This is a genomic window from Saccharopolyspora sp. NPDC049357 (assembly GCF_040677225.1).
Lineage (GTDB): Bacteria > Actinomycetota > Actinomycetes > Mycobacteriales > Pseudonocardiaceae > Saccharopolyspora.
This window is the reverse complement of record NZ_JBFAQJ010000007.1, coordinates 1-219,336: the sequence shown is the minus strand read 5'-3', so window position 1 is coordinate 219,336 and position 219,336 is coordinate 1. Positions and strand designations below refer to the sequence as shown.

Annotated in this window: 198 protein-coding genes, 1 tRNA gene and 2 pseudogenes; 105 read left to right on the top strand and 96 right to left on the bottom strand. The window is 67.1% G+C overall.

Annotated elements, in window-relative coordinates; genetic code table 11:
• Nucleotides 1-210 precede the first annotated feature (210 nt).
• Entirely contained in the window at nt 211-1,242 is a 1,032-nt protein-coding gene (locus tag AB0J91_RS08985; RefSeq protein WP_363865653.1) for an aldo/keto reductase, read from the top strand.
• Nucleotides 1,243-1,461: 219 nt separating this feature from the next.
• Here the strand turns inward: AB0J91_RS08985 and AB0J91_RS08980 are convergent, their stop codons facing one another.
• Nucleotides 1,462-2,487: a lipase gene (locus AB0J91_RS08980; RefSeq protein WP_363865651.1), complete on the bottom strand. Its 1,026-nt coding sequence runs from the start codon at nt 2,485-2,487 to the stop codon at nt 1,462-1,464.
• 80 nt (nt 2,488-2,567) lie between these two features.
• Entirely contained in the window at nt 2,568-3,413 is an 846-nt protein-coding gene (locus AB0J91_RS08975) for an SAM-dependent methyltransferase (protein WP_363865649.1), read from the bottom strand.
• 261 nt (nt 3,414-3,674) lie between these two features.
• Between AB0J91_RS08975 and AB0J91_RS08970 the strand changes: the two genes are divergently transcribed.
• Nucleotides 3,675-4,634, top strand: a complete 960-nt coding sequence (locus AB0J91_RS08970; RefSeq protein ID WP_363865647.1) for a hypothetical protein — start codon at nt 3,675-3,677, stop codon at nt 4,632-4,634.
• 103 nt (nt 4,635-4,737) lie between these two features.
• Nucleotides 4,738-4,811 (top strand) — tRNA-Pro (locus tag AB0J91_RS08965).
• A gap of 576 nt (nt 4,812-5,387) precedes the next feature.
• Here the strand turns inward: AB0J91_RS08965 and AB0J91_RS08960 are convergent.
• The 5 genes from AB0J91_RS08960 to AB0J91_RS08940 are packed head-to-tail and all read right to left on the bottom strand — an operon-like array spanning nt 5,388 to nt 11,777.
• Nucleotides 5,388-6,920, bottom strand: a complete 1,533-nt coding sequence (locus tag AB0J91_RS08960) for an AMP-binding protein (protein WP_363865645.1) — start codon at nt 6,918-6,920, stop codon at nt 5,388-5,390.
• 19 nt (nt 6,921-6,939) lie between these two features.
• Nucleotides 6,940-8,403: an aldehyde dehydrogenase gene (locus tag AB0J91_RS08955; RefSeq protein ID WP_363865643.1), complete on the bottom strand. Its 1,464-nt coding sequence runs from the start codon at nt 8,401-8,403 to the stop codon at nt 6,940-6,942.
• Nucleotides 8,404-8,412: 9 nt separating this feature from the next.
• Nucleotides 8,413-9,267 carry a p-hydroxycinnamoyl CoA hydratase/lyase gene (locus tag AB0J91_RS08950; protein ID WP_363865641.1) on the bottom strand — a complete coding sequence of 285 codons (855 nt, stop codon included), beginning with the start codon at nt 9,265-9,267 and terminating at the stop codon, nt 8,413-8,415.
• A gap of 25 nt (nt 9,268-9,292) precedes the next feature.
• Nucleotides 9,293-9,919: an isochorismatase family cysteine hydrolase gene (locus AB0J91_RS08945; protein WP_363865639.1), complete on the bottom strand. Its 627-nt coding sequence runs from the start codon at nt 9,917-9,919 to the stop codon at nt 9,293-9,295.
• A gap of 28 nt (nt 9,920-9,947) precedes the next feature.
• Entirely contained in the window at nt 9,948-11,777 is a 1,830-nt protein-coding gene (locus tag AB0J91_RS08940; RefSeq protein WP_363865638.1) for an acyl-CoA dehydrogenase, read from the bottom strand.
• A 73-nt stretch (nt 11,778-11,850) separates the two neighbouring features.
• On the opposite strand from AB0J91_RS08940, the gene AB0J91_RS08935 reads away from it, so the two are divergent.
• On the top strand, nt 11,851-12,312 hold the full coding sequence (locus tag AB0J91_RS08935) for a MarR family transcriptional regulator (protein ID WP_363865636.1): 462 nt from the start codon (nt 11,851-11,853) through the stop codon (nt 12,310-12,312).
• A 10-nt stretch (nt 12,313-12,322) separates the two neighbouring features.
• On the opposite strand, the gene AB0J91_RS08930 is transcribed toward AB0J91_RS08935, so the two are convergent.
• Complete coding sequence (locus tag AB0J91_RS08930; protein ID WP_363865634.1) at nt 12,323-13,411, bottom strand: alcohol dehydrogenase catalytic domain-containing protein; 1,089 nt, start codon at nt 13,409-13,411, stop codon at nt 12,323-12,325.
• A 202-nt stretch (nt 13,412-13,613) separates the two neighbouring features.
• Here AB0J91_RS08930 and AB0J91_RS08925 point away from each other — a divergent pair, with 202 nt between their 5' ends.
• From AB0J91_RS08925 to AB0J91_RS08885, 9 genes are all read left to right on the top strand, one after another.
• Nucleotides 13,614-14,411: an IclR family transcriptional regulator gene (locus AB0J91_RS08925; protein ID WP_363865632.1), complete on the top strand. Its 798-nt coding sequence runs from the start codon at nt 13,614-13,616 to the stop codon at nt 14,409-14,411.
• 97 nt (nt 14,412-14,508) lie between these two features.
• Nucleotides 14,509-15,450 (top strand): intradiol ring-cleavage dioxygenase, encoded by a 942-nt coding sequence (locus tag AB0J91_RS08920; protein WP_363865630.1) that lies wholly within the window; start codon nt 14,509-14,511, stop codon nt 15,448-15,450.
• Nucleotides 15,447-16,514 (top strand): maleylacetate reductase, encoded by a 1,068-nt coding sequence (locus AB0J91_RS08915; protein WP_363865628.1) that lies wholly within the window; start codon nt 15,447-15,449, stop codon nt 16,512-16,514. Before AB0J91_RS08920 ends, AB0J91_RS08915 begins: the two co-directional genes overlap by 4 nt.
• 29 nt (nt 16,515-16,543) lie before the next feature.
• Nucleotides 16,544-17,794, top strand: coding sequence for an FAD-dependent monooxygenase (locus tag AB0J91_RS08910; protein WP_363865626.1), 1,251 nt, complete (start codon nt 16,544-16,546; stop codon nt 17,792-17,794).
• A 197-nt stretch (nt 17,795-17,991) separates the two neighbouring features.
• Nucleotides 17,992-18,273, top strand: a complete 282-nt coding sequence (locus AB0J91_RS08905) for a hypothetical protein (RefSeq protein ID WP_363865624.1) — start codon at nt 17,992-17,994, stop codon at nt 18,271-18,273.
• An 80-nt stretch (nt 18,274-18,353) separates the two neighbouring features.
• The gene (locus AB0J91_RS08900) at nt 18,354-19,298 is read left to right on the top strand and encodes a LysR family transcriptional regulator (protein ID WP_363865622.1); all 945 of its coding nucleotides are present in this window, start codon (nt 18,354-18,356) and stop codon (nt 19,296-19,298) included.
• Nucleotides 19,299-19,557: 259 nt separating this feature from the next.
• Complete coding sequence (locus AB0J91_RS08895) at nt 19,558-20,733, top strand: MFS transporter (RefSeq protein WP_363865620.1); 1,176 nt, start codon at nt 19,558-19,560, stop codon at nt 20,731-20,733.
• 78 nt (nt 20,734-20,811) lie between these two features.
• Entirely contained in the window at nt 20,812-21,744 is a 933-nt protein-coding gene (locus AB0J91_RS08890) for a 3-keto-5-aminohexanoate cleavage protein (RefSeq protein ID WP_363865618.1), read from the top strand.
• 32 nt (nt 21,745-21,776) lie between these two features.
• Complete coding sequence (locus AB0J91_RS08885) at nt 21,777-22,307, top strand: cupin domain-containing protein (RefSeq protein WP_363865616.1); 531 nt, start codon at nt 21,777-21,779, stop codon at nt 22,305-22,307.
• A 111-nt stretch (nt 22,308-22,418) separates the two neighbouring features.
• Here the strand turns inward: AB0J91_RS08885 and AB0J91_RS08880 are convergent, their stop codons facing one another.
• Nucleotides 22,419-23,249 carry a PaaX family transcriptional regulator C-terminal domain-containing protein gene (locus AB0J91_RS08880; RefSeq protein WP_363865614.1) on the bottom strand — a complete coding sequence of 277 codons (831 nt, stop codon included), beginning with the start codon at nt 23,247-23,249 and terminating at the stop codon, nt 22,419-22,421.
• A gap of 189 nt (nt 23,250-23,438) precedes the next feature.
• Here AB0J91_RS08880 and AB0J91_RS08875 point away from each other — a divergent pair, with 189 nt between their 5' ends.
• The 7 genes from AB0J91_RS08875 to AB0J91_RS08845 all read left to right on the top strand — a co-directional run bounded on the left by AB0J91_RS08875 (nt 23,439) and on the right by AB0J91_RS08845 (nt 32,828).
• Entirely contained in the window at nt 23,439-24,749 is a 1,311-nt protein-coding gene (locus AB0J91_RS08875; protein WP_363865612.1) for an aromatic acid/H+ symport family MFS transporter, read from the top strand.
• Nucleotides 24,750-24,884: 135 nt separating this feature from the next.
• On the top strand, nt 24,885-26,465 hold the full coding sequence (locus AB0J91_RS08870) for an FAD-dependent monooxygenase (RefSeq protein ID WP_363865610.1): 1,581 nt from the start codon (nt 24,885-24,887) through the stop codon (nt 26,463-26,465).
• Nucleotides 26,462-28,522, top strand: coding sequence for an acetate--CoA ligase family protein (locus AB0J91_RS08865; RefSeq protein ID WP_363865608.1), 2,061 nt, complete (start codon nt 26,462-26,464; stop codon nt 28,520-28,522). The genes AB0J91_RS08870 and AB0J91_RS08865 overlap by 4 nt, the downstream gene beginning before the upstream one ends.
• A complete protein-coding gene (locus AB0J91_RS08860) occupies nt 28,515-30,203 on the top strand; it encodes an AMP-binding protein (RefSeq protein ID WP_363865606.1) in 1,689 nt (562 codons plus the stop codon). The genes AB0J91_RS08865 and AB0J91_RS08860 overlap by 8 nt, the downstream gene beginning before the upstream one ends.
• 20 nt (nt 30,204-30,223) lie before the next feature.
• Nucleotides 30,224-31,300, top strand: coding sequence for a cupin domain-containing protein (locus tag AB0J91_RS08855; RefSeq protein ID WP_363865604.1), 1,077 nt, complete (start codon nt 30,224-30,226; stop codon nt 31,298-31,300).
• Complete coding sequence (locus AB0J91_RS08850; protein WP_363865602.1) at nt 31,297-32,118, top strand: fumarylacetoacetate hydrolase family protein; 822 nt, start codon at nt 31,297-31,299, stop codon at nt 32,116-32,118. Before AB0J91_RS08855 ends, AB0J91_RS08850 begins: the two co-directional genes overlap by 4 nt.
• A complete protein-coding gene (locus tag AB0J91_RS08845) occupies nt 32,115-32,828 on the top strand; it encodes a maleylpyruvate isomerase family mycothiol-dependent enzyme (RefSeq protein WP_363865600.1) in 714 nt (237 codons plus the stop codon). Before AB0J91_RS08850 ends, AB0J91_RS08845 begins: the two co-directional genes overlap by 4 nt.
• A 269-nt stretch (nt 32,829-33,097) precedes the next feature.
• Here AB0J91_RS08845 and AB0J91_RS08840 read toward each other — a convergent pair whose 3' ends face one another.
• Nucleotides 33,098-35,536 (bottom strand): glycoside hydrolase family 3 C-terminal domain-containing protein, encoded by a 2,439-nt coding sequence (locus AB0J91_RS08840; RefSeq protein WP_363865598.1) that lies wholly within the window; start codon nt 35,534-35,536, stop codon nt 33,098-33,100.
• Nucleotides 35,536-36,798 carry an MFS transporter gene (locus tag AB0J91_RS08835; protein ID WP_363865596.1) on the bottom strand — a complete coding sequence of 421 codons (1,263 nt, stop codon included), beginning with the start codon at nt 36,796-36,798 and terminating at the stop codon, nt 35,536-35,538. Before AB0J91_RS08835 ends, AB0J91_RS08840 begins: the two co-directional genes overlap by 1 nt.
• 113 nt (nt 36,799-36,911) lie before the next feature.
• Here AB0J91_RS08835 and AB0J91_RS08830 point away from each other — a divergent pair, with 113 nt between their 5' ends.
• Entirely contained in the window at nt 36,912-37,535 is a 624-nt protein-coding gene (locus AB0J91_RS08830; RefSeq protein ID WP_363865594.1) for a TetR/AcrR family transcriptional regulator, read from the top strand.
• A 170-nt stretch (nt 37,536-37,705) separates the two neighbouring features.
• On the opposite strand, the gene AB0J91_RS08825 is transcribed toward AB0J91_RS08830, so the two are convergent.
• Nucleotides 37,706-37,864 (bottom strand): hypothetical protein, encoded by a 159-nt coding sequence (locus tag AB0J91_RS08825; RefSeq protein WP_363865592.1) that lies wholly within the window; start codon nt 37,862-37,864, stop codon nt 37,706-37,708.
• A 121-nt stretch (nt 37,865-37,985) separates the two neighbouring features.
• Complete coding sequence (locus tag AB0J91_RS08820) at nt 37,986-38,696, bottom strand: GntR family transcriptional regulator (protein ID WP_363865590.1); 711 nt, start codon at nt 38,694-38,696, stop codon at nt 37,986-37,988.
• Nucleotides 38,697-38,863: 167 nt separating this feature from the next.
• On the opposite strand from AB0J91_RS08820, the gene AB0J91_RS08815 reads away from it, so the two are divergent.
• The 8 genes from AB0J91_RS08815 (at nt 38,864) to dmpG (AB0J91_RS08780) (ending at nt 47,412) form a co-directional block, all read left to right on the top strand.
• The gene (locus tag AB0J91_RS08815; RefSeq protein WP_363865588.1) at nt 38,864-39,937 is read left to right on the top strand and encodes an LLM class flavin-dependent oxidoreductase; all 1,074 of its coding nucleotides are present in this window, start codon (nt 38,864-38,866) and stop codon (nt 39,935-39,937) included.
• Nucleotides 39,938-39,957: 20 nt separating this feature from the next.
• Nucleotides 39,958-40,581, top strand: coding sequence for an isochorismatase family cysteine hydrolase (locus tag AB0J91_RS08810; protein ID WP_363865586.1), 624 nt, complete (start codon nt 39,958-39,960; stop codon nt 40,579-40,581).
• Nucleotides 40,582-40,689: 108 nt separating this feature from the next.
• Nucleotides 40,690-41,490, top strand: coding sequence for a fumarylacetoacetate hydrolase family protein (locus AB0J91_RS08805; RefSeq protein WP_363865584.1), 801 nt, complete (start codon nt 40,690-40,692; stop codon nt 41,488-41,490).
• A gap of 266 nt (nt 41,491-41,756) precedes the next feature.
• Complete coding sequence (locus AB0J91_RS08800; RefSeq protein ID WP_363865582.1) at nt 41,757-43,613, top strand: FAD-dependent monooxygenase; 1,857 nt, start codon at nt 41,757-41,759, stop codon at nt 43,611-43,613.
• The gene (locus tag AB0J91_RS08795; protein ID WP_363865581.1) at nt 43,610-44,503 is read left to right on the top strand and encodes an alpha/beta hydrolase; all 894 of its coding nucleotides are present in this window, start codon (nt 43,610-43,612) and stop codon (nt 44,501-44,503) included. The genes AB0J91_RS08800 and AB0J91_RS08795 overlap by 4 nt, the downstream gene beginning before the upstream one ends.
• Nucleotides 44,500-45,441, top strand: coding sequence for a 3-carboxyethylcatechol 2,3-dioxygenase (locus tag AB0J91_RS08790; RefSeq protein WP_363865579.1), 942 nt, complete (start codon nt 44,500-44,502; stop codon nt 45,439-45,441). The genes AB0J91_RS08795 and AB0J91_RS08790 overlap by 4 nt, the downstream gene beginning before the upstream one ends.
• 16 nt (nt 45,442-45,457) lie before the next feature.
• The gene (locus AB0J91_RS08785) at nt 45,458-46,408 is read left to right on the top strand and encodes an acetaldehyde dehydrogenase (acetylating) (protein ID WP_363865577.1); all 951 of its coding nucleotides are present in this window, start codon (nt 45,458-45,460) and stop codon (nt 46,406-46,408) included.
• Entirely contained in the window at nt 46,405-47,412 is a 1,008-nt protein-coding gene (dmpG, locus tag AB0J91_RS08780; protein ID WP_363865576.1) for a 4-hydroxy-2-oxovalerate aldolase, read from the top strand. The genes AB0J91_RS08785 and dmpG (AB0J91_RS08780) overlap by 4 nt, the downstream gene beginning before the upstream one ends.
• A gap of 382 nt (nt 47,413-47,794) precedes the next feature.
• Here the strand turns inward: dmpG (AB0J91_RS08780) and AB0J91_RS08775 are convergent, their stop codons facing one another.
• Nucleotides 47,795-50,125, bottom strand: coding sequence for an arylsulfatase (locus tag AB0J91_RS08775; RefSeq protein WP_363865574.1), 2,331 nt, complete (start codon nt 50,123-50,125; stop codon nt 47,795-47,797).
• A 17-nt stretch (nt 50,126-50,142) separates the two neighbouring features.
• Nucleotides 50,143-51,474, bottom strand: coding sequence for an MFS transporter (locus AB0J91_RS08770; protein ID WP_363865572.1), 1,332 nt, complete (start codon nt 51,472-51,474; stop codon nt 50,143-50,145).
• Between the two features lie 151 nt (nt 51,475-51,625).
• Here AB0J91_RS08770 and AB0J91_RS08765 point away from each other — a divergent pair, with 151 nt between their 5' ends.
• Nucleotides 51,626-52,546 (top strand): LysR family transcriptional regulator, encoded by a 921-nt coding sequence (locus tag AB0J91_RS08765; protein WP_363865570.1) that lies wholly within the window; start codon nt 51,626-51,628, stop codon nt 52,544-52,546.
• Between the two features lie 228 nt (nt 52,547-52,774).
• Here the strand turns inward: AB0J91_RS08765 and AB0J91_RS08760 are convergent, their stop codons facing one another.
• Nucleotides 52,775-53,590, bottom strand: coding sequence for an IclR family transcriptional regulator (locus AB0J91_RS08760; RefSeq protein ID WP_363865568.1), 816 nt, complete (start codon nt 53,588-53,590; stop codon nt 52,775-52,777).
• A gap of 144 nt (nt 53,591-53,734) precedes the next feature.
• On the opposite strand from AB0J91_RS08760, the gene AB0J91_RS08755 reads away from it, so the two are divergent.
• Both AB0J91_RS08755 and AB0J91_RS08750 read left to right on the top strand, forming a co-directional pair.
• Nucleotides 53,735-54,871 carry an alcohol dehydrogenase catalytic domain-containing protein gene (locus AB0J91_RS08755; protein ID WP_363865566.1) on the top strand — a complete coding sequence of 379 codons (1,137 nt, stop codon included), beginning with the start codon at nt 53,735-53,737 and terminating at the stop codon, nt 54,869-54,871.
• A 17-nt stretch (nt 54,872-54,888) separates the two neighbouring features.
• Nucleotides 54,889-56,232, top strand: a complete 1,344-nt coding sequence (locus tag AB0J91_RS08750) for an MFS transporter (RefSeq protein ID WP_363865564.1) — start codon at nt 54,889-54,891, stop codon at nt 56,230-56,232.
• Nucleotides 56,233-56,349: 117 nt separating this feature from the next.
• On the opposite strand, the gene AB0J91_RS08745 is transcribed toward AB0J91_RS08750, so the two are convergent.
• From AB0J91_RS08745 to AB0J91_RS08730, 4 genes are all read right to left on the bottom strand, one after another.
• Nucleotides 56,350-57,234, bottom strand: a complete 885-nt coding sequence (locus tag AB0J91_RS08745) for a hypothetical protein (RefSeq protein ID WP_363865562.1) — start codon at nt 57,232-57,234, stop codon at nt 56,350-56,352.
• Nucleotides 57,235-57,408: 174 nt separating this feature from the next.
• On the bottom strand, nt 57,409-58,206 hold the full coding sequence (locus AB0J91_RS08740) for an alpha/beta hydrolase (protein WP_363865560.1): 798 nt from the start codon (nt 58,204-58,206) through the stop codon (nt 57,409-57,411).
• Nucleotides 58,203-59,183, bottom strand: a complete 981-nt coding sequence (locus tag AB0J91_RS08735) for an NAD-dependent epimerase/dehydratase family protein (protein ID WP_363865558.1) — start codon at nt 59,181-59,183, stop codon at nt 58,203-58,205. Before AB0J91_RS08735 ends, AB0J91_RS08740 begins: the two co-directional genes overlap by 4 nt.
• Before the next feature lie 107 nt (nt 59,184-59,290).
• A complete protein-coding gene (locus tag AB0J91_RS08730; protein WP_363865556.1) occupies nt 59,291-60,268 on the bottom strand; it encodes a LysR family transcriptional regulator in 978 nt (325 codons plus the stop codon).
• Between the two features lie 17 nt (nt 60,269-60,285).
• Between AB0J91_RS08730 and AB0J91_RS08725 the strand changes: the two genes are divergently transcribed.
• The 6 genes from AB0J91_RS08725 (at nt 60,286) to AB0J91_RS08700 (ending at nt 68,641) form a co-directional block, all read left to right on the top strand.
• A complete protein-coding gene (locus AB0J91_RS08725) occupies nt 60,286-61,992 on the top strand; it encodes an acetolactate synthase catalytic subunit (RefSeq protein ID WP_363865554.1) in 1,707 nt (568 codons plus the stop codon).
• A gap of 126 nt (nt 61,993-62,118) precedes the next feature.
• Nucleotides 62,119-63,051: a LysR family transcriptional regulator gene (locus tag AB0J91_RS08720; RefSeq protein WP_363865553.1), complete on the top strand. Its 933-nt coding sequence runs from the start codon at nt 62,119-62,121 to the stop codon at nt 63,049-63,051.
• A gap of 498 nt (nt 63,052-63,549) precedes the next feature.
• The gene (locus AB0J91_RS08715) at nt 63,550-64,911 is read left to right on the top strand and encodes an MFS transporter (protein ID WP_363865551.1); all 1,362 of its coding nucleotides are present in this window, start codon (nt 63,550-63,552) and stop codon (nt 64,909-64,911) included.
• A gap of 30 nt (nt 64,912-64,941) precedes the next feature.
• The gene (locus tag AB0J91_RS08710) at nt 64,942-66,786 is read left to right on the top strand and encodes an FAD-dependent monooxygenase (protein WP_363865549.1); all 1,845 of its coding nucleotides are present in this window, start codon (nt 64,942-64,944) and stop codon (nt 66,784-66,786) included.
• Nucleotides 66,783-67,652 carry an alpha/beta hydrolase gene (locus AB0J91_RS08705; RefSeq protein ID WP_363865547.1) on the top strand — a complete coding sequence of 290 codons (870 nt, stop codon included), beginning with the start codon at nt 66,783-66,785 and terminating at the stop codon, nt 67,650-67,652. The genes AB0J91_RS08710 and AB0J91_RS08705 overlap by 4 nt, the downstream gene beginning before the upstream one ends.
• Complete coding sequence (locus AB0J91_RS08700; protein WP_363865545.1) at nt 67,649-68,641, top strand: 3-carboxyethylcatechol 2,3-dioxygenase; 993 nt, start codon at nt 67,649-67,651, stop codon at nt 68,639-68,641. Before AB0J91_RS08705 ends, AB0J91_RS08700 begins: the two co-directional genes overlap by 4 nt.
• Before the next feature lie 126 nt (nt 68,642-68,767).
• Here the strand turns inward: AB0J91_RS08700 and AB0J91_RS08695 are convergent, their stop codons facing one another.
• Genes AB0J91_RS08695 through AB0J91_RS08685 form a run of 3 tightly spaced genes read right to left on the bottom strand, consistent with a single transcriptional unit; the run spans nt 68,768 to nt 71,500 of the window.
• A complete protein-coding gene (locus AB0J91_RS08695; RefSeq protein WP_363865543.1) occupies nt 68,768-69,595 on the bottom strand; it encodes an alpha/beta hydrolase in 828 nt (275 codons plus the stop codon).
• Nucleotides 69,595-70,899 (bottom strand): LLM class flavin-dependent oxidoreductase, encoded by a 1,305-nt coding sequence (locus AB0J91_RS08690; RefSeq protein ID WP_363865541.1) that lies wholly within the window; start codon nt 70,897-70,899, stop codon nt 69,595-69,597. Before AB0J91_RS08690 ends, AB0J91_RS08695 begins: the two co-directional genes overlap by 1 nt.
• A gap of 34 nt (nt 70,900-70,933) precedes the next feature.
• Nucleotides 70,934-71,500, bottom strand: a complete 567-nt coding sequence (locus tag AB0J91_RS08685; RefSeq protein ID WP_363865539.1) for a flavin reductase family protein — start codon at nt 71,498-71,500, stop codon at nt 70,934-70,936.
• Between the two features lie 115 nt (nt 71,501-71,615).
• Here AB0J91_RS08685 and AB0J91_RS08680 point away from each other — a divergent pair, with 115 nt between their 5' ends.
• Complete coding sequence (locus tag AB0J91_RS08680) at nt 71,616-72,569, top strand: LysR family transcriptional regulator (protein WP_363865537.1); 954 nt, start codon at nt 71,616-71,618, stop codon at nt 72,567-72,569.
• Nucleotides 72,570-72,582: 13 nt separating this feature from the next.
• Here the strand turns inward: AB0J91_RS08680 and dmpG (AB0J91_RS08675) are convergent.
• From dmpG (AB0J91_RS08675) to AB0J91_RS08665, 3 genes and pseudogenes are all read right to left on the bottom strand, one after another.
• A pseudogene (dmpG, locus tag AB0J91_RS08675) lies at nt 72,583-73,595 on the bottom strand (4-hydroxy-2-oxovalerate aldolase).
• Nucleotides 73,592-74,536, bottom strand: a complete 945-nt coding sequence (locus tag AB0J91_RS08670; RefSeq protein WP_363865535.1) for an acetaldehyde dehydrogenase (acetylating) — start codon at nt 74,534-74,536, stop codon at nt 73,592-73,594. Before AB0J91_RS08670 ends, dmpG (AB0J91_RS08675) begins: the two are co-directional and overlap by 4 nt.
• Nucleotides 74,533-75,330, bottom strand: coding sequence for a fumarylacetoacetate hydrolase family protein (locus AB0J91_RS08665; RefSeq protein ID WP_363865533.1), 798 nt, complete (start codon nt 75,328-75,330; stop codon nt 74,533-74,535). The genes AB0J91_RS08670 and AB0J91_RS08665 overlap by 4 nt, the downstream gene beginning before the upstream one ends.
• 108 nt (nt 75,331-75,438) lie before the next feature.
• Here AB0J91_RS08665 and AB0J91_RS08660 point away from each other — a divergent pair, with 108 nt between their 5' ends.
• Nucleotides 75,439-76,194 carry an IclR family transcriptional regulator gene (locus AB0J91_RS08660; protein WP_363865532.1) on the top strand — a complete coding sequence of 252 codons (756 nt, stop codon included), beginning with the start codon at nt 75,439-75,441 and terminating at the stop codon, nt 76,192-76,194.
• 223 nt (nt 76,195-76,417) lie between these two features.
• Here AB0J91_RS08660 and AB0J91_RS08655 read toward each other — a convergent pair whose 3' ends face one another.
• The 4 genes from AB0J91_RS08655 to AB0J91_RS08640 form a co-directional block, all read right to left on the bottom strand.
• A complete protein-coding gene (locus AB0J91_RS08655; protein WP_363865530.1) occupies nt 76,418-77,626 on the bottom strand; it encodes a tyrosine-type recombinase/integrase in 1,209 nt (402 codons plus the stop codon).
• A gap of 118 nt (nt 77,627-77,744) precedes the next feature.
• The gene (locus AB0J91_RS08650) at nt 77,745-78,068 is read right to left on the bottom strand and encodes a helix-turn-helix domain-containing protein (RefSeq protein WP_363865528.1); all 324 of its coding nucleotides are present in this window, start codon (nt 78,066-78,068) and stop codon (nt 77,745-77,747) included.
• Nucleotides 78,065-78,961 carry a DNA methyltransferase gene (locus AB0J91_RS08645; protein WP_363865526.1) on the bottom strand — a complete coding sequence of 299 codons (897 nt, stop codon included), beginning with the start codon at nt 78,959-78,961 and terminating at the stop codon, nt 78,065-78,067. The genes AB0J91_RS08650 and AB0J91_RS08645 overlap by 4 nt, the downstream gene beginning before the upstream one ends.
• Nucleotides 78,958-79,680 (bottom strand): hypothetical protein, encoded by a 723-nt coding sequence (locus AB0J91_RS08640; RefSeq protein ID WP_363865524.1) that lies wholly within the window; start codon nt 79,678-79,680, stop codon nt 78,958-78,960. The genes AB0J91_RS08645 and AB0J91_RS08640 overlap by 4 nt, the downstream gene beginning before the upstream one ends.
• Nucleotides 79,681-80,404: 724 nt before the next feature.
• Between AB0J91_RS08640 and AB0J91_RS08635 the strand changes: the two genes are divergently transcribed.
• The 9 genes from AB0J91_RS08635 (at nt 80,405) to AB0J91_RS08595 (ending at nt 90,911) form a co-directional block, all read left to right on the top strand.
• Nucleotides 80,405-81,046 carry a hypothetical protein gene (locus tag AB0J91_RS08635; RefSeq protein ID WP_363865522.1) on the top strand — a complete coding sequence of 214 codons (642 nt, stop codon included), beginning with the start codon at nt 80,405-80,407 and terminating at the stop codon, nt 81,044-81,046.
• Nucleotides 81,037-81,447: a pilin gene (locus AB0J91_RS08630; RefSeq protein WP_363865520.1), complete on the top strand. Its 411-nt coding sequence runs from the start codon at nt 81,037-81,039 to the stop codon at nt 81,445-81,447. The genes AB0J91_RS08635 and AB0J91_RS08630 overlap by 10 nt, the downstream gene beginning before the upstream one ends.
• Nucleotides 81,448-81,452: 5 nt before the next feature.
• A complete protein-coding gene (locus tag AB0J91_RS08625; protein ID WP_363865518.1) occupies nt 81,453-82,409 on the top strand; it encodes a hypothetical protein in 957 nt (318 codons plus the stop codon).
• Between the two features lie 21 nt (nt 82,410-82,430).
• A complete protein-coding gene (locus tag AB0J91_RS08620; RefSeq protein ID WP_363865516.1) occupies nt 82,431-83,552 on the top strand; it encodes a hypothetical protein in 1,122 nt (373 codons plus the stop codon).
• A complete protein-coding gene (locus AB0J91_RS08615; RefSeq protein ID WP_363865514.1) occupies nt 83,549-84,601 on the top strand; it encodes a PrgI family protein in 1,053 nt (350 codons plus the stop codon). The genes AB0J91_RS08620 and AB0J91_RS08615 overlap by 4 nt, the downstream gene beginning before the upstream one ends.
• Nucleotides 84,598-86,367 (top strand): DUF87 domain-containing protein, encoded by a 1,770-nt coding sequence (locus AB0J91_RS08610; protein WP_363865512.1) that lies wholly within the window; start codon nt 84,598-84,600, stop codon nt 86,365-86,367. Before AB0J91_RS08615 ends, AB0J91_RS08610 begins: the two co-directional genes overlap by 4 nt.
• Nucleotides 86,368-86,412: 45 nt before the next feature.
• Nucleotides 86,413-88,860 (top strand): type IV secretion system DNA-binding domain-containing protein, encoded by a 2,448-nt coding sequence (locus AB0J91_RS08605; protein ID WP_363865510.1) that lies wholly within the window; start codon nt 86,413-86,415, stop codon nt 88,858-88,860.
• 147 nt (nt 88,861-89,007) lie between these two features.
• A complete protein-coding gene (locus tag AB0J91_RS08600; RefSeq protein ID WP_363865508.1) occupies nt 89,008-89,946 on the top strand; it encodes a replication-relaxation family protein in 939 nt (312 codons plus the stop codon).
• Complete coding sequence (locus AB0J91_RS08595) at nt 89,943-90,911, top strand: M23 family metallopeptidase (protein ID WP_363865506.1); 969 nt, start codon at nt 89,943-89,945, stop codon at nt 90,909-90,911. The genes AB0J91_RS08600 and AB0J91_RS08595 overlap by 4 nt, the downstream gene beginning before the upstream one ends.
• A gap of 159 nt (nt 90,912-91,070) precedes the next feature.
• On the opposite strand, the gene AB0J91_RS08590 is transcribed toward AB0J91_RS08595, so the two are convergent.
• The 15 genes from AB0J91_RS08590 to AB0J91_RS08520 form a co-directional block, all read right to left on the bottom strand.
• Nucleotides 91,071-91,700, bottom strand: coding sequence for a hypothetical protein (locus AB0J91_RS08590; protein WP_363865504.1), 630 nt, complete (start codon nt 91,698-91,700; stop codon nt 91,071-91,073).
• A gap of 571 nt (nt 91,701-92,271) precedes the next feature.
• Nucleotides 92,272-92,625: a hypothetical protein gene (locus tag AB0J91_RS08585; RefSeq protein ID WP_363865502.1), complete on the bottom strand. Its 354-nt coding sequence runs from the start codon at nt 92,623-92,625 to the stop codon at nt 92,272-92,274.
• A 158-nt stretch (nt 92,626-92,783) separates the two neighbouring features.
• The gene (locus AB0J91_RS08580) at nt 92,784-95,507 is read right to left on the bottom strand and encodes a LysM peptidoglycan-binding domain-containing protein (RefSeq protein ID WP_363865500.1); all 2,724 of its coding nucleotides are present in this window, start codon (nt 95,505-95,507) and stop codon (nt 92,784-92,786) included.
• Nucleotides 95,504-95,899 (bottom strand): hypothetical protein, encoded by a 396-nt coding sequence (locus AB0J91_RS08575; protein ID WP_363865498.1) that lies wholly within the window; start codon nt 95,897-95,899, stop codon nt 95,504-95,506. The genes AB0J91_RS08580 and AB0J91_RS08575 overlap by 4 nt, the downstream gene beginning before the upstream one ends.
• Before the next feature lie 8 nt (nt 95,900-95,907).
• Nucleotides 95,908-96,303 carry a TadE/TadG family type IV pilus assembly protein gene (locus tag AB0J91_RS08570; protein ID WP_363865496.1) on the bottom strand — a complete coding sequence of 132 codons (396 nt, stop codon included), beginning with the start codon at nt 96,301-96,303 and terminating at the stop codon, nt 95,908-95,910.
• A 32-nt stretch (nt 96,304-96,335) separates the two neighbouring features.
• Complete coding sequence (locus AB0J91_RS08565) at nt 96,336-96,752, bottom strand: TadE/TadG family type IV pilus assembly protein (RefSeq protein WP_363865494.1); 417 nt, start codon at nt 96,750-96,752, stop codon at nt 96,336-96,338.
• 22 nt (nt 96,753-96,774) lie between these two features.
• The gene (locus AB0J91_RS08560) at nt 96,775-96,996 is read right to left on the bottom strand and encodes a hypothetical protein (protein ID WP_363865492.1); all 222 of its coding nucleotides are present in this window, start codon (nt 96,994-96,996) and stop codon (nt 96,775-96,777) included.
• A gap of 53 nt (nt 96,997-97,049) precedes the next feature.
• The gene (locus AB0J91_RS08555; protein WP_363865490.1) at nt 97,050-97,919 is read right to left on the bottom strand and encodes a pilus assembly protein TadB; all 870 of its coding nucleotides are present in this window, start codon (nt 97,917-97,919) and stop codon (nt 97,050-97,052) included.
• Nucleotides 97,916-98,758 carry a pilus assembly protein TadB gene (locus AB0J91_RS08550; protein WP_363865489.1) on the bottom strand — a complete coding sequence of 281 codons (843 nt, stop codon included), beginning with the start codon at nt 98,756-98,758 and terminating at the stop codon, nt 97,916-97,918. The genes AB0J91_RS08555 and AB0J91_RS08550 overlap by 4 nt, the downstream gene beginning before the upstream one ends.
• Nucleotides 98,755-100,101, bottom strand: coding sequence for an ATPase, T2SS/T4P/T4SS family (locus AB0J91_RS08545; protein ID WP_363865487.1), 1,347 nt, complete (start codon nt 100,099-100,101; stop codon nt 98,755-98,757). The genes AB0J91_RS08550 and AB0J91_RS08545 overlap by 4 nt, the downstream gene beginning before the upstream one ends.
• Entirely contained in the window at nt 100,098-100,907 is an 810-nt protein-coding gene (locus AB0J91_RS08540) for a hypothetical protein (protein ID WP_363865485.1), read from the bottom strand. The genes AB0J91_RS08545 and AB0J91_RS08540 overlap by 4 nt, the downstream gene beginning before the upstream one ends.
• 38 nt (nt 100,908-100,945) lie before the next feature.
• The gene (locus AB0J91_RS08535) at nt 100,946-101,521 is read right to left on the bottom strand and encodes an SAF domain-containing protein (protein ID WP_363865483.1); all 576 of its coding nucleotides are present in this window, start codon (nt 101,519-101,521) and stop codon (nt 100,946-100,948) included.
• 1,100 nt (nt 101,522-102,621) lie between these two features.
• Nucleotides 102,622-103,152, bottom strand: coding sequence for a hypothetical protein (locus AB0J91_RS08530; RefSeq protein WP_363865481.1), 531 nt, complete (start codon nt 103,150-103,152; stop codon nt 102,622-102,624).
• 6 nt (nt 103,153-103,158) lie between these two features.
• Nucleotides 103,159-103,836 (bottom strand): hypothetical protein, encoded by a 678-nt coding sequence (locus tag AB0J91_RS08525; protein WP_363865479.1) that lies wholly within the window; start codon nt 103,834-103,836, stop codon nt 103,159-103,161.
• 12 nt (nt 103,837-103,848) lie between these two features.
• The gene (locus tag AB0J91_RS08520) at nt 103,849-104,268 is read right to left on the bottom strand and encodes a WhiB family transcriptional regulator (RefSeq protein ID WP_363865477.1); all 420 of its coding nucleotides are present in this window, start codon (nt 104,266-104,268) and stop codon (nt 103,849-103,851) included.
• 261 nt (nt 104,269-104,529) lie between these two features.
• Here AB0J91_RS08520 and AB0J91_RS08515 point away from each other — a divergent pair, with 261 nt between their 5' ends.
• The 5 genes from AB0J91_RS08515 (at nt 104,530) to AB0J91_RS08495 (ending at nt 109,264) form a co-directional block, all read left to right on the top strand.
• Nucleotides 104,530-105,018, top strand: coding sequence for a hypothetical protein (locus tag AB0J91_RS08515; RefSeq protein WP_363865475.1), 489 nt, complete (start codon nt 104,530-104,532; stop codon nt 105,016-105,018).
• On the top strand, nt 105,011-105,967 hold the full coding sequence (locus AB0J91_RS08510) for a hypothetical protein (RefSeq protein ID WP_363865473.1): 957 nt from the start codon (nt 105,011-105,013) through the stop codon (nt 105,965-105,967). Before AB0J91_RS08515 ends, AB0J91_RS08510 begins: the two co-directional genes overlap by 8 nt.
• Before the next feature lie 2 nt (nt 105,968-105,969).
• Nucleotides 105,970-107,154 carry an MAB_1171c family putative transporter gene (locus AB0J91_RS08505; RefSeq protein WP_363865471.1) on the top strand — a complete coding sequence of 395 codons (1,185 nt, stop codon included), beginning with the start codon at nt 105,970-105,972 and terminating at the stop codon, nt 107,152-107,154.
• Complete coding sequence (locus AB0J91_RS08500; RefSeq protein WP_363865469.1) at nt 107,135-108,148, top strand: LLM class flavin-dependent oxidoreductase; 1,014 nt, start codon at nt 107,135-107,137, stop codon at nt 108,146-108,148. Before AB0J91_RS08505 ends, AB0J91_RS08500 begins: the two co-directional genes overlap by 20 nt.
• Nucleotides 108,149-108,373: 225 nt before the next feature.
• Complete coding sequence (locus AB0J91_RS08495; protein ID WP_363865467.1) at nt 108,374-109,264, top strand: pyridoxal-phosphate dependent enzyme; 891 nt, start codon at nt 108,374-108,376, stop codon at nt 109,262-109,264.
• 4 nt (nt 109,265-109,268) lie between these two features.
• Here the strand turns inward: AB0J91_RS08495 and AB0J91_RS08490 are convergent, their stop codons facing one another.
• Nucleotides 109,269-110,294 carry a hypothetical protein gene (locus tag AB0J91_RS08490; protein ID WP_363865465.1) on the bottom strand — a complete coding sequence of 342 codons (1,026 nt, stop codon included), beginning with the start codon at nt 110,292-110,294 and terminating at the stop codon, nt 109,269-109,271.
• Nucleotides 110,295-110,900: 606 nt separating this feature from the next.
• Between AB0J91_RS08490 and AB0J91_RS08485 the strand changes: the two genes are divergently transcribed.
• Nucleotides 110,901-111,257: a hypothetical protein gene (locus tag AB0J91_RS08485; RefSeq protein WP_363865463.1), complete on the top strand. Its 357-nt coding sequence runs from the start codon at nt 110,901-110,903 to the stop codon at nt 111,255-111,257.
• 682 nt (nt 111,258-111,939) lie between these two features.
• On the opposite strand, the gene AB0J91_RS08480 is transcribed toward AB0J91_RS08485, so the two are convergent.
• Complete coding sequence (locus AB0J91_RS08480) at nt 111,940-112,842, bottom strand: YDG/SRA domain-containing protein (RefSeq protein ID WP_363865462.1); 903 nt, start codon at nt 112,840-112,842, stop codon at nt 111,940-111,942.
• 198 nt (nt 112,843-113,040) lie between these two features.
• Between AB0J91_RS08480 and AB0J91_RS08475 the strand changes: the two genes are divergently transcribed.
• The 3 genes from AB0J91_RS08475 to AB0J91_RS08465 all read left to right on the top strand — a co-directional run bounded on the left by AB0J91_RS08475 (nt 113,041) and on the right by AB0J91_RS08465 (nt 116,906).
• Nucleotides 113,041-115,209, top strand: a complete 2,169-nt coding sequence (locus AB0J91_RS08475) for a tetratricopeptide repeat protein (RefSeq protein ID WP_363865460.1) — start codon at nt 113,041-113,043, stop codon at nt 115,207-115,209.
• A gap of 98 nt (nt 115,210-115,307) precedes the next feature.
• Nucleotides 115,308-116,246, top strand: coding sequence for a hypothetical protein (locus tag AB0J91_RS08470; RefSeq protein ID WP_363865458.1), 939 nt, complete (start codon nt 115,308-115,310; stop codon nt 116,244-116,246).
• Nucleotides 116,247-116,405: 159 nt separating this feature from the next.
• Nucleotides 116,406-116,906 (top strand): DUF6624 domain-containing protein, encoded by a 501-nt coding sequence (locus tag AB0J91_RS08465; protein WP_363865661.1) that lies wholly within the window; start codon nt 116,406-116,408, stop codon nt 116,904-116,906.
• A gap of 310 nt (nt 116,907-117,216) precedes the next feature.
• Here the strand turns inward: AB0J91_RS08465 and AB0J91_RS08460 are convergent, their stop codons facing one another.
• The 3 genes from AB0J91_RS08460 to AB0J91_RS08450 form a co-directional block, all read right to left on the bottom strand.
• Nucleotides 117,217-120,963: an AAA domain-containing protein gene (locus AB0J91_RS08460; protein WP_363865456.1), complete on the bottom strand. Its 3,747-nt coding sequence runs from the start codon at nt 120,961-120,963 to the stop codon at nt 117,217-117,219.
• Nucleotides 120,960-121,343 carry a hypothetical protein gene (locus tag AB0J91_RS08455; RefSeq protein ID WP_363865454.1) on the bottom strand — a complete coding sequence of 128 codons (384 nt, stop codon included), beginning with the start codon at nt 121,341-121,343 and terminating at the stop codon, nt 120,960-120,962. Before AB0J91_RS08455 ends, AB0J91_RS08460 begins: the two co-directional genes overlap by 4 nt.
• A gap of 264 nt (nt 121,344-121,607) precedes the next feature.
• Nucleotides 121,608-122,990 (bottom strand): hypothetical protein, encoded by a 1,383-nt coding sequence (locus AB0J91_RS08450; RefSeq protein WP_363865452.1) that lies wholly within the window; start codon nt 122,988-122,990, stop codon nt 121,608-121,610.
• Nucleotides 122,991-123,698: 708 nt separating this feature from the next.
• Here AB0J91_RS08450 and AB0J91_RS08445 point away from each other — a divergent pair.
• On the top strand, nt 123,699-124,511 hold the full coding sequence (locus AB0J91_RS08445; protein ID WP_363865450.1) for a hypothetical protein: 813 nt from the start codon (nt 123,699-123,701) through the stop codon (nt 124,509-124,511).
• A 200-nt stretch (nt 124,512-124,711) separates the two neighbouring features.
• Here the strand turns inward: AB0J91_RS08445 and AB0J91_RS08440 are convergent, their stop codons facing one another.
• Nucleotides 124,712-125,989 carry a helix-turn-helix domain-containing protein gene (locus AB0J91_RS08440; protein WP_363865448.1) on the bottom strand — a complete coding sequence of 426 codons (1,278 nt, stop codon included), beginning with the start codon at nt 125,987-125,989 and terminating at the stop codon, nt 124,712-124,714.
• A gap of 244 nt (nt 125,990-126,233) precedes the next feature.
• Here AB0J91_RS08440 and AB0J91_RS08435 point away from each other — a divergent pair, with 244 nt between their 5' ends.
• From AB0J91_RS08435 to AB0J91_RS08425, 3 genes are all read left to right on the top strand, one after another.
• Nucleotides 126,234-127,712: an AMP-binding protein gene (locus tag AB0J91_RS08435; protein ID WP_363865446.1), complete on the top strand. Its 1,479-nt coding sequence runs from the start codon at nt 126,234-126,236 to the stop codon at nt 127,710-127,712.
• A gap of 74 nt (nt 127,713-127,786) precedes the next feature.
• Nucleotides 127,787-129,610: a DUF3556 domain-containing protein gene (locus AB0J91_RS08430; protein WP_363865444.1), complete on the top strand. Its 1,824-nt coding sequence runs from the start codon at nt 127,787-127,789 to the stop codon at nt 129,608-129,610.
• A complete protein-coding gene (locus AB0J91_RS08425) occupies nt 129,607-131,028 on the top strand; it encodes an NAD(P)/FAD-dependent oxidoreductase (protein ID WP_363865442.1) in 1,422 nt (473 codons plus the stop codon). The genes AB0J91_RS08430 and AB0J91_RS08425 overlap by 4 nt, the downstream gene beginning before the upstream one ends.
• A 242-nt stretch (nt 131,029-131,270) precedes the next feature.
• On the opposite strand, the gene AB0J91_RS08420 is transcribed toward AB0J91_RS08425, so the two are convergent.
• The 3 genes from AB0J91_RS08420 to AB0J91_RS08410 all read right to left on the bottom strand — a co-directional run bounded on the left by AB0J91_RS08420 (nt 131,271) and on the right by AB0J91_RS08410 (nt 135,475).
• Entirely contained in the window at nt 131,271-132,728 is a 1,458-nt protein-coding gene (locus tag AB0J91_RS08420) for a sugar porter family MFS transporter (RefSeq protein WP_363865440.1), read from the bottom strand.
• Between the two features lie 245 nt (nt 132,729-132,973).
• A complete protein-coding gene (locus AB0J91_RS08415; protein ID WP_363865438.1) occupies nt 132,974-133,735 on the bottom strand; it encodes a DeoR/GlpR family DNA-binding transcription regulator in 762 nt (253 codons plus the stop codon).
• 237 nt (nt 133,736-133,972) lie between these two features.
• Nucleotides 133,973-135,475: a glycoside hydrolase family 32 protein gene (locus tag AB0J91_RS08410; RefSeq protein WP_363865659.1), complete on the bottom strand. Its 1,503-nt coding sequence runs from the start codon at nt 135,473-135,475 to the stop codon at nt 133,973-133,975.
• Nucleotides 135,476-136,823: 1,348 nt separating this feature from the next.
• On the opposite strand from AB0J91_RS08410, the gene AB0J91_RS08405 reads away from it, so the two are divergent.
• The 4 genes from AB0J91_RS08405 to AB0J91_RS08390 all read left to right on the top strand — a co-directional run bounded on the left by AB0J91_RS08405 (nt 136,824) and on the right by AB0J91_RS08390 (nt 139,858).
• Nucleotides 136,824-137,399 carry a hemerythrin domain-containing protein gene (locus AB0J91_RS08405; RefSeq protein ID WP_363865436.1) on the top strand — a complete coding sequence of 192 codons (576 nt, stop codon included), beginning with the start codon at nt 136,824-136,826 and terminating at the stop codon, nt 137,397-137,399.
• 177 nt (nt 137,400-137,576) lie between these two features.
• A complete protein-coding gene (locus tag AB0J91_RS08400; RefSeq protein WP_363865434.1) occupies nt 137,577-138,035 on the top strand; it encodes a DUF2243 domain-containing protein in 459 nt (152 codons plus the stop codon).
• Nucleotides 138,036-138,272: 237 nt separating this feature from the next.
• Complete coding sequence (locus AB0J91_RS08395; protein ID WP_363865432.1) at nt 138,273-138,977, top strand: DUF2071 domain-containing protein; 705 nt, start codon at nt 138,273-138,275, stop codon at nt 138,975-138,977.
• Nucleotides 138,978-139,441: 464 nt separating this feature from the next.
• Nucleotides 139,442-139,858 carry a DUF6292 family protein gene (locus AB0J91_RS08390; protein WP_363865430.1) on the top strand — a complete coding sequence of 139 codons (417 nt, stop codon included), beginning with the start codon at nt 139,442-139,444 and terminating at the stop codon, nt 139,856-139,858.
• Here AB0J91_RS08390 and AB0J91_RS08385 read toward each other — a convergent pair.
• From AB0J91_RS08385 to AB0J91_RS08375, 3 genes are all read right to left on the bottom strand, one after another.
• A complete protein-coding gene (locus AB0J91_RS08385; protein WP_363865428.1) occupies nt 139,855-140,097 on the bottom strand; it encodes a hypothetical protein in 243 nt (80 codons plus the stop codon). The genes AB0J91_RS08390 and AB0J91_RS08385 overlap by 4 nt on opposite strands.
• 110 nt (nt 140,098-140,207) lie before the next feature.
• Nucleotides 140,208-141,029 (bottom strand): MBL fold metallo-hydrolase, encoded by an 822-nt coding sequence (locus AB0J91_RS08380; RefSeq protein ID WP_363865426.1) that lies wholly within the window; start codon nt 141,027-141,029, stop codon nt 140,208-140,210.
• Between the two features lie 10 nt (nt 141,030-141,039).
• A complete protein-coding gene (locus AB0J91_RS08375; protein WP_363865424.1) occupies nt 141,040-141,273 on the bottom strand; it encodes a hypothetical protein in 234 nt (77 codons plus the stop codon).
• Nucleotides 141,274-141,455: 182 nt separating this feature from the next.
• On the opposite strand from AB0J91_RS08375, the gene AB0J91_RS08370 reads away from it, so the two are divergent.
• Both AB0J91_RS08370 and AB0J91_RS08365 read left to right on the top strand, forming a co-directional pair.
• Nucleotides 141,456-142,943 carry a glycosyltransferase family 39 protein gene (locus AB0J91_RS08370; protein WP_363865422.1) on the top strand — a complete coding sequence of 496 codons (1,488 nt, stop codon included), beginning with the start codon at nt 141,456-141,458 and terminating at the stop codon, nt 142,941-142,943.
• 11 nt (nt 142,944-142,954) lie between these two features.
• On the top strand, nt 142,955-144,055 hold the full coding sequence (locus tag AB0J91_RS08365; protein WP_363865420.1) for a glycoside hydrolase family 172 protein: 1,101 nt from the start codon (nt 142,955-142,957) through the stop codon (nt 144,053-144,055).
• A gap of 494 nt (nt 144,056-144,549) precedes the next feature.
• Here AB0J91_RS08365 and AB0J91_RS08360 read toward each other — a convergent pair whose 3' ends face one another.
• The gene (locus AB0J91_RS08360) at nt 144,550-144,771 is read right to left on the bottom strand and encodes a hypothetical protein (RefSeq protein ID WP_363865418.1); all 222 of its coding nucleotides are present in this window, start codon (nt 144,769-144,771) and stop codon (nt 144,550-144,552) included.
• 352 nt (nt 144,772-145,123) lie between these two features.
• On the opposite strand from AB0J91_RS08360, the gene AB0J91_RS08355 reads away from it, so the two are divergent.
• The 6 genes from AB0J91_RS08355 (at nt 145,124) to AB0J91_RS08330 (ending at nt 152,121) form a co-directional block, all read left to right on the top strand.
• Nucleotides 145,124-146,077 (top strand): NAD-dependent epimerase/dehydratase family protein, encoded by a 954-nt coding sequence (locus AB0J91_RS08355; RefSeq protein ID WP_363865416.1) that lies wholly within the window; start codon nt 145,124-145,126, stop codon nt 146,075-146,077.
• Between the two features lie 144 nt (nt 146,078-146,221).
• Nucleotides 146,222-147,859 (top strand): carbamoyltransferase C-terminal domain-containing protein, encoded by a 1,638-nt coding sequence (locus AB0J91_RS08350; RefSeq protein WP_363865414.1) that lies wholly within the window; start codon nt 146,222-146,224, stop codon nt 147,857-147,859.
• The gene (locus AB0J91_RS08345; protein ID WP_363865412.1) at nt 147,856-149,397 is read left to right on the top strand and encodes an HAD-IIIA family hydrolase; all 1,542 of its coding nucleotides are present in this window, start codon (nt 147,856-147,858) and stop codon (nt 149,395-149,397) included. The genes AB0J91_RS08350 and AB0J91_RS08345 overlap by 4 nt, the downstream gene beginning before the upstream one ends.
• Nucleotides 149,394-150,626, top strand: a complete 1,233-nt coding sequence (locus AB0J91_RS08340; protein WP_363865410.1) for a glycosyltransferase — start codon at nt 149,394-149,396, stop codon at nt 150,624-150,626. The genes AB0J91_RS08345 and AB0J91_RS08340 overlap by 4 nt, the downstream gene beginning before the upstream one ends.
• Nucleotides 150,623-151,198, top strand: coding sequence for an SIS domain-containing protein (locus AB0J91_RS08335; protein WP_363865408.1), 576 nt, complete (start codon nt 150,623-150,625; stop codon nt 151,196-151,198). The genes AB0J91_RS08340 and AB0J91_RS08335 overlap by 4 nt, the downstream gene beginning before the upstream one ends.
• Nucleotides 151,195-152,121, top strand: coding sequence for a glycosyltransferase family 9 protein (locus AB0J91_RS08330; protein WP_363865406.1), 927 nt, complete (start codon nt 151,195-151,197; stop codon nt 152,119-152,121). Before AB0J91_RS08335 ends, AB0J91_RS08330 begins: the two co-directional genes overlap by 4 nt.
• 117 nt (nt 152,122-152,238) lie before the next feature.
• On the opposite strand, the gene AB0J91_RS08325 is transcribed toward AB0J91_RS08330, so the two are convergent.
• Together AB0J91_RS08325 and AB0J91_RS08320 are read right to left on the bottom strand one after the other, a co-directional pair.
• The gene (locus AB0J91_RS08325; RefSeq protein WP_363865404.1) at nt 152,239-153,132 is read right to left on the bottom strand and encodes a polysaccharide pyruvyl transferase family protein; all 894 of its coding nucleotides are present in this window, start codon (nt 153,130-153,132) and stop codon (nt 152,239-152,241) included.
• 248 nt (nt 153,133-153,380) lie between these two features.
• Nucleotides 153,381-153,557 carry a hypothetical protein gene (locus AB0J91_RS08320; protein WP_363865402.1) on the bottom strand — a complete coding sequence of 59 codons (177 nt, stop codon included), beginning with the start codon at nt 153,555-153,557 and terminating at the stop codon, nt 153,381-153,383.
• Nucleotides 153,558-153,905: 348 nt separating this feature from the next.
• Here AB0J91_RS08320 and AB0J91_RS08315 point away from each other — a divergent pair, with 348 nt between their 5' ends.
• Nucleotides 153,906-155,306 (top strand): MFS transporter, encoded by a 1,401-nt coding sequence (locus AB0J91_RS08315; RefSeq protein ID WP_363865400.1) that lies wholly within the window; start codon nt 153,906-153,908, stop codon nt 155,304-155,306.
• Here the strand turns inward: AB0J91_RS08315 and AB0J91_RS08310 are convergent.
• Genes AB0J91_RS08310 through AB0J91_RS08300 form a run of 3 tightly spaced genes read right to left on the bottom strand, consistent with a single transcriptional unit; the run spans nt 155,294 to nt 157,457 of the window.
• Entirely contained in the window at nt 155,294-156,184 is an 891-nt protein-coding gene (locus tag AB0J91_RS08310) for a glycosyltransferase (protein ID WP_363865657.1), read from the bottom strand. The two genes, AB0J91_RS08315 and AB0J91_RS08310, sit on opposite strands and share 13 nt — an antisense overlap.
• A 2-nt stretch (nt 156,185-156,186) precedes the next feature.
• On the bottom strand, nt 156,187-156,603 hold the full coding sequence (locus AB0J91_RS08305) for a GAF domain-containing protein (protein ID WP_363865398.1): 417 nt from the start codon (nt 156,601-156,603) through the stop codon (nt 156,187-156,189).
• Nucleotides 156,600-157,457, bottom strand: coding sequence for a glycosyltransferase family 2 protein (locus AB0J91_RS08300; RefSeq protein ID WP_363865396.1), 858 nt, complete (start codon nt 157,455-157,457; stop codon nt 156,600-156,602). Before AB0J91_RS08300 ends, AB0J91_RS08305 begins: the two co-directional genes overlap by 4 nt.
• 304 nt (nt 157,458-157,761) lie before the next feature.
• Between AB0J91_RS08300 and AB0J91_RS08295 the strand changes: the two genes are divergently transcribed.
• From AB0J91_RS08295 to AB0J91_RS08270, 6 genes are read left to right on the top strand one after another with little or no spacing between them, the layout of a single operon-like run.
• Nucleotides 157,762-158,769, top strand: coding sequence for a glycosyltransferase family 9 protein (locus AB0J91_RS08295; RefSeq protein WP_363865394.1), 1,008 nt, complete (start codon nt 157,762-157,764; stop codon nt 158,767-158,769).
• Complete coding sequence (locus AB0J91_RS08290) at nt 158,766-159,773, top strand: glycosyltransferase (RefSeq protein WP_363865392.1); 1,008 nt, start codon at nt 158,766-158,768, stop codon at nt 159,771-159,773. Before AB0J91_RS08295 ends, AB0J91_RS08290 begins: the two co-directional genes overlap by 4 nt.
• A 15-nt stretch (nt 159,774-159,788) precedes the next feature.
• Entirely contained in the window at nt 159,789-161,150 is a 1,362-nt protein-coding gene (locus tag AB0J91_RS08285) for a PfkB family carbohydrate kinase (RefSeq protein WP_363865390.1), read from the top strand.
• On the top strand, nt 161,134-161,820 hold the full coding sequence (locus AB0J91_RS08280; protein WP_363865388.1) for an SDR family oxidoreductase: 687 nt from the start codon (nt 161,134-161,136) through the stop codon (nt 161,818-161,820). The genes AB0J91_RS08285 and AB0J91_RS08280 overlap by 17 nt, the downstream gene beginning before the upstream one ends.
• Nucleotides 161,811-162,539 (top strand): hypothetical protein, encoded by a 729-nt coding sequence (locus tag AB0J91_RS08275; protein ID WP_363865386.1) that lies wholly within the window; start codon nt 161,811-161,813, stop codon nt 162,537-162,539. The genes AB0J91_RS08280 and AB0J91_RS08275 overlap by 10 nt, the downstream gene beginning before the upstream one ends.
• Before the next feature lie 28 nt (nt 162,540-162,567).
• Nucleotides 162,568-163,857: a UDP-glucose/GDP-mannose dehydrogenase family protein gene (locus tag AB0J91_RS08270; protein WP_363865385.1), complete on the top strand. Its 1,290-nt coding sequence runs from the start codon at nt 162,568-162,570 to the stop codon at nt 163,855-163,857.
• Between the two features lie 549 nt (nt 163,858-164,406).
• Here the strand turns inward: AB0J91_RS08270 and AB0J91_RS08265 are convergent.
• The 3 genes from AB0J91_RS08265 to AB0J91_RS08255 are packed head-to-tail and all read right to left on the bottom strand — an operon-like array spanning nt 164,407 to nt 166,073.
• A complete protein-coding gene (locus tag AB0J91_RS08265; protein WP_363865383.1) occupies nt 164,407-165,072 on the bottom strand; it encodes a GntR family transcriptional regulator in 666 nt (221 codons plus the stop codon).
• A 48-nt stretch (nt 165,073-165,120) separates the two neighbouring features.
• Nucleotides 165,121-165,612, bottom strand: a complete 492-nt coding sequence (locus AB0J91_RS08260; protein WP_363865381.1) for a flavin reductase family protein — start codon at nt 165,610-165,612, stop codon at nt 165,121-165,123.
• A 32-nt stretch (nt 165,613-165,644) separates the two neighbouring features.
• Nucleotides 165,645-166,073, bottom strand: a complete 429-nt coding sequence (locus AB0J91_RS08255) for an ester cyclase (RefSeq protein WP_363865379.1) — start codon at nt 166,071-166,073, stop codon at nt 165,645-165,647.
• Nucleotides 166,074-166,449: 376 nt separating this feature from the next.
• Here AB0J91_RS08255 and AB0J91_RS08250 point away from each other — a divergent pair, with 376 nt between their 5' ends.
• The 7 genes from AB0J91_RS08250 (at nt 166,450) to ribB (ending at nt 172,279) form a co-directional block, all read left to right on the top strand.
• Nucleotides 166,450-167,070 (top strand): amino acid synthesis family protein, encoded by a 621-nt coding sequence (locus tag AB0J91_RS08250; RefSeq protein WP_363865377.1) that lies wholly within the window; start codon nt 166,450-166,452, stop codon nt 167,068-167,070.
• Nucleotides 167,067-167,618, top strand: a complete 552-nt coding sequence (locus AB0J91_RS08245) for an amino acid synthesis family protein (protein WP_363865375.1) — start codon at nt 167,067-167,069, stop codon at nt 167,616-167,618. The genes AB0J91_RS08250 and AB0J91_RS08245 overlap by 4 nt, the downstream gene beginning before the upstream one ends.
• A 6-nt stretch (nt 167,619-167,624) precedes the next feature.
• Nucleotides 167,625-168,356, top strand: coding sequence for an alpha/beta hydrolase (locus tag AB0J91_RS08240; RefSeq protein WP_363865373.1), 732 nt, complete (start codon nt 167,625-167,627; stop codon nt 168,354-168,356).
• Entirely contained in the window at nt 168,349-169,836 is a 1,488-nt protein-coding gene (locus AB0J91_RS08235) for an aldehyde dehydrogenase (protein WP_363865371.1), read from the top strand. The genes AB0J91_RS08240 and AB0J91_RS08235 overlap by 8 nt, the downstream gene beginning before the upstream one ends.
• Before the next feature lies 1 nt (nt 169,837).
• Complete coding sequence (locus AB0J91_RS08230; RefSeq protein WP_363865369.1) at nt 169,838-170,050, top strand: tautomerase family protein; 213 nt, start codon at nt 169,838-169,840, stop codon at nt 170,048-170,050.
• Nucleotides 170,047-171,090 carry an LLM class flavin-dependent oxidoreductase gene (locus AB0J91_RS08225; protein ID WP_363865367.1) on the top strand — a complete coding sequence of 348 codons (1,044 nt, stop codon included), beginning with the start codon at nt 170,047-170,049 and terminating at the stop codon, nt 171,088-171,090. Before AB0J91_RS08230 ends, AB0J91_RS08225 begins: the two co-directional genes overlap by 4 nt.
• An 88-nt stretch (nt 171,091-171,178) precedes the next feature.
• Nucleotides 171,179-172,279: a 3,4-dihydroxy-2-butanone-4-phosphate synthase gene (ribB, locus tag AB0J91_RS08220; RefSeq protein ID WP_363865365.1), complete on the top strand. Its 1,101-nt coding sequence runs from the start codon at nt 171,179-171,181 to the stop codon at nt 172,277-172,279.
• Nucleotides 172,280-172,436: 157 nt separating this feature from the next.
• Here the strand turns inward: ribB and AB0J91_RS08215 are convergent, their stop codons facing one another.
• Both AB0J91_RS08215 and AB0J91_RS08210 read right to left on the bottom strand, forming a co-directional pair.
• Nucleotides 172,437-173,660, bottom strand: coding sequence for a pyridoxal phosphate-dependent aminotransferase (locus tag AB0J91_RS08215; protein WP_363865363.1), 1,224 nt, complete (start codon nt 173,658-173,660; stop codon nt 172,437-172,439).
• 229 nt (nt 173,661-173,889) lie between these two features.
• Nucleotides 173,890-175,554, bottom strand: a complete 1,665-nt coding sequence (locus AB0J91_RS08210; RefSeq protein WP_363865361.1) for a BCCT family transporter — start codon at nt 175,552-175,554, stop codon at nt 173,890-173,892.
• A 242-nt stretch (nt 175,555-175,796) separates the two neighbouring features.
• Here AB0J91_RS08210 and AB0J91_RS08205 point away from each other — a divergent pair, with 242 nt between their 5' ends.
• From AB0J91_RS08205 to AB0J91_RS08195, 3 genes are all read left to right on the top strand, one after another.
• Nucleotides 175,797-176,498 (top strand): GntR family transcriptional regulator, encoded by a 702-nt coding sequence (locus tag AB0J91_RS08205; RefSeq protein ID WP_363865359.1) that lies wholly within the window; start codon nt 175,797-175,799, stop codon nt 176,496-176,498.
• Nucleotides 176,499-176,816: 318 nt separating this feature from the next.
• On the top strand, nt 176,817-177,062 hold the full coding sequence (locus AB0J91_RS08200; RefSeq protein WP_363865357.1) for a hypothetical protein: 246 nt from the start codon (nt 176,817-176,819) through the stop codon (nt 177,060-177,062).
• Nucleotides 177,063-177,282: 220 nt separating this feature from the next.
• Complete coding sequence (locus tag AB0J91_RS08195) at nt 177,283-178,206, top strand: LCP family protein (protein WP_363865655.1); 924 nt, start codon at nt 177,283-177,285, stop codon at nt 178,204-178,206.
• 148 nt (nt 178,207-178,354) lie between these two features.
• On the opposite strand, the pseudogene lipA reads toward AB0J91_RS08195, so the two are convergent.
• From lipA to AB0J91_RS08170, 5 genes and pseudogenes are all read right to left on the bottom strand, one after another.
• A pseudogene (gene lipA / locus AB0J91_RS08190) lies at nt 178,355-179,260 on the bottom strand (lipoyl synthase); the annotation flags it as partial.
• Nucleotides 179,261-179,324: 64 nt separating this feature from the next.
• Nucleotides 179,325-180,695: a dihydrolipoyl dehydrogenase gene (lpdA, locus tag AB0J91_RS08185; protein ID WP_363865355.1), complete on the bottom strand. Its 1,371-nt coding sequence runs from the start codon at nt 180,693-180,695 to the stop codon at nt 179,325-179,327.
• 9 nt (nt 180,696-180,704) lie between these two features.
• Nucleotides 180,705-182,228, bottom strand: a complete 1,524-nt coding sequence (locus AB0J91_RS08180; protein ID WP_363865353.1) for a 2-oxo acid dehydrogenase subunit E2 — start codon at nt 182,226-182,228, stop codon at nt 180,705-180,707.
• Between the two features lie 2 nt (nt 182,229-182,230).
• Complete coding sequence (locus tag AB0J91_RS08175; RefSeq protein ID WP_363865351.1) at nt 182,231-183,262, bottom strand: alpha-ketoacid dehydrogenase subunit beta; 1,032 nt, start codon at nt 183,260-183,262, stop codon at nt 182,231-182,233.
• A gap of 13 nt (nt 183,263-183,275) precedes the next feature.
• Nucleotides 183,276-184,241 (bottom strand): thiamine pyrophosphate-dependent dehydrogenase E1 component subunit alpha, encoded by a 966-nt coding sequence (locus tag AB0J91_RS08170; protein WP_363865349.1) that lies wholly within the window; start codon nt 184,239-184,241, stop codon nt 183,276-183,278.
• Between the two features lie 374 nt (nt 184,242-184,615).
• Here AB0J91_RS08170 and AB0J91_RS08165 point away from each other — a divergent pair, with 374 nt between their 5' ends.
• The 3 genes from AB0J91_RS08165 (at nt 184,616) to AB0J91_RS08155 (ending at nt 187,439) form a co-directional block, all read left to right on the top strand.
• Nucleotides 184,616-185,824 carry a GAF domain-containing protein gene (locus tag AB0J91_RS08165; protein ID WP_363865347.1) on the top strand — a complete coding sequence of 403 codons (1,209 nt, stop codon included), beginning with the start codon at nt 184,616-184,618 and terminating at the stop codon, nt 185,822-185,824.
• Between the two features lie 114 nt (nt 185,825-185,938).
• Nucleotides 185,939-187,000 (top strand): 2,3-butanediol dehydrogenase, encoded by a 1,062-nt coding sequence (locus AB0J91_RS08160; RefSeq protein ID WP_363865345.1) that lies wholly within the window; start codon nt 185,939-185,941, stop codon nt 186,998-187,000.
• A 163-nt stretch (nt 187,001-187,163) separates the two neighbouring features.
• The gene (locus AB0J91_RS08155) at nt 187,164-187,439 is read left to right on the top strand and encodes a YggT family protein (protein WP_363865343.1); all 276 of its coding nucleotides are present in this window, start codon (nt 187,164-187,166) and stop codon (nt 187,437-187,439) included.
• Between the two features lie 53 nt (nt 187,440-187,492).
• Here AB0J91_RS08155 and AB0J91_RS08150 read toward each other — a convergent pair whose 3' ends face one another.
• From AB0J91_RS08150 to AB0J91_RS08140, 3 genes are all read right to left on the bottom strand, one after another.
• Nucleotides 187,493-187,789: a zinc finger domain-containing protein gene (locus tag AB0J91_RS08150; protein ID WP_363865341.1), complete on the bottom strand. Its 297-nt coding sequence runs from the start codon at nt 187,787-187,789 to the stop codon at nt 187,493-187,495.
• Nucleotides 187,710-188,168 (bottom strand): hypothetical protein, encoded by a 459-nt coding sequence (locus AB0J91_RS08145; RefSeq protein WP_363865339.1) that lies wholly within the window; start codon nt 188,166-188,168, stop codon nt 187,710-187,712. Before AB0J91_RS08145 ends, AB0J91_RS08150 begins: the two co-directional genes overlap by 80 nt.
• 166 nt (nt 188,169-188,334) lie before the next feature.
• Nucleotides 188,335-189,579 carry an ROK family transcriptional regulator gene (locus AB0J91_RS08140; protein WP_363865337.1) on the bottom strand — a complete coding sequence of 415 codons (1,245 nt, stop codon included), beginning with the start codon at nt 189,577-189,579 and terminating at the stop codon, nt 188,335-188,337.
• Nucleotides 189,580-190,028: 449 nt separating this feature from the next.
• Between AB0J91_RS08140 and AB0J91_RS08135 the strand changes: the two genes are divergently transcribed.
• The 5 genes from AB0J91_RS08135 (at nt 190,029) to ugpC (ending at nt 196,053) form a co-directional block, all read left to right on the top strand.
• Nucleotides 190,029-191,285: an ABC transporter substrate-binding protein gene (locus AB0J91_RS08135; RefSeq protein ID WP_363865335.1), complete on the top strand. Its 1,257-nt coding sequence runs from the start codon at nt 190,029-190,031 to the stop codon at nt 191,283-191,285.
• Nucleotides 191,286-191,473: 188 nt separating this feature from the next.
• On the top strand, nt 191,474-192,349 hold the full coding sequence (locus AB0J91_RS08130; protein ID WP_363865333.1) for a sugar ABC transporter permease: 876 nt from the start codon (nt 191,474-191,476) through the stop codon (nt 192,347-192,349).
• On the top strand, nt 192,346-193,206 hold the full coding sequence (locus AB0J91_RS08125) for a carbohydrate ABC transporter permease (protein WP_363865331.1): 861 nt from the start codon (nt 192,346-192,348) through the stop codon (nt 193,204-193,206). The genes AB0J91_RS08130 and AB0J91_RS08125 overlap by 4 nt, the downstream gene beginning before the upstream one ends.
• Before the next feature lie 40 nt (nt 193,207-193,246).
• Entirely contained in the window at nt 193,247-194,920 is a 1,674-nt protein-coding gene (locus AB0J91_RS08120) for an alpha-amylase family glycosyl hydrolase (RefSeq protein ID WP_363865329.1), read from the top strand.
• Between the two features lie 29 nt (nt 194,921-194,949).
• Nucleotides 194,950-196,053, top strand: coding sequence for a sn-glycerol-3-phosphate ABC transporter ATP-binding protein UgpC (gene ugpC, locus AB0J91_RS08115; protein WP_363865327.1), 1,104 nt, complete (start codon nt 194,950-194,952; stop codon nt 196,051-196,053).
• 228 nt (nt 196,054-196,281) lie between these two features.
• Here ugpC and AB0J91_RS08110 read toward each other — a convergent pair whose 3' ends face one another.
• The 6 genes from AB0J91_RS08110 to AB0J91_RS08085 all read right to left on the bottom strand — a co-directional run bounded on the left by AB0J91_RS08110 (nt 196,282) and on the right by AB0J91_RS08085 (nt 202,748).
• Nucleotides 196,282-197,994 (bottom strand): FAD-dependent oxidoreductase, encoded by a 1,713-nt coding sequence (locus AB0J91_RS08110; RefSeq protein ID WP_363865325.1) that lies wholly within the window; start codon nt 197,992-197,994, stop codon nt 196,282-196,284.
• Between the two features lie 24 nt (nt 197,995-198,018).
• Nucleotides 198,019-198,789, bottom strand: a complete 771-nt coding sequence (locus AB0J91_RS08105; RefSeq protein ID WP_363865323.1) for an SDR family oxidoreductase — start codon at nt 198,787-198,789, stop codon at nt 198,019-198,021.
• A gap of 40 nt (nt 198,790-198,829) precedes the next feature.
• A complete protein-coding gene (locus AB0J91_RS08100) occupies nt 198,830-200,083 on the bottom strand; it encodes a 4-hydroxybenzoate 3-monooxygenase (RefSeq protein ID WP_363865321.1) in 1,254 nt (417 codons plus the stop codon).
• Between the two features lie 126 nt (nt 200,084-200,209).
• A complete protein-coding gene (locus AB0J91_RS08095) occupies nt 200,210-201,013 on the bottom strand; it encodes an IclR family transcriptional regulator (RefSeq protein WP_363865319.1) in 804 nt (267 codons plus the stop codon).
• Between the two features lie 51 nt (nt 201,014-201,064).
• Complete coding sequence (locus AB0J91_RS08090; RefSeq protein ID WP_363865317.1) at nt 201,065-201,361, bottom strand: YciI family protein; 297 nt, start codon at nt 201,359-201,361, stop codon at nt 201,065-201,067.
• 49 nt (nt 201,362-201,410) lie between these two features.
• Nucleotides 201,411-202,748, bottom strand: coding sequence for an MFS transporter (locus AB0J91_RS08085; protein ID WP_363865315.1), 1,338 nt, complete (start codon nt 202,746-202,748; stop codon nt 201,411-201,413).
• Between the two features lie 99 nt (nt 202,749-202,847).
• Here AB0J91_RS08085 and AB0J91_RS08080 point away from each other — a divergent pair, with 99 nt between their 5' ends.
• Together AB0J91_RS08080 and AB0J91_RS08075 are read left to right on the top strand one after the other, a co-directional pair.
• Nucleotides 202,848-203,054 (top strand): hypothetical protein, encoded by a 207-nt coding sequence (locus AB0J91_RS08080; protein ID WP_363865313.1) that lies wholly within the window; start codon nt 202,848-202,850, stop codon nt 203,052-203,054.
• Nucleotides 203,055-203,082: 28 nt separating this feature from the next.
• Nucleotides 203,083-203,457, top strand: coding sequence for a hypothetical protein (locus tag AB0J91_RS08075; protein ID WP_363865311.1), 375 nt, complete (start codon nt 203,083-203,085; stop codon nt 203,455-203,457).
• Between the two features lie 146 nt (nt 203,458-203,603).
• Here AB0J91_RS08075 and AB0J91_RS08070 read toward each other — a convergent pair whose 3' ends face one another.
• From AB0J91_RS08070 to AB0J91_RS08055, 4 genes are all read right to left on the bottom strand, one after another.
• Nucleotides 203,604-204,344: a histone-like nucleoid-structuring protein Lsr2 gene (locus tag AB0J91_RS08070; protein ID WP_363865309.1), complete on the bottom strand. Its 741-nt coding sequence runs from the start codon at nt 204,342-204,344 to the stop codon at nt 203,604-203,606.
• A gap of 3 nt (nt 204,345-204,347) precedes the next feature.
• Entirely contained in the window at nt 204,348-204,890 is a 543-nt protein-coding gene (locus AB0J91_RS08065) for a hypothetical protein (protein WP_363865307.1), read from the bottom strand.
• A 498-nt stretch (nt 204,891-205,388) separates the two neighbouring features.
• The gene (fetB, locus tag AB0J91_RS08060; protein WP_363865305.1) at nt 205,389-206,192 is read right to left on the bottom strand and encodes an iron export ABC transporter permease subunit FetB; all 804 of its coding nucleotides are present in this window, start codon (nt 206,190-206,192) and stop codon (nt 205,389-205,391) included.
• Complete coding sequence (locus AB0J91_RS08055; RefSeq protein ID WP_363865303.1) at nt 206,189-206,860, bottom strand: ABC transporter ATP-binding protein; 672 nt, start codon at nt 206,858-206,860, stop codon at nt 206,189-206,191. The genes fetB and AB0J91_RS08055 overlap by 4 nt, the downstream gene beginning before the upstream one ends.
• 59 nt (nt 206,861-206,919) lie before the next feature.
• Between AB0J91_RS08055 and AB0J91_RS08050 the strand changes: the two genes are divergently transcribed.
• On the top strand, nt 206,920-207,099 hold the full coding sequence (locus tag AB0J91_RS08050) for a hypothetical protein (RefSeq protein WP_363865302.1): 180 nt from the start codon (nt 206,920-206,922) through the stop codon (nt 207,097-207,099).
• Nucleotides 207,100-207,237: 138 nt separating this feature from the next.
• On the opposite strand, the gene AB0J91_RS08045 is transcribed toward AB0J91_RS08050, so the two are convergent.
• The 3 genes from AB0J91_RS08045 to AB0J91_RS08035 all read right to left on the bottom strand — a co-directional run bounded on the left by AB0J91_RS08045 (nt 207,238) and on the right by AB0J91_RS08035 (nt 209,521).
• On the bottom strand, nt 207,238-208,035 hold the full coding sequence (locus AB0J91_RS08045; protein ID WP_363865300.1) for a DUF2182 domain-containing protein: 798 nt from the start codon (nt 208,033-208,035) through the stop codon (nt 207,238-207,240).
• Entirely contained in the window at nt 208,032-208,691 is a 660-nt protein-coding gene (locus AB0J91_RS08040) for a DUF1326 domain-containing protein (protein ID WP_363865298.1), read from the bottom strand. The genes AB0J91_RS08045 and AB0J91_RS08040 overlap by 4 nt, the downstream gene beginning before the upstream one ends.
• Before the next feature lie 332 nt (nt 208,692-209,023).
• Nucleotides 209,024-209,521 carry a helix-turn-helix domain-containing protein gene (locus AB0J91_RS08035; protein ID WP_363865296.1) on the bottom strand — a complete coding sequence of 166 codons (498 nt, stop codon included), beginning with the start codon at nt 209,519-209,521 and terminating at the stop codon, nt 209,024-209,026.
• 55 nt (nt 209,522-209,576) lie between these two features.
• Between AB0J91_RS08035 and AB0J91_RS08030 the strand changes: the two genes are divergently transcribed.
• Entirely contained in the window at nt 209,577-210,839 is a 1,263-nt protein-coding gene (locus AB0J91_RS08030; RefSeq protein ID WP_363865294.1) for an MFS transporter, read from the top strand.
• Nucleotides 210,840-211,102: 263 nt separating this feature from the next.
• Nucleotides 211,103-211,573: a hypothetical protein gene (locus tag AB0J91_RS08025; RefSeq protein ID WP_363865292.1), complete on the top strand. Its 471-nt coding sequence runs from the start codon at nt 211,103-211,105 to the stop codon at nt 211,571-211,573.
• A gap of 248 nt (nt 211,574-211,821) precedes the next feature.
• Here AB0J91_RS08025 and AB0J91_RS08020 read toward each other — a convergent pair whose 3' ends face one another.
• The 5 genes from AB0J91_RS08020 to AB0J91_RS08000 form a co-directional block, all read right to left on the bottom strand.
• Nucleotides 211,822-212,205 (bottom strand): hypothetical protein, encoded by a 384-nt coding sequence (locus AB0J91_RS08020; protein ID WP_363865290.1) that lies wholly within the window; start codon nt 212,203-212,205, stop codon nt 211,822-211,824.
• 225 nt (nt 212,206-212,430) lie between these two features.
• On the bottom strand, nt 212,431-214,518 hold the full coding sequence (locus AB0J91_RS08015; protein ID WP_363865289.1) for a phosphocholine-specific phospholipase C: 2,088 nt from the start codon (nt 214,516-214,518) through the stop codon (nt 212,431-212,433).
• Nucleotides 214,519-214,543: 25 nt separating this feature from the next.
• Nucleotides 214,544-214,687, bottom strand: coding sequence for a hypothetical protein (locus AB0J91_RS08010; RefSeq protein ID WP_363865287.1), 144 nt, complete (start codon nt 214,685-214,687; stop codon nt 214,544-214,546).
• A gap of 397 nt (nt 214,688-215,084) precedes the next feature.
• Complete coding sequence (locus AB0J91_RS08005) at nt 215,085-216,239, bottom strand: alkaline phosphatase PhoX (RefSeq protein WP_363865285.1); 1,155 nt, start codon at nt 216,237-216,239, stop codon at nt 215,085-215,087.
• 561 nt (nt 216,240-216,800) lie between these two features.
• Nucleotides 216,801-217,628 carry an NAD(P)H-binding protein gene (locus AB0J91_RS08000; RefSeq protein ID WP_363865283.1) on the bottom strand — a complete coding sequence of 276 codons (828 nt, stop codon included), beginning with the start codon at nt 217,626-217,628 and terminating at the stop codon, nt 216,801-216,803.
• A gap of 102 nt (nt 217,629-217,730) precedes the next feature.
• Here AB0J91_RS08000 and AB0J91_RS07995 point away from each other — a divergent pair, with 102 nt between their 5' ends.
• Nucleotides 217,731-218,111 carry a helix-turn-helix domain-containing protein gene (locus tag AB0J91_RS07995; RefSeq protein WP_363865281.1) on the top strand — a complete coding sequence of 127 codons (381 nt, stop codon included), beginning with the start codon at nt 217,731-217,733 and terminating at the stop codon, nt 218,109-218,111.
• Between the two features lie 314 nt (nt 218,112-218,425).
• Here AB0J91_RS07995 and AB0J91_RS07990 read toward each other — a convergent pair whose 3' ends face one another.
• Entirely contained in the window at nt 218,426-218,809 is a 384-nt protein-coding gene (locus AB0J91_RS07990; protein ID WP_363865279.1) for a hypothetical protein, read from the bottom strand.
• A gap of 20 nt (nt 218,810-218,829) precedes the next feature.
• The coding region (locus AB0J91_RS07985; protein WP_363865277.1) for an LCP family protein at nt 218,830-219,336 on the bottom strand (507 nt) is incomplete at its 5' end.

Below are 219,336 nucleotides of genomic sequence, written 5' to 3'. Positions count from 1 at the left end.
ACGCCGCGGCGGGCTGGATACGCGAAGCGGAGCTGAGCGCGGGCGGTCGGCGGGTTCGGGCCGAACCCGCCGACCGCGTCCTGCCCTGTGAGACCCGAGACGATCGAGCTGCTCTCCGGCGTCCGAAGTGGTTGCATGACGGGTCGTGACCTGGACCGCGCACGTGCGGTCCAGCGCAGTTGAACCCGACAGACCGGAGGAAGACGACCGATGGGCCACGGGGCTTTCGAGAAGACCTACGCGGCGAGCGAGGACCGCTACGAGAAGATGGAGTACCGGCGAGCCGGGGCGTCCGGCTTGGACCTGCCCGCGTTCTCCTTCGGCCTGTGGCAGAAGTTCGGCACCGACTACCCCTACGAGACGCAGCGCGAGATCGTGCTGCACGCCTTCGACCTGGGCATCACGCACTTCGACAACGCCGACCGGTACGGCCCGCCGCACCGCGCGGCGCAGAAGTTCTTCGGGAAGGTGCTGGCCAAGGACCTGGCGCCGCACCGCGACGAGCTGATCCTGTCGACCAAGGCGGGCAACCCCATCGGGCCCGGTCCTTACCAGAAGGGCGGCTCCCGGAAGTCGCTGCTGTCCTCGCTGGAGCACAGCCTGCGCGATCTGGGCACCGATCACGTCGACATCTTCTACAGCCACAGCCCGGACGAGAGCACCCCGCTCGAGGAGACGGTGGGTGCGCTGGTCAGCGCGGTGCAGCAGGGCAAGGCGCTCTACGTCGCCCTCTCCAACTACCAGCCCGACCGCGCGCACCGCGCCGCCGAGCTGCTGCGGGAGGCGGGCGTGCCGCTGCTGGTCCACCAGCCGCGCTACTCGATCTTCGACCGCACGCCGGAGAACAACGGCCTGCTCGACCTCGCCGCCGACGACGGGTTCGGCCTGGTCGTGTACTCGCCGCTGGCGCAGGGCCTGCTCACCGACAAGTACCTCAAGGGCGTCCCCTCCGGGGCGCGCGCGGAGAACAGCGCGTTCCTGTCGCCCGACGTCATCGACGAGACCTACCGCGAGCGCGCGGCCGCCCTCAACGAGCTCGCCGAGCAGCGCGGCCAGTCCCTGGCCCAGCTCGCGCTGCAGTGGGTCCTGCGTCGGCCGGAGGTCACCTCCGCGCTCATCGGCGCGAGCTCCGTCTGGCAGCTCGACCACAACGTCCAAGCCCTGGAGTTCCCGCCGCTGACGGATGAGGAGCTCGCCGTAGTCGAGAAGCACGGAATCCACGGCACCGGGCTCAAGAAGTAGCCCCACTCGGTACGAGCCGTTGCCAGGGGTTGGTTTTGGTCCGAACCGTCCGTGATTCGACGTCCGAAATGCCCGGACAACTCAGACCAAAACCGCCCCCGGCCACACCCCGAGGCGCACACGCCGAGAACCCCCACCTGGCCTGAACCCGTTCTCGCTCAACCGGTTTCAGGGCCTCCGGCGCGCGCCCGAAATCGGCGGTTTCGTCTGAGCATCGGCTCAGCAGCCCGCCGCGTAGACGTAGCAGCGGAGCTGCGGCTCCCGGTCGACCGAGGGCGCGCCCACCAGGTTCACGCCCGGCAGCGCGGTGCTGAGCAGACCCGGGACCGCGGACAGCGGTCGCAGGTAGGTGTCCACCGACGCCGGATCGATGTGCGGCATCAGCGGCTCGCCGCAGACCGAGGCGTCGACTCGAGCCGGGTCGGCCGGTCCCGGGTGGTCCAGCGCGTCGATCACCAGCGCGTAGGTCACCGGATCGGTCGTGCCGACCAGCAGGTGGGTGGAGGTGTTCGCCGCGCACAGGTCCTGCGTGGCGACGTTCGTGATCATGCCCTCGCCGGTGTTGAGCTCGGAGGACTCCGGCGGCGTCACGACCTCGTCGTGGCGCGTGTAGACGACGGTGTAGCTGATGTCCTGGAAGGTCTCGGCGCGGCTGTTGAGCGCCCGCATGAACTCCGAACCGGCCAGCTGCTGCCACACCGCAGGCTCGCACGAGGTCGGACCAGGTCCGCAGCCCTTGAGCGTCTCGGTTCCGCGGTTGGACGGCGCCATGCCGATGATGTCGTCGACCACGGGACGCACATCAGGCCAGAACCGCAGGGCCCAGCGCATGCTCATGCCGCCCTGGGAGTGGCCGAGGACCGCGATGCGCTTGCCGGTCAGCCGGTGCATCTCCCGGATCGAGTGCACCAGGTGTTCCCCGGCGACCTGGATGTCGCCCATCGTGTGGTCGGGCATCGTCACCGAACACCAGAAGCGGTTCTGCTCGGTGAAGGCCTTGGCGTAGGTCCAGGAGTAGTTCTCCTCCGGAGTGACGCTCGTGGCGGGGCTGAGCAGGACCGGCTGCTGCTCGCTGCCCGGATCGCCATGACACGACAAGGCCGCCTGCAGTTGCTCGCGCGGAACGCTCAGCGCAGGTCCCGGCCGGTCGACGGGAGCGAATCCCGAGTCGGCCTGTGCGGGAACCGGAGCGATGACGAGCACCAGGACGGCGAGCACGACACTGTGCACCCAACGAGTGATCATGTCGCTTACAACGATGAACGACGCCGAACGATGCGTCGGTCAGCGGATCAGGTGCTCCACGCCGACGACGAGGAACGCGGTCAGGCCTTCTCGCTGATGCCGAACCACGCGTACGGGCGCATCGCTTCCGCTTCAGCGGCGGCCTTCGGGTCGGTGATCAGGTCGGGGCGCCAGTCCGGCAGCTGGCCCACGCCAGGGGACAGCAGGCTCCACCGATCTCCGAGCCCTTCGAACCAGTCGGTGATGGTGGCCCGGTCACGCAGCCACAGCGGGTTGGGCGTGACGTCGCACTCGGTCCGGAACCGCTCCATCGAGGCGCGCGCGTCGTGATCGGGGACGTCGGAGGCGAAGTGCGTGATGGCCATCCGGGAACCGGTGGAGAGCTTCCCGGCGTAGCGCCGCAGCACCTCCGGGATGTCACCGTCCGGGCCGATGAACTGCAGGACCGACACCGCCAGCAGGCACACCGGTTGGTCCAGGTCGAGCAGGCGCTTGGTGACGTCGTCGGCGAAGATCTCGCGCCAGTTCAGCAGGTCGGCCTGCACGATCCCGGCCCAGTCCGTTTCCTGCAGGTTGACCCGGGTGTGAGCCGTGGCGACCGGCTCGCAGTCGACGTAGACCACGCGAACCGGCTCGTCGGTGTGCTCCCGCAGGATCTCGTGCACGTTGCCCATGGTCGGGATGCCCGATCCCAGGTCGAGGAACTGGCGGATTCCGGCGTCGAAGGCGTCCACGACGGCGCGCTGCATGAACGAGCGGTTCTGCCGCGCCACGCCCGCGATCTGCGGCCACATGCCGAGCAGCCGCTCTCCGAAGACGCGATCGATCGCCCAGTTGGCGTTCCCACCCAGGAACCAGTCGTAGATCCGTCCCGGATTGGGTCGCGAGACGTCCAGGTCCGCAGCATCGCGGGACTGCTCGACCACAGGGGTCCCCCTCAGTTCGAAAGCGTTGGGCTCATGATCGCATCTCGACCGCAGAAGTCAGAGGTGGGACAGGCCATGAAATCGGAATTGGCCACAAATGGACGGACGTCCGGACCGGCGCGATCCCGTTCAGGCACATTAGTGCCCCAGGTCACACCCGACCGGGTGATTGGTCTGTTCGCGGGAATCGATTCCGCTTTCGGCCTGTCGGCGTTCGCGTCTCGCTAATCTTCACCGCGGGTGGACCCGGAGGTGGCATCGGTGGCGAGACGTCGCGTGGTTGCGGGCAGGCGCAGTGCCGGACGATCCGCCGCGCCCGAGGGGGTGCGCGGCCGGAAGCGGCCGCTGTCGAAGCTGTGGTTGGGCCTCGGTGGGACCGCAGGGCTGCTGGCGATCATCGCCGTTGTCGTCGCCGTCTTCGCCCGCCCCATCGAAAGCTCCTGGGACGACGCGAAACTGCGCGGACCAGCGCTGTTGGTCGAGGACGTCAGGCGCGTCGCGAACAACGGGCCCGACGGCTGGGTCTGGTACTTCCCGCACCGGCTGTCCGACGACCAGGTGAAGGCCCTGGCCGCCGAGGTCCACGAGCGCGGCAGCGTGCTGAACTCCAACGAGCTCATGGCGAGCGCCGGTGGGATCCGGCTGGGATTCGAGTACGGCACGACGAGCGCCGGCCGCTACCACCTCAGCCTCGTCGGCAACCGAACCGATCCCGTCCGGATCAACGACATGCGGGTGAAGGTGGTCGAGCGCAAACCGCCACCGACCGACGGCACCCTGATCTCGATCCTGAGCCAGGGCGGAGGGCCCACCGACAAGGTCGTCGCCGACCTCGACGGCCAGGACAACCGCGTGTACACGAGCAAGCCCGCCGCGTTCGGCGAACCTGAGAGGACCTCTCCGTTCCTCGACGAGCACAGCCGCTACGCCGTCACCGGAGAACCCCTGCCGTTCGAGGTCGCGGCGACCACGACCAGCTGCTGGTGCACCTGGGAGATCGAAGTCGACGTCACCTCCGGCGATGAGAAGGAGACGGTGAGGGTCAGCGCGGACGCCGCCGGAGCCCCGCTGCAGACGATCTACTCGGGAGCGGACCTGCACTACGAGTCGGAGTACCAGATCAGCCTGACCAACGGCGAGTTCATCAACTGCGCGTTGGTGGCAGCAGGCGACCCCGCCGAGATCGCCCGCGCGGCCGGCGGCGTGTACTGCCCGTCCTGACCCGATCCGAACCGGCGATGACCTGCGATAATGCCCTTGCGGAGGGGGTCATGATCGCCACCGGAACCGTGGGGTAAGCTATGTGCACACCCCACGGGGTGGCCGGGACGTAGCGCAGCTTGGTAGCGCACTTGACTGGGGGTCAAGGGGTCGTGGGTTCGAATCCCGCCGTCCCGACGGCCGAAACAGCCCGCTGGCTATGCGCGTAAGCGCAGGTCAGCGGGCTGTTTCGTGTTCTGGTGTGGATCTTCTCCTGATCAGCTTTGCAAGATCGTTTGAGTCGTTCTGGAGCGAATCTGGAGCGAGCGGGCTCCAACTTTGACTGATCATGCAAATGGGGTCGCGTTGTCTGGTCACCCTATGTAGTGGTCCTTCAACGTGCGTCAACGGTCGCCAGCTGTGGCGGAGTGCTATCAACGGCGCTGTTTCCGTTGGCGACAGTTGCTGCGCGTTCGACGCGGCTGGTGCGTCTTGCGGGCAGCTTGTGGCTGTTAGGTGGTCTTCGTGTCTGTACGGCATGGTTGGTCGCCAGTCGTGGCACGACGGTGTTTCGACGACGTAGGTCCGGCCGACCGATGCTGCCCGCTTGTTCGACGACGGCAGCGGAACTGGTGGTTGGTGAGTTGCTGCAGCACAGTCCGGGGTCTGCGAACACGCTCATGCTCGACGTCGGACGTTCCAGCGAAACGAACTGAGCCTGGGCCGACTGTCCGCTTCGTACTGATCAGCATACCTTTCCGAGAGCTATGACGTTCAGCCGACAGTTCTGTTCGCGTTGAGATGTTGGCTAGCGTCGTTGCTCAGCATGGCCTGAATGTCCTTGCGGCGAATCTTTCCGACCGGGTTTTTGGGAAGGCTGTTCCACACCGAGATGCGGCGGGGGAGTTTGTACTTGGCCACATGATTGGCCAGGAAGGCGCGGGCCTCTTCCAGATGAAGGGATCTGCCCTCTACAGGGATGATGACAAGATTGACGACTTCGCCCCAGACCGGATCTGGGGTGCCGGTGACGACGGCTTCGGCGACGGACGGGTGTTGGAGGATGGCCTGTTCCACTTCGACTGGGTCGACGTTCTCACCGCCTGTGATGATGGTGTCCTTGTTGCGGCCGACAATGACCAGGTCTCCGTCGGGGTCGATGTAGCCACGGTCGCCGGTTCGTAGGCCGTCGGGGCCGAAGGTCTCGTGGGTGGCGTCAGGCTGGTGCCAGTACCCGGCGGCGATATGCGGGCCGTTGACGAGAATCTCCCCAGTGACGCCGTTGGGTACTGGCTGGCCGATCTCGTCGACGACTAGAACATCAGTGAGGAGTGCCGGTGGACCGGAGGAGCCCGCTTTGTCAGTGACTTCATCGCGTCGCCGAAACGTCACGGACGGGCCTGCCTCGCTGAGTCCGAAACTAGCGATCACCGGGACGTTCATGGCCGACCAGCGGGCGGCGACTTCGGGGGGCAGTGGGGCGCCGCCGCTGAGGATCCAGCGCAGCGTGGCGATGCGGGATTCGCCGAACTCGGGCGAACGTTCGAGAAGAGCTAGCATGGTGGGCACCGCGAACGTGATGGTCACGGCTTCGTTCTCGATGGCGTCGAGGCATTCGCTGGGGTCGAACTTCCGTTGCAGGACGAGAGTTCCGCCTTTGTAGAGGGTGTTTACCGCGAGCATGTTCAGCGCGGCCGTGTGGAACAGTGGGGTGCTGACGAGCGCGACGTCATCGGTGGCGATGTCCAGGCCGAGTAGGGTGTTGATGCTGTTCCAGTGCAGCGAGGCGTGGGTGAGCGCCACGCCCTTGGGCTTGCCCGTGGTTCCCGACGTGTAGCAGATGACCGCCACCTCGTCGGGGCTCACCGCCACCGGTTGCCGGGGGCGAGCATCCGCGGGTTCGCGCATCCAGTGGTCGAATTCGAGCACCGGGGGGAGGTCCGGCAACGAACCGGATCGGACCGTGACAGCCTCCGAGCCGATGCAGACCAACGAGGGCATTGCGTCGTTCAGCACGAAACGCAACTCGTCGGGCGTTGAGGCGACGTTCACCGGCACGAAGGCGGCGCCGAGGCGCGAACATGCATATGCTGCGATGAGCACCTCGGGCCGGTTCTCACTAATGCAGAGCACGCGGTCCCGATGGCACACGCCTCGGGCGTCGAGCACTGCGGCGAGACGATGGATCCGTTCCGCGAGGTCCGCGTAGGTGAGCGTCGTGCCCTCGAAGATGATCGCGGCCCGGTGTGGCTGGCGCTGCGCTCGCCGTTCGACGAGTTCGCCGTACCTGAGCCCCCACATGTCCATGGTGGTCGTGTTCTCCTGTTCAGATGGGGTAGTGGCGGCTGCCGTCCTGCACCGTGATCCACCTCAGTTCGGTGAACTCCTCCAGTGCGGCGCGTGAGCCGAATCGGCCGAAACCGCTGTCGCCGACACCTCCGAAGGGCATCTGCGGCTCGTCGTGCACGGTGGCCCCGTTGATGTGGCAGATTCCGGACTTGATCCGCTTGGCCAGCTGGAGGGCGTGCGCAACATTGGAGCTAAAGATCGCGCTGGAGAGCCCATACGGGGTGTCGTTGGCGATGTCGACGGCGTTGTCCTCGGATCCGGCCTCGATGATCGATGCGACGGGGCCGAACGATTCCTCGTGATAGATGCGCATCTTGGACGTGACGCCGCGAAGTACGGTGGGCTGGACGAAGAGCCCGCTGCGTGTGCCGCCGGTGACGACGGTCGCCCCGAGGTTCACCGCATCCTCGATCAGGGCCTCGACGTGGCCGGCGGCCTGGGCGTGGACCATCGGTCCGATCTGGGTGGCGGGGTCGGTCGGGTCGCCGACGCGGAGCGAGGTCGCGTGGTCGGCGAGCTTAGTGGAGAACTCGTCGAGGACGTCGCTCTCGACCACGATCCGCTCGGTGGACATGCAGATCTGGCCCTGATTCATGAACGCACCGAAGGCGGCCGCGGCTACGGCGTCGTCCAGGGGAGCGTCGCGGAGCACCAGCAGTGGTGCCTTCCCTCCGAGCTCGAGGACCACTCGCTTGAGGTGCTTGCCGGCCAACTCGCCGATGATCCGGCCCACGCGGGTGGAGCCGGTGAAATTGATCCGGCGCACGTCGGGGTGGGTCACCAGGCGTTCGACGATTTGCGGCGCGTCGTCTGGGGCGTTGGTGATGAGGCCGATGGCGCCGGCGGGCACACCTGCGTCGTGAAGGGCGTGCACGATCTCGGCTTGTGTGGCGGGCGTTTGCTCGGACGCTTTGAGGACGACTGGGTTGCCGTAGGCGAGTGGCATGGCCACGGCGCGGACACCGAGGATCAGCGGCGCGTTCCACGGAGCGATACCGAGGGTCACGCCTGCCGGCTGTCGCACCCCGAGCGCGGTCAGGCCGGGCACGTCGGACGGGATGACTTCGCCGACCATGGAGTACGTCTGGGCCGCGGCTTCCTTGAGCATGCCGACCGCGACGTGCACGTTGAAGTGGCACCAGCCCGAGGCGGCGCCCATTTCGCGGGACATCAGCTCCGCGAGATCGGTGCTGCGTTCAGACAGCAATGACGCGGCTTGCTCCAGGATCTCCCGGCGGCGTCCAGGACTCGTGGCGCCCCATTCCGCGGCGGCTCCTGCGGCTGCGGCGATGGCGCGATCGGCGTCGTCGGTTCCGGCAGCGGCCACCTGGGCGACTGGCTCGCCGGTAGCCGCGGTGACGGTCGTGAGGGTGGTCCCAGCGCTCGCCGCGGTCCATTGACCGTCGAGGAGCAGTTCGACGGTGCGGAGACGGTCGTTCACGGTGATCTCCTAGCCTTCGTAGGTGCCGAGGCCGGGCCGGTAGGTCTTGTCATCGAGGAAGCCCTGCATGCCCTTGGTACGGGCCTGCTCGTCGTAGAGGATCGCCTGGTCGTGCTTGGCGTAGAGGAAGTCCTCGGCGGCCTCCCAGGACAGCAGGCGAGAGTGCCGGAAGCCCATCTTCGCCCCGCGAACCACCCACTGGCTCAGGTTGCTGAGCTCGCCGGCGATCTCGATGGTGCGCTCGCGCAACTTCTCCTTAGGCACGGCTTCGTTGATCAGGCGCATCTGCTCGGCCGTGCGGCCGTCGAACGGCTTACCGGTCATGATGTGGTACATCGCATCGCGGGTGGGGATCACCTCGGCCAGCGCGCGGGTGACGAGGTTGCCGGGGGTGACACCCCAGTTGACCTCGGAGAGCCCGAACTGGGCGTCTTCCGAAGCGATCGCCAGGTCGCATGAGACGAGGGGAACGAAGGCGCCGCCGAAGCACCATCCGTTGACCATGGCGATCGTCGGTTTCGGATAGCTCAGGAGCTTGCGGTGCTGCCAGTTGGTGCCTTGGCCGCGCACCCTGTTCTGGACCCAGCGGGGCTTGCCGTCGGTCTCCCGGAAGTACTCCTTGAGGTCCATCCCCGCGGACCAAGCGTCACCGGCGCCGGTCAGCACGACGACCTTGACCCGGTCCTCTTCCTCGAGTGCGTCGAGAACTTCGGACATCTCGACGTTGAGCTTCGGGTTCATGGCGTTGCGCTTTTCGGGGCGGTTGAAGTACACCCAGCCGATGCCGTGGTCGTCGTCGATGTCGACGCGGACGGTGTCGCCGCCGGGAAGCTGCTGCTGGGTGGTAGTCGTTTCGGTCGTCATCGGGTGTTTCTCCTTGCGGTTTGGGTCAGGCGGGCCGGAAGGCGGAGATGAGGTCGTGGGAGTCCATTGTGGATCCCAGGAGCTGGAAGGTGGACAGTGTGGCCTCGTGGGCGCCGATGTCGACGGCGGCGCAGGCATCGGCGATCAGCGCGGTCCGGTAGCCCAGTCCGACAGCGTCGCGAGCGGTGCCCTCGACGGTGACGTTGGTGGCTACTCCGGTGACGAGAACATGGGTGATGCCCCGGGCGTGGAGGATGAGGTCGAGCTCGGTGCCCTGGAAGGCTGAAATGCGCCCGTGGGTCACGATGGGCTCTTCGGCCTGAGGCGTCAGCTCGGGAATGATCTCGGCGCCTGGTGTGCCCTCCTGCAGGCATTGGCTGGCAGCGACTTGGTCGTACAGTGCGCAGTTGCGGATCAGTTCGGGGTAGCCAGGGCGGAACGCGGCCCGGGCGTGGACGACCGTCACCCCGTGCTTGCGCGCCACGGCGAGGACCTGCGCGGCGCTTTTGATCACTTCTCGGCCTTCTACCTCGTCGGCGAAGAAGGGGCCGAACGCTCCCTCGCGGGTAACGATGTCGCGTTGCCAGTGGACGTTCACGAGGGCCGTCGTCTCGGGGGCGAGACGGAGTGGAGAGGTGGGGGTGTCGGTCATGGGACGCTCCGTTGCGCTGGGGGACCGGTCAAAGAGCGGACGAGGGCAGCTTGAGGGCGCTCGTGGTGGCGCGAGCACTGGTCAACGTTGCGGTGATGTTCGGCAGAACGTTGCGGAGGAACCACTGCCCACTGGCGATCTTGCCGAGGTAGAAGTCGCGTTCGCGCTCTGAGGCACTGTCGAGCTGGTCCCGGGCGGCGATGCAACCTCGCAGTGCGAGCCAGGCGATCACGAGATCGCCCAGGCGCAGCAGCAGGGGTGTGCAGTCCTGCGCGGCGACAGGGCGTTCGTCTGGCGAAGTCCACCGGCTCACGACCAGGGCGGTGAGCGCGTCGAAGTCCGCGAGCGCGGTGCGCAGGAGTTCGCGCTCGAACGCGAAGTCATCGGGCGTCACCGCGGAGGCGAGTTCTGCGATCTCGGAGAGCAGGCCGTCCAGCGCGGCCCGTTGGTCGCGCACGATCTTGCGGCCGACCAGGTCAAGTCCCTGGATGGCGGTTGTCCCTTCATACAGGGTGTCGACCTTCGTGTCCCGGACGTACTGCTCGAGCGGGTAGTCCTTGAGGTATCCAGAGCCGCCGAAGACCTGCAGGGACTCCTGGCCGAGCAGTTGCCAGGCAACTTCGGAGCAGTAGCCTTTGATCACGGGGAGAAGGAGCTGGTGGCGGGCATCGGCCTCCGCGTCGAGTGCGCCGATGTGCTGGGACTTCTGGACTCGGTCTTGCTGCGTTGCCGCGTACAGGATCAGCGCGCGCATGCCCTCGGCGTGCGCCTTCTGGCGCAGCAGTGAGCGGCGGACGTCAGGATGCTCGACGATCGGAACCGGCGCCGTCGGAGTGCCGGACTTCGGGGTGACCGGAAGACCTTGGACCCGTGTTTTCGCGTAGTCGAGGGCGTTCAAGTAGCCGCTGGAGAGGGTGGCCATCGCCTTGACGCCAACGAGCATCCGGATCTGTTTGATGATTTCGAACATCTGCGCGATGCCGGCGTGGCGGTCGCCAAGGAGCCAGCCGATGGCGGGAGCGTCTTCGCCGAAGGTCAACTCGCAGGTGGGGTTGGCGGTGAGACCGAGCTTGTGCTCGAGGCCGGTGACGCGCACGCCGTTGCGCTCCTCGCAGGCCCCCGTGTTCAGGTCGACGTGGAATTTCGGGACCAGGAACAGGGACAGTCCGCGGGTTCCCGGCCCGCCGGCACCCTCGACGCCCACGGGTCTTGCCAGCACCATGTGGACGATGTTGTCGCTGAGGTCGTGGTCTCCGTAGGTGATGAAGCGCTTGACCCCCTCGAGGGTCCAAGACCCGTCCGCTTGTGGGTAGGCCCGAGTCCGAGCCGCGCCGACGTCGGATCCGGCGTCCGGCTCGGTGAGCACCATCGTGGCCATCCAACGCTTGTCCCGGATGAGTTGCGCAAGCCGTTTCTGGTCGCTGGTTCCCTCGGTCTCGAGCAGTCGGACTACCTGTGGCACCACGTTGACCCCCATCGGGATCGGAGGGTTGGCCCCGAGCATCAGTTCGGTGACGCACCAGCGAAGCGAATGGGGGACTGCTTCGGCCTGGCTCTGCGCCGAAAATTCGAGGTCTAGCCATCCCGATTCCAGGTAATCAGCGGCAGCCTCCCGGAACGCTTTGGGGAGGCCGACCGTGTGAGTCGCCGGGTCGAAGGAGAGCGGCTCGCGATCGACATCGCTGAAGGACGGTGCCAGCTTGTCCGTCGCGTAGCGCTCAGCCTCTGCGAGAACACTGCGAGCGGCCTCGGTGTCCAGTTCGCCGAAGGGCGGACGGCCATAGTGATCGTCCGCGTTCAGCAGTTCGAAGAGGACGAACTCCATGTCCCGGACGTTGCTGCGGTAGTGACTGCTCATCGTTCTCGCACCTTCTGTATCAAGAACCTTGACACTGGAAAGTTGTATCAAGGAGGTTGATACTCTGTCAATTATGCCGACTTCTTCTGCTGCTGCCGTTGAGTTCACACCCGCGCGCCCGCGCGCCACCTATCTCGTGAAGCGCTTGGAGCAGGCCGTGCGCTCACATCTCGATGAGGCGACGATGGAGATCGGTCTCACCACGCCGCAGTACGCGGCGCTGAGTTCACTGGACTCCAAGCCGGGTCTGTCCTCGGCCGAGCTGGCCCGGTTGTCGTTCATTTCCGCACAGGCGATGAATCAGATGGTGGGCGCAATGGAACGCAAGGGCCTGATTCGGCGCGAAGCCGCTTCTCACCACCGCAAGCAGCTTCGGATCTTCCTCACCGACCACGGGCGGGAGTGTCTGCGCCAGTGCGACGACCGTGCCGACGAACTCGAGCGGCGCATGTTCGCCGACCTGTCCGAGGCGGAGCAGGTAACGCTGGTTAGCCTGCTCCGCCGGTGTTCGGACTCGCTCACCGCGGGGGCGTAACTCCGCCCGGTCAGCCGGCCTGGGGGGTGATGACGAAATTGCTGAATCCGCCGTGGCGGTTCTCCAGGCCGGAGACGGCGTCGTTGACCTTCTCCAGCGGAAAGCTAACGTTCTCGAATACCGACAGGTCGACCTGACCGCTGTCGGCGAGCTGCGCCATGTGCTGGCCCTCGCCCGCGGTGAACCACACCGAGCCCTGGAAGGTCAGCTGCTGGTCCATCATGTGGTGCACGTCGAAGGGCACCATCCCGGCAGTCGCCCCGACGTCGACGGCCCTACCTCCTCGACGCAACGAGGCCATGCCCTGCATGATGCCCTCGTGCGGCGCGCCTGGTCCCAGGGCGTCGATGTAGGTGTCCACACCGCGTCCGGTCCGCGCCTTGACCCAGGTATCGATTGGGCCGTCGAGAGTTGAGTGCGTTTCGATCCGGCCAGGAGCCAGTGCCTCGACACGTGCCAGCAACTCCCGGTTGCGGCCGGTGCCGAAGATCCGGGGTGCGCCCAGCGCCAGCGCGAAGAGTGCCACGCCTAGTCCGAGCGTCCCGGAGATGCCGTTGATCAGGATCGTCGTGTCCGCCCCGACGCGTGCCTTGCGCAGTGCGGAGTAGCCGGTGCCCAGATAGCCGAAGCGGGCGCCGTGCTCGAAGCTGATCGATTCCGGAAGTCGGACTAGGCTGTACTTGGGGGCCAGCAGGTACTCGGCCAAGCCCCCGTAGGGGTAGCGGTCCAGCAGCCGCGTCGCCGTGGCGGTGAAGCCGAAATAACCGGCGAACGCGAAACTCTCGCAATCGATGTGCTCCCCTCGGCGGCATGCCGGGCAGCCAGTGCAGTGCCTGCCCGGATTCACATAGACCCGGTCACCGGGTGCGAATTCGTGCACGTCCGGGCCTACCTGCTCGACCACGCCGGCCGGGTCGAGGCCGAAGATCGCTGGAAGGGCTGGCAAGGGGTTCTGCGGGAACCAGGTGGTCCAGTTGGCAAGGATATTGGCGAGGTTGGGCACGATGTTGCACGCCTCGACCCGCACGACGACATCGGACCCACCTGCCACCGGCTTGGGTACGTCCTCCAGGACCATGGGCTCGCCCACGTGGTGCATGCGGGCTGCTCTCATCGTTGTGGACACCAGTCGACCTCACTGTTCTCACTGGGTGGCTCGTCGTCGAGCCCGGGCGGCAATGACCGTCACCATGTGCTCTGGACTGCAGCCGCCGACACCGGTGTCCCGTCCAGTGGGAAAGTCCAGACTTCCAAAGTGTCAAGCTTCTTGATACAACGGTGGTGCGCAAGGAGGTGCCACCGTGTCGGGAAACAACGAGGTCCCGGGCCGGACAGTCGTCGCTAAGGCATCGATGATCCTGGACGCCTTCGCGGGCAACCGCGTGAGCCTTTCGCTGTCCGACCTGTCGCGAGCGACCGGACTGCCGTCGAGCACCGTGCACCGGATCGCTGGTGAACTCGTGGACTGGGGTGGTCTGGAGCGCACCTCAGACGGCGACTACACGGTGGGTATCCGGCTCTGGGAGATCGCCGCCCGGTCGCGGCGCAGCTACGGCTTGCGCGAAACGGCTATGCCCTTCCTCCACGGCCTGTTCGACCTGACCCGCCAGCATGTCCAGCTCGCGGTGCTCGACGGAGCCGATGCGCTCCTCATCGAGAAGATCTCCGCTGCCCACGCGGTCGGGACGATCGGCCGGGTCGGCGGGAGGCTGCCGCTGCACGCCAGCGCGGTGGGTAAGGCGCTCCTGGCCTCGTCCTCGCCGGAGGTGCAGGAACGGATACTCGCCCGCCAATTGCTCGCCTACACGCCCTCGACCCTGACTTCGGCGCGGGTGCTCCGCCGTGAACTCGCCGAAACACGTCGTCGCGGATTCGCACTGGCGAACGAAGAGATGAGCATCGGCGCCGTGTCGTGCGCCGCCCCAATCACGGTCCCAGGACAGGAGGTCGTCGCGGCGATCTCAGTGGTCATGCCCGCTGGCGAGGCGCCCCCGCACAAGTGGAGCCCGGCGGTGTGCGGTGCCGGGTTCGGCATCGCGCGGGCACTGTCCCAGCACCAGCCTCAACCCCTCATCAGCGCCCAGCTCACGGGAACATAGTTCTTCCCACTGGCCGGAACCGCGGTGGTGCCCTCCGCCGCGTCCCGAGAAACATGCGTCCTTGGCTGGAAGGTCATTCAGCAGGTCAAGGAGAAGCATGGACACGACTACAGGACGGTCTCTGGCGGCGGATTCGACGAGCGGCCGCCCGCTGTTCACCGAGGAGACGTCAGCCGACGTTGTCACGTCGAGTCTAGGACCAGGAACCGATCCCAGACTGCGTCACGTGCTCACCTCACTCGTGCGGCACGTGCACGATTTCGTCAAGGAAACCCAGCTCGCCGATCAGGAGTGGGAGGCGGGGATCGAATTTCTGACCGCGACCGGACAGAAGTGCGATCATCTGCGCCAGGAGTTCATCCTGCTGTCTGATGTGCTCGGTGTCTCCATGCTGGTCGAGACCATCAACCATCGTGCGGTGCGGGAGGCGACCGAGCAGACAGTCCTCGGCCCCTTCCACGTGGTTTCCTCGCCTGACCGTCCACTCGGGGCGGACATCAACCTGACCGGCACGGGAACGCCCTGCCTGGTTACCGGTTCGGTCAGGGACATCGAGGGATACCCGGTCCCCGGTGCCACGGTGGACGTGTGGCAGGCCGACGCTGAAGGCTTCTACGACGTCCAAAAACCGCACGAAATCCCGGAACGCAACCTCCGGGGCCTCTTCCGCTCCGACGACAATGGCGAGTTCTGGTTCCGCACCATTGTCCCCCGGTATTACCCCATCCCGGACGACGGACCGGTGGGCGAGCTGCTCGCGGCGACCGAGCGGCATCCGAACCGGCCCGCGCACATCCACTTCATCGTCGAGGCCCCCGGATTCGAGACCGTGACCACCCACATCTTTCACGCGGATGATCCGTATCTTGACTCCGACGTCGTGTTCGGGGTCAAAGAGTCGCTGATCCGAGACTTTTCCCGAGTCGACGACGAAGATCGGGCCGCGGCGCTCGCGATTCCCAACCCCTTCCACGAGGTCCGGTTCGACTGCGTGCTCACCCCCGCGGCCGAGAAGACCCGCAGGACGGAGGGCGCATGAGGGGCTTCGTCTACGAGGCACTGCCGATGCGGGTGCGGTTCGCGCCCGGCGCGATTGCCGACATTCCTGTGGAAATGGACCACCTCGGCCTTTCTCGTGTGTTGGTTCTCGCGACGCCCGAGCAGCGGGAGCTGGCTGAACACGTAGCAGCCGGACTCGGCGCTCGGGCAGCGGGAGTCTTCGCGGAAGCGCGCATGCATGTCCCCTTCGAGGTCGCCCAGCGCGCTGGGTACGAGGCGGGCCGACTGGGTGCCGACGGGTGCGTCGCGATCGGGGGTGGGTCGACTATCGGTCTGGGCAAGGCGATCGCCCTGCGACTCGGTCTGCCGATCATCGCCGTGCCCACCACCTACGCAGGCTCGGAAATGACACCGATCTGGGGCCTTACCGAAGACGGTGAGAAGCGCACCGGGCGAGACCCGAGGGTTCTACCGGCCTCGGTCGTCTATGACCCCGCTCTGACCACCACACTGCCTCCCGGACTTTCCATGACGAGCGCCGTGAATGCGATGGCGCACGCAGTGGAAGCGTTGTACGCGCCTGACTCCTCGCCGATCATCTCGCTGATGGCCGAGGAAGGCGTGCGGGCCCTGGCCGGCGCGATTCCCCTTGTTCTGGCTGACGGTCTCGCCAATGAGGCCCGCTCGGCCGCGTTGTACGGGGCCTGGCTGTGCGGTGCGTGTCTAGGCGCGACCACGATGTCACTGCACCACAAGATCTGCCACGGGCTGGGCGGGACGCTCGACCTGCCGCACGCTGCCACGCACACCGTGATGCTTCCCCATGTCCTTGCCTACAACCAGGAATTCGCACCCGGCGCGCGGAGCGCGTTGTGTCGAGCGCTGGACGCTGCAGGGGATCCCGCTCTGCAGCTGTGGGACATGCTGCAGGACTGGGGTGCTCCGACGTCCTTGCGGGAACTGGGAATGCGGCGTGAATACATCAGCCGGATCGTTTCGCTTACTCTGGCCAACCCTTACGCCAATCCTCGGCTGGTGACGGCCGAGACGTTGACCGGGTTGCTGACACGAGCCTGGGCCGGGGACCGGCCGGACGCGGACTGAGCGAATTCACAATCGACAGAAGGACAACCATGAACGCGATCGTCGTCGGTGGCGGTATCGGGGGTCTGACCACCGCCGCCTTTCTCCAGCGGCAAGGCGTGCGGGTCCAGATTTTCGAACAGGCACCCGAAATTCAGCCAGTGGGTGCAGGAATCGTCTTAGCACCCAACGCCGTACGCCTCTTGCGCCGGCTCGACGTTATGGGAATGCTCCAGCAGCAGGCGCTGAAGGTGCGCACGGGATGGCAGTTCCGGCGCTGGCATAACGGGCAGATCCTCCTCGCGCAGGACATGGACGAATGCGAGAGCCTCTACGGTGAAGCTGCGTGGCTCGTCCACCGGGCCGACCTACTCGACGCGCTCCTGGCGGCAGTGGACAAGGACAGCCTCCACCTCGGTCATCAGTGCACCAACATCGAGCAATCGTCCTCGGGTGTCACCGTGACATTTGCCAACGGCGCCTCTACGAAGGGAGAAGTTCTCGTCGCTGCCGACGGAATCCACTCAGCCGTACGCAGGCAGCTGATCGGGCAGCTCGGGGCACGCGACTCCGGACTGTGCGCGTGGCGCGCCATGATTCCCCGAGATCGGCTCCCCGAAGAATTCCTTTCACCGACCCAGACCTTGTGGCTCGGGCCGGGACGGCACCTGGTGCACTATCCGGTCTCGGCAGGACGAACGATCAACGTGGTGGCGTTCACCCCGGCACAGCCGGGCGAGACAGTCGAGTCGTGGTCGGCGCAAGGCAAGGCCGAGGACTTCCAAGCGGAGTTCGCAGGGTGGGATGGCATGGTCGGCCAACTCCTCGAAGCGGTCACCCAGGTGGGACGCTGGTCGGTTCTCGACCGCACACCGATATCGAGATACACCTACGATCGCGTCGTCCTGCTCGGTGACGCTGCGCACCCGATGCTACCGTTCTTCGCCCAGGGAGCGGGGCAAGCCATTGAGGATGCCGCGGCACTAGCGGCGAGTGTTGAGCTGGCGGGTGACTGGCCGACCGCACTGACGGCGTACGACCGCGTGCGAGTGCCTCGAACCGCCCAGGTTCAGCAGGCCAGCCACAGCCGGTCCGAGGTCAACCACTTGCCCGACGGACCTGACCAGGAAGCACGAGACGACGCATTCGCGGGCCAGGACCCGCTTCGCCACAGCGACTGGCTCTACAGCTACGACGCGCAGGCCGAGGCGAAGCAGGCGGTGCTCGCGAACGACGACAAGACAGGGCCTCGTGCGTTTTCCAGGAAAGGCTCTGCCGTACAGGAGAATAACGGTGGCTGAGCTGGTAAGGCCATCGCGGTGATTGGCTGCTTGCGATCCGTAGTTGGCTGTTCTCTCGGCCAACCCGCTTTGCCTCGGCGGCTCATGGCTGGTGGTAACACGAACAGTAGCTGCAGAGCATTTGCGGGAGCGGCTATTTCCAAACGTGGATGTCTCCGCGGCCGGAGTGTTCCCACGCCTCCTTCGCATCGCGCGTATTGGGCGACGAGCTCTTGGGTCGTCATGGCATGACGAGATCGGGTTTCGAGATTCTTTCCGTGCTCGTTCGTGCTGTTCAGCCGAGGAAGTGGCGCTGGCGCGGAGTACCGCACGCTGAAGAAGGCCGCAGCGTCGTGCTCGAACCCACTGCACGCGCCAAAGCCTCGATTGAGCCGGTGTTGCGCGAGGTGGCGCCGTTGGAGTCGGACTTGTTGCAGGGGCTAGCGGGGGCAGATGTCGATCGCTTGGCGGCCACCTTCGAACTTCTTCCGGGTCATTAAGCCGGGGTGGGCCAAACGCGACTTCAGTACCTAACCTTGTCCTGGCGCTGCGTGTGCATGGACTTGGAAAGGCCAGCAAAGTGAACACACAACCCTCGAAGGTCAACCTTCGCAACGTTGACCTGAATCTCCTCGTGGCCCTCGACGCACTGCTCTCCGAGGGAAGCGTGACGCGCGCGGCCGAGCGGCTGCACTGCGGGCAGTCGGCGATGAGCGCAAGCCTGTCCAGACTACGTCGACTGTTCGGAGATCAAATTCTGATCAAGAGTGGCCGCGGCCTCACCGCGACTCCTTTTGCGCGTTCACTGGTGGGGCCGTTGCGGGAGGTGATCGGCCAGATCGATGCGCTGCTCTCGGCCAACGCGGCATTCGATCCGATGCAGGACAATCGGGAGTTCCGGATCACCGCGAACGACTACGTCGCCACGGTCCTCCTTCGGCCTCTCATCGCCCGCCTGGCGGTCGAGGCCCCGGGAATGCATCTCGCCATCGAATCCGTGCACAGCGACTTCGCCGGCCGGTTGGAGCGTGGTGACACCGATCTGTTGGTGCTGCCTCAGGACGTCTATCCCGCGCATCAGCAGTTCCCGAACGACCTGCTCTTTCGCGACCGGTACGTCGCGGTCGTAGATGCCGAGAACTCCGACGTAGGCGCATCGCTCACGCTCGACGAGTTCAGCCAGCAGCCGTACCTCGCGGTCAACATCGGCGCACTTCCGTCCTCGGCCGAGCGTCAACTCGACGGCCAGGGGATCTTGCGGAACGTTCAGGTCACTATCCAGACCTTCACCCTGGCGCCGTCGATGCTGCGGGGGACTCGACTGCTGTGCCTCGTCCAGGAAAGACTCCTCCAGGCATCGGAGGTACGGCACCACCTGCGCACCGTCGAGCTTCCAATCAGTCTCCGCCCCATAAGCATGATCATGCTCTGGGGCGCCCGGAGCGCCAACGATCCGGCGCATCAGTGGTTGAGGGGAGAGCTCGCTCGCGTTGCGACGGAGCTGTCGCAGAAACACATCGACTGAGTCGATACATCTCTTCGATAAGCATTGTTAGTCGTGTGGAGTCTTGCCCTCTACCGTCGGCTGTGTCACACACCGCCAGGGGCCACGGCCGGTCTCTGAGATGGCGAAACCCGGTGCACGCGGCCGATGGCACAGCGGCCCGTGTTTCTCGGTGTCGCGCCCATGCTGACAGCGAGGTCATGCAATGGCTCTACTCTCTCGAACGCAAGAATTCCGGCGTGGTGCCTCCACGCTTACGGCAGCGGCCGTCGGCTCCGCAGTGGGAGTCACCGCCCTGCTTTTCTACAGTCTCGGCTCCTTCGCCGGGGCGCTCCACCAGGAATTCGGTTGGAGCCGCGCGCAGATCTCCTCCGCATTCTTCTACACCACGGTCTCCCTCGTGATCGTCGCCGCGCCCCTGGGTTGGCTGCTGGATCGCTACGGTCCCCGCCGGGTCGCCATGGTCTCGATTCCAGGACTGGCCATCTCAATGGTGCTTCTCAGCCAGCTCAGTGGAAGCCTCACCCTGTTCGCGGTGCTCTTCGCGCTAGCAGGCGTCCTCGGCGCAGGCACCACATCAGCGGTCTACACCAAGGCGGTGAACTCCAAGTTCCATGCCGCTCGCGGGCTCGCACTCGGCATCGCGCTGACCGGTCTTGGGGTCGCGGCCATGGTGCTCCCACTGCTCGTCACGGCTGTCGTCAGTTCGGCCGGATGGCGATTCGGCTTCCTCACGCTCGCCGGACTCTCGTTGCTGGCCTTCCCATTCGTGATGTTCGGCCGGATGGACGCCGTGCCTGCAGGGGACGGCACACCGACCCATGAGCTCGACGGGATGACCCGTTCGCAAGTGTTCCGCTCGAGGACCTTCTGGATCCTGCTTTTCGGTGTCCTGCTAGTGGGGTCCTCCGTTCCGGCGCTCATCCCGCACATGCTTCCGATGCTGACCGACACTGGGCTCTCCCCGGGAACGGCGGCCACGATCGCCAGCGTGATCGGGGTCGGAGTCATCCTCGGTCGGCTGTGCGTCGGTTACCTGCTCGACCGGTTCCCGGCCCCGTTCGTCGCCACTCCCATGTTCGTCGTCGCGGCCGTGGGTGCAGCTTCCCTGGCGCTCGGCGGGACGGCCTCCGCTCCGGTCTCTGCCCTTTTGCTCGGCGTCTGCTTTGGGGCTGAGGCCGACCTGATCGCGCTGCTCTGCGGTAACTACTTCGGACTCCGCGCGTACGGATTCATCTACGGAATCGTGTATGCGTTGTTCACCTTGGCGGTGTCGATCGGCCCCATCTGGGTCGGTGCACTCTTCGACAGCACCGGGAGCTACCACCGAGCCCTTCTCATCGTCGCAGCGATGCTGACCGCTGGAGCGGTCGTATTCCTGGCGCTTCCGCGCAGACCCACCTACGGAAGCCGCGCCGTCGTATCAGCCGCCATCTCCGAGGCCACCACCGCGTGAGTATCAACAGCGCGGCGACATCGTGCAGCACGCCCCTGCTCTGAAAACGGCACCCAAATTCGAAAGTAGGTCGACTCCATGCCTTCGTCCACCAGCAAGTCGGACATCGCCAAGCGAAAGGTCATCGTCACGATTGCCCCCACCGGGGGAATGGCGTCCAAGGAGCAGAACCCTCACCTGCCGACGCAGCCTGGTGAGATCGCGGACCAGATCGCAGAGTGCGTCGCGGCAGGAGCTAGCGTCGCCGCAATCCACGCTCGTCGGGCCGATGACCAGGCCACCTGTGATCCCGATGTCTACGCAGCGATCAACGAGGCCGTCCGTGAGCGGACTGACGTCGTCATCAACAACTCCACGGGTGGCGGAGTTAGCGGGGACATGATCAAGCAGTACGACACCGGAGAACTCCGGATCGATTTCAGCGAACGACTCAAGGGCCTCGAGGCGCCACACACAGAGATGGCCACTTTCGACGCCGAGACTTTCGTTGTCACCGCCGGCGGCCGCGAGCTGCTCTGCAAGACCTCGCCGCAGGAGTGCGACGAGTTGGCCGCCCGCATGACCGAACTCGGAATCAAGCCCGAATGGGAGGTCATGAGCACCGCGAACATCGCCCAGGACACGAAACGGCTTATCGCATCGGGATTCGACGCGCAGCCGTACTGGATCAATGTGGTGCTGGGTCTCGACAAGCCGTTCCAGGGTGCCCTGCCCTACACCCCCCGAGTGCTTCATCAGATGGTCGACGAACTCCCCGACGGGTCCGAGCTTTGTGTGTCGGCCATCGCCGCCAATCAGTTGCCTGCCACCACTCACGCGATCCTGCTCGGTGGGCATGTCCGAGTCGGATTGGAGGACAACCTCAACTACCGCCGTGGGGAACGCGCGACCAATTTGCAGCTCGTTCAGCGAGCCGTGCGACTCATTCGGGAACTCGGGCACGAGCCCGCCACTCCCGAGGAAGCTCGCGAGATCCTCGGGCTCAAGAGTCTCGTTTCCCAGCCTGCCTGAACACTTACAGTCCCCAGATCATGGAGGCAATCATGGCCGAGAACATTCCCCTCGCCGACGTACTCGTCACGCCTGCCCCGCACACTCGCCGATTCCGTCGACTGGTCACGGGTGTCGATGGGGAAGGACGATCGGTGTTCGCAGACGACGCTCTCAGCCCGCACCGGCAAGTCGTCGCGGACTGCCCCGGGTTCGTGGTGACCGATTTCTGGCGCCACGATAGCGTTCCGGTTGACAACTCGGGGGAGCCCCAAGACGGCCTCACGGGGCCGTTCGAGATTTCGCCGCCGCCTGCTGGCTCCGTTTTCCGCGTGGTGGAGTTCCCACCGGATACGGAATGGGCCGTGGACGAGGAGACGCGGACACGGCTGTTCCACAGCACGGCCTCGCTCGACTACGCGATCGTTCTCGGCGGCGAGATCTGGGCCGTCCTCGACGAGGAGGAGCAGCGAATGACCGCAGGCGACGTGCTCGTCCAGCGAGGAACAAGTCACCTGTGGTCGAACCGCTCCACGGCACCGTGCACCGTCATGTTCGTCCTCGTGGGCGGGACGATCGCCTGAGAAGGGCAACAGCCAATCGACCGCCGGTCTCCTTCGTCGTGTTGCGCCGGTAACAGATCTTGCTAGCGCGGTGGAGTGTGCGGATGTCGGGAGCGATGCTGGCGCATGCGGTCAGGCTCCGGCGTCATGGGCCGTAGCTGAAACGCGGGCGCCGGCGATCGCGTCATAGAACTCCTCGGCTGGCTCTCGCAGCAGCTCGTGCGCCTCGAGAAAGAGATCGTGGGCTTCGCGTCCGAGCCAGCCGGCGGGTAGCAGCTCGGTGGGCAGGTCCGGGTCCCGGAAGGGGAACTTCCGGTAGTCGTAGGTCAGCTGCATGCGTTCCACGAGCGCGTCCTGTGGGCTGAGTCGACCCGCCCGGTATGCGGGCATGCGCTTGCGGTAGGTCCGCAGCAGCTCCCGGTAGTCCTCGTTGAGCTCGTCGAGCTCCCAGCAGCGCGCTGCCATCTCGCGGTCGACCGGCAGGCCGCCGGACTGGCAGCGCAAGGTGTCCAGCCGCAGGGCCGGCTCGTCGGCGAGGCTTTCGCGCACCTGCTGCAGGCGGTCGTGCGGGCACACGTACGTCGACGGGGCCAGCGGTCCGAAGCCGAGCCAGGCCAGTTCCTTGCGGACCCGGTCGCGCACGCCGCGGTCGGACTCCGGCACCGAGTAGATGACCATGTACCAGTGCCGGTCCCACTCGCTGCGGACGCGGTCGAAGATGCGGGATCGGCCCTCGTCGAGCAGGTGCAGGCTCTTGTCGTTGAGTCCGTACACGGTCTCGCGGCCCTCGCGCCAGGAGTCGAACCAGCCCTCCTTGCGCAGCCGGGCCAGGACCACGCGCACGGTGCTCTCGCCGACGTCGAAGCAGGACATGAGCTCGCTCAGCGTCCGCAGGCGAGCCGCACCGCCCCGGTAGCGCACGTAGTCGCCGAACAGGTCAAACACGATCGACCTCGGTCTCACCGCTCCTCCTCCTGCTGGTCAGCCCGGTGGGCCGACTATCTCACAGTACGACCGTCCTCGATTCGCGCGCGGTGCGCGGCGGCTGGCCGGACTCGATTCATTCGTGCCATTTTATTGACGGGCGTGCGTGAAGCGAAACATACTCGGGAGCACCTCACCTGGACAATCCCGACAGGCTTGGAGAAGGCAATGAAGCCGCAATCCCCGCCAGGCGCCCGTCGCACCGAGCTCATGGTGCTGTGCCTGTGCTTCTCCGTGATCGTTTTCGACGGTTACGACCTCATCGTCTACGGCGCCACGCTCCCGGCGTTGCTGCAGCATGAGGCGTGGGGGCTCACCCCCGCTTCGGCCGGCGCGATCGGCAGCTACGCCTTGGTGGGCATGCTTGCCGGGGCGCTGATCGCGGGCGCGGTCACCGACCTGATCGGTCGGCGCAAGGTGCTGTTGTTCGGCGTCACCGGGTTCTCGCTGGCCATGGTGGGCTGCGCGTTGGCCCCCGATGCGACCTTGTTCGGCGTGTTCCGGCTGCTGGCCGGGCTCGGCCTGGGTGGCGTGATGCCCACCGCGATCGCGCTGACCGCGGAGTACTCGGCTCCGCACCGCCGGAGTCTGAACAACGCCCTGATGTTCTCCGGGTACTCGGTCGGAGGTGTGCTGGCCGCGGTGCTCGCGCTGAGCCTGATGCCCACCTACGGCTTCCGGTTGATGTACTGGCTCGGCGCCGTGCCGCTGCTGCTGGTCCCGGTGCTCATGCGCGCCTTGCCGGAATCGCTGGCGTTCCTGGTTGCGAAGGGGCGCGACGCCGAGGCGGCGCGCACGGCGGAGCGCCTGGGCGTGGCGCTGCCGGAACCGGGCGAGCAGCAGGGCCCACGACGTTCCGGGATCAGCACTCTGATGAGCAAGCGGTACCTGGTGCCGGCGTTGCTGTTCGCGCTGACGAGCTTCCTGGGGCTGCTGCTGGTCTACGGGCTCAACACCTGGCTGCCTCAGATCATGAAGTCCGCCGGGTATCCGCTGACGAGTTCGCTGCTGTTCCTGGTGGTGCTCAACGTCGGGGCGATCGTCGGCACGATCCTGGTGGCGCCGATCGGCGACCGCGTCGGGATGCGCCCGGTGACGCTCGCGGCGTTCCTCGCGGCGGCCGTGTCGATCTACCTGCTCAGCGTGCCGAGTTCGGCACCTGTCATGTACGCGCTGGTCGCTGTGGCCGGGTTCGGAACGGTCGGCACCCAGATCCTGGTCAACGCCTACGTGGCGATGCACTTCCCGGCGGAGGTGCGCGCCACCGCGCTCGGCTGGACCTTGGGCATCGGCCGCGTTGGCGCCATCATCGGCCCGACCTTCGGCGGAATCCTGATGTCGTCCGGGGCGAACGCCGCGTGGAACTTCTACGCGTTCGCGATTCCGGCCGCTGTGGGAGCGCTGGTCGTGCTGCTGCTGCCGCGCCGCGGCGCCGCATCCGGGGCACGATTGCAGGCGAGGGCCGAACAAGCCGCGTGAGCACGTCGTCGGCCCGTCCTGCGTGGTGCGGGCCGACGACCTCGGCCGAAAAATACGTGTCATTCAGTTGACGGTCGTTGAGTAAGTGGCACACAATGTGGTCATTCGAAGCCCTCAAGGTGGAGGCAGGTTTCCATGGTTTCTCGGATCGCGTGCGTAGGAGGCGGCCCCGGCGGGCTGTTCTTCGCGACGCTGATCAAGCAGGCCGACCCGACCGTCGACGTGACCGTCTTCGAACGGAACCGTCCCGACGACATCTTCGGGTTCGGCGTCGTCTTCTCCGACGCGACGCTGGCGGGCATTCACGAGGCTGATCCGGTGCTGCGCCGCGGGCTTGAAGAGCACGGCCGGCACTGGGATCAGATCGAGGTGCGCCTCAAGGGTGAGCGGATGTCCTTCGGGGGCAACGGCATGGCGGCCATTCACCGCCGCAAGCTGCTCGGCCTGCTGCGCGACCGCGCCACCGAGGTCGGTGTGGACTTGCGCTTCTGCACCGAGATCTCGGACGCCGAAGAGCTGGCGGACTACGACCTCATCGTCGCCGCCGACGGCGCCAACTCCCGCTTCCGGACCGGTTTGGAGGACGCCCTCGCGCCGAAGGTGGACGTCGCCACGGCCAAGTTCATCTGGTTCGGCACGGACTACATGTTCGACGGCCTGACCTTCGTCCACGAGCACGGTCCGCACGGCACGTTCGCGGTGCACGGTTACCCGATCAGCGAGGACATCAGCACGTTCATCGTGGAGACCGATGAGCAGACCTGGCGCGCGGCCGGACTCGACGAGTTCGACGTCAGCCAGCCGCCCGGTGCCAGCGACGAGAAGACCCGGGAGTACCTGGAGAAGCTCTTCGCCGAGCAGATCGACGGGCACGGGCTGCTGGTGAACAACTCGCGCTGGGGCAACTTCCGCACCTGGCGCACCGGGCGCTGGCACTCCGGCAACGTCGTCCTGCTCGGCGACGCCGCCCACACCGCGCACTTCTCGGTCGGCTCGGGCACCAAGATGGCCATGGAGGACGCCATCGCGCTCGCCCGCAGCGTCACCGAACATTCCGAGGACCTGGAGACCGCGCTCGACGAGTACGAAGCCGTGCGCAGGCCGTCGGTGGAGAAGATCCAGGGCGCGGCCCGCCCGAGCCTGTCCTGGTGGGAGCACTTCGGCCGTTACCACGACGCGTTGCACCCGACGCAGTTCGGCTTCCACTTCTTCTCCCGCAGCATCGGCCGCGACAAGCTGGCCCGCCGCGACCCGGAGTTCGTCGACCGCGTCGAACGCGACTGGCGCGAGCGCAACGGCGCCGACCCGCTGGAGACCCCGCTGCGCGTCGGGAACCAGGCCTTCAGCGGTCGCCGGGTCGACCTCCGCGAAACCCCGTCGGGGACCGTTGTCGAGGGGGCGGAAGGGATTTTGCTGTCCTCACGGCCGGGTGAGGGCGACTGGGCTCTGTGGCTGGACGCTCCGGAAGACGAAGCAGGGCTGCCGGAGCGGTTCACCGAACTCGCGGACGCCCTGGGCGGCGAGCAGCCACCGTCCCTGGTGGCCGTGCGGTCCGGGAACAAGCTCACCCGAGCGCTGCTGGCCGAGCAGGCGCGGCTGCACCACCAGGTGCCCGCGCTGGTGGTCGAGGACGAGCTGGACGAGGACCGAGCGCTGACCCTGCTGCTTTCCGGCCGAGCGGATCTGGTCGGTTCCACGACGGAGACGAGTTCATGAGCGAAACCACCGACCTGACACCGCTGTTCGCGCCATCCGGGATCGTGGTGGTCGGCGCGTCGCGGCAGAGCGCCAAGCTGGGCGCTGTCATGGCGCGCTCGCTGACCGGGTTCACCGGTGAGCTCGCGCTGGTCAACTCCCGCAACCCCGAGCCGGACAGCGGGCTGCACGCCTCGGTGCGCGAAGCCGCCGAGCACAGCTCGGCGCGCCTGGACCTCGCGGTGCTGTGCGTGCCCGCTGCGGCGTGCGCCGACTCGCTCGCCGATGCCGCCGCTGCCGGATGCCGGGCTGCGCTGATCTGCGCCGGAGGATTCGGCGAGGCCGGTGAGGCGGGCCAGGCGCACGAGGACGCGGTGCGCCGCGTCGCCGAGGAGACCGGCATCCGATTGCTCGGCCCCAACACCTCCGGGTTCTTCGTGCCCCACCGGGGCCTGACGGCCAGTTTCGTGCCCGGTGCGCGTCAGCTGCCAGCCGGGGGAGTGGCGGTGGTGGCGGCCAGCGGCGGGATCAACCACGCGCTGTCGTTCGAGCTGACCAACGCGGGCAACGGGGTGAGCCTGGGTGTGGGCATCGGCACCGGTGTCGACGTCACCGCCGCCGACGTGCTGGAGTACCTGGTCGACGACCCGGAGACCACGGCGGTGGCGCTGCACCTGGAATCGGTACCGGACGGCCCGCGCCTGGTGCGGGCGCTGCGACGGCTCACCGAGGTGAAACCCGTTGTGGCGCTGGTGGTCGGGCGCAGCGACGTCGCGGAGTTCGCCCAGTCGCACACCGGTGCGCTGGCGACCTCGTGGCGCACCACGCGGGCCGCGGTCGCGCAGGCCGGAGCGGTGGTCGTCGACGATGAACGCGAACTGGTCGACGCGCTGACCGCGCTCTCGCGCGTGCGGCTTCGCCCTGCGGCCGACCCCGGGCTGGGTATCGTCACCGCGCAAGCCGGCCCCGGCCTGCTGCTGGCCGACCGTGCCGGCGCCGATGAGGTCGCCACGCCAGAGCTGGCCGCCGAGACGCAGGGCCGTCTTTCGGAACTGCTGCCGCCGTTGACCTTCCAGCGCAACCCGGTCGACACTGGCCGCCCGGACAAGAGCTTTCCGGCCGTTCTGGGTGCCGTGGCGGGCGACGACGCGATCGATGCGGTCGTGGTCTACGCGCTCACCGAACCCGACAGCGTCGACCTGGTGACCGCGTTGCAGGACGCCGAGCTGCCGGCCGACGTGCCCGCTGTCGTGGCGCTGGGCGGGCTGGACGACGAGGCTGCCGAACAGCGCATCCAGCTGCACAAGACCGGCGTTCCGGCCTTCGCGACACCGACGGCCGCGGCCAACGCCCTGCGCGCGCTCGTCGCCGACTCCCGGCGGCAGTTCCGCACCGGCACGGCCGTCGAGCGACAGGTGTCGGCCTTGCCGGGCGGGCTCCTGGACGAGCACGCGGCCAAGAACTACCTGGCAGAACTGGGAATCGACACTCTACCCCGGCGCGCATGTGCGAACCGGGAGGAAGCGCAGCGCGCGCTGACCGAACTGGGCGGCCCGGTGGCGGTCAAGCTGCTCGACGCCACCGTGTTGCACAAGACCGACGTGGGTGGAGTGCACCTCGGCGTGCGCACCCCGGACGAGCTGGACGCTGCGCTGGAGGCCATCCACGCGGCGATCGGAGCCACCGGGTACTTGGTGGAGGCGATGGCCCCCAGTGGTGTCGACCTGGTCGTCGGCGCGCACCGCGACCCGGTGTTCGGGCCGGTCGTGCTGGTCGGCCTCGGCGGCACGGCTGCTGAAGCGCTCGGTGACGTCGCGGTTCGGCTCGCCCCGGTCACGGCCGCCGAAGCCGCCGAGATGCCCGGTGAACTGCTCGGCAAGGAGCTGCTGCGCGGCTGGCGCGGTGGGCCCGAGTTGAACCCGCAGGAGCTCGGCGAGGTCGTCGCCGCGCTGGCCGCGGTGCTCACCTCGCACCCCGAGGTGACCGAGATCGAGATCAACCCGCTCCGCCTGACCACGGACGGCCTCGTCGCGCTCGACGCGGTCGTCGTCCGCACGGAGGAGGACCGCAATGCCTGAACCGACCTGGCGCGACGTGGTGCCGTGGCCGGACGTGTTCGCCCAGCGCTACGTCGAGAAGGGTTACTGGGAGGGACGTGACCTGGCCGATCACCTCGCCGAGGTCGCCGGCCAGGTGCCCGACGCGCTCGCCTTCGTCGATGGCGAGCGCAGGCTCACCCACCGCGAGCTGACCGAGCGGGTCGACGCCACCGCCGAGCGGCTGCTCGGACTCGGCCTGCGGTCTGACGACCGCGTGCTGGTGCAGCTGCCCAACGTCGTCGAGTTCGTGGTGCTGACCTACGCGTGCCTGCGCATCGGCGTCATCCCGGTTATGGCGCTTCCGGGGCACCGCAAGCACGAGATGACCTACCTCGCCGAGCACTCCGAGGCGGTGGCCATCGCCGTGCCTGATGTGCTCAAGGGCTTTGACCACCAGGCCATGGCGGGTGAGATCGCCGAGGAGTCGCATTCGGTGCGCCACCTGCTCGTGCTGGGTGAGTCGGTCGCGGAGGGCAACGTCGACCTGGGCGCGTTGTGCGCCGCTCCGGAGTCGGTTCCGGATCGCGCGGAGTTGGACCGGCACCGGCCGGACAGCCGCGCGGTGGCGGTGTTCCTGCTCTCCGGTGGCACCACCGGGCTGCCCAAGCTCATCGCCCGCACCCACGACGACTACGTCTACAACGCCAAGCGCAGCGCCGAGGTCTGCGGTTTCGACGCCGACACCGTTTACTACGCGTCCTTGCCGCTGAGTCACAATTTCCCGCTGGCCTGCCCGGGCCTGCTCGGCGCGCTGCTGTGCGGCGGCCGCTTGGTCGTGGGTTCGCCGGACCCGGCCAAGGCGTTCCCGCTGATCGAGCGCGAGGGCGTGACGGCCACCGCGGTCGTGCCGGCGGTGGCGCAACGCTGGCTGGACCACCGCGCCGAAGACAGCACCGACGACCTGAGCTCCTTGACACTGCTGCAGGTCGGCGGGTCGAGGCTGGCCGACGAGGTCGCGCGCCGGGTCCGTCCGGTGCTCGGCTGCACCTTGCAGCAGGTGTTCGGCATGGCCGAGGGACTGCTGAACTACACGCGCCTCGACGATCCCGACGACGTGGTCTGCACGACCCAGGGACGCCCGATGTGCCCCGACGACGAACTGCTCGTCGTCGACGAGACGGGCAACGAACTACCGATCGGTGAACCCGGCGTGCTGCTCACCCGCGGGCCCTACACACCGCGTGGTTATTTCAAGGCCGCCGAGCACAACGCCCGCGCCTTCACTCCCGAAGGCTGGTACCGCACCGGCGACATCGTCCGGCTGCGTGCTGATGGCAATCTCGTCGTCGAGGGCCGCGACAAGGACATGATCAACCGAGGTGGGGAGAACATTTCCGCTGAGGAGATCGAGAACTTCGCCTATCAAGTAGACGGCGTCAGCCTGGCCGCGGCCATCGCGATGCCCGACCCGGACCTCGGCGAACGCGTCTGCCTCTACGTCGTGGCCAAGCCCGGTCACGACGTCGGACTGTCCGACGTGCACCAGGTGATGGAGAACGCGGGTGTCGCCAAGTTCAAGTTCCCGGAGAAGCTGATCATCGTCGACGCGATCACCACGACCAAGGTCGGCAAGATCGACAAGAAGGAGCTCCGCCTCGACGTCGCCCGGCGCCTGGCCGATGAGCACCAGAAATCCGCCGCTGACGCGGTGGGTGCGTGAAAGATTCGAGGAGGCATGCAATGACCGCCACCGAAAGCACCGAAGAGGTCGAGCTGCAGAAGCTCTACACCGACTTCGCCACCGAACACCTTAATCCACTGTGGACTCAGCTGGGCGACCTGATGCCGCAGCAGCCCAACCCCAAGGCGGTCCCGCACGTCTGGCGCTGGGACGTGCTGTACCCGCTGGCGCAGCGCGCCGGTGACCTGGTTCCGGTGGGTCGCGGCGGCGAGCGTCGGGCGATCGCGTTGGCCAACCCGGGCCTGGGCGGGGCGCCGTATGCCTCGCCGACGCTGTGGGCGGCGATCCAGTACTTGGGGCCGAAGGAAGTCGCTCCCGAGCACCGGCACAGTCAGAACGCCTTCCGCTTCGTGGTGGAGGGCGAGGGCGTGTGGACCGTCGTCAACGGTGATCCGGTGGCGATGCGACGGGGCGACTTCCTGCTGACACCGGGCTGGAACTTCCACGGCCACCACAACGAGACCGACCAGCCGATGGCGTGGATCGACGGGCTGGACATCCCGTTCGTGCATTACACCGACACGTCGTTCTTCGAATTCGGGTCCGAGCAGGTCACCGACCCAGCGACCCCGCGGATCTCGCGTTCGGAGCGGCTGTGGGCGCACCCAGGCCTGCGCCCGCTGTCGGGACTGGACGATCTGCCCAACTCGCCCATCGCGGCCTACCGGTGGGAGCACACCGATGCTGCGTTGCGCGAGCAGCTGCTGCTGGAGGACGAAGGCCAGCCGGCCACGGTGGAGCCCGGTCACGCGGCTGTGCGCTACACCAACCCGACCACCGGCGGGGACGTCATGTCCACGATCCGCGCCGAGTTCCACCGGCTGCGTGCCGGTGCCTGGACCAGGCCGCGCCGCGAGGTCGGTTCTTCGGTGTGGCAGGTGTTCGAGGGCGAGGGCGAGGTCGTCCTCGACGGCAGCGAGCAGCGCGTCGCCAAGGGTGATCTGTTCGTGGTGCCGTCGTGGGCCAAGTGGTCGCTGCGCTCGGACGACGGTTTCGACCTGTTCCGATTCTCGGACCAGCCCATTTTCGAGCGGCTCAACCAGTCGCGAGTGTTCGTCGAGGAAGGTGAAGAATGAAGCTGGCCACGCTGCGCCTGCCGGGCGGTCGCACCGCCGCTGCCCGCGTCGAAGGAGAGGAGGCCGTGGAGCTCCCGGTCGCTGATGTGGGCGCCCTGCTGGCCCGTTCGGATTGGCGCGAGACCGCGGCGTCGAACGGAACACGGCACCGTCTGTCCGAAGCGGATCTTGACGCTGTCGTGCCGGCTCCGGGCAAGATCGTGTGCGTCGGGTTGAACTACCGCAACCACATCCTGGAAATGGGCCGCGACCTACCGGAGTACCCGACGCTGTTCGCGAAGTACCCGGAAGCGCTGATCGGACCATCCGACGACATTGTGCTGCCGAAGGTCTCCGAGGCCATCGACTGGGAGGCCGAGCTCGCCGTCGTCGTCGGCACGAAGGTCCGCAGCGCCGATCGCGCCACCGCCGAGGCGGCCATCGCGGGGTACTCGGTGCTCAACGACGTGACCGTGCGGGACTACCAGTACCGGACGAAGCAGTGGTTGCAGGGCAAGACCTTCGAAGCCACCACTCCGTTCGGTCCGTACCTGGTCACTCCGGACGAGTTCGCACTGGACGCGGAGATCGTCACCGAGGTCGACGGCGAGGTCATGCAGTCCTCCAACGTCAAGGACCTGGTCTTCGACCCGGCCGACTTGGTCGCCTACATCTCCGAGATCCTCACCCTCAACCCGGGCGATGTCATCGCCACCGGCACCCCGGGCGGAGTCGGCCACGCGCGCAAGCCCCCGCGCTACCTCGCCGCCGGGAGCAAGATGGTGACCCGCATCGGCGGTCTCGGCGAGCTGGTCAACATCGCCAGGGAACCGTCGTGACGGAGTTGGCGCAGCGGTTGGAGTGGGCTCGGCGGGGTTCGGCGTACTTCGCCCGCAAACTCGCCGAGCTCCGCGACTCCGAGTTCGATGAGTCCACCGCGCTGGCGGGGTGGTCGAGGCGGCACCTGGTAGCGCACGTGGGCTACAACGCCCGTGCTATCGCCAGGCTGGTCGACTGGGCCGCGACCGGGGTGGAGAACCCGATGTACGCCTCGCCGGAGTCCCGGGCCCGGGAGATCGAGGAGGGCGCGACGCTGAGTGTCTCGGCGTTGCGCGCTCTGGCCGAGCACGCGGCGGTCCACCTCGACGTCTCCTGGCGGGACCTGCCCGCCGAGCGTTGGCAGCACGAGGTGCGCACGGCTCAAGGCCGGGTCGTGCCCTGTAGCGAGACGCCGTGGATGCGGGCCCGTGAGGTTTGGATCCACGCCGTCGACCTGGGCAACGGCGGAAGCTTCGTCGACTTCCCGCCGGAGTTCGTCGACGCGCTGCTGGCCGACATCACGGGCCTGTGGCAGCGCAAGGGGCAAGGCCCGGCCCTGCTCCTGCGCCCGGATGACCGGGACGCCGAGCATCGCGTCGACATCGACGGCCAGACCCCGCATGTGGTGCGGGGGAGTGCTGTGGACCTCGTTCGCTGGATCTCCGGGCGCGGTCCGGGCCGTCTCAAGGCGGACTCCGGAGACCTCCCGGAACTCGGCCGCTGGCTCTAATTTCATCGTCCCACCGAAATACCGCTCCCCGGACTCGTGCGAATCGAGGCCGGGGAGCAGTATTTCGGCGAGTGCGGGTTCCGAGCCCAGGTGAATCCGTGATCTAGTCCGATGCGCCAGCGCCAGCCAGTATGTTGTGAGGCTCTTCCACCAGGCAGAGGGGGAGGGCGTTCAACCGGTAATCCGGTAGAAATCAGAGTGACGTGATGTGACTCGGAAATCAGACCGAGGGGGCCAGTACCGGACGGCACGGACCCCCTGGCGCGCTATCACGGTTTGACCGCCACCTCGGTAGCGAGAGGCAGCTCGGCCAACGAGCGCCCGATGCGGAGTGTGAAAAGTCCGTGCTCGGCCTGCCACGTTCCGTTCTGCCAGTGCTGGAACGCCCTGGCCGGGATGCGAACCGGCACCTCGACCGACTCGCCAGGTGCGGCTTCGACGGTGGCGAATGCGGCGAGCCAGTGCTTCGGACGTTCCACCTCACCATTCCGGGACAGGTAAACCTGCACGACCTCACGACTGGAGCGTTGCCCGGTGTTGCGCAACCGGGCCCGTACGGTGACGTCCGCTCCTTCGACTACCTCGGATGGGACCTCGGCTTCCTCGTACGCCCAGGTCGTGTAGCCGAGGCCGTGGCCGAACCAGAACGCGGGCTCGATCCCGCTGCGCTCGAACGCGCGGTGTCCGATGTGGATGGACTCGGCGTATTCCAGCGCACCGGATTGGGGAACGGGACTCGGCAGCGGAGCGCCTTCGGCGGCGGGCCAGGTCACCGGCAGCCGGCCACCGGGTTCGGCGTCGCCGGTGAGCACGTCGGCCAGCGCGTTGCCGAACTCCTGGCCGGGGAACCAGGACAGCAGCACGGCCGGGACCTCCTGCGCCCACGGCAGCAGCACCGGCGCGCCCGAGTTGACCACGACCACCGTCCGGGGGTTCGCGGCGATGACCCGGCGCACGAGCTCGTCCTGGCGTCCCGGCAGCGCGAGGGTGTCGCGGTCGAAGCCCTCGCTCTCGCTCTCGTCGGAAGTTCCCAGCACCAGCACCGCGACGTCGGCGGAGGCGGCGAGCTCGACGGCGTGCGCGAGCTCGTCCTCCTCGGGCAGCGCCGGGGTTTCCAGGCCGAGGGTGAAGGTGGTGCCGATGGCGTCGGCCTCGACGCGGTGGGTCAGCACGAGTTCCACCTCCTGCCCGGCGCTGAGCTGCACCTCGGCGGTGCGCTGCGGTGGGCGCACCATCGCCTCGATCGGGTCCGGCCCGCCTGGCAGCTCCAGCACCCCGTCGATCAGCGGCCGGTCGTCGACCGCCAAGGTGAAGTGCCCGGCTCCGGCCACACCGATCCGGTGGGCGCCGGTCTCGGTGGCGCGCAGCACGCCCCGGACCTCGACGAAACCGACGGCCTCCACGGGCACGTCGGGACCGAACGAGCCCATCCAGATCAGCTTGCCGCTGTTGCGGTGCTCGGTGCTGATCGGCGCGCGGTCGGCGTCCAGGAACCGGACCGCCAGGCCGGGTTGCCCGGTCTCGGGGTCGGTGACCAGCTCCGGCGATGCCGGGGCGAGCAGTTCGGTGGAGCGAACGCCCCGGGCGTGCACGACCTCCACGTCGGCGCCCAACTTGGCGCGGAGCCCGTCGAGCGGCGAGACGGTGTAGGGCGGGAAGACGCTGGCGCTGCCGCCTCCGAGGGTGCGAGCAGCGGCGGCGTTGGGTCCCAGCACCGCGATCCTGCGCGTGCCCGCGGTGTTCAGCGGTAGCAGGTCGCCCTCGTTGCGCGCCAGGACGAATCCGGCGGCGGCCGCGTGCCGCAGGACCACCTCGGGCCGGTCGGCGGCCACGGCCGGTGGCTCGGCGCCGTCCAGCGCGCAGACCCGGTCGGCCAGCCGCAGCAGGTTCAGCACCTTCTCGTCCACATCGGATTCGGCCACCCGGCCGTCGCGCACCGCGTCGACGAGCTGCTGCCCCCAGGGGCTTTCCGGCCCGGGCATGGCCAGGTCGAGACCGCCGCGACCGGCCTCGTCGGTGGAACGGGTGGCGAACCAGTCGGAGATGACCACGCCGTCGAACCCCCACTCGCCGCGCAGCACCTCCTCGATCAGGGCGTGCTCGGTCATGGTGGTGCCGTTGACGCGGTTGTAGGCAGCCATCACCAGCCACGGCCCGGCCTCGCGGACGATGTGCTCGAACGGCGCCAGGTAGAGCTCGCGCAGCGCCCGCTCGTCGACGCGGGCGTCGACGGTCATCCGATCGGTCTCGGAGTCGTTGGCCACGAAGTGCTTCACCGTCGCGGCCACCCCGCCGGACTGCACACCGCGCACGTAGGCCGCACCGATCTCACCGGTCAGCAGCGGGTCCTCGCTGAAGCACTCGAAGTGCCTGCCGCCGTACGGCGTTCGGTGCAGGTTGACGGTAGGGGCCAGCAGCACGTCCACGCCCTTGCGGCGCGCCTCGGCGGCCAGCAGGCGCCCGACGCGATGCGCCAGCTCGAGATCCCAGGACGCCGCCAGCGAAGTGGGGCTCGGCGTGTTGGCGGAGGTGCTGCGCTCGTCGAAGGCTTCGCCGCGCACGCCGACCGGACCGTCGGAGACCACCACCCGGCGCAGCCCGGCGGCGGGTTCGGGGTGCAGCGACCAGAAGTCGGCACCGGTGAGCAGCCGGACCTTCTGCTCCAGCGACAGCGCGCGCACCCGCGCCCGCAGATCGGCCGTGGACATCAACGAACCCTCCTGACAGGTTGGATGCTCAGCGCACCGACGACCGCGAAGACCGCTGCGGCGCCGAACAGGACCGAGTAGTTGCCGCCACCACCGACGGCGAGGAACACCGGCGCGATCGCCGGCGCCAGGGACTGCGGCATCGCGTTGGCGATGTTGAACACGCCGAGGTCCTTGCCCGCGTCGGTCTCCCGGTTGGGCAGCACGTCGGCGACCAGCGCGAGGTCGACCGCCAGGTAGACGCCCTGCCCGAGGCCGGTGAGCACCATGCCCACCAGGAACGTCGAGAACGAACCGGCGAGGCCGATCACCAGCAGGCCGAGCCCGAAGACCACCGCCGAGCTCAGCACGAAGATCTTGCGGCGGCCCAGCCGGTCGGACAGCCAGCCGCTGGCGTTGCTCCCCGCGACCACGAACGCGGTCTGCACCAGCGTCGCCACGAACACCAGCCGCGCCACCTCGCCTTCCGGCACGTGCAGCCGGTCGGTCAGGTAGTAGGCCTGGTAGGTCAGCAGCGTGGCCACGCCCATGAACAGCAGGAACCGGCTCAACCAGGCCCAGCCGAAGTCGGGGTGGCGCACCGGGTTCACCCAGAAGCCGCGGGCGAACTCGCGGACGTCGTAGCGCGGCTGCGAGCCCGGTTCCAGCCGGCGGTCGCGCAGCATCGCGGCGAGCAGCAGGGCGGGCACCATGCCGACCAGGCCGGGGGCCATGAACATCCAGAACGACGAGTTCTGCAGCGCCTGGGCGAGGAAGGTGCCCAGCACGATGGCCGCCGACATCGCCATGCCCAGCAGTCCGGACACCCGGCCGCGCTGCGCGGTGGGCACCTGGTCCGGCAGCAGCGCGGTGAGCGTGGCCAGCACGGCGTTCAGCCCGGCCTGGGCAAGGCACCAGCCGAGCAGCAACACGGGAACGTCCTGCGCCAGCGAGACCACGGCGAGCCCGAGCGTTCCGGCCAACGCGCCGCCGATCAGCCACGGGCGGCGCATCCCGAACCGGGAGGTGGTGCGGTCGCTGAGGTGGCCGAAGAACGGGTTGGCCACCAGCGCCAGCAGCGCCCCGACCCCGGTGACCAGCGCGAGGCTGCCCTCCTTGCCGTCGGGGTCGATCTGCTGCACGCGCACCGCCAGGCTCACCACGACCGGCGTCAGCAGCGCCACCCACAGTCCGAGGTAGGCGAGCGCGTAGACGGCGACGAACGCCGCGCTCGCCCGTTCGGGTTCGAGTCTTCGCTCGGTGCCCGCGTAGGACTCCACCATGACGCCTCCAGGAAGTTCGCATCGTTGCGCTGATCGGAGATCCTGACGCCAAAGCCGAGTGATCAGTAGGTTCTGTAATTGTTCTGTTACTTCATCTGTCGTAGGGTTGCCTCGTGATCGTCAACTCCACTCCTGAGGGAAGCGCTCCGCGACGCCGCTCCGCCCGAGGTCAGGCGGCGCGCGAGCGGATCCTGCACGCCGCGGTGGAGGCGTTCGCCAAGGACGGCTACCAGGGCTGCTCGCTGGCCCGCATCGCGAGCGAGGTCGGCCTGTCGCAGGCCGGGCTGCTGCACCACTTCCCCACCAAGGAGGACCTGCTGGCCGCGGTGCTCGACGAGCGCGACCGGCTCGACACCCGGCGCTTCCTCGCCGACGGCGCCGAGGGCATCGAAATCCTGACGGCGCTGGAGAAACTGGTCGAGTACAACACCTATCTGACCGGGATGGTGCAGTCGTTCACGGTCCTGGCCGGCGAGAGCACCGCCGACCTGCACCCGGCCCGCGACTGGTTCCAGAGCCGCTACGACAACGTCCGCACGATGGTCGCCGGCGAACTCCGGAAGGGCATCGACCGCGGCGAGATCCGCCCGGACACCGACTGCACCGCCATCGCCGCCGAGATCGTCGCCACCATCGACGGCCTGCAGCTCCAATGGCTCCTGGATCCGAAGAAGATCGACATGCCGGCACTCTTCCGCAACTACACAAGTCGCCTGCGAGATGCCATCCGCCGGTAGCAGTGTGTCGGTCTTGTGAACTGCGGAAACGTTGAGTGCGGTTGGCGAGGACACGCGTTGTCGGGTGTCCCGGCCTGTCCTGCGGAAGGTTGCAGGAGTGCGTTTAGGGCCGCGGTTTTGGGACAGCTCGGCATGTCTCCCATGTGCTTGCGGGGACCTCGCCTGGTCGATCAATAGCTGAGAAGAATTGCTGCGCCGATGAGGGCGAGTCCGGTTAGTTGAACCTCTGTGCTGGTGAGGCCGCACAGGTAGCCGATCAGAGGAGCGATGAGGGCGGCCACCGCTACTGCGATGGACAACCGAATCGTTCGCTTTCCGGGCATGGCCATGTGTTTCCTCGAGCTTCCGGACGTGCTGAATTCGCCCGCCGTTTGCTGCGGGCCGGTTGCGCCGCTTAGTGCGGGAGAGAAGTCCCTGTTCGGTTTGGCCTGGTCGGTGAGTCGATTCCGGTCAGCTGCTGAGGCTGGCCTGGGACTCGGCTCTGATGACCTCGATGGTGCCGACGATGTGCGATTCCATCTCGTGGCGGGCTGCGGCGTGATCGCCCGCGTGGATGGCTTCGCGGATGCGTTCGTGGTCGGCGTGGCGGTCGTCCAGGGCCGTGCTCAGCGGTTGTGGCACTCCCGTGGTGTTGATCAGGAAGTCGGAGAGGTCCCACAGGCGGCGGCTGCTGTCCGCGGCGATCTGGGAATGCGCCATGTCATGGATGGCGTGGTGGAAACGCCGGTTGAGGGTCCGGTAGCCGTGGGCCCGCGCGTCGGGATCGGACTCGGTGCGCAAGGCGTCGATGCGAGCTGAGATCAGGTCCAGCTCGATCAGCTGTTCGTCGGTGCGGCGCTGGGCCGCCATTCCGGCGATCGTGCCTTCGAAGCCGCCGAACATGACGTAGAAGTCGGCGACATCACGCATCGTGTAGGTCATCACGCGAGAGCCGACCTGGGGGAGAATCTCGACCAGTCCGTCCGCGGCGAGCCTGCGCAGCGATTCCATCACCGGCTGCTTGCTCACGCCGAACTCCGTGCGCAGACCCTCGGCCGAGAGTCGCTCGCCCGCGGGGTACATGCCTTCCATCAGGCGTTCTTTGAGCTGGTCGTAGACAGCGTTATTCAGCCGGCTGGTGCCGCGGCGAAGTGTTGTCTTGGCCGAGTCGCTGGTCTCCACCGGTGCAGCGTAACCGCTGGGCCCACTGGTCCTGTCCTCTGGCATGCCAGCTTCCCCTTGTGTCGTCGCGCCACCGCACTTACTGTGATGCTATCACGCTAGCATGCCAGTTCGCGGGTCCGAAGGATCTGATCGAACTAAGAACTCGAAGCCGCAAAGGAGCAGCCATGGAGTTCTGCATCGGTACCTGCGCGAAGATCGACCAGGTGGGGCTCGCCAAGCAGGCAGAGGATGTCGGCGCGAGTCACTTCGGTGTCGGTGAAGGGCCGCTGCTGTTCAGTGACCCCTATCAATACCTGGCGTTGGCGTCCCAGCAGACGTCGTCGATCAAATTGGGCACCTGGGTGACCAATCCGCTGACCCGGACCCCGCCCGTGACGGCGAACTCGATAGCCACGCTCAACGCGCTCGCTCCGGGTCGCGCGTTCCTCGGAATCGGCACCGCGAACAACGCCTTGCGGTCGATGGGGAGTCGGCCCGCCAAGCTATCCGAACTGGACTCGGCGCTGAGCACCATCCGCGGCTTGCTCCGCGGTGAACGGGTCACGCACGAGTGGCTGGGCCAAGAGCGCGAGATCGAGTTCCTCGACTCCAACGGGATCTGGTACAACCTCGACGACCCGGTCGAGGTCTGGATGGCAGCCGGAGGGCCGAAGGGGCTGGCGATCGCCGCGCGGCACGCCGACTACATGACCTACTGCCTGGGTCCGAACCCCGACATGATCGGTCTCGTTCGTCGTGAACTGGACAAAGCCGTAGCGGACGCCGGGCGCCCTCCGGGCTCGGTCAAGCTCGTCGCGCTGTCCTGGTTCTACCAGCTGCGGCCAGGTGAGACCTGGGAGGACGGCGTTGACCACGGCTTCGGATCCGGGCCGATCAGCTCCTGCATCACCAACTCCGGCTTCATGCGCGAGCACATGGACGAGCTGGGGGAGGGCATCGTCAACGCCTCCTCGCAGGCGGCGAAGGCCTACCTCGGTGATCCGACCGCCGCGGACGCGCCGCACTACCTGGAGGTGTGGGCGAAATACCTGCGGGGGCTCGACCCCGCGCACCGACCTCTGATCACCAAGGAACTCGTCGACTACTGGTGCCTGTACGGCACGCCGGAGCAGCTGCGCGAGAAGACCCAACTGATGTTGGACGCCGGCTGCGACATGGTGAGCGTGTTCCTGTCCAACCCCTTCACCGCCGCCCGCGACATCGACGACATCGGCTCGTCCATCCTCGCCCACTTCTGATCGGAAAGGACCGTCTCGACATGACCACGATCGAACCCACCCGCACCGCGCTGGTGGCCGTGCACCTGCAGAACGACATCGTCGGCGCGCAGGGGGCTTTCGCACCGTTCTTCCGCGCCGAGGTCGAGCGCACCGGCGTTCTGAAAACCGCGGCGCGTGTTCTCGACGAAGCTCGGGCCGCGGGCGTGAAGATCGTCTACACCCGAGTTGCCTTCCAGTCCGGCTACCCAGATCTCGTGCCGAACTCACCGCTGCTGGGAATGGTCGCCCAGAACAAGTGCCTGGTCGACGGCACGCCCGGTGCCGCGCTGTGCGACGAAGCCACTCCTGCCGATGGTGATGTTGTCGTCACCCACCAGCGGGTCTCCGGGTTCCGCGCCAGTGAGCTGGACATTGTCCTGCGCGGGGCGGGCGTCGACACCGTGGTCCTGCTCGGGGTGGCGACCAACGCGTCCCTGGAGGGCACGGCACGTGAGGCCTCCGACCTCGGCTACCGCACCGTGGTCGTTTCCGACGGTTGCTCGGCGGCCTCGGAGGCTGCGCACAACGCTTCCCTGGAATCCCTCGGTTTGCTGGCCGAGATCGTCACCAGCGACGAGCTCTCCGCCGCCTACACCTCACGGGCCGCGGGCGTCAGTGCCTGATCGCCGGCGTCCAGCGCCGGCTGAGACCGCAACCGCAATTCCGACCACCTGACTGTAGAGAAACCGGTGTCGGGACTGGCTCCCTGCACCGGTGTGGAGTGATCGCTGATGACCGATACCACCCTTGGTACTGAGGCTGTGCGAGCAGCGGCTTCTCGACTGCAACACGCTCAGCGCAGCAGAATTCCGTGCGCGCCCGTTCGAGAGCTGTTGCCGGACAAAGAGATCGCGACTGGCTATGCCGTGCAAACCGTGCTCACCAACGATCGCCTAGCCGAAGGCCATCGGGTCGTCGGCCGCAAGATCGGACTGACCTCGCCGGTAGTGCAGCAGCAGCTCGGGGTCGATCAGCCCGACTTCGGGGTGCTTTTCGATGACATGGGTTGTCCGGAGGGCGAGCCGATCGATGTCTCCAGGTTGCTGCAGCCGCGCATCGAAGCCGAAATCGCGTTTGTCTTGGGTGAGGACCTCACCGGCTCGGTCGACGAGGAATCGGCTCGCAAGGCGGTGGAGCACATGGTGGCGGCCCTGGAGATCGTCGACAGTCGCATTGCGGAGTGGGACATCACGATCGTCGACACCATTGCTGACAATGCCTCCAGCGGCCTGTTCGTGCTCGGGCCTGAGCGGATCCCCTTGGGCGAGAACGACCTGCGCGACGTAGAGATGACCATGGTCGATCAGGACGAGAACACGGTCAGCAGCGGTACGGGTGCTGCCTGCCTGGGTGACCCGATCGCGGCACTGGTCTGGTTGGCTCGTACCGCCGATGAACTGGGCGCGCCGCTGCGGGCCGGCGATGTCGTCCTGTCCGGGGCGTTGGGGCCGATGGTGCCGGTGATGCCTTCGGGCACCTACACGGCCACGCTCACCGGGGTCGGTTCCGTACAGGCAGCTTTTACGGCCTGATCTAGTTCTGGCGTTCTTGGTCTCGATGAACCGCGTCGAGCGCGCTAGAGCCTTCTTCTGTGGCTTTTCGCCCCGGTGGCCCTGTCAGGGCTGCCGGGGTTCGTCGTTGGGAGCCGCTAGAGGATTCTGGCTCGTTCAAGTTCTCCGTCTTCGGTCCAGACGTCTTGTCGGTGACCTACTAGCATGCTAGAACTTTAGTTGACGGAATGGTTCGCTTTGACGTCGGCGTATCGAGCCGACGGATTTCCCAGCCTCGAGAAGGTGCAATGGACAACCCGACGCTTCCTCCCCCTGTCTTCCAGCCGTTCTCGGCGGACGACAGCGGCTACGACACTGATGTCGTCGTCGTCGGCCTCGGGCCGGCCGGCGGGACGGCGGCTCTGGCCCTCGCGACGTACGGCATCCGGGTGCACGCCGTGTCGATGTTCCCGTGGGTGGCGAACTCACCGAGGGCGCACATCACCAACCAGCGCGCCGTCGAGGTGCTGCGCGACCTCGACGTCCAACACGAGGTCGAGAAGCAGGCGACGCCCTGGGATCAGATGGGCGACACGCTGTTCACCACGAGCTTGGCCGGGGAGGAGATCCTGCGGCTGCAGACCTGGGGTACGGGCGACCTGCGGTACGGCGACTACCTGCGGGGAAGCCCGTGCTCGATGCTGGACGTACCGCAGCCGCTGATGGAACCGGTTCTGATCAAGAATGCCGCTGAGCGAGGCGCGATCGTCAGCTTCCACACTGAGTACCTCTCGCACGAGCAGGACGCCGACGGCGTGACCGTGCGGTTCCGGGATGTGCGGACCGGCCAGCTCTTCGAACAGCGCGCGCGGTACTTGCTGGCCTTCGACGGCGCTCGTTCGCGGGTCGCAGAACAGATCGAGTTGCCCTTCGAAGGGGAACTCGCACGTGCCGGGACCGCCTACACCCTGTTCAACGCCGACCTGAGTCGCTACGTGGCGCACCGCCCGAGCATCCTGCACTGGATCTTCAACTCGAACGCCGGTTTCGGGGAGATCGGCATGGGGCTGCTGCGCGCCGTCAAGCCGTGGCACCAGTGGATCGCGGGCTGGGGATTCGACATGGCCGGGGGAGAACCGGACCTCTCTGACGAGACCGTCACCAAGCGGATCCAAACGCTGGTCGGCGATCCCTCCCTCGAGATCGAGATCGTCACCAAGTCGTGCTGGTACGTCAATCAGCAGTACGCCACGAACTACCAGGTCGGGCGCGTGTTCTGCGGTGGTGACGCGGTGCACCGGCACCCGCCGAGCAGCGGTCTGGGCTCCAACACGTCGATCCAGGACGCCTTCAACCTGGCGTGGAAGGTCGCGTTCGTCGTCAACGGCGATGCCGGACCGGCGTTGCTCGATTCCTACACGCCTGAGCGCATGCCGGTCGGCAAGCAGGTCGTCGCGCGGGCCAACCAGTCCCGGAAGGACTACGCGGGCCTGCGCGAGTGGTTCGACCACGACAGTGACGACCCGGTTCGCGACGGGCTCGTGAAGCTGAAGGAAGCGAGCCCGCAGGGCGTCGAACTGCGCGAACGCCTCTACCAGGCGCTGGAGCTGAAGAACACCGAGTTCAACGCGCACGGCGTGGAGCTCAACCAGCGCTACGAATCAGGCGCGGTGCTGCCGGATCCGGCAGCCGGACCGGAGCAGTGGCCGCAGGATCGCGAGGTCTACCTGCAGGCCACCACCCGGCCGGGGGCCAAGTTGCCGCACGCCTGGCTCGTCGGTACCGAAGGTACTCGCGTGTCGACGCTCGACGTGGTCGGCAGGGGAAAGATGACGCTGCTGACCGGCCTCGCCGGGCAAGCCTGGAAACACGCCGCCGACAAGCTCGATCTGCCGTTCCTGCGCACGGTCGTCGTGGGGGAGGAAGGCGCCCTGGACCCCTACGGGTACTGGAACCGCATCCGCGAGATCGACGAGGCAGGGGCCCTGCTCGTGCGGCCCGATGGCTACGTCGCCTGGCGGCACAGCACCGCGGTCTGGGACGACACGACGGCTTTGCACCAACTCGAGGAGGCGCTCTCAGCCGTCCTCGGCCGATCGCTCAACCGGCAGGGCGATGCGGACAGCACACACAGTGCCGGAGCCGACATGGGAGGAATCCGATGAGCCAGCGTCCTTACACCAGCGTTTGGAACGACCTGAACCAGGTCGAGTTCACCCAGGGCTTCCTGCAGGCGGGGCCCTACCGCACGCGGTACCTGCACGCCGGTGATGAGAACAAGCCGGTGCTCCTGCTGCTGCACGGCATCACTGGGCACGCGGAGGCCTACGTCCGCAACCTGGCCGCGCACGCCGAGCACTTCTCGGTGTGGGCCATCGACTTCATCGGGCACGGCTACTCCTCCAAGCCCGACCACCCGCTGGAGATCCCGCACTACATCGATCAGATCAACCACGTCCTGGACGCGCTCGGCGCCGAGAAGGCCTACTTCAGCGGTGAATCCCTCGGCGGCTGGGTGACCGCGCGCTACGCCATCGACCACCCCGAGCGCGTCGAGAAGATCGTGCTGAACACCATGGGCGGGACCATGGCGAACCCGCAGGTCATGGAACGGCTCTACACGCTGTCGATGGAAGCCGCCAAGGACCCGTCCTGGGAGCGGGTGAAGGCCCGCCTGGAGTGGCTCATGGCCGACCCGACCATGGTCACCGATGACCTGATCCGCACCCGCCAGGCCATCTTCCAGCAGGAAGACTGGCTGAAGGCCTGCCAGGCGAACATGGCGCTGCAGGACCTCGAAACCCGCAAGCGCAACATGCTCAGCGACGACGACCTGCGCTCGATCCAGGCCGAAGCCCTGGTCATCTGGACCACCAAGGACCCCTCTGGTCCGGTCGACGAAGGAAAGCGGATCGCCTCGCTCATTCCGAACGGCCAGCTCGCGGTCATCGAAAACTGCGGGCACTGGCCGCAGTACGAGGACACCGCCACGTTCAACCGGATCCACCTGGACTTCCTGCTCGGGCACGGCGATCAGGGAGGTGGACAGGCATGACACTGGCACTGCTGGCGACCAGCCACAGTCCGCTGCTGGAACACGCCGAACTCGACGCCGAGGTCTCCGCCGAGTTGGAGACCGCCTTCGACGAGGCCCGACGGTTCGTCCGCGACTTCGATCCCGACGTGGTGGTCAACTTCGGCCCGGACCACTACAACGGCTTCTTCTACCGCCTGATGCCTGCCTTTTGCATCGGCTACGCGGCCGAGAGCATCGGGGACTACGGCAGCCAAGCAGGCCGGCTGGACGTGCCGGAGGAGTTCGCGCGTGAGCTCGCCGAGTCCGTGATCGGTGCCGGCATCGATCTCACCGTGTCGCTGGACATGCAGGTCGACCATGGCGCTGTGCAACCGATGGAGATCGTGTACGGCGACATCGGCGCCAAACCGTTCGTGCCGATCTTCATCAACTCGGTCGCGCCACCGTTCACGCCGGTGCAGCGGGTTCGGCTGCTCGGTGAGGCGGTGGGGCGCCACCTGGCCGAGCGGGACGAGAAGGTGCTCCTGATCGCCTCCGGGGGGCTCTCGCACGATCCACCGGTGCCGCGCCTGGCGACCGCGACGGCCCAGCAGCGCAGCATGCTGATGGGAGAAGGCGGCCCGCTGTCTCCCGAGGCGCGGGATGCGCGCCAACAGCGTGTCATCGACACGGCACGGGAATTCGCCGCCGGCACCGCGCAGATCCAAGATCTCGCGCCGGAGTGGGATCGCGAGTTCATGGACATCCTCGCCTCCGGCGACCTGTCACCGCTCGACACCTGGACGCCAGAGGAGATGACCAGGGTCGCCGGCAACTCCTCGCACGAGGTGCGCACTTGGATCGCCGCATATGCGGCGCTGGGCGCCGCCGGCCCCTATTCGGTGGGATACAGCTACTACCGGCCCATCCGCGAGCTGATCGCCGGGTTCGGCCTGACCACTGCGACGACGGCCTGATCCGAAGGAGAAGCTCATGACGAAGACCAAGGTCGCCATCATCGGGTCCGGCAACATCGGCACGGACCTGATGTTCAAGGTGATCCGGCTGTCGGACACGCTCGAAGTGGGGGCCATGGTCGGCATCGACCCCGGTTCCGATGGCCTCGCCCGGGCTGAGCGCCTGGGCATCCCCACCACGGCCGAGGGAGTCGACGGCCTGATCGCGATGCCGGGATTCGACGACATCGCCGTGGTTTTCGACGCCACATCAGCCAAGGCACATCAGGCCAACGCGGCCAAGCTCGAACCCCACAGCAAGATTCTCGTCGACCTCACCCCGGCTGCGATCGGCCCGTTCGTGGTTCCGGCGGTCAACCTGGCCGCGCACCACGACGCCCGCAACGTCAACATGGTGACCTGCGGCGGGCAGGCGACGATCCCGATCGTCGCAGCAGTGGCCGCGGTTGCGCCAGTGCACTACGCCGAGATCGTGGCCTCGATCGCCTCCAAGTCCGCCGGACCCGGCACCCGAGCCAACATCGACGAGTTCACCGAAACCACGTCGAAGGCCATCGAGCAGGTCGGGGGAGCCAAGCGCGGCAAGGCGATCATCGTGCTCAACCCGGCCGACCCGCCGATGATCATGCGGGACACCGTTCTCGTCCTCGCCGGCGACGGCGACCCCGAAGCGATCCGAGCGAGCGTGGCCGACATGGTCGACGACGTCTCCCAGTACGTGGCGGGCTACCGGCTCAAGCAAGAGGTGCAGATCTCCCCGGTCGATCCGGAAGAACCCGTCGATACCCTGCTTCCCCAGGGCACGGCTCGTCCGAAGTGGAAGGTGTCGGTGTTTCTGGAAGTAGAAGGCGCCGCGCACTACCTGCCCGCCTACGCGGGCAATCTCGACATCATGACCTCGGCGGCGCTGCGGACCGGAGAGCAGCTCGCCAGCCACCACCTCGCCACCGCGGAGGCCACACGATGACGCAGCTCTACGTTCAGGACGTCACCCTGCGCGACGGCATGCACGCGATCCGCCACCAGCTCGAACCGGAGCGGGTCCGCGAGATCGCAGCGGCACTGGACCAGGCCGGGGTCGATGCGATCGAGGTCTCGCATGGCGACGGGCTGGCCGGCGGGAGCCTGACCTACGGGCCGGGCAGCAACACCGACTGGGAATGGATCAGCGCCGCGGCCGAAGTGGTGCACAACGCCGTGCTCACCACACTGCTGCTGCCCGGGATCGGCACCATCGACGAGCTGCGCAAGGCGTTCGACCTCGGAGTCCGCTCGGTTCGCGTGGCCACGCACTCCACCGAGGCCGACATCGCCGTCCAGCACATCGCCACGGCCCGCGAGCTGGGCATGGACGTGTCCGGCTTCCTGATGATGTCGCACATGGCTGCACCGGCCGAGCTCGCCAAGCAGGCAAAGGAGATGGAAAGCGCCGGGGCGCACTGCGTCTACGTCACCGACTCCGGCGGTCGCCTGACGATGACCGACGTGCGGGACCGGGTGCGGGCCTACCGCGACCTGCTCGATCCGCAGACGCAGATCGGCATCCACGCTCACGAGAACCTGTCGCTGTCAGTGGCGAACTCCGTGATCGCTGTCGAAGAAGGCGTCACACGAGTCGACGCGTCCTTGGCGGGGCAAGGCGCGGGTGCGGGCAACTGCCCGATCGAGGCGTTCATCGCGGTGGCCGACATCCACGGCTGGAAGCACGGCTGCGACCTGTTCGCCTTGCAAGATGCCGCCGAGGACCTGGTGCGCCCGTTGCAGGACCGGCTGGTGCGAGTCGACCGAGAGACGCTGACCCTCGGCTACGCCGGGGTGTATTCCAGCTTCCTGCGGCACGCCGAACGGGCTGCCGTCGAGCACGGCCTGGACGCCCGCGACATCCTCGTCGAAGTCGGACGTCGCGGACTCGTCGGTGGCCAGGAAGACATGATCGTCGACATCGCCCTCGACCTGGCCAAGCAGCGGTAGCTCCGAAGATTCGCGGGCCGAGGTCTAAGAACGACCTCGGCCCGCGAGTGCGTGCGCCCGCTGTCGCGTGAAGGTCGCCACGAGTCGTCGGAGTGTGCGCTTAGGGGAAAGCGATATCGACGTTAGGGCGACTTCGTCACCCAGGGGTGGGGCACTGGTCGGATTCCAGCCGATCTGGACCAAAGCACAACAATCACCCAGTGGAATCGTCAGCAGCAATCAACGCTCGCGTCGAATGGCTCGGCTGCTCGTCGAGAGCGCTATCAACCGAAGGGCTCTTCTCTGCGCTTGGTACGGAGGAGTGGTGTCCGTGTCTGGATGTCCTGGCCTGCGCCGTCCGTGTCGGCAGGACGCTGGACCTGGCGTCCTGCCGGCCGGTTTGCTACTCGTACACGGTCTGAGACATCCGATCGATCTCAACGAGGTGCTCGGGATTGTAGTCCGCCTTCGGCCCTGGGTAATACCGCACGCCATCCAGCTCACCCGTAAACGGAAAGCTGCCGTGCCGCACGTAGATGTCCCAGTCGACCGGCCCGGCGCGGTCCGCCCCGACGCTGATGCCGGTGAAAGGGGCCATGCCACACAGTTGCAGGACGCTCGACAGCTCTGCTGACGAGTCACCGTGCTCAAGAACGATGCGCCACTGGTACTCCGGCAGCACGCTGAACCGAACCGTCACGGAATTGTACCCGTGCGGCTGGGCCGGTACTGAGATACGTTTGATGGTGCCGTATTCGTTGTAGCTGAGCCAGAGCTCAGTCTCGTCGAGGTACACGGAGTAGCCTCCGCCCTGGTCACCATGTGACACCAAGACGCCCCGATCTTCCGGCCCCCAGGATCCACTTGCAACGATGTCGAAGCACCGAAGCTTGACCAGCTTGCTCGACCGGAAACGCTCCAGGGTTGGCGATTTTGGATGGATGAACACGGGCTGTTCGAGAACTGCTTCGCTTGAGGGACGCTGACGCAGCATGGAACCGTCATCGTTGAGGGGGAAGACGGTGTTCATCCATGCCGCTGCCTTCCAGCGTTCCGCCAGCTCAGCGGTCAGTGCGGGATAGGTGTCCGACAGGTCCGTGGTCTCGGCGGGATCGACGGTGACGTTGTAGAGCCGCCAGGGGTCCTCGTCCCAGTCGGGTCCGAAGGCTTTCTGTGTCACGACCTTCCATTCATCGCGCACATATGCGCGCCTGCCCTGGTACTCGGTGTACTGCTCGGAGTGGCTCGAAGCTGCATCGCGTTCGCGGAGAACCTCCGCGAACGACACCCCGTCTGGCGCCGGGGCCTTGATGCCGTGACGTTCTTTCAACTGAGTGACGCCGGCCAATTCCATCAGGGTCTGTCCCACGTCGCTGACGTAGGCGAACTGGTCCCGCACGCCGTCGTCACCGTCGCTTCTGCGCAGGCCGGAAGGCCAGGACAGGATGAACGGCACTCGGACGCCACCCGCGTACGCATGCGCTTTGTACAGGCGAAATGGTGAGTTGGAGGCGTAGGCCCAGCCGCGGGGATAGTGAACGTGTGTGCGCGGACCACCGATAAGGTCGGGGTCTCTCGGGGCATCCCTGAGCCAGTGGTCTGGCATCTCGAGTTTCTGGCCGAAGTGGCTGAAGTAACTGCGTGTCCCGCTGGGACCACCCTCTCCGGTCGCGCCGTTGTCAGAGGTGAAGATGAACATCGTGTTGTCCAGTTCACCCAGGTCCGCGAGGGTCTGCATCAACCGGCCCAGGTTCTGGTCAACGTTGTCGATCGCGGCCGCGTAGACTTCCATGTACCGCGCGTACAAAGAACGTTCTTCAGGGTTCAGTCTGTCCCATTCCGGGACGTCGAAACCCGGCTCCACGTTGCGTGAAGCGCACTTCGTGCCGGAGGGGAAGAGCCCGTCGCGCAGTTGTCGCCGGAACCGCTCTTCGCGGAGTACATCCCATCCCTCGTCGTAGTGGCCGCGGTAACGTTCGATGTCCTGGTTCTTCGCCTGGAGCGGACCATGCACCGCTTGGTGGGCGTAATACAGGAAGAACGGTCGATCGGGATCACTGGCGCGTAGCCCGGTGACCATGTCGAGGGCCTTGGCAGTCAGATCGTCTGTCAGGAAGTAGCCATCGGGATACTCGTCAATGGGCACTGCGTGGTTGTCTTCGATGATTCGGTGCGGGTGGTGGAGCGATGTGAAGCCGTCCATGCAGCCGTAGTACCGGTCAAACCCGCGCTGCAGCGGCCACGACGCCTTGTCTGCACCGTCGTGGAGGTTGGACTCCTTCGTGAGGTGCCACTTGCCCACCATGAAGGTGGCGTAGCCCGCGGCCCGGAAGTTGTCGGCCAAGGTCGGTACGCCGCTCCCGATCTCGAGAGCCGCTCCTGGGTATCCAGGATCCGAGTGGGCTACGGACCAAAAGCCTGCGCGGTGCGGGTTGAGACCGGTGAGCAACGCCGCGCGTGCCGGGGAACATACCGGAGCGGTTTGATAGTTCGTGAACCGGTAGCCGTTCTGGGCTAGCTTGGCGAGATGAGGGGTGTCAATCTCGCTGCCGAACGGCGAGATGTCGCTGAAACCCATGTCGTCCATCAGGATCACGACGACGTTCGGTGCGCCCTTAGCTGCGCGCCGCGGAGTCTTCCATGCTGGCCGGGAGCGCGAGGCCAGTTCGTCGACAACTCCCGTGAAGCGTTCGTAGCCGCGGTGCGGGTAACCCGAAGACTTGATCTCTCCCATGGTCCCTTGTTCAACCTTCACTGCTGAATGTCCTGGATGTTGGCTTCGCGGCCCTCTCTCGTCATCGCGATGGCGAACCCGCACACGAGCAGCCCGCCAATCCAGCCGATGCCGAGTAACACGAGGCTTCCGTTCGAGAGCAGCAGCAAGCCGGAGGCAATGACCGGTGTCAAGCCTGACCCGATGGCCGAGGCTCCCTGGTATGCCACAGAAACACCGGTGTACCGGACGCGTGTTGGGAAAAGCTCAGCGATGAACGCGCCGATGGGGCCGAGCAGCAAGCCTTGGATCAACTGCCCGAGAATCACGGCCGCCGCATAACCCGCGACGGTTCCGGCGTCCATCAAGTAGAGGATTGGGAAGGCGAAGGCCGCCCCCAAAGCCACACCGGCCAGAAGTACCGGTTTCCGACCGATTCGGTCGCTGAGGCGGGCACCGATGATCGTCATGACGAAGGCACCGACAGCCGCGGCCGCTTTCGCGTTGAGCGCACCGGTAGCGTCCGCCCCGGCTTCGATGGCATGGGACAGACCCCAGACAGCGACCATACCGGCGATCGCATAGATGCTTAGCCCGCCGAACAACCCCAGGACAACGCTTCTAGAGTGTTTGCTCAACACTTCGATGACAGGGACGCGCCTTGCTTCGGCGCGGCGTTCGAGGTCTTGGAAGACGGGGGACTCCGACACGCTGAGGCGGATGACCATCCCGACCACGATGAGTGCGAAGCTGAGCAGGAACGGAACTCGCCAGCCCCAGCTGAGAAATGCGTCCTCGGGCAACAGCGTGAATGCGCTGAACACCAGCGTCGCCAGAGCCACGCCGACTCCGGAACCCATGTTGGCGAAGCTCGCGGCGTACCCGCGCCGCTTCTCCGGTGCGTGCTCAAACGCGATCAGCACCGCTCCGCCCCACTCACCGCCGACGGCGAGACCTTGGACGATCCGTGCGGCGACCAGCAAAATCGGTGCTGCCGGACCGATTTGGGCTGCGGTGGGCAAGAGGCCGATGGCGACGGTGGCGATGCCCATACCCGTCATCGAGACGACCAGCGTGGTCTTCCTGCCGAATCGGTCGCCGAAATGCCCGAAGAGAATCCCGCCCAGTGGGCGGGCGAAGTATCCGACGGCGAGCGTTCCAAACGAAGCAATCGTGGCAATCGCCGATCCTTGCCCGGCGAAGAACAGCGGTCCGAAAACGACCGCTGCTGCCGTCGCGTAGAGCATGAAGTCGTAGAGTTCGATGACGTTGCCGATGAAGCTCGAAGCCAGGATTCGCCGCATCTCCTTGGATTGGAAGATCGGCTGTTGGGTCTTCGACGGCCGGGGTGGATGTGTCGCCGATTGCATCGTTGCCTCCGTGTCGTGCCCGCCTCGTTGCGGGGCGTGCTCGTCGTGGCCTCGGTCTTCGCCGCTAGGCGTCACGACGCAATCAGCGTGGCGGGTTGCCATAAGTCAGGTAAAGCACAACTATCTTTGGTCAGACTTAAGGAGAGCTCAAATGGAGGTCAGTCTCCGCCAGCTGCAGTACTTCGTCGCCGTCGCTGATCTGGGTAGCGTGAAGGCCGCTGCGGAGGCGTGCCATGTGTCGGCGAGCGGGGTTTCGCTTGCGCTCAGCCAACTGGAGGCGACCCTGGGAACTCAGCTGACGCGGCGAAGCAAGAGACATGGAACGACGCTCACGCCGGCCGGCCGCGCAGCCGCCGTTCAAGCCCGGCGCGTGCTGGATGACATCGACGAACTGGTGCGGTCCCACGGTCGGCAAGAGGGCGAACTCGTCGGCAAGTTGCAACTGGGGTGCTCGGCAAGCCTCTCGCCCTGGCTGCTGCCTGGAATCCTGAGCTACTTCGCAACCGAGCACCCCGGCGTTACCGTCACGGTCAGCGAATCCGACGCTCGAGAGCTCCAGCAGCTGCTCCGCGACGGCCTGCTCGACTGCTGCCTCATTCACAAGGTTCACTCCGAACCCGGCATGGATATCGTGCCGATCGCCCCGTTGCGGTTGCACGTAGTGCTCCCAACCGACCACCCGCTGGCCGAGCGGGACGAGATCGAGATCGCTGATCTGGAGAACGAGCACGCGATACTTCTGGATCATCAGCCAGCTCTGTCAATCGCCTACTCCATGTTCAGATCCAACAACGTAGAACTGCAGATTCGGTGGACGAGCAAGAACGTCGAGACCATCCGTTCCCTGGTCGCTCGGGGCCTCGGGTTCTCCCTTCTCATCGGAAGGCCGAGCGGGGACAAGACCTACGAGGGGTTGGACGTCGCATACCGGAAATTGAAGACCGCGGCGCCCGAGAACGCCGTGGTCGTCTGCACGCCACGAGATGTGCGGAGCACGCAGCTCACGCGGGCGTTGATCGAGGCATGTCAGAGCGAGTTCGCGCGGGATCAGTTCCCCACCGAGGGTCCGTAGGTCGTGAGACGGCAGATCGACAGCTGCGGGCTGTTGTCATCTCGTCGATGCGGAGCGCTGGTATTTCGACAAACCGAACCCCGATCTGCGGGGAGCCGCCCCGCCATACGGGAGCGGCCCGGCGATCGTGGGTCTCGGGCTACGGCTCCTGACTTGTTGTTTCCGCTGGATCGGTAGCGTCCCGCAATCGATCTGACTGCGGCCCTAATTGGTCCACCCCGGCTGGGTTCAGCGACTGTAGCCACGAGCTGGGTCACGGGGGCGCGGCCCGCGATCCTGTGCCCTCACGCTTCCTTGAAGGACTCGTTCCGCCTCAGCGATGACTGACCGGAGCACGATGGCATATCGGTGGTGGTCGAAGTGCTTGCTGTGGCCGCTGACCGAAATGGCCGCCACGGGCCGGTGGAAATTACCTCGTAGCGGTACCGCGACGCAGCTGAGGTTGGGGCGGGCCTCTCCGTGGCTGAAGGCCAGGCCGGTGCGGCGGACTTCGCGTAGCTCGGACTCGAGCGACTTCGGCATGAGCTGATCTGCTGGGTCCAGGTGGTGCGCCAGCAACGCCTTGCCCAACGCGCTGTGATAAGCCGAGAAGCGGGTACCCATGGTCAACGTGCTCGGATTCGACCGAGGTCCGCGCAGGCGTCCAAGAAGCGCGACCTCGTCTTGGCGCAACACACCGAGATGTGCCGTGTGCCCGGTCTGCTCGACAACGTATGACATCACGTGTGACAGCGCTTCGTACATCCCGCCCGGCACGGGTTCGTAGACGCGTCCGCCGATTTCGTGAAGCTGCACACCCAGTCGATAACGAGCCCCGTCGCGTTCCACGAACCCATTGCGCTCCATCGCTGCCAACAGCCTGAAGGCGGTGGACTTGGTCAGACCCGTGCGTTGCGCCAGTTCGGTGACGCCTGCCGTCGTCGTTCCCGGAGGGAAAGCGTTGAGCAGTTCGAACGCCTTGTCGACCGCAGTGCGGGGCCCAGCGGTGTCGCCGGTGGGCGCATCATCCGCCCACGCAGGTGTCGGTTCGCAACGGTGCGACATGTTGAAATACTAGCATTTCACCGCGTTGGACTCAAGTCCTCCCAGCTGTTCCGCATCGCGGCACGTGACTTGTCAGCCTTGTGTCGAGGTCGTCACAGTCTTGCCTCACCAGTCTTCCGCCACAGCGACGTGACAGGAGTTTTGATGCAGACCATGCTTGCGGCCCGCCTCCACGCCATCGGGGAACCGATGTCTCTCGAGAGCGTGTCCATGCCGGCGCCACGAGCGAACGACGTGGTGGTGCAGGTGAAGGCATGCAACGTCGTGCCCAACCTGAAGAACGTTCTGGCGACCTACGCCGAGTGGTTTCCCTACCTGCCCCTGCCGAAGCTCCCCGCCGTATTCGGACTAGACGCGAGTGGTGTCGTGACGGAGGTCGGCGAGCAGGTCACGGACGTGTCCGTCGGCGATCGGGTCTACGTGAACCCCGGGCTTTCGTGCGGTGGCTGCCGCGCCTGCCGTCGGGGTGAAGACCAGAATTGCGACGCCTACACGTTCATGGGCTACTTCGCTTTCGGCCCGGGCGGGCAACGCCTGTTCGACGCGTACCCCTACGGAGGGCTCGCCGAGTACCTCACCGCTCCTCAGCGCAATCTCGTGAAATTGCCTGACTCGGTGAGCTTCGAAGAGGGAGCCCGCTTCGGCTACCTGGGCACCGCCTACTCGGCACTGCGCAAGGCCGGTGCTGGTCCCGGCCGGACGGTGCTGATCGACGGCATCAGCGGCACGTTGGGCTTGGGCGCGTGTTTGAACGCGCTGGCACTCGGTGCAACGAAGATTCTCGGTACTGGTCGGAACGCCGACCTGCTTAGCGACGTGAAAGCCATCGCCCCTGATCGAATCGAGGTTCTGCCCGCTGGACAGACCGACCTGCGGGATTGGGTGCTCGACAAGAACGATGGTCACGGTGCTGACATCGTCATCGACGCTCTCGGCCCAGGTGCACCAGCCGAATCGTTCCTGCACGCAGTGTCCAGCCTCTGCCGCGGCGGCGTGGCCGTGGACATCGGCGGCATGATGGAACGCCCGGCACTCGATCTGTTCTCGATGATGTGCTCGCAGAACAGTCTGATCGGAAGTCTCTGGTTCTCCACCGGGGAAGCTCAGGAGATGGCGGACCTCGCCGGCAGCGGAGCGCTCGACCTCTCAGTGTTCGAGCACCACGTGTTCCCGCTCGAGGAGATCAATGAGGCCCTCGATGAAGGACTACCCGCACGCCACGGAGGCTTCAGCAACTTCATCGCGGCTCCAGAGCCATCCGCGCTGGGCGCTGGCCGGTAAGTCGGAAGGAAACGTTCATGGGAAGCGAAACCACGTCGAGAACGACATCTGCGACGCCGGTCCGCAAGGTGGCGGCGGCTTGTCTGCTCGGCACCACGATCGAGTTCTACGACTTCTTCATCTACGGCACTGCCGCGGCTTTGGTGTTCCCCAAGTTGTTCTTCCCCGAAGCGAGCCCGTTCGTAGGCGCCTTGCTTGCGTTCGCGAGCTTTGGTGTCGGGTTCCTGGCACGTCCGCTCGGCGGCGTTGTCTTCGGACACTTCGGTGACCGAATTGGCCGGAAGAAGATGCTCGTCATTTCCATGATGACGATGGGACTTTCAACAGTAGCCATCGGGCTGCTGCCGACCTACGAAGTCGCCGGGATGCTGGCCCCAACCCTTCTGGTTCTGCTGAGGCTGATCCAAGGAATCGCCGTCGGTGGCGAGTGGGGCGGTGCGGTTTTGATGGCCGTGGAGCACTCAGCGCCGGAGCGTCGGGGGCTTTACGGCAGCTGGCCCCAGGCTGGCGCACCCTTGGGCACCCTGCTGGCTACGGGCGCCTTCTTCGCGGTGTCTCTCATGCCTACCGAGGAGTTCCTCAACGTCGGCTGGCGTATTCCTTTCCTGGCGAGTGCTGTGCTCATCGCCGTCGGCCTCTTCGTCCGGATGAACGTTGCGGAAAGTCCGGCGTTCGAGACCATCCGTAGTTCGAAACCGGTGCGGATGCCGATCGTCGAGGTCTTCCGAAGGCACCCACGCCAGGTGCTCCTCGGTGCGGGTGCTTTCCTGGTCCAGAGCACGGTTTCCTACGTCTTCATCGCCTATCTCGCGACCTATGGAACGACGGTCGTCGGTGCGTCGCGAACCAGTGTGCTCGGTGTCATCGTCCTCTCCGCAGCTGTGGGTACGGTGCTGCACGTGGTCTCCGGAGCCGTGTCCGACAGGATTGGGCGGAAGCCGGTGTACTTGTGCGGCGTGGTGGGCATGGGTGCCTTGATCTTTCCGGCGTTCACGTTGTTCGACACGGGCCAGTTCCCCCTGATGCTCGTTGCGCACGTGTTGGTGTTCGGGGTTGCTTTGAGCCTGTCCGGGGGCCCGACCGGGGCGATGTTCGTGGAGATGTTCAGCACCAGTGTCCGCTACAGCGGTGCCTCGGTGAGCTATCAGCTTGCCGGGGTCTTCGGAGCTGCGCTCGGTCCCATCATCGCTGCGAGTCTGATCGAGGCCACGGGGTCCGGCTACGCGATCGCCGGCTACATCGCGGTGGTGGCGGCAATTTCGTTCCTGGCAGTGGCGTTCATGCCCGAGTCGCGGCAGGTCGACCTCCTGGCGGCGGAGCCGACGCCGGTGGGGGCCGATCGCGATGTAGTGCACGGGTAGCGCGTGAGGACGTTCTCGGCCCCGGGCGAGTCATGCAGCCCGGGCCGAGAACTCCCGTTTTTCGCCCCCGAGTGCGCTGTGCTCGAATCGAACCGCTACCAGGGAAGGGGCCGCTGGTCAGTCCAGGATCGCGAGGTTTGAGCTGGCTGCGATTCCCATACCGGTGATCCACTCGGGTACGGCCTCGTACGCAATCGTCTCCAGGGGTGTGCCACTGGTGAACACCGATGCGATCCAAGTCCGTACTTCGGCGCCGCCGGCGCCACCAGGGGCGAGGTCGTCTGTGCTGAAGTGGGCGAGCCGAGTCCATTCGGACGCGAGCAGTCCGAGGATGCGATGGTCCCACTCCGGATTAACGGCCTCCGCAGCTTTCACGAGGTTCTCCGTGATGAGTTTCTGACGCTGGGCTTCGGTGAGATCACGCGCACCGGGTACCAAGGAGGGCGGCGCGTGCGAGAGTCCCCCTGAGCCGATCACCAGGACGCGCTCGTCGGGCTCGAACTGCACGCGGAGCCAGTCGCCCACTGCTCGTCCTAAAGCAGCCGTACGTGCGGCAGTCGGAATCGGACGGTCGACGCAGTTGATCACAATGGGCAACATTGGCACTGCCGACAGCGACCCGAACAGGTCGGAAGTGGACTGCCCAAACCCGTGGTCGAGCCGCAATGCATCAGCGGTGGCGATGTCGATCCCTGCTTCAGAGAGGTACCGGGCGAGGTCGATCGCGCTTTCCCGGGGAATGTCGTAGTCCTCTTCGGGCGTGCCCCAGTCACCATAACCCTTCGCGGTCTCGACCAGTGTGAAGCAGGGTGCGATATTTGCGAGGGCGCGCATGTGGTCCGGGCCGTAGTAGACAACCAAGGTTGGGTCGTACGCGGCGACTGCCTTGGCTGCCCGGGCGAATCCCGCGCGGAACTCGTGGCCCTGTTCGTGGTCGACGTCCTGTGCCATCTGGGGACTGTGCGACAAGCACAGCGTCGCGATCGTCGGTGCGGAGTCCATTGTGCTTCTCCCTGTGCTGAGTTGGTTCTTTTCTCGGTCGGACGGTTGAGTGAACGAAGGGCGAAACGAACGGCTACAGCTGTTGCTGGATGAGCTCAAGCGTTCGTCGGCACGGCCTGGTCTGGACCGTGCGGCGAGGGCGAGCGCAGATCCTTCAGATATGGAGCGTTGCGTTCACAGTGGACAACGATCCAGATAGCCGCGAATCAGAGTGTTGACAAGATCCGCTCGTTCGATCTGCAACCAATGCCCCGTCCCGGCCAGCAGGTGCACGTCAGCTTGGGGAAGTGCCTGCGCGAGCAGCACGCCGTCCTCAGCCGGCACGATCTTGTCCTGCCGTCCGTGGAGAAGTAGCGCTGGTGCCTGCACCTGCCGCAACTGCTCGGTGCTGAGGCACGCTCCCGAGGCGGCGAGGGCGGAGAAGATCTTCTGCATGGCCGTGTGCGCGCCGGGCCGGGCACTGTCCTCGTAGCGCCGTCGGACCAGCTCCGGAGTGACCAGCGAGTCGTCGACCACGAAGCATTCCCGGATAAGCTCTTCCATAGCCTCCATGCTCGGTGTGTACTCGCGCAACAACATCTGAGCCGGATGGGTTGTGCGCGTCATTCGCGTGCTCAGCAGCACCAAACCGCGCACCTTCTCCGGCTGTTCGATGGCCATGGTGAGCGCGACTCTCGCTCCCATGGAATTACCCACAACGACGACGCGATCGATTCCGCGTTCCTCGAGCAGGGCGAAGGCTTGCCGCGCCCACAGAACGGGTCCGTAGTCCAGGTGTGCGGGCTTGGGGCTGGCGCCGAAGCCGAGCAGGTCCGGCGCCAGCACCCGATAGCCGGACAGCGCTGGAACGAGGCGTTCGAAGTTGGCGGTGGCGGTGGTGCCGGGAGCGGTTCCGTGCAGGAGTAGGACCGCAGACCCGTCACCTTGGTCGAGCGTGGCTCCGCGGGGAAGCTCGGTCACGTTAGCGGTCACAGGGCGGCTCCATCCGGCAGGCGGTCGAGGATCCGACGCTCGGCGGCAGTGCGAGTCCAGCCGCGCCGCCCGGGTTCGGAACGCAGCGTCTCCAAGGCCGCGGCGATCATGCCGTGAAGGGGCATGAATGGTTCCAGCAGCCCTGATTCGTCGGCGGCTCCCAGGTCGGCGATCGTGTTTTCGTTGGTGAACGGGAACACGCAGTCGATGTTGTTGAATACCGGGCGGTTTTCGCCGGTGGCCCCGCCGCCAACGGCGCGGACGCGTGGAACGGTGCCGGATACCTCGGCGCAGATTTCCACGAACCCCTGCAGCGAGGTGTTGCAGCCCCGTGAGGCGACGTTGAACGGCTGGAAGCCGGGCTGGTCGAGTTCGACGGCTCGGGCCAAGGCAGCAGCGGCGTGCTTGACCCACACATATTGGTGCACGGCTTGCCCGTCACCGGGCAGCAGGATCACCTCCTCGTCAAGGAGGCGGTTGAGGACGAACTCCTCGCGAGCAATGAAGTTGGCTGGTCCCAGTACGAGTGGAAACCGTATCGCCACGGTTGTCAGCGGTGAGGGGCGGCGATCCTTCAACGCCAGTTCGCATCCGATCTTCTCCACCGCGTAGCTCCCCCAAAGAGGGTGCGGCCCGTATGGGGTGGCCTCCGGCCACGGCAGCAACGGCTGCGGTCGGTACACGTTGACCGTGGAGACGTGTACCAGCCTGGGTACCGAGGGCAGAACGTCGAGTAGCTGTTCGGTCTGCGTGCGGGAGTAGGCAGACAGGTCGACGATGACTTCCGGGTCCACGGCCCGGAGTTGCTCCAGGTCCTTTGGAATGGTGCGGTCGCCGATCACTTGGCGGACCGGCCGGCTCCACTGGGGACTGCGAGAGCCCCGGTGGAAGATCACGACCTCGTGGCCGGCGTCCAGCAGGGCCTCGACGACCTCGACGCCGACAAAGCGGGTTCCTCCCATGACGAGCGTACGCACGCTGGTGCCTCACTTTGTTTGGTGAACAGGGCTGTGAGTACCAGGCAACCGCGCCCGCGCCGGGCTCGTCCAATACAGGATGTCTCCCGGCTGAGAAGCAGTGCTTCTCAGCCGGTGGTCATCTGGTGTCGGCAGTGCGCGACGAAGGCTTCGAGGAGCGGCGTGCCCCGGAGCGGGTTCCATGCCAGCCCGAACTCGCCCGTCGGCGCGGGGCGGGCGAACCGGCGCAGGACCACTCCGCGGGGACGTAGCTTGGACGCACGCGGGGAGTCGAGCACGCACACGCCCGAGCCGGCGGCGACGGCCGCAAGCAGTCGTTCGGCATCGGGTTCGGAAGCGGCCGGCTCGGCAGTTGCATCACCCCATGCCGTCGAACGGATGTGGTCGAAGTAGCCAGGAGCCTGGTCCCGCGGCCACGCCAGCAGTGTGGTGCTGAGCAAGTCACCCGGTCGCAGAACTCGTCGGCGCGCCAGCGGGTGGGCAGAAGGCAGTGCGACGACCAGCTCGGAGCGGCCCAGCGGCAGCACCTGCAGGTCAGGGGCGTCGACAAGGGGGAGCCGGACGAATGCGGCATCGACCTCAGCGCCTCGCAGCATCGCTACGTTGCGAGCTGTCCACGCGCTTTCAACAGCGATATCAGCGTCGGGATGAGCGGCGTTGAACGCGCGCACCAGCTCATCGGGCGGCCCATCGGAGAGTGAGCGGGTGTGCACGATGCGTAGGAGCCCTGAGCGCCCTGCGGCCGCTGCTCGGACCTGGTCGATGACGCGGTCGACCTCCTGAAGGAGCGGGGCACTGGCTTCGAGCAGCGCACGTCCGGCTGCGGTCAGCGAGACACCGCCGGTGCTGCGCTCGAACAACTCGACACCGAGTTCCCGCTCGAGCACCCGGACCTGCTGGGAAAGTCCGGGCTGGGCGATGTGGAGCCGTTCCGCGGCACGACGAAAGTTCAGTTCCTCGGCGACTGCGATGAAGTACCGCAAGCGACGCAGCTCCACCAAGCAATGATAACCAATTCTTCTCAGGTCGGCATATACCGATATTGGACGCGTGCTTCCCGGCATCCCCACGATCGAGACGCCCACCTCGACAGGAGGATCCAATGACTGAACGAACCGTGGCCGACGCGCTCGCGGAAGGACTCAATCGCCACGGCGTGACCGACGTGTTCGGGCAGAGTTTGCCCTCGGCCCTGTTCCTGGCCACCCCGAAGGCTGGCATCCGCCAGATCGCCTATCGCACCGAGAACGCCGGCGGCGCTATGGCCGACGGCTATGCCCGTGTATCCGGACGTATCGGTGTGGTCGCAGCGCAGAACGGACCGGCTGCGACGTTGCTCGTCCCGCCGCTCGCGGAAGCGATGAAGGCGTCGGTGCCGGTGCTGGCCCTGGTGCAGGATGTGCCGCGCGGCAACCGCGATCGCAACGCCTTCCAGGAGTTTGACCATCCTTCGTTGTTCTCCTCGTGCACGAAGTGGGTCCGCAGCCTCGACGACCCCGCGCGGGTTGACGACTACCTCGACATGGCTCTCACCGTGGCCTGTTCGGGGCGACCTGGGCCAGTCGCGCTGTTGCTTCCGCGCGATGTCCTGACCCTTCCAGCGCCGACCAGGGAGCACTTGCCGAAGCGTCGCGCTCAACTCGGCCACTTCCCCCTGGACCGGACTGCCCCGCCCAGAACCGACCTGCGGCGCGCTGCAGAGCTGATCGCTCGCGCTCGCAACCCGGTCCTGGTTGCTGGGGGAGGCGTGCATCTGTCAGGCGCCTCCGAAGCCGTCGCCGCCTTGCAGGAGGTTGCGAACCTGCCGGTGGGCACGACCACGATGGGTAAGGGTGCGGTCGATGAGTCTCACCCGTTGTCGATCGGCATCGTCTCGAACTACATGGGCCGCACCTCCGCATCCCACCACCTGCAAGGGATGCTCGATGAAGCCGATGTCGTGGTGTTCGTCGGGTCACGCACGAACGAGAACGGCACAAACGCGTGGCGAGCTTTCCCTCCTGGCGCTGCCTTTGTGCAGATCGATACGGACAGTGCCGAGATCGGCCGGACGTACGAGGTTCAGGTCAGGCTGCCAGGCGACGCAAGGGACACGTGTGCGGCGTTGCTGACCGAGCTCGAGGGGCTCGATCTGTCCGCGCGTCGCGCGGCGCGGGGACACCTGGAGGCGTCCATTGCCGAGGCACGGGCGCGTCATCGCGAAGCCGTCGCTGAGCTGGTGACCGCCGACCAAGCTCCGATCCGCCCTGAGCGGGTCGCGGTCGAGGTCGACAAGATCCTCGAGGCACATTCACCGGATGCGGTAGCCGTCGCCGATGCCAGCTATTCCACGATCTGGATGGGCAACTACTTGCGTGCCAGGAAGCCCGGCCAGCGATTCCTTTCGCCACGGGGGCTTGCGGGCCTTGGGTGGGGCGTGCCGCTGGCACTCGGGGCCCAAGCCGCATCGCCTGGAACCGCTGTTGTCGCCCTCGTCGGGGACGGCGGCTTCGGGCACGTCTGGTCCGAGCTTGAGACCGCTGTTCGCGAGAGGCTCCCAGTGGTCGTGGTGCTGCTGGACAACGGCATTCTCGGTTTCCAAAAGCACGTCGAAATGGTTCAATTCGGAGACCACACTTCCGCCACCGACTTTGCCTCGGTCGATCACACCGCCGTGGCTCGTGCGTGTGGCGCCGAAGCTGTCACTGTCTGTGATCCCGCGGAGCTCGGATCGATTCTGACGATGGCCATCACAAGCGATCGCCCCTGGCTCGTCGAAGTGCGGTGCGACCCCGAGGCGCGCCCACCGATCACCGGCTGGGACGACTGATCGAGCACGAACGACGTCGTCGGCCGTCGTGAGCAATGCAGCTGTGCGCCAGCCATTGCTTGTTCGGAAGTACCCGCGCTTAGACGGATAAGGTGTGCCTATCGGACGTCTCGGGAAGGGTCCATGATGGACGTTAGGCAGCTGCGGTACTTCCTTGCGGTCGTCGATTGTGATGGTTTCGGTCGGGCGGCGAAGAAGCTGCACGTGGCGCAACCTTCGCTGTCTCAGTCGATTGCGGGGCTTGAACGTGAGCTGGGTGTGCAGCTCTTTCACCGCGACGCGCGTGGTGTCGTCCTCAGCTCCGCTGGTGTTGAACTGGCCGAGCATGCACGGGACGTTTTGCGGAGAATGAACGTCGCGAGTGAAGCGATTAAGTCGATTAGAGGCCTCGAACGGGGCACGGTTGACCTGGTCTCCATGCCGGCACCGGCTATCGAGCCCTTGTCGACGCTAATGCGTCGGTTCCGCAGTCAGTACCCGGATATCACCGTCAAGGTAGGCGCGGGGTTCACACCGGATGAGGTGTTCGACCAGCTGAGACAGGGGACACCCGAGATCGGCTTGGTCGGAGTGTCCGAGCCGCTGAAGGTGCCGGGGATCGAGGTGTTCTCACTCGAGCAGCAGCCGTTCGTGGTCCTTGGATCGCAGTCGTCCGGACTGCCTGACGGAGGTGTCGTGCCACCCGCGGTGCTCGTGGGGGAGGGGCTGATCGAGTCCCCGGGAGGCAGCTTGATGCGAAGGATCGTCGATGACCTGATTGCCGAAGGCACCGAAGTGCAGATCGTTGCTGAAGTCTCACACCGCACGTCTGTGCTTCCCCTCGTCCTCCAGGGGGTGGGGCTGGCTGTTGTGCCATCAGCTTGGGCACCCGTGGCCCGTGCCGCCGGCGCACGGGTGGCCCGGCTCGACGTTCCCTCGCGACTCGATGTCGTTCTGGCCAGCCGCTCGGGTCCGCTGACCCCCGCAGCGAAGGCATTTCTTGCGATTGCCCGTGCGTATCGGCCTTCAGCCCATCTGGATCAGGAGCAGTCCGGCAACGCCACTGAGCAGCAGCGATAGGCCCAACATACTGGGGGGCATCAAATCCTCATCTTGGACAAGCGAGTCCTGCGGTGGTTTCACTAGAGGCGTCTTCGCTGCCGACCGGAAGAGACAACGATGTCCGCATCGATTTCCACGTGCGTTACCTCGATCCGAGCTGATGGATATCGCGGGGTTGGTCGTGGTCGATGCGGGTAGCAGCAAGCCGGACGGCGAATGTGAGTACACCGCCTCGGAGGCTGAGCCACTCCCAATGCGGACGATGCTTGACCTGAGTCAGGGCTTTGCGACAGGAATCGTCAGGTAGGGCAGTGCCAACGGAGTGATCGCGAGCGGCGCTCTCATACTCCAGCGTCGGCGCGAAGTCGCGGCGAAGGAGCGCCGCGGCCGAATGATCTGTCTCGGGCACCAGGTGGCCGCGGTGTCTGGGTAATGAAGCGACGAGTGACGAGGGCGTCGCGGCATCGTTTCGCACCGGAGTCAATCAGCCCCTCCGTTCCATCACATGGAGCAGGTATGTCAACGACGACACGTACGGATAGGCCGAATCCGCTGAAGGTGGCCTTGGCCAGCTTTATCGGAACAAGCATCGAATTCTATGATTTCTTCATCTTCGGTACCGCTGCTGCCCTGGTATTCCCGGTTCTCTTCTTTCCTGGCGAATCGCCACTCATGGGAGCGCTCCTGGCGTTCGCCACGTTCGGCGTGGGTTTTCTGGCTCGCCCTGTGGGCGGCATTGTGTTCGGTCATTTCGGCGACCGCATTGGTAGGAAAAGGATGTTGGTCGTCTCGCTGGTCGGGATGGGTATGACCACCTTTCTGATGGGGTTGCTGCCGACCTATGAAGCGATCGGCATCGCGGCTCCCATCCTGCTCGCTTTTCTCCGTCTAGTGCAGGGCTTCTGCGTGGGCGGCGAGTGGGGCGGTGCCACGCTGATGGCCGTCGAGCACGCGCCACCGGGCCGTCGCGGTTTCTACGGGGCGTTCCCGCAGATGGGGTCGCCCAGCGGTGTTGCAATCGCGACATTGGCCTTCCTGCTCGTCGCGGAGCTTCCCGACGAGCAGTTCCTCGCCTGGGGGTGGCGTCTGCCGTTCCTACTGAGTGCCGCGTTGGTGGTCGTTGGTTTGTACATTCGGCTCAGTGTGGGGGAGAGCCCGGATTTCGTGCGAGCGCAAAAGCAGCGGGATCGCGTCGATCTCCCCCTGAAATCTGCTGTGCAGGGGTACTGGCGTGAGATCTTCCTCGTCGCGGGGATCTTCCTCAGCCAGGGCATTTTCGCCTACGTTTGCATGTCTTATCTGGTTTCCTACGGAACCTCGGTGCTTGCGATCAGCCGAACGTCGGCGCTGCTCGGGGTATTCGCTTCTGCGGTCGTGGCCACGATGCTGTACGGAGTCTTCGGTGCGCTCTCGGACCGAATCGGCAGCAGACGCACCTATCTCCTGGGAGCGACGGCGATGGCACTGTCGATCGCACCTGCGCTGGCTCTGATCAACACCGGTAGTTCGCTGCTGTTCGGAGCTGCTCTCATGCTCGTCTTCGGAGTCGCGATGGCACCTGCCGGCGGGTCCACCGGATCACTCTTCGCCCCGATGTTCGGCGCTGAGGTCCGCTACACCGGTGTGTCGATCGGATACACCCTTGCGCAAATTTGTGGCGCTGCATTCGCCCCGTTCATCGCCACCGCGTTGTACGGCGCCACCGGATCGACCAGCGGGCTCTTGATGTACATGCTCGCGGCATCGGCGGTCTCCATGACCGCGCTCGTGATCGCCGGACGGGCCTCGGGCCGCAGGGGTTCCGCACGTCGGCAAGGGCGCGGATCTAGCTCCGAACAGGCAGCTGAATCTGCGCCAGCTCAAACGCACGTTCGGTGACCAGTCAGCAATCGAGTCGAGGAGGAGGACATGACAGCGAAGGACCAATTCGACACTGACGTGATCGTCGTCGGCGCCGGCCCCACTGGAGGCACTGCCGCGCTCGCACTCGCAACCTACGGGGTGCGGGTACATGCAGTATCGAAATGGAACTGGCTCGCCAATACCCCGCGCGCCCACGTGGTGAATCAACGTGCGATCGAGGTCTTTCGTGACCTTGGCATCGAGGAGGAAGCTCAGCGAAAAGCCACGCCGTGGGAACTGATGGGTGACACGACGTTCACCACGAGTCTCGCCGGTCCTGAGATCGCGCGACTCCGGACCTGGGGCACCGGCGAGCAGCGCCACGGGGAATACGTGAAAGGCAGCCCGTGCCCGCTGCTCGACCTGCCGCAGACGCTCATGGAACCGATCCTGGTCAACCACGCCGCGGCACGCGGAGCCCAGTTCAGCTTCAACACCGAGTACGTCGGCCATGAACAGGACGACACTGGGGTGACTGTCACCCTGCGGGACCGGCTCAGCGGAACGGTGACGGCGCGCAGGGCCAAGTACCTGATCGGAGCCGATGGTGCACGATCGCAGGTCGCTCAGGACATCGGGCTCGAAATCGTCGGCGAACACGCACGGGCTGGTCAGATCTATGCCAGGTTCAACGCCGACCTCAGCCGCTACGTCGCACACCGTCCTGCGGTGCTGCACTACATCATGCACCCCGATGTGGGCTTCGGCGAAATCGGTATGGGGGCGATTCGCGCGGTACGTGCGTGGGATCAGTGGATGGCCGGGTGGGGCTTCGATCAGACGAAGGGCGGCCCAGATCTAGATCAAGACCGGGCCCTCGAACGGATTCGCTCGATGGTTGGTGACCCCGGCTTGGAAGCCGAGATCGAGTGGGTGTCGCCCTGGTACGTCAACGAGGCCCGCGCAACCACTTACTCCAAGGGTCGCGTCTACTGCGGCGGAGACGCTGTCCACCGCCACCCGCCTTCGTCAGGGCTCGGCTCCAACACCTGCATCCAGGACGCCTTCAACCTTGCCTGGAAGCTCGCGTTCGTGATCAAGGGCTACGCCGGTGAGCGCCTTCTGGAGTCATACACCGCTGAACGGGCTCCCGTGGGTGAGCAGATCGTCGCTCGGGCCAACCAGTCCCGTTTCGATTATGCCCCGCTTCGTGAAGCGTTCGCCGCTGCGTCGGACTCAGAAGACCCAGCCGCCGATGGTTTGGCGAAGATTCGTGCCCGCACACCCGAGGGCGCGAAGGCCCGCGCGGCACTGGCAGAGGCGATCGACCTCAAGAACTACGAGTTCAACGCTCAGGGAGTTGAGCTCAACCAGCGTTACGACTCGGAAGCAGTCGTTCCTGATGCCAAGGCGGTTGAGGAGGTGTGGCATCGCGACCGGCAGCTCTACCTGCAGGCCACGACACGTCCTGGCGCGAAGATCCCGCACACCTGGTTGGTGGACGAGCACGGCAGGTGCGTGTCGACCCTTGACGTCGTGGGAAAGGGGTTCCTCACCTTGGTCACCGGATTGTCAGGCCAGGCGTGGGTTTCAGCGGCTGACGACTTGGCACTGCCGTTCCTGCGCACCGTCGTGGTAGGTGAACGAGGGCACGAGGATCTCTACGGAAGTTGGTTGCGCTTGCGGGAGATCGACGAAGCCGGCGCGCTACTGGTCCGCCCTGATGGATACGTGGCGTGGCGGATCGTCGACGCCGTCCACGAACAGACCACTGCGGCTGAGCTGCTCCGCAATGCGCTCGCTGCAGTACTCGCCACCTCTCACTGGGCGCGCACCCCGGTGCCTTCTGCGATCGACCAGACCTACCTGCTCGACGCCACTGATCCCAATACGGAAGGAGCTTTCCTGTGACGAAGGATCCCTACACCAGCATCTGGTCCGATCTGGTCGCTACTGAGTTCTCCCAAGGATTCGCTGACGCGGGTGGGTACCGAACGCGCTACCTGCACGCTGGCGACACCAGCAAGCCACCGTTGATTCTGCTGCACGGCATCACCGGGCATGCCGAGGCATATGTGCGGAACCTGGCTTCCCACGCAGCGCACTTCTCGGTCTGGGCCATCGACCTGATCGGCCACGGATACAGCGAAAAGCCTAGCCACTGCTTGGAAATCCCGCACTACGTCGACCACGTACTGCGTTTCATGGACGCGATCGGCATCGAGCGGGCCGCGTTCTCGGGAGAATCGCTCGGCGGATGGACCGCAGCCCGGCTCGCGATCGACCACCCCCACAAGGTCAATCGCGTCGTGCTCAACACGATGGGGGGCACGATGGCCAACCCGAAGGTCATGGAGCGCCTCTACACCCTCTCGATGGAAGCGGCCAAGGACCCGACCTGGGAGCGCGTGCGCGCGCGACTGGAATGGCTGATGGCGGACCCGACGATGGTGTCTGACGACCTGATCCGCACCCGCCAGGCCATTTTCGAACAGACGGACTGGCTGCAGGCGTGCGAGAACAACATGGCGTTGCAGAACATGGAGATCCGCAAGCGCAATCTCATCAGCGACGGCGAGCTGCGATCTATGTCGGTCCCGGCGCTGGTTCTTTGGACGACCAAGGACCCGTCCGGCCCAGTAGACGAAGGTCGCCGGATCGCCTCTTTGATTCCCAACGGTCGATTCGCGGTGATGGACGAGTGCGGCCACTGGCCCCAGTACGAAGACAGCGAGACCTTCGATCGCATCCAGCTCGACTTTCTCCTGGACCGTTGAACGCCAAGCATCTTCGATCGGAAGGACGACAAGTGTCCTGCGCACTACTGACGATGTCGCACAGCCCACTGCTCCACGAGGTGAAACCGAGCCCTGAGGTCACCGCGGAGGTAGAAGCCGCACTCGAGAACGCCCGGTCCTTCGTCACGGGTTTTGATCCCGATCTGATCGTGAGCTTCGCGCCTGATCACTACAACGGGTTCTTCTACGAGTTGATGCCGCCTTATTGCATTGGTCTGGATGCCGTGAGCATCGGGGACTTCGGCAGCCAGGCGGGGAAGCTGGACGTGCCCTACGAACTGGCCCAATCTCTGTCAGCGTCGGTGCTCACCGCTGGTGTGGACGCCGCGGTGTCGCTGCGCATGGAGGTCGACCACGGGGCGGTGCAGCCCCTTGAGATCGTCTACGGTGATATTCGGGCGAAGCCGGTCATCCCGGTCTTCGTCAACGCAGTCGCCCCGCCATTTGCACCGATGGCTCGCATTCGTGCGCTAGGGGAGGCGATCGGTAGGTGGGCCTCCGAGCTCGACAAGCGGGTCCTGTTCATCGCCTCTGGTGGGCTATCCCACGACCCGCCCGTGCCGCGACTGGCTGAAGCCACCGACGAGCAGCGCAGGCTTCTCGTTGGCGCCGGCCGAAACCTCAGCCCCGAAGCCCGCGCGGCACGTGAACAGCGCACGATCGCCACCGCTCGAGCGTTCGCGCGCGGCGAAGCCGACATCATGGACCTGGCTCCCGACTGGGACCGTGAACTCATGAGAATTCTGGCTTCCGGTGAACTTCCGGCCCTCGATTCGTGGAGTCCGGAGTGGATGCAAGAGGTCGCGGGTCACTCGTCCCATGAGGTCCGCACCTGGTTTGCCGGGTACGCGGCCCTCGGATCCTGCGGCGAGTACGCCGTGCGATATAGCTACTATCGCCCGATCCCCGAATTTATCGCCGGTTTCGGTCTGACGACTGTGGAACTGGTGGCCGAATCGCCCAGATGACTGACTGATCCACGAGCTCCGGTCTGACAAGCGTCGACCCCGAAGGTGCTGAAGCGGGTAGTTGTTGTTCGGAAAGCCGGGTCGGGCTCGTCTATACGGGTCCGACCCGGCTGCAGCACCGGTAATTCAGGAGCAGTCCTTGCCCAAGAACTCGCTGACCGCCGAGAGCGTCTCATCGAGCTTTTCGACCTGGGGAATGTGGCCGCAGTCGTCGATCACCACGGCGCGACTGTCAGCGAGGGCATCCTGCCAATCCTCGACGTAGCCCACCGGAACCAGTCGGTCCTCACGCCCCCAAACCAACAGCACGGGAGCCGTGAGGCGGTGAAGCCGGTTCCGCAGCCCGCGGTCGGGGATCGGCCAGGCGAACTTGCCGGTGGAACCGAAAGCCCACACCATCGCTGCGGTCGCGGCAGCGGCGATGTCCGGGTCATCGGGCATGGCGAGCATTGACTGAGCGGCCGGCCCGCCCGGATCATGGAAGAGCAGCCCGGGCAACTGGTCGGGCGGGGTGGCGATCCAGTTGGCGATGGGCAGGTCGTTGCGCCAGAGGCCGATCGGGTCGAGCAACACCACCTTGGATGCCAGGTCGGGGAACGCGGAGCTGAGCTCTGCGGCGAGCATGCCCCCGAATGACTGCCCGATCACGACCGGTTTGGTGAGACCAAGAGTGCGCACGAGTTCCTCGTAGATCAGCACCACGTCGCTGAGGTGGTCGACGGTGTGGATCGCGTAGGGATCACCGGCACTCGTACCAGGGAATTCGGGTGCGTACACGGTGTAGTGCTCGGCGAGCCGGGACAGGAACGGATCCCAGGCCAGGCCGGCGGCCGGGTGCAAGTACAGCAGGGGAGTGCCGGCGCCCGCGACCTTGACGCGGACGGTCATTTTCCCGTTCCAGACCGGGATGGCTTCTTCAGTGATGGTCGGACCCGTGGTGTCGAGTGTCGTCATCAGACCGCCACCCCCGTTCGCGTCGTGTTCTGGGTTTGGGCGGAGGCCCCCTCGGTTGCGGTGGCGCCGGCGGTGACCGGGGTTGGGTCGCCGCCGAGGCGTTCAGGCCACCAGTGGTGCTTGTGCTCGGTATCGGACCACAGCTCGCGCAGGTGGGGAGCGACCTCTTCGGCGAACAACTGGATGTTCTTCATCGCCAGATCACGCGGCAGAGAACCGAAGCCGAGCATGGCGTGGAGGTTGCCGATGCCGTACTGCTTGCAGAAGTCGCCGACCTGTTCGCGCACGGTGGCGGGGCTACCGCAGATCACGACGCCGGCATCGACCAGTTCGCGGAACGAGGCGCCGCGCATCTGGTAGTAGAGGCCGAAGTCGCCGGGGTCCTTGACCAGGGCCTGCACGCCGCGGATGTCGATGCCGCCGGGAAGGCCCAGTTTCTCTGGCGGGATGCTGCCCAGGCCCTTGCGGAACCCGTATTCGAGGTGGTGTGCGTATTCCTTCTCGGCGCGTTCGTCGGTCTCGGCTACGGCGATCGTCTGCAGGAAGCCGAGCCGGTAGGGGTTGCGCGGGACGCCGACCTGGTCGGCGATCTCCCAGAACCGGTCGAAGATGCGCTTGCCGGTCAGCTTGGCGCCGAACCAGGACAGGTAGTTGAAGCCGAAGTTGCGTTCCAAGCACATCTGCATGGTGCGGGGGTTGCCGATGCCGGTGATCCACACCGGCGGCGAGGGCTGAAGAGGGCGTGGCCAGATGTTGACTTGCGGGTATTGGCTGAACCTGCCGTTGAACGGGAAGGGTTCGCGTTCGGTCCAGGCACGCAACAGCAGTTCGAGGTTCTCGTCGAAGCGAGGACGGATCTCGATCGGCGGTACACCGTTGTTGATCGATGCGTCGTAGTGCAGGCCAATGGGGAACCCGGCGACCAGCCGACCGCCGCTCATGACGTCGATGGAGGCATACTCTTCGGCGACCCGCACCGGTTCGCGCGCCTTGCCCAGCGACCGTCCCATCGGGAAGATCGCGACGTCCATGCCTTCGGTTTCGGTCATGTAGGCCAGCGCACTGGCGACGAGGTCGGGGTTGGGCACCATGTCGTAGCTGGACTGGCCGTGCTCGGTGACCGCGATGCCGTCGAAGCCCGAACGGGCTCCGTGCATCAGCTCGTCCATAAAGTCCCGGATCGAGGCGTAGACGCCATCCGGCGTCGTCAGAGAGTACGGCGTGCTGCACACCGACTCGTGGTTCTTCTCGAAGTCGTCCGGCAGGTACCGGTATGGTGCCTGTTCGAAGAGGTTGATCTTCATTGATCCTCCTTCTGTGGGGTCCGAAACGGGAAGGTCAGCTGGCTTCGGCGTGGTATTGCAGACGGCTTGCCGCTGCGGTCCAGCTGGGCGCTGGTGGTGCGTCGAGGCTGAGCACGAGTGGGCCGTCGAGTACCGGTAGCCCGGTCGTGGTGAACTGCCCATCGCTAAACACCAAGGGGTCGCCTGGACGCGTGTGCGCGTCGATGACCTCGCCAAGCTGCAGGATGTGGTCGCCACCGTCGTATCGGCGCCATGGGCGGCATGTCAGCACTGCGATCGCGCCGGGCAACGTGGGGACGTCGTCCGCACCGGACTGCCAGTCGATGCGCAAGCCGGACTGCGGCCGACCGGCGAACTGGTAGGCGAGGTCCGTCTGATCGGAGCGCAGGACGTTGATAGCGAATGGCACACCGTCCATGGCGTTGGACGCCTGTGCGCGGCGGGCCAGCGACACCAGGACCAACCTGGGCTCCAGTGATACTGAGGTGAAGGAGTTGACCGTTGCCCCGCGAATACCCTCCGCACTGCGGTAGGTGACGACGGTGACACCGGTGGTGAACCGGCCGAGGCACCGGCGGAACTCCCGCGGATCTATCTCCATTGACGACCTCCCGTTCTCTTTCGCGAAATCAACCGTCGCACGCTGCAGCCCTGCTTGTGAAAGACCAAATAGCGTGGTACTCAGACCTCCGACATCTAGATGTGTGAGGTGGGTCATGGAGTTGCGGCACATCCGATACTTCGTCGCGGTTGCCGAGGAACGCAGCTTCACCGGGGCGGCTGCCCGGCTGAACGTCGCGCAGTCGCCGCTGTCGCAGCAGATACGCAAACTCGAACGTGAGATCGGAGTCGAGCTGTTCACGCGCACGACTCGGTCTGTGTCGCTCACGTACGCGGGCGAGGTGTTCTACGCACGCATGACGTCGTTGCTTGGTGATGCGGAAAACGGGGTCGACGCGGCGCGCAAGGCGGCGCGGGGCGAGCTTGGCAAGCTTGCCGTGGGGTTCACCGGGTCGGCCACGTACGAACTGGTGCCCACTCTCGTCCGCGCCCATCTGGACCGGTATCCCGAAGTCGCCCTGGACGTACGCAGCGACCTCGTCACTCCGGCTCAGGTCCAGGGACTGCTCGACGACCACCTCGCCGTCGGTGTGCTACGTCCTCCGGTGCACGCAGCGGGCATTGCCGTGGAGATCATCCGGCACGAGCCCGTCGTGGCTCTGCTAGCCAGCCGTCATCCGGCAACGAGCAAACGCGAGCTCGACCTCAGCGACCTTCGCGACGAGTGGTTCATCGCCTATCCGACGAATCCACCATCCACACTGAACATGCTCATGCAGGAAGCCTGCGAGCGCGCGGGTTTCGTCCCGAGCGTGCGCCAGGAGGCACCGGACAGTGCGGCGTTGGTGGCACTGGTCGCAGCGGACATGGGGGTGGCACTGGTCCCGGCATCGCTGCGACACCTCGGCATCAACGGCGCCACCTTCCGGCCGTTGCGCAGTCCCAGGATGACGGTGCCCTTGGCACTGGCCTACCGAGATCCGGCGAGAAACCCGCTCGTGCGGCGGTTTCTCGAAACGGCCCGCGCCGTCGTGCGGAGCCGCGAGAACGTCGAGGCGGTTCCCACGGCCCCCGTGGACGACGAGGGTCATTTCTCCATCACCATGTGACGAAATCAGCCGATCATCGCGCCTCCGAAGAGACCAGGTCGAGTGCGATGTCTGTGATCATGTCCTCCTGGCCGCCGACCATGCCCCGCTGTCCGGCCTCGACGAGGATCGCCCGGGTGTCGAGTCCATAGCGTGCTGCGGCAGCCTCGGCGTGCCGGAGGAAGCTCGAGTAGACGCCGGCGTAGCCGAGGCTCAAGGTCTCGCGGTCGATTCGGACCTCCCGATCCTGCAGCGGGCGCACGAGGTCGTCGGCAGCGTCCATCAGTGCGAACAGGTCGCAGCCGTGCTCGAGCTCCATGAGGTCGGCCACGGCGATGAATGCCTCCAGGGGGCAGTTGCCCGCTCCGGCGCCCTGCCCGGCCAGGGACGCATCCACACGGGTAGCGCCGTTCTCCACGGCGACGATGCTGTTGGCGACGCCCAGAGCGAGGTTGTGGTGGGCGTGGATGCCGACTTCTGTGGCCGGGTCGAGGATGTCGCAGTAGGCGCGGACGCGGTCCCGGACTGCGTCCATCGTGAGTCGTCCACCGGAGTCGGTGACGTAGACGCAGTGAGCGCCGTAGGACTCCATCAGTTTGGCCTTCTCGGCGAGTTCGGTCGACTCGGCCATGTGGGACATCATCAGGAAGCCGGAGACGTCCATGTCCATCTCGCGCGCGGCGCTGATGTGCTGGGCGGAGATGTCGGCCTCAGTGCAGTGCGTGGCGACGCGGACCGAGCGGATTCCGAGCCTGTGCGCCTGCCTAAGGTCGTGCAACGTTCCGATTCCCGGCAAAGCAACGTTGTTGGACGGGCGCGTTGGGCGACGTCGCAAACCGCTTCGATCCACTCCCAGTCGGTGTGAGCGCCCACGCCGTAGTTGATGCTGGAGCCGGCCAGCCCGTCACCGTGTGCGATTTCGATTGCGGCGACTCCCGCCGTGTCCAGAGCGCGTGCAACTCGCCGTGCTTGCTCGACGGTGTACCGGTGCCGGACTGCATGCATGCCGTCCCGCAGCGTCACGTCCTGGATGTAGAGAGTGGTCATAGGGCGATCTCCTGGCGATGGGCCGCGACGCGCTCGGCGGTGCGTAGTGCCGCGGAGGTCATGATGTCGAGGTTCCCGGCGTAGGCCGGCAGGTAGTGCGCGGCACCTTCGACCTCGAGGAACACCGATACCTTCACCGCGTCGGCGGCTGCGTCTGCTGGGATCAGCTTGTGCAGTGGGTCATCGGCAGCGACGGCTTCGAACTGCACCTTCTGCTTAAGCCGGTAACCGGGCACATATGCCTGCACTCGGCCCACCATGGCCTCGACCGAGGCCGTGATCGCTTCGGTATCCGCCCCGGAAACCAGGCAGTGGACGGTGTCACGCATGATCAACGGCGGTTCGGCGGGGTTGAGCACGATGATCGCCTTGCCGCGGGCCGCGCCGCCGACTTTCTCGATCGCGGCCGCAGTGGTTTCCGTGAACTCATCAATGTTGGCCCGTGTCCCAGGGCCAGCCGAACGGGAGGAGATCGACGCGATGATCTCCCCGTAGTGCACCGGGCTGACCGCGCCGACCGCGCCCACTACCGGGATAGTGGCCTGCCCGCCACAGGTCACCATGTTGATGTTGGGGGCGCGCAGGTGCTGGTCGAGATTGACCGGCGGTACGACGTACGGCCCGAGGGCTGCGGGGGTCAGGTCGATGACGGTGCGGCCGAGCTCGCGCAGGACCGCATCGTGATGACGGTGCGCACCGGCGGAGGTCGCGTCGAACACGTACTGCACGTCGGCGAATTCGTCCATCCGCACGAGGCCGTCGACACCTTCGTGGGTCGTGGCGACCTTGAGTCGGCGTGCCCTGGCCAAGCCGTCGGATGCGGGATCGATGCCGGCCATGGCCGCGATGTTGAACTGGTCCGACAGTCGTAGGACTTTGATCATCAGGTCGGTGCCGATGTTGCCCGAGCCGATGATCGCCGCGTGCGCACGGCGACTCATGCCGTCTCTCCTTGCCTGGCGAAGCTGATCTGTACGGCGCCTAGCCCGGAGATCGCGGCGGTGAAGGCATCCCCGGGCGTCGCAGGGACCATCGGGCCCAGTGCGCCTGTCAGCACGATGTCGCCAGCACGCAGCGGCTCTCCTCTCTTCGCTAGCGTCGAGGCGAGCCACACGGCGGCATGGAGCGGGTCGCCCAGGCAGTCCCGGCCCGTGCCCTCGGACACGAGTTCACCGTTGCGGTACAGCTGCATGCTGATCTCGGCCGGTTCCACCTCATCAATCGCCGTGCGGGCGTTGCCGAGGACGAAGAGGCCGGCGGAGGCGTTGTCTGCCACCGTGTCGACGATCGTGATGTCCCACCTGGTGATCCGGCTGTCGACGATCTCCAGGGCGGGGGACACGAAGGCCGTGGCCGCCCGTATGTCCGCCGCAGTGCAGTTCGGGGCGGGCAGGTCGGCGCCGAGTACCAGCGCGACCTCCGCTTCTACTTTCGGCTGCAGCAGCCTGCCGGCCGCCACCGACTCCTTGTCGCTGAGTGCCATGCTCGAGAACAGCGCGCCGAAGTCGGGCTGATCCACACCCAGCTGGCGCTGCACAGCCGGTGAGGTGAGGCCGATCTTGCGACCCACCAGGGTGTGCCCGGCGGCGAGAACGCGCTCGGTGCCCAGCCGCTGCACCTCGTACGCGGTATCGATGTCGCCGTCGGCGAACAGGTCGCGGACCGGCGGGCACGGAGTGGCTGAATCGGTCGCGGTCGCCAACAGCTCCGCGGCCTTGCGGATGGCGGTGTTCATCGTGGTTCTCCGTGGAACCGGCTCGAGGGCATTCGGGGTCCTCCAGAAGTGGGATTTGTGACGCCCCAGGTATAGGTCGCGGGCAGACCTTGTGCCAAAGTTTGTGCCGTGACGCGGAACGCGACAGCTGGCAACATGCTCGACAAGGCGGCTGCAATCCTGGACATCTATCGTCCCGAGGGAGGCGCGTTCCGTCTTGCGGAACTGGTTGCGAGGACTGGGATGAGCAAGACAACTACGTTCCGCCTCGTGGGCGACCTTGTGCGACTCGGTCTACTGGAACGCGACGGTGAGCGGTACCGGCTAGGCGGCACGCTATTTGAGCTAGGTTCACTCGTACACCGTCGCCAGGATCTGCGTGAAGCAGCGCTGCCGTTCCTGCAGGACCTCTTCGAGAGCACCCGGCAGACCGTCCACTTCGGCATTCGGGACGGTCACGACGTCGTCTACCTCGAACGCATTCACGGTCACGAAGCCGTGCCGTTGCCATCCCGAATCGGCGGCCGACTACCACTGACATGCACCGCGATCGGCAAGGCTCTGTTGGCCTTCTCCGAGGCCGAGCTCACGGACACGATCCTCGCCAGGGAACTGCCTCAGCTGACTCCCTTCTCGATCATCGATCCGCAGCGCGTGCGGACAGCGCTGGAACAGACGCAGGTCTCGGGGCTCGCCTACGAGGAACAGGAGGCCGCGAGCGGCGTCAGTTGTATCGCCGCACCGGTGTTCGCCGGCGCAGTTGTGGTGGCTGCCGTTTCGGTGGCGGTACCCCGGGAGCAATTCCGGCCCGCCAGTCTCGCTCCCGCGGTGCGTACCGCAGCGCTGGGACTCTCCAGGACCCTGCGGTACGCCGAGTCGAGGTGACCGGCGGCACCTGCCCGATCAGGACGGGCGCTTCTGCCGTCGCAGCAGGCTGTCCTGGGCGTCGTTGATGATTTGGTCGCCGACGCCCTCCGCCTCGATCGCCGCGCCTGCTGCTGCCCGCACGGCGTAGAAGTCGAAACCGAAGGAGCTGCCAACCAGGACGGACCAAGCATCGTTGCGTCCGCGTAGTGGGTCGAGGCAGCGGGTTGTCGACTGCCTTCCACTAGGTCGTCGGTGCGAGTGCTTCAAGGCTACAGGTGGCTTGTTGTACGCAGGTTGTTCGCGGGATGGCGTGTAGGGATGTTTCCCATCGTTGTTGGAGACAATTGAGGAGTCGGGTTTCGACTTCGTGGGCGACGTGGGAGTAGATGTGTTCGATTTTGTCGGGGAGGACGTGGCCCATTCGGCGTGCTTGAGCGACTTGTGGGATCGCGTCGGCGATGAGCCAGGTTTTGTGGCTGTGGCGTAGTCCGTGGAAGGTGAGTCCGGGGACGACGGGTTGGAGTTGGTGGTGTGGGTTGGGGTGGTGGAGGGTGCCGTCGGTGGCGGGGCGCATGGCGCGGCGGGCGTAGTTGCTGCGGCGGAGGGGCTGGTGGTCGGGGGTGACGAAGACGTGGGGCCCATCGTGGGTGGTGAGGTGGTGTCGGAGTAGGTCGATGAGGAACGGGGGGAGGGTGATGGTGCGGGCGGAGTCTTCGGTCTTGGGTGGTCCCAGGGTGAGTTTGCCGTTGATTTCGTGGAGTGCGCCGTTGTCGGGGTCGATGATGATGTGGCCGTTGTTGAGGTGGGTGTTGTGGCGTTGGAGTCCGGTGAGTTCGCCCCAGCGCGCCCCGGTATAGGCGGCGGTGATGATGAGGATGCCGGCGCCTGGCCATGCGTAGATTGCTGCTTGGAGGGCGATGGTGAGCACTTGTTCTGGGGTTGCCCAGAGGGCTTCGCGTCGTCGGGTGTCGCGGCGTCGTTGTTTTCCGCGGCGTTGGGGACGGACCGGGTTGTCGGGGATGAGTCTTTCGTGGGCGGCGTCGGCGAGCATCATGGAGAGCACTTTGACGATGGTTGAGACTGTGGTGTGCGCATAGCCGTGGCGACGAAGTTTCTTGGACCACCCGTGGACGGCGCTGCCGGTGATGTCGCCGATGGCAGTGGATCCCCAGCGCGGAAGGATGTGGTTCTTGGTGATGCTGCGGTACTGAGATTCGGTGTTTTCGGAAACGTCGATGGAGTCGAACCAGGTGGAGGCCCAAGCCTCAAAAGGAACCTTTCCGGCACTGGGGTCGAGGAAAGTGCCTCGACGTCGGTCTGCGTCGATTTCATCGGCTTTGCGTTGTGCGGCGGGTGCGCTGTCGAAGCCGGGGATTGATCCGAGTGTCCCATCGTCTTTGGGGTATCGGACGCGCCAGGTGCTGTTTCCTGTCTTCTCAACGAACGACATGGTGGGTGGGTTCCGTATCTATCCGTGACGGTTGGTTCTGTGGCGGGGGCCAGTGAATATGGACGCTCGTCTTCGAATGTTTGTCAAGCCGCCGTCATTTGGGGGACTACAGGGGTTTTCAGTTCTGACTTGAGAGTCCGGCGATGTGCCGTAGGTCTTCGTCTGCGAAGCGGAGGTGTTTGCCGATGAATCTGCATGGGATGGCGCGTGTCGAGGCTTTCCGGCGCAGCCAGGACGGGCGGACTCTGAGTTTGGCGGCAGCTTCCTCGGGTGTATAAAGAATCTGAGATTCCGCACTCGGTGGTTGTTCGTCAGCTGCGCATGGTTGCCGATCCGATTCTTCGGCCGTCTGGTCGAGATCGGATTCTCTAGGTTCGTTTAGAGGTCTTCTCAGTCCGGGCCGCTGCCTGCGAGTTGTCGGCTTCCTTTTTGGTGGTGTCATGGTGCGTCCACCTGCGGGGGAGTGGGGGTGCAGTCGGTGGCTTCTGTCGATGGTTTACGGAAGACAAGGACGTCTTCGTGTGTGATGAGGTGAAGGGGTAGTCCGGCTTTTCGTTGTTTGCGGACGAAGTCGCGTTGAAAGAAGCTGCCGCGGGCTACGAGTGTGTCGTCGGCGACGCGTCCGAGAAGCGCGACGCACCGTTCGGTGAGGGTCAGGCCGGCGTGGGTTCCGCATGCCTGGATCTGTGATGGCAGGTCGATGAGTTCGGCGTTTTCACGCCAGGGGCGGAGGGTGAGGACGACGTGGCCGCCGGGGCGGAGGTAGGGGGCGGTGGCGGTGAGGATGCGGGTGAAGCCGGTGAGGAGTCGGTGGTGGCCGATGTTGGCGAGGTTGCCTCGGTCGAGGGTGTTGCCGTAGCGGTGGAGCCGCTTGTGCACGCCGGCCTGGCCGGTGGTGACTTGGCCGTGGGTGGAGGGGCCGTATGGCGGTGAGGTGACCACGAGCGCGACGGTGCCGCGAAGCTGGGAGGGCAGGAGGGAGTCCAGTTGGCGGGCGTCGCCGCGGAGGACTCGTCCTGGGGAGTTGGTGCCGGTGTGGTGGGCGCGGTCGAGGTTGTGTTGGGCGATCTGGGCCCATTGGTGTTCGTATTCGACGCCGATGCCGCGTCGCTGCTGGTGCAGTGCTTCGATCAGGGTGGTGCCGATGCCGCACATGGGGTCGAGCACGGTGTCGCCGGGGTGGGTGTAGTGGGCGATGGCGTGTGCGGCGATGGCGGGCAGCATTTTGGCCGGGTGCGCGGTGGACTCCCGGAGGTAGCGGCCCTTGCGTTGGGTGACGGGGGCGGCTTGAGCGGTGGCCCACACCGACAGCGGGGGCAGGTGGGTGTGGGTCATCGCTGGGCTCCTTCGATCCGTGCGGCCGGGTGCGTGGGCATGTCGGGTTCGGGCTGGCGGGGTTGGGCGAAGACCAGCAGGTCCAGGTGGACACGGCTGTGTACGGAAGGACCGTCGTGGTGTGCTGGCGGTGTGGATCGGGTGAGCTCGTTCAACGGTGCGAGTAGCGCCACGATGTGCTGGAGGTAGAGCAGATCCTCATCTTGCGCGGCGGTGACCACCGCGCCGGTGGGATCCACAAGCCGGCCGTCATGGAGCTGGTGGTGAGTGAGAACCACGAGCACGCCACCCGCGGCGAGCAGAGCCGCGGCTTGTTGAGCCAGGTGCTTGCTCGTCTCGGCGTGGCCGGGTTCGGGCGATACAACGGCGACCGCCAGGTCGGCCGTTCCCCGGACACCCGCTTCGTCCGCGGGCCGTCGTTGGTGTGTGTGGAGCACGCTGTGAAGTGCCCGTAGTTCCGCAGGAGCCGCGTTGAGGAACGCGACTCTCTCGCCCGCGCTGCTGAAGCCATGGATGATCTCGTCGAGTACGGATCGAGGCCACCGCTGCGCGGGCCGGTCCTGCGTGGCTGTGGCGCAGGGCCACACGGTGGTCGGGGTGGTGTCGCCCGTCGTGGTTGTCGGTTCGCCGGCTCGGCGCGCGGGTGCTGTCTGCGTGCTCGACTTTGTCGGATCGGTGTCAATGCGGCTCGATGGTGATCGAGGTTCCGAGATGCTCATTGCTTTCCTCCGCAAGCCCCTGAACGGCGCGGGCCGTTCGTGGTTGTGACACCTCTGAACTCCGATTCAGGGCGCATTCGGGGACGGGCGGGAATGAACTTTCGCGGAAGCGTGCGCAGCGTCGGTGGCCGCTTAGAAATCTAAGGAATGATCGCCACGAGTGAATTAGTTCGATCTTGATGTCGGGCTCGTAGTAGTGCGTGTGTGGTGCGTGTGTGCCGACTTCAGATTGCTAACACCGCAGCTCAGAAAGGTGTGGAACGCTTTAGCGGCCCGCTTGTTCGCGCGTGGGTTCGATCTTCCCGAGGTCGGGTCGTTGACGCTCGTAGTTTTTGCGTAGCGGTACGGAATGCATTTCGTGAGAGAAGAGTAGGAGGCGTGTAGTGGTGCCCATGGCGTGATGCAGAAGTCGTTGATTCGACGTTTGCAGAGAGGTCACGTCATGCGATCCGACTCGAACTCAAAGAATGAATCACGCGGGCGGGAATTGTCGCCGCTTGCGGCCGCTCGTCAATCCTTTTCGTGGCTAGTGACCGGGCCAGAGCCGATTACGGTCGACGGCCGTGACTTCCCAGGTTTGCCCGGGCGGGCACTGCGGCTGGATGAGCTCAGGGACTGCCTGCTTCGCAGGGCCTGCACGCAGGACACACGCGATGCGGTGTGGGCGCACCTGGTGTCAGCCTCCCGCGCCGAGGGCGCGGTGTGGACCCTGGGATGCGTCGGAGTGGCGCTGCCCGCGCTGATCCGGGCCAGTGCCGCACTGACCTCACGCTTCATGGGTGATACCGCGGATATCGAAGCAGCGGTGCTCGCCGGCTTCGTCACCGAGCTCGCGCAGATCGACTGCTCCCGGAAGCAGATCATGGTGCGCCTGCGGTGGGCCGCCTACCGAGCCGGGCACAACGCAGTCCGCGAAGCACTGGACACACCCTTGCCAGCGGGCACCACACCGTCCTCCTCGCCCCCGCCCCGGCCGCGGGAGCACCCCGACTTCGTCCTGGCCCGCGCAGTCACCGACGAGGTCATCACCCCCGACGAAGCCCACCTGATCGGCGCCACCCGCTTGGAAGGGATTGCGCTGGCTGAGGTGGCCGAGCACTACGGCGCGAGCTACGAGGCGATCAAGAAAAAGCGGCAGCGGGCCGAACACAAGCTCGTCGACTACCTCCGTGACGACAGCGGCACCGACCACGAAGCGACCGCTTCCCGGACAGCGAGCCTTGCCCAGAACAGGTCCGCCGGTCGGTGGCGGTGCGCTGACGGGATGTCCCGAACAGGCGGCGAATCCGGAGTTCAGAAGTACGGGGATCGCCCCGTTCTGCCGTCGTCGGCGCCCGCGCGCAAGGAGGACACCTCATGCGACTGACCACCACCGCACCCCACCCAGAACACCGCACCGACTCCGCGCGATCACGCCGCACACGGCGAGCCGCACGGCGCCCACGGCTCGTGCTCGCGGCGGGGCTCGCCTTGGCCGGCATGCTGCTCGGCGCTGCGACCGGTCACTCTGCCCCCGAGATGGTTCTTGCCGAGGCGGCCAACCTCGAAACGGTCATGAACAACGCCCGCAACTGGATCATGGGCATCCTCGCGGTGGTCGCCACGTTGTTCCTCACCATCGGCGGGCTGCGTTACCTGCTTGCCGGCGGGGACCCGAGCGAGGTCGAAAAAGCCAAGCAAGCGGTCAAGCACGCCGCCTATGGCTTCGCTGTCTGCGCTCTCGCGCCCATTTTGGTCAGCATCCTCAAAGGCATTCTTGAGGTGTAAAGCCCATGTCCCACCAGGCCGCGCGACGCGGCACCACCCTCGTGGTGGCCGGAACGGTGATGTGGTTGTTCTGCGGCGCCGTGGCCGTCGCTCAGGATATTCCGTTGCCATTCCCGGCCCCCACTCCGCCGCCTTCGTCAATGCCGTTGGATGCACCGCCGTTGCCGTGGCCCAGTACGGCGCCACCGGCCCCGCCGGCGCCTTCTCCGGCGCCACCTGCTGGGAATGAAGCGCAGGAGCACGGGTGGATTCAAGAATTCCTGACCGGATGGTTCTGGGGGTTCTTCGAAGACATCGCCACCTCGGCACTTAACGCGGTGCTGGATTGGCTTGCGCACTCACTGCTGGCGACGCCCGCGCTGCATGAATTGCCTGTCGTCGGCCAAATCTGGGGCGGGTCACAACGCATCATGCTCGCCTGCTCCGGCCTGCTGGTCACTCTGGCCGGATTGAGCGCGATGGCCTACCAGACGCTGCACACCAGAGCCTCGGTCAAAGAAATCCTGCCGCGGATCGCCGTGGCGTTCACCGCGGCCAACATGTCGCTGTTCTTCGGGGGAAAAGCCATTGAATTCGCCAACGCGCTCTCGGTCGCCGTCCTGGTGGGCGATCCGGGCAAAGTCGCGGAGACCGCCGCGGAATTCACGAACACTCTCCGCGGGCGCCTTCCCCAGGGAGAGGGTCAGCTCGGCGAATTGTACGTGATCTTCACCGTTCTCGTTCTTGTCGTCATGATCATCGCGGTGTTGCTCACCTATGTGGTCCGAGTCGCGCTCACCGTCCTGTTGCTGATCGCGGCGCCGCTGATGCTGATGTGTCACGCCCTGCCCCATACCGAAGCGGTCGCGTACTGGTGGTGGCGCTGTTTCGGCGGAGTGCTGGCCGTGCAAGTCGCTCAATCACTGGCCTTTGTCGCGACGATCCGGCTCTTCTACCTGCCCGGCGGGGTCACGCTCTTCTAGACCTCGATTGTGAGGTGTGTGATGGCGCAGCTGCTGATCGCGATCGCGATGTGCTACATCCTGATCAAAATCCCATTCTGGATCCTCGGATCACTGCGAAACGGACGCCGTTCGTTTCTCGGATCCATGGTGCGCGGCTTTATCACCTACAAGACCTTCGGCCTGATTCGCGGCGCCTCATCCGCCATCGGCCGGCCCTCCGGTGCGGGCGAGGACAGGTCCTCCACGAGCGGCGAAACCGCACCCGATCCGTATTCGAGCGTGCACACGGGTGCCGGTGGGCAACTGCTGCTCCCACTTGGCCGCCTGGCACGAACCCGCCGACCCACGCGCACGACCAACACCCCCACGCCGCCGTCCACACGCACGTCGGTGACACGCGGGCGACAGGCCGCGCTGTGGACCCGCGACGGCAAACCCAGCCGCAGCGCCCTGCCACCACCACTCGGCCCCGGCGCCGTGCCGACCAGTACCGAACCCGGGCAACAACACATGCTGCCCATCCACACCCGCCACCACCCCGACGCGACCGGTCGTCACACCTTGCGCGACGACTCGACCCCGCCCAACACCGCCGCGACACCGGGCCCCAACCAGGCCGCCTTGTTCACCCGCACCGGCCGCCCGAATCCGACCGCCCGGCCCCAGGCGCCTGGGCAACCGGGCATGCGCCCGGCCACTATCCCGCCCGGCGGCCAGTACCACCTGCCCCTCATCGGAGGCACGCCTACGCCCAGCACACCGCCACCGGCTGCCGCACCAGCACCACCACCGGCCGCACCCACGCGGGGGAGCGGGCAGCGGCCGTTGTTCACCAGTTCCGGCGAGGTCGCACCGCATGCTCGCCCGCCACGCCCGCGCCGCCGCAAACCACCGGAACTGCCCGCCTACAAGGGCATCCGCCCGGACAAACACGGCCAGTACGCCCTGCCACTCGACCTCCCCACCACACCCAGAAAACCCCGCACCAAGCCTGGCGCTCAGCAGTCATCGAAGCCGCCACGCACCTCAGCGCCCAAGCCACCGAAGTCTGCGTCGAAGCCGGCCTCCGCGGCGCCGCCCGTCCGGGCGTCCGAGCCCGTTGAGCCCGAATTGCCGCTGACCTGGCCCGAAGGTCATCGTCCACCGAGGAGCACCCGATGAACGGACCGGCCCGCATCCCCGCCGACGTGGACCGCGAAGACCGCCTCCTCGCCGGACTCACCGCCCGCCAACTCACGCTTCTGGCCACGACCGCAGCCCTGCTCTACGGCACCTGGGCCGCCACCCGCAGCATCCTGGCGTTGCCGGTCTTCGCGGTCCTGGCAACTCCGGTCGCCGCAGCCGCCCTCGTCCTCGCCCTGGGCCAGCGGGATGGCATCGCGCTCTACCGGCTCGTTGGCGCGGCCGTGCGGCACCGGTTCTCCGCGCGCTACCGGGTCGCCGATCCTACGCCGGCCGAACCCGTTCCCGAGTGGCTCGTGCCCGCCGCCACGACCACCGCGACTCCCCGGTTGGGAGCCGTTCCGGCCCCGGCCAGCGGCGTGGAGCCCGCCAGCACCGGTGAGGCCGGAGTCGTCGACCTCGCCGGTGACGGAATTGCCCTGATCGCCGCGGCCAGCACGGTCAACTTCGCGCTGCGCACCCACACCGAACATGAAGCCCTCGTCGGCGCCTTCGCCCGCTACCTGCACTCCCTGACCGCACCCGTGCAGATCCTCATCCGCGCACAACGCTGCGACCTCACCGACCAGATCACCGCCCTGCGTGACCACGCACCGAGCCTGCCGCATCCGGCCCTGGAAACCGCGGCCGAAGAACACGCCGACTTCCTCACCCACCTAGCTGGCCACACCGACCTGCTCCGCCGCCAGGTCCTGCTCGTCTTCCGCGAAGCACCCACCCCCAGTACCACCGACACCGGTCCACGGAGACGACAACCACGCCGGGGGATGGATGCGGGCGCACGACACGCCGCCGAAGCCCGACTGCTCCGGCGCGTTAACGAGGCCATCGACCTTCTCGCCCCCGCCAGCATCCGCCTCACCGTGCTCGACACCGCCCAGGCCACCCACGTCGTGGCAAGCGCCTGTAACCCCGACCACACCGGCACCACCGGGGCGGTCCTGGCCGGCCCGTCCGAGGTCATCACCACATACCAGGCCGCGTCCGACGACCTCGTCGACCCGCACGGATGGGAGGCCACCTCATGACCCACGCGAGCGTGTTCACCCCTGACTCGATGACCATCGGCGCCCGACACCTCACCGTCGCCGGCGAATGGGTTGCCTCCTTCGCCATCACCGGCTACCCGCGCGAGGTCAACGCGGGATGGCTGCAACCCCTGCTGAACTACCCAGGCCGCCTCGACGTCTCCCTGCACATCGACCCCGTCGACCCCGCTCATGCGGCCAAACACCTGAAACAGCAACTGGCGAAACTGGAATCCGGACGCCGCCACACCGCCGAGCACGGCCGTCTCGCCGACCCCCACGTCGAGGCCGCCACCGAGGACGCCTACGAACTGTCGGCCCGCATCGCACGCGGCGAATCGAAAATGTTCCGACTCGGCCTGTACCTGACCGTGCACGCCCACAGCGAACAGCATCTGGCTGACGAGGTCACCGCCGTGCGTGCTCTGGCGTCCTCGATGTTGCTGGATGCCAAGCCCACCACCTACCGCAGCGTTCAGGGCTGGGTGGCCACCCTGCCGGTCGGACTCGATCCGCTCGGGATGCAGCGCACCTTCGACACCCACGCCCTGGCGACCGCGTTCCCGTTCACCTCCCCGGATCTTCGTGCCGCCGACCCCGCTGACCTGGAGACCACCACCGACGGCGTGCTGTATGGCTACAACGCCCAGTCCTCGGGCCTAGTGCACTGGGACCGGTTCGCCGCCGACAACCACAACGCCGTGGTCCTCGGACGATCCGGCGCGGGCAAGTCCTATCTGGTCAAACTCGAACTCCTACGCCACCTCTACCGGGGCGTGCAGGCCAGCGTCATCGACCCCGAAGACGAATACACCCGACTCGCCGACGCCGTCGGCGGCACCATCCTGCGCCTGGGCGCACCCGGCGTGCAGCTCAACCCCTTCGACCTCCCGGTCACCATCGGCGCCGATGGGCGCCGCAGCGCCCCCAGCGACGCGCTGGCCCGCCGAAGCCTGTTCCTGCACACCATCCTGGACTTGCTGCTGGGCAGCGACCTGTCCAGCGCCGAACGCGGCATCCTGGACGAGGCCATCGCCACCACCTATCGCAACGCGGGCATCACCACCGACCCCCGCACCTGGTCACGCCCCGCGCCCCTGCTCGCCGACCTTCGGGACACATTGCACGCCACCGGCGCCGCAGAGCTGGCTGAGCGCCTGCGGCCCTTCGTCGACGGCGCGTTCAACACCCTGTTCAACGGGCCGACCACGACCCGCCCCGACGGGCACCTGGTCGTGTTCTCCCTCAAAGACCTACCACCGGAACTGCAGGCGATCGGCACCGCACTCACCCTCGATGCCATCTGGCGCGAAGTCTCCCACCCCGTCGTCCGCCGCCGGCGCCTGGTCGTGGTCGACGAGGCGTGGCTGCTGATGAGCCACACCGCCGGAGCGGAGTTCCTGTTCCGGATGGCCAAAGCCGCACGCAAGCACTGGTGCGGCCTGACCGTGGCGACCCAGGACGTCGGCGACCTGCTGGGCAGCGACCTTGGCAAGGCGATCGTGGGCAACGCGACCACCCAGATCCTGCTGCGCCAGTCACCTCAAGCTATCGACGAGGTTGCCGCGCACTTCGGGCTCGCCGCGGGAGCACGGCAGTACCTGCTCACCGCTGACCAGGGCCAAGCCCTGCTGTCCACCGGAACCCAATGGGTCGCCCTGCAAACCGTGGCCTCACCCGTCGAACACGACCTCGTCACCACCGACCCGGAATTCCTCGACTCCGCCACCACCCACGGCGACAGCCACGACTGGATCAACCTCTAAAACCCCACGCCCACAGCCAATTTCTTCGACGAGATCGGGGCACCGATGTCTTTGCGCGCCTTTCCGAACCTGTGGGGCCCGGTCGAACTCCTCGAGGACGGCATCGCCCACTACCTCCAGGACCCCGAGACCGCGATCCGGCCCCTCCTGCACCGCCCACTACTGCTCGCGTCGATGCTCGCTGGGCTGGTGGCGGCCATCGTGCTGCGCCTGTCGCTGCGCGCGTATCGGCGAAACAGGCTGAACCACAACGCCAAAGTCGTGACCATCCAATCACCACCCACAGTGGATGCCGCCGGTGGGGCCGCGTTGTGGTCACATCTGGTGGGGCTGCTCCGCCCGGCGTGGAAGCGCGCGTTGCTCGGACAGCCGCACCTGGCATGCGAGTACGTCATCACCCGCGATGGCATCACCATCCAGATCTGGGTGCCCGGCACGATCCCGCCCGGGCTCATCGAGCGCGCCGTCGAAGCCGCCTGGCCCGGCGCCCGCACCCACACCCAGCCGGCCACCTCACCCATCCCCGAACCCGATGACGAGCACACCCTGGTCGTCGGCGGAGAACTCCGCCTGGCCCGACCCGAGACGCTGCCGATTAAGACCGACTTCGACACCGACCCGCTCCGCGCGATCCTGGCCGCACCCAGCGGCCTCGGCCCGGGCGAGTACGTCTGCGTGCAAGTACTCGCCCGCCCCGCCGCCGGACGCCGACTCACCGGTGCCCCGCACCTGCGCGGATTCCTCTTCGACCTCCTCACCCCCGGAACGACACGCTCGCCACAGACGAAGTCCACGCGAGGACACGGAGATACGCACACGCGGTTGGAGCGCTCCGCGCGGGACCGGGTCAGTGTCACCAAACAACGCGGCAGCCAGTACGAGACCCGCCTGCGCTACGCCGCCAGCACCGTCCTTACCCGCCCGGTAGATCCCGAGCAGCAGCGCCGGGCCCGACGAGTGCTACGCGGCCGGGCCCACACGCTTGCCACCTGTTTCGCCGCCTACACCGACCACAACCGCTACTGGCGCCACCGACTGAACCGCCCCGCCCCAGCACTGCGCCACCGTGGCTTCGGTCGGGGTGACCTGCTCTCGGTTCCCGAGATCGCCGCCCTCGCGCACCTGCCCACCGATGAGGCCATTCCCGGCCTGCACCGCGCGGGCGCCCGCGCCCTGACCCCACCACCCGAGGTCGCCGCACCGGGGCCGGAAGTCAAGCCGCTGGGCACCACCGACACCGGAGCGACCCGCCGCGTGGGCCTGCGCGCCGCTGATGCCCGCCAGCACCTACACCTCATGGGTGCGACCGGCTCCGGAAAATCCACCCTGCTCGCCCAGATGATCCTCGCTGACGCCGAGGCCGAACGCGGCTGCCTGGTCATCGACCCGAAAGGCGACCTCGTCACCGACGTCCTCTCACGCCTTCCCAAAACAGCCGCGAACCGCCTGGTGCTCTTCGACGCCGACGCCCGCAGCCGCCCACCCTGCCTCAACCCCCTCGACGGCGAAGCCGTGGACGTCACCGTCGACAACCTCGTCTCGGTCTTCCGCCGCGTCTACTCCGCGTTCTGGGGACCCCGCACCGACGACGTCTTCCGCGCCGCATGCCTGACCCTGCGCACCCAAGGCGGCATCACCACGCTCGCCGACGTCCCCCGCCTGCTCGCCGAACCCGCCTTCCGAGACCGCGTCACCGCCGGTGTCACCGACCCCGTCTTGCGCGGCTTCTGGGACTGGTACGCCGAGCTGACCGAGGCATCACGCGCCCAAGTCATCGCCCCCTTGATGAACAAACTCCGCAGCTTCCTGCTCCGCCCGTTCGTGCGCGACGCCCTCACGGCCGGTGCCTCCACAGCGGACATGAACGCGGTGCTCGACGGCGGAATCTGCCTCGTGCGCATCCCCAAAGGCTCACTCGGCGACGAAACCAGCCGACTCTTCGGCTCCCTCGCAGTGGCCCGAGCCTGGCAAGCCACCACCGCCCGCGCCGCGACCCCGCAGCGCGAACGCCGCGACGCCTCGATGTACATCGACGAATGCCACAACTTCCTCAACCTGCCCTACCCACTGGAGGACATGCTCGCCGAAGCCCGCGGCTTCCGAGTCTCCATGACCCTGGCACACCAGCACCTCGGCCAGCTCCCACGCGATCTCCGCGAAGGCATTTCCACCAACGCCCGCAACAAGGTCCTCTTCGCAGCCAGCCCCGAGGACGCCCGCGCCCTCGCACAGCACACCCACCCACACCTCACCGACCACGACCTCGCCCACCTCGACGCCTACCACGCCGCCGCCCGCCTCGTCGTTCACGGCCAGCAATCACGACCGTTCACGCTGGTCACCGACCCCCTCCCGGCCGCGATCCCCGGACGCTCCCGCGCACTGCGCCGCCAGACCGCCACCCGCACACGTCCCGGCGCCGAACCACCGGCGGCCTCCACTGGGACCAGCCAGCCGCCTCGGGCGAGCACTGACCCACGCCTGCACCAGTGACACCCCCGCTCGCATGCCTTGAAAAGCCGTGCCTGATCCACGGAGGTGCTCATGCTCAACAAACCCATCCGGCAGAAGTCACTGCACGGAGTACGGCCCACACGACGACAGACCCGAGCCGCCAATTCCGTGGAACACCAAGCACGTTTGGCCAAACGCCTGACCAGCCGAGACAAGTGGATCATCCGGATGGTCCACGAGCACCGCGTACTCACCGCGCCCCAGATCACCACCTGCGCCTTCCCGTCGCCGCGCTCCGGAAGGCAGCGGTTGCGGGAGCTCTACCAGTGGTCGGTACTCGACCGCTTCCAGCCCACCGTGGATGCCGGAAGCGCACCGCAGCACTATGTCCTCGGGCCCGCCGGAGCCAGCGTGCTCGCCGCCGACGCCGGCATCGACACCAAGATCCTCGGCTACCGGCGCGACCGCGCCACCAGCATCGCCTACAGCCAACGCCTCGCCCACGCCGTCGGAGTCGGCGAGTTCTTCACCGCCCTCATCGCCCGCGCCCACACCCGCGAGTCCGAGCAGGTCTCGGCGTGGTGGTCAGAGGTCCGCTGCGCGCGACATTTCGGGGACCTCGTCCGGCCCGATGCCTACGGCCGTTGGCGCCATGACCACCGTGAGTTCGAGTTCTTCCTGGAATACGACCTCGGCACCGAAACCACCGGACGCGTGGCAGGCAAACTCCCCGGCTACGCCCGGCTGGCCGCCAGCACCGGCATCGTCACCCCGCTGCTGATCTGGGCCCCCACCGCCCGCCGCGAAGCCAACCTCCGCACCCAACTCGCCACCGCCTGGCGCGGACTCGACCACCCCGAACACCTCCCCATCGCCACCGCCGCCGCAGACCTCCTCGACCCCGATCCCGAGGCACACAGCAGCCCAGCCGAGGCAATCTGGGCACCCCTGGCGCCGCGCGACGACCAGCGCCGCGCACTACACCACCTCGCCGCGGCATGGCCGCAACGACCGCGCACCCGGCCGAGCCCGCCCCCAGAGCACCGCTCCAGCACGGAGATCGCGGCGCCGAACCCGATGCCGCCCGCACCCACCACGCCCCGACGGGCCGGTGAGCCGCGATGAGTAAAGTCCTCCTGCTCCTGGCGGCGGTCGTCATCGGGTTCCCGCTGATGGTGATCGCGGTGGCGGGCGCGGCGATCACCAGCATCTTCGCCGCGCGCCAGACGAGCTCGTCCACCTGCCTCGTCGCAGGCGCCGACGGGATGACGCTGGTCGGCTACGGGCCGGAAGAGACGCGCAACGCCGCCACCATCGTCGCCGTCGGCAAGCAACTCCACGTACCCGAACAAGGCCAGGTCGTGGCCATCGCGACCGCGCTGCGCGAGTCCTGGCTGAGAAACCTCACCTGGGGCGACCGCGACAGCCTCGGGTTGTTTCAGCAACGCCCCTCCATGGGCTGGGGCACCCGCGAGGAGATCCTCGACCCCGTCTACAGCTCCACCCAGTTCTACACACACCTGCTCGCAGTCCCCGGATGGGAGACATTGCCGTTGACGGAGGCGGCCGACGCTGTCCAAAAATCGGCGTACCCCGAGGCCTACGCCGAACACGAACCAGCCGCCCGCGCCATCGTCGCCGCCCTCCACGGCGCGCACTGCCAGCCCGCCCCGGCACCGGGGGACTGGGTCGTGCCCACCACCGGCGCGTGCACTTCCGGCTACGGGCCTCGTGACGGCGAGATGCACCGGGGCCAGGACATCGCCGCACCCATCGGAACACCCATCCTCGCCGCCCACGCAGGAACAGTGATCGACTCCGGTCCCGCTACCGGATACGGCCTCTGGGTCCGCATCGAACACTCCGGCGGCATCACCACGGTCTACGGCCACAACAACCTCAACCACGTACACGTCGGCGACCACGTCCAAGCAGGCCAGGTCATCGCTGAGGTCGGCAATCGCGGCGAATCCACCGGACCGCACCTGCACTTCCAGATCGAGAACAACGGCCACGCCGTCGACCCCGTCGCCTTCTACCGCGACCGAGGCCACCCGTCACTGTGTGACGAGACGACGAATCAAAGCTGAGTGCCGAGGAGTCTCTCGGGGCTCCGGGCACGCGTCGGCCCCGCCACACCGAGTTGTCCGGGTGACGGGGCCGACGGGCATCCGGGCGCTAGGAGAGCCGGTGCGCGCCCGGGACGGCCATGTTCGTGAGTGCGTAGACCGCCATCGGTGGCCTAAGACCTAGGACTCGTCGCTGGCGGTGACAAAGCGCTTGGGGGAGTCCTGGGTTTGGCGGGCATAACCGCCGTCGGAAAGCTTGTGCAGCGCGTTGTTGACCGCACCGGCCGATCGGTCGAGGGCTTTGGCGATCTGGCCCGCGCTGAACTCCTCACCAGGGTGAGCGGCCAGGAAGTCCTCGACCATCCCGCGCAGTTCGCCCTTGGCCAGGCGCTTGTCGGACGTCACCGGCGCGTCAGTGCTTTCGGTGTTGGCCGAACTGGTTGATTGCGTACCCGGCGAGGGCTGTGCGGCGGTGTCGGTCCGACCTGGTGTGGCCTCTCGCTGAGCGGTGGCCGCCTGTACTCGTGCGACTGTGGTGGCCGGCGTGGTCGAGTCAGGCTCCGGCGCTGACGCCGGTGAGAAGCGGTCCGGGAGACGTCGCGAGCCGTCTTTGATGCCAGGGGTGCGGGTGATGCTGCCGGATTTTGACCACGCGGCGAGGATCTTGCCTGCGGTGGACTGGCCTATTCCGGCCTGCTTGGCAAGCTCGGCCGTCGTGGATCCGGGGTGGGCGTGTAGTGCGGCCCATGCCTTGGATTCGGTGTCGGTACGAACGGGGGCGGGTGCGTTGTGGTCGGTGGTGCTGGGCATGACGGTCTCCCGGTGTGGCTGGGGTGCTGGGTCATGCCCTCCGGAGGGCGGTATAGCCCCGGCGCGCGCTGCCGGTTCACGGCTACATAGATATGGACGCTCTACTTTTGCGAGGAGTCAAGAGCTTTCACGTGCCTCGACCCTCCCGTGCCGGCGACGTCCTGCTCGTGGACGTGGCCACAGGTCGCGTTGCCTGTGTGCCGCGCGGGACGGGTTACAGGTCGAGGCCGGTGATGGCCCGGTTGATCAAGTTGGTGACGATGGGGCGCAGCTCGATGGACGGCGTGAGCCCGGGCCTACTGGGCAGCGCGGTTTTGGCGAACCAGCTACCGGGGTTCTGTGTGGTGACCTCGGTGCCTGTGGGTGTGGCTGGCCGGCCGATGTGGTTTCCGGCTCGCGGGGCAAGGCAGTTGGGGAGATCAGCGGATCCCCCTATGCGGGTGCTGACCTGCGTTGGGGGTGGCGCTCCCTGGTGGGGTTGTGGGCGCCACCCCCAACGGATCCACGAGTGGATCCCCCATCGGCACCTCCAATACTGCTGTGTTCCTCGCTCAGCGGCCAGTCGGCGTGGTTAGGCGATGCGCCGCATGGTGCCGCTGCTGGAGCGGTGTGCGGCGTGAATGAGCGGCGCGGCTAGCTGCGGCCAACCGGGGCCAGAGTTCTTCCAGTGTCCGAGGAGAAGGAAGCGCCGGTTTCGAGCGATCCACAGCCACACATCGACGTGGTCGTCATCGTCGGTGGTGGGAGGGCGCAGTTGGAGTACCAGTGTTGATTCCCGGACCGCACTGGCTTGCAGCTGGCGTTTCCAGACTCCGCTGAAACTGGCGAGGCCGCCATCGGGGCGTGACTCGACATGGGTAATGACGATGCCGCCTTCCTCGGCGGGCATCCTCATGGGCGGCTGTGGCCCGAGTGTGTAGGCCACGCGGTGCTGGGTGAATGAGGCGACCTCACTAGCCGCAGGCATTCTCGCGGCGGTGTGGGCGTGTCGGCTTTTCGGATCTGGTGTCGACATTGTGTGTCTCCTCGAAACGTGGACGAACGGATCGTTCGTCTGTATGGACGCTCGTGTACGTAGAGGTGTCAATGGCTCTTCGGGGCGGAGGGGTGAAGACCGCCCGATCGCGCGGGGTCTCCTTTCGTCGCTGGGGATTCGGTGTCGGGGTGCTGTAGTGCTGCGGCGAGTGCGAGGGTTTCGGGGGAGGGTTCGGTGTCGATGTCGCGGAGCCGTTGTGTCAGGAGGTCTAGGGTGGCTGGGATCGCGCTGGTGTCACCGAGGCGGGCGTGAAGACGCATGATGTCGCGGTAGAGGTGTTCGTTAGCGGGATCGAATCCGGTCGCTGTTTCCAGCAGCCGCAGGGTGTGTTCCGGGGCGGTGGGGGAGTGGTGCCGGGCCAGGGCGCTGACCGCGTTAATCGCGGTGCGCAGCGCGGCGAAGCGGGGTGCCTGGATCCATTCGCTGTCGATGCCGGCGGCGAGCTCGCTGCGATACAGCGCCACCACGGTCTGGTGCGCGCGCAGTCGCCTCGCGTCAGTGGTGGTGTCGTGGCTGGTGCGTTCGGCTTCGGTGAAGCAGGCGTAGTCGGTGTCGACCTGGGTGGGATCCAGGCGAAGTCGCCGTTGGCGGGCGTCGAGGACGTCGGTGACCGTGCCGTGTGTGGCGGCCTCCATGGCGGTGCGCAGCCGGGAGAGCGTGGTGTTGAGCGCGTTGGTGGGCCGGTTCGAGGGTGCGTGTTGCCACAGGTCGGCGATCGCGGTGTCGCGCGTGACATCAGGATTGACCGCGAGGTAGGCCAGAAGCTCCAGCAGCCTCGGAGTGAAGTGCTCGGTGATGTCCTGTCGCTCACCGTCCGGTGGTGTCCACAGCAGACGAACCGGTCCGAAAACGAGCAGAGACAACGGCACGCGAGACTCGGGCGCCTCGACATGCTCGGCTGGTGGCGGAGAAGGAGGGGTTTCGTGGTGTTGCGGGACCGGCGGCACGGGCGGGGCGGTGTGGTGCTGAGGGGCGCGGCCGAGGGCGAGCAGATCACGAGCCGTGGCCTCGTCCGCAGTGAACAGGTGGGTCTTGATCAGCGAGGACACCTCGTGGCTCGCGCCGCTCACGACTCCGCCGTCCTCCACTGCCAGCCGGCTGCCTGAGGGTGACGGCCCCAACGAGAGGACGGTGGCCCCTTCGGTCGGCGGGAGTGTGTCGTCGTCCAGGACGGCGGTGTAGGCGACGAGCACATCGCCGAGCTGCCCCGGCTGTGTGGCGTGCAGGTCGGTGAGCTGGTGCCAGTGGCCCAGTTCGGGAGGCGGACCGTCGGGAAACAGGGCGGCGACGGCGGCCGTGTGCACGCTGAGCCGGGGGCGTTCTGGGTGAAGCGCCAGGTTGACGAGCATCGCCCGCACAACATCGGGGGCGCCCGGACCGGTGACACCGACGCCTTGGAGGTCGGAGAAGTTGAGGTGTCGGGTCTCGCCGTCGGCGACGCCGATCTCCAACCACAGCTCACCCGGGTCGGTGTCCTCGCCTCGTGTGGGAGGTTGCTCGCTTGGGGGCGCTGCTGGTTCGCCGTCGAGCGCGTGCGTGGTGGGGTGGGCGCGGTTGAGCGCATAGACGGCGGGAGCGACGGGGTAGTCGGCTGTGGTGCGTGTGCCGGGACGGTGGTGTCGGCGGTGCCGGCGGCGGGCTAGTACGAGCGCGGCGCTGACCGCGGCTGCAGTGGCGGCACCCAAAAATGTCCTCGCGCCGAGCTGAATCTCGCCGGTGTCGGTGATTACCGGTTCCGGTGGTGGTGAGGCTTGAGGTGGTGCTACCGCCGGCCCAGGCGAGACCGCTTCTGCGGCCGGGACAGGGGGAGGTGGGGCTGGTAGTGCGAGGTGCCAACCGGGGAAGAGGTGGTGGGGGTGGCGCAGCACGCGTCCGTCGGGTTGTGGTTGGTCGGCGTTGAGGGCGAACAACGCCGGCCACTGGTCTGGCGAGCCGAGTTCACGGGCGGCGAGCGTGGCAAGGGTGTCACCGGGCTCGGTGGTGATCCACCGCGCGGTCGCGGGAATCCCGGCTGGGGTCGGTAGTGCCGCATCGGTGGGCATGCGCAGCACCCACCCGGTTTCGAGCTGGTCTGTTCCCTGGAGGAGGTCGTGGTTGAGGTCGCGTATTTGGGTCCAGCGGTGCGGGTTGCCGAGGTAGCGCTCGGCGAGGTCCCACAGCGTGTCGCCGCGGACCACGGTGTAATGCGGGTGGCCGGGGTCGGTCGTGGTGGGGCCGGGCGGCGGGTCGGGGTACCCGCCCGGCCCCACCTGGGTGTCGCCGTGGAATTCAGGGGTGGCGGCGACACCCTCTGGTGGAGGAATCAGGGCCGTGACACTCGGGGGTGTGGCGGCAGGGGCCGCCGACAGCGTCCCCGGGAACAGGGACAGCACAGCCCAGGTGATCACGGCGGTCAGCCAGGATCGGGGCGTGCCACGTCGAACCGGACGCGAACGCCCGGGGACCAGGAGTCGGACGAGATCGGCCACGGTCCACGCCAGCAGAAGCGCCCAACTCGCCCACCCGGTCAGCAGGGTGCCGAGCAGCGCACACCGGGAGGGGCTCAGTTCGAACCGCAGTGTCTCCGCGAGGTGTTCGGCCCAGTCACCGAGTTGGACCGGCAGCGGCGCTGCCCACGGTGAGAAGTCCGCGACCGGCCAGGGCACGGTGGGCAGCGGGGCGACCTCGGCCAGCGCCCACAACGCGACCGGCAGCCCGGTCAGCAGCGCCGCGAGCCCTGTAACCGCGGCACAAGCCAGCAGCCGCGTGCGAATCTCGGTCGCCGGGGTCATGGCCGGGCACCTTCACCGGTTTGCAGAGAAGCGGTCGCGTGGCCGGTGACCGTGTGGACGTCCCACAGCAGCCCGATCGCAGCAGGTTCGGTGTAGGTCACCGTGACCGCCACACTCGACGGGCCCTGCAGCGAGACGGTCCCGGTGTGGCCGGTGGCCGCGAGGTAGCGCCGTGCCGCCGAGGTGGCCTGCGCTGGGTCGAGGGTCACGGTGGTGTGGCGGGTGTCGAGCGCGGTGAGTGCGCTGCGCGCGGTCTCGGCGGCGACCGCGTCGGCCCGGGCGCGCACTCGAAGCCGGTCTGCACCGTCGACGAGCAACGCGCACAGCAGCAGCAGACAGGGCACCAGGACGGCGACCAGCAAACTGACCGATCCGTCGTCACGTCCACGCATTGTGAAGGTCATGTTCGCCCCCGGAACGGGTCGACTGGGCTGGAAAACTCCGCACGCAGTGGAACCTGCCCGGGCAGTGCGGACAGGCCGGTCAAGTCCGCCAGCGACACGCTGCACCGCAGCGCGACCGTGACCACGCCGGTCGTGCCTGCGCGGGTGGTCAGGCCACTGGTGTCGAGGTCGTGGGCGAGGTCGGTGCACGCCAGGTGCTGTTCGTGCAGGACCTGCAGTCCGGTCGCTGTGGCTGCGCTGTGGGCGTCACTGGGTGTGCGGGCCAGCGATGCGGCGCGCGCGGCCGTGGTGGCGGCGTGCTCCAGGGCATGGTGGGCGGTGACGACGCGGCCGGCGGCGATGACCAGGACGAGCACCGCCAACAGCAACGGAGTCAGCAAAGCGACTTCCACGCTCGCCGAACCATCCTCACGTCGACGCGTGTTCATGGCGTATCCCCAGGGGTCGTGAAGTGTTCCTTGCTGGCCTCGGCAACCTGCGTAACGGTCCCCAATCCCGGAACCGGGAGCAGACGGGGTGGATCACCGGTCACGCGCACGGTGACCCGCGTCCCGGTGACCTGGGCACTCGCCCGGGGTTGGGTCACGAGCCCGGAGCCCTCGGCCAGGAACGACTCCGCGGCGGACTGGGCGTCAGCGGTGGTGCCGTGCAGCGTGCGCGCCACCTGGACGCCCTGCTGCGCGGCAGCGGAGCAGATCGTGCGCGTATGCCACCACAAGCCCGCCTGTACAACCGTGAGCAGGACGAGCAGCACCATGGGTGCCAGTACCGCCAACTCCACGGCAGCCGACCCCGTTTCGAACCTGGCCGCCCGTTCACGCCGTCGGGAGTGAGCAAACATCAGTGATCACCTGGGTCTGGGGTCAGTGGATTTGGGCTTGGTACTTCTGGACCACTGCGGTGATCGCGGTCCCGAGCCCGAGCGCCGCGGCCAACGCAATCGCCGTCAACACGGCCTTTTCGGTGCTCTCCGAACCCCGATCATCAAGACGGATCCTCTCGACGAGACGGGCGAGCGCGGTGGCGTTGCTGGCGAGCCAGGCCGCGACGAGCATCACCGTGACGGTCACCTGGGCGCGAATCATGGGAATCATGACAACCTCTCAGTGCTGGGAATCGGTTTCGTGTGACGCGTCGGTTATCCGATGAGCAGCCGCGCGACGGTGGGGTAGAGGGCCAGCAGAAGGACCCCGGCCATCAGCGCGGTGACCGGCAGCGTGAGGCGCTCGGTGCGCGCGTTGGCCTCGGCCTTGTCCTCGGTGGTGGTCGTGGCCCGCAGACTCGCGGCCTGCGCGGTGAGACTGGCGTAGATCGCGGCGCCATCCGCGGCGGTCGCGGCCAGATCGGCGACCGTCACGAGCTCGTCTAGCCGGATCTGTTCACCGAGCCCGCGCAGCGCGTCCCAGGGCGAGTACCCGTGGTTCTCGGCCCGGACCAGTGTGTGGTGCAGCCGCTGCAGGAGCGGGTGGTCTGCGAGCGCGGCGGCCTCGTGCAGGGCCGGTCCCGGCGCTTGGCCTGCGGCGCGTTCTTGGGCCACCAGGTCCAGATAGACCGCCAGCACACGGCGGGCATCACTGCGCGCGTGGCGCGCGGCATCGCGCGTGCGCCACACCGGTACCAACACTCCCGCTCCCGCACACCCCAGAACCAGCACTGGCGCGACGAGGAACGAAGTAGTCCCGGCAGCGACGAACACCGCTGCGAGAACCAGTCCCGCGAGCCCGCAGGACAGCCCCCACTTGATGCGACTCGACACATAGGACTGAGGTGTCTGCTCGAGCAGGTCGAGGTCTGCTTCGGGAATCGACAGCCACGGGTGACCGGCATGCCGTGCCTTCTGGATCAGCCAGTCCAGGCGTCCGCGCTGTGCGGTCGTGGGGTGGGTCAGGTGGTGCAGTGCTGCCTGCAACCCCATCGGAGCCGGGCCGACCACACTACGAACGCCTGCGGCGAGCCCGATCCCGAGCAGGGCTCCGACGATGGCGGCCAGTGGGAGCGTGGGAGTCATGACGCGTCTCCCCGCAGGTAGCGAGCCGCAGCGCGCGGGGTGGATAGGCGGTGCATGTGCCAGAGAGCGCCGGCGAAGATCGTCGCGACCACTGCGAGCACGCCTTGGCCCAGCGCGGTACCGATCGGTGCGAGGTAATCCCGGGCGAAGACCACCAAGCCGACGAGCATGACCGTGGTGATGCCGATCAGCGTGCGCACCGTGGTCCGGGGCTTGGCGCGGTCGGCTTCCACCTCGCGCGCACTGGCGGCCCGTGCGGTCAGACTCACCGCCTGCCCCTGCAAGATCTCGACCACACCGCGTCCACCCGCGCGCACGCGCAGCAGCAGCGCGAGCACGACCTCATCGACGGCGGGATGGGACAACTCCGCGGCGAAGGCCCGCAGCGCGAGTTCCGTGCCCTCCCGGCGCATCGCCTCGGCCAACCGGGCAACAGCAGGAGCCAACAGCGCCGGTGCGGTGTCGGCCGAGCGCGCCACGGCCTGGTGCAAGCCACCCGCCCCGGAGGCCAGCAGATCACCCAAGCGCCGCGTCCACGTCGCCACCGCCTCGTGCAACGCGATGTCGTCGCGCACCTGCCGGGGCGCCAGCAACGCCGGCACAGCCACCACCGCGAGAACCGTGGCGGCAGCGGCCACGGGCCAGCCCGTGGCCCACCACGTCACACCAGCGGCCACCGACGCGATCAACCCGCGCCGTCGCCATCGCTCCATCCACGCCAACACCGAGCTCGCCCGCGAGGACATCGTGGGGGGACGCGGCGGCCGGAAGAACAGAACGCTGAAAAGCAGGCCAAGGCCCAGGAAGAGCCCGAACACAGCTGCCAATGCGATGATCATGATGCAACTCCTTCGTCGCGTTGCAACGCCTGTAGGTCAAGCCCGTGCTGACGGAGCCGGGCGCGCAGCGGCTCGCTGGGCGGGTACACCGGTGCGATGCACCCGCTGCTGGGGTGCGGGCCGAACAGCGGGATCAGATCGGGTGTCCCGGCATCACCGACCGGCCCGACTTCGCAAATCTCGGTGACGACCCGCTCGCGTCGGCCCTCGCGGTCCCGACGGGTCACGTGCACGACCAGGTCCAGCGCCGAGGCCGTCCAGCGATGAGCCGCGGCGACACTCAGCGGCGGGTGCGCGAGTTGGCTGAGCGCGGCGATGCGGTCGGGCACCGCCCTGGCCGAGGTGGCGTGCAACGTGCCCATTCCCCCGGCGGCCCCGTTGCCCAACGCGCGCAGCAGCGAGGTGATCTCGCCACCGCGAACCTCCCCGACGATCACCCGCGAAGGGGAATGCCGCAGGGTCTGCTTCAGCAGGTCATCGAGGGTGATCTCCCCGGCGCCCTCGGCATTGGGCGCACGCGCTTCCAGCGCCGTCACCAGCGGATGCGCGACCGGGTTCAGGTGCAGTCCGAGCTCGTAGTCGTCTTCGACGGTCACCACGTGCTCGTGGTCGGCAATGGCGTGGCACAGCGAACGCAGCAGCGTCGTCTTGCCCGCCGCAGGTCCACCGGTGACCAGCAGGTTCAGCCCGGCCCGGACAGCGGCCTGCAGGAAATCATGGACGCGGTCGTTGACGGTGCCACGTTCGTGCAGATCATCCAGCGTGGCGTGGGCGAGCCGGTGGCGCCGGATCGCGATCCGCGGCCGGTCGGCGACCTCGCGCACCGCCGCCAACCGAGCCCCCAACGGGCCCCCGGCCGGCAGGCGGAGATTGCCCATCGGGTGGGCCGGGGAGAACTCCCGGCTGGTTTGTCCCAGCCGCGCGAACATCGACTCCAACTGCGCCAACAAGTCCGTGTCCGACCGGCCGACCGGATGCGGCCACGCCTGCACGCTTCCATCCGAGCGTTCGAGCCACACGCGGTCGTAGCCGTGGATGTGGATGTTCTCGACGTCCTCGCGCTCCAGCAGTGGTTGCAGATCACCCAACCCGGACAGCGCCGCCAGGACGGCCTCGGTGAGCTGCTTCTCGGCGTTCTCCGACAACGGCTGATCACCCTGCGCGGCGCGGTGCAGAGTCCACGCGGTGATCTCAGCGGCGACCAACGACCGGTGCCGGGCAAGATCGTCTCCGGGCGCGAGGCGTTCGGCCACCCGCGCCCTCAGCTGCGCCACCGTGTCCGCGTCCGGGACAGGGCCGTGCTCGTCGGCGGGATTCATCCGTGAACGGATCTGAGAGGTCATGCCACCTGCTCCTGTTCCTCGTCGCTGGCCGGAGCGGAAGAAACCCGGGCGGGTCCGGCGAGTTGGTTGTGCAGGCGGCGCGCTGCTTTGCGGCTGGTGCGCAGCAGCGCTGAACGGCGAGGTTGCAGGCAGGGCGTACCGCCATCACAGAGCGCCCCTGCGGCGGTCGGGTCATCGGGGAGTTCCATCCCGACCGGGATGGCCAAGGCGCGGGCGGCGTCGTCGGCTTGGCGGCTGGTGGCCACCGACACCGCCGCGCCCAACCGCTGGGAGGGCACCAGGTCACGCAAGACCGTGACCAGTCGGCTGGCCGCGACGATGTGCCGCAGCGTCGGGCGCACCCCGACCAGGACGAGATCGGACTCGGCCACCAGCGGCCACGGCGTCGCGGGACTCCATCGACCCGCGTCCACGAGCACATCCGGACCACTTTCGCTCAGGTCCCGCAGTGCACTGGCCAGCCGTTTCCACCCATCGGAGCCGATCGCGCCGGCCTGGACCGGACCGTTGACCCCGGCCAGAAGCCGCAATCCGCCGCTGTCGGGGACTTCTTGTGCGTGACCGGCCAAGCCTTCGGCTGGCACGGATTCGAGGTGTCGAGTCGAGGAGGCGAAGCTGAGCACGCTGCGGTCGGAGGTGAGCCGACCATCGACCCACCACTGTCCCGCCCACCCGGGCAGCAGATCGCCTCCCGCCGGATCGGCATCGACCACGAGCAGGGCGTGGGGCCACACCGTCGCCAGTGCTGCAATCCCCGTAGTCACCCCCGGCGATCCCTTCGCCGACAGCATCGTCACCAAAGCCATTGCGCTCACGCTCCTTTCACCGAAATGCGGATGCTTCGCTAGTGATCCGGTCCGAGAACCGTCAGAACCGCGCCGGTCGCGGCGGCCGAGGTGGCTTGATGGGCGGCGTAGTCGGGAAGGAGCAGGTCCACCACGACCGCCCCTTCGGCATCCGGCGGTGCCATCCGAACCACTCGGGCACGAAAGGCCGAAGTCGTGGGACTCGCCTCGGCTGCGGAACTCGACGCCCTGGACAGCGCTGTGACTTCGACTGGTGTGTTGGGGATCAGTCCTGCTGAAGGGAACCGGCCGGGCTCCAAGCGCAGCCCGACGACGACTTGGCGGGGCCCCGGAACCGCCTGGGTCATGAGGTCCCGCGGGGCGAGCAGCTCGCCGGCACGCAGATTCGTTGCCGCGACCTTGCCGGTGACCTCGCCCAGGCACGCCTTGGACACCGTGAACCGCGCTGCCTCAGGCGGAAGATCCACAGTCGCCACATCCGCCTGCGAGATGGGCTCTGCCCAGGCGATGTCCCTGGTAAGCACCAGCACGGGCTCGCGGTCATCTGCTCCGGCCACGAGCGTGACAACGCCGGCCACCGACCCTGCGATCAACCCGGCCGACAGACCCAGCATCCACCAACGCCTGCGCCGAGGGACGCGCGGAAGACGGGAACGGTGACCGTTTCCCCGCTCATCAGATGAGGCCGTCAGCTCAGAAAGACCCTGATTAGACATAGACGTCTCCCCACAACGGAATTGAAAGCGAGATCAAATAAAATGAGAGAAATGAATCAGGAAACGCGGTTATTGAGTGCGGAGGGCTTGCGCTTCGGCGATCACGAGCTGAGTTTGGGCTCGGGAGGTCATCGGAGGCAGGACACCACCAGTCGGGGAACTTCCGGTCCAACCGCGCCAGGTCACTTCCCAGGTAATGGACCACTGCGCCGATACCGGACCAGCAGAAGGTCGCTCGTACACGACATCGCAGTCAGGTGACGGGGAATGCACGCCGAAGGACCTCTCGTAGGGTGTCCCGGGCCCTGCGCAAGAGATGGGCGTGGTGCCATCGCCCGGTTCCATCGCCAACTGGATCGGCGTAGCGGTGACTTCGGCCCACACTGGTCCGGCCTCAACGCGCTGGCGTTGCGGGCGCCAGGTGCCGGGATCGGTCCAGAACCAGGTGAACTCGCCGACCACGGTCGCCACCTGACCGTCCTGCAGGCGCAGGTCCGGCGAATGCTGGGGCACCGGTAGCGGGAGACGAAGCTGCTGGAGTGCTTGCTGCGCGAGTACCGCGGGATCCGGTGGCCCGACTGCGGCTCCTGGAGGTGGTGGGCCAGGACGGGTTTCGCCAGCCGGGCACTGCCCTTCGTCTAACGGGCCGAAGCACCACGACGACAGCGGACCGGTACTCAGCATCAGCGCTGGGTCGTCGGAGGCAGGGGAGTCGCACATGATCGTCGGGCACAACGGAACGACCGCCGGACCGGACGGACGATGTGATCCGCCCGAGGCTGAACCTGACGAGGAACCCCCTGACGCACCACCCGAATTCCCGCCGGAACTGCCCGGACTGGTCGCGCCCATCTCGACCGAGGGAGAGGAGTACAAGCCGCCGAAATCGCCAGGAGTGACCTCGACCCCGCCCTCCTGAGCAGAGCCCAGCGGACCGAACCCCATGCACAGCAGTGCGGCACCGCCGACGGCGACCAACGGGACGCGGCGCGCAGCCATCAGCACTCACCGCCTGGATATTCGATCTTCGCCACCCGCCAGCCACCAGCCTCGCGGGCCATGGTCGCCGAGACGGCGTTACGCGACGGGCCGACGTTGCGAGGCTGCCCTGTGGCGGCATCAGCCAAGCCGGCTTGGCTGCCGTCCTGGCAATCGGTGACCACCGCGTGATCTCCCTCGACCCGTGAACCCGTGATCCGCGGGGAGACGGTGCCGTAGAGCCGAACCCCCTGGGTCCGCTGTTGCCGGGCACGAGTGACCACCTGCTCGGACAACTCAGCCGTCGCCACCGCCCGTAGCCGCTGCTCCCACCCCTGATCCGGCTCGGCACTCGACACCCATGACACCGACCAGAATTCGCGGTACACCCCTTCGATCGCGGCATTTTCCGAAGGCTGATCCGGGGGAGCCGCGATCTCGCTGACCGGGGGTGCGGAGGGTGGCGTCGACGAGCACGCACTCGCCACCGCGCCGGCAACACACGCCACGATCACCAGGCCCTGTGAACTCATTCGGGACATCACGGTCACTTCTCCTCATGAATAGCTGACGATGGCGATCCAGCCACCGAGAACAATGCTGGGACCAGCGGCGATACGACTTTCCTCGCCACGCCTGCCCATCAGCCACGCAACAGCGGCCACGACACCGAGCACGACCAGCGACAGAAACAGGCCCCAGAGCACGGTGCGCCACCCCAGCCAGCCCCAAAACGCCGCCAACGCACTCAGCAAAGTCACGTCACCGAAACCGAGCCAACCGGGCGCCGCCGCGTAGATACCAGCTCCCACCGCCAGGACAAGCAGCACCGCGCCGAAACTTCGCAGCAACGGTGTGAGACCGCCGGATCCGGTGACCGTGAGACACACGAAGACCACAAGCCCGCCCGTCACCAGGGCAAGCACCCACGTCCGAGGCAAGCGATGACAGTGCAGATCGATCGCACTGAGGCCGACACCGATCACGCCCAACCACCACCACGCTGGCAACGCAGGGTCTCCACCGAAGATGACACCGACACCAACCGAGACGAATGCGCAGGTGACAACGAGCCCAGCGAACGGAGCGGGCTTGAGCACGGTCGGAACCCAGCGCCGCATCACCCACGCCGAGCCGACAGCCACTCCAACTCCCAGCGATGCCCACAAGCCGGCCATCACGACGACGCCAAAGTGGGCCGTTATCGGTTCGACGGTGGCGCGGAGGATCTCCATGACTCTCTCCGGCTACGCAATCCGACGAACGAACGGCAAGGGACCCAGTTGCCTCGGCCGAGGCAGTGGAATCACCTGGGCCTGACCCACCTCGCCGGGTTCCAAGACGTTCACGGCGAGTTGATCGAAGTCGACGGCATCGCGTGGGGCGCCGGAGGCGGCAAGTGCCTGCAGGACCTCGCGCCGGTCGCGCGCACTCACCCCACCCCAGATACCCCACGAATGACCGTCATCGGCTTCGAATTCCAGTGCCATCGCCAGGCATTGCGGCCGCAGCGGGCATCCCGAACACGCCTGCTGGGCACGCGACCGTTGCCGCTCCACAGCACGCCCGCCACGAGCGTCTTCGTGAAACCAGTCGGCCGAGAACGGATGCTGCGCGCACTTGCCCTCAGCGAACACTTCCCAATACCGGTTGATCGGATTTTTCATGACAGCGCCCCTGGTAAGGAAATGATGTTGAATCAGATGTATTGATCTCCAGCTGGAGGGGTCGAACAAATCGAGCGAATTTTGATCTTTTCGAGCTCGATGAGAATTACGCTACTACGAATCGGTTCTCCGTCAATCGATACGCGGGTATCGCTAGCGAGGATCGCTCTGCGGTGTCATGCTTGCTTCGCAACGCTGACCTGGGGAGCTGTGATGCCGAAAGAGTCAGGGCGAATGCCGTCAACAACACCGCCTAAAACTGTGGGCGAGCGGCTCAACCGCTTGTTCGACGTTCAACGCCCTCAAGGCTCACCCGATCGAGTGTTCACGAATCGGGAGGTCGTGAATGCGTGCAAGGAAGCCGGGCGCGACTTGTCCGAGTCGCACTTGTCGGAGCTGCGCCGCGGCGTGAAAACGAACCCGACACTACGAACGCTTGAGGTCATCGCCTGGTTCTTTGATGTCCGAACCGGCTACTTCACTGACCCGGCGGTAGCTGCCGAGGTCGAAGCCGAGCTCGCCGACCGCGAGCAGGAGCTGCACGCCAAACTGGATGCAGAGCGAGCAGCGCAACAGGAACTTCGAACCGCCTCCGAGGAGCTTCAGCGCGCGATGCGCGAGTCCGGAGTCGCCAAGGTCGGCCACCGCGGCGCCACGAACGTCACGGCCGCACGCGAACGCGCGAGGATGATGCGAGCTCTCGCCGAGGCGTTGCGCTCGGATGACGAGTCGGAGGAAGCCGATGACTAGCGCCGAGAGCATCGGCTCAGTCACCGACCGCCTGAACTGGCTGTTCGACGTCGTAACGGTCCTCGACCCGGAGACCGGACGCCGTCCATACACCGATGCTGATGTAGGAGAGGGCGTCGGGGCCAGCCAAATCAAGATCGCCTTGCACCGGCACGGTGAACCCGCGACACCAGATCTGCTCAGCGCCGTAGCGAGATTCTTCGGGACTGACCCGGCGTTCTTCGGCTCCGACCCGTCGGCTGTGGCCCGTGCCTACGAACAGGTCGTCCAGCGTGCCTTGCGCGACTGCGGCCTCGACGAACACCGCCTGTGTCGAGTGTTCAGCCCGTTGCCGGAACCACGGTGGGACCAGCTCAGGCGAGTCCTCGTTGGACTCCGGGCGCCGTCACCCCTCGGTGAGGAAACGCCGCAGGCCGCGCCGGAGGCCAGGACCCGGCTCCGAATCTGGAGTTCAACGCTCACCGGCCCGATGAGCGCGGCTCAACTAGAAGACCTTTGCCGAGACGTGCTTGCCGCGCTGGATGTCCGCCCGCCCTGGGATCCGGTCGACCTGTGTCAGCGCCTGAGCGCGTACCGAGGCCGACGCATCAAGGTGAAAGGAGTCGATCTCGGCGCGACCACGTCGATTGGTCACCTGGCGCAGCAAAGCCGAATCGACTCGATCTTCTACGAACGGACAGCTCCTGCACCACAGCGCGACCTGGTGATCGCACACGAACTCATTCACCTGCTTCGCCGGCACTTGGACTTTGGTGACGCACTGACCTGCGGCGCTGACCTCGGCACGGACAACGCCTACTCGGACTGGCGCGAATGGGAAGCCGAGGTTGGAGCACGAATTCTGGCCGGCCTGGCGAGGGAACGACCACGACCCAACGGCCTGCGACCAGGCGCTTCACCGGAAGAGCGCGGTATCGCAGGCGCGTTCGGTTTCGTAGTTCAGGAGTGATCATGGATTTCGAGATGGCGTTGCGCCTGTTCAAAGCGGTCGTGATCCTGGCGGTCACGGTCTGGGAGACCGACCAGCTCACACGTCGACGACAGGACTTCGCCCTCCGCATCCTGGTCGTGGGCCTGTGGGCCCTGTCATTCGCGGCCGTCTTCGGCATCCAGACGCCCTTCCTCGAACCTATCGAGGACTTCTTCGGCCCGGCATGGGGTGTCATCATCAACGGCTGTTGGATGGTGATGGCCTACGCTTGGGCAGCGTTTTTCGCTCTCGCGGACCAGCGCAAGCCCATGGCGGCACGGGTACGAACAGCACGAGTCGAATTTGGCGTGCTCGTGCTTGCCCTAGCTGTCATGGCCGTGGTCTTGCTGGTCTGGCCAGAGGCGCAGGGCCGTGGACAACAGACCTGGCAGCGTACCGTGTTCTACCTGTCCATGGATGGCTATTCACTCGCCGTCTGGATTCTGGGCATCTGCCGTGCCGGGGGCTATCTCACCCGTCTGCAGCACCCACTCGCGCGGGCCGCGTTCGGTCTCGTCATCTTGGGCAGTGCCGGCATGACCCTCGGAGTCAACGCCATCTCGCTCGTCCGCTACGGCATCCGACTCGTCACACGTGACCTCGACCTGGTCTTCATGAGCACGCTGTACTCGATCGGGCAGCTCGGTGGGCAGCTTCTCCTCGCGCTGGGCTTGGCCTTCGCCCCTCTGGCCGGCGTGGTGGTCGCGACCAGGGAACGCTACGAAATGGCACTACGCGCCCGCTACACACAGCAGCTCACGCCGCTATGGCGCACGCTCACCACCGAGTTTCCGCACATCGCGCTCGATCACCAAAACAGCGACAGTGGCCGCCCGCGTCCCGATGACGACTTCGAACGAACAACAGCGGAGATCACCGACGGCCTTGCAGAGCTGGCACGTGACTGCCCACCGCCCAATGACGATGCACGGAACCCACGACACGCGGCCGACGCCGTCGCAGCGGGGTTGGAGACACGCATCGCGGTGCGCGAGGCACGCTGGAGCCACGAGACGCCCACTCCCGCCGAACCGCCATACCCGGTTATCGAGCCCGATTTCGATGGAAGCTGGCGCCGACGCGCACGCTGGATGATCCAGCTCAGCAACGAACTCGCTTCGCGCGGGGCAATCAGGAAGGACCTCCATGACACAGTCAGAGACTGACGGAGGAGTCCGCCGCTCAGTCCTCGACACCGCACCGATCGTCGAAGGTTCCAACGCCCGCCAGGCCTTTCGCAATACTGTCGATCTGGCGCGTCTGACCGACACGCTCGGGTACCACCGGTACTGGGTACCCGAACACCACAGCATGCGTGGCGTGGCCAGCGCGGCTCCCGCCGTCCTTGTAGGACGCCTCGCCGAGGCCACTCGAGGCATGCGGGTGGGGAGCGGCGGTGTCCTTCTTCCGAACCACTCGCCTCTGATCATCGCCGAGCAATTCGGCACCCTCGAAGCGCTCTACCCAGGACGAATCGATCTCGGACTCGGCCGTGCGCTGGGTGGACCATCGCGCGCGGCGTCCGCGATTCGGCGCACAGGCGAAGGCCAGAGAGGCTTCGCCGAACAGCTTCGTGAGCTGCTTTCCTACTTCGATGAGTGCGAGCCGAAGCCGGGGACTGTGACCGCGGTCCCTGCTATCGGAAACCGTCCGCAACCGTGGATTCTCGGCACGAGCGTCGCCAGTGCAGAGCTCGCTGCCACAGCAGGGCTTCCTTACGCTGTTGCGCATCACCTCAACCCGGAATGCGGCGAACTGCTCCAGGTTTACCGTGAACGGTTCCAGCCCTCGGAGGGCGTGCCGACTCCGCGATCTCTCGTCAGTGTTTCCGTCATCGCCGCCGATTCGGACGCCCGTGCTGAATGGTTGGCCGGGCCGACTCGGCTCAAGATCCTGAGTCGTTTGAAGGGAAACCGCATACGACTTCCCGCGCCGGAAGACGCGGCGAAGGTGCACTACTCGTCCGAAGAGCGCGCCACCGTCGACCACCACACACGCGGCTTGATGGCTGGATCCCTGCAAACGGTGGGTCAGAAGCTCAACGTGTTGATCAAGCATTTCCACCCCGGCGAGATTATGGTGACGACGCCGATCTACCACCACGGCGACCGGCGCCGCTCATACGAGCTGGTCGCGGAGGTTGGCGGAGATGCGCAGTAGCAGTGCTTCGAGCTCTGGTCCGGTGATGGCTGCTTCATGGAGTTGGTCGAAGTAACTCCCGCGGAAGACGGACATCTAGCCGAACTGGCTGCCGATCCACAACGGGCCGCCGAGGCGTAGGGCATGATACCGGATTGAATCCCAACTAGATCATCACGGGCTTGACCGAGTTACCTGCGATGGGTGGAGTCGGGGCGTTTCCGCTGTGCGTCTTATCCTGGGGTCGTGGACACGGCAGGAGCTGACTCCAGTGGGCTGGCGGTCAACTTGCCGTCGCCGCTGGTAGGGCTGTGCGATGAGCGTTTGGACGAGCGCGGTGTCCGGGTTTATCTCAAGCGGGATGACCTAATCCACCCCGAGGTGCCCGGTAACAAGTGGCGCAAGCTGAAGTACAACCTGGCGACGGCACGAAAGCAGGGGCACACGCGCTTGCTGACATTCGGTGGGGCGTTCTCCAACCATGTTCGCGCGACGGCCGCCGCCGGACACTACTTCGGATTCGAGACGGTCGGCGTGATTCGGGGCGAGGAGCATCTGCCGCTCAACGAGTCCCTGGCCTACGCCGTCGACCGGGGGATGATGCTGACGTACTTGGATCGCACCACCTACCGGCGCAAGACCGAGCCTGATGTGCTGGCGTCGCTCGCCGAGGAGTTCGGTCCTTGCTATGTGGTGCCGGAGGGTGGCAGCAACGGGCCAGGCGTTCGCGGTTGTGCCGAGCTTACGGACGAGATTGAGATCGATTGCGATGTTTTCTGTTGTGCCACTGGTAGCGGAGGAACTGTCGCTGGAATCGCGGCCGGGTTGTCCAGTCGCTGTCGTGTCCTCGGTTTCACGGTTCTGAAGGGCGGCCAGTTCCTCGATGAGGAGGTGCGGCGTCTTCAGCGTGAGGGTTTCAGTGTCGAGACGGACAACTGGGTGCTGGACTATGACTTCCACTTCGGCGGCTACGCGAAGCGCAAGCCTGAGCTGGATTCCTTCATCACGGATTTTGAGTCTCGGCACGGCGTCACCTTGGACTGGGTGTACGAGGCCAAGATGATGTACGGCTTGTTCGAGCGGATCGCCTCCGGCAAGTTCCCGCATGACTCAACGATCGTGGCGGTGCTGAGCTGAGCTCTTAAACCTTGTCGTGGTAGGCGCGCTGGGTGGTCTTAGAGATCGTGGTTTCGCAAAGGGTGAGTTCCCATTCGCCGCTGTTGATGCTGAAGTCGCGCCCGAAGCCGAGCCACATCCCGGTCATGCGGCGGCCGGAGGGGTCGATGACCATTTGCAGGGTGCCGTGGAACGTCGCGCCTTTGTAATAGCCGGTGGGCGAGGTGTTTTCGCGCCATGACCCGGTGGCGACGGATTTCTCCACGGCGAGTTCGAGGCGTAGCCGTGAACCGAGGGTGTGCGGCACGCTTTGGCCCAGCAGCCGTGCACCGTGTTGGCGCAAGACGACGTAGTGCTCGCCGGTGAAGTTCTTGGCGCGCCCGGTGCTGGGGTAGACGTAGCGACTGTGCCAAATACCGGAGAAATCATCGCTTGACTGCGCCAGCGTGGCGGCGTGGGCCTCGGCGTCGTCGGCGAGCGCGGGGCTGGTGGAGGCGAGCGACAGCGCGGCGCTGACCTTGAGCAACAGGGAGCGCCGGTTGACGCTCGTCCCGTTGCCGCTGCTCTGCGCCCATGTGGTCGCCATGTTCGCCAGTTCATGGACGTCGACCTGGTCGAGCCGGGTCACGAAATCCCGCATGGTGTCGTCAGCGCTGCTACCCAGCGCCGCGAGCTGCTCGCTGTGCCGGTGCGCGTCATCGGCGGAGCGGTAGTCGCCCTCGTCGCTGAGAAGGTCCGAAAGCTTGCAGGCGTACAACTCGGCGAGCCTTCCCAAGACTTCCAGGGAGGGTGCGTGCCCGGTGTCGGCGGGCCATTGCTCCCAGTAGGAGAAGTTCTTGAACGTCTTGGGGTCGGCGGGCCAGCGTTCATTCCATGCGTCGGCGGCCTCACGTTGGCTCCAACCGTGCGCCAGGCGAAACGCCGCTCGCATGTTGACGTGGTAGCGCTCGGAAAACACCTGCGCCACCTCAGCCCACGTCTTCGATTGAGCACGTAGGTCGGCTGCCAGTTGGCGCTGTTCCTGCCGCACGCTGCGGATCGCGGTTGGCATCGCATCCCCTTCCTCCGTCGATCGCGGTGACCGTACGTGTTCGTCAGTGTGCCGCATTTTCTCCCGGTTCAACAGGGAAGATATGCGTGGCAAGATCACCGTACATCGGGGTGGAATGCTTGCCTGAACTGCGGTTTTGTGGTGTCACGACACGGCAGGATCAACACGGGGAACGTGGACGATGACATCGCAAGACGAGCGTGTGTTCATCACGTGGTTCACCAGCGCGGCAGACCAGCGCGACCACGCGATCAACGACGACGAGGCAGGGCGCGCAATTCGAGATAGGACTGATCCTCTAGCTCTGTGCGGGCACACGGTGACTCCAGTGTCACTAGCTACACCCCCGGGAGCGCGCTGCGGGCGCTGCCGGGCTCAGGTCCGTGTCCGTGCCACTTCGTACCAGCCTGACCTGACACGGGCTCCGAGGCGCCGTACTGAACGCAAACGATCTTGGCCCCGGCGGTTGTTGTCTCACATTCGCCCTGCTCGGTCTCTCCATAATGTATGCGTGACGGGGCCAAGCAGCGATGCTACGGGCGCAGCCATGTCACCAGCCCTTCCCTCTGACAGGGCCGCCGCTCACCACGCTTCGGGTGGGAGGCCATGACACAACCACGCGGAGAGGAATCGCCGCATATCGCCGCCGTGCGACGAAGCGTGGACGCGGGATTCCAATTCCTTCACCTGTGCGACAGCACCGACCGCACCGTTATGGCGATCCATGCTCAACGACTGCACGACGGCGTCATCGAGACATACACGATCCGAGACATGACCGAAGCCGTCGCGGCACGGTACCGAGCCGAAGATTATCCCAACGGTGCCCCGCTCTGGCAGCAACACGGCACGGTGGAGGAGGTCGTCAGTGCATTGCTCGCCTTGCCTCCACACGGCACTCCTGATGCACCCATGATCACTCGTCGCGCTACCAGCTCACTGTGGCTGCCCGGTGGCGGCTAAATCGCTGGAGCTCGGTCTTGACTCGTTGGCCCGAAAGCCCGACGGCTACGGCTGGTTCAGCGGCGATCTCGCAGACGACATACACACCCAGCCCATACCAACGGTGCGCGAACCGCCCCCTCAGCGGTGGGCGCAGCCAACGCCGGCACTCATGGCGCGCGTGCTCGAAGCCCTGAAGAACAACTTGTAGATCAGCGAGGAGTATTTGCCCTGCCCCGTGACCCGGCTTCCCCCTCGATGCTGACCGAGTGCATGGCGACGTTGGTCGGTCCGAAGGCGGTCCACTGTGCGGCGGCGCTGATGGGTACGGGCATGAATGGGTGCACGCCGAGTTCGCGGAGTTCTGCGCAGCATGGTCGGTTGCCCGGGACATGGGCTACGAGCTGGCGAGGCTGCGCGAACCTATCGCGAGGTGGACGAGGAAGCCGCGCGTCAGCTCACCGAGGATCCGGCCGCAGATGTGGTTGACCCACCGGTTTCGAGCCCAGGGGCATCCTGATTCCCGCTGAACTCGGCCAGACCAATGATCCCGGGGAAGTCGCGGCCGTGTCGGTAGGAGACGTAGGCCGCTCGCATTGCCACCAGGCGGGTGCAGGCGCATTGCAGACGCAGTGATCGATCGCGGACGAAAATCGGTGGAAGAGAAGCACTAGTCGACAGGGCTTCGGAGAGTCCGAGGCCTTCACCGTCTTTTCACCCGCGGCCGGGTTATGGCTTGGTGTTCTCGGTGGTAGCGAATGTGCGCCTGGTCGATGTTGTGTCGTGGAGCCTGTCGAAGTGTTCCGATCGGGTTGTCTTGGGCCGCGTTCCAGACGGTCCAGGCGTCGTCGATGTAGATGGTGCCGGTGTCGAACAGGAGGTGGTCGTTGGGGCAGAGGCAGAGCATGTTGCTGTCGTGGTCGGGCCCGTTGTGGGGTCGTCCGAGTCCGCGGATGTGTGCTCCTTCTGCGTATGGGCCGGCTGCTGTTGTGAGTTGGATGCCGCAGATCTGGCAATGGTGGTTGTGGCGAGCTTTCACTCGCTCGGCGACAGCGCGGTCTCTGACGAGTCGTTCGCTGCGGTGCTCAGCTCGGCGTGCTGGTTCCAGCGGGGCGTCCTCGAGGGCCGGTAGGTCAGCAGTCTCGTCGCTTGTGGCGAGCTTGATGAGTCGGTATCGCCAGATTTGGGGGCCGTCGCGGCTGGTGTCGTGCCAGTAGCCGACGACGCGGAAGAGGCCGTCGTAGCGGTAGCCCGTTTCGGGTGAGTGCTGGGGATCGCCGCCGGCCCCGCGGATGACGCGGACCGGTCGGTGGTCCAGGTAGCTCCTCACGAGCCCGAGGTTGCCCTTGATCAGTTTTTGATCTTCGATGTGGCGACCGGTGTTGGGGTCTTGACCACCGTGTCCGGTGTAGATGATCTCGTCGCCGAAGTCGAGGTCGTCGGGGTAGCCGCCGGACACGACGATGGAGTCAGCGCCGTCTTTCCCGCCGGAAATGCCCGCTTGCCCAGGGCGGTGGACGCCAGCTTGCTGGGCCTCGAACCGGTTCGAGAAGTGGGTGCCTTCGGGGAATCCGGGAATGTGGCCGTAGACGCGTTCGTTCACCATGACCAACAAGCGTAGATACACGGCCTGACGCACTGATCCGGGCTGCGACAACGTCAGCCTGATTGCGTGAGCAACGAGTGATGGCGCTCCGAGTTCCATAGGGGAGGGCGGTCGTTCTGCGGCTAGGACCCAGCTGCTGCCTGGAGCTCGGTTAAGGCAAACTGATCGTTTATGCGTGGGCGCGAGGTGCACAATGAGGTGGGGTCTGCGGTCGTCGGTTCGCTGTTGCAGGCCGGTGAGGTCAACGGTGACGTTCACTTCCACGAATCCGCCCGGCGTCCGGTGTCCGTACCTCGTGAGCTGCCTGAACCTCCCGGTGCCTTCACGGGTCGGGAAACAGAGCTCGCAGCCCTCACCAGTGCGCTCGATGCCGAGTCGCAGCTGGCGTCAACTGTGGTTGTCTCCGCGCTTGGCGGCGCTGGGGGTATCGGGAAGACGTGGCTCGCGCTGCACTGGGCGCACAAGCACGCCGAGCGATTCCCCGATGGGCAGCTGTTCGTCAATCTTCGTGGGTTCGACCCGTTCGACGAGCCGCTGACGCCTCGCGAGGCAGTGCGCGGCTTTCTCGACGCTCTGGGGGTTGCGTCCCAGGACGTGCCACCGGACTTGGACGCCCAGCTGGGCTTGTACCGGAGCTTGGTCGCTGGCCGCCGGATCCTGATAGTGCTCGACAATGCCAGGGACAGTACCCAGGTTGTGCCGTTGCTCCCCGGGACGTCGACCTGCACGGTGTTGGTGACCAGTCGTGATCGGCTCGCCGGCCTGGTGACCCGGCACAATGCTCAGCCCATCAAGGTTGGCACTCTGGGTGAGGCGGATTCGCGCGCACTGCTGGCCCGGCGTGTCGGACAGGCACGCTTGGACGCCGAGGCAGAGGCGGTCGCAGAGCTCATTCGTTATTGCGCGGGTCTCCCGCTTGCGTTGAGTATCGTTGCTGGTCGTGCCGTACTCGATCCGCAGATTCCTCTCGCGGAGCTGGCAGCAGAACTTCGTGATCGGTCGTCGCGTCTGGAAGCCTTCGACGCCGGCGAGCCCACGGCGTGCCTGGAAGCGGTGCTGTCCTGGTCATATCAGGCGCTCGACAAGCACCAGTCTCGTGTGCTCGGTCTCATGGGCCTGGCGCCGGGGGCCGATATTAGCCTCGCCGCCGTGACAAGCCTCAGCGGCGTGCCGATGCAAACCCTAAAGTCCAGCCTGCGGGCACTAGAGAACGTGTCCCTGGTGAGTCGAGAGGCTCAGGGGCGGTATCGCATGCACGATCTCGTTCGTCTCTACACCGGACAACGAGCTCGCCAAGACCTCTCCGACGACGAGGTCAACCAGGCGGGTCGGCGGCTCGTCGAGTTCTCGACACATACCGCGCACGCTGCCGACTTGCTCATCGCGCCACACCACGCGCCGATCGCGTTGTCCGAGTTGCCGCCCGGGTGTCAACCTCTGAGCCTCGCCGACGAAGACGCGGCGTGGGCATGGTTCGACACGGAACGGGCGAACCTCCTCGCTACCCAGCACTTTGCCGTGACGCGGGGCTGGCATGCTGCTGTGTGGCAGCTAGCGTGGGCCATGACGACCTTCCAGCTCCGGCAGGGACATTTTCACGACAACCTGGCAGCATGGAAAGCCGGCGCCCACGCTTCGCACCACCTCGCGGATCCCGAGTTGCGCACCCGTTCCTACAGGCATCTCGGACGGGCCTGCACACGGCTTGAGCGCCACGACGACGCTCTCACTCACCTCCGCGAAGGGCTCGCGGGGGCCGAGCGTGACGGAGACGAGCTCGGGCAGGCCCACACCCACCGGGCGATGGCCGATGCATGGGGACAGCAGGAAAACCACTCCAAGGCACTCGAACACGCGAAGAGTGCCCTGCGGCTGTATGAGCAACGTGGCGTCGAAGTCAGTGGCGCCCATGCTCTCAACGAAGTCGGCTGGTACACAGCCAAGCTCGGCGACCACGAGCATGCACAACACATCTGCGGTGAAGCCCTCGCGTGGTCCTGTCGGACCGGCAACCTCAGCGGCGAAGCCCGCGCCCGCGTCAGCCTCGGCCGCATCGCACGATACAGCGCGAAACACCAACAGGCCGTTGAACACCTTGAACTGGCGCTCGAGCTGTACGAGAAACTGGGCGACACGTCCGGGCAAGCCGAGGCACTCGATCACCTCGCGGCCGTGTACGAAGACCAAGATCCAGACAAGGCCGCCGCCTGCTGGCAGCGCGCGAGCACAATCTACCGAGAACAAGGCCGCTACGCCGACGTTGACCGCATCGCATCGAGGCTAAAAGCGCTCAACACTCACAGATCCGGCTCCGTCAGTCGACAGGAAAACACCGTGGACGTTGACGGTACGGAGCACGGCGGTTAGCAAGCGCGCCACCGCCGGTCGCGGATCACAGACGGTGGCATCTCTCGCGCCTTTCTGAGGCGAGATTCGATGTCGGTGAGTTCTGAGACTGTGGGGGCATGCCGATCGGTGATCAAGCAGGGGATCCCGCGAGCGCGCTGTCGGGCTTTCTGCGTGCTCGTTTGCCTCATCGGGGCTATGTCGAGGACGGTTGGGCGGAGTCACTGAATGTGACGCCTTCACCAGAGTATGGCTCGTTCGAGCGCTGGGATGATGTTGGGCGAGCTCTGGAGCTTCGGATTGGCCTCGACCTCGGCCGGCGTCCCGAACCAGCAGGGCTGCTGACCTACCTCCCGCCACAGCGATACTCGGACTTGCTTCAGTCTGTGGGGTTTGAGCCCGAGCGCGCTCAAAGGTTGCCTTCCGCGGACTCCAGTGAACCAGCGTTGTGGGAGTGGAAGCGTGCAACCAGCCCGAAGCCCGTCGGTCGTCAGGATGAGGATCGAGCACTGGCGACGTGCTTGGACCTGATGGAAGTGGAGCAACTGGCGCACAGGCACCCGGGTTGGGGAATCGATCAGCGGCGGCGGTGGTTTGCGATGGTCACCGACGATGCATCACTTGGCTCTGATCCCCAGGCGCGGCATGCGTTGGACAAGGTGTGGGCGCAGTATGTCGAGCTCGGCCGTGCGGCGTTTCATCACCTTGGGTCCCATGTTTGTGTTGCACCTGTGCTGGGTCAGGGATTTGGCGTTGCCGACTTCGTCGTCGATAACACGCTAGTCGATATCAAGCTCACCAGGGAGCCCTCCCCGCCAGTCGGAAGATGGCTGCGGCAGCTACTCGGCTATCTCTTGCTGGACTGGGACGACGTACACCGATTGGAAGTGCTCGCGGTGTACGCGGGATGGCAAGGACAGATGCTGACCTGTTCAGTGGTTGACCTGTTAGCAGCAGCAACCTCTGCCCCAACCCCCACCTTGACGTCGCTGCGCGACGAGTTCCGGACCGTCATGCGCAGAGACGTCGAAAAATTCGTCAAGCACAAACATCGGTAATGTCCCGCCCTGCAAGAAGAGGCTCGGTCGCTTGCGCGAATCCCCAAGCGTGGCCTCCGCGTACCTGCGCCGGTGCCTAGAGCGGGAGCGAGGCTTTCGCTGGTGGGGCGCTGTGATGGTGACTTGACAGCCCGAAGCTGGGGGTGTGGCGCGGTGGGTATGTGGCTGCGCGCTGAGCTGTTGCGCCGAGCCAGGAAGGATCAGTGGGCTCGCGAGGCGGTGTCCACCGGTGGCGCATGGAGCGTGGTGCAACGGATCAACGCGGACAACACCTGCTGGCTAGCGGCCATCATCGGGAGCCGGGGCTGGCCGGGTCATCGGCTTGTCGGTGCTGATGGGGCGCATGCCGCGTGGTTGCTGGCGCAGCATTCCTCATCCGAATACCGTGCCGCGTGGCTCGACTTGCTGAGGTCAGCGGTTGAGCGCGGTGACGCTCGGGCGAGAGATTTGGCCTTCCTCGAGGACAGGGTCCGGGTCGAGCAGGGCCTCGCGCAGCGGCATGGCACGCAGTGGGGAGGACCGACCGGGTCGACGGTGCGCTTGTTCCCTCTCGCTGACGCGCATGTCAATCCCAGGCGTGCGGCTCTCGGACTGCCGCTGATCAGCGAGTGCGATCTGGCCAACGCCTGGAGCCACACGGATCTGGCGACGCAGACCTAGGAACATGGACCAGTAGAGCTCCGCAGGTCTTCCCGCTGATCTGGTCCAAGGGAAGCAGACGTGCCTCGTCGTCAGGCATATCGGCTCACCTTTCTTCGCTGCGGTGGCCTTATTACTTGGCCCGGCGGTGCTTACTTACAGACACGATCGGAGCTACTGATCGAGGGAGTGACGCCGTCACCGGTTCATGCAGTGGGCGAGTTGGTCGTCGCGAGTTCCGAGCGGATCCGTAGGCTACGGGGTCCATGCAACCAGGCGACCGCTGCCTCGACCGCCAACATTGTCGGTTTGACTATTCAACCAGCCAGGCTTACATCCTTTCGGGCACGTCCGCGTTGGCGAGCCCGAGTTCGGCGAGCGCAGTTTGCTGGTCGTAGAGGATCCAGGCGGGTAGGCGGACGGCGGGTGGTCCATCGTCGGGCGGGGACAGCAGGTCACGTCGGCGCAGCATCAACCGGAGGTGGCGCGCAGGAGCCAAATCCTCACCGTTGCTCCGGTCAAGAAGCAGTGGCCGGGAGGTCCCGTCGCTGTACTTGAGCAGTGCGTCGAGGGGGTATCCGTTGAGGCTCGCCCCCAGTTCGGCCTCAGTCTCGGAAACCACCGAGGCGAGGTCGTAGAGCCGCTGCACGAGGGAATCGGGTGCCCTGGTCGCACCGCGTTCGCTGGCCGCGGCCTCTTCTGCTGCGCGCACGAGTTCTCCACCGGTACCGCCGCGGTGACGCCAGAACTCCCTGTCCCCGACCACTATCAGGTGTGATCTGGCCCTGGTAATCGCGACATTCCAGAGGTTGAGCTGACGGTTCACCCAGCTGATCGCCCCCGGGGACATTGCTTCGCCAGCGACGAGCGAGAAGACCACGGCATCGCGTTCGCCGCCTTGGAAGGTGTGCACTGTGCCGACACGGACCCTGTCGTCATTCCGCAACTGGCGGGAGAGAAGGGCCTGCTGGGACTTGAACGGCGTCACGACACCGATCGTCGCGTTAGCCGGTAGGTGTGTGAGGAGGAAGTCGACGCACTTCGCTACGGCGCGGACCTCCTCGTGGTTGATCCACGAGGTGCCCGACGGCGCGCGCTGAGGCCGTCCTGCGGCGTGGGACCAAGCCACCGCCGGCCTGTTCACCGCCGGGCGACCGCGGACATCAGTGAGCACGGTCAGCGCATCGCCGTAGAAGAGCTCGTTCGACACCGCGGCGATGTCGGGGTGGCACCGGTAGTGCTCGTCAAGCAGAAGGCTGCCGCCGCGAGAGCTCTCGCCGGCGCGGAACGCGGAGTGCCGGCGAAACGACAGCTTGTGCTTTTCCAGGAATGTCGAGCTAATACCGGTGCGGCGTCGGATGAGCGCCTCGCGTTCCGCGGGGATCGTGGTGATGTGAGCGAGCTGCATGACGTCGCCGATGATCAGCGCACGCCGTGCTCGGAACAGCAGCGGCAGTACCTGAGGGATCGAACACTGGCTGGCCTCGTCGATGATCACGAGGTCGAACAGCCCCGGATGAGTCGGGAACCGCCGGGCAGACAGACTCGTCGTCGCCCAACTACGCACGTGGGGCAGGACGGCGCGCAGGGCTGCCCAGTCAGATGAGTTGCCGGCGGTCGCCTGGACGAGGGCGCGGATGGCGGCCTTGCCCCCACTGACCCCGCTGGTATGGGACGCCTGCCACACCGTGAGGGACGCTTCCTGAACGGCCGTGTCGACGGCGTTGAGGGAAGCAGCGAGATCCTCGTCGGCAACCGTGGCACTCACTTCGTCCCGAAGTCGACGCCACCGGGTCTCCGCCCCGGCGAAGTCGGCCACGTGCTGGCACACCGTCCGGGTGTCTTGCGCAGAATCGAGCCCGAGCTTGCGCAACAGTCGCCCACGGCGCCACGCACCGAGGAACCATGCGTTCGTGAGTCGCCGGGCCCGGCCTTCCCACACCTCCGGCCGAAAACTGAGGCGTTTCGCGAGCTCACCTGGCGTGTGTCCGAGGTGTCCTGCGTGTCGTTCCCTGTCGGTCGCGGCATCGAGCAGCTGCTTCTCCACCTCTGCCTTGCGGGCGAGGTCTCGATAGACGCGATCGTGTTGCTTGCTGCTTCCGGTGTGTTTCGCGAGGGTTGTGGCGAGGTTGATCTGCGGCGGTTTCGACTTCAGCAGACGTTGGAGGGCGTCGGCTTCGTGCTGCCGGTAGTCCTCTTGGCCGGAGGACGAACCGGTGCGCACCACGCTGTCCCCGAGCAGCCGATCGCAGCGCTGCCAGACTTCGTCCACCGCTTGGTTGTTGGTGGAGGCGACGAGCACCGACTGCTGGTTGGCGACTGCTGTAGCGACGGCGTTGGCCACGAGCTGGCTCTTGCCCGTTCCAGGCGGTCCCGTAGCTACCGTCAGCCGCTGGGACATTGCTGCACGGAGCACGGCCAATTGCGCTTCGTTCGCCGGCAGCGGGGTAACCGCAGTGCTGAGTTCAGCCGCTCGTTCGTCGTTCGCGCTGGACAGCAGGCAACTCATCGCGGTCTCCGCGATCTTGTGATGGTTGTCGGCGATGTATTCGAGGTCCTTGAGCAGGTTCGTGCTCGCGCCACCGGTGCGGGGAACTCGGATGAGGACTGCGGCGTTGCGGGCACCGTCGCCCGGTGAGTTGGTGTCGATGCGTTCGTCTAGAAACTCCGGGCGGAGCTCCTGCACGCATTGCAGCTCGAACTCGTGCCGGAGCAGGTTGCGGGCGTCGGTGGCCAGGAGGCTGTGCTGGCCTGTGTGCCACGTCGGCTGGTAGGTCTCGATAAGGTGGCTGGCCTGCTCCGACCCGAGTTGGTCCTCGGCCAGTCCGGGATGTGGCACCACCGGCCCGTACGGCCGGAACCGGGGCGTCAGGCCCTCTTCATCTCCGGTGACTTCGACGCGGCGCATCAGTAGCGGTGCGAACCGAGGCGACGCCCAAGGCTTCCCGTTGCGCGGCCGGTTGAGCACGACGGCCGGATAGCCCGCCCAGAGCTCATCCTGCTTGTCGACGTTCTCGAGGAATTCGGCCGCTTCATCGGGAATCTCGGCGGTGCCGTGCTCATCGAGGTCGCCGGAGATGAGGCGCTCAGCGCCGGCGAGGCAGGCGTAGCTGCGGCCATGATCGGCCACGGGCAAGTACGGCATCTCCGAGCTTTCATCGAGCACGCACGCGCGGTAGTACTCGATCAGTTCCTTCCACGTGGCCGAGCGCTTAGAAGCTTGAACGGCGCCGCCCTCAGCAGTCGACCCGGTTGGCGATTTCGACTGCGGCGCCTGTGCCGAAAGAGCGAGCACCGGTGCCTCACCGACCGGGCACGACGCGATCACGATGCGGTCGTTGACCCCCAGCGACGACCTGGTCGGAATCTGCCCGCCCCGACCGCGCAACTGCCGGGTGACATGATCGACGAGGTCGTCCACGGATACGTTGCCGGAGCCGTCTTTGGCTGCCCTGCCAGTCCGCAGCGCCTCGACCACTGCTCCGGTGAACACCGATGGGGCAGACCCCTCCGGTGTGTTCGCACCGGAGAACGACTCCTCCAGCGGTCCGGATGAGCTCAACACGTAGACACCGCGGCTGTTCAGGGGAGACGCCGTCGCGGACTTGACGGTGCCCCGCGCGCGATCGGCGGTGCGGAACCCCAATGTGAACCCGCCGCTGAGGCAGCAGTCCAGCATCGCGACCTTCTGCGGAGCCCAGCACTCCTCGAGCCGCTCGTTGACGAACCCCGCGCTGACTCCGGTCTCGGCGAGCCGATCGTGGTCGGTGTCAGCAGCGACGAAGTAGAACTCGCCGGTCGTCTCGAGTGTCCGCGCACCGTGGCCACTCAGGTAGAGGAGTGCCAGCTCGTCCTGCTCGCAGCTTTCGAGGAACTCGGAAACTTCGGCGTGCATGTCGTCCGCGGTGAGGTCGCCGACCACGCGGACGGCCTCGAAGGCTCCGATGTTGCGGTGTTCAAGGACCTGCCTGAGCTGCCAGGTATCGGCGCGCGTCGACGGCAGCGCCGGGAAGCGATCGTCCTGGTAGGTCTCGGTGTGGATGAGCAGTGCGCGTCGTCGCAGCACGCGTCGGTTCACGCGTCGTCCTCGAACTTGTCCATGAACTCCCGCACGAGCTGTTGCTGGTCGGCGTGGGGCTTGCCAGTGATCTCCAACTCGGCGTCGCCCCGGGTGATGCGGACCTTGCGGTGCTGCTCCCTACTGCACCATTCGGTAATGGCGGTGGTCAAGACACCAGCAAGGGGCTTCGAAGTCGCCACAGCGGCCACCGCCAAAGCGAGATCAGCGAGCACACCACCCTTGCTCCCAGGAGCGCCGGGAGCCTGTCTGACGAAATCGACCGTGATCCCGTCAACCTGCACGAGGTCGTCGCGCAACGACCGCGTCCACCGCTCCTCCCGCAGCGGGTCACCGCCGGCGAGAACCTCGAGCCGATAGGTCCGCGCGCCTTCTGCCATGTCGTCCTCTCGATCGCTCCGCGGTCCAAGATCGATCGAAAGGGTAGAACGATCGCAGCGAAACGCGGTTCAAGTTGATCAGGCTGCCGCCCGTATGGAGTAGCCGCAGAACCGAGCGCCCCACAATCGGCTCGTTCGAATTGGAGACCCTCCGGAGCGACGAGGTGACGGAGATGATCATCGACGGGTGGGCCCGACGTTGTGAGAGATTGCTGTGCTTGCAGGTCGGCGGTTCGGTACGCGGCTTCAGATCGAATAGTCCCGTCAAGGGAGCAGACGCATGGCGAGCACGGTCCCATCCGGGTGCACCGACACCGGTCCGTCCCACAAGTCGTCCCAGGACTTGCTGGGCCAAGCAGAGCGGCGCTCGTAGATCTCGTGGCGGTACTGTTCCACTCGTCCTTCAGCCAAGAGACGGAGCAGGTCCTTCGCTACACCGGAGAACGCCTCAACGCGGGTCCCGTTCAGCCGGAAGACGTGGTCGGTGCCAATGAAGCGAATGCCGAGGAGGGTGTGGGCCGCATCCTGCACGCTACCGGCAGCCGCGTGCGCGAAGCCGGTGAAGTGCTTTCGCCCTTGGCGCTCGGTCAAGTACTGGGCGGTCGCTTCGAGGCCGTTGCCAGCGAAAGCCGTCAGTCCAGCGGCGGCCGTACGCGCGAGCACCGTTCCGAACCAATCGGACAGCTCCCGCGTGACGTGGAAGCCGGGAACCGAGGTAGGCGTGTCGTTGCCGTTGGCGGGCAGCTGAATGTGAGGGAAGTGGTTCTCGTCCCTGAGCTTGACGTCCAGGCCACCACCCTCGGCGTGGGTCCGGCCCAGCCAGCCGCCACTTCCCCCTGCGCAGAGGGCGTGCACGGTGACATGGCCGTCCAGGGGCAGCTCGGTGCTGAAGATCAGCGCAGGTGTCTCGTTCCAGGGGCCGATGTGCACCGCTTCCACGTGAGCCGATGCGGAGGCGAGTTGGCCATGGGAGTAGGCGGCATTGCTGTGGTTGCCCTTGCAGGCGATCGGGAACGCCAGGGAGGGAGCTCCCGGCTTCCACAGCTCGGCGAAGAACTGCGGTCGGTACCGGTAGCTATTTCGTCGGCCCTTCTCTCTGCTGGTCAGAGCCCAGCCGGCGCGCAGCGTTGTGTCCGCGGGCACGATCGAGACGACGCGGTCCGGATGGCGCTGAGCCAGAACCCGCTGGGCCAGCGCCAGTGCGAAGCCGACGCCGAGCTCGCTCGACTGGTTGGCCTTGTAGTAGTCCGCCGTCACCTTGCCCTCGGCGGACAGCTTCATGAAGGAGCCGGTATCGCCGGTCAGTGCCTGGCTGTACTTCAGCGCACCCCAGTGCTCGGCGAGTCCACGCGCGGCTCCTCGTCTCGACAGCGCGATTGCCTGGCCGAGCACATGCAGCACGTCCCACGGCGTCAGCTGAACGGATCGCTCTCCCCACACGGGTATGGGCTGGAGTTCGGGCTTCCGCCGCAGGACGTTTTCCTCGTCCTTCGCCTTTTCCTCCTCCGCCTGCTTCTTCGCACGCTTCTCGTCGTCCTCCGCTGCGGCGGCGGCCACGGCGCCAACCAGCCCGGAATCCGAGTGGAGGGAGATACTCGAGCATTGGGCGAGATCGCCCAGCACCTCTGCTGCCGACTTCAACACCATTCCCCCAATGGGACCACTAGGAAGACTGCGCTCGGTACTTCGTGATCGACATTGAGCACAACGCTACGTTTTCGATCACACGTGCGCTTCCGCGCAACGAGTGATGTGGGTAGAGGATCTTGGTTGGTCCACGGTGATGTGGTGCAAGCACTGGCCAGCGGGCTGTTTTGCGTTTGGGCGTGGATCTTCTGGTGATGGGCTTTACAAGCTCGTTTGAGCTGTCCTGAAGCGAATCAGGAGCGAGCGGGATCCAACTGACTGATTACCGGTAAGCGTCTTGTTGATCAACTGCTCGATCGGTTCGTCAGTGATCCCCGCAGTGCCACCCGCTCGCGACAGTCAAGCACCACAGGAGATGCGGTGGAGGGTGCCAGCCTGCTCCACTCGGCTGGCGCTTGTGGTTACCACTCGAAGGCCAAACGGTGGATCAGACCTGCGGTGCGACTGTCTGGCTCGGACCTGGAGCAGGAGCGAAACTGGAGCGAACGGGCCTTCCGCAACGGAAGCGAACTGCATGTAATTGCAATTCCAAGGCCGCTGTACACTGCAGTTTCTTGTATTTCGAGCATGTCTGTCTCTTGTGGACACAACTGGGGGTCAAGGGGTCGTGGGTTCGAATCCCGCCGTCCCGACCGGTGAGAGGGTTTCCGCAGGTGAGCCAGCGGAAGCCCTCTTTTTGTGTTCTTGGTTCGTTGCGCGGAGTCAAGCATGCCGCTCATGGACACCTTGACTACGGAGTTTGAAATGGCTGGTTTTGATCTTGGCAAGCTCACCGAGGGCCTGTCGAGCGTGTGGGCCGGATACCTGCGGGGCTGGGACCGCAGCTTGCGTTCGGTGAACCATCCCGAGACCACTCGCTACAACTATCTGCTCGCCGCCGGCCAGCTGGCCCGCTACCTCGCCGAGCACTCCCCGGACCCCGACGCCGACGACGCCGCGGACGACCCGGCCGAGGTCACTCGTGATCACGTCGAGGCGTTTCAAGCGTGGATGATCGAGACCCGCTCGGCGGCGACGGCGGTGAACAAGCACAAGGCGCGCCGGATTGGTCAGCAGGGCGGTGTGCTGGTGTACCTGCGCGGGCACGAAGGTCGCGCGATCGGGTTGCAGAAGAAGCTGACCGCCTACGAGTTGCAAGACACCGGTCTGGACACTGTGGATGCGAACCTCCACCTCGGCGAACCGTCCGATGCGCGTGAGTACGGCGCCGCCGCAGCGATACTCCGCGATCTTCGCGTGACGAAAGTTCAGCTATTGACCAACAATCCTGCCAAGGTCAAGGAGTTAGAGGCCGGAGGCGTAACCGTTGTGGACCGTCTACCGCTCGCAGTCGGTGCCGTTCCAACGAACCTTCACTACCTAGCCACCAAAAAGACCGAATGGGCCACCTGCTCGACCAACGCGAGATTTCCTGGAACCTGCGACTGTTGGCTGGTGTTTCAGCGGAAGTTCGCGTGGTCGACGGCGAGGGTCAAGGCAGTGCCATCGTGCAGTAGGCTGTCAAACTCAGCGCTTGAGTAGTTCGGGCGCTGATCCGGCATCTGCGACGTGTTTGGCCTGTGTGGACAGTGAGACGTTCTGGAAAAGGTTCGTAGAGTGCCTGGTAGACGATCGACACCTATGGGGATTCAGCCGAGATGCCGTACTGTTCCGGATGATGCCGAAGTTGTGTTTGGCGTATTCCAGTGGAGGAGTCCCTTCTCGTACTTCGGGTGGGCACGTCACGCCGGGGCGGTTTCGAGGACCGATGTGCCCAGCCACTGACAAGCGTGGAGCGCGAGTTCGACGTCCAAACGATCCGTCCCGATTGGACAACCGCGCTCTTCCTCGGCCTTCTTGATTCGGTACTTCACGGTATTGTAGTGAAGGTTGAGCACTTCAGCGGCGGCTTTGTGGCTCGAGCCTCTGAACAGGAACTCGCGCAACGTGCAGCGAAGCCGCTGAGCGTTGTCGGTATTCGCGGCGAGTGGTCCCAGAACATCCTTGACCCATTTCCTTGTGTCATCGATGTTCTTGCTGAGAAGGGCGACCGTCGGCAACCCTGGCTCGTCGTAGAAGGTGACACGTCGGCCGTCGTTCGCCAACAGCGCGATCTCGTGTGCGAGATGTGCACGTCTGTGACTTTCGCGGAAGCCTGCACGCCCGTAAGCAGGCGTTCCTCCTGCTACGGAAAGCGAGTCGACGCACTCGGTCGCACGCCGGCACACTGCGGGGAGATCGACGGCGGAGCGGTTCCCCAAGGGGATCCACGCCCAGCCCGAAACCCGATCGGATGCGACGAACAGCGGCGGCCTTTGGCTCTCCGTGCACTCCGCGATGTTGTGCACCGCTTGCTCGAGATCGTTGATGCGTTCGTTTCCGCTGTCGGGTAGCCACAGGATCAGGGCGAGGTGGTACTGGCTCATCGAGTAGCCGAGGTCGGCTTCACTGGCTCCGACTTGTGGGTCTTGTCCGCTGAGGAGTTCGCGTACCCGCACGGCACGGACGCTGCTGCGAGTGGCAAGCCAGCGCTCTCGTTCACGTTCGTACGTGTCGACCACCTGTTGTGAGATCCAGTCGATGTAGTCGGAAACCACCGATACGATGCGGTGCGCGACCGACAAACGGAGTTCCGCGTCGAGATCCGTGATCTCCAGCTCTCTGAGGGCGCTGTCGAGCAAGGTCCGCTGGCCGAGCCGATACGCGCGCACGAGCGCGTTGACAGGAACCCCGTGCTGGGCGAGCCGACGGGCGTACTCCATGGCGGCGGAGGGCGCCTCGATGTGCTCTGCTGCGATGTTGTGCTGCAGCGTGTGCAGGATGGTGTCGACGTTGCCTTCGATGCTCGCCCCCAGCAGTTCGAGCAGCCGGGCGTCTCCGCGGAGTTCGACGATCTTCGACTCCAGGACCTTCTTGATCACCCGGGTTTCCGTGGCCAGTCGGCTGTTGAGTTCGGCCGCTACGACTGCCGCCCACTGGTCTACAACGTCGCGGTCACTGCGCTCCGCTCCTGTCGTCATTGGGCAACAGTAGCCAGTGGCCGGTGCGCGGCGTCAACTGTTTCGAACGGCTGGACGTGCCTGCTGATCTGCCACGACACATCCTCGATGTTGGGCCCTCGGTGTTGGACGGTCCGCCTGGTGGTTTTGTTTCCCCGAGACGAAGACGATGTGATTCTTCATGATGGCAGGACATGGTGCACCTCACAGATCGGTTCGTATGGTCGATGAGCCAGGGTTACAACGAGGTCACCAGGAAGTTTTCATGCATCTCTCGGCTTTGCCTGATGCGCGTTCTGCGCAGGATCCCGACGGGCCGGCAATCGCGGACGATTCGGTGGAGTTGACGAATGTCGAATTCTCCTCCGCGGTTGCACTGGCGGCAGACGTTCTGCGTTCTCGCGGTATTTCAGAAACAGATGTCGTTGCGATCATGTTGCCGAACAACGCCTCCTTCGTGGTGGGCATGTTCGCCGCATGGCAAGTGGGCGCGGTCGTCACGCCGATCAACCCGTCGCTGACCACGGCTGAAGTCAGCTATCAGCTCGACGACTCAGGTGCGAAAGTCGTGATCACGGCCCCGGAGCGTGTCGTGGACATTCCCGAATCGGTTGATGTGATCGCGGATCTCGCGGGGCCCCGGGAAACAACCGGGGCACTCAGCCGCGAACCGAGTTTCCGGGATCTCGCTCTGCTGATCTACACCAGCGGGACCACCGGTCGCCCCAAGGGGGTCATGCTCGATCACGGGAACCTCGATGCGATGTGCTCGATGATCATCGAGGCGTTCGAGCTCGATGACGCGGCGCACAGTCTGCTGATTCTGCCGCTGTTCCACGTCAACGGCATCGTCGTGAGCATTCTGTCGCCGCTGCTGGCCGGAGGCCGGGCCTCCATCGCGGGACGCTTCGACGCGAGGTCGTTCTTCGACCATGTCGAGCGCTCTCGCCCGACCTACTTCTCAGGCGTGCCGACGATCTACGCGAAGTTGGCCGACCTCCCGAGCGACGTTACCCCTGATACGTCGTCTCTCCGGTTCGCGGTCTGTGGCGCTGCACCCGCGAGCGTGGAGCTGCTCAGCAAATTCCAGGACCGCTTCGACGTGCCGATCGTCGAGGGGTACGGGCTGTCGGAGGGCACGTGCGCCAGCACGATCAACCCGCTTCGCGGTACGCGCAAACCCGGCACCGTCGGGCTTCCCCTGCCGGGTCAGTCGGTCCGCATCGTCAGCGCGGACGGGGACGAAATCGACCGCGGTGAGGTCGGCCAGGTCCTCATCCACGGACCGAACGTCATGCGCGGCTATCTCAATAAACCGGACGAGACCGCCACGACGATCACGGGAGACAGGTGGCTTCGGACCGGCGATATCGGCTTCCTCGACGAGGACGGTTACCTCACCCTCGTCGATCGTGCTAAGGACATGTTGATCCGCGGTGGGGAGAACATCTACCCCAAGGAGATCGAGAACGTCGTCTACCAATTGCCCGAGGTATTTGAAGCGGCCGTTGTCGGGCGCTCCCACCCGGTTCTCGGTGAAGAACCTGTGCTCTTCGTTTCTCTCGTGAGCAGCGCGATCCTCGAGGAGAGCGAGATACGTGAACACTTGGTGGGGAAGGTGTCCAAGTTCAAGTTCCCCGCCGAGATTCAAGTAATTGAATCGCTGCCCAAGAATCCGGTGGGAAAGATCGACAAGCCGTCGCTCCGTAGGCAGATCGCGGACGGCGCCCTGACGCAGAGCTAGCGAACGAACATTTTCCCGCCCGTACGAAATGTGTATGGGCGTGCGCTATCCCCACGCCACCGAAGGAGTTGATGATGGGGTTTAAGACGGCTGATTTCCCGCCTGTTGATGTCGAGACATTTCTCGATAAACCGTTGCGGGAGCGCATGAAGACACTGGCCCTGCACTGGGTCGAGTACGGATTCGGATCGCCGAAGATGATCCACGCCACCTACATCCTCAAATTGGTGTTTGTCTACCTCATCGTGGGGACATCGGTGGCAACGTGGACATCCGGTCTCGGCCCGTTCTGGGACGTGATGAGCTGGTGGGCCGAGCCGATCGTCTACCAGAAGTTCCTCTTGTGGACGGTGCTCCTCGAGGCGGTCGGCGTCGCGGGGTCATGGGGCCCTCTCGCCGGGAAGTTCAAACCCATGACTGGTGGACTGCTGTTCTGGGCCCGACCAGGCACGATCCGCTTGAGGCCGTGGCGGCGCGTTCCGTTCACGTCAGGTGACCGGCGAACGGTCTTCGACGTCCTTCTCTACATCGGCTTCCTGGCAGCGCTCAGTGCCTCGATCGTGCGGCCAGGGGTGCCGAACGACTCGCTGTCGGCTGTGCTGCCTGGCAACACCACGGGGTTGGTCAGTGCGGCGCCTCTGATCACGGCGTTGGTGCTCTTGGTTCTCCTCGGGCTACGCGACAAGATCGTCTTCATCGCCGCGCGCAGCGAGCAGTACCTGCCCGCGATGGTCTTCTTCGCGATCCTGCCCTTCGGGGACATGCTGATTGCGCTCAAGCTGCTCATCGTGAGCGTGTGGGTCGGGGCCGGTGCGTCCAAGTTCGGCCGGCACTTTTCCAACGTCGTTCCACCGATGGTGAGCAACAGTCCCTGCATTCCCAGCCGATGGTTCAAACGCGCACATTACCGCGACTTCCCGCGCGATATCCGCCCATCAGCGTTGGCGAAATTCATGGCTCACGTTGGTGGTACGTTTGTCGAGATCGCCACGCCGCTGGTTCTTCTGTTCTCGACGAACTACTGGGTGACGCTGGGTGCGGTTGTCCTCATGGTGCTGTTCCACCTGTTCATCACCTCCACGTTCCCGTTGGCGGTGCCACTGGAGTGGAACATCCTGTTCTCCTATGCTGCGGTCTTCCTGTTCCTCGGCTTCCCAAACTGGCAGGGCTACGCCGTGTGGGACATGTCGTCGCCGTGGTTGGCAGCCGGGATCGTCGCGGGCCTGGTGTTCTTCCCGATCCTGGGAAACCTGCGACCGGATCTGGTGTCGTTCCTGCCCTCGATGCGTCAGTACGCCGGCAATTGGGCGTCGGCTCTTTGGGCGTTCGCTCCGGGTGCAGAGGCCAAGCTCAACGCGGTGAAACGACCCGCGACGAACCAGATCGACCAGTTGAAGGAGATGGGCTACGCGCCCGAGGTAGCGGAGATCACCATGCAGCAGACCGTCGGATGGCGATCGATGCACAGTCAGGGGCGTGGGTTGTTCTCCCTGCTGTACAAGCACATTCCCGACATTGACCGCTGGACCGTGCGCGAGGCCGAGTTCGCGTGCAACTCCTTGATCGGGTTCAATTTCGGTGACGGTCACCTGCACAACGAGGACCTGCTCGCCGCGGTGCAGAAGCAGTGCCAGTTCGAACCGGGAGAGCTCATCGTGGTCTGGGTTGAATCACAGGCGATCCACAGCAAGGTCCAACGCTACAAGGTCATCGATGCTGCGATGGGCGTGATCGAGCGGGGGACGTGGAAGGTGGCAGACGCCGTGCGCGAGCAGCCGTGGCTTCCCAACGGGCCGATTCCGCTGGAGGTGACGTGGTCACGTTCCTCCCGGACGACCTCGGCGCGGCACTCCAGCGTTCCGGACCGGAACACCGACGGCCAGTGGACCACAGCATGAGCACGGCGGTCGTGGTTGGTGGCGGGCCGAACGGGCTCGCCGCCGCCGTCACGCTGGCCAGGGCCGGGGTGCAGGTGACCGTTCTGGAGTCCGCTGATCAGATCGGCGGTGGCACGCGGTCCGGAGAGGCGATCCTGCCCGGGCTGCTGCACGACCACTGCTCGGCGGTCCACCCCATGGCTGTCGGCTCGCCGTTCCTCAACAGCCTGGGCCTGGAGCGCTACGGGCTGACGTGGCGGTGGCCGGAGATCGACTGCGTGCATCCGCTCGACGATGGGGACGCAGGCGTCCTGCGGCGATCGGTCGAGCAGACCGCGAGCGGTCTCGGCGCGGACGAAGGCCGGTGGCGACTTCTCTTCCAGCGCCCATCGGCGGGGTACGACTTGCTGGCCGAAGACATCATGGGGCCGATGCTGGGACTGCCGAAGCACCCGTTCCGGCTGGCACGCTTCGGCGGCCCCACGCTTCTCCCCGGGTCAGCCCTCGCCCGCTGCTTCGCCACCGAGCGAGCGAGGGCCCTGTTCGGTGGGGTCGCGGCCCATGCGTTCCAGCCGCTGGATCGACCGCTGAGTTCAGCCATCGGTCTGGGCATCCTGACGGCCGGACATCGATACGGGTGGGCCGTGGCGGCCGGCGGGTCGCAATCGATCACCAGTGCTCTCGCCTCGCTGCTCTCGGACCTCGGCGGCAATATCGAGACGGGCATCACCATCACGGACGCATCGCAGCTGCCACCTGCGGACGTGACCCTCTTCGACCTCGCACCGCGTGCGGTCGCGGACATCTCGGGTTACCGCCTGCCGCGACGTGTCAAGCGTGCATACGAACGATTCCGCCACGGCCCCGCGGCCTTCAAGGTGGATTTCGCTGTCCAAGACGGGGTTCCTTGGCTCAACGCCGATGCACGACGGGCGGGTACCGTCCATCTCGGAGGCAGCTTCGCCGAGATCGCCTCGAACGAACGGGACGTCTACCACGGACGAATGCCCAAAAGACCGTTTGTCCTGGTGGGCCAGCAATATCTCGCTGATCCGCAGAGATCGGTCGGCACGGTCCACCCGCTGTGGACCTATGCCCACGTCCCGAACGGATACACCGGGGACGCGACCGAGGCGATCATCGCGCAGATCGAGCGGTTTGCGCCCGGCTTCCGCGACCGCATCGTGGGCATGGCCGTACGTACGACGACGGAGATGGCCGCCTACAACCCGAACTACGTTGGCGGGGACATCGTCACCGGTGCGAAGAACGCGAACCAGCTGATCCTGGGGCCACGTCCGACGTTGAACCCGTACAGCGCGGGACTGCCGGGCACCTACATCTGCTCGGCTGCGACGCCGCCAGGGCCGGGGGCACATGGGATGTGCGGATTCCACGCGGCCAACGCAGCGCTCAGCTACCTGGACAAACGCAGCTGAGCAGGAGGAATCCGTCTTGGTCTCAGTCGGTGCCTGCGAATCGTCGGCTACCCGCACTTCCACGCCGCGACGCCAGGACGCGGTCAAGGTCGGCCGCGTCCCGGCGGGGACGATGGAACCGGGCGACCCACCAGGAGCCTCGCGTCCCGTCGCGGCAGTACTGCCCGGCAGGAACACCACACTTGGCGCAGTGCACACCGGCGGGACGGCAGGTGCTCGGCAGATCACCCTGTTCGGTCAGGTCAGTGGGGCGAGGTGGAGGTGGCGTTGGACTGGGGTCGTCCGGAGTCCGTGGGAGCTTCGGGACCGTCCTGCACGCCGAGCGCGGCTTTGAGCTTCTCCAGCGGGACGCCCTTGGTTTCCGGCATCAGCAGCAGCACCCAGACGAGCTGGCCGACCATGCACATGAAGAAGAACGCGAAGGCCATCGCACCGCCGACGGTGTCGGCCAGCAGCGGGAAGATCCAGGAGATGATGGCCGCGAATCCCCAGTGGACCAGTGAGCCGAACGCCTGTCCGCGGGCTCGGATCGAGGTCGGGAAGATCTCGGCGATGAAGACCCAGATGACGGCGCCCTGGCCGAAGGCGTGCGCGGCGACGAACAGCATCACCATGACCACGACGAACAGGCTGGCCGTTCCGGAGAAGTCATCTCCCTGGCTGAGGTAGGTGGCGGTGAGAAGGCCGAGGGTCACGAGGTAGCCGATCGACCCGATGAGCATCAGCTTGCGCCGTCCGAGCCGGTCGATCACGAGCAGTGCGAGCATCGTCGAGATGAGGTTGATCAGCCCGACGCCGCCGCTGCTGAGGAATGACGCGCTTTCCCCCATCCCGGCCGACTTGAAGATCGAGGGGGCGTAGTACAGCACGGCGTTGATGCCGGACAGCTGGTTGAACGCGGCGATCGCGAACGCGAGCAGGATGATCTTGCGGTGCGGTCGGCTGAAGAACTTGGCGCGAGGCTTGCCGTCGTCGGTTTCGAGCGCCTCGGCGATCTCCTCGCGCGCCAGCCGTGCCTCGTTCGGGTCCGAGGTGAGGGCGGCGATCACGCGGTCGGCCTCGGTCGTCCGTCCCACCTTCAGCAGCCAGCGCGGGCTCTCCGGGACCAGGGCGAGCAGCAGCACGAACGCGAGCGAGGGCAAGGCTTGGACGCCGAACATCCACCGCCACGCCGTCGCCTCCGGAGCCAGTTCGAGCAAGACGTAGTTCGACAGGTAGGCCAGCAAGATCCCGAGCACGACGTTGAACTGGAACAGTCCCACCATGCGCCCGCGGTTCGTGGGCGGGGACACCTCGGCGTTGTACATCGGTGCGACCGCGGCGGCAGCGCCGACTCCGATTCCGCCGACGAAGCGCAGCACCATGAAGGACACCCAGTCGGGAGCGAAGGCGCAACCGAGTGCGGATACCAGGTAGAGGATTCCGATCGCGTAGAGGACCTTCTTGCGCCCGTAGAGGTCGGCCGGCTTCCAGATACCGGTCGCGGCGGCACCCACGATGGTGCCGATCAGGGCGGTCGCGACGGTGAAGCCCAGGCCGGCCGCGCTGAGGGAGAACACCTGTTGCAACGCGTCGGTGGTGCCGGAGATCACGGCGGTGTCGAAGCCGAACAGCAGGCCGCCGAGCGCTGCGATGACGGCGCTGCGCAGTGCCAGGGATCTCGGGGCGGGTTCGCCCGTCCGGGTTGGTGGGTTGATCATGCCGGGTACCTTCCTGAAAGTGGTTGTGAGCGATCCCAGCGCGGCTGTCGTTGTGCGGCGAACGCCGGGAAGAACCGACGCCCGGGTAGCAGGGCGACCGGAGGATGTGGTCGGGTCGTGCGGTTCGTCGGGTCTTGTTCACACCCGGTGTGACGGATGGCCCGGAGTTCGTCCGAGAGGCCGAACCTGGATGCGCTGCAACGCACTACGGCAGCGGCCCAGCTCGATGGGCATGAGCGGCGCAATCACGCGAGCACCAACTCGATCTCCGCTTCGCCGAGTTCACCCACGGCTTGCTCGTCAAGACCGTTGTCGGTCACCACGACGTCGATCTCGTCGAGCGTGGCGAACCGGGCGAACTGATCGTCGCCGTACTTGCTGTGGTCGCTGAGCAGGACGCGACGTCGGCAAGCCTGGATCATCGCCGTCTTGACCGCGGATTCGGCGGTGTCCGGTGTGGTGCACCCGCCTGCGGCGGAGAAACCGTTCGTCCCGAAGAAGCCGACGTCCACGGTCACACCGCCGAGAACGTTGAGCGCCCAGGACTCGACCGTCGCCAGCGTGGTGCCTCGGACCCGGCCGCCCAGCATGTGCAGGTTCGTGTGGCCGTGAGCGGCGAGTTGTGCGGCAGCGGGCAGCGAGTTGGTGACGATCGTCAGTTCCCGGTCCTGCGGCAGCAACGCCGCCAACCGGTTGGTGGTGGTACCGGCGTCCAGCAGGATCGTTCCGCGCTGAGGCACCAGGTCGAGCGCGGCGCGTGCGATCCGATCCTTCTCCTCGGAGCGGGTCTGGTCCCGCTGATTCACCTCGGGCTCGAAATCCAGCCGCTCCAGCAGCACCGCGCCGCCGTACACCCGGCGAACCAGGCCCTGCCGTTCCAGAGCGCCGAGATCGCGCCGAATGGTTTCGGGCGCGACCCCCAGGGCCTCGGACGCTGCGGTGACATCGATCCGCCCGTCCGTGCGCGCCTGCTGCGCCAGCAGCTGTTGACGCTCTGCGCCGTACATGCCTGTTCCCTTCCGGTGCCCTCGTGATAAGCCCGATTCGGTCTGGGTAACTGGGTGCTGCTCGTCGGCCGGCGGGTGCGGCCCTGAGGGTGTGATGGATGCTCACCTGCGCGAATGGCCAGTGACCACGGGTGGGTGGCGAGTGCGGACCAGTCCTGCGCGGGCGAGGCGGTGTCGCCACGACCACCAAGCCCAGCACAGTACGGCGTGCTCGCCGCCCACCCGGTCCGTTCGGCGTCAGGGTGCGAGGTCGAAGACCTCGATGTCGGCCTGCACCTGGCCGTTCGTGGCGAACAGGTGGACCTTGTCGCTACCGTCGTCCGGGAAGACCGCGTCGGTCAGCACGGCCCGCCCGCCCGCGGCGAAGACCTCGACGCCGCTGCGGTCGGCGACGATGCGCAGTGGCAGCACGCCGTCGGAGACGGTCAGCGGGGTCGTGTGCACGGCGGGGAACGTGCTGTTGACCTGGGTGGTGCCCGATTGGGTGCGGTCGATGAACAGCTCCTGCGCGGCGAGGTCGTAGCCGATGCGGGTGCGGTGGTTCGGTCCGGCGAAGACGTCGACGCCGACCGTTTCGGCCGCACCGAGCTGGAAGTTCGCGACGAGGTCCAAGGCGGTCCCGGCGAATTCCGGGGTCTGGCCGTCGGAGACGATACCGCTCCAGGCGCGGCGGTTGGCGCGCACCGCGGCGAGTTCGTCGACCGGCTGCTGGGCGAGTTGGACGCTGCCGCCGGCTGCGGTCAGCGACAGCTGACGCGGGGTGGTCATCGTGCCGCGCCACGGGTCGGTGGGGATCTCGCCGGCGTAGTTCCAGTTGCTCATCCAGCCCAGCCACAGCCTCCGACCGTCCGGCACGTCGGAAAACGACTGCGGTGCGTAGAAGTCCGAGCCGCGGTCCACCCAGAGCACGTCGTTCGGTGCGCCGTCGCTGGTGAAGGTGGTGCCGTCGAAGTCACCGAGGAAGTACTGGGTCGCCGAGCCTCCGGCCGGACCGCCGGGATTGATGCTGACGATCAGCACCCAGCGGGTGGGCCCGCCGTCCACCGGCAGCTCGAACAGGTCCGGGCACTCCCACACACCGCCGTGCGAGCCGTGGTCGGCACCGAACTCACTGAGCATCTCCCATTCCACGAGGTTGGTCGAGCCGTAGATGTGGATGCGGTCTCCGGCGGCGACAAGCAGAATCCAGCGGTTGGTCGGGGAGTGCCAGAAGACCTTCGGGTCGCGGAAATCGGGGACGCCCGGGTTCGGGATGACCGGGTTGCCGGTGTACTTGGTCCAGGTGCGGCCTCGGTCGCTGCTGTATGCGAGGCTTTGCTGTTGGGTGTCGCCCGCGCTGGTGTAGAGCGCGACCAGGCCCGGTTGGCCGCCGAAGAAGCCGCTGCTGTCGTTCTGATCGACCACGGCGCTACCGGAGAAGATGTCGCCGAGCTCGTCGGGCTCCATCGCTACCGGGAGTTCTTGCCAGCGCACGAGATCGGAGCTGACCGCGTGGCCCCAGGACATGTTGCCCCACTGGTCGCCGTAGGGGTTGTACTGGAAGAACAAGTGGTACTCGCCCTGGAAGTGCACCAACCCGTTGGGGTCGTTCATCCAGTTGCGGGCAGGCGCGAATCGAACCGCCGGCCTCCACTGAGGGGTCTCGGCCGCGGAGGCGACCCCTCCACCTGCGATGGTATGTAGCGCGCCCAAACCGGCGAGCGCGCCGGTCGCGGCGAGGAAACCGCGACGCCCCAGCACTAACGGTCTCTGATCGTCCACATTGGCCACGGGTGCTCCTTTGCTCCGAGTTTCATGGACATCACGCACTGCCCGGATCCGGACAGGGATCACCAACCCCGATTTCGGGGAGGTGCGGCGGAACTTCCGGTGAGGAAGTGGTTCTGAGGAGGACGAGGAGAGCTCCAGGTGTGGGCGGAGCTGTATCTCGGGCGCGGGCGAGGTGCCCGGCAGCCGCGCGGTCATGCCGGCAGCCCTGATTCTCCAGTGCGGAGTCTCCGCGGATGGTGTCCGGCGAGACCCCGAAGTCGGCGGCAGCCGCCAGGGCATCGATGCGTCCGTCGCGTCGCGCCCGATTCCGGCATTCCGCTCCGCGCATGCCTGGTTGCCTCCGGTTGGTGTTTGGTGTTGCCTGATTTTGCCCTGTGTTGCCGTATTGTCAAGGGTTCGATCACCGCGATGAAAGTTTCAGTGCCGACCGGATTCGGCATACCCGGAGTTAGACGTGCACCCTCACGCCGAACTCCGGCCGCGTGAATGGTCGGCCGATTGACCAAACCGGGCGTCACCGGGCCCGACTCAGGGTGAGCTCCTGGGCGGGGCTCGGGCTGCGCACATCGCTGGACAACACCAGCAGTACCGGGCAGCTCGACCTATTGGTGCGGCGGACGAGATGTTGCGATGGCTGCGCCCAGTACTGCAGATGGGCGCTTGAGGCGAGGAGGCGATCTGAGGCGGTCGATGCGGGTGCCGCAGAACGTGGTTGGGGCCGGCGCTGCCGACGGTTGCTGCTGATCAGGATCATTGCCCGGCCGTCGCCGCAGGTCCCATCCCGCCGCTGAGCCGCCGTTGCGGACGGTCGGTCGCCGAGGCCCCAGAGCGGACCGGTGTTGCGAGATGTTTTCCGCACCCCAAGCCCGTACAGCTTCCCGGTGAGAAACCGCAGCCGCGCGGTCCGTCGAGCTGCCGTAGATGGTCACCGTGAGCGACTGCCGCCGGACGGGCTCCGGATCTGGCACGACGTTAGAAGCCACCCCCTCCTGAGGGATGACCCTGATGACCGGACCACGGCTTGCCGACCGTCGTGTCCCAGATAGGTCAAGTGAGGTAGCCGTGGGTTTGTTGTGCGATTGGTTCAGCGCCCAGACAGACCCGGGAAGTGAGATGACGAAGGTGAGAAGCATGGAGCGGTCGGTATGGGGGTCGGTCGGGTTGAGTGGTGTCTTGGCGGGCTCACGGCCAGCGTCACCGGCAGGGACGCCGTGGGCGTCACGCGCACGACTTGGCCGTGTGCTGTTTATTGCCCTTCGGCCGGGGCTATGCCTGGGTGGCCAGTTCGACATACACCGGAATTCCGGAGGGCAGTGCCGTGAGCAGTGCACAGGCCGAACGAGCAGAAGCCGCGAGGCTTCCCGAGGGTGATGTGGTTCGTATCTTGCTGGAGCAGCACGCCGAGATCCGCGACTTGTTCGCGGAGGTCAAGAACGCGCAAGGTGAGCAGAGGAAGCAGCGGTTCGACGAGCTGCGGGCCCTGCTGGCGGTCCACGAGACCGCCGAGGAGATTGTCGTGCGGCCCACGGCCAAGCAGACGGTCGGCGAGGGGGAGGCCGATGCCCGCAACCACGAGGAGGAGGAAGCCAACCACGTCCTCGCCGAGCTGGAGAAGATGGACGTCTCCGACCTGGACTTCGCCGCCAAGCTCGACTCCTTCGAGCGTTCCGTGATCGAGCACGCTGAGCACGAGGAGCAGGAGGAGTTCCCAGCCCTGCGGCGGGGCTGCGGAGAGGACCAGCTGCGCGGCATGGGAACCCGGCTGCAAGCGGTCGAGAGCATGGCGCCCACCCATCCGCACCCCAGTGCTGCGGGCTCCCCGGCCGCCCAGGCGCTGACGGGTCCGTTCGCGGCCATGGTCGACCGCGTCAAGGACGCACTCAGCTCCCGGTGATGACTTGACGCCCACCGTTGGAACGTGAAGCGTTCCCGCCGGGGACCGCCGCTCTCGGCGAACACGTTTTCCTGCGGCCGGCGCTCTTGGGCGCTGCTCGAGTGAGGGGGCGCGTGCCGCGCTCCCCGCGGTGGCCAGCGTTCCTGTCAGCGGCGCGGTAGTGCGAGGAAGGTGCGAATGTGCCGTCAAACCCCGGTGATGCGGACGTGGGCGGGTTTGGTGCTGGGAGCGGGCCTGGGCGGGTTCGTGGACGGCATCGTTGCGCACCAATTGCTGGAATGGCATCACATGTTTTCCGGATGGTATCCATCCGCCTCTGCGACGCGGATCAACATGGTTGCGGACGGCCTTTTCCACCTGGCGTGCCTGCTGGCCGTTCTCGTCGGCATCGGCCTGCTGGCGAGTTCGGCCGTCGAGTCGTCGCCCGGTGCGGGACGCCGGCTCGTGGGCTGGATGCTTGCGGGGTGGGGGTGGTTCAACCTCGCCGAGGGCCTCGTGAACCACCAACTGCTCGGCATCCACCACGTGCGCCCGGGTACGCATGAACTGGCCTACGACCTCGGATTCCTCGCACTGGGCATCTTTCTCATCGTGGGCGGTTCCTTGTTGGGCCGCGCTCGTGGCCTGGAGCGTTGAGCGTAGGGCCTTCCGATGTCGAACGATGTGCCCGCACGGAGGGCTCCGGTTGCCACGAACGCGGATCAAGGTGCGACACCTGCCCGTCGGGTGGTGTCAAAGCCCTGTTGGGCGCGGACCTTGGTCAGCACGCAGCCGCGCAGGATCGCGGCGCCAACTGGCGTCGGAATCCTTCGAGCGATCACCCTCACCGTCTGGTACGGCTTTTGATACGTGCGGCTGCTCCACCGAGGCGAGGTGACCGTGGTCGAACCTGTGACGGAGAATCCGCCGCATCGCGTGCGCGTGCCTGTCACCAATCAGGTGTGGCGCGATGTGGTCTTCCTGCACTGGCCGTGTGCTCCGGAAGAGGTGCTTCCGCACGTGCCGGACGGCACTCAGCCTGACACCTTCGACGGCAGCGCGTGGATTGGTGTCGTCGCCCTGCGGATGCCGAGCGTGCGCGTCTTGGGTTTTCCTGTTGTTCCCCCGCTGAGAGAGCTCGTCGAGCTGAACGTGCGGACCTACTGCATCGACCGTCGGGGACGCCGTGGATTGGTGTTCCTGACGATGGAGGCGTCGAGCCCGGCCGTGCTGGCCGCGAGCACCCTCGGCGGCCTGCCCTACCGGTGGGCGAGGTCTTCCTGCGCGGCAAGCGGGCACGAATTGGGCTTTCGCTCGCAACGGTCGGGCACCGCGATGGACTTCCGGGTCCGAGCCGGGAAGCCGGTGGAGCCCACGCCGCTGGATGAGTTCCTCACGGCCCGCTGGCACCTGCTGTTCACCTGGTACGGGCTCACCTTGCACCTGCCACTGGAGCACGAGCCGTGGCGCCTGCACTCAGCTGAACTCCTCGACTTCACCCACAGCGGTCTGCCGGGCCCCACGCCTGCCCGGCGCATCACCAGCGTGCTGTGCGCCTCCGGGGTCAATTCCCGCTTCGGTCTACCCACGCCCGCATGAGGGCGAGCGCTCACACAGCTCCTCCTTGCACGCCGACGCTCAGCGCCTCCACCGGCAATGGGCCCGAGAGTTGCTTCTCGGAGCGCTGCGTGGATCTTGGCTCAGGCTCGTCGCCCATGAACGTCGTTTCCAGGGAGTCGCCGGTCCTGCACCTGACCGGCAAGACCGTGGGTGATCATTGCTCCACCTCCGTCGTGGCGGAGCTGCGAACACGCCTCCTCGATCGCGTTGCATTGCCGCTGCACGTGAACTTGGCACCGTCACCGGCGACCTTTCAGCCACCTCCGCGCAGCGCCGGCTGTGTGTTGACCATCGAGCTCGCGAGTTCGGGCAACCCTGTTCGTGTGATCCCAGAGTGCGGGCGCGCTAGCTTCAGCGACTCTGTATGTCTGCGTTGTGACCCGCACTCTCGTCCGAGAAGTGGATGAAAGGTAACCGAACGAACTCGTAGTTGGGGGTACGCGATGGATACGGCAAGTCCTGCGGTTGGCGGTCTGGTCTACTACGTCCGCTGTGTTGCCGAAGACCTGGCCGACGAGGTCGACGAGATCGACGTCAACGTCGACGGTGGTTTGGCCACGGTGCTCATTCTGATGAACACACGTGTGCCGACGCTGATGGATTCGCCGCTGTTGCTCACCTGGGACGAGGTGAGCGGGTGGGCTCTGCGGGTGGAGACGGACGGGATGGGCGATACGACCCCGCTGGAATTCTTGGGCGAGGAAATCCTGCCGAACCCTCAAGTGGTGCAGGCATTTCTTCGGGATGCAATCCGTGGCAGGAATCCTGGCACCTTGACCGCTCCCACCTTTCGGCTGCCGAACGCCAGTGACGATCTGGAGATGCGGCTCGTGCGATTCCTCGACCGTGAAAACGACTAGATTTGGCTATCGGCGAGGCGCGCGGCGCCGGGGTGGTGGTTGGCCTGCCATCCGAAGAGGTCCTTCGGGTCCAGCCTTCCGCGGTTGACGCGGTCGTGCTCGCGCCTGCGCACACCCACCATGCGCCCTCGGCGCACGGCGATGTCGAGGCCGTCACCGTTGGAGTGCAGGACCGACGCGGCCGGCACCCAGTCCTCGACGTCGTCCTCCGCCACTCCCGCCGCGAGGTAGGTGTCCACTCTGGACGGACACGCACCGCTCGCGGCGTAGGGGGTTGAGAGCCCCCACGGTTGCGGTACACCATCTCGTGCGGCGACCGAAAGTCCGAGCCTCCGAGCGGGGACCGGGCTCACGCGGTCTCGCGCGTGGGAACGTCGAGCGTCATGCCCGGGACCACGCATTCCACGCCCGGAATTCCGCGGCGGGCGACTTCGACCTGGAACTCCGAGAGCGGCGAGGTGAACAAGCCGTAATCATCGTGGTGGACCGGGAGCGCCTGCAGCGGGCGCAGCAGCTCCACGAGCTCGGCGCCTTCCCAGCCGTCCATGCTGATCAAGTGGCCGAGGATCCGCGTTCCTCCGAGGTGCACGACGGCGAGGTCGATGTCCGGGCACCGACGTCGGATCTCGACGAGCTCGTCGTGCAGGACCGTGTCCCCGCTCAGGTACAGCCGAAGGTGGTGCCCGGGCCGTTCGTAGTCCAGCAACGTCCCCATGACCGGTGGCGCGACGGCTCCCACCAGCCCGCGCGCGTGCAGGGCCGGCAGCGAGGTGATCGTGAGGCGGGCACCGTCCTTGGTCGTCGACCACTCGCTCCACCGCGGCATCGGCACCGACTCGGCGAAACCGCGCTTGCGCAGCCGGCCCGCTGCGTGAGGTGTGGTGACGATGGGCAACGCCCGGTCGAGCTCCCGCGTCGCAACGCGGTCGAAATGATCTCCGTGCAGGTGCGAGAGCACCACGGCGTCCAACTCGGGAAGTTCCTCGATCGTCATCGCCGGATTAGTGCGGCGCCGTGTGACGATGCCGTGCCCGACGTGGATCCACTGACCTCGCCGCACGAAGTTCGGGTCGGTGAGGAGCCTGAACGGCCCGAGCCGGAGCAGCGTGGTCGCGGTGCCCACGAACGTGACGGCGCATTCCGCGGTGCTTCCCGCAGTTCCCCCGGGCATCCGTGCCTCCTCATCCCACCTGCGAGGACGTGCGGTCCTCCCCGGGGCCTTCGGGCGCGTCCGGGAGCTCCGGGGCGTCCGGTTGCTCCGGGTCGGGTGCCTGCGGTCCGTCCGGGTTCTCCGGCTTGTTCGGGAACTCGGGCTTGCTCGGTGCCGCCGGCTTGTCCGGGCTGGCGGGCTGTTCCGGTTGTTCAGGTTCTCCCGGGTCTCCCCGCCAACGGCCGATCATCGGCGTGCTGGACATGGTTCCTCCGCCCTGGACGCTGGTTCTCACCGGTTACCCGTGCGCACCGGCCGTTCAATCCCGCTCGTGTGTGGTGAGTCCCCGGCCGCGGTCTCCGGCTCCGTCGAACGGCGCGCATCACCGCGCAGCCCGCGGATGAGCAGCGCGCATGGGATCGGTGCGGCCGTGGGTAGGGCGTGGTGGTGGACTCGCTCCGACCGCAGCACCCCGCGCCGGCCCCGCGGCCGCCGGTGGCGTGGTCCCGGTTCGCCTCGATCGCGGGCTGCCTAGCCGTGCTGCTCGCATGGCTCAGCTGGTCTCGCGAGTGGTACGGCGACGAGCTGTACCTGCTCGCTGCCGGTCACCACCTGAGCTGGGGCTACGCCGACCAGCCCGTGCTGATGCCCCTGCTGGCGCGCATCGCGGAAGCCGCGCTCGGCGGTTCGCGCCTCGGCGTGCGGGCGCCCGCGGTCCTCACCGCGGTCGCCGGCGTGCTGATCGCCGGTCTCCTCGCGCGGGAGTTCGGGGGCGGACGCGGGGCGCAGAGCCTGGCCGCGGCCACGTACGCAATCTCCCCGCAGACGCTGGACAGCGGCAGCCTGCTGCAGACCCAGGCGGTGGATGCGCTCGCGTGGGCGGTCACGACGTGGCTGGTCGTGCGGTGGGTGCGCCTGCGGGACGGGCTTTCGCTGCTGTTGATCGGCGTCACGGGTGCCGTTGCCGTGCAGGCGAAGTACCTGATCGTGGTGCTGTGGGCCGCCTGCTTCCTCGCCGCGGTGCTGATCGGTCCGCGGGAGGTGTTCCGGCGGCCCGCGCTCTGGGCGGGCGCCGGATTGTCGATTCTGGCGATGGTGCCGTACCTGAGCTGGCAGCACCGGCACCACTGGCCGCAGCTGCGGCTGGTGGGAGCGGTGCGCGAGGAGACGGCGGCCACCGCGAGCGGGCCGCTGGCGTTCGTGCCGTTGACCGTGCTGGTCGCCGGGGTGCTCGCCGGTGCGGTGCTCTTCGTCTACGGCCTGTGGCGGCTGCTGCGGTCGGCGGCTCTGGCCGAGTACCGGTTCCTGGGCTGGGCCTGCGTGGCGGTCGTGGTGACGTTCCTGGTCAGCGGAGGCCGTTACTACTACTGCGCCGGGTTGTTCCCGCTGTGCTTCGCAGCCGGGTCGGTCGAACTCCTGCGCCGCACCGCCGCGACAGGGCGGCGTGCCGCGATGATCGGCGTGGTGTGGCCGGTCTCGGCGGTGCTGTCGGTGCTGCTGCTCGTCGTTCCCGGACTGCTGCCGGGGGCTGTGGCCGCGCCGACGGTGCGCGGCAGCGCGGGATGGCCGGGACTTGCCGACGCGGTCTCCCGCGCGCACCAGCGCCTGCCGGTGCGGGGCGGTACGCCCGTGGTGACCGGCCACTACTGGCAGGCCAGCGCGCTGGACCGGTACGGCCGGGAACGCGGTTTGCCCCCGGCGCGCAGCCCGCACCGCGGCTACTGGTTCTTCGGTCCGCCACCGGACGCGGACGCCGTGCTGTTCGTCGGTGACGATCCCGGGCCGCTGCGGGCGAACTTCCGCAGCACGCGCGAGCTCACGACCTGGCGGGGCGGGCTCGGCTACCCGGGCATCAACACCCAGGTTCCGATCTGGTTCTGCGAAGGCCGGATTGCCCCGTGGGACCAGATCTGGCCATGGTTGTACGAGCCGTGACGGGAGGCGTAGTGGACGAGCTCTGGAAGCTGCCGAACATGCGCACGCGGTCGGTCTCCCCGGAGAACCCGACCGGGGCGAAGGGCGGGGGAGCGCAGGCGGTCGAGGGCACCGGTGCCTCGGCGGCCCGCGAGCTGGGCGCCGGGTGGAAGGTCTCGCCCTCGATCGAGCTGGCCGCGGGTCGAACCGCGACGCTGGCCGACGTCGCCGGTCCCGGCGTGATCCAGCACATCTGGCTGACCACCGACGTGCCCAGCGTGCGGAAGCTGGTGCTGCGGATGTACTGGGACGACGAAGGAGATCCGTCCGTTGAAGTGCCGCTCGGCGACTTCTTCTGCAACGGGTGGGAGGAACTCGCGCTGGTCGATTCCGAGGTCGTGGTGGTCGCCCCCGGAGGCGGGTTCAACAGCTACTGGCCCATGCCGTTCCGCAGCCGCGCCCGAATCACGCTGGAGAACACGACTCGCCGCGGCGTTCCGGTCTACTACCAGGTGACCTACCAGGAGGAGGACCTCCCCGAGCGGCTCGCCCACTTCCACGCGAGCTGGCGGCGCAGCAACCCGCTCGGCGATCCAGCGGTGCACACGATCCTCGACGGCGTCGGCGGCACCGGCCGGTACGTGGGGACCTACCTGGCCATCCGGCCGGGCGCGCCGGGCTGGTGGGGCGAGGGCGAGGTCAAGTTCTACCTCGACGGCGACCGGGAGCACCCGACGATCTGCGGGACCGGCACGGAGGACTACTTCGGCGGAGCGTGGAATTTCGACCTGGGTGGTCGCTACGTGCCCTACTCGACGGCCCAGCTGGGCCTGCACCAGGTGCTGCCGCCGCACGAGATCTACCGGCCGCACCAGCGGTTCGGCATGTACCGCTGGCACCTGCGCGACCCGATCTGCTTCGAGCGCGAGCTGCGGGTCACCGTCCAAGCGCTCGGGTGGAAGGCGGGCCGGCGTTACCTGCCGCTGGTGGACGCCGACATCGCCACGACAGCGTTCTGGTACCAGACCGAACCGCACACCCCGTTCCCGCCACTGCCCGTCCAGCAGCACGAGCGGCCCGGCCCCCGGCGGCTCAACGCTCGGATGCGGAAACTCCTGGGCGGCCGCGCATAGGCACCCGGGAGCGGCGACGAAGCGAGAGCCGTTCTTCGCCGACGGGGCGCACGTGCGGTGGCCCTGAGCGCGCGTGGACACTCTGGAGTGGATTCCTCCTGGCGTGAATAGTGGTCCACGGCAAGGGGAACTCGGAGGGCATGTGCACGTGGCGGGTGTGCCGACATCCCGAGGGAACCTGGCAGGTCCTGACGCCGGGCGGTACTCAGGCGTGCGCGCGAAGCACCAGCCAGACCGTGGCGATCAGCAATGCTCGAGCGCTCATGGAGTACGAAGGCGCGCACCGCCTGCGGGTCGAGGGGAGTGCCAGCATCGACGAGGGCGATCGCGGTTCGCCTACCGGCGACGGGAGCGCTCCGGGGTTGATCTCCACTTGATGCGCTCGCGAGTCCTTTCTGCGAGGACGGCTCAGGGGTGATGCTGACCCCGCCAGAAAGCTCCGGTCGCGTGGCCGACGCCTCTCGGCGCGGGTGTCGCGTGTTGACGCGGCGGGATCACGTCGCGGGTGTGCCGACGTGCGCGGCGTGGGTGGCGATCGCATCAGTGGAACGGGTGGAAGGAGCCGTGTCGCTCAGGACGGCGCCGACCGCGAGGTGGCCGTTCTCGGCTACCAGGACGTCGAACCAGATCGAGGTCAGGACCGGGTTCGCGCCGGGGCGACTGCTGTCGGCATACCAGACGTCGGCCACGAGAGCGTCCCAGAAGTTCTCAGCCATGGTGTCACCGTCCTGCCCCGGCGCTGTGGGTGTGGAGTGATATCGGCACATCGCCGCACGAGCTTGAGACCCGGACGCGGTGCCCAGGAGGTGACCGCCTCGGGGACGTGCGGCGAGAACCTGGAACCCCGGCGCACGGTGCTGCATGGCGGAGCGCGGAAGACTCCCTCGCGCCTGCTGCGGGTCAAACCTCGTTCGGGGCACTGTTCGAATGGACCTGTGGCGTCAGTGGTGACTGAAATCAAGTCTGATGTCGCCCGCCTTCCCGTCGACCGCCGCCGGCGAAGGTTTGCCGACCGGAAAGGTGGGGGAACTCCGGTGAGCGATCGGCGGGACGAGGGGAGTGGTCGCGGTGTCGTGGGCGTTCGAACGCGCTGTGGTGACCGGTGGCGCAGGATTCCTGGGAGCGCCGGTGTGCGCGGAGCTCCTGCGTCGCGGCGCGGTGGTGCACTGCCTGGACAACTTCAGCAGCAGCGGAGTCGAGAACGTCCGGGAACTGCAGTCGGATCCCCGGTTCGAACTGGTCGAACACGACATCTCCCGCGAACCCTGGCACGCAGAGGAAGTCGATCTCGTCCTGCACCTGGCCTCTCCCGCCTCACCGGTGGACTACCTGCGGATGCCGGTGGAGACCTTGCAGGCGGGCAGCCACGGCACCGCGCACGCGCTGGGTTTGGCTGAGCGCACCGGCGCGCGGTTCCTGCTGGCCTCCACCAGCGAGGTCTACGGCGACCCGCTGCAACACCCGCAGCGCGAGGACTACTGGGGCAACGTCAATCCGGTTGGCCCGCGCGCGGTCTACGACGAGGCCAAGCGCTACGCCGAGGCGCTGACGTCCTGCTACCGCGCGCATCGGGAGGTCGACACCCGCATCGTGCGGCTGTTCAACAGCTACGGCCCTGGAATGCGGCCGACTGACGGGCGTTTGGTCTCCACCTTCGTCTCGCAAGCGCTGGCCGGCGATCCGATCACCGTCAACGGTGATGGCAGCCAGACGCGTTCACTGTGCTATGTGGACGACACGGTGCGCGGACTGCTGGCTGCGGCGGCAGGTGATCGCACCGAACCGGTCAACATCGGCCGGCCCGACGAGATGACGGTGCTCGAGATCGCAGAGCTCGTGCGGTTGCTGACCGGGACTTCCTCGCCGATCAGTCATTCCGCTGCCGTCGCCGACGAACCGAGCCGCCGATGCCCGGACATCAGCATCGCGACGCAGCGGCTCGGCTGGTGGCCCCAGATCGACGTCGTCGAGGGACTGCGCCGCACGATCGACTGGTTCGCTGCCCGTCCCGCTGCCGCGTGATCACCTGGTCGCGGCGAATTCTCCTTGTGCACCAAGGAGGAAGTCTTCCACCTGTGTTTACGAGTCGCTGCACAGGGTAGCGGTATAGGCAGGACGGACCAGGGCCTGCGCTCGGTGAGCACCGCGCACGACGGGAGGACGAACGTGCGAATCCTCGGGATCAACGCTGTTTTCCACGATCCGGCGGCCGCGCTCGTGGTCGATGGCCGCACCGTGGCCGCCGCCGAGGAGGAGCGCTTCTCCCGCCGCAAGCACGGCAAGACGCCCGTTCCGTTCTCGGCGTGGGAACAGCCCGAGCAGGCCGCGGCGTGGTGCTTGCGCCAGGGCGGGATCCAGGCTTCCGAGTTGGACGCGGTGGCATTCTCCTACGACCCGGCGCTGGTGGACGACACGGTGGGTGGTCTGGACCCCGCGTGGGAGTGGTTGCGCACGATCTTCGCCGAACGGGCACCGCACTTCCTGGCCACCGCGCTTCCCGGTCTGGACCGCGACGCGGTGGTGTGCGTGCCGCACCACGTCGCGCACGCCGCCTCCGCCGCGCTCGCCGCGCCCTTCGGCGACTGCGCCGTGCTCACCGCCGACGGCCGTGGTGAGAGCACCTCAGGACTCGCCGGACGTTGCACCGGCGGCCGGCTGACCACGTTGGCCGAGCAGCGGCTGCCGCACTCGCTCGGCCTGATGTACGAGGAGCTGACCGAGCACCTGGGCTTCCGCCGCTCCAGCGACGAGTACAAGGTGATGGCGCTGGCCTCCTACGCCGAACCCGTGTTCCTGCCGGATCTCAGGAACTTGGTCCGCAGCACCGGGGACGGGCACTACGAGATCGAGCCCATCGACTGGCAGCGCTGGGCTCCCCGTCGCAGCGCTCAGGAACGGTTGGGGGACAAGCACGCTCAGCTCGCCGCGAGCGTGCAGGTCCGGGTGGAGGAAGTGCTGCTCGACCTCGCGCGGTGGCTGCACGAGGCGACCGGGGAAGGTCGGTTGGCCATGGCCGGGGGAGTGGCGTTGAACTGCGTGGCCAACACCCGGATCAGTCGCGAAGGGCCGTTCGACGAGGTGTGGGTGCAACCCGCGGCGGGTGACTCGGGCACCGCGCTCGGCGCCGCGTTGCAGGTCGCTGCGCAGCACGACGAGCCCATCAGGCCGATGCCCGGCGCCGACCTCGGGCGCGGGTGGAGCGACGAGGAGATCGAGAACTCCCTCCGCACCGCGAAACTCGCCTACGAACGCCCCAGCGACGTCGCCGAGGTCGCCGCCGAAGCGCTGGCGCGCGACGAGTCGGTGGGCTGGTTCCAGGGGCGCAGCGAGTTCGGCCCGCGTGCGCTCGGACACCGATCCCTGCTCGCCCACCCCGGCAACGCCGACAACGTCGAGCGCCTCAACGACATCAAGGGCCGCGAGCAGTTCCGCCCGGTCGCACCGATGGTCTTGGCGGAACGCGCCGGCGAGCTGTTCACCCGGGGGCCGGAGACCAGCCCGCACATGCTGTTCGTGCACGACGTGACGTCGGAGTGGCAGGACCGCATACCCGCCGCCGTGCACATCGACGGCACCGCGCGGCCGCAGACCGTCGACCGGGCCGCCGAGCCCCTGGTGGCCAGGCTGCTCGACTCCTTCACGGCTCGCACCGGCGTCCCGGCGCTGATCAACACCAGCTTCAACACCGCGGGACGCCCCATGGTCGACAGCCCGGTCGACGCCTTGGAGTGCTTCGGAGCGTCGCCGATCGACCTGCTCGTGATCGGGCCGTTCGTGGTCCGCCGCGGGAGTGAGCGGTCATGACCGCCCACGGCGACTACGCGGTGGTCATCCCGACGATGGGCCGGGACAGCCTCGCTGGAACCCTGGCCGCCCTCGACACCGGGCGCGGCCCCGGACCCCGCGAGGTCGTGCTGGTCGACGACCGGCCCGACCAGCGCGAGCCGCTTCCGCTGCCGCGCAGCGAGCTGCCGATCCGCGTCGTGCGTTCCGGTGGACGCGGTCCTGCCGCAGCGCGCAACATCGGTTGGCGCGAAGCGGACGCTGAGTGGGTCGTGTTCCTGGACGACGACGTCGTGCCCGCCGCGGGCTGGCGCGAGCAGATCGAGGACGACCTCGACGTCGGTCCGGACGTGGGGGCCTGCCAGGCTGAGATCGTCGTCCCGATGCCGACCGAGCGGCGGCCCACCGATGGCGAACGCGACACCGCCGCGCTCACCGACGCGCTGTGGATCACCGCCGACATGGCCTACCGGCGCGAGGTGCTGTCGGCATGCGGGGGCTTCGACGAGGAGTTCCGCCGCGCCTTCCGGGAGGACGCCGACCTGGCGCTGCGGGTGCAGGCCGCCGGGTGGCGGTTGGTCAACGGCGCGCGTGTGACCAGCCACCCCGCGCGCCCCGCGGGCTTCTTCGCCAGCGTGCGCGCGCAACGGGGCAACGCCGACAACGCCATCATGCGCCGCAAGTACGGAAAGCGGTGGCGCATGCGGATCGGTGAAGGCCCGGGCAGGATCCGCCGTCACCTGGCGATCACGGTGGCCGGCGGGATCGCGCTCGTGGCTTCGGCGCTCGGCGCGCGCCGAGCCGCCACCTGCGGTGGTGCTGTGTGGCTCGGTTTGACCGCTGAGTTCGCAGCCCGCCGGATCGCTCCGGGACCCGGTACGCCGAACGAGGTGGCTCGAATGCTGGTCACCAGCGTCTTGATCCCGCCCGCAGCGTGCCTGCACCGACTGCGCGGCGAGGTGGAAGTACGCGCGGACGCGAGGGAAATGCCTGCTGCGGTGCTGTTCGACCGGGACGACACGCTCGTCCACGACGTCCCCTACAACGGTGACCCGGCCCGCGTGCGTCCAGTCAGCGGAGCGCGGGAAGCGCTGGACCGGCTCCGGGTGGCCGGCATCCCGATCGGTGTGGTGAGCAACCAGTCCGGAGTGGCGCGCGGACTGCTCCGCGACGAGGACGTCGCCGCCGTCAACGGAGCGGTGCAGCGGCTTTTGGGTCCGTTCGACATCTGGCAGTGGTGCCCGCACGACGAGAACGACGGATGCGGTTGCCGCAAGCCGAAACCTGGGCTCATCGAACGAGCCGCCGCTCGGTTGCGCGTGCTGCCGCGGAGCTGCGTGGTCATCGGCGACACCGGAGCGGACGTCGCGGCAGCGCTGGCCGCGGGCGCCAGGGCGATCCTGGTGCCCACCGAGCGGACCAGGACGGAGGAGACGACCAGGGCGCTGGTCGAAGCCGAGGTGGCACCGACCCTCGAGGCGGCCGTGGCCCGCGTGTTGCGGGACGGCCGGGTGCGCGCGGCGACGCGGCGTCCCGTCCGGCAGGAGGTGCCGCGATGAAGATCGACATGGTTTCCGAGCACGCCAGCCCGCTGGCGGCTCTCGGAGGAGCCGATGCCGGGGGGCAGAACGTGCAGGTGGCCGAACTGGCGACCGGGCTCGCCCGGCGCGGCCACGACGTCGTCGTGCACACCCGCCGCGACTCGCCGACGCTTCCGGAGCGGGTGCGCACGGACGAGGGTTTCACGGTCCGGCACGTGGCGGCCGGTCCGTCCGCGCCGGTGCCCAAGGACGAACTGCTGCCCCACATGGACGCCTTCGCCGCGCGGCTCGCCGAGGACTGGGGGCGTCGACCGCCGGACCTGGTGCACGCCCACTTCTGGATGAGCGGGCTCGCCGCGCAGCGCGGCGCCGCGGGACTCGGCGTGCCGGTGTTGCAGACCTTCCACGCGTTGGGCCGTGTCAAGCGCCGCGAGCAGGGGGCGAAGGACACCAGCCCGCCGCGCCGCGTCGAGTGGGAAGCGCAGATCGCCTGTGCGGCCGACCTCGTCCTCGCCACCTGCACGGACGAGGTCGGTGAGCTCGCCGAGATGGGCGTGGCACCGGAACGCACCGCCGTGCTGCCGTGCGGCATCGACGTCGACCGGTTCTTCCCGGCCGCGCCGCGCGAGCCGAAGCGCGGTGCCCCGCGAATCCTGAGCATCGGCAGGCTGGTCGAGCGCAAGGGCGTGGACGTGATGATCCGGGCGATGCGCGATCTCCCCGACGCCCGGCTGCTCATCGCAGGCGGGCCGCCGGAGCGGGAGTGGCCTGACGATCCGGAGGTCAACCGGTTGCAGGCGGTGGCGCGTCAATCCGGTGTCGCCGACCGCACCGAGTTCCTCGGCCCAGTGCCCCACGACGACGCGCCCGACCTCTACCGGTCGGTCGACGTCGTCGCCAGCGTGCCGTGGTACGAGCCGTTCGGCACCGTGCCGCCGGAGGCGATGGCCTGCGGGGTTCCGGTCGTCGTCAGCGCGGTCGGGGGTCATCTCGACACCGTCGTCGACCGCAGGACGGGACTGCACGTGCCACCGCACGATCCGACGGCGACCGCCCGTGCCGTGCGGGAGCTGCTGGATCGGCCGGGCCTGCGCGCGGAGCTGGGAACCGCAGGCGCGCAACGCGTTCGGGCTCGCTACGGGTGGGATCGGCTCGTCGGCGAAGCCGAGGACATCTACCAGCAGGTGCGTGCGGCGCGGTCCAAGCGGGCCGCGGTCGCCGCCGCGCCGGGAGGGGGAGCACCGTGATCGAGCAGCACTTCCAAGACCTGGGCGCAGCCGCGTGGCGGATCAGCTCCACAGCGCCGAAGCTGCGGAGCTGGGCGGGCACGCTCGCGGACCGCCTCACGGCTGGAGCGCGCTTGCTGACCTGCGGGAACGGCGGCAGCGCTGCGGAAGCGCAGCACTTGTCGGGTGAGCTGACCGGGCGGTTTCTCCGCGATCGCAGGCCGTACTCGGCTATCGCGCTGCACGCCGACACCTCGGCGTTCACCGCCACGCTCAACGACTACGGCGAGCAGGAGGTCTTCGCTCGGGCCGTGCGCGCGCACGGCCGTTCCGGTGATGTGCTGGTCGCGTTGTCCACCAGCGGCCGCAGCCAGAACGTGCTCGCCGCGGCCAAGACCGCGCGGGAGCTGGGTGTGCTGACCTGGGCGTTGACCGGGCCTGCTCCCAACGATCTCGCCGCTGTCTGCGATGACGGGATAGCCGTGGAAGCGCCCGGCGTGGCCACGGTGCAGGAGATCCACCTGGCGCTGATCCACGCGCTGTGCGGTGAGTTCGACGCGCTGACGGTCGATCGGGTACCGGAACATCGGTGATCGACACCGTTCTCGTGCTCCGCGCCCTCGGGTTGGGAGACCTGCTCACCGCGGTGCCCGCGTTGCGCGGCCTGCGGCGCGCTTTCCCCGACCACGTGGTGCTGCTGGCCGCACCCGAACCGTTGGCGGAGCTGCTGCCCCTGCTGCCCGACGTGGACGAGTGGGTGCCCACCGCCGGGCTGGCGGACTTCCGCTGGGAGCGACCCGGTCCGGACGTCGCGGTGAACCTGCACGGCAGCGGGCCGGAGTCGGTGCGCGCGGTGTGTTCGACGGGAGCTCGCCGGGTCCTCTCCCACCGGCACCCGGCGGCTTCCCCCGTCGCCGGCCCGGACTGGGAGGCCGAGCAGCACGAGCGGCAGCGCTGGTGCCGGCTGCTGCGGCACTACGACATCGACGCCGAGCCGGACGACCTGCTGCTGCCGACGCCGCTGGACGGCCCCCGACCCGGCGTGGCGATCGTTCACCCGGGGGCCAGTCACGGAGCTCGGCTGTGGCCGGTGGACCGCTACGCCGAGGTGGCGCGTTGGGCCGCGGACGCCGGTTTCGGCGTGGTGCTCACCGGTTCCGAATCCGAGCGCGTGCGCACTGCGCGGGTGGCGGAGCTCGCAGGACTGCCGGCGAACTCCGTGCTGGCCGGACGTACCGGGTTGCGCGAGCTGGCCGCTCTGGTCGCCCACGCCCGCCTGCTGATCTGCGGCGACACCGGCATCGCGCACCTGGCCAGCGCTTTCCGGACACCGTCGGTGGTGCTGTTCGGGCCGGTCGCACCCCGCTGCTGGGGCCCGCCTGCCGACACCCGGCACGTCGCGCTGTGGCACGGGTGCAGCGGCGACACCTTCGCCTCCGAACCGAATCCCGGACTGCTGGCCATCACGACCGGGCAGGTGATCGACGCTGCGCGCGGAGCGGTGCGGCAGGCGTGAGCCGAGCTCGCTCGTCGGCCGTTGCGGCGGCGAGCTCAACCACGTGCTCAGCCAGCTGCCCAGCGGATTCGCGACGTTCTTCGGTCATCCGAACTGGCCTGACGCGCGCGTTGGTCGTCACTCGAGCGCGGCGGCGTGCAGGTGGCGTGCCAGCGCGTCCAGCGGACTCGAATCGGTGCCTGCCGAGCGGCGGGCCGCAGCGGCTCGGCAGGCACCCTCGTCGGACCTGCACCACCGCCACCAGCGATCCAGCTCGGTTTCCGAGAGCTCGTCGGCGCCGATCACCGCGGGCCAATCCTGCGCGCGCGCCTGCGCGGTGACCTTGCCCCCGCTGGAGATGGGATCGACGGCCAGCGCGGGAACGCCTGCGGACAGCGCGAGAACGAGTCCGTGCAGACGTGTGGTGACCAGGACGTCTGTGCGCTCGACCAGGGCGGCGAACGCTTCGGGCGTCGAGCACAACCGCCAATCGCCGCGAGCCAGCCGGGTATCCAGCGGGATTCGCGCTGCGTCCAGTCCGGCCAACCAGCGCCGCAGGATCTCGTGCGTCTCGTCGTGCCTGGTGCGGTCGCGGTACTCCGGCTGCGCCGGTGCGAGCACGACTCCCACCACCGGCGTACCGCGAGGGTCCAGACCGGCGGCGAGGTCCGGTGACGCGCGCAGGCATGGGCCGTCTCGCGGCAGGAGCGTGTGAAAGCCCTTGGTGGCGGGTGATTCCGGGTCGATCACGGAGACACCCACGGCGAGCCGCGTGCACCCCGAGTACCGGCTGTGCAGCTCTTCGACCTGCCAGCCGTGCACGGGTCCGCAGCAGAAGATGACGTGAGTGTAGTCGTTCGGATCAGCATCGTCGAAGTGCGTTGCGCCTGGGGCGAATTCGGGGCTGAGCACGATCTCGTGGTCGATGCCGTCGGTGGCCAGCCGTGCGGCCACCCGGTGCAGACTCGCGACATCACCAGCGGTGGCTTCCCCGTGCAGGAAGCTCGCCCACCCCGTCACCAGCGCTCGCATCGAGCCTCCCTCGTGAAAGAGGTGGTGCCCGGTCCTCCGGGGCACCACCATCAGCGCTTCTTGTGGGGTCCCGACCCCGGCGGGACGCGCGGGCCGGCCTCGAGCAGCGAGTTCACCCGGCCGGATCGATGCTTCTCCTGGCGGAGGAAGCGTTCTCGTTCGACTTCGCGGGCGTGCGTGCGCGAGCCCGCTGCGCACTCGCTCGGTCAACTGCCGGAGACGTTCACCGGGCATGGTGCTGATTCCTCTCAACCGTTCTCGGACTGAAGTCGCTTCAGCAGCCTCTGCTCGCCCTGTTCACCAGCCTTCAGATTGTTGTCCTGAATCCGGTGCGGCCACTTGGCGAGTTCGTCATCGCCTTGCGACTCGGCATCCTTGACGTACTGGTCCAGCATCCAGGCGTGGTGCGAGGACAACTGCAACACGGTGATGAGGTTGTAGTTCTTGATCCTTCACCGGGCTTTCGGGTTCGCCGGCCATGGGATTCTCCTCGTCGCGGATTTCCGCTCGCACCTCTCGGGTTGGCAGCGGCGGAAGTGGTCAAACCCGGCGCGGGGCGGTTCACTCTCGGTGAAGGTCGAATGCGCCAGTCATTGACTCTTCGTGGCCAGTCATTCGGCTATCCGTGGGGACCATTTCAAATTTCGCCGGAATTGCTGAGAGCCCGGGCACAAAACGTGTCGATCTCGGCGAATCGGGTGGCACCTTCGTGTCGGTTTCCGAGCCCACCTGCGCCGGAAATCGACCATTCGCCTTCCGGAAAGGAATTCCACGTGCGCGCAGCCGTGGCCCCGATGTTCCGCGCGCTCCGACACCCCAACTACCGCCGTTGGGCGTTCGCCGATCTCGTCTCCGTCACCGGTGCGTGGATGCAGAACCTCGCATTGAACTGGTTCGTGCTCGTCAAGACCGGTTCGCCCGGACTGCTCGGACTCTCTCTGCTGTTCCAACTGCTGCCCGGTGTGCTGCTGGGCTCGGTGGCCGGCTCCGTCGCCGACCGGTGGCCGACCAAGCGCGTGCTGCTGGTCACCCAATCACTCCACGGCGTGCTCGCGCTGGTGCTGGCGGGGGTGGCGTGGGTCGAAGGCCCGCTGTCGGCCGTCTACGCGCTGGCGCTCGCCGGCGGGGTGGTGACGGTCTTCGACGGCCCTGCCCTCGGCCGCTTCGGCTCGCAGCTGGTGCCGCGCGAGGATTTGAGCAACGCGTTGGGCCTGGGGTCGATCCTGAGCTCGGGTGGCCGGATCCTCGGCATGGGGATGGCCGGCGCACTGGTGGCCGTCACCGGCGTGCCGCTGCTGTTCGTGATCAACGCGGTGAGCTTCGGCGCTGTGCTGCTGGCGATCGCCAAGGTCCGCCCGGAGGGGATGTTCCACCTCGCCACGAGCACGGCGGAGCGGACCGGCATCAAGGCGGGCATCCGGTACGTGCTCAGCCACCGGCCGCTGGTGCTGATGTTCCTGCTCGGTTTCGTGCTGTCCTGCCTGGGGCGCAACTACCAGGTCACGATGGCGGCGATGAGCGAAGGCCCGCTCGCGGCCGGGCCCGAGGGCTACGGAATGCTGTCGGTGATCTTCTCCGCCGGGACGGTTCTCGGCGGCTTCGTCGCAGCGGCCTGCAAGAACTTGACGCTGCGGGTGGTGCTGTGGAGCGCGCTGGGCACCAGCGTCCTGCAGTTCTTCAGCGGCGCCACGCCCACCCTGTGGAGTTTCGCGACGCTGCTGGTGCCGATCGCGATCGGTGCGGTGGTGCTCGACACCGCCACCAGCACCCGCATCCAGCTCGACACCGATGAGGACATGCGCGGTCGAGTCCTGGCGGCCAAGGGGATCGTGACGGCCGCTTCCGGCGCCATCGGCGGCCCGCTGCTGGGCTGGCTGTCGGAGTTCGCCGGCCCCGGACGGGCGTTGGAGATCGCCGGCGCCGCCACGGTGGTGGCCACCGCCGCGGCCTGGTTGCTGTTCGCCCGTTCCCCGCAGCGCCGCGCCATGCCCGCCGAGCAGCGCTGGGCGCGGCTGGCCGGGGTGCACCCCACGCCACCGCAGCCCGTGCACCCACCGCTGCCCGGCAGAGCGACTGCGCGACCCGGTCGCGGGCCGCGGTGGCCGCGACCGGGGCAGCGGATCACCGGCGGACGTCGTCGCGCCGCCCGCGAGCGTGCGCATCAGCCCACGTAGCGGCGCGCGGCGGAATGGTGCTGCGGCTCCTCCAGCAGGCGCAGACCGCGTTCAACCTCGGCCGGCACCACGTGGCGTTCCCGCAGCACCCACCGGCACAACCGCAGCGCTTCCAGCACCGCGGAGGTCGTGCACCGGTCCTTCGGCGCCGAACGGAGGACCTGGGTGGTGCGACGCAGGGCGCTACCAGCCGGTCGGCGCAGCCACGCGGTCAGCAGCGTGTTGCGGATGCCGAGGCCCCTGCGCCGTCGGGGGTCCCGCGCGCGGGAAGGCGCGTGGTGGATCAACACGTCCGGCGACCAGCACAACCACCAGCCCCGCGCTGCCAGGTCCAGGGCCAGCAGCTCCTCCTCGCCGCCGAGCCACAGCCGCTCGGAGAACCCTCCGGCTTCGCGGAAGGCGCTGGTGCGGAAGGTGGTGAGCCCGGCCATCACGCTCAGCAACGCCGGCCCGGGCAGCCAGTGCGGCGCGGGCACCGGCGAGGAGCGCAGCTCCGGGGTCAGCGGGTCCTCGACGAGATCGGGTTCGACCAGGCAGCGGCCCATGACCGCGCCGATCTCGGGGTGGCGGTCCAGCAGCCCGGTGACCCGCCGCAGCGAACCCGGCTGCCAGCGGGTGTCGTCGTCGCAGAAGGTCACGTATTGGGTGCGGACCCGGTCGGCGGCGACGTTGCGGGCGCACGCGCCGAGGTTGCGGTCCTGCGCCAGAAGGTCGACCTCGGGGAAGTGCCGTCGCACCGCGGAAGCCGTCCCGTCGCGGGAGGCGTTGTCGACCACGATGATCGGTGCGGCGTCGGGCAGCGCGGTCATGTGGTCGAGGGTGCGCAGGAGCTCCTCGCGGCGTTCGTGCGTCGCGATGACCACTGTGGTCCCGAACACGCTCACCCCAGCACCAAGTCGGGCAGGGATCGGCGCACCACGTCCTCGTCGTGGTCGTCGAACGCGTGCGAGCGGTGCGCGTAGAGGCTCAGCGCACCGGCGGGAAAAGCGGGTTCCAACGGCACGATGAGCAGGCTGTGCAGCCGGAGTTCGCGGGCCCGGCGGGCGAAGTCCGGCCAGTAGGTCCTGATCTGGTTGAGATCGGCGAGAACCGCGCGCTGCGAGGTGGCCACCTCCACGCTCGGACCCTTGCCGGTGCGCAGCTGGTCGACTTCCAGAAACCGAGCACGCTCGTCGGTGTGGGCGAGGAGCGCCGGCTCCGGGGCGGTCGTGCCGAGCACCGCCATGTCGGCGTGCGGGACGTGCCCCAGCAGTTCGGAGAGCTGGGCGGCATGGGACCGGATCTCGTAGGTCGTCATGATGTCTGGGACTCCACGGCGGTCAGCTCACCTTCAACTCGCCGGGGGAGCCGCCGTCTGCGGCGCATCGCCATCGGGAACCGCCGCAGCGCACCGGCGACGGCAGGCCGGGACCGGCGCAGGGCGCGCAGCGTCTCGGACGTCGCCACCGACGGAGATCTGCGCATCCAGGCGATCAGCAGGTTGTTGCGCAGCTCCAGGGCTTCCCGGTCGGAACGGCTCAACCGGGCGTCGGACGGGTGGTGGTGAGCGACGACGTCCTCGGCGTAGACCAGTTCCCACCCCGCAGCCGCGAGATCGCATGCGAGCAGCTTCTCCTCGGCGCCGAAGAAGAGCATCGGGTCGAAGCCGCCGACCTCTTGGAAAGCTCGTCTCCGGACAACGGCTGCGCACGCCGTGAAACCCAGCACTCGCGGGCCTGGCAGCTCCGCCGAGCTCTGCAGTGGTGAGCGCGCCATGAGGTCGTTGACCGGATCGGTGCGCTCGAGCTCGCCGACCAGGGTCTTGCCCGCGATCAACCCGACGCTGGGGTGCGCGGCGAAGAGGTGTTCGGCGCGAGGCAGCGCGTCGTGCTCCCACCACGAGTCGTCATCGCTGAAGGCGACGTGCTCCGCCCGGCAGCTCAGCACACCGAGGTTGCGCGCCGCCGCCCCGAGGTTGTGCGGCGCGCGGATCAACTCCACGCGTGGATGCAGCTCCGCGACCGCTTCGGCGGTGCCGTCGGTCGAGGCGTTGTCGACCACGACGATCCGCGGGCGCGGACGCAGGTCGAGGAGGTTGCGCACGGTGCGGAGCAGTTCGTCGCGCCGGTTGCGCGTCGCGATCACCACGTCGGTGTTGATTCGTCGATCCATTCTGCACTCCCGGAGAACGGCGGCGGAGAGCCACCTTCTCGCGGTTACCCGCACCGGGCGCGAAAAACCCGCAGTCGCTCGCACAGAGTGCTCGAACGCCCCGGATCGCCTCCTGCGGAGGCGAAACTCGTGCGCACATGTGTAGGGGAGTCGCTTCACTGGGTAGCGGTATGGACGGGTGTCGCCGGTACCGGACGCCAATCGCACCGAGCAGCACGAACGCGGGAGGCACGGCTGTGCTCGTTCCAGTTCGGCACGCAGCACCAGGTCTTCCCCGCCTGCGGCACCGCGCCGAGGTGGGACGGTGAAGGGCCGGGTGCTGGTCGCGCGCCAGGACAACCTCGGTGACGTGCTGCTCGCGGGTCCGGCGGTGCGGGCCGTGGCGGCGCACGCCGAATCCGTGGTCATGCTCGCCGGGCCGCGCGGTGCTGCGGCGGCGGAGATGCTGCCCGGTGTGGACGAGGTCGTGACCTGGTGCGCGCCGTGGATCGACCCGGAACCACCGCCGGTCACCGAATCGGCGATCCACGAGTTCTCCGAGGTGCTGTGCAAGATCGACGCCGACTCGGCGGTGGTGTTCACCTCGTTCCACCAGACCGCGCTGCCGCTGGCGCTGCTGCTGCGGATGGCCGGTGTGGAGCGGATCGCGGCGATCAGCGAGGACTACCCGGGCTCGCTGCTGGACGTGCGGCACCGGGTCGAAGGTGATCCGCCCGAGCCCGAACGCGCGCTGTCGCTGGCACGCGCCGCCGGATTCGAACTGCCGGACGGAGACGACGGGAGATTGGCGGTGCGCCGCCCCCTTCCCGACGTAGGCCACCTCGTCGGAGAGCGGGGCTACGTCGTGGTGCATCCCGCCGCCTCGGTGCCCGCGCGGGAGTGGCCGATGTTCCGCTGCCGAGCGGCGGTGAGCCGACTGGCTTCGGCCGGATGGACGGTGGTGATCACGGGCGCACCGGCCGACGGGGAGCTCACCGCGCACGTGGCCGGGCACTCCGGCGTCGACCTCGGCGGGCGAACGGACCTGCCGGAGCTGGCGGCGGTTCTCGACGGCGCGGACGCCGTCGTCGCGCCCAACACAGGGCCTGCGCACCTTGCCGCCGCGGTGGGAACACCCGTGGTCTCGTTGTTCGCACCCGTGGTCAGCGCGGCCCGCTGGGCTCCCTACGGCGTTCCGCGCGTCGTGCTCGGCGAACAGCTCGCCCCGTGCCGCAACACCCGCGCGCGGTACTGCCCGGTGCCCGGTCACCCGTGCCTGACGCTGGTGACCTCGGAAGAGGTCGCCGCCGCGGTCGTGGAGGTGACGTCATGACGAGCTTCCGAACACCCGCCACCGAGCCGATTCCGCAGGGAGGACTGCGAATCCTGGTGTGGCACCGGCACGGGTCGTGGACTACGTCGTTCGTGCAGGGGCCGCATACGTACTTGGTGCCCGCCACCGCCGATCGCGGGCCCGACGGGAGAGGGCGCTCGCAGACCGTCACGTGGCCGGACAACGCCGTGGAGGTCGAACCCGGCCGGCTGCACGACGAGCGCATCGACGTCGTGGTGCTCCAACGCACCGACGAGCTCGAACTCACCCGGCTGTGGACCGGCCGCCGACCCGGTGTCGACCTCCCGGCCGTCTACGTGGAGCACGACACCCCGCGCGGTCCCGCGGGCCCCAACAGACACCCCGTGGCCGACCGCGAGGACATCCCGATCGCGCACGTCACCCACTTCAACCAGATGTGGTGGGACAACGGGCGAGCGCCGAACACCGTCATCGAGCACGGCATCGTCGATCCCGGCCACCGCTGGACCGGAACCGTGCCGCACGCCGGGGTGGTGGTCAACGAGCCGGTGCGGCGCAGTCACATCGCCGGAACCGACCTGCTGCCCCGATTGAGCAGAGGGGCGCCGCTGGACGTGTTCGGGATGCAGGTGCGAGAGCTCCCGCAGGTGCTGGGCTGCGATCGCATCACGCCCCACGAAGACCTGCCGCAGCCGAAGATGCACGCCGAACTCGCCGCCCGCCGCGTGTACCTGCACCCCTACCGGTGGACTTCGCTCGGGCTGGCGCTGCTGGAGGCCATGCACCTGGGCATGCCGGTCGTGGCCGTCGCGGCCACCGAGGTCTCCGAAGCCGTACCACCGGAAGCGGGGGTCGTCTCCACTCGGATCGACACGCTGATCGACGCGGTCGCCGTCTTCACCGCTGACCCGGACCGCGCACGGGAAGCCGGCGAGGCGGCCCGCCGAGCGGCGCTGAGCAGGTACTCGCTGGAGAGGTTCTTGACCGACTGGACGGCGCTTCTGCACGAAGTGCGCCGGTGACCCGAGGAGGTCGACGTGAAGCTCGTCGTCGTGGGCGACGCCCTGCTGGACCTGGACCTGACCGGGAGCGCCTCTCGCCTGTGCCCCGACGCGCCCGTTCCAGTGGTCGACGTCGAGTCGAGACGCGGTAGGCCCGGAGGAGCCGCGCTCGCCGCGGTGCTGGCCGCGGACCAGGGCATCGAGGTGACCTTGATCAGCGGCCGCGGTGCCGATCCCGCCGGTTACGAGATCGACCGCCTGCTGCCGACCGGCGTCCGCTTGGTGGACCTGCCTTTCACCGGTGGGACGCCCAGCAAGACCCGGGTGCGGGCCGGCGGCCAATCGGTCGTGCGGCTGGACTCCGGGACGGGAGTCGTGCCGGACGTGGTCCCGGGGCCGGCGGTCGTGCGAGAGCTCCGCAGCGCCGATGCCGTGCTCGTCGCCGACTACGGTCGCGGAGCCGCGAGCAACTCCCGGCTGCGCCACGAGCTCTCCCGCCTGCCGCCCGGCACACCGATGATCTGGGACCCGCACCCGCGAGGAGCCGCGCCGGTGGCCCGGGCGGACCTCGTGGTGCCCAACGAAGCCGAAGCGATGCGGTTCAGCGACATGACCGCGCAACCGGCGGGCGCGATGGCGCTGTGGCGTGAGTGGGAGTGCGGAGCAGTAGCGGTGACCATGGGCGAGCGCGGCGCTGCGCTGGCACCGAGCTGCGAGCTCGTCGCAGCGCCGGAGCTGGACACCACGACCGACACCTGCGGCGCCGGGGACGCTTTCGCCGTCGCCGCCGCCCTCGCGCTGGCCCGCGGCGAGACCACATCGGACGCCGTGGCCGACGCGGTGCTGGCGGCCAGCCGGTTCGTCGCTTGCGGCGGCGCCGGTGCCTGGACCGCGGGCGACCGACCGGTGTCCGAGAACGGTCTGGACGTGGTCGAGCGGGTCCGGGAGCGCGGCGGCAGGCTCGTCGCGGCAGGAGGCTGCTTCGACTTGCTGCACCCGGGCCACGTCGACCTGCTCAATCAGGCCAGGCGGCTCGGTGACGCCCTCGTCGTCTGCCTGAACTCCGACGCCTCGGTGCGCAGGCTCAAGGGCGCTCCTCGCCCGCTGGTAGGGGTGGAGGACCGCAAGTGCCTGCTGGAGGCGCTCGAATCCGTCGACGCAGTCGCGGTCTTCGAGGAGACGACCCCGTGCGAGCTGCTGGCCACCATCAGACCGGACGTGTGGGTCAAGGGCGGTGACTACGAACCGTCTCGGCTGCCCGAGGCGAAGGTGGTCGAGCAGTACGGCGGCGAAATCGTCCGGGTCCCGCTCGTCGGCGGGTACTCGACCACCCGGATGTTGCGGAACCTGCTGGAACTGGACGTCAATCGGGAGGAACTCCATGAACGGGCCGGGTAATGTAGTGATCACCGGAGGCGCTTCGGGCCTCGGTGCGGCGGTCGTCGATGCGGTGATCGCCGCCGGTGGCACCCCGCTGGTCCTCGACCGCGAGGTGCCCTCGGCTTCGGTGAAGTACGCCCAGGTCGATCTGGCCGACAGGCGCGCTGCCGAGCGAGCGGTGCGCGAGATGGCTGACACAGCCGGTGGTCTCGACGGTGTGTTCACCGCTGCGGGCACCGATACCTGCGGTTCGCTGCAGTCAGTTCCCGCCGAGGACTGGGAACGCGTGGTGGAGGTCAACCTGCTGGGGACGGCCGCCGTCGTGCGGGCCGCCTTGCCGTACCTGGAGGAGAGCTGGGGCACGGTGGTCACCTGCTCGTCCACTCTCGGGCTCAAGGGCTTGCCCGACGCATCGGCCTACTGCGCCTCGAAATTCGGGGTCGTCGGCCTCTCCCGGGCGCTGGCCGCCGAGCTCAGCGGTCGGGTCGGGGTGACGATGCTGGTGCCGGGCGGCATGCGCACCGCGTTCTTCGACGGCAGGCCCGAGCAGTACAAGCCACCGCAGGACGCCAAGCTCAACCGGCCCGAGCACGTGGCCGAAGCGGTGCTGTTCGCACTGCGGCAGCCGGCCGGCTGCGAGGTCCGCGAGCTCGTCGTGTGCCACTCGGAGGAATCGTCATGGCCGTGAGAGAACTGCGCGCCCGCGTGCTGGGTGACGGGCTGACCGCCATCGCGGTCGCCACCGGCCTGGCCTGGAGCGGTCTCCGGACGAGCTGCGCCCGCCCGGACCCGGCGGTGTCGGCGAGCGAACCGCGGCTGCAGGAGCTGATGCGGAGCCTGCGCCGCAGCAGTGCGCTGAGCTTCGGCGAGTTGGCCGATCCCGACGCGGTGTTCGTCTGCGGCGCCGAGGAGGTCACCGCCCCACCGGGCAGCGCCGTGATCAACTGCGTGCTCCCGCCGTGGGAGTGCACCCGGGATCTCCAGGCAGCGCTGGGCAGGCCGGTGGTGAGCCACCCGCAGCTGCTGCGAGAAGGCTCTGCGCTGGAGGACTTCCTGAGCGCGGACTTCGCCGTGCTCGGCGCCGACGACGCCGAAGCGCTCGTGCGCGCCGACGTGGTTCTGGCGGGTGTGCCCGTGCCGCCGCTGCACTGCGACGTCGACAGCGCCGACCTGGTGCTGCACGCGACCAACGGGCTCCTCGAAGTGGAGCGCGAGTACTTCCACGAGCTGGCCGAACTGTGCCGTGCGGTCGGAGCGGACGTGGACAGGGTGATCGAGTGCGTCCGGGCCGACCCGCGCATCGGTGCCGACCCCGAGCAGCGTGGGGATCCGCCACGGCGCGGACCTGCGACGCGGCTGCGAGAGGACCAACCGCCACCGGTGCTCGGGGAGCTCGAAACCTTGTGACGACGAGGGGTTTTCGCAGGAGGAGCGGATGGATGCGGGACGGGTCGTCGTCATCGGTTGCGGCTATGTCGGCCTCACCACGGGCGCGTGCCTGGCCAGGCTCGGCCACGACGTGACCTGTTGCGACGTCGACGGGGAGAAGGTCGCGAAGTTGGCCCGGGGTGAGGTGGAGATCCGCGAGCCCGACCTCGGCGAGCTCGTCTCGGAGGGGGTTGCCGCACGCTCCCTGCGTTTCACCCAGGACAGCGCGCGGGCCGTGGCCGTGGCCGAGATCGTGTTCCTGTGCCTGCCCACGCCGATGGGCGCCGACGGCGCGGCCGACATGAGCGCCGTGGAAACCGTCGCCGGCGAGGTCCGCGAGCTGCTGCCGCGCGGAGCGGTGGTGGTCACCAAGTCGACCGTGCCGGTGGGAACGGCGATGCGTCTCACCCGGTTGCTGGGGCGCGAGGACGTAGCGGTGGTCAGCAATCCGGAGTTCCTGCGCGAGGGCTTCGCGGTCCAGGACTTCCTGCACCCGGCCCGCGTCGTCGTCGGGGCCGAGGAGCAGCAGGCGGCCGAGCGCGTAGCCTCGCTCTACGAGCCGCTGGACGCGCGCGCAATGCTGATCGACCCGGTCAGCGCCGAGCTCGTCAAGTACGCCGCCAACGGCTTCCTGGCCACCAAGCTCTCCTACGTCAACGACCTCGCCGAGCTCTGCGAGCGCACCGGCGGCGACATCGACGTGGTCACCGAGGGAATGAAGCGCGATCACCGGGTCGCGCCGTCGTTCCTGAGCGCCGGGCCGGGCTGGGGAGGTTCCTGCCTGCCGAAGGACACCGCAGCGCTGCTCCACACCGCCGACGCCGCCGGCGTGGAGTTTCCGCTGCTGGGCGCCGCGGTCCGCGCGAACGCGCACCACCAGGCCCGGGTGGTGCGCAAGGTGGTGGACTGCTGCGGCGGTGACGTGTCGGGCGCGCGGATCGGTCTGCTCGGTCTGACGTTCAAGGCGGGCACGGGCGACCTGCGCGACTCACCGGCCCTCGCGGTGGCGCGGATGCTGTCCGACCTGGGCGCGCGACTGCGCGGCTACGACCCGACGTGCGCGGAGCGGTCCGAGGTGGAGCGGATTCGGTGCGTCGCCGATCCGTACCTGGCCGCGGAGGACGCTGACGTCGTGGTGCTGCTGACCGACTGGGCTGAGTTCGCGGTGCTGGACTGGGCGAAGGTCGCCGAGGTGATGCGGGCACCGGTCCTCGTCGACGCTCGCAACCAGCTCGACCCTCGCGCGCTCACGCGCGAGGGGATGACCTGGCGAGGAATCGGACGCACGCTGCGGTGATGTGATCAGCGGGCCACGAGTTCGAGGTGGACGGCTCGCACCGTCCACGTCGCGCGCAGCACCGGCAGGTTCCCGGCTGTTGCGCGCACGCCATGGCGGCGGAGGTCGTCGCGTTCCTCGGGAGCTGGCTCCGGCTCGACTGGTACCTAGCGGTCCCGGACGCAGGGGTGTGTTGTCTGAAATCGGGTACCGGCCATTGGGACGGGGCTCGGGTGATCGCAGGTCATCGCGCGGATCTGCGCGGTGCTGATTGAAGAGCTACCGCCGGAAGCGGCGCCAACAGCACCGCCACCCAGCGGGACACAGCTTTCGCTGCCGGTGTGCTGACCGACGCATCGGTCAGGTGAGGCGGGAACACGGGCGGGCGTTGCCGAGATGCGGAGCGAGCGTTGGGCGGGCCAGCTGCTCGGATTGTCGAGCTGCGCAGCTCGGTTGGATGGTCGTTTCGAAGAGGCTGGCGACCACCGGCTGGACCTGAAGTGCCTAGATGTGGTGATCGATTGTGCGTCAGCCTGGTCGGCGGCTGAGCAGGGGCCGGTCGTGGCATGGTCAGGTCCGGAGTCCTGCGAGGAGTGCTCGGCGGCTGGCTCGGACGTGTTCTCGCATGACTTGCTCGGCGCTGTCGCCGTCCTTGGACATGACCAGCTCGACGACGTTGTGATGTTCGCGGTCTGACTGGCTGGGGCGACCGGGCTGGCTCAGCGAGGTGGTGACGAGACGGGAATAGGCCAGCTGGTTCATCAAGGTGCGGTAATGACCTTCGAGTTTGCGGTTGTCGGCACCCACGATGATGAGTTCGTGGAATTCCTCGACGAGCTCGGCGTAGCGTTTCCGGTCGTCTGCGGCGACGGCGATGTCGGCCTGCCTCAGGTTCTCCTCCAGTTGGTCCAGCTCGGGCACACGTCCGCGTTGAGCCAGCAGCCTGGCGGCAGCGCCTTCGAGGAGCTCCTTCATCTCGAACAGCTCGGTGATCTCGCGCCGTGAGGGGGCGGTCACGAAGGTGCCCACCCGGGGGCGGATCTCGACGAGTCCCTCGGTCTGGAGCTGCTTGAAGGTCTCGCGCACGGGTGTCCGGCTGACGTCGAACTCCTCCGCGAGCGCCAGCTCGGACAAGCTCATCCCCGGCTGCACCTCGCCGTCGATGATCCGGCGCCGAATCTCGGCGATCAGCCGAGCCTGGATTGAACCCGTGCTCGCACCGTTGTTGCCGCCCACTGCACGTCTCCTCTTCAAGCCTGCCGACTCGGACCGAAGCCCCCGGGGTCATGCGAGGGGGTCGAGCGCACTTCCGTCGAAGAACTTACCCGCGCTGTAGACCATCGGAGGGAGGTCCGTGACCGTGGCGTGCTCCACGCGACAGATGAACACGGTGTGCGTGCTGGCCCGCAGGCGCTCGCGGATCGCCACCTCCATCTGTGCAGCGCTGCGCGCGATCAGCGGGCTGCCGTGAGGGCCCGGGCTCCAGTCCAGACCGGCGAACTTGTCCGCGGATTTGGTGGCGAAGGTCTTCACCACGTCGCCCTGCGCGGTGGAGAGGATGTTGATCGCGAGGTGGTCGGTCCGGAACAGGCAGTCGTGCGTGGAGGACGTGTGCTGGACGGCGACCATGACCGTCGGCGGTTCGAGCGAGATGCTGGAGAAGGCGTTCACCGCGAGTCCTCGGGGCGTGTCGTCATCGAGCGCGGTGACGACGGTGACGCCGCTGACGAACTGGCGGTTGACCTGCTTCATCAGGTCCAGGTCGGGAATGGTCATCGTGGTGTTCCTCGTGCTGGTGGTCATGGTGCTCACCCGTCCTGGCCGACGGAGATGATGCCGAGCGCGGTGAGCAGGGCGCGCGGATCCCAGGTCACGGACTCCTCGACGATCAGGTCGCCGTCGAAGCGGGCGAAGTTGACTCCGTTGACCGCGACTGAACGGCGGGTAGCCGGCACGCCGAGGAACGGGTGTTCGTGCGCACCGGTGCTGTGCCAGCGGATGGCGACGCGGTCGTCCTCGATGATGATCTCGTCGATGACGGTCGTCAGGTCTGGGAACGCGGACCGGGTCGACAGGATGGACGCCTTGAACTGCTCGAGGCTGTGCACTGCCCCGGCGCTCTCGTGCCTGCGGTAGTCGGGGCTGAGCAGGTCGTCGAGAGAGTCGACGTCGCCGCGGTCCCATGCGGCTTCCCAGGCGCGCTGGATCCGTTCCCGTCGCGCGTCGGCGTCGGACATGCGATGTCTCCTTTCGGTTCGGTGGTCGCGTGGGTGCGGGCGAGACCGCGCTCGTGCTTTCGAAGGCTCGACGTCGTCGTGGCCCGGGGGACAGGTCCTGTTGCATGGCAGTGGTGAAGGAAGCCCGGTGCTCGGGTACCGCCTTCTAGGCCACGCCTGTGGCATGCAAGAGAAAGTAGGCCGGGCCACACTTGTATGTCAACGGGTGGGCTGATGGTGGGCTACGCGGCCTCATCGCTGGGCGCCTGGGATGGTCAATCTAGCTGGATTTATGGCGCAAATGGGCCGCTCAGCCTGCCCTCCAAGTGGCTCCGCGGGCGCCTGGTGGTCTCTCCGGTTATTGACCGCTGGGCTGACCGAAGCTACCTTCTGTGGCATGCAAGAGGGATTGAAGGTCGACGAGCTCGACCTACGCAAGGTGGTCGTCTACCGGGAGGAGGTCGTCACAGAAGCCGGCGAGCGGCCGGCGGCCCCTGCTGCTCAGGCCAGCGTCGCGGCGGTGCTGCGGAATCCGTGGCTGGGTACGGGCCCATCGCGAGACCTCTCGCCCGAGGTGCTCCGCGTTGCACCGGGCCTGGCACGTGTCCTCACCGGCCACCTGATCGAGACCCTCGGCAGCGTCGATGCCATCGAGGCCTTCGGGAAGGCCGCGGTGGTCGGCAACGCCGGCGAGATCGAACACGGGGGTGCCCTGATCCACACCCCGTACTTCGGCAACTTGATGCGCGAGTTCCTCGAGGGCGAGTCGATCATCTGCTTCGCCGACGCCCGCGCGGAGGCGGGCACGACGTTGGTGGTTCCGCTGTGGCACAAGACCCACGCGGCGACCAGGAGTCACTACCAGACCGTGACCGCTCGCATCCCAGATGCGCCGCTGTCCGACGAGCTGGTCATCATCGCCGCTGCCTCGACCGGGCCCCGCCCGCATCCTCGAATCGGGGATCGCACCACCGACCCCGCCGTCACCGCACAGAAGCTGGAGAGTTCCCTGTCATGAACCTGCGCAAGATCGTCACCGTGGTCGAGGAGACCCACGCGGAGGGCGGCCGTCCGGTCGAGCCCGCGGCCCGCGTGGCTGTCGTGGCCGCCATCATCGAGAACCCGTGGAACGGGCAGGGTTTCGTCGAGGACCTCGCACCCGGCATCGATGCGAACGCCTCGGACCTGGGTGCCCTGCTGGCACCCCGCGTGTTGGCCGCGTTGGGAGGGCCGGCAGAGGCCTACGGCAAGGCGGCCATCGTGGGGTTGGACGGCGAGGTCGAGCACGGCTCGGCGCTGATCCACACGCTGAAGTTCGGCGACCACTTCCGCAAGGCGGCCAACGCCACGACCCTGCTGCCCGCGGTGGAGAAGCGCGCCCCCGCCGGGGTCGTCTTCGACATCCCGCTCAAGCACATCACCGACGCGACGATCCGCTCGCACCACCAGACCGTCGAGGTTCGCATCGCCGATGCGCCGCACGCCGATGAGATCGTCGTGGCGCTCGCCGCTGCCTCGCAGGGTCGCCCGCAGCAGCGTCTCGCCTCGCTGAAGACCGAGCAGTAGTCACCCATGGCGGCGCCGACACTCGTCCTCCTGCACGGGGTGGGGCTCGACCACTCCGTGTGGGAGCCCGTCGCCGGGCTGCTCCGGGCCGACTTCCGGATCGTCGCGCCTGATCTGCCAGGTCACGGCACCCGGCCGCCGGCGTTGGCCGGCACAACCCTCGCCGATCTGGCGGACGGGGTCGTCGATGAGATCCCGCCCGGCTCGCACGTGGTGGGTTTCTCGCTCGGTGCGCTCGTGGCGCAGCACCTCGCGGTGCACCGCCCGGAGCTGGTCGCCACGTTGACCTCGGTCAGTTCCGTCTGCCAGCGCACCGAGGACGAGCGCGCAGCGGTGCTGCGCCGTTTGGACTCGGCCACGCAGGATCTCGCGGCCAGCACGGCTGCCTCCCTGCACCGCTGGTACGACGGCACCGACGTGTCGCAGGAGTGGATCCGCGCGACCGAGGCAATCCTGTCGGCCAACGATCCGGACAGCTTCGTGCACTGCTACCGGGTGTTCGCGACGGGAGACGCTGAGATCGCCCCGCACCTGCGTGAGATCCGCGTTCCGTCGCTGGCGGTTACCGGTGAGCTCGACCCGGGCTCCACGCCGGAGATGACCCACCGCCTGGCGCGGACGATCCCGGACTGCACCGCGGCGGTGATCCCGGGCGCCCGGCACATGCTTCCCATCCAGAAACCCCGCGAACTCGTCACCAGCGTGTCCGACTTCCTCAGAAGGTATGCCCATGTCTGAGATCCGACGGCTTCACCACTTCATCGGCGGTGAGCCGACACCATCGCACTCGGGGGAGTACTTCACCAGCACCAACCCCGCCACGGGCGAGACCGTGTACGAAGCGGCGCGTGGCGACGCCCGCGACGTCGAGGCCGCCGTCCGATCTGCCCGCGCGGCGTTCGAGGATCCTCGGTGGCAGGCGCTCAGTCAGACGCGCCGCGGCCACTTGCTGCGTCGGCTCGGCGACCTGATCGGCGAGAACGCTGAGGAACTTGCCCGTTCTGAGAGCCTCGACAACGGAAAACTGTTGCGGGAGATGCGCGGTCAGCTCGCGACGTTGCCCGAGTGCTACTACTATTACGCCGGTCTCGCGGACAAGATCCAGGGCGATGTCATCCCCACCTCCGATCGTCGCGTCATCAACTACACGATGCGCGAGCCGCTGGGCGTGATCGGCGCCATCACACCGTGGAACTCCCCGCTCACGCTCACCAGCAGCAAGCTCGCCCCGGCGCTGTGCGTGGGGAACACGGTCGTGATCAAGCCGTCCGAGTACACCTCGGCCACGGTCCTGCGTCTGGCCGAACTCGCCATCGAGGCCGGATTCCCACCGGGGGCGGTCAACGTCGTCACCGGCTTCGGCGCGGAGGCCGGGCAGCCCCTCGTCGACCACTCGGGTTTGGCGAAGATCTCCTTCACCGGCAGCACCGCCACCGGCTCGCGGATCGCGTCGGCCACGGCAGGTCGGTTCATCGGTTCCACGCTCGAACTGGGTGGCAAGTCGCCGAACATCGTGTTCGACGACGCCAACGTCGCGAACGCCGCTACCGGGGTTGTGGCCGGGATCTTCGCGGCCGCCGGTCAGACGTGCATCGCCGGAAGCAGGGTGTTCGCTCACCGCTCGGTCTACGATGAATTGCTCGAGCGGGTGGCCGAACGGGCCCGCAGCATCCGCATGGGCGACCCGCTCGCCGACGACACCGAACTCGGCCCCCTCGCTTTCGAGGACCAGCGGGACAAGGTCGCATCCTACGTCGAGCTCGGCCGCAGCGAAGGCGCGCGGGTGCTCACCGGTGGTCAGGCCAGCGATGGTGGGCTGGGCGGCTTCTTCTACGAGCCGACCGTCCTGGTCGACGTCGACAACGGGATGCGGGTCGTGCGCGAGGAGATCTTCGGCCCCGTAGCGGCGATCATGCCCTTCGACACCGAGGACGAGGTCGTCGCGCTCGCCAACGACACCGAGTACGGCCTCGCCGCCGGTGTGTGGACCACGAATCTCGCCCGCGCGCACCGGATGGCCGACCGGCTCGACGCCGGCACCGTCTGGGTCAACACCTACCGCGCGATGTCGCCGATGTCGCCCCGCGAGGGCTTCAAGAGCAGCGGCGTCGGGGTCGAGCACGGGGCCGAGACCATCAAGGAATACACCAGGCTCAAGAGCGTCTGGATCAACACCGACGAAGGTCCCGTTCCGGACCCGTTCGTGATGCGGAGCTGAGATGCCGCTCGTCGAAGTGACTCTTGCACAGGGACGTTCGGAAGAGCAGATCCGCTCGATGATGACCGCCGTGCACGAGGCGGTGCTCGCCACCGTCGGCACGCGCCCCGAACACATCCGCGTCATCGTGCGTGAGGTTCCCAGAACGCACTGGGCCACAGGGGATCGCACCATCGCGGAGATGTTTGAAACACCACCGGAGGATGAACAATGAGGTTTTCCCTCTTCGCCCACATGGAACGCTGGGACGAGCAGACCACTCACCGCGAGCAGTTCGAAAACCTCGCTGAGCTGGCGCTCATGGCCGAGGCCGGCGGATTCGGCACCGTCTGGGTCGGCGAACACCACGCCATGGAATACACGATCTCGCCGAACCCCTACCCGGTGCTCTCCTATCTCGCGGCCAAGACCAGCACGATCCGTCTCGGCGCGGGAACGCTGATCGCGCCCTTCTGGAACCCCATTCGCGCGGCGGGGGAGTCGGCGCTTCTCGACGTCATCAGCAATGGGCGGGCCGAGGTCGGGTTGGCCCGCGGCGCCTACCAGGTCGAGTTCGACCGCATGGTCCCCGGCACCAAAGCCACCGACGGCGGCACCCACCTCCGAGAGCTCGTCCCCGCGGTGCGAGCGCTGTGGCAGGGCGACTACGCCCACGACGGCGAGATCTGGCAGTTCCCCACCGCGACCAGCGTTCCGAAGCCGGTCCAGCAGCCGACGCCGCCGATGTGGGTCGCGGCGCGCGACCCCGCATCGCACGACTTCGCGGTGGAGCAGGGCTGCAACGTGATGGTCACTCCGCTGATGAAGGGCTACGAGGAGGTCGCCGCCCTCAAGGAGAAGTTCGACACCGCCGTCGCCAACCACCCGGAAGTGGCCGAGCCGGAGATCATGGTGCTGCGCCACACCTACGTGCACTCGCCGGATGAGCCCGAGGGCTGGCGTCCCGCAGCCGAGGCGATCTCGAAGTTCTACCGCACCTTCGACGCGTGGTTCGGTAACAAGGCCGTGCCCGCGAACGGGTTCCTCGAGCCGAGTCCGAAGTCGAAGTTCGCCGACCGACCGGAGTTCGAGCCGGAATCGTTGCACCGCACCGCGATGATCGGGACGCCTGCGGAGGTCATCACCAGGCTCAAGGAGTACGAGGCGCTCGGCATTGACGAGTTCAGCTTCTGGACCGACAACAGCATGTCCCACGAGGACAAGCGCGCTTCTCTGAAGCGTTTTATCGACGAAGTGGTGCCAGCGTTCCAATAGCACGAGTCGCTACCGCGTCCGCGCATCGCCCGACAACCGTCGGGCGATGCGCGAGTTCGCCCGGCGGGTCAGTATCACAGCAATCTGAATGGATCCTCTGATGACGTCCTTTCTCACTGATCGCAGCGTTGTCCGTGTTCAGGCGGCATTGGCGGCGATCGCCGAAGGGCGCCCGGTGATCGTGGTCGACGATTTCGACCGCGAGAACGAAGGCGACCTCATCTTCGCCGCAGAGCGAGCAACTCCGGAGCTCCTGGCGTTCATGGTGCGGCACACATCGGGGTTCATCTGCGTTGCCCTGACCGGTTCGGACTGCGCACGGCTGGACCTGCCACCGATGCACCACGACAACGACGATCCGTATCGAACGGCCTACTGCGTCGCTGTCGATCGCTGCGACAACGGCACCGGAATCTCTGCCAGAGCTCGCGCTCGGACGATCGCGAGCCTGGCGGATCCGGCGGTGGCCGCGGACGATTTCCAGCGACCAGGACACGTCGTTCCGCTACGCGCCCAGGAAGACGGCGTGCTCGCTCGACGAGGACATACCGAAGCCGCGGTCGACCTCGCGCGGATGGCCGGACTGCATCCGGCAGGTGCGCTCTGCGAGATCGTCTCCACCGAACAGATCGGCGCCATGGCGCGCGGCCCGGAACTGGAGCGCTTCGCCGCCGAGCATGACCTCGTCATGATCTCCATCGATGATCTCGTCCGCTACCGGCAGAGCACGGAACCGCTCGTGCAGCGAGTGGTGTCGACCTCGCTTCCCACCGAGCACGGACGATTTCACGTTGTTGGCTATTCGGGGCGAGACCACGCCGAGCACCTGGCACTCATCGCGGACGAGGAGCACCGGGTCAGCACGACCACTCCGGTGCACGTTCACCACGAATGCCTCGTTGGTGACGTTCTGCGTAGCCAGGCGTGCGGGTGCGGTCGTGACCTCGACGACGCGATGCGCCGATTCGCAGCTCAGGGCGAAGGCGTGGTGGTGTACCTGCGCGGCGAGGCGCGGTCGTGCGCTTCGCGTACCAGTGATCTGTCCCCGGTGGCGGACTGGATCCTGGCTGACCTCCAGGCCGGAGGTCAGATCGCGACTGCTGAGGCGGAGTGGCAGGACGTGGATCTCGCCGCGGCGAGATCGTACGACCAGGTGCCGTATGAGGTCGGGGTTGTCGCTCAGGGCTGACGGCCGTCGAAGCCCGCATCTCGTTCGGGATGCGGGCTTTCGCGTCGTCCGGTCCAGATATCGCGGGGGGTCTGGACGACGTTCGGGTCGCGCAAGCATGAGTGGAGACCCGGAAGCCTTGCGACCGGTCGTGTCTCAAGGCTTCCGGGATGCTCGCTCATGCGCCCGAGGCGAACTCGGCGATGCGGGACACGCCCGTGGTGAGGTCGTCAAGTCCCAGTGCGTACGACAGGCGAAGATATCCGGGAGTCCCGAATGCCTCTCCCGGGACGACTGCCACGCCGGCCTTGTCCAGCAGCAGTTCGGCAAGCTCGACCGTCGTGCTCGGACGGACACCACCGAAGTCCCTGCCCAGCAGTGACTTCACCGAAGGATAGGCGTAGAAGGCCCCTTCTGGCTCGGGGCACACGACGCCGTCGATTTCGTTCAACATGCGCACGATGGTCTGTCGGCGGGTATCGAAGGCCGACTTCATCTCAGCAACCGCGGACAGGTCGCCGGAAACCGCGGTCAGCGCTGCGGCCTGAGCCACGTTGGACACGTTGGACGTGGTGTGCGACTGCAAGTTCGAGGCCGCCCTGACGACGTCGGTAGGCCCGATCATCCATCCCACGCGCCAGCCCGTCATGGCAAAGGTCTTCGCCACGCCGTTGATGACAATGCACCGATCCGCGATCTCCGGAACGACCACCGGCAGCGAGTGGAACTCGGCCGCTCCATAGACGAGGTGCTCGTAGATCTCGTCTGTCACGACCCAGAGCCCATGATCGGCGGCCCAGCGGCCGATCGCCTCGATTTCTTCACGGGTATAGACCGAGCCCGTGGGGTTGTTCGGCGAGACGAACAACAAGACCTTCGTGCGATCCGTTCGGGCAGCCTCGAGTTGTTCGACGGAAACGCGGTACCCGGTCGACTCGTCCGCGGTCACATTGACCGGGACACCACCGGCAAGGGCGATCGACTCCGGATACGTCGTCCAGTAGGGAGCCGGGACGATCACTTCGTCGCCGGGATCCAAGATGGCGGCAAACGCCTCGTAAATCGCTTGCTTGCCACCATTGGTGACGAGGACCTGAGACGGGTCGACCTGGAATCCCGAGTCCCGCTTGGTCTTCTCCGCGATCGCTTCGCGGAGCTCGGGAAGTCCAGCCGCGGGGGAGTAGCGGTGAAAACGCGGCTCGCGGCACGCCCGAACAGCGGCTTCGACGATGTAATCGGGAGTCGGGAAGTCCGGTTCGCCGGCGCCGAAAACCACAACCGACTCTCCGGCAGCGCGCATCGCCTTCGCCTTGGCATCCACGGCGAGAGTGACCGACTCGCCGATCGCGGAAATGCGCTGAGAGACCCGTGGAAAACGTGTTTGGTCGAGGTGTGAGCTCATGCGTCCAATTTAGTCGACTGGCGCCCGAAATTGCAGCTCCTGCGCCAGGGTGCATCTCACATCGGCGGATCTCTGCTGCCGAAACGCGGCAATCATCGCGTACGAAGCATGTTGCTATCGCAGGCGCGGCTCTGTCGGGCACGGTCTTGGAGCCGTGCCCGACAGAGCCGCTTTGCCTCGTAGCGAGATTGGTTGGTGCCGGAACTCGCCTGCGTCGGTGAGTGGAGGGTCAGTTCCTCGGTTCAGCCGGGAGTGATGCGGAGACAGGGCCGTCGAGACGCTCGCTGTCGCTGGAGCCGACGGAGTTCGCCGACGCAGGCTGTGCCACTGTGCTGTGGGCGGCTGTGGATGTCACAGCGCCCTCGATCAGGGGAGTGTCATGTGGGACGAACTCCGTTCTGAGGTCCTTCCAGAATCCGATGGCGACGCCGATGAGGATGAGCAGGAAGGGTGCGGAGGTGACGATCACCATTTGCTGCAGGGATTCCAGGCCACCCGCGGCGAGCAGGGCGATGGCGGCAGCGCCGGTCACCACGCCCCACAGCGCGAGGATCCACTGTGGAGGTTGCTCGGACCCCCGGCTGGTGAGCATGCCGAGCACGAAGGTGTTGGCGTCGGCGCCGGAGACGAAGAACAGCACGACGAGCACGATCGTGACGATCGAGGTCAGCGTGGGCAGCGGGAGGGACTGGAGGGTGGCGAAGAACGCCGAGTTCTCATCGGCGGCGGCCGCCACGGCGATGCGGGTGCTGCCGGCGAGGTCGCTGTGGATGGCGGTGCCGCCGAAGGCGGTGAACCAGATGGAGAACACCGCGCTGGGCACGACGAGCACGCCGGTGACGAACTCGCGGATCGTGCGGCCGCGCGAGATGCGCGCCAGGAACACCCCCACGAACGCTGCCCACGACAGCCACCAGGCGAGCATGAAGTAGGTCCAGGACTGCATGAAGTCCAGATCGCCGCTGGCCGGGGTGATCAGGCTGGCCGATACGAGTTCGCTGACGTAGCGGCCGATGGTCTGCACGTAGAGGTCCACCAGGTACAGGGTGGGCCCGACGACGAGCACGAACACGAACAGCAGCGCCCCCAGTCCCATGCTGGTCTCGGACAGGAACCGGATGCCCCGGGCGACGCCGGTCAGGGCGGAGGCGGTGAACAGCAGGGTGATCACGCCGATGATGGCGAACTGCACGGGTGGGGAGTCGGGGAGGCCGAACAGGGCCGTGAAGCCGCCGTTGATCTGCATCGCCCCGAGCCCGAGGGAGGTGGTGGTGCCGAACAGCGTCGCCAGGACCGCGAACACATCGATGGCCCCACCCACGGGACCTTCGGTGCGTTTGCCGAGCAGCGGCCGGAACAGGGCGCTGACCAGCCCTGGGCGTCCGCGGCGGAACATCGACCAGGACATCGCCAGTCCGACGACGGCGAAGATGCCCCAGGCGTGCAGACCCCAGTCGAAGAAGGAGAACTGCATCGCCGTCACCGCGGCGGCCGGAGTCATCGGTGCGGCCATGCCGTGCGGGGGCTCGGCGAGGTGGGAGATCGGCTCGGCGACTCCGTAGGAGATCAGGCCGATGCCCATCACCGCGGACAGGATCATCGCGTACCAGGTGAGCCTGCGGAAGGCGGGACGTTCGTCGTCGCGGCCGAGCCGCAACCGGCCGTAGCGGCTGCAGGCGAGGAACACCAGGAAGATCAGGAACCCGAGCGAGACCAGCAGGTAGGCCCAGCCGAAGCTGCGGGTGATGCCGTCGAGCGCGGCCGAGCCCACCCGGGACAGCGAGTCACCGGCGGCGGTGCCCCACACGGCGATCGCGACCGCCAGGGTGAGCGAGACGAGCAGGACGGGCCCGGGTCGCCGGTGTTCCGGCGACGCGGTAGGTGAATCAGACATCGTTGTCTCCGTGAACTGGCCTGAAAGAACAGTGGAAGTGCGTTGTGCCAGCAGGGGCAGGCAGCCGTGTTGGAAGGAACCGTGGCATGCAACAGCAGCGACGGTCAATACCCAGATCTGCGCTCAACCGATGAGGTCGCGCGAGCAGTATCCGGCCTAGACCTGGACTTAATCGGTTCTGAACGGCAAGAGGCCGCGGCATTCTGTTGCAAACAGATCCGGGCCGACCTACCTTTACTTGCATGCAACAGCAGGGTGTCCGGTCCGGCCGCGGTGGAGCGCAAGAACGCGTTGTCGCAGGAGTTCGCAGCGGCATCATTGAAGGTCGCCACCTGCCGGGTGAGCCACTGTCGGAAACGGCGCTGGCCATCGAGTACGACGTCTCTCGGACCCCGGTTCGTGAAGCGCTCAAGCAGCTCCAGATCGAGGGTTTGGTTGAAATCCGGCCACGGGTCGGTACTTTCGTCCGCCGGCCGAGTCGTCGAGAGGTCGTGGAACTGTTCGAGCTCAAGGAGATGCTTGAAGGGATGGCGGCGCGGCTGCTCGCGTCCCGGGGCTCGGTTCCGATCTTGGACGAGCTGGAGGACAACATCGAACGTTCTGGCCACGCCGTCGCCAAGGAGGACGCCGAGGGCTATGCCGGCCTGGTCCACGAGTTCCACGAGCTGTTGGTGCGCGGCGCCGACAGCACGCAGCTGGACACGCACTACCGGAAGCTGATGAATCAGCTCGCCTACCACCGTTTCGTGTCGGCATCACTGACTCGCCCGGGACGGCTCGGCGCCTCGCTATCGGAACACCGGCACGTGCTGGAAATGATCAAGGAGAAGGACGGTTTCGGCGCCGAGTTCGCCATGCGCGACCACGTCCGCTCCAGCGAGCGGGCGACACTGACTGCTGACGATTCGCTCGTGGGTGGCGCTCCCCTCCGGAAAGAGCTCTGACATGCCGCGCTGTACCAGGTCCGCGACGTGCTCGAAGTCGCGGTCGGCGGGTTCAGCGGCAGGCAGCGGAGCAGATTAGCGACCAGCTGGGGTGTTATGCCGCGGGGAACACCTCGATCCTCTACGAGTTCCGGACCTTGGCCGACCTGCTTCGCGAGGGTCTCCGGCACGGGCCGTCCGACGGTGCGCGTGGCCCACGACGAGCTCGGCGATGTCGTTGCCCTGTTCGACATGATCATCGCTTATTCGCGTCCAGTGCGGGCGTAGACAGCCTTCACGCGACTGGCGCCCGCGCCGGTTGCTGTCTCAGAACTGGTAATGCGGGCCATCGGCGTGCACGACTGGTCCTTACCCGCGTGGGCGGGACGCCTGCCTGGTGGCGGCGCCTGCAACACCTGTCCCTCTGCGGGCATTTGCCAGCACGTCTGCTGCGCCCGCCATGACACGTACGCCTGGCAAGCGGTCCGGGCCGAGCACTGTCTGGTCTCAGGACATCGGGATGGGATGTCTCGGGTCATCGGCACGGAGTGGCCGGTGGTGTGCGTGATGCTGGTCGAAAGGTAGGCGGGTTCGGTCGTGATCGGAACTTGTGCCCCGGGTTCGACACGGAGGCGCCGTCCTATTCCGGCGATGCGAACAACCTCAGGCCGACCGGAGCGTCTCCTCGAATATGAAGACCAATCAGACCCGGCGCGACTGGCACGCGCAGCGGCGACCGGTGATCGGCCCGGCGGGGCGGGGGCCGGTGGCGGAGCGGCGGAGCTGGAAGGGCCTGATCATTCCGCTGCTGGTGGCCGTGGTGGTGCTCCCGGTGGTGTTCGCGGGCTGGCTCTGGTTCCACGTCGACTCGTCGGTCCGCCGGATCGACGCCTTCCCGGACTACCCGGGCCGACCGGAGGCCGCCGCGGGAACGAACTGGTTGGTCGTGGGCTCGGACAGCCGGGAAGGGCTGGATCCGGAGACGGCGGCGGGCCTGCACGTGGGAGATGCGGACGGTCAGCGCACGGACACGATCCTGGTTGCGCACCTGCCGGACAACTCCACGACCCCCACGCTGATCAGCATCCCACGCGACTCGCGGGTGCCGGTCCCGGGACAGGGCCGGACGATGATCAACGAGGCGTTCGCCGTCGGCGGCCCGCAGCTGCTGGCGCAGACGGTGGAGCAGGCCACCGGGCTGCGCATCGACCACTACGCCGAGGTCGGGTTCGGCGGCTTCGCGGGTCTCGTCGAAGCGGTCGGCGGCGTCGAGATGTGCCTGGACCAGGAAATGCACGACGTCAAGACGGGTCAAACCCTCCAAGCCGGCTGCCAGACGTTGAACGGCCCGGACGCCCTGACGTTCGTGCGAATGCGCTACAGCGACGCGACCCCGCGATCGGACCTGGACCGGGTTGCCAACCAGCGCAAGTTCATCGGCGCCCTGGCCGCCGAGGCGTCGAGCATCACCACCCTGATCAACCCGTTCCGTGCGTACGCGCTGGCGGACGAGGGCGCGAGCGCGTTGACGATGCTCGACTCCGACGGCCCGGGCGACCTGCTGTCGCTGGGGTGGGCGATGCGCGGCATGTCCTCAGGCGGCGTGGTGACGACGACGGTTCCGGTCACCGACGCCAAGGCCAGCCAGTGGGACAGGGAGAAAGCGCTTCGGCTCTTCAAGGCAATGGAAGCTGACGACCCGGTACCGGAGGACCTGATCGTGAACTGACGTCCCCGGGCAAGCGTCAGCGGAAGTTCATTCGTGGGGCGAATTTCATGATCCACATTTGCTTGTGGAGACTGGTGCCCCCCGGTCCAACACACGTCAGGTCTGGCTCGGGCGGTTTCCTCGGCCGTCAAGGGGGTGTCGAGGCCACGGCGTCTGCGTAGAGCCGTCCGGCGCGGTAGGAGGACCGCACCAGCGGTCCCGCCAGTACCCCTGCGAAGCCGGTGTCGGTGGCGAAGCGGGAGTGTTCGGCGAACTCCTCGGGTGTGACCCAGCGTTCGACGGGGTGGTGCTTGGGGGATGGCCGGAGGTATTGGGTGATCGTGAGGAGGTCGCAGCCGGCCTCGTGCAGGTCGGTGATGGTGGCCTGCACTTCCTCCGGGGTTTCGCCCATGCCGAGGATGAGGTTGGACTTGGTGACCAGGCCGTGCTCCCGTGCGGCGCTGAGCACGTCCAGGGATCGCTGGTAGCGGAACGCGGGGCGAATTCGTTTGAAGATCCGGGGCACGGTCTCGACGTTGTGCGCGAGCACCTCCGGTTTGGAGTCGAAGACCTGCTGCAGCAGTCCGGGATCGCCGCCGAAGTCGGTGATGAGGTTCTCGACGCCGGTGCCGGGGTTGAGCGCGTGGATCTGGCGGACCGTTTCGGCGTAGAGCCAGGCGCCGCCGTCGTCGAGGTCGTCGCGGGCGACGCCGGTGATGGTGGCGTAGCGCAGGCGCATGGTCCGCACGCTCTCGGCGACCCGGTGCGGTTCGTCGCGGTCCAGTTCGGTGGGTTTGCCGCTGTCGATCTGGCAGAAGTCGCAGCGGCGGGTGCACTGGTCCCCTCCGATGAGGAAGGTGGCCTCGCGGTCCTCCCAGCATTCGAAGATGTTCGGGCAGCCCGCTTCTTCGCAGACGGTGTGCAGTCCTTCGCGTCGGACGAGGTCCTTGAGCTCGGTGTAGTGCGGGCCGGTCCGGGCGCGGGTGCGGATCCAGTCCGGCTTCGGTTCGATCGGGGTTCGCGCGTTGCGGGCCTCGATGCGCAGCAGCCGGCGTCCCTCGGGGGCGACCGTCATGTTCTACTTCCTCGCTGGAATCCGGGTCCGCGGGGCGTGTGAGGCCCCGCGGACCCGGAGGTCGTCAGGTGTTGAGCGGGCGGCCGAGTGCGGCGAGCACCGACTCGTGCATGGCCTCCGACAGGGTCGGGTGGGCGAAGACGACCTCGGCGAGGTCGTCCGCTGTGGCTTCCAGGGAGCGGGCGATGCCGAAGCCCTGGACCTGTTCGGTGACCTCGGGACCGACCATGTGCGCTCCCAGCAGTTCGCCGCTGGTGGCGTCGAAGATCGTTTTGACGAAGCCCTCGGGCTCGCCGAGGGCCAGCGCCTTGCCCGATGCGGTCAGGTCGAAGCGCCCGATGCGCAGCTCCCGGCCGGTGGACGCGGCCTGTGCTTCGGTCAGTCCGAGGCTGGCGACCTGTGGGCGGGCGTAGGTGCAGCCGGGCACGTAGTCGTGGTCGAGCGGTGAGACGTGCCCGACTCCGGCGAGCTTTTCCACGCACAGCACCCCTTCGTGGCTGGCCTTGTGGGCCAGGCACGGGGTTCCCGCAAGATCTCCGATCGCGTACAGACCGAAGACGTTGGTGCGGCACCACTGGTCGGTTCGCACGAAACCGCCGTCCAGCTCGACCCCGAGTTCCTCCAGGCCGAGCCCTTCGACGTTGCCCTGCACACCCGCCGCCACCAGCACCCGGTCGACGGTGATCGTGTCGCCGCCCAGAGTCGCGGTCACCGCATCCGTGCCGACGGCGATCTCGGAGACCGAGGTCGAGGTCCGCACGCGCATTCCGCGCTTCTCGAACCGCGTGCGAACGTGGTCGGCGACCTCGGGGTCCTCGGCGGGCATGATCTGCGGCGCCAGCTCGACGAGGGTGACCTCGCTGCCCAGATCGGCGTAGAGGCTCGCGAACTCGACACCGATGGCTCCGGACCCGACCACCAGCAGGGACTCCGGCAGTTCCGCGGGAACCAGCGCTTCGAAGTAGGTCCACACCCGGTCGCCGTCGGGAACCACGCCCGGTACTGGCCTCGGGCGCGCACCGGTGGCCAGGATGACGTGATCGGCGCGGTACTCCGCACCGTCGACGTCGACAACACCCTTGCCCGTCAACCGGGCGGAACCGGTGATCACGTCGACACCGTTCTTGCGCATCAGGTAGCCGACGCCGCTGGAGAGCCGCTTCGACACCGAGCGGCTGAACTCCACCAGTCCCGCCATGTCGAAATCCACGCCGGTCGCGCTGAAACCCAGCGGCTTGAGATTCGCCAAGGTGTGGGCGACGTCGGCGCCGTGCAGCAGCGCCTTGGTCGGGATGCAGCCCCAGTTCAGGCAGATCCCGCCGAGCCGGTCGCGCTCGACGACCGCGGTCCGCAGACCGAGCTGCGCGGCGCGGATCGCCGCCACGTAGCCACCGGGCCCGGCACCGATGACGAGCACGTCGTACTTCTCGCTCATGGACACTCCCTAGACCAGCATCAGGGCCGGTGACTCGACGAATCGCTTCAACTCGGCCAGGAAACCGGCGCCCAGCGCTCCGTCGATCACCCTGTGGTCGCAGGAGAGCGTGACCGTCAGGATCGTGCGCGGGACGACCTCGCCGTTCGCGATGACCGGTCGCTGTGTGCCCGCTCCGACCGCGAGGATCGCCGCCTGCGGCGGATTGATGATCGCGTCGAACTCGCGCACGCCGTGCATGCCGAGGTTGGACACCGTGAACGTGCCGCCCTGGAATTCCTCGGGCGCCAGCGTGCCGCTCTTGGCCTTGGTGATCAAAGAGTGCACCTCCTCGGAAACCGATGCCAGAGAGCGGGTGTCGGTCTTGCGGACGATCGGCGTGATCAGTCCGGAGGGCAGGGCGACCGCCACGGAGACATCGGCGTGGGTGTAGCGGCGCACCGACTGGGTCTGCTCGTCGAACTGCACGTTGACTTCGGGCACCCTGAGCAACGCCGCTCCGCACGCCTTCACGATGAAGTCGTTGACCGACAGCTTCACCGACGGCACCGTGGCGTTGATCTGCTTGCGCAACGCGAGCAGATCGTCGATCTCGAGATCAGCGGTGAGCCGGAAGTGCGGGGCATCGCGCTTGGACGCTTGCAGCCGCTGCCCGATCGCCTTGCGCATCGGGTTGAACGCCACGGTTTCGAACTCCACCGGGGTCTCGGCGTCGCTCGAGGCTTCGGCGCTCGCCGTGACCAAGCCGAATTTCCGCTCGACCTCGCGGACGTCTGCTTCGCAGACCCGCCCGCGTGAACCGGTCGCCCGGCAGTCGTGCAGGTTGATGCCGAGGTTGCCGGCCAACCTGCGTGCGACCGGCGTCGCATCGACCTCGCTGTCGTCCTGGGACGAGCGGCCAGGCAGACCGGAGCGAACCAGGGGAGGGGGAGTGGCAACTGATCCCCCAGCTGCGCGGATGGCGTTGTGCACGTCCTCCACAGACACCCGACCGGCAGGCCCGCTTCCGGTGACCTTGCCCAGGTCGATCGTGAGCTTCGCCGCCATCATGAGCGCGTGCGGAGTCGCGAAGACCTCACGACTGGTCCGGCCCTGCAAGGACTCCGGCACGAGGGTGGAGCCCGACGACGCCTCCGGCTTCGGGACGGGAGGCGCCGTCGGGGTAGGAGCCGCTGCCGGGGCGCGTGCTGCTGTCGGAGCGGCGGCTTCGGCGGGGGCGGGGGCTTCGGCCGGTACCGGGGTCGTTCCGCGGGACGACAGGAACTCCTCGATCTCGGCATCGGACACGGTTTCGGCCGCCGACACCGCCAGAACTCCGCCCACCGGGAGCGTCTCGCCGGGCTGGGCGATGATCCGCCGCAGCAGCCCGTCGAACGGCGCCTCGAGCTCGTTGGTGATCTTGCTGGTCTCGACCTCGCAGAGCAGGTCGCCCTTGCGGAAGCTGGTTCCCTCCGACACGCGCCACACGGTGACGGTGCCCTCCTCCATCGACAGGCCCCACTTGGGCACCTCGATCGCGTTGATCTCGCTCATGATCAGGCCGTCACCACCTTGCGCACCGCGTCCTCGATCCGCGCGGCGTCGGGCAGCCAGGCGTTCTCAAGCTTCGGTGAGAACGGCACCGGCGTGTGCGGGGGCGTAACCAACTCGATGGGGGCGCGCAGCGAACCGAGCGCCTTCGTGGCGATCAGTGCGGCGACGTCGTGGCCGAACCCGCACCGCGCGGCCGACTCGTCGACGATCACAACCCGGCCGGTGGCGGCCACCGACTCCAGCACACCCTCCTCGTCCAGCGGCGACACCGTGCGCGGGTCGACCACCTCCACCGAGATCCCCTCGGCGGCGAGCTTGTCGGCCGCAGCGTTGGCCGCGTTGACCATCGCCGACAACGCGATCACCGTGACGTCGGTGCCCTGGCGGGTGTAGTTGGCGACGCCGAACGGGAGCGTGAACGGATCGTCGGGAACCTCGCCCTTGCTGTCGTAGAGCGTCTTGTGCTCGCAGAACACCACCGGGTCGTCATCGCGGATCGCCTGGATCAGCAACCCCTTGGCATCGTGAGCGTTCGAGGGCGCGACGACCTTGAGACCGGGCACCGCGGCGAAGACGTTGTACGGCGACTGGGAGTGCTGGGCTGCGGCGTTGAACCCGGCGCCGATCATCCCGCGCACCACCAGCGGGGTGCGCGCCTTGCCGCCGAACATGTACCGGAACTTGGCCGCCTGGTTGTACAGCGCGTCGTAGCAGACCCCGAAGAAGTCCATGAACATCAGTTCCGCGACCGGCCGCAGACCGGTCAGCGCCGCGCCGGCCGCCATCCCGATGATCGCCGACTCGGTGATCGGGGTGTCGATGACCCGATTCGACCCGAACTCGCCCCACAAGCCCTTGGTGACCCCGAGAACGCCGCCGAAGGCCTCGATCTTCTTCGTTTCCAGATCCGGATTGGTTCCGGCGTGGCCGCCACGCAGATCCTCACCGATCTGCACCACGGTGGCGTCGCGCTGCATTTCCTGGGCCAGCGCGTCCTTGACCGCTTCGCGGTAGGTCTTCTTCGACGAAGTCATGATTTCCGTTCCCTCAGTACGACACGTAGACGTCGGTCAGCAGGCTCTCGACCTCGGGGTATGCCGCCGCGCGGGCCTTGGCCACGGCGTCGTCCACCCGGAGCCGGGCTTCCTCTTCGATCGAGTCGAGTTCCTTCGCACTGGCCTTCCTGGAATCGACCTTGGCGCGGAAGTTCAACAGCGGGTCCTTGGTGCGGCGCAGTTCCGCGACCTGCTCGGGAGTGCGGTAGAGCTGGGCGTCGCCCTCGAAATGGCCGAACCAGCGGTGCGCCCGGGCCTCGATCGCGGTCGGGCCCCCACCGTCGCGGGCGCGTTCGACCGCCTGCCGGGCCGCCTCGTGCACCTCGAAGAAGTCGGTCCCGTCGACCGACACGCCGGGCATTCCGAAGGAGGCGGCGCGCGCGGCGATGTCCGGGGCGCCGACCGCGTAGTCGGTGCCGGTGGCTTCGCCGAAGCCGTTGTTCTCGATGACGAACACGATCGGCAGTTGCAGCACGACCGCCATGTTCATCGCCTCGAAGACGGTGCCCTGGTTCGAGCCGCCGTCACCGGTGAACGAGGCCGCCACGCCGCCGTTGCCCAGCGTCTTGGAGCTCAGAGCAGCACCGATGGCCAGGGACGGTGCGCCACCGACGATCGCGTTGGCGCCCAGCATGCCCACCGACAGGTCGGCGATGTGCATCGAGCCGCCCTTGCCGCGGCAGAGTCCGTCCTCCTTGCCGAAGATCTCGGCCATCATCCCGTGAATGTCACAGCCCTTGGCGATGCAGTGCCCGTGTCCGCGGTGGGTGGAACCGATGTGGTCGGTGTCGCGCAGGTTCTCGCACACGCCGACCGCGATCGCTTCCTGCCCCGAATAGAGGTGGATGAACCCGGGAATGTCGCCGGTCGCGTTCTCCTCGTGAAGGCGGTCCTCGAATGCTCGAATCTCGGTCATTTTCCGATACGCACCCAGCAGTGCCTGCTTGTTCAGCGCCATGTTGCTCCTCTTCGTCGCCGTTGGGACGCCAAAGGTATGGGGGAGTGGTGAGCGGTCACCAGCGTTGCGGCAGGTTGCATGGACGCCGGAACGCTCGTTGCTGAAACCGAGAATCGATTCGAGGAGGAAGCGGGATGCAACCCGTTGCAACCCTTGCGTTGGAATTGAGTTGAGCAGTCTGATGTGGCGATGTCACCTCGGCGACACAGCGCGGTTACCGGGGAGGACGCACGTGGTCACGACGGGAAAATCCGTGCACGAAGAGGAGAACCGACTCCAGTAGATCGATCGGCGTGAGGACATCGCGGTCCTCCGACTGCCGGGTTCGGTGGGGCCGCGACCGGAGGCGCCAGCCCAACCGACAGGAGTGGCCGATGAAGACCGACCGTCTCGAAACCGCTGTGCCCGCCGGTGTTGACCCGCACCAGTACACGCGCGCGCTATCCCGAGTTCACGAGGCGGTGCTGTCCGGGCAGCACCCGCCCGTGCAGCCGCGGCCGCTGATCCGCCAGTCCTGGGGTCGAGTGCGCCGCCAGGGCGTCGACCCCGACCGCGGCGGCGGCTGGCGGACAGCCTCCTCAGGCGAGGTCGAGGAACGTCGCGCCGCCTGCGGTCTCACCGAGGACGCGCTGCTCGCGCTGCGAACCGGCTTGGTGCCCGTGGCCCGGAGCGCGGGTCACATCGTGGTCATCGTCGACGTCGACGGCCGCGTGCTGTGGAGGGACGGGCATCCAGCAGTGTTCCGGCGCGCTGACCGGCTGGGCCTCGTCGAAGGGGCCAGCTGGGCCGAGAGCGCGGTCGGTACCAATGCCATCGGCACCGCGCTGGTCGAGGACCGGCCGGTGCAGGTCCACTCGGCCGAGCACTTCGTCCGCACCCACCACTCCTGGACCTGTTCGGCGGCGCCGATCCACGACGCCGCCGACGGACGACTGCTGGGCGCGGTCGACATCAGCGGTCCCGCCGACACCGTGCACCCCAGCACGCTGGCGCTGGTGCACGCCGTCGCCGGTCTCGCCGAAGCCCGGCTGCGCGAGGCTCACCGCACCCGCCTCGACAGGCTGCGCGCGATCGCGACGCCGCTGCTGGCCAAGCTCGACGGGCGAGCTCTGGTGACCGACCGCCACGGCTGGGTCGCCGCCTCCACCGGGCTGCCGCCGACCGACCGCGTCGTGCTGCCGGAACGCGCTGACGCCGAGCAGGTCTGGCTGCCCGCGTTCGGGACTTGCTCGCTTGAACCGCTCCCCGAAGGAATCCTGCTGCGCCCGCAGGAGGGGCGGTCGGTGGCCGGAACCCGGCTGGTGCTCGACGTCGGCGCCGCTCGGCCCACGCTGACCGTGCACCGGGAAAGCGGCACCTGGACCTATCTCCTCAGCGGCAGGCACGCCGACATCCTGGTCCACCTGGCCGCGAACCGGGCGGGCAACAGCGCCGCCGATCTCGCCGAGCACCTGTTCGCCGATCGCACCAGGACCATCACCGTCCGCGCGGAGATGTCCCGCCTGCGCAAGCGGTTCGCCGACCTGCTCGACCACCGGCCGTACCGCTTCCTGCCCGACCTGGACATCACCGTCGCAACGTGAGGTATCAGGCCGGCTCGGGCGACCGAGTCCGGCGCGCCCCCGACTCCCTCCACCCCACGGCGTGGCCGGTTCCTGACGCAGGTGGAACCGCTGAGCACACGAGAGGAATTCGACATGACGGACACCATGCACGCAGCGGTCTACCGAGGACGGCGCAGTCTGAGCGTCGAGGAGGTGCCGGTGCCCGCTCCCCGGTACGGCGAGGTTCTCGTCGAGGTCGGGCTCAACGGGATCTGCGGGACGGACCTGCACGAATTCTTCGCGGGACCGATCTTCGTCCCCGACGGCGTCCCGCACCCCTTGACCGACAAGGCGATGCCGCTGGTCATGGGCCACGAGTTCTCCGGCACGATCCGCGAAGTCGGCGCCGGTGTGACGGGCTGGTCAGCGGGAGACCGGGTGGCCGTCGAGCCGGTCTACCGGTGCGGCGAGTGCGCCCCGTGCGCGGCGGGCCACTACAACATCTGCCAGAAGATCGGCTTTCACGGGCTGATGTCCGACGGGGGCATGGCCCGGTACACGACGGTGCCGGACTACATGCTGCACCGGCTGCCCGACTCGGTGTCGCTGGAGCTGGGCGCACTGGTCGAGCCGATGTCGGTCGCCTACCACGCGACGACGCTGGCCGACCTGAACCCCGGGGACACCGCGCTGGTGTTCGGTGCAGGCCCGATCGGCATCGGAGTTTTCCACGCGCTGCGCGGGCAGGGTATCGAGAACACGCTGGTGGTCGAACCTTCGGCGACGCGGCGCGCGGCGATCGAGCGGCTCGGTGCCCGCACCGTCGACCCCGCGGACGTGGACGTGGCCGCGCTGGTCGCCGATGAGACCCGAGGGACGATGGCGGACGCGGCTTTCGACGCGGCAGGCGTCGCGGCTGCGGTGCGCACCGCGCTCGGGTCGGTCGGTTCCCGCCGTCCCCTGGTTGCTGTCGCGATCTACGAGACGCCACTCGAAACACCACTGCTGGAGCTGGTCATGCGCGAATCCCGCATCCAGGGGTCGCTGTGCTACACGGGCTCGGATTTCGAAGCGGTCATCGCCTTGATGGCCGAGGGCAAGTACGACACCACGGGCTGGGTGGAGGCCATCGCGCTCGGCGATGTCGTAGCCGAAGGCTTCCAATCGCTCCATCGTGGCGAGAAGATGAAGGTGCTGGTCGACCCGGCCCGGTGACCGTCGGGAAGCGGTTGAGACGCCTGCCGGCCGCGAGCGAACGGGCTGGATGTGGACGCGTCGCAGGTGAGCAGCGGCTCGGCCGGGGCGTCGGCACTTCCTGCGAGGGTGAGTCGTTGGTACTGCAGGAAGCCCGGATCGACGAGCATCGGAGGAGTCCGCCATGAGCCTCATCGGCACCGTGCTGGGGTACGTCCTGACGGCGTACCTGCTGCTGCTCATCGCTCGGATGGTGCTGGATTGGGCTCGGGCGGCGACCGAGGGGCCGCACTGGGTGAGGCGCGCTCGCGCGGTGACCCACGCCGGGACCGAGCCGGTGATCGCGCCGGTGCGGCGGGTGTTGCGGCCGGTGCGCGTCGGCGGGATCTCGATCGACCTGGCCTTCACCGCTGTGTTCGTGGTCGTGCTGATCCTGCGTTCGGTCGCCTTCAACCTGTAGCGGCGTTCGGGCGGTTGCTCGCTCGTCCTGACAACGCGGCAACGTGGCGGATGTCAGGACGGCTGGCAGCGGGGGCAGCAGACGGTGCTGCGCTCTGCGACCTTGCTCCGGCTCAGAGGTGTCGAACACCGCGGGCACCGGGAGTCGTGCTCCTCCCGGTGCCCGGTCAGCCAGGACGGGTGGTCGGGAACGTGCCCGACGCGGGACGAGCTGCGCAGCACCGAGCCGACCACGCGGCGCAATCCTTCGACGTCGGGGAGCTCCGGTATGTCACGGGTGGTCGTCGCCTGGCGTGTGCGGATCGGTTCCCTGCCCGAAGGTCGCCAAGCGCTCGACGAGGGCGCCGTCATCGGGATCCAGGGGCATCGGCTGCTCGACGTGCCCGGTGCGGTCTCCGGTGGCGAGCACGCCCAACCAACCCGCCGCCTCGTCCGGATCGGGGAGAAGCGAAGCGGCGTCGGCCTCCTGCCCGACGCGGTAGTAGCGGCGGCCTTCCTCGGTGAAGCTCCAACCGAGGTACGGCGTCCACTCCACGGATATCTCCGGCGCGCCGCTGACCACGATCTCGACGGTCATCCGCTGCCGGTCCAGGCGGGCGGTGTCCAGTTCGATCTCCATCGCCCGGGCGGCCTCGCGGACGGCGTCCAGGTAACCGGCCACCGCATCCACCGTGCCGAGCCGCCCATCGGTGCGGTCGCGCACGTGCCTGTCCAACGGGTCACCGTTCATCGCCGAGCTCCACCAACCTTCGCAGGCGGGGGTCAGCACCCACCCGACTCACCTCGGTGTTCCCGCCACCAGCTGGTCACAAAACCAGAGGTTTCGCCGGTGATCGGCGCTCTCCTGATCTGCGCTCGGCCCCGATGCGCCATCAGCCTCTGCCGGGCGATCGGGTTCACGCGACCGGCTGGGACCGCCGCTTGTGGTCGTTGTCCTGGTGGCCGCCGTGGGGGCTGGTCAACCGGGCGCGGATCTGCTGGCCCTGCTCGCGGGCGACTCCCGTCGTGTCGAACGGTGTTGCCATGACCAGCGCTGCGGCTCCTTGTGTCCAGGTCTGGTCGTCCGAGCGGTCTACTTCGACGGGGATGCGGCTGCGGAGGGCGGGAAGGTGGGCGCGGAGTGCGGGGTCGAAGCCCGGGCGCCAGTGCTGCCAGGCGGTGGTTCCCTCACCGTAGATCGCGACCGTTTCGGGATCGACGATGTTGACCAGACCGGCAACCGATCGTCCGAGGATTTCACCGGCGTCGTGGAGGATCGCTTGTGCTGGTCGCTCTCCCCGGTCCGCGGCGGTGTGGAGATCGGCGATCGTCTCGTCGGCGGTCAGAACGCCCTCGCGGCGTCCTGCGGAGACCAGCGCGCGATCACCGATGATCGCTTCGAGGCAACCGTGGTTGCCGCACACGCATTCCGGTCCGTTCGGATCGACCGGTGTGTGGCCGAGCTCGCCGGCGTCTCCGTGCGCGCCTCGGTACACCACACCGCCGGCCACGATCGCCGCTCCGATGCCGGCTCCGATGGTGACGATCAGGAAGTCGCGGTGTTGGCGGCCTCTGCCGTAGAGGCAGTCAGCGGCGGCCAGGGCGTTGACGTCGTTGTCCACCAGCACGGGCAGCCCGAGGCTGGTCCGCAGTCGTCGTCCGAGAGGCAGGCCGCGCCAGCCCAGGATGTCTGCGTTCACGACTCCCTCGGCGGGATCGTGGACCCCGCCGGGAACGCCGAGTCCGATTCCCAGGATCGAGCTGTCGTCCCCGTCGATGCCGTCGATCACGGCTGCGAGTGTGTCGGTGAGGTGGCCGAGCGCGTCTGCGGAAGCGGGATCGAAATCGTGGACCGAAAGATCGCGCACGGTCCCGTCGAGTTCGACGTCGGAGATGGCGAGGCGGTCCGGGGCTATCTTGACTCCCAGCGCGCGCTTGGGTGACCCGGCCAGGCCGAGCAGCTGCGCGGGTCTGCCACCGCGGGAGGGAGCTGACGCGAGTTCTTCGAGCAGGCCGTGGGAGATCAGTTCCTTGGTCACCTGGGTCACGGTCGCCGGGCTGAGACCCAGCCGATGCGCGATCTCGGTCCGGCTCAAGGAACCGGACGTCCCTGCCAGGGCGAGGACGGCCGCGCGGTGGTGGTCTGTCGACGGTGAGGCCACCAAGCAACCCCTTTCGCTGTTTCTAAACGAAGTACCAGATTAGGTGCCCGCCCCAAGGGGGTCAACGCGGGGGCTCCTTCGCTGCCGTGTGGTGATGTGAACTGCGATTACTGCTGACGTGAGGGCTGGGCCGGTTGCGTTCGGATTAGGTCGACCTCGCCCCTTGACGTGGCTGCCGACACAGCTTAACTTTCTACGCACTTAAATTAATCACGAATAAACCCGCCGAGGGCTTCGGTCTGCCCAGCTCAGCGCCACCCCCATCGCACTGGTTGGCCGTTCCCGGCTCCTCAACGATCTTGAGTTGGCCGCGGGATCGCCCCATCACGGCGGGCGGCCGAATGGCCGCAACACCGTCTCTGCAACTCGTGACTGGCTCCGCGCAGCCAGTCAGAGGTCGAACAAAGGAGATCGACGTGAATTTGAGACGCGCTACGACTGTATCGATCATGATCTCGTCGTTGCTGCTCGCCGCCGCGTGCGGCAACGGCTCCCAGAATTCGCAGCAGTCCGACAAGCTGGAAGGTCGAGGGCCGATCACCTTCGCCACCGGCAAGGACGACGGCTCCGGGCTCAACCCGAGGATCGTCGACGAGTGGAACCGAACTCACCCGCAGGAGCCGGTCCGCCTGATCGAGCTGCCTGCCTCGGGCGACGACCAGCGGCAGCAGATGATTCAGAACGCGCAGACGAAGTCGGACGCGTTCACGGTGCTGGACCTGGACAACGTGTGGATGTCGGAGTTCGCCGCCAACCGTTGGATTTCGCCACTGCCCAAGGAGCAGTTCGACACCTCGAATTTCTTGCGGCCGAACGTGGAGACCGCCGAGTATCGCGGCCGTCTGTTCGCCGTTCCCCACGGCTCGGACGGCGCGATGCTGTACTTCCGCAAGGACCTCCTCGCCAAGGCAGGCGTTGCTCCACCGAAAACCTGGTCGGAGATGCAGCAGACGTGCGCGAAGGTGCTCGCGCTGCCCGAGGCCGCCGGAATGTCCTGCTACACCGGTCAGTTCGAGAAGTACGAGGGCATGGTCGCCAACTTCGCCGAAGCGGTGCACAGCGCAGGCGGCGAGATCGTGGGAGACGACGGCAAGCCGCACGTCAACACGCCGGAAGCCAAGCGCGGTCTGGACTTCCTGGTCGAGGGATTCCGCTCGGGAATGATCCCCAAGGAAGCGATCGCCTTCAAGGAAGCCGAGTCGCGCAAGGCGTTCCAGGACGGCAAGCTCGTCTTCACGCGCTGGTGGCCCGCCCAGTGGGCGAGCTTGAGCAAGACCGACGGCTCTTCCTCGGTGGCCGGGAAGTTCGACGTCGCTCCGCTGCCGGGACTGTCGGGCCCGGGTGTGTCGAGCCTGGGCGGCCACAACCTGGCGATCTCGGCCTACGGCAAGAACAAGGCCACCGCGCTGGACTTCATCAAGTTCCGCACCGGTGAGCAGCAGCAGAAGTTCGCCTTGGACCTGGCTGCCTCGGCGCCCTCGCTGGCTTCTGTCTACGACGACCCGGCCCTGCAGGCGAAGTACCCCTACCTGCCGGTGCTGAAGGACTCGATCACCCGCGCCGAACCACGCCCGCGAGTCATCAACTACGGAGAGATGACTCAGGCGATCCAGGACGACGCGTACAGGGCGCTGACCGGCGACAAGAGCTCTCAGCAGGCGCTCGCCGACATGCAGAGCCGGCTGGAGCAGCTGAGCAAGCCGTGACGCACGAGCGCACGAATGCGAGGGATGTCATGACGATGGCCGCGGAGCGTCCCACCGACGAATTGAGTCAGGTGCGCACGCCGGGCGAAGACGGTAATCGGAGGAAAAACCCGTCCGGTAGAGCCGCGTCGACCGCGAGGCTCGCTGGTCTGCTGGTTTCACCGACGTTGCTGGTGCTGGGACTGGTCGTGGTGTACCCACTCCTGTCGGCGTTGCGGCAGTCCTTCTACACCGAAGGCGAGAACGTCGACCCCGAGGGGTTCGTCGTTGAAGGTGACCAGTTCGCCGGGCTCGCCAACTACACCAACGCGGTCGTGGGCGAGGGCGCGGGCCGATTCTGGAACGCGATGTTCAACACGACGTTCTTCACCGTCACCACGGTCACCTTGGAGGCGCTGCTGGGCGTGGCGATGGCGCTGATCATGCACCGGGCGTTCCGTGGCCGGGGCCTGGTGCGGGCGAGCGTGTTGGTGCCGTGGGCGATCCCGACCGCGGTCTCCGGTTTGCTGTGGCGGTGGATCTTCGCCCCAGACGGGGTCGCCAACACCATGCTGGGGCAACAGGTTCTGTGGAGCGCGGACGGCCCGCAGGCCCAGCTCGCGGTCATCATCGCCGAGGTGTGGAAGACCGCCCCGTTCGTCGGGTTGCTGACTCTCGCGGGCCTGCAGATCATCCCGAACGAGGTCTACGAGGCGGCCAAGGTCGACGGCGCCACCGCGTGGCGGCGCTTCTGGAACATCACGCTGCCACTGGTCAAGCCCGCGCTGCTGGTGGCGGTGCTGTTCCGGATGCTGGACGCGCTGCGCATGTTCGACCTGCCGTTCGTGCTGATCGGACAGCAGAAGCACTCGGTGGAAACGCTGTCCATGCTGGCCTGGCAGGAGGCCACCAACGTCCACTACGGCCCCGCAGCGGCCTACGCCACGATCATGTTCGGATACGTGGCCCTCGTCGCCTTCGCCTTCGTCAAGTTGCTCGGCGCGGACGTCATCGGCGAGGCCCGCAACCGGCGTCGCGAGGGACGGAAAGCCCGCTCCAAGCCGGGAAAGGCGGTGACGGCATGACCACCCACGCATCCGCACGCGGTTGCGGGCGGGAACCCGCTTGGAAGCGCTGGCTGCCGAACCTCGGGATCGTCGTCATCGTCGGGTTCTGCCTGGCGCCGTTCTACTGGATGGTGATCACCGCCTTCCGGCGCCCATCGGACCAGTACGACACCTTCCCGCTCCCGCGCATCTGGTCGGTGGACAACTTCCTCGCCGTCTTCGCACCGGACACCGGTTTCGGCCGCGCCTTGGCCAACAGCCTCGCCGTGGCGGGGGTGACCACGGCGCTCACCCTGGTCGTGGGGATATCCACGGCATACGCCCTGGCACGACTCGACTTCCGCGGAAAGAACCTCGTGCTGGCGCTGATCATCGCCTGCAGCATGTTCCCGGGCATCTCACTGGTGGTGCCGCTGCTGAAGCTGTTCACCAGCATCGGCTGGATCAACACCTACCAGGCCATGATCACGCCCAGCCTGTCGTTCGCGCTGCCGCTGGCGGTGTGGAACCTGACGACGTTCTTCCGGCAGATGCCGGTCGAACTCGAACAGGCGGCCATGATCGACGGTTGCACGCCAGGACAGGCGTTCCGGAAGGTGATCCTGCCGCTGGCCGCCCCGGGCGTGTTCACCACGGCGATCTTGACCTTCATCATGGCCTGGAACGAGTTCATCATCGCGCTGTCGATGGTCAACGAGAAGGAGATGCAGACGGTCACCGTCGCGATCTCCAAGTTCACCGGCTCGCAGGGGTTCGAGCAGCCCTTCGGCACGCAGATGGCCGCCGGTGTCGTCGTCACCGTCCCACTGGTGATCGCCGTGCTGATCTTCCAGCGCCGCATCGTCGCCGGCCTCACCGCCGGCGGCGTCAAGTAACCCGCAACTGCCCGCACACCATCCGAGGAGGACCTCACCGATGCACGACAACGACTTGATCGATTCGCACCAGGGATCCGCACCGTGGTGGCGAGACGCGGTGATCTACCAGGTCTACATCCGCAGCTTCGCCGACGGAAACGGCGACGGCATGGGCGACATCGCCGGAATCCGGTCGAAACTGCCCTACCTGCGCGACCTCGGTGTTGACGCCATCTGGATCAACCCCTGGTACCCGTCACCGCAGGCCGACGCCGGCTACGACGTCGCCGACTTCCGCGACATCGAGCCCCGGTTCGGCACCCTCGACGACGCCGACCAGCTCATCGCCGAGGCGCACGAGCACGGCATCCGCGTCATCCCGGACCTCGTGCCCAACCACACCTCCGACCAGCACGTCTGGTTCCAAGCCGCGCTGGCGGCCGGGCCCGGCAGTCCCGAACGCGCGCGCTACATCTTCCGACCGGGCCGCGGGCCGGACGGCTCGGAGCCGCCGAACAACTGGAACTCCTGCTTCGGCGGCCCGGCATGGACGCGGGTGAGCGAACCCGACGGCAGGCCGGGGGAGTGGTACCTGCACCTGTTCGCCCCGGAACAGCCCGACCTGAACTGGGCGCACCGCGAGGTCCGGGAGGAGTTCGAGTCGGTCCTGCGGTTCTGGTTCGACCGCGGCATCGACGGCTTCCGCATCGACGTCGCCCACGGCCTGATCAAGGACACCGATCTCCCCGACGTCGTCGCACCGCAGGGGTCCGGGTACGTCTACCCCGAGGGCGAGCACCCGCACTGGGACCGCGATGAGGTGCACGAGATCTACCGGGGCTGGCGGCGCATCGCCGACGAGTACCCCGGCCACCGGAAGTTCGTGGCGGAAGCCTGGGCCGATTCCCCGCAACGGCTGGCCAACTACGTCCGCGCAGACGGCCTGCACACCGCGTTCAACTTCGATTTCCTGCAGGCGACCTGGAACGCCGAGCGGCTGCGCGAGGTCATCGACACCACCACCTCGAGCCTGAACTCGGTGGGCGCCCCGGCGACCTGGGTCCTGTCCAACCACGACGTCCCTCGCCACGCAACTCGGTACGGACGCCCGCCCGTCGACTGGGTTCCGGGCCAGAACTACAGGGCGGCCGGAGAGGCGGACCCGGAGCTGGGCACTCGCCGCGCTCGCGCCGCAGCGCTGCTCATGCTGTCGCTACCCGGCGGCGCGTACATCTACCAGGGCGAAGAACTGGGCCTGCCCGAGGTCGAAGACCTCCCGGAGGAGCTGCTCCAGGACCCGGTGTGGGAGCGGTCCGGGCACACCGAACGCGGCCGGGATGGTTGCCGAGTGCCGATTCCGTGGTCCGGTGAGAAGCCGCCGTTCGGCTTCAGCCCCGCCCACGCCACGGCTGACCCGTGGCTGCCGCAGCCGGAATCCTGGAAGGACCGCACGGCCGAGGCGCAGACCGGCGATCCCGGTTCGATGCTCGAGCTCTACCGCTCGGCCCTGCGCATCCGCCGCGAGAACCCCGCGCTCGGCGAGGGAGACCTGGCCTGGAACGACGCAGGTGAAGGCGTCCTGTCGTTCACCCGCACGCCCCGCTTCGCCTGCGTCGTCAACCTCTCGGGGCAGCCCCACCGACTGCCCGTGCACGACCACGTGCTGCTGGCCAGCGGCGAGCTGGAAGACGACCTTCTCCCGCCCGACACGGCGGTCTGGCTGTCCCTGTGATCACCCGCGGTCGAGGAAAGAGGTAACTGATGACAACCATCACCTATGACAAGGCGACCCGGCAGTACCCGGGCGCCGACCGGCCCGCGGTGGACGACCTGGCTCTGGACATCGCCGACGGTGAGTTCCTCGTCCTGGTGGGTCCGTCCGGATGCGGGAAGTCGACCAGCCTGCGGATGCTGGCAGGGCTCGAGGACGTCGACTCCGGCGCGATCCACATCGGCGACCGCGAGGTCACCCACCTCTCGCCGAAGGACCGGGACATCGCGATGGTTTTTCAGAACTACGCGCTGTACCCGCACATGACCGTGGCGCAGAACATGGGCTTCGCCCTGAAGATCGCCGGATCACCGAAGGACGAGATCAACCGGCGGGTCGCCGAGGCCGCGACATTGCTCGACCTGGAGCCGTATCTGGATCGCAAGCCCAAAGCCCTCTCCGGCGGGCAGCGGCAGCGGGTGGCCATGGGCCGAGCCATCGTCCGCGAACCCCAGGTGTTCCTCATGGACGAGCCGCTGTCCAACTTGGACGCCAAGCTGCGCGTGTCAACGCGTGCGCAAATCGCCGCCCTGCAGCGCCGGCTCGGTGTCACGACGGTCTACGTCACCCACGACCAGGTCGAAGCCATGACCATGGGCGACCGGGTCGCGGTGCTCAACAACGGCGTGCTCCAGCAGTGCGCCTCCCCGCGCGCTCTCTACGAGCGGCCCGCGAACGTCTTCGTCGCCGGCTTCATCGGCTCGCCCGCGATGAACCTCGCCACCTGCGAGCTCGTCAACGAAGGGACGCAGCTGGGCGGACTGTTCCTCCCGCTGCCGCGAACGACCAGAGAAGCGGCCGGCGCCGACGGTTCCTCCACGGTCACACTCGGGTTCCGGCCGGAAGACCTCGACATCGTCGGTCCGGGCGCAGAGGGATTGACGGGCACGGTCACGCTCGTCGAGGAACTCGGCTCCGACGCCTACGCCTACTGCAGGCTCACCGAAGGCGACCGCACCCACGGCGAGGTGGACGTCATCGCCCGCGTCGACCCGCGCACCGGCGTCACCAAGGGCGAGCAGATCCACCTGCGCCCACGGCCGGAGGCACTCCACGCGTTCTCCGCGACCACCGGCGAACGCCTTCCCGCCTAACCAAGCCACCCCGGTGCGGGCGGACATACCGCCCGCACCGGTACCACCACGGCTCCAGTCGCCGCCGGGCAACGGCTCTGTCATCAGCAGCGGAGCGACTTCACGAAGGTGGATTGACTACCGATCAACGACCAGATCGTGCATCTGCACACCGACGACGTGAGCGTCTAGGCGGGTGGACAGGCGGGTGGGCTCTCGACTTCATGAACAGCGCGCACGTGCTTCTGGCTATGCGGTCCGCGAGGTGCTGGAGCGTTCGGCCGTGTGGGCGGCGATGTCGCGGCCGACCTGGTAGCCGAAGACCATCGCGGGGCCGATGTTGGCGCCGTAGCCTGGATATCCGCCGCCGAAGACGCTGACCGCTGCGGTGCCCACGGCGTAGAGGCCGGGGACTGATTCGCCGGTGGCGGTCCGGACCTCGTTGCGGTCGTTGACGGAGAGTCCGGCGTAGGTGCCCAGATCGCCCATCTGGATCCGCACCGCGTAGTAGGGCGCGGTGTCGATGGGGGCGAGGTTCGGGTTGGGCTCGTGCTCCACGTCGCCCTTGAAGTGGTGGAACCAGTTGGAGCCCCGGTGGAACCGCGTGTCGGTTCCCTCGGCTGCGTCGGCGTTGAACTCCGCCAGCGTGCGCTCGAGGTTGTCACCGGGGACGCCGATGCGGTCCGCCAGCTCCTTCACGGAACCGGCTTCGACGAGGTACCCGACCTTCTTGTAGTACCAGGTCGGCAGCGGCCACGGCTTGGCGTAGCCGATGCCGTACCGGCGCATGGCCTTGCGGTCGGCGATGATCCAGGCCGTCGTGTCCCGTTCGCCTGCGCTGTCCCGGAGCATCTCGACGCCGAAGTCGTGGTAGGAGTACGACTCGTTGGCGAAGCGGTGGCCGAGCCGGTTCACCGCGATCAGCCCCGGCAGTCCAAAAGCCCTGAGGTGTGGGAAGACCCGCTGCTGACCGCGCAGGTTCCGCCAGACCGTGACCGGGCCCCACGCAGCGGGCTGGTGGGGCGTGGAGTCGATGACGCCGCCGTGGTCCTTGGCGAGGAAGAAGCCGTCGCCCTGGTGACCGATGGTGGGGGTGACGTGGTCGTCACCGCGGCGATCGTGCCCGAAGTGCTGACTGCGGAGGACCTCGCTTCCCGAGAACCCGCCCGCGGCGATGACCACGCCGCACCGCGCGCGCACGGTGGTCGAGCGGGCCCCTGACAGCACCGCGCCGGTGACGGTGCCATTGTCGTCCTTGAGCACCTCGGTGACGCGAGTCCTGGTCCACATGGGAATGTTCAGATCGCCTGCGGTGGCGATCAGCCGGGTCATCAGCGCGTTGCCGTTGGTTCGAGTGAGCGCCCGCCGCAGCAGGAGGCGTTCCAGCCAGGTCTTGATCAGCCGCCGCTGGACGTAGCCGAACGCCCGCGGTGAGCGGTTTGCCTTGAGGAACGTGGCGATGTCCGGCCCGATCTCGGGCATGTAGCCGAAGACGGTGTAGGTGTGGAGGTACGGCTGCACCCGGAGACGGTGCTCCTTCAGCATCCGGGCGTCGGCCTTCTTCACCGTCAGCGCGCGACCGGACTTGCGCGCACCCGGTGTGTCCATCTGGTAGTCGGGTGCCATCTCGGGGTAGTGGAACTCCACGCGGGTGTTGTCCTCGAAGAACTCCAGCGCCTCCGGAACGAGGTCCAGGAAGCGGCTCACGGCCGCGGCGTCGTAGGACTCACCGGCGAGGGCCTTGATGTAGGTCTCGGCCTCCTCGCGGGTGTCTCCCTCGGACAGTCCTTGCCGGTTGCCGGGAACCCACAGCCAACCGCCCGAGATCGCGGTGGTCCCGCCGAGGTGGGGTTCCTTGTCCACTACGAGGACGTCGAGGCCCTGCCGCTTGGCCACCAGTGCGGCCGAGATCCCGGCGGCGCCGGAACCGACGATCAGGACGTCGCAGTCGATGGTGCTCATGTTCAGCCTTTCGTCGAGCGGGTTTCAGTGGGCGGTGTAGCCACCGTCGATGACGAGCTCGGTTCCGGTGGTGAACGAGGATTCGTCGGAAGCCAGGTACAGCACGCCGTAGGCGATCTCCTCGGGCTCGCCCTGGCGGGAGAGGGGGTTGCCCGCGACGAGCTGGCGGTAGTACTCCTCGGGGCCGAGCGGACTCCGCTCGGCGGACGAGCGGCTCATCCGGGTGCGCATCGAGCCGGGGTGGATCGAGTTCACCCGGATTCCGCGCGGCCCATAGGTGACGGCGTCGGCCTTGGACAGCAACCGGACGGCCCCCTTGGACGCGTGGTAGAGCGGGACGTTGGAGCCTCCGGTGAGGCCGTGGATCGACGAGAAGTTGATGATGCTGCCGCGTCCGTTCCGGATCATGTGCGGCACGACGTGCTTGGTCATCAACCACGTTCCCTTGACGTTGATGCCGAAGACCGCGTCGAACTCGTCCTCGGTGGACTCGTGCGACGGCGCGGGCCTGCCGAGGACCCCGGCGGCGTTGACCAGGACGTCCGGGCTGCCGAGCGCGGCGGCGACTTCGGCGACGACTCGTTCGACCTCGTCGGCGTTGGTGAGGTCGAGCTGCCAGTCGCTGACCGAGCCGGATTCCCACTGCTGCGCCGGTGGCGTCAGGTCGAGGTTGGCCACCGTGGCGCCGTGCGCGGCGAGCATGCGCACGACTGCCGCGCCGAGGTCGCCGCTGCCGCCGGTCACGATCGCGACCTTGCCCGCGACCCGGCGCGCGGGTTCTGTTGGCGAGTTCATTCGATGTGCTCCCGTTGTGTGCTGTGGTCGGTTCTCGCCGTCAGGGCCGACGGCTGTGGGTGAGGCTCAGGGCTTCGGCGACGACGGACTTCGGGTTGGTGCGCGCGATCGGCCAGCCCGTGTACCCCTCGGCCAGCAGCGTGCGCCCGGCCGCTGAACCGGTGATCTGGTCGAGCTCGGCGAGCTGGCGGTGGCGATCGAAGTCACCGCTGTCCGGAGCGAGGTGCAGCATCGAGGTCATCCACCAGGAGAAGTGCTGGGCTCGCCAGACCCGCTGCGCCGCGGTGCGGCCGTAGCTGTCCAGCAGGTCGGTGTCCCCGTCGTCGAAGAACCGCTCCAGCGCCTGCGCCAGGACCACGGCGTCCGAGATCGCCAGGTTGAGCCCCTTGGCCCCGGTCGGCGGCACCGTGTGCGCGGCGTCGCCGGCGAGGAAGAGGCGTCCGTGCTGCATCGGATCGCAGACGTAGCTGCGCATGGGGATGACGCTGCGCTGGAAGATGCGCCCCTCGTTGAGCGAGAAGCCGTTTCCGGCCACCCTGGACTGGAGCTCGTCCCAGATCCGGTTGTCGCTCCAGGCACCGGCGTCCTCTTCCGGATCGCACTGGAAGTACATCCGCTGCACGGTCGGAGTCCGCGAACTGATCAGCGCGAACCCGCGCTCGGAGTGGGCGTAGATCAGCTCTTTCGAACTCGGCGGGGCTTCGGCCAGGATCCCGAACCATCCGTGCCGGTAATCGCGGAAGTGGTCGGTCCGCCGGTTGTCCGGGATGGACCACTTGGTGGTTCCCTGCGCACCGTCGCAGCCCGCGAGGACATCGCAGCGCAGCTCGGTGGGACGGCCATCGGCGTCGGTGAAGTGGACGACCGGCTCGGTGCCGGTCAGTTCGTGCAGCGACACATCCGAGGCGCCGAAGCGGACGTCGCCGTCGTCGGCCAGCCGGGCGGTGATCAGGTCCTTGAGGACCTCGTGCTGCGGGTAGAGGTGGACGGACCTGCCCACCGTCGACGGGAAGTCCACGCGGTGCGACTGGCCACCGAAGCGGATCTCGATGCCGTCGTGGCGCGAACCCGTGTCCAGCAACCGGTCACCGATGCCGGTGGACACCATCACGTCGACGGTTCCCTGTTCCAGGATGCCCGCCCGGATGGTGGCTTCGATGTCCTCCCGCGCGCGGGTCTCGATCACCACGGATTCGATCCCCGCCAGCGAGAGCAGGTGCGAGAGCATCAGCCCGGCCGGACCGGCACCGACGATGCCGACCTGAGTTCGGGCGTGCGTGCGTTGTGCGGTCATGTTGTCCCGTTCTGCTTCAGGAGAGCTCGCACTGCACCGGAGTTGGTGCGGCGAGGCGGATTTCGACCGTCCGCTCTGAGCAAGAGCGTGCGGTGCGGGAGCGCCGGTGCGCAGCACCGGTGCCATTCAGCGGGAAGGTTTCGGTCCGCGGGTGCGGATCGTCTCCTCGGAAGGAAGCAGCGCACCGAGAGCGCGGGAGATCCCACGGGCAGTCGCCAGCAGCACCGGTGCGTGCGCCCGGGGGTTCGGGTCGCTCGCGGGGATGACGATGGACAGCGCGGCGACGACCTCGTCGTGGTCGTCGCGGATGGGGGCGGCGAGTCCCGTGGCACCCTGTGTGATCATCTGCCGGGCCACCACGAAACCCTCCTGCCGCACCTGCGCCAGCACCCGCCGGAGCTCGGCGGGATCGGTGACGGTCTGATCGGTGTAGCGCGGCAGGGACTGCGCCAGCACTTCCTCCTGCAGCTCGCGCGGGCTGAACGCGAGCAGCACCAGCCCGGCCGAGGTGGCGTGGATGGGCAGCCGCCCGGCGATCCGCGCGACGTTGGCGACCGCCTCGCCCCGGGCGGACAGGCGCTCCAGGTACAGCACGTCGGTGCCTTCCAGGATGCCGATCTGGGTGTGCTGCCGGACCACGGCCTGCAGGTCCTCCATGAAGGGCATGGCGACCTGGCGCAGGTCCTGCGCCCGGGAGGACCGGGAGGCGACCTCCCAGAGATGGTGGCCCATCCGCACCCGCCCGTCCTCGCCGCGGTCGAGGGCACCGAGCTCGACCAGCTCGGTGACCAGCCGGTGCGCAGTGGTGACGGGCAGGTCCGTGCGCCGCGCGATCTCCGAGACCGTCAGCGTCGGCGAACCCGCGGTGAACGACCGCAGGATCCGCATCGCTCGGGTGAGGACCGACTCACCGGCCGCTGACCTGGCCATGAGCACCATCATCGGTGGACGGTCGCAGCAGCAGCAGCGCAGGCACCCGGCTCACGCGAGTTCCCCGGCGAGCCGGCCCAGCATGGGGATCCACTCCCGGACGGTCACCTCGGCCACCAGACCGTGGCGCCGGAACGGGTCGTCCTCGGTGCACGCGACGGCCTCGTCCCGCGAGCTCGCGCTGATCAACAGCAACGCGCCTGGGGCGTCCTCCGGCCCGAACGGTCCCGAGCACATGTTGATGCCCCTGCCACCGAGCTCGGACAAGAACACCTTGTGGACCGGGCGATGCAGGTCCCGTCCTGCGCTGTCGTCGGTGTAGCGGTAGGTGACGGCGTAGAGGGCCATGATGCAGTGATTCCTTCCTCGGATGACGACGGTGGGGCCGCACTTGGGCTCAGCCGTGCTTCGGTGCCTTCCCGAGATCGTCGAGCGCGACGTCGTGGGTCTCGCGGGCGCTGAGCACCGCGAGTGCCGAGACGACGGCGCAGGCGCTGGCGAACGTGGCCACAGGGATCCACCCGGTTTCGCCGCTGCCCTTGATCGCGAAGCCGACCGTCGGCGCGAAGCCGGCGAGCAGCAGTCCCACCTGGCTGGAGATCGCGAAACCCGAGTAGCGCACCCGTGCGGCGAACGTCTCGGCGAAGAACGCGGGCCAGAGCCCGTTCATGCCGGAGTAGGCCAGACCGGCGAAGGCCAAGGCGGTCACGAAGATCAGCGGCACGCTGCCGGTCGATACGGCCCAGAAGTAGACCCACACGAGAACACCGCATCCCAGTGACGAAGCGATCCACACAGGACGGCGACCCACCCGGTCGGACAGCGCTGCCGCAGCTGGGACCGCGACCACGGCCAGTGCGTTGGCCGCCACCGACACCCACAGCATCGTGGGCTTGTCGAGGCCCACATCGCGGGAGGTGGCGTAGGCGAGGCCGAAGACCATGAAGATCGTCTGCAGCATCGCGAACAGCGACGCCACCGCGATCCGGACCACGTCGCGCCACTGGGTGCGGAACAGGGCTGCGAAGGGGAGCGGTGCCAGCTCGTCGTGGGCCGCTTCCGACTCGAAGACCGGCGTCTCGTCCAGATTCCGGCGCACCGCGTAGGCGATGAGGATCATCACGATGCTCAGCAGGAACGGAACCCGCCAACCCCAGCTCAGCAACTGCTCCTCCGGCAGCGCCGCCACCGGGATGAAAACGAGGTTGGCCAGCACGATCCCGGCCATCGTTCCCGACATGGTGAAGCTGGTGAAGAACCCGCGACGCCCTTCCGGGGAGTGCTCCAGCGTCAGCGTGCTCGCACCGGCCGCCTCCCCACCGGCGGAGAAGCCCTGCCCGAGCCGGACCAGCACGAGCAGGACAGGGGCCAGCAGGCCCGCCTGCTCGTAGGTCGGCAGCAGTCCCACCGCCAGGCTCGACGTCCCCATCAGCAACAGGGTGAAGATCATGATCTTCTTGCGGCCCACCCGGTCCCCGAAGTGCCCGAGCACCACGCCCCCGAGGGGGCGCGCCACGTAGCCCGCGCCGAAGGTGGCCAGCGCCGCGATCGTGCCGACCGCCGGATCGCCCGACGGGAAGAACAGCACCGGGAACACCAGTGCCGCCGCGGATCCGTAGATGAAGAAGTCGTAGTACTCGAGCATGCTGCCGAGAAACGCCGCGAGCGCCGCCTTGCGGCCGTCCCGCATTCCGCTCTTGCTCCCGGCCCGCCACCTCGTCGTGGTCAGGGTCATCGGTCCCTCCGGATGTCGCACCAACAGTTCGCCACACCGCGCGCTGTGCGGGATGAGTCTGCGATCCAGGTGCGCGGGCCGACACACGCATACCGCTGAATGGGAAAGATCTTCGAGCGCCACGTCTGGTGCGTGGTCCGCTGGCTCGTTGTCACCGGAACAGCAGGCCGCGACGACGTGGGCCTCACACCCCGAGGCCGTTTGATCGTCTCGGACGCCGCCCTGGCACTTTTCCGTCAGGGAGATCTCGGGCGCTGCGATATCGAGGAGTACGACCCCGACGTCCACCACGATCAGGGCCTGTGACCGGCTCATGGTGAGGAGAGGTTTTTCAGTGTCGGAGGAGAAGGGCCGCATCTTCCACGAGGCGTGGATTGTCGGGGTGAATGCGCATCACCCCGGTGAGCCGAAGCCCGGCTACGTCGCGCCGTGGGAAGACACGCCCGACTGGGAACGCGCGAGCGCGGCGGCGGTGTATCAGCAGGTGCAGGACTTCATCGAGTCCACTGCCGACAGCGCTTCTAAGCTCACCCGCGAGCAAAAGGGCAGGTTCGTGGCGCTGTGCTGGACCGGCCAGATCTACAAGCGCTTCGCCGACCCCAAGCCCGCTTGTATCGCTGACTGGGCGGACATGCCCGAATGGCAACGCGAAACCGATTCCGACACCTTCGAGCACACCGAAAATGAGGTCACGCCCCACATCGGGTGAATTGCGTTCCGGATCGCCCCCGCTCAACGGGCTGCTGACCTGGCCGCGACCAAAACGATGCCCCGTTCGTTGCAACCCCTGCTATCTCCGTGCCACCGCACTCTGGGGGTTTGTGCCCTGTCCGGGGCGAGGAACGGAAGCCGCGCTCATCGCGGCAGCATGGCATCAGGCGAGGTGGTTGTGGTGTGTGCGGTGGCTTTGTAGCGGATGGGTCGGGTGCTGTCGTCGCGTTCGGCTTGGCCGTCGTTGGCCATGCGGCGGAGGAGTTCGGAGGTGGCGTTGCGTTCGATGGTGTCGGAGGTTCCTTGCTTGGTGAGGTTGGTGATCTGGGTGACTGTCATCCAGGTCCGTGGTTTGGCCAGCAGGACCTGGCTGATGCGGTCCCTCCGGCTCGGTAGGGTCTGGTCCTGGGCGGTGTCGGTCGGCTCGGGTTCGGCCGCCGGTGCTGCGTTGGTTTTTGCCGCGGTGGCTGGGGTTTCGGCTGGGGATGGCGTGCTGTGCGGTGGTGTGTGGTGGCTCGGGTTGGTGGTTTCTTCGCGCCACTGGTCGATGACCGTGCGTTTGAACTGGTTGTTGACCGGTACTGGCAGTCCTTTTTCCTCGGCCCACTGGCGTAGTTGGGTGCGTTCCTGTGGGGACAGGTCGCTGCCTCGTTTGCCGCGTGGGCGGGTGGTTCGCCGGGGTGTGGTGGTGTGTTGTGGGAGGTCGGGCATGGAGGCTTCGATGCGCCCGGCGTCGAGGTAGGGCCGTAGGAGTTGCAGGAGTTTGCGGTATTCGTCGGCGGCGAGATCGATTTCCACGCGCATCTGGTCGATGTTGATCTCGTGGGTTTCGACGTCGTGTTCGGTTCCGCTGATGTCGCAGTATCGGATCTGGCGGGTGCCCATGGATCAGCGTGCCTTGCTCTTTTGGCGTGCGGGTTTGCCGGTTTTCGAGGTGCTGCGCGAGTTCTTGGTGGTGGTGCGGGTGGTGGCTTTGCGCAGGGCGGCGAGGCTTTGCCCGGCCAGTGCCTTGGAGGCGACGGAGTCGCCGATCTGGCGGGGGGTCATGCGGCCGCGTCCGGTGGGGGAGAGGTAGGTCTGCCCGTCTTGGCCGGTGCGGTATTCCAGTTGGGAGGCGACGCGGTGGAAGCGGGTGCGGCCACGCTGCCGGGTGCCTTCCCATTTCTCCACCTTGACGGCCAGTTCGCAGCACGTGCAGGTCAGCCGGCGGATGAACAGGCCGTCGGAGTCGATCTCGGAGAAGTGGATCCCGGCCTGTCGGATGGTCGGGAACAGGTGACGGCCGCGTTCGCGGCAGGCCAGCACCTCGTCGGTGACGCGGTCGACGTAGAGGTCGACGTCCTCGTCGGAGGCCTTGATGTAGCCGGTTTCCTGGTGTTGTTCACCTTGTGTCGACAGTACCTTCGGTAACTCGGTCACCTTGTCTGCCACCGCATGCTCCGTCCGTTTCTCGGTGTCCTGGTGATGCCCCACAGCCGTGTGGTTGGACCGCGGACTCCGGGCCGCTTAGGTGTTGTGGAATCACATTAGCGATTCCAACATTGATCATCCACGGGTGCGACCCATCGTTGCAAGCTAGTCCGCGAGCCGAGGTTCTAGTGACACGCTTCCCTGCTCAGGTGCCTGGTCTCGTGCAGCGAGGTTCGGCAGTTGCATCGAAATCAATGTTCTCCTGGCCGCACTAGTCTCGCGACTAACCGCATGCGACCCGTGGAGGCGGTGGGCGATGGGACGGTGGTGGCAGGATCCGCTGAGGCGGTACGGCAAGCCGGTGCAGCAGGCATTTTTGGCCGTGGACTGACTGATGCCCAGCTGTTCGGTCAAGTTCCGTTTATCGATCTAGGCGTTCACAGCAGGGGTGGGCCGGGCCTTGTCCGACGAGCAAGATTCCGGCCCACCGCGCGAACAGCTTCGCTGTCTGGCCGCGGTCTAGATCACTGGGCGGCGGCTTCGGGCGCTACTGGTGTCGAGCGGTGCGAGGCGGTGGGCGTTGTCGAAGAGTGCTCGTTCGGCTAGTCGGGTTGCGGTGAGGGCGGCGATGGTGGTGGCGGCGAGCAGCATGTACATGACGATGATCTGGTAGCGGATCGCAATCATCGGGTCGACTCCGGCGAGGATGAGGCCTGTCATGGCGCCAGGAAGGCTGATGAGTCCGACGACTTTGGTGGAGTCGAGGGTGGGCAGCAGTGCGGTGCGCAGGGCGGAGCGTTGGAATGGGAGGAACGCTTCGCGGCTGGAGAGTCCTAGTGCCAGGCGGGCTTCGATGGCCGGGCGGTCGGACTGCGCCTGTTGGCGTACGCGGTGCAGTGACACCGCGGTGGCTTGCATGGCGGTGGCGACGATCATGCCGCCGATGGGGACCAGCACGCGGGGTTGCGGGGAGATCGCTCCGAGCGCGACCAGTGAGCCCAGGGTGATGGCGGTGCCGGTGGCGATCGCGATGGTGGCGGTGGTTCGTGCCTGTGGCAGTGCGCGGCCTCGGTAGCCGGCGACTTGACCCCCGAGCACGACCATGAACGCCACCCAGCCGAGTGCGCCGGGGAGTCCGGCGTGCTGGAACAGCAGCACCAGCACGGCGCCCACGGCTGCGAGTTGGAGTCCGGCCCGGCCGGCGGCGATCACGAGCTCCTTGGTGAGGTGCAGGCGCTGTTGGCGTGCGATGAGCGCGATCAGGGCGACCAGCAGCAGCGAGGCGGCGACGGCGCCCCAGCTGGGCACGGTGAGCTCGGTCATGATCCGCTTCCCGGAATCCGGTCCTGGATGGCGGCGACATTCCCGCTGTCGTGGACGAACACGTCATCGGCGAGGTCCTCGACGAGCCGGTGGTCGTGGCTGACCATGACGGCACTGCCGCCGTCGGCGATGAAGCGTCGGACGGTCGTTGCGATCGCGTCGGCGCTGGTGTGGTCGAGGGCGGAGGTGGGCTCGTCGAGCAGGAGAGCTTCGGGTCGCAGGGCGAGTCCTCTGGCCAGGCAGAGACGTTGCGCTTCGCCGCCGGAGAGCCCTTGGGTGCTGCGGTGCAGGAAGATCTCGGGTGGCAGGGCTGCCTGGAGCAACAGCTCGGCGGCTTCGGCCTCGTTGAGCAGCGGGTTTGCGACTCGGAGTTCGTCGAGCACGGTGTCGGTCAGCAGCGTGGGCCGTTGGGCGATGAACTGCACGCGGCGTCGCAACGCCAGCACGTCGAGCTGGTCGAGGCGAGTGCCGCGGAAGGTGAGATGGCCGTCGTCGGGGTCTTCGAAGCGGGTCAGCAGGCGCAGCAGGGTGGTCTTCCCGCTACCGCTGGGGCCGAGCAGTGCCGTGCAGCGGTGTTCATCTATCCGCAGGGACACATCGTTGATCACCGTGGTGCCGTGGCGGTGCACGGTGACCGCGGAGAGGCTGAACAGCTCTGGTTGTCCCATGAAGTGGTCGTGCCTTCCCGTGCCTTGTTGTAACCGTGGTTGCAATGTAACCGCGGTTCATGACGTTGGACAGTGCCGGGGGCTCGCCGGGGGAGTGGGTGCTGCTGTCGTACCGCATGCCGCGGGAACCCTCCACGCCGCGGATCGCGGTGTGGCGCAAGCTCAAGCGCTTGGGCGTGGCACAGCTCGCCGATGGTGTCGTCGGCTCGCACGCGGGAGCACCTGGAGTGGCTCGCTGACGAGGTCATCGACGCCGGTGGGACGGCGGGCATCTGGACGGCTCGGCCCGCGACTTCGGCGCAGGAGCGGGAGCTGGCCGGCAGCATGGGCGGAGGCACGTGCCGCACTTGGTTTCTCCGCAGCGCTCGGACGAAGCGTCAGGCCATCGGAGTCAGCAACCCGGGCGCTATCAGCAGGACCACGCCCCCACCGATCAACACGGCACCGAGGGCGGAGCTGACGATCTCCGCGCGGGGGAGGACCTTCTCCATCGCGATCACCGCGGCGAGAACGGCCATCCACAGCAGGTTCATCGCACCGACGGCGAGCAGGACGATCATCAGCGCCCAGCAGCAGCCGAGGCAGTACGCGCCGTGGTGCACGCCGACCCGCAGCGCCCCCAGCCTGCTGCGGACCACCGTGTCGCCGTGCTTGACCACGAGTGCCAGCGGTGATCGGCAGCGGACCAAGCACCAGCGCTTCAACGGGCTGAATTCGTACGCTCCGGCCACCAGGAGGACGACCGCCCCGACCCGCACCGACGTCGCGCTGTAGTCGATCGCGTCGAATCCGCGCAGGATCGCCCACGCGGCAACGCCCGCGGCGGTCCAGATGAGCAGGTACCCGAGGGTCAGGGGCGGCAGGACTCCGCGTTTCCGCCGCGCTCGCACCAGCCTGGACACCCCGATCGTGAACGGTGTGATCGCCGGCAACATCATCGCGGCCATCATCACGACCCAGACGCCGAGGAACAGGGCGAAGGGCGCCGGCCCGCCCGACATCTCAGCTGGTTCCATGCCGGTGAGCAGGCCCATCCGCATCTCGGGCATGCCGAGGACTGCGCTGAGCAGCCAGGAAATCCCGGCCAGCGCCAGCAGGACCGCAGCTAGCGTCACCTCCACCCGGGACCAGGATCGCAGCGACGGGATGCCGCGCGCCTGCGCAGTGCGGGTCATCCTGCGTCCGGTCCGGTCCAGTCGAAGGGGATGTACTTGCTGGAGTAGCCAGAGCGGTCCCAGTTGAAGCCGAACGCGTCGGCCCGGTCGGCGGTGGCCTTGCCCCAGACGGCCGCTCCGTGCCCTGGCCCGACTTCCGAGCCCGGCAGGTTGTGCACCTGCACGCGGGCGCCTTCGGGGCTGGCGGGGCCGGTCAGCGCTTCGACGGTCGCCTCTGCCTTGCCTGGGATGCGGACGCTCCAGGTGGCCAGGTCATCGGCGATGGAGGCTTCGATCGGGCTGTACTCCACGCCGACGATCTCGGGGCCGAAGAGCTCGCCGAACTGCTTCGGCCAGCCCCCTGCCTCTCCGCCGAAGATCTTCTGCAGTGCGGCGCGTTGCGATTCGTCCGCTCGCTCGTCGAGGAAGAGGGCGGCACGGGCGTCGCTGTGCTCACCGCTCCACACGTTGCCGACGAACGAGGCGAGCATCGCGACGTTGAGACCGTCCAGGGCAGTGTCTCCGTAGTTGCCCTCGCGGATGTGCCACAGCAGAACGCCGTTGCAGTCGCCGTAGGTCGGCGGCTGCGCGAAGGAGCACGGGCACGGAATCGCACACTTGCACGCGTCGAACCAGCCCCCGGCGAGGTGCCACTGCGGAGTGCTCGGAGTGGTCATGTCGACCTCCACACCATCGCGGACACAGACCTCACAATCCAGTGTCGGCGCGCTTCGCGGCAGGAAACACGGTCGAAAGACCCGATGCATCTGCATCCTGCGGTGCCCCGGAGGAGGGTCCGCGACGTCGCGACGATGGGGACGGTGGCCGGGAGTGCGTCCAGGAGTCGGCCGACGACCGCGCCCACCTGGGCAAGGCCATCTACCTCGCGAAGAGCACCGGATGGCCATCGGGACCGCAGTTCCGGAAGGTTTGACGGGCTCAACGTGCCCGGGTGTGGGGGGCGTGGCGCTGCGGAACCCAACGCTTCCCGCACCCACCCGCGCCGGGACTAGGACGCGACCGGTTCGGCTAGCGGGACAGGTTCGGGGGAGCGCCACGGCCGCAGCCACGCCAGGTCCTGGCGGTCAACCGTTCGACCACAATGGACGCATTTATCACCGGGATTGGTTTCGTGGCCGCATTCCCGGTGGATCAGCGTCATCGGCTCAGCGGGTTCGGCTGGTTCGGTGTACCGCTGCCCCCACGCTGCGAGTGCGTGCATGACCGGAAGCAGATCCGCACCCGCGGCGGTGAGCCGGTATTCGTGGCGGGTGCGGCCGCCGTCCCGGTAGGGGACGCGGACCAGCAGCCGGGCGTCGACGAGGCGGGACAGCCTGGTCGAGAGCACGTTGTCGGCGATTCCGAGATCCGCTCGGAACTCGTCGAAGCGCTTCATGCCCACCGTGGCGTTGCGCAGGATCAGCAGTGCCCACTTCTCGCCGAGGACGTCGATCGCGCGCCCGATGGGGCAGGGCACGTCAGCCCACTCTGTCCGTTTGGTGCTCATCGCGCACATCCTCCACTGGCTTGCAATTAGAAAGTCTGCGTCCTACCGTACCCGCATGCCCTCTGACGTTCACAACGCAAGTCAGCTCGTGGCGGATCCGCCGAAATCCGGTATCAAGGTCTTCGCGGCGGGCGCGCTGGCGCTGGCGGCGTTGTACGTGGGCAACAACCTACCTAGCGCGCTGTACGGCGTCTTCCGGGAGGACTTCGGCTTCTCCCCGCTGACTCAAACTCTGTTGTACGCCACTGCGGTCGCGGTGATCCTGCCCGGCCTGCTGGTGTTCGGTCCGTTGTCCGATGTCGTCGGCAGGCGGTTGCCGATGGTGCTGGGGCTCCTGGTTTTCGCCGCCGGGGACGCGTTGTTCGTCGTCGCTGACGATGTTGGGTGGTTGTTCGCCGCGCGGGTCGCGCAGGGGCTCGGGATGGGCACGGCCACCGCTGCCGCCCAGGCAACGCTCAGCGACAGCGTCGGCGGCTTCGTCCGGGATCCTGTCCAGGCACAGCGGCTGGCGGCCGCCGTGGCGACAGCGTGCATCACGTTCGGGCTGGCGCTCGGCCCGCTGCTCGGCGGGGTTCTGGGTGCGTATGGGCCGGCGCCGCGGCAGCTCGCGTTCATCGTGCACCTGGGTCTGGTCGTCCTGGCGGCAGCACTGGCGTTGCGTGCGCCAGGTCGAGCTCAGGCGGAGGGAGGGCGATGGCACCCGGCACGCATCGCGATTCCGCCTGTGGTGCGTCGGACGTTCACGATCGCTGCTTCTTCATCGTTCCTGGCATGGGCGGTGCTCGGGATGTTCTCCGCGGTGCTGCCTTCGCTGGTCGGTGACCTGCTGGGCACGCGAAACCTCGCGCTCACGGCCAGCGCGCTGACCTTGATGATCGGCACCTCCGGTGTGGTTCAGCTCGTGGCTCGCCGTCTCGCTCCGCTCGCCGCTCAGGCATGGGGACTGGGCGCTCTCACGTTGGGGCTCGCGTTGCTCGTGGCCGCAGGCAGCGCCGGGAGTGAACTGCTGACCGTGCTCGCCATGTTGAGCACCGGCGCCGGGCATGGCCTGGTCTACTCGGGCGCGTTGCACGAGATCATGGTGGCGACCCCCTCCGCGGATCGCGGCTCGGTCGTCGGCGCCTACTTCATCGTGAGCTACACCGGCCTGGGTGGACCCGTCGTCGGCGTCGGCCTGCTCGCCGTGAGCCTCGGCTTGGAGTCCGCGACGCGGGTGGTGGCCTTGGTGATCATGGCTCTGTGCGTCGTTCTCATTCCTTCGGTATTGAACGAAATCCGGCGCCGTGCTCGTTCTGCGGTGACGGAGTCATGGGTCTGAGATCGGTCGGAACGGAGCCGGTTGAGGCGTTGGAAGGCAATGGCACCACGGGGTAGCGGTGAATCCCTGGCGGCTCAATAGTCGCGCAGCGGCGCTGAGGATCCGGTGCCGAGTGCCGCCTGAGTCGCACACGGATCCAGAGTCTCTGGCTCCTCGCAGTGTTGCGGGACCGGAACGACGCTGACTATAGTTCACTATAGTCAGTGATCAGTCTGACTCTCTGTGTTCGCATAGGCAGCGCCGTTGGAGCCAAGGAGATCGGTGTGTCCGATGAGGATGGTCTTGACCTCGGGGATCTGATGAGCATCCTGGCTGAGGATCTCCAGGTGGTCATCGCGCGGACGCTGGCTGACCGATCTCCCGAACCGGCAAGGCTCTTCGGTGCCCGCGTGGCGGCGACCGACCGGCGCGTCGCCGCGGAGGCGAGGCTGCCCGAAGACCGGCACGAAACGCTCGGTGCAACGGTGGGATGTCTGATACTGACCGAATGGCTCGCCGGGGCGCGCGTTCACGACGACCTGGACCTCGCTGGGGTGCTGGGCTCCGTCCACGCGGATCTCGGTCCGGACTGCGCTGACCTCGCCCGCGATGCCACCGCTCTGCTGGACGGCCCAGCGCCGCCCCCGGACGAGGATCTGCTGGTCGCGTTGATCTGGCTCGCCGCGGCGGTGGTGCGGCACTATGGCAACGACGATGTCGCCTGGTTGTGCGGAAGCCCCGTTGACTCCTGCTGACTCCCGGTGATTGCCCGTGACAAGGACGGATTTGTCGACGCGCCAACGGGTTCCAGCCACGCGGGTCAGAACGGGCAACGAGGTGAGGGGTGGGCGCGGAGCAGCGGTGGAAGGCCTGCGCTGCTGGAATGGCGTCCGGCGGGTACGAACGTTGATCGTCCGACCCCAAGCAGCGTGAACCCGGACCACGGTGCTGGTGCCGATACCCCCTGGTCCCCGGCGTGTGACCGGAGCCCTTCTCAGCGGCGTCACTGGAAGTTCTTCAACACCTCCTGGGCTTGTTGGACTCCGGTCTGCATGTCGTTGAAGTCCATGGCCGGCGCGAGTTCGATGTGGGCTCCGACGGCTTCGAAGAAGGGTTCGGCGATCGCTGGCAGTCGTGAGGCGTCCTGCATGTCGAACACGAAATACGCAGTTCGCTTGCCGTTCGACGGGCTGAAGAACGCCGCCTCCGGCTTCAACTCGTCTCGGGCCCATTGCATGACTTTCTGCAACGTGCCGTCGCGGAATGCCTGGTTGCCCTTCTCCGTGTCGATTGAGACCTTCAAGAGCATTCGCATGCTTGTGCCCCCATCGCCGCACCGGTCCGGTGCGCGGCGCACCGATTCCGCACCGGGCAGCGCTGCCACCACGGTGTCGAACGGCGCGCTTGCTCGCCAGTCGATCAGCGCCCCGCGTCGGGTGGCCCAGCAGTCAGGATTCAGCCGACATGAACCGTGGCCAGCCGATCGGCCAGGCGAGCTGCATCCTTGGCTGCAGTGCGTGTTGACGTTTTTGAGGTCCGTGGGCCGGTGGCCCCTTGGTGATGTGCGATGGTGGCGCCGCAGCGGGACGCCCGGCGCGGCGCCACCGGGTGGCTACCCCGTGACGCCGGGAGCGCCGTTCTCGACGCGGCCGGTCACGCGGCGGCGGAAGGACGGATCCTGCGCGGTGGTGACCTCGACGTCGTACCAGCCCTGGTCCGTCGGCCAGTCGAGGCCGGCCACCCCACCGGCGGGGACCCGGACGTCCTCGCTCTCGTCCGGCGCGTAACCCAGTGCTCGCGCCCGCAGCACGACGTCCTCGGTTCCGGCGTTGCGGAACTCCAGACGCAGCTCGCGGGTGCGTCCGTTCGGCACGCTGCGCACGTCCACGCCCGCTGCGCGTCCGTCGCGGGAACCGGCGAGTTCGAACCAGAAGCGGTTCGGCCCCTGGACGGCGAGCTGGTAGTCGTCGCCGGCCTTCACCGTCGCCACGTGTTCGTCGCGCACGTCGACGTGCAGCGGCTCCTTGAACTCACCGGTGTACGGGTAGACCGCGAAGTGCGCGGAAGCGGTGCCCCGGTTGGCCAGCCGCAGCGTCAGATCCCCTTGTGGTGTGAGGGTTCCCGAGACCTCCGGCTGGTACGGCAGCGCCCGCGCGGGACGCCTTCCCTGTTCCTGCATCGGCAGCTGCTGGTCCTGCGGTGCTTCCGGGCGCCAGCGTTCGACCGGGGCGGGCACCGGGCCCGGCTGGGTCAGCGCCGGCGGGCTTCCGGCCTGCTGGAAGTCGAACACCGAGACCAGGTCGCCGCACACGGTCCGGCGCCACTGGCTGATGTTCGGCTCGGCGACGCCGGTCCAGCGTTCCAGCAGCCGCAGCACCGAGGTGTGGTCGAAGGTCTCCGAGTTGATGTGACCGCCGACCGTCCACGGCGAGACGACCGTCATCGGCACTCGCGGGCCGAGACCGATCGGCTGACCGTCGAACCAGTCATCGCTGTCGCCGGAATCCGGTCTCGGGGGCACCGGCGGGGCGACGTGGTCGAAGAACCCGTCGTTCTCGTCGAAGTTCAGCAACAGCACCGTGCGTGACCAGACATCGGGGTGTGAAGCGATCGCGTCCAGCACGTCGTAGATCAGGTTCGCGCTTCCCACCGGGGTGGAACTGCCCGGGTGCTCGGAGTCCACAGCGGATGGGACGAGCCAGGACACCTTCGGCAGCCGCCCGGCGGAGATGTCCGCGCGCAGTCGGCTGACGAGGCTTTCCGGTTCGCTGCGGTGCATCGCGCGGTCGAACAGGCTTCGCTCCGCGTCGCTGAGCGAAGCGCGCCCCGCATCCAGCTGCGAGAGCAGCCGCTGCCGTTCCTCGTCGGGTTTGTCGAACAGCGCGGTGTAGAACTCCTCCGTGGTCCGCCAGTCTCCGTCCACTGGAGACAGAACCTTGTCGCCGATTGTCTTGAACGGCGTGAAGTACTCGACGGAGTTGTCGGTGAAGTTGTCCCACTCCTGGTAGATCTGCCAGGAAACGCCCGCCGACTCCAGACGCTCTGGGTAGGTCGTCCAGTCGTAGCCGGGGTGAGCGTAGTCGTAGGCCGCGTTGGTGACGGCGCGGTTCTTCGTCCCCGGCTCGTAGCCGGTCGTGCCCGTCCACAGGTAGTTGCGGTTCGGGTTGGTCGAACCGAACACCGAGCAGTGGTAGGCGTCGCACAGGGTGAAGGTGTCGGCCAGTTCGTACTGCAGCGGGATGTCCCGTCGCTCGTAGTACGTCATCGTCGCCGGGGTCTTGGCGGCGATCCAGTCGTCGTTCCAGCCGCGTGCCCATGCCCGGCCCGATCCGTCCCAGCTGTGGTCGAGATCGCCCAGGTACTGGATGTCGGAGGCAGGCCGGTTCTGCTGCTCGGCGGCCTGCCGCAGCGAGAAGGGCAGCACGGTGCCACCGGGCGCGGGCTGTTCTAACACCGACGTGCCGCCGGGCAGTCGCAGGGGCAGGCGGTCGCCGTAGCCGCGAACACCGCGCAGCGAGCCGAAGTAGTGGTCGAAGGAGCGGTTCTCCTGCATCAGCACGATCACGTGCTCGACAGCGTCGAGGCCACCGGTGGGCATCGGATTGGCCATGGCCCGGTGCAGTGACGGGGGCAGGAGTGATGCGGCAGCGGCGCTACCGAGGGCGCCGGCGAGCACGCGGCGTCGGGAAACTTCAGGCATGGCAGGGGACGATAGGCAGTTCGCCTCACATGTGGAGGTTGCGTTCGTGGCCCTCAGATGAACTGGCGGCGCCGAAATGGTTCCGGATTTCGATGAAGGCTTCGGCGCCGTCCATTAGGCAGCTGATCATCAACCGGATGACCTCGGTCTGTGCCGCGAACCACTGCACGCCTTCGGGCTCGTGCTATCGACGGTTGCCTGTCCATCTCCGAGGTGACCAAATGGCCGAGGTCGTGTGGCAGCGGCCACTCAGCAACTGGAACCCTTTTCGGCGCTCGCCGCATCATCCCCGACCAGGGTGGGAGGGTCGGTGAAGCTTCGCGATCGACTGTGCAGTGAGCGCGGTTTCTGGCGTGACACAGGGCCCCGGAGAAGGCTTGTCGTCAGAGGGGCGACAGGCGAGGCAGTTGGGTTCGGCTCTCTGAGGATGTGTGAGCGGGTCAGCGGGGGAAAGGGCCGTCGACCGGACCGGGACTCTGCTGGCCCGGTCGACACCCCCGATTGAATCAACGAAGCACTGCGTGTTCACAGGCCTTGATGCCCGCGGCCGCCACTGGACAGCTTTGTCAGAGAGTGGTGCGGAAGGGGCCGGTGACTTCGTAGGTGATGCCGCCGCTGCTGGAACCGCTGGTGCCGCGTTGGGAGGAGAAGTACATGCGGTTGCCTGCTGGGTTGAAGGCCACGCCGCACAGTTCGGAGGCTGATTGCCCGGTGACGTGCAGGAATGGGGCGATGATGTCGTCGGGGGTGATGATGCAGATCTCCATGTTGCCGCCGTCTTCGGCGACGTAGAGGTCGCCGACGGTGGCGCCGGTGATGTTGTCGACGCCGGTCAGCGGCGGGTTGCTGGTGAGGTTGTCGTCGTAGGCGATGTGCAGTTGGTTGGTGGCCGCGTCGTAGGCCCACACGCGGTTGTCGCCCTTGGTGGTGAAGTAGCAGATGTTGTTGCGGTAGAAGGCTCCTTCGCCGCCGTTGAAGAGCTTGGCGCCGGCGACCTGGTCACGGGTGGGGGTGGGGCTGCCGTCGGGGTCGGGAACGGTCACCCAGGACAGGGTGGTGCCGTTTTCGACCAGGACCTGCAGGGTTCCGCCGGCCGCAAGGTCGCCCCAGGTGGTGGGGATGAACCGGTAGAAGCAGCCGTCGGTGGTGTCCTCGGTCTGGTAGATCACCTTGCGGTCGGGGTCGCAGGCGGCGGCTTCGTGCTTGAACCGGCCCATGGCGTCCCGTCGGACGGCGGCTTTGGTGCCCCAGGGGTCGGTTTCCCAGGTGTATCCGAAGTCGGTCTCCTCGCACGACAACCAGGTGTTCCACGGGGTCGGGCCACCGGCGCAGTTGCGGGTGGTGCCCGACAGGATGCGGTAGGCGCTGGTGGTGTTGCCGTTGGCGTCGAAGCGGATGGCGCTGACGCCCCCTGCGCCGGTGCTCATCTCGGAGTTGGAGACGTAGATCCACCCGTTGCCGTCGGCGAAGCAGGCGCCGCCATCCGGGGCGCTGTGCCAGGTGTAGCCGGTGCCGGCCACGGTTTGGGTGGAGCGGGCGATCACGCGGCTGGAAAAGCCCGCCGGCAGCTGGATGCCGTTGGCGTCAGCGGCCTGCAGGGTTCCGTAGGGGCTGGGGCCGGTCTTGGCCGGGTAGGCGATGGATTCGCGGGTGACGCTGAATCCCAGCGTCACCACGGTGCCACCGACCACGGCGGCGCGGAGGAAATCCCGACGTTCCAAGGCGTTCTCCTTCAGTCAGAAGCCGGAACAGGTTGTGCCGCAGCAAAAACGACGCGGCAATCGGGAATCTATGGCGCGTACGGTGTCCGATGAGTGCCCGCATCATGAACACTTCCAGGACGGTGGGTGATCGCAGACGTCAGCGCCGAACTGGAGTTCTTCCTTCCGGGGCGGGCGTCAAGATACGGCCCATTGCCGCCCGTTGCCCATGGGTCGTTTGGTTCAGGAAACGGAAAGTGGAGATCATCGATTCGGTTTTCCCGCATGGGCGGGAACGGATGTCGCCCCGCAGAGCCCACTCAGCGATGCGAGGGAGACAACGACGGAGGACAAGAAAAGGACGATGCCGGGCACCGTCGCTGGACTGGACGGCGGGTCGTCACTGCGATGGCTGACCCCGGAGGCGATCTACTGTGTCGACGCGTCTGAACATCGCCACCACCGCTCTCTACGTTGCCGACCTCGAGCTCGGGGGCGCTGGCCAGTGCTCGGGTCGAACCGGCCGCTCGGTAGCGCCGCCGCGCCGACAGGTGGCTGTGGCCGGCAACGGATCCGGCCGGGTCACTTGAAGGTGGCGATGTTGCGTGCCGTCCACTCGGCGAAGGTGCGGGGCGGGCGTCCGAGGATCCGCTCGACGTCGAGGCTGAGCTGCTGCTCAACGGCTTTCGGCCTGCCGAGGATGTCCAGGGTGGCCTCTGCTACCGGCTCGGGCATGAACTGCAGTAGTTGTGTCCGGGCCTCCTCGCGGGTCTGCTCGGTGAAACGCACCGGCTCGCCCAGGGCGTCGGCGATCACCATCGCCTGCTGCCGGGGTGAGATCGGCGTGGGCCCGGTCAACACGTAAGCGTTGCCGCTGTGGCCGTCTTGCCGCATCGCCGCGGCGGCAACCTCGGCGATGTCGGTCGGGTCGATGGTGGGGAGCGCAACATCGCCGAACGGCGCTGCGATCGACCTTCGGCTGCGGACCGCCTCGGCCCACATGAGGGTGTTGGAGTGAAAACCGCCTGGCCGCAACAGTGTCCACTCCAGCCCTGACCGCCGGACGACGTCTTCCAGGGCCGAGGGGTGACGTCCCGTGGCGACGCCCTGGGAGGACAGCAAGACGACTCGCCGAACGCCGGCGGCTTGCACGGTTTCGAGGACGTCGCCCAGGTTGCCGCCGGCCGCCACGAATTCGTCGGGGGCCAGCAGGAACAGCGCCTCAGCCCCGTCGAGCGCAGGTTTGAGGCTCTCCGGCTCGAGCAGGTCGGCCTGCTGATGCTCCACCCCAGGGGGAACATCCTGAGCAGAGATCCGTCGAGCAACGGCTGTCACCACCTCGCCTGCGGCGACGAGGGCGTCGACCAGGGGACGCCCCACGTTGCCCGTAGCTCCGGTCACCACGATCATGTTCACTCCCAATTTCCGATTCGTCTCTCTTCGGACCTGGTCAAGCTACTATCGTCAAGCTCGTAGGTACCTAGAAGAAAGTACTGAGAAATGGGAGGGTAAGTGTCCGAGCTCACAGATGTTGATCCGGAGCAGGCGTGCCCGATCTCGCCCGTGGTCGACATCGTGTTCAGCCGCTGGACCACCCCGATCCTGTGGGCGCTCAACGAATACGGGCGGCAGCGGTTCGTGGAACTGGAACGCCGCATCGCCACGATCACGCCTAAGGTGCTGACCCAGCGGCTACGGCAACTGGAACGTGATGGGCTCGTCGTGCGCACCTACCATCCCGAAGTCCCGCCGCGGGTGGAGTACGAGATCAGCGAACTGGGCCGCAGCCTGGCACCGCTGTTCGCGACGCTCGTCGAGTGGTCGGTCAACTTGGACAAGGTCGAGCAGGCTCGACACGATTACGACGCCCGCATGACCCTTCGCCGAACCTGATCCGGCTGGTGGCCTCGCGCTTTGTGAGGGCGTCATCAAGCCTCGTAGAACGCGAACATCGCCAGCGGCCTGTCGGCCGACGCGGCCGTCGTTACCCGGCTGCCGTTCAAGACGGTACCGGCTGGCCAGCAGCGTGCCGATCTCGCTCATTCAGAGTGCGTGCTTGACCATGCCCGAAACCCGCCTGTGGCAGCCGGTTCGGGGCATGAAGACTGGCGCCGACGCCCGCGCTGAGATGGGTGTGACCGCCATCCGCGAGCGGGCGTCGGCCCGGCCGATACTACGTAGCCCGGTCGGATTAGTGAAGATGGTCCTTAATGGCCGATCTCGCTCGGGTTCGCGGGTGGTTCGTGCGGGAGCTGGAGGCTGGGTGCGACGGTCATGCCGGTGCCTCTGCACCGCGGGCATAGCCGTTTGCGGGTGACGAACTGCGGTGCTTGCCCGGCTTCGGTGAGGACTTGCACCGCGGAGACCTCGCGCTGACCCTGGCAGTGCTCGCACTTGGGCCGTGGCCAGCAGATGCTTGGCAATGCCTCGGCTCGTGTGATGACCTGTATCCGCAGCTTTTCCAGGTGCGGGGAGCGTTCGTCGGGGTCAGCGTGGCGTCCGGCAGTCTCAGTTTCGGCCAGTGCGACCTCATAATCGCGCACCGCCTCTTCCACGTCTTCGCCGATACCACCCTGGCGCGTTTTCCGCATGCCCTCGTGCCCCTCTTCGCTCAGCCGCCCATGGACTCCGCGGTGGTGATGACCTCGGGCGGTACCGGGGAGTCGGATGCCAGCGCTTCGAAGAGGGTTTGGGACTTCTGCTTGTCCCACTTGACCACTGAGCCGCCAGCGTCGGTCTCGCCGAAGCCGCCGAAGGGCACGGTCGTGGTGATGCCGTCGCCGGAGGCGATCCCGTTCATGGCGAAGGCGAGGCTGCCCAGGTGCCACACGTGGTCGTCGCGGTTGACCAGGAACGTGCTGGAGGTGTTGAGGATCAGCGGGAACAGCCGCAGGGGGTTGAGGAACACCTCGGGGCTGGAGGCCTTTTCGGACAGCGCGCTGAGGAACTCGCGCTGCCGTTCCACGCGGTCGAGGTCACCGCGAGCGGTGGCGCGGGTGCGCACGTAGCCCAGCGCCTGCGGGCCGGTCAGGGTCTGGCAGCCCGGCTGCAGGTCCAGGTTGGCCTTGGGGTCCTGCATCGGTTCCTTCACGCACAGGTCCACGCCACCGACCGCGTC

Coding starts and splice junctions, on each gene's coding strand:
- AB0J91_RS08695 (WP_363865543.1), bottom strand. CDS start 69,595: ATGACGACACTCGACACCACGGGTCCGACCATCACTGAAGAAGCCATC.
- AB0J91_RS08305 (WP_363865398.1), bottom strand. CDS start 156,603: ATGACGACCTACGAGATCCGGTCCCATGCCGCCCAGCTCTCCGAACTG.
- AB0J91_RS08205 (WP_363865359.1), top strand. CDS start 175,797: ATGCAACAGCAGGGTGTCCGGTCCGGCCGCGGTGGAGCGCAAGAACGC.
- AB0J91_RS08825 (WP_363865592.1), bottom strand. CDS start 37,864: ATGGCCATGCCCGGAAAGCGAACGATTCGGTTGTCCATCGCAGTAGCG.
- AB0J91_RS08070 (WP_363865309.1), bottom strand. CDS start 204,344: ATGGGCACCCGCCAGATCCGATACTGCGACATCAGCGGAACCGAACAC.
- AB0J91_RS08525 (WP_363865479.1), bottom strand. CDS start 103,836: ATGGAGATCCTCCGCGCCACCGTCGAACCGATAACGGCCCACTTTGGC.
- AB0J91_RS08535 (WP_363865483.1), bottom strand. CDS start 101,521: ATGCTGGGTCTGTCGGCCGGGTTGATCGCAGGGTCGGTGGCCGGCGTT.
- AB0J91_RS08610 (WP_363865512.1), top strand. CDS start 84,598: ATGACCCACGCGAGCGTGTTCACCCCTGACTCGATGACCATCGGCGCC.
- AB0J91_RS08245 (WP_363865375.1), top strand. CDS start 167,067: ATGAACCTGCGCAAGATCGTCACCGTGGTCGAGGAGACCCACGCGGAG.
- AB0J91_RS08715 (WP_363865551.1), top strand. CDS start 63,550: ATGTCAACGACGACACGTACGGATAGGCCGAATCCGCTGAAGGTGGCC.
- AB0J91_RS08040 (WP_363865298.1), bottom strand. CDS start 208,691: ATGACCACTCCGAGCACTCCGCAGTGGCACCTCGCCGGGGGCTGGTTC.
- AB0J91_RS08805 (WP_363865584.1), top strand. CDS start 40,690: ATGACCGATACCACCCTTGGTACTGAGGCTGTGCGAGCAGCGGCTTCT.
- AB0J91_RS08640 (WP_363865524.1), bottom strand. CDS start 79,680: ATGAGCATCTCGGAACCTCGATCACCATCGAGCCGCATTGACACCGAT.
- AB0J91_RS08505 (WP_363865471.1), top strand. CDS start 105,970: ATGGATTTCGAGATGGCGTTGCGCCTGTTCAAAGCGGTCGTGATCCTG.
- AB0J91_RS08400 (WP_363865434.1), top strand. CDS start 137,577: ATGTGCCGTCAAACCCCGGTGATGCGGACGTGGGCGGGTTTGGTGCTG.
- AB0J91_RS08215 (WP_363865363.1), bottom strand. CDS start 173,660: ATGAGCTCACACCTCGACCAAACACGTTTTCCACGGGTCTCTCAGCGC.
- AB0J91_RS08375 (WP_363865424.1), bottom strand. CDS start 141,273: ATGTCCAGCACGCCGATGATCGGCCGTTGGCGGGGAGACCCGGGAGAA.
- AB0J91_RS08470 (WP_363865458.1), top strand. CDS start 115,308: ATGCCGATCGGTGATCAAGCAGGGGATCCCGCGAGCGCGCTGTCGGGC.
- AB0J91_RS08445 (WP_363865450.1), top strand. CDS start 123,699: ATGCCGCTCATGGACACCTTGACTACGGAGTTTGAAATGGCTGGTTTT.
- AB0J91_RS08480 (WP_363865462.1), bottom strand. CDS start 112,842: ATGGTGAACGAACGCGTCTACGGCCACATTCCCGGATTCCCCGAAGGC.
- AB0J91_RS08390 (WP_363865430.1), top strand. CDS start 139,442: ATGGATACGGCAAGTCCTGCGGTTGGCGGTCTGGTCTACTACGTCCGC.
- AB0J91_RS08415 (WP_363865438.1), bottom strand. CDS start 133,735: ATGTACGGCGCAGAGCGTCAACAGCTGCTGGCGCAGCAGGCGCGCACG.
- AB0J91_RS08125 (WP_363865331.1), top strand. CDS start 192,346: ATGACCACCCACGCATCCGCACGCGGTTGCGGGCGGGAACCCGCTTGG.
- AB0J91_RS08135 (WP_363865335.1), top strand. CDS start 190,029: ATGATCTCGTCGTTGCTGCTCGCCGCCGCGTGCGGCAACGGCTCCCAG.
- AB0J91_RS08945 (WP_363865639.1), bottom strand. CDS start 9,919: ATGACCGACACCCCCACCTCTCCACTCCGTCTCGCCCCCGAGACGACG.
- AB0J91_RS08500 (WP_363865469.1), top strand. CDS start 107,135: ATGACACAGTCAGAGACTGACGGAGGAGTCCGCCGCTCAGTCCTCGAC.
- AB0J91_RS08345 (WP_363865412.1), top strand. CDS start 147,856: ATGACCGCCCACGGCGACTACGCGGTGGTCATCCCGACGATGGGCCGG.
- AB0J91_RS08855 (WP_363865604.1), top strand. CDS start 30,224: ATGACCGCCACCGAAAGCACCGAAGAGGTCGAGCTGCAGAAGCTCTAC.
- AB0J91_RS08280 (WP_363865388.1), top strand. CDS start 161,134: ATGAACGGGCCGGGTAATGTAGTGATCACCGGAGGCGCTTCGGGCCTC.
- AB0J91_RS08455 (WP_363865454.1), bottom strand. CDS start 121,343: ATGGCAGAAGGCGCGCGGACCTATCGGCTCGAGGTTCTCGCCGGCGGT.
- AB0J91_RS07990 (WP_363865279.1), bottom strand. CDS start 218,809: ATGCGGAAAACGCGCCAGGGTGGTATCGGCGAAGACGTGGAAGAGGCG.
- AB0J91_RS08935 (WP_363865636.1), top strand. CDS start 11,851: ATGCCGACTTCTTCTGCTGCTGCCGTTGAGTTCACACCCGCGCGCCCG.
- AB0J91_RS08360 (WP_363865418.1), bottom strand. CDS start 144,771: ATGGCTGAGAACTTCTGGGACGCTCTCGTGGCCGACGTCTGGTATGCC.
- AB0J91_RS08435 (WP_363865446.1), top strand. CDS start 126,234: ATGCATCTCTCGGCTTTGCCTGATGCGCGTTCTGCGCAGGATCCCGAC.
- AB0J91_RS08775 (WP_363865574.1), bottom strand. CDS start 50,125: ATGGGAGAGATCAAGTCTTCGGGTTACCCGCACCGCGGCTACGAACGC.
- AB0J91_RS08750 (WP_363865564.1), top strand. CDS start 54,889: ATGGGAAGCGAAACCACGTCGAGAACGACATCTGCGACGCCGGTCCGC.
- AB0J91_RS08450 (WP_363865452.1), bottom strand. CDS start 122,990: ATGGTGTTGAAGTCGGCAGCAGAGGTGCTGGGCGATCTCGCCCAATGC.
- AB0J91_RS08000 (WP_363865283.1), bottom strand. CDS start 217,628: ATGATCGTGGTGACCGGAGCTACGGGCAACGTGGGGCGTCCCCTGGTC.
- AB0J91_RS08840 (WP_363865598.1), bottom strand. CDS start 35,536: ATGTCCACGGCCGATCTGCGGGCGCGGGTGCGCGCGCTGTCGCTGGAG.
- AB0J91_RS08550 (WP_363865489.1), bottom strand. CDS start 98,758: ATGATCATCGCATTGGCAGCTGTGTTCGGGCTCTTCCTGGGCCTTGGC.
- AB0J91_RS08785 (WP_363865577.1), top strand. CDS start 45,458: ATGACGAAGACCAAGGTCGCCATCATCGGGTCCGGCAACATCGGCACG.
- AB0J91_RS08630 (WP_363865520.1), top strand. CDS start 81,037: ATGCGACTGACCACCACCGCACCCCACCCAGAACACCGCACCGACTCC.
- AB0J91_RS08200 (WP_363865357.1), top strand. CDS start 176,817: ATGCGGGCCATCGGCGTGCACGACTGGTCCTTACCCGCGTGGGCGGGA.
- AB0J91_RS08420 (WP_363865440.1), bottom strand. CDS start 132,728: ATGATCAACCCACCAACCCGGACGGGCGAACCCGCCCCGAGATCCCTG.
- AB0J91_RS08595 (WP_363865506.1), top strand. CDS start 89,943: ATGAGTAAAGTCCTCCTGCTCCTGGCGGCGGTCGTCATCGGGTTCCCG.
- AB0J91_RS08085 (WP_363865315.1), bottom strand. CDS start 202,748: ATGACCCTGACCACGACGAGGTGGCGGGCCGGGAGCAAGAGCGGAATG.
- AB0J91_RS08665 (WP_363865533.1), bottom strand. CDS start 75,330: ATGAACACCGCCATCCGCAAGGCCGCGGAGCTGTTGGCGACCGCGACC.
- ugpC (WP_363865327.1), top strand. CDS start 194,950: ATGACAACCATCACCTATGACAAGGCGACCCGGCAGTACCCGGGCGCC.
- AB0J91_RS08270 (WP_363865385.1), top strand. CDS start 162,568: ATGGATGCGGGACGGGTCGTCGTCATCGGTTGCGGCTATGTCGGCCTC.
- AB0J91_RS08105 (WP_363865323.1), bottom strand. CDS start 198,789: ATGAACTCGCCAACAGAACCCGCGCGCCGGGTCGCGGGCAAGGTCGCG.
- AB0J91_RS08210 (WP_363865361.1), bottom strand. CDS start 175,554: ATGTCTGATTCACCTACCGCGTCGCCGGAACACCGGCGACCCGGGCCC.
- AB0J91_RS08960 (WP_363865645.1), bottom strand. CDS start 6,920: ATGGACATGTGGGGGCTCAGGTACGGCGAACTCGTCGAACGGCGAGCG.
- AB0J91_RS08690 (WP_363865541.1), bottom strand. CDS start 70,899: ATGAAGATCAACCTCTTCGAACAGGCACCATACCGGTACCTGCCGGAC.
- AB0J91_RS08035 (WP_363865296.1), bottom strand. CDS start 209,521: ATGAGCACCAAACGGACAGAGTGGGCTGACGTGCCCTGCCCCATCGGG.
- AB0J91_RS08050 (WP_363865302.1), top strand. CDS start 206,920: ATGACGTTGGACAGTGCCGGGGGCTCGCCGGGGGAGTGGGTGCTGCTG.
- AB0J91_RS08275 (WP_363865386.1), top strand. CDS start 161,811: ATGGCCGTGAGAGAACTGCGCGCCCGCGTGCTGGGTGACGGGCTGACC.
- AB0J91_RS08875 (WP_363865612.1), top strand. CDS start 23,439: ATGAAGCCGCAATCCCCGCCAGGCGCCCGTCGCACCGAGCTCATGGTG.
- AB0J91_RS08625 (WP_363865518.1), top strand. CDS start 81,453: ATGTCCCACCAGGCCGCGCGACGCGGCACCACCCTCGTGGTGGCCGGA.
- AB0J91_RS08325 (WP_363865404.1), bottom strand. CDS start 153,132: ATGCGAGCGCTGGTGACGGGGTGGGCGAGCTTCCTGCACGGGGAAGCC.
- AB0J91_RS08790 (WP_363865579.1), top strand. CDS start 44,500: ATGACACTGGCACTGCTGGCGACCAGCCACAGTCCGCTGCTGGAACAC.
- AB0J91_RS08885 (WP_363865616.1), top strand. CDS start 21,777: ATGGCCGAGAACATTCCCCTCGCCGACGTACTCGTCACGCCTGCCCCG.
- AB0J91_RS08235 (WP_363865371.1), top strand. CDS start 168,349: ATGTCTGAGATCCGACGGCTTCACCACTTCATCGGCGGTGAGCCGACA.
- AB0J91_RS08850 (WP_363865602.1), top strand. CDS start 31,297: ATGAAGCTGGCCACGCTGCGCCTGCCGGGCGGTCGCACCGCCGCTGCC.
- AB0J91_RS08165 (WP_363865347.1), top strand. CDS start 184,616: ATGAAGACCGACCGTCTCGAAACCGCTGTGCCCGCCGGTGTTGACCCG.
- AB0J91_RS08090 (WP_363865317.1), bottom strand. CDS start 201,361: ATGGCCCTCTACGCCGTCACCTACCGCTACACCGACGACAGCGCAGGA.
- AB0J91_RS08745 (WP_363865562.1), bottom strand. CDS start 57,234: ATGGACTCCGCACCGACGATCGCGACGCTGTGCTTGTCGCACAGTCCC.
- AB0J91_RS08680 (WP_363865537.1), top strand. CDS start 71,616: ATGGAGTTGCGGCACATCCGATACTTCGTCGCGGTTGCCGAGGAACGC.
- AB0J91_RS08985 (WP_363865653.1), top strand. CDS start 211: ATGGGCCACGGGGCTTTCGAGAAGACCTACGCGGCGAGCGAGGACCGC.
- AB0J91_RS08170 (WP_363865349.1), bottom strand. CDS start 184,241: ATGGCGCTGAACAAGCAGGCACTGCTGGGTGCGTATCGGAAAATGACC.
- AB0J91_RS08865 (WP_363865608.1), top strand. CDS start 26,462: ATGAGCGAAACCACCGACCTGACACCGCTGTTCGCGCCATCCGGGATC.
- AB0J91_RS08160 (WP_363865345.1), top strand. CDS start 185,939: ATGACGGACACCATGCACGCAGCGGTCTACCGAGGACGGCGCAGTCTG.
- AB0J91_RS08100 (WP_363865321.1), bottom strand. CDS start 200,083: ATGACCGCACAACGCACGCACGCCCGAACTCAGGTCGGCATCGTCGGT.
- AB0J91_RS08710 (WP_363865549.1), top strand. CDS start 64,942: ATGACAGCGAAGGACCAATTCGACACTGACGTGATCGTCGTCGGCGCC.
- AB0J91_RS08230 (WP_363865369.1), top strand. CDS start 169,838: ATGCCGCTCGTCGAAGTGACTCTTGCACAGGGACGTTCGGAAGAGCAG.
- AB0J91_RS08510 (WP_363865473.1), top strand. CDS start 105,011: ATGACTAGCGCCGAGAGCATCGGCTCAGTCACCGACCGCCTGAACTGG.
- AB0J91_RS08565 (WP_363865494.1), bottom strand. CDS start 96,752: ATGTTTGCTCACTCCCGACGGCGTGAACGGGCGGCCAGGTTCGAAACG.
- AB0J91_RS08340 (WP_363865410.1), top strand. CDS start 149,394: ATGAAGATCGACATGGTTTCCGAGCACGCCAGCCCGCTGGCGGCTCTC.
- AB0J91_RS08490 (WP_363865465.1), bottom strand. CDS start 110,294: ATGCCAACCGCGATCCGCAGCGTGCGGCAGGAACAGCGCCAACTGGCA.
- AB0J91_RS08765 (WP_363865570.1), top strand. CDS start 51,626: ATGGAGGTCAGTCTCCGCCAGCTGCAGTACTTCGTCGCCGTCGCTGAT.
- AB0J91_RS08835 (WP_363865596.1), bottom strand. CDS start 36,798: ATGGTGGAGTCCTACGCGGGCACCGAGCGAAGACTCGAACCCGAACGG.
- AB0J91_RS08605 (WP_363865510.1), top strand. CDS start 86,413: ATGTCTTTGCGCGCCTTTCCGAACCTGTGGGGCCCGGTCGAACTCCTC.
- AB0J91_RS08980 (WP_363865651.1), bottom strand. CDS start 2,487: ATGATCACTCGTTGGGTGCACAGTGTCGTGCTCGCCGTCCTGGTGCTC.
- AB0J91_RS08110 (WP_363865325.1), bottom strand. CDS start 197,994: ATGAGCACCATCGACTGCGACGTCCTGATCGTCGGTTCCGGCGCCGCC.
- AB0J91_RS08120 (WP_363865329.1), top strand. CDS start 193,247: ATGCACGACAACGACTTGATCGATTCGCACCAGGGATCCGCACCGTGG.
- AB0J91_RS08520 (WP_363865477.1), bottom strand. CDS start 104,268: ATGAAAAATCCGATCAACCGGTATTGGGAAGTGTTCGCTGAGGGCAAG.
- AB0J91_RS08670 (WP_363865535.1), bottom strand. CDS start 74,536: ATGAGTCGCCGTGCGCACGCGGCGATCATCGGCTCGGGCAACATCGGC.
- AB0J91_RS08440 (WP_363865448.1), bottom strand. CDS start 125,989: ATGACGACAGGAGCGGAGCGCAGTGACCGCGACGTTGTAGACCAGTGG.
- AB0J91_RS08155 (WP_363865343.1), top strand. CDS start 187,164: ATGAGCCTCATCGGCACCGTGCTGGGGTACGTCCTGACGGCGTACCTG.
- AB0J91_RS08655 (WP_363865530.1), bottom strand. CDS start 77,626: ATGTCGTTCGTTGAGAAGACAGGAAACAGCACCTGGCGCGTCCGATAC.
- AB0J91_RS08910 (WP_363865626.1), top strand. CDS start 16,544: ATGAACGCGATCGTCGTCGGTGGCGGTATCGGGGGTCTGACCACCGCC.
- AB0J91_RS08465 (WP_363865661.1), top strand. CDS start 116,406: ATGTGGCTGCGCGCTGAGCTGTTGCGCCGAGCCAGGAAGGATCAGTGG.
- AB0J91_RS08030 (WP_363865294.1), top strand. CDS start 209,577: ATGCCCTCTGACGTTCACAACGCAAGTCAGCTCGTGGCGGATCCGCCG.
- AB0J91_RS08860 (WP_363865606.1), top strand. CDS start 28,515: ATGCCTGAACCGACCTGGCGCGACGTGGTGCCGTGGCCGGACGTGTTC.
- fetB (WP_363865305.1), bottom strand. CDS start 206,192: ATGACCGAGCTCACCGTGCCCAGCTGGGGCGCCGTCGCCGCCTCGCTG.
- AB0J91_RS08055 (WP_363865303.1), bottom strand. CDS start 206,860: ATGGGACAACCAGAGCTGTTCAGCCTCTCCGCGGTCACCGTGCACCGC.
- AB0J91_RS08650 (WP_363865528.1), bottom strand. CDS start 78,068: ATGACACCACCAAAAAGGAAGCCGACAACTCGCAGGCAGCGGCCCGGA.
- AB0J91_RS08145 (WP_363865339.1), bottom strand. CDS start 188,168: ATGAACGGTGACCCGTTGGACAGGCACGTGCGCGACCGCACCGATGGG.
- AB0J91_RS08150 (WP_363865341.1), bottom strand. CDS start 187,789: ATGACGGCGCCCTCGTCGAGCGCTTGGCGACCTTCGGGCAGGGAACCG.
- AB0J91_RS08950 (WP_363865641.1), bottom strand. CDS start 9,267: ATGACGACCGAAACGACTACCACCCAGCAGCAGCTTCCCGGCGGCGAC.
- AB0J91_RS08770 (WP_363865572.1), bottom strand. CDS start 51,474: ATGCAATCGGCGACACATCCACCCCGGCCGTCGAAGACCCAACAGCCG.
- AB0J91_RS08940 (WP_363865638.1), bottom strand. CDS start 11,777: ATGAGCAGTCACTACCGCAGCAACGTCCGGGACATGGAGTTCGTCCTC.
- AB0J91_RS08250 (WP_363865377.1), top strand. CDS start 166,450: ATGCAAGAGGGATTGAAGGTCGACGAGCTCGACCTACGCAAGGTGGTC.
- AB0J91_RS08175 (WP_363865351.1), bottom strand. CDS start 183,262: ATGACTTCGTCGAAGAAGACCTACCGCGAAGCGGTCAAGGACGCGCTG.
- AB0J91_RS08555 (WP_363865490.1), bottom strand. CDS start 97,919: ATGACTCCCACGCTCCCACTGGCCGCCATCGTCGGAGCCCTGCTCGGG.
- AB0J91_RS08890 (WP_363865618.1), top strand. CDS start 20,812: ATGCCTTCGTCCACCAGCAAGTCGGACATCGCCAAGCGAAAGGTCATC.
- AB0J91_RS08095 (WP_363865319.1), bottom strand. CDS start 201,013: ATGGCCAGGTCAGCGGCCGGTGAGTCGGTCCTCACCCGAGCGATGCGG.
- AB0J91_RS08590 (WP_363865504.1), bottom strand. CDS start 91,700: ATGCCCAGCACCACCGACCACAACGCACCCGCCCCCGTTCGTACCGAC.
- AB0J91_RS08255 (WP_363865379.1), bottom strand. CDS start 166,073: ATGTCCGACGCCGACGCGCGACGGGAACGGATCCAGCGCGCCTGGGAA.
- AB0J91_RS08920 (WP_363865630.1), top strand. CDS start 14,509: ATGGACACGACTACAGGACGGTCTCTGGCGGCGGATTCGACGAGCGGC.
- AB0J91_RS08645 (WP_363865526.1), bottom strand. CDS start 78,961: ATGACCCACACCCACCTGCCCCCGCTGTCGGTGTGGGCCACCGCTCAA.
- AB0J91_RS08620 (WP_363865516.1), top strand. CDS start 82,431: ATGGCGCAGCTGCTGATCGCGATCGCGATGTGCTACATCCTGATCAAA.
- AB0J91_RS08575 (WP_363865498.1), bottom strand. CDS start 95,899: ATGCGTGGACGTGACGACGGATCGGTCAGTTTGCTGGTCGCCGTCCTG.
- AB0J91_RS08560 (WP_363865492.1), bottom strand. CDS start 96,996: ATGATTCGCGCCCAGGTGACCGTCACGGTGATGCTCGTCGCGGCCTGG.
- ribB (WP_363865365.1), top strand. CDS start 171,179: ATGGATCCTCTGATGACGTCCTTTCTCACTGATCGCAGCGTTGTCCGT.
- AB0J91_RS08015 (WP_363865289.1), bottom strand. CDS start 214,518: ATGCCTGAAGTTTCCCGACGCCGCGTGCTCGCCGGCGCCCTCGGTAGC.
- AB0J91_RS08425 (WP_363865442.1), top strand. CDS start 129,607: ATGAGCACGGCGGTCGTGGTTGGTGGCGGGCCGAACGGGCTCGCCGCC.
- AB0J91_RS08485 (WP_363865463.1), top strand. CDS start 110,901: ATGACACAACCACGCGGAGAGGAATCGCCGCATATCGCCGCCGTGCGA.
- AB0J91_RS08580 (WP_363865500.1), bottom strand. CDS start 95,507: ATGACCCCGGCGACCGAGATTCGCACGCGGCTGCTGGCTTGTGCCGCG.
- AB0J91_RS08930 (WP_363865634.1), bottom strand. CDS start 13,411: ATGCACCACGTGGGCGAGCCCATGGTCCTGGAGGACGTACCCAAGCCG.
- AB0J91_RS08260 (WP_363865381.1), bottom strand. CDS start 165,612: ATGACCATTCCCGACCTGGACCTGATGAAGCAGGTCAACCGCCAGTTC.
- AB0J91_RS08915 (WP_363865628.1), top strand. CDS start 15,447: ATGAGGGGCTTCGTCTACGAGGCACTGCCGATGCGGGTGCGGTTCGCG.
- AB0J91_RS08080 (WP_363865313.1), top strand. CDS start 202,848: ATGGGAAAGATCTTCGAGCGCCACGTCTGGTGCGTGGTCCGCTGGCTC.
- AB0J91_RS08290 (WP_363865392.1), top strand. CDS start 158,766: ATGACGAGCTTCCGAACACCCGCCACCGAGCCGATTCCGCAGGGAGGA.
- AB0J91_RS08540 (WP_363865485.1), bottom strand. CDS start 100,907: ATGGCTTTGGTGACGATGCTGTCGGCGAAGGGATCGCCGGGGGTGACT.
- AB0J91_RS08760 (WP_363865568.1), bottom strand. CDS start 53,590: ATGTCGCACCGTTGCGAACCGACACCTGCGTGGGCGGATGATGCGCCC.
- AB0J91_RS08380 (WP_363865426.1), bottom strand. CDS start 141,029: ATGCCCGGGGGAACTGCGGGAAGCACCGCGGAATGCGCCGTCACGTTC.
- AB0J91_RS08685 (WP_363865539.1), bottom strand. CDS start 71,500: ATGGAGATAGATCCGCGGGAGTTCCGCCGGTGCCTCGGCCGGTTCACC.
- AB0J91_RS08180 (WP_363865353.1), bottom strand. CDS start 182,228: ATGAGCGAGATCAACGCGATCGAGGTGCCCAAGTGGGGCCTGTCGATG.
- AB0J91_RS08545 (WP_363865487.1), bottom strand. CDS start 100,101: ATGACCTCTCAGATCCGTTCACGGATGAATCCCGCCGACGAGCACGGC.
- AB0J91_RS08800 (WP_363865582.1), top strand. CDS start 41,757: ATGGACAACCCGACGCTTCCTCCCCCTGTCTTCCAGCCGTTCTCGGCG.
- AB0J91_RS08045 (WP_363865300.1), bottom strand. CDS start 208,035: ATGACCCGCACTGCGCAGGCGCGCGGCATCCCGTCGCTGCGATCCTGG.
- AB0J91_RS08225 (WP_363865367.1), top strand. CDS start 170,047: ATGAGGTTTTCCCTCTTCGCCCACATGGAACGCTGGGACGAGCAGACC.
- AB0J91_RS08240 (WP_363865373.1), top strand. CDS start 167,625: ATGGCGGCGCCGACACTCGTCCTCCTGCACGGGGTGGGGCTCGACCAC.
- AB0J91_RS08725 (WP_363865554.1), top strand. CDS start 60,286: ATGACTGAACGAACCGTGGCCGACGCGCTCGCGGAAGGACTCAATCGC.
- AB0J91_RS08615 (WP_363865514.1), top strand. CDS start 83,549: ATGAACGGACCGGCCCGCATCCCCGCCGACGTGGACCGCGAAGACCGC.
- dmpG (WP_363865576.1), top strand. CDS start 46,405: ATGACGCAGCTCTACGTTCAGGACGTCACCCTGCGCGACGGCATGCAC.
- AB0J91_RS08795 (WP_363865581.1), top strand. CDS start 43,610: ATGAGCCAGCGTCCTTACACCAGCGTTTGGAACGACCTGAACCAGGTC.
- AB0J91_RS08810 (WP_363865586.1), top strand. CDS start 39,958: ATGACCACGATCGAACCCACCCGCACCGCGCTGGTGGCCGTGCACCTG.
- AB0J91_RS08815 (WP_363865588.1), top strand. CDS start 38,864: ATGGAGTTCTGCATCGGTACCTGCGCGAAGATCGACCAGGTGGGGCTC.
- AB0J91_RS08300 (WP_363865396.1), bottom strand. CDS start 157,457: ATGGATCGACGAATCAACACCGACGTGGTGATCGCGACGCGCAACCGG.
- AB0J91_RS08870 (WP_363865610.1), top strand. CDS start 24,885: ATGGTTTCTCGGATCGCGTGCGTAGGAGGCGGCCCCGGCGGGCTGTTC.
- lpdA (WP_363865355.1), bottom strand. CDS start 180,695: ATGAGCGAGAAGTACGACGTGCTCGTCATCGGTGCCGGGCCCGGTGGC.
- AB0J91_RS08430 (WP_363865444.1), top strand. CDS start 127,787: ATGGGGTTTAAGACGGCTGATTTCCCGCCTGTTGATGTCGAGACATTT.
- AB0J91_RS08720 (WP_363865553.1), top strand. CDS start 62,119: ATGGACGTTAGGCAGCTGCGGTACTTCCTTGCGGTCGTCGATTGTGAT.
- AB0J91_RS08755 (WP_363865566.1), top strand. CDS start 53,735: ATGCAGACCATGCTTGCGGCCCGCCTCCACGCCATCGGGGAACCGATG.